This is a genomic window from Gemmobacter aquarius (assembly GCF_003060865.1).
GTDB lineage: Bacteria > Pseudomonadota > Alphaproteobacteria > Rhodobacterales > Rhodobacteraceae > Paragemmobacter > Paragemmobacter aquarius.
Genome location: NZ_CP028918.1, coordinates 629,488 through 854,289 on the forward strand (window position 1 = coordinate 629,488; position 224,802 = coordinate 854,289).

General features: G+C 64.7%; 217 protein-coding genes, 1 tRNA gene, 1 pseudogene and 1 riboswitch (1 of these 220 only partly in view). Of the genes and pseudogenes, 120 read left to right on the forward strand and 99 right to left on the reverse strand.

The annotated features are described in order from the left end of the window. Positions 1–859, reverse strand: partial view of a GIY-YIG nuclease family protein gene (locus tag HYN69_RS03060; RefSeq protein ID WP_108434440.1) — the 5' portion only. It extends 47 nt beyond the left edge of the window; the window shows 859 of its 906 coding nt (coding positions 1–859); its start codon is at positions 857–859; the stop codon falls past the left edge of the window. Further along, on the reverse strand, positions 859–2,166 hold the full coding sequence (gene hisD, locus HYN69_RS03065) for a histidinol dehydrogenase (RefSeq protein WP_108434441.1): 1,308 nt from the start codon (positions 2,164–2,166) through the stop codon (positions 859–861). Before hisD ends, HYN69_RS03060 begins: the two co-directional genes overlap by 1 nt. 119 nt (positions 2,167–2,285) lie before the next feature. On the opposite strand from hisD, the gene ybeY reads away from it, so the two are divergent. The 6 genes from ybeY to trmB all read left to right on the forward strand — a co-directional run bounded on the left by ybeY (position 2,286) and on the right by trmB (position 7,992). Beyond that, positions 2,286–2,792, forward strand: coding sequence for an rRNA maturation RNase YbeY (gene ybeY, locus HYN69_RS03070; RefSeq protein WP_108437006.1), 507 nt, complete (start codon positions 2,286–2,288; stop codon positions 2,790–2,792). A 36-nt stretch (positions 2,793–2,828) separates the two neighbouring features. After that, positions 2,829–3,734 carry a transporter associated domain-containing protein gene (locus HYN69_RS03075; RefSeq protein ID WP_108434442.1) on the forward strand — a complete coding sequence of 302 codons (906 nt, stop codon included), beginning with the start codon at positions 2,829–2,831 and terminating at the stop codon, positions 3,732–3,734. A 5-nt stretch (positions 3,735–3,739) separates the two neighbouring features. Beyond that, positions 3,740–5,200 (forward strand): apolipoprotein N-acyltransferase, encoded by a 1,461-nt coding sequence (gene lnt, locus HYN69_RS03080; protein ID WP_108434443.1) that lies wholly within the window; start codon positions 3,740–3,742, stop codon positions 5,198–5,200. A 31-nt stretch (positions 5,201–5,231) separates the two neighbouring features. Next, positions 5,232–5,280, forward strand: a riboswitch (SAM-SAH riboswitch). A 7-nt stretch (positions 5,281–5,287) separates the two neighbouring features. After that, a complete protein-coding gene (metK, locus tag HYN69_RS03085; RefSeq protein WP_108437007.1) occupies positions 5,288–6,457 on the forward strand; it encodes a methionine adenosyltransferase in 1,170 nt (389 codons plus the stop codon). Positions 6,458–6,777: 320 nt separating this feature from the next. After that, entirely contained in the window at positions 6,778–7,218 is a 441-nt protein-coding gene (locus tag HYN69_RS03090) for a VOC family protein (RefSeq protein WP_108434444.1), read from the forward strand. Positions 7,219–7,269: 51 nt separating this feature from the next. Next, the gene (trmB, locus tag HYN69_RS03095; RefSeq protein ID WP_108434445.1) at positions 7,270–7,992 is read left to right on the forward strand and encodes a tRNA (guanine(46)-N(7))-methyltransferase TrmB; all 723 of its coding nucleotides are present in this window, start codon (positions 7,270–7,272) and stop codon (positions 7,990–7,992) included. A 13-nt stretch (positions 7,993–8,005) separates the two neighbouring features. Here trmB and HYN69_RS03100 read toward each other — a convergent pair whose 3' ends face one another. After that, the gene (locus tag HYN69_RS03100; RefSeq protein WP_108434446.1) at positions 8,006–9,070 is read right to left on the reverse strand and encodes an MBL fold metallo-hydrolase; all 1,065 of its coding nucleotides are present in this window, start codon (positions 9,068–9,070) and stop codon (positions 8,006–8,008) included. A gap of 120 nt (positions 9,071–9,190) precedes the next feature. On the opposite strand from HYN69_RS03100, the gene aroA reads away from it, so the two are divergent. From aroA to HYN69_RS03115, 3 genes are all read left to right on the forward strand, one after another. Next, positions 9,191–10,537 (forward strand): 3-phosphoshikimate 1-carboxyvinyltransferase, encoded by a 1,347-nt coding sequence (gene aroA / locus HYN69_RS03105; RefSeq protein WP_108434447.1) that lies wholly within the window; start codon positions 9,191–9,193, stop codon positions 10,535–10,537. 95 nt (positions 10,538–10,632) lie between these two features. Continuing rightward, a complete protein-coding gene (locus HYN69_RS03110; RefSeq protein ID WP_108434448.1) occupies positions 10,633–11,226 on the forward strand; it encodes a (d)CMP kinase in 594 nt (197 codons plus the stop codon). After that, positions 11,223–11,999 carry an SDR family NAD(P)-dependent oxidoreductase gene (locus HYN69_RS03115; protein ID WP_108434449.1) on the forward strand — a complete coding sequence of 259 codons (777 nt, stop codon included), beginning with the start codon at positions 11,223–11,225 and terminating at the stop codon, positions 11,997–11,999. Before HYN69_RS03110 ends, HYN69_RS03115 begins: the two co-directional genes overlap by 4 nt. Before the next feature lie 20 nt (positions 12,000–12,019). On the opposite strand, the gene HYN69_RS03120 is transcribed toward HYN69_RS03115, so the two are convergent. Beyond that, on the reverse strand, positions 12,020–12,397 hold the full coding sequence (locus HYN69_RS03120; RefSeq protein ID WP_230426469.1) for a winged helix-turn-helix transcriptional regulator: 378 nt from the start codon (positions 12,395–12,397) through the stop codon (positions 12,020–12,022). A gap of 131 nt (positions 12,398–12,528) precedes the next feature. On the opposite strand from HYN69_RS03120, the gene HYN69_RS03125 reads away from it, so the two are divergent. The 10 genes from HYN69_RS03125 to HYN69_RS03170 all read left to right on the forward strand — a co-directional run bounded on the left by HYN69_RS03125 (position 12,529) and on the right by HYN69_RS03170 (position 20,839). Beyond that, positions 12,529–13,164: an NAD(P)H-dependent oxidoreductase gene (locus HYN69_RS03125; RefSeq protein ID WP_108434451.1), complete on the forward strand. Its 636-nt coding sequence runs from the start codon at positions 12,529–12,531 to the stop codon at positions 13,162–13,164. A 121-nt stretch (positions 13,165–13,285) separates the two neighbouring features. Then, positions 13,286–13,948 carry an SDR family NAD(P)-dependent oxidoreductase gene (locus tag HYN69_RS03130; protein ID WP_108434452.1) on the forward strand — a complete coding sequence of 221 codons (663 nt, stop codon included), beginning with the start codon at positions 13,286–13,288 and terminating at the stop codon, positions 13,946–13,948. Positions 13,949–14,213: 265 nt separating this feature from the next. Then, positions 14,214–15,893: a 30S ribosomal protein S1 gene (gene rpsA / locus HYN69_RS03135; protein ID WP_108434453.1), complete on the forward strand. Its 1,680-nt coding sequence runs from the start codon at positions 14,214–14,216 to the stop codon at positions 15,891–15,893. Positions 15,894–16,085: 192 nt separating this feature from the next. After that, on the forward strand, positions 16,086–16,370 hold the full coding sequence (ihfB, locus tag HYN69_RS03140) for an integration host factor subunit beta (RefSeq protein WP_108434454.1): 285 nt from the start codon (positions 16,086–16,088) through the stop codon (positions 16,368–16,370). A gap of 59 nt (positions 16,371–16,429) precedes the next feature. Beyond that, a complete protein-coding gene (locus HYN69_RS03145; protein ID WP_108437008.1) occupies positions 16,430–16,795 on the forward strand; it encodes a lipopolysaccharide assembly protein LapA domain-containing protein in 366 nt (121 codons plus the stop codon). A gap of 2 nt (positions 16,796–16,797) precedes the next feature. Further along, entirely contained in the window at positions 16,798–17,439 is a 642-nt protein-coding gene (locus tag HYN69_RS03150; protein ID WP_108434455.1) for a phosphoribosylanthranilate isomerase, read from the forward strand. Positions 17,440–17,682: 243 nt separating this feature from the next. Beyond that, positions 17,683–18,915, forward strand: coding sequence for a tryptophan synthase subunit beta (gene trpB / locus HYN69_RS03155; protein ID WP_108434456.1), 1,233 nt, complete (start codon positions 17,683–17,685; stop codon positions 18,913–18,915). Positions 18,916–19,162: 247 nt separating this feature from the next. Then, positions 19,163–19,708 carry a PepSY domain-containing protein gene (locus HYN69_RS20445; protein WP_159082342.1) on the forward strand — a complete coding sequence of 182 codons (546 nt, stop codon included), beginning with the start codon at positions 19,163–19,165 and terminating at the stop codon, positions 19,706–19,708. Positions 19,709–19,765: 57 nt separating this feature from the next. Continuing rightward, positions 19,766–20,287 carry a hypothetical protein gene (locus HYN69_RS03165; protein WP_216824641.1) on the forward strand — a complete coding sequence of 174 codons (522 nt, stop codon included), beginning with the start codon at positions 19,766–19,768 and terminating at the stop codon, positions 20,285–20,287. Positions 20,288–20,329: 42 nt separating this feature from the next. Continuing rightward, complete coding sequence (locus tag HYN69_RS03170) at positions 20,330–20,839, forward strand: helix-turn-helix transcriptional regulator (RefSeq protein WP_230426470.1); 510 nt, start codon at positions 20,330–20,332, stop codon at positions 20,837–20,839. On the opposite strand, the gene HYN69_RS03175 is transcribed toward HYN69_RS03170, so the two are convergent. Beyond that, positions 20,836–21,237 (reverse strand): group III truncated hemoglobin, encoded by a 402-nt coding sequence (locus tag HYN69_RS03175; RefSeq protein WP_108434458.1) that lies wholly within the window; start codon positions 21,235–21,237, stop codon positions 20,836–20,838. The genes HYN69_RS03170 and HYN69_RS03175 overlap by 4 nt on opposite strands. A 43-nt stretch (positions 21,238–21,280) precedes the next feature. Beyond that, positions 21,281–21,667, reverse strand: coding sequence for a DUF2237 family protein (locus HYN69_RS03180; protein WP_108434459.1), 387 nt, complete (start codon positions 21,665–21,667; stop codon positions 21,281–21,283). 242 nt (positions 21,668–21,909) lie between these two features. Here HYN69_RS03180 and HYN69_RS03185 point away from each other — a divergent pair. From HYN69_RS03185 to HYN69_RS03205, 4 genes and pseudogenes are all read left to right on the forward strand, one after another. Further along, positions 21,910–24,506 (forward strand): annotated as a pseudogene (locus HYN69_RS03185) (DUF2339 domain-containing protein). 218 nt (positions 24,507–24,724) lie between these two features. Continuing rightward, entirely contained in the window at positions 24,725–27,733 is a 3,009-nt protein-coding gene (ileS, locus tag HYN69_RS03195; RefSeq protein WP_108434462.1) for an isoleucine--tRNA ligase, read from the forward strand. Further along, positions 27,717–27,953, forward strand: coding sequence for a DUF3253 domain-containing protein (locus HYN69_RS03200; protein WP_108434463.1), 237 nt, complete (start codon positions 27,717–27,719; stop codon positions 27,951–27,953). The genes ileS and HYN69_RS03200 overlap by 17 nt, the downstream gene beginning before the upstream one ends. Before the next feature lie 170 nt (positions 27,954–28,123). Continuing rightward, positions 28,124–28,942 (forward strand): EamA family transporter, encoded by an 819-nt coding sequence (locus HYN69_RS03205; protein WP_407925244.1) that lies wholly within the window; start codon positions 28,124–28,126, stop codon positions 28,940–28,942. A 95-nt stretch (positions 28,943–29,037) separates the two neighbouring features. On the opposite strand, the gene HYN69_RS03210 is transcribed toward HYN69_RS03205, so the two are convergent. From HYN69_RS03210 to fsa, 4 genes are all read right to left on the reverse strand, one after another. Further along, entirely contained in the window at positions 29,038–29,745 is a 708-nt protein-coding gene (locus tag HYN69_RS03210) for a CDP-alcohol phosphatidyltransferase family protein (protein ID WP_108434465.1), read from the reverse strand. A 182-nt stretch (positions 29,746–29,927) separates the two neighbouring features. Beyond that, complete coding sequence (locus HYN69_RS03215) at positions 29,928–30,860, reverse strand: tyrosine recombinase XerC (protein WP_108434466.1); 933 nt, start codon at positions 30,858–30,860, stop codon at positions 29,928–29,930. Next, on the reverse strand, positions 30,857–31,555 hold the full coding sequence (locus HYN69_RS03220) for a DUF484 family protein (protein ID WP_108434467.1): 699 nt from the start codon (positions 31,553–31,555) through the stop codon (positions 30,857–30,859). The genes HYN69_RS03215 and HYN69_RS03220 overlap by 4 nt, the downstream gene beginning before the upstream one ends. A 47-nt stretch (positions 31,556–31,602) precedes the next feature. Next, on the reverse strand, positions 31,603–32,256 hold the full coding sequence (fsa, locus tag HYN69_RS03225; protein ID WP_108434468.1) for a fructose-6-phosphate aldolase: 654 nt from the start codon (positions 32,254–32,256) through the stop codon (positions 31,603–31,605). Between the two features lie 118 nt (positions 32,257–32,374). Here fsa and HYN69_RS03230 point away from each other — a divergent pair, with 118 nt between their 5' ends. From HYN69_RS03230 to HYN69_RS03250, 5 genes are all read left to right on the forward strand, one after another. Further along, positions 32,375–34,531: a primosomal protein N' gene (locus HYN69_RS03230; protein WP_230426540.1), complete on the forward strand. Its 2,157-nt coding sequence runs from the start codon at positions 32,375–32,377 to the stop codon at positions 34,529–34,531. Positions 34,532–34,714: 183 nt separating this feature from the next. Next, entirely contained in the window at positions 34,715–35,365 is a 651-nt protein-coding gene (gene msrA, locus HYN69_RS03235; RefSeq protein ID WP_108434469.1) for a peptide-methionine (S)-S-oxide reductase MsrA, read from the forward strand. 28 nt (positions 35,366–35,393) lie between these two features. Next, complete coding sequence (locus HYN69_RS03240; RefSeq protein WP_108434470.1) at positions 35,394–36,251, forward strand: class I SAM-dependent methyltransferase; 858 nt, start codon at positions 35,394–35,396, stop codon at positions 36,249–36,251. 30 nt (positions 36,252–36,281) lie between these two features. Continuing rightward, on the forward strand, positions 36,282–37,160 hold the full coding sequence (locus HYN69_RS03245; RefSeq protein WP_108434471.1) for a 50S ribosomal protein L11 methyltransferase: 879 nt from the start codon (positions 36,282–36,284) through the stop codon (positions 37,158–37,160). A 104-nt stretch (positions 37,161–37,264) separates the two neighbouring features. Further along, a complete protein-coding gene (locus tag HYN69_RS03250) occupies positions 37,265–37,612 on the forward strand; it encodes a hypothetical protein (protein ID WP_108434472.1) in 348 nt (115 codons plus the stop codon). A gap of 72 nt (positions 37,613–37,684) precedes the next feature. Here HYN69_RS03250 and HYN69_RS03255 read toward each other — a convergent pair whose 3' ends face one another. After that, complete coding sequence (locus tag HYN69_RS03255) at positions 37,685–37,888, reverse strand: DUF1127 domain-containing protein (RefSeq protein ID WP_108434473.1); 204 nt, start codon at positions 37,886–37,888, stop codon at positions 37,685–37,687. 345 nt (positions 37,889–38,233) lie between these two features. Here HYN69_RS03255 and ruvC point away from each other — a divergent pair, with 345 nt between their 5' ends. The 19 genes from ruvC to folD all read left to right on the forward strand — a co-directional run bounded on the left by ruvC (position 38,234) and on the right by folD (position 56,124). Further along, the gene (gene ruvC / locus HYN69_RS03260) at positions 38,234–38,752 is read left to right on the forward strand and encodes a crossover junction endodeoxyribonuclease RuvC (protein WP_108434474.1); all 519 of its coding nucleotides are present in this window, start codon (positions 38,234–38,236) and stop codon (positions 38,750–38,752) included. After that, positions 38,749–39,435: a Holliday junction branch migration protein RuvA gene (gene ruvA / locus HYN69_RS03265; protein WP_108434475.1), complete on the forward strand. Its 687-nt coding sequence runs from the start codon at positions 38,749–38,751 to the stop codon at positions 39,433–39,435. The genes ruvC and ruvA overlap by 4 nt, the downstream gene beginning before the upstream one ends. Before the next feature lie 3 nt (positions 39,436–39,438). Next, a complete protein-coding gene (gene ruvB / locus HYN69_RS03270) occupies positions 39,439–40,464 on the forward strand; it encodes a Holliday junction branch migration DNA helicase RuvB (protein ID WP_108434476.1) in 1,026 nt (341 codons plus the stop codon). Positions 40,465–40,573: 109 nt separating this feature from the next. After that, positions 40,574–41,197, forward strand: a complete 624-nt coding sequence (locus tag HYN69_RS03275; protein WP_108434477.1) for a hypothetical protein — start codon at positions 40,574–40,576, stop codon at positions 41,195–41,197. Positions 41,198–41,251: 54 nt separating this feature from the next. Continuing rightward, on the forward strand, positions 41,252–42,211 hold the full coding sequence (locus HYN69_RS03280) for a YihY/virulence factor BrkB family protein (RefSeq protein WP_108434478.1): 960 nt from the start codon (positions 41,252–41,254) through the stop codon (positions 42,209–42,211). 58 nt (positions 42,212–42,269) lie between these two features. Then, a complete protein-coding gene (gene ybgC / locus HYN69_RS03285; protein WP_108434479.1) occupies positions 42,270–42,662 on the forward strand; it encodes a tol-pal system-associated acyl-CoA thioesterase in 393 nt (130 codons plus the stop codon). A gap of 118 nt (positions 42,663–42,780) precedes the next feature. Beyond that, complete coding sequence (tolQ, locus tag HYN69_RS03290; protein ID WP_108434480.1) at positions 42,781–43,476, forward strand: protein TolQ; 696 nt, start codon at positions 42,781–42,783, stop codon at positions 43,474–43,476. A 3-nt stretch (positions 43,477–43,479) separates the two neighbouring features. Continuing rightward, entirely contained in the window at positions 43,480–43,947 is a 468-nt protein-coding gene (tolR, locus tag HYN69_RS03295; RefSeq protein ID WP_108434481.1) for a protein TolR, read from the forward strand. Between the two features lie 35 nt (positions 43,948–43,982). Continuing rightward, positions 43,983–45,146: a cell envelope biogenesis protein TolA gene (locus HYN69_RS03300; RefSeq protein WP_108434482.1), complete on the forward strand. Its 1,164-nt coding sequence runs from the start codon at positions 43,983–43,985 to the stop codon at positions 45,144–45,146. Between the two features lie 119 nt (positions 45,147–45,265). Beyond that, positions 45,266–46,603, forward strand: coding sequence for a Tol-Pal system beta propeller repeat protein TolB (gene tolB / locus HYN69_RS03305; RefSeq protein WP_108434483.1), 1,338 nt, complete (start codon positions 45,266–45,268; stop codon positions 46,601–46,603). An 87-nt stretch (positions 46,604–46,690) separates the two neighbouring features. Continuing rightward, entirely contained in the window at positions 46,691–47,224 is a 534-nt protein-coding gene (gene pal, locus HYN69_RS03310) for a peptidoglycan-associated lipoprotein Pal (protein ID WP_108434484.1), read from the forward strand. Between the two features lie 3 nt (positions 47,225–47,227). Next, positions 47,228–48,085: a tol-pal system protein YbgF gene (gene ybgF, locus HYN69_RS03315; protein ID WP_108434485.1), complete on the forward strand. Its 858-nt coding sequence runs from the start codon at positions 47,228–47,230 to the stop codon at positions 48,083–48,085. Between the two features lie 38 nt (positions 48,086–48,123). Continuing rightward, positions 48,124–49,329, forward strand: coding sequence for a tRNA lysidine(34) synthetase TilS (gene tilS, locus HYN69_RS03320; protein ID WP_230426471.1), 1,206 nt, complete (start codon positions 48,124–48,126; stop codon positions 49,327–49,329). A gap of 80 nt (positions 49,330–49,409) precedes the next feature. After that, positions 49,410–51,317, forward strand: a complete 1,908-nt coding sequence (ftsH, locus tag HYN69_RS03325; protein WP_108434486.1) for an ATP-dependent zinc metalloprotease FtsH — start codon at positions 49,410–49,412, stop codon at positions 51,315–51,317. Positions 51,318–51,441: 124 nt separating this feature from the next. Then, positions 51,442–52,041 (forward strand): MOSC domain-containing protein, encoded by a 600-nt coding sequence (locus HYN69_RS03330; protein WP_108434487.1) that lies wholly within the window; start codon positions 51,442–51,444, stop codon positions 52,039–52,041. 216 nt (positions 52,042–52,257) lie between these two features. Further along, the gene (locus HYN69_RS03335; RefSeq protein WP_108434488.1) at positions 52,258–53,934 is read left to right on the forward strand and encodes a formate--tetrahydrofolate ligase; all 1,677 of its coding nucleotides are present in this window, start codon (positions 52,258–52,260) and stop codon (positions 53,932–53,934) included. Between the two features lie 64 nt (positions 53,935–53,998). Continuing rightward, a complete protein-coding gene (locus HYN69_RS03340) occupies positions 53,999–54,298 on the forward strand; it encodes a chorismate mutase (RefSeq protein WP_108434489.1) in 300 nt (99 codons plus the stop codon). A gap of 82 nt (positions 54,299–54,380) precedes the next feature. Continuing rightward, complete coding sequence (locus HYN69_RS03345; protein ID WP_216824676.1) at positions 54,381–55,217, forward strand: bifunctional 5,10-methylenetetrahydrofolate dehydrogenase/5,10-methenyltetrahydrofolate cyclohydrolase; 837 nt, start codon at positions 54,381–54,383, stop codon at positions 55,215–55,217. A gap of 16 nt (positions 55,218–55,233) precedes the next feature. Further along, positions 55,234–56,124, forward strand: a complete 891-nt coding sequence (gene folD, locus HYN69_RS03350) for a bifunctional methylenetetrahydrofolate dehydrogenase/methenyltetrahydrofolate cyclohydrolase FolD (RefSeq protein ID WP_108434491.1) — start codon at positions 55,234–55,236, stop codon at positions 56,122–56,124. Positions 56,125–56,181: 57 nt separating this feature from the next. Here folD and pdeM read toward each other — a convergent pair whose 3' ends face one another. Together pdeM and HYN69_RS03360 are read right to left on the reverse strand one after the other, a co-directional pair. Next, on the reverse strand, positions 56,182–56,832 hold the full coding sequence (gene pdeM / locus HYN69_RS03355; RefSeq protein ID WP_108434492.1) for a ligase-associated DNA damage response endonuclease PdeM: 651 nt from the start codon (positions 56,830–56,832) through the stop codon (positions 56,182–56,184). 146 nt (positions 56,833–56,978) lie between these two features. Then, complete coding sequence (locus HYN69_RS03360) at positions 56,979–59,378, reverse strand: ligase-associated DNA damage response DEXH box helicase (RefSeq protein ID WP_108434493.1); 2,400 nt, start codon at positions 59,376–59,378, stop codon at positions 56,979–56,981. Positions 59,379–59,872: 494 nt separating this feature from the next. Between HYN69_RS03360 and HYN69_RS03365 the strand changes: the two genes are divergently transcribed. The 3 genes from HYN69_RS03365 to HYN69_RS03375 are packed head-to-tail and all read left to right on the forward strand — an operon-like array spanning position 59,873 to position 63,414. Further along, complete coding sequence (locus HYN69_RS03365; RefSeq protein WP_108434494.1) at positions 59,873–60,685, forward strand: TIGR00282 family metallophosphoesterase; 813 nt, start codon at positions 59,873–59,875, stop codon at positions 60,683–60,685. Further along, a complete protein-coding gene (locus tag HYN69_RS03370; protein ID WP_230426472.1) occupies positions 60,682–61,605 on the forward strand; it encodes a DMT family transporter in 924 nt (307 codons plus the stop codon). Before HYN69_RS03365 ends, HYN69_RS03370 begins: the two co-directional genes overlap by 4 nt. A gap of 30 nt (positions 61,606–61,635) precedes the next feature. Then, the gene (locus tag HYN69_RS03375; RefSeq protein WP_108434495.1) at positions 61,636–63,414 is read left to right on the forward strand and encodes an SLC13 family permease; all 1,779 of its coding nucleotides are present in this window, start codon (positions 61,636–61,638) and stop codon (positions 63,412–63,414) included. A gap of 241 nt (positions 63,415–63,655) precedes the next feature. Here HYN69_RS03375 and HYN69_RS03380 read toward each other — a convergent pair whose 3' ends face one another. Further along, entirely contained in the window at positions 63,656–64,717 is a 1,062-nt protein-coding gene (locus tag HYN69_RS03380; RefSeq protein ID WP_216824642.1) for a LytTR family DNA-binding domain-containing protein, read from the reverse strand. Positions 64,718–64,990: 273 nt separating this feature from the next. Between HYN69_RS03380 and HYN69_RS03385 the strand changes: the two genes are divergently transcribed. The 6 genes from HYN69_RS03385 (at position 64,991) to HYN69_RS03410 (ending at position 71,777) form a co-directional block, all read left to right on the forward strand. Beyond that, positions 64,991–65,734, forward strand: coding sequence for a YebC/PmpR family DNA-binding transcriptional regulator (locus tag HYN69_RS03385; RefSeq protein ID WP_108434497.1), 744 nt, complete (start codon positions 64,991–64,993; stop codon positions 65,732–65,734). Between the two features lie 449 nt (positions 65,735–66,183). Further along, complete coding sequence (locus HYN69_RS03390; protein ID WP_230426473.1) at positions 66,184–66,447, forward strand: hypothetical protein; 264 nt, start codon at positions 66,184–66,186, stop codon at positions 66,445–66,447. Positions 66,448–66,478: 31 nt separating this feature from the next. Further along, positions 66,479–67,051 carry a hypothetical protein gene (locus HYN69_RS03395; protein WP_108434499.1) on the forward strand — a complete coding sequence of 191 codons (573 nt, stop codon included), beginning with the start codon at positions 66,479–66,481 and terminating at the stop codon, positions 67,049–67,051. 6 nt (positions 67,052–67,057) lie between these two features. Then, on the forward strand, positions 67,058–67,672 hold the full coding sequence (locus HYN69_RS03400; RefSeq protein ID WP_108434500.1) for a LysE/ArgO family amino acid transporter: 615 nt from the start codon (positions 67,058–67,060) through the stop codon (positions 67,670–67,672). Between the two features lie 31 nt (positions 67,673–67,703). Then, positions 67,704–68,615, forward strand: coding sequence for a DMT family transporter (locus HYN69_RS03405; RefSeq protein WP_407925245.1), 912 nt, complete (start codon positions 67,704–67,706; stop codon positions 68,613–68,615). A gap of 123 nt (positions 68,616–68,738) precedes the next feature. Continuing rightward, a complete protein-coding gene (locus tag HYN69_RS03410; protein WP_108434501.1) occupies positions 68,739–71,777 on the forward strand; it encodes a calcium-binding protein in 3,039 nt (1,012 codons plus the stop codon). Between the two features lie 18 nt (positions 71,778–71,795). Here the strand turns inward: HYN69_RS03410 and HYN69_RS03415 are convergent, their stop codons facing one another. Then, positions 71,796–73,100, reverse strand: a complete 1,305-nt coding sequence (locus HYN69_RS03415) for a UDP-glucose dehydrogenase family protein (protein WP_108434502.1) — start codon at positions 73,098–73,100, stop codon at positions 71,796–71,798. 117 nt (positions 73,101–73,217) lie between these two features. Further along, positions 73,218–74,645, reverse strand: a complete 1,428-nt coding sequence (locus tag HYN69_RS21300) for a DUF2793 domain-containing protein (protein ID WP_108434503.1) — start codon at positions 74,643–74,645, stop codon at positions 73,218–73,220. Positions 74,646–74,830: 185 nt separating this feature from the next. On the opposite strand from HYN69_RS21300, the gene galE reads away from it, so the two are divergent. After that, positions 74,831–75,808 (forward strand): UDP-glucose 4-epimerase GalE, encoded by a 978-nt coding sequence (gene galE, locus HYN69_RS03425; RefSeq protein ID WP_108434504.1) that lies wholly within the window; start codon positions 74,831–74,833, stop codon positions 75,806–75,808. Positions 75,809–75,957: 149 nt separating this feature from the next. Here galE and HYN69_RS03430 read toward each other — a convergent pair whose 3' ends face one another. The 9 genes from HYN69_RS03430 to glpD all read right to left on the reverse strand — a co-directional run bounded on the left by HYN69_RS03430 (position 75,958) and on the right by glpD (position 86,613). After that, on the reverse strand, positions 75,958–77,097 hold the full coding sequence (locus HYN69_RS03430) for an iron-containing alcohol dehydrogenase (protein ID WP_108434505.1): 1,140 nt from the start codon (positions 77,095–77,097) through the stop codon (positions 75,958–75,960). Positions 77,098–77,284: 187 nt separating this feature from the next. Then, complete coding sequence (gene glpK, locus HYN69_RS03435) at positions 77,285–78,769, reverse strand: glycerol kinase GlpK (RefSeq protein WP_108434506.1); 1,485 nt, start codon at positions 78,767–78,769, stop codon at positions 77,285–77,287. A gap of 147 nt (positions 78,770–78,916) precedes the next feature. Beyond that, positions 78,917–80,647: an ABC transporter substrate-binding protein gene (locus HYN69_RS03440; RefSeq protein WP_108434507.1), complete on the reverse strand. Its 1,731-nt coding sequence runs from the start codon at positions 80,645–80,647 to the stop codon at positions 78,917–78,919. Positions 80,648–80,739: 92 nt separating this feature from the next. Next, positions 80,740–81,141 (reverse strand): DUF2160 domain-containing protein, encoded by a 402-nt coding sequence (locus HYN69_RS03445; RefSeq protein ID WP_174213595.1) that lies wholly within the window; start codon positions 81,139–81,141, stop codon positions 80,740–80,742. Between the two features lies 1 nt (position 81,142). After that, on the reverse strand, positions 81,143–81,946 hold the full coding sequence (locus HYN69_RS03450) for a carbohydrate ABC transporter permease (protein WP_108434508.1): 804 nt from the start codon (positions 81,944–81,946) through the stop codon (positions 81,143–81,145). A 2-nt stretch (positions 81,947–81,948) separates the two neighbouring features. Further along, positions 81,949–82,821 (reverse strand): carbohydrate ABC transporter permease, encoded by an 873-nt coding sequence (locus HYN69_RS03455; protein WP_108434509.1) that lies wholly within the window; start codon positions 82,819–82,821, stop codon positions 81,949–81,951. Between the two features lie 2 nt (positions 82,822–82,823). Beyond that, positions 82,824–83,903, reverse strand: a complete 1,080-nt coding sequence (locus HYN69_RS03460; protein WP_108434510.1) for an ABC transporter ATP-binding protein — start codon at positions 83,901–83,903, stop codon at positions 82,824–82,826. 11 nt (positions 83,904–83,914) lie between these two features. Continuing rightward, positions 83,915–85,003, reverse strand: a complete 1,089-nt coding sequence (locus HYN69_RS03465) for an ABC transporter ATP-binding protein (RefSeq protein WP_108434511.1) — start codon at positions 85,001–85,003, stop codon at positions 83,915–83,917. After that, entirely contained in the window at positions 85,003–86,613 is a 1,611-nt protein-coding gene (gene glpD, locus HYN69_RS03470) for a glycerol-3-phosphate dehydrogenase (protein WP_108434512.1), read from the reverse strand. The genes HYN69_RS03465 and glpD overlap by 1 nt, the downstream gene beginning before the upstream one ends. Positions 86,614–86,886: 273 nt before the next feature. On the opposite strand from glpD, the gene HYN69_RS03475 reads away from it, so the two are divergent. The 7 genes from HYN69_RS03475 to HYN69_RS03505 all read left to right on the forward strand — a co-directional run bounded on the left by HYN69_RS03475 (position 86,887) and on the right by HYN69_RS03505 (position 94,534). Beyond that, entirely contained in the window at positions 86,887–87,654 is a 768-nt protein-coding gene (locus tag HYN69_RS03475) for a DeoR/GlpR family DNA-binding transcription regulator (protein ID WP_108437015.1), read from the forward strand. A gap of 45 nt (positions 87,655–87,699) precedes the next feature. Further along, entirely contained in the window at positions 87,700–88,602 is a 903-nt protein-coding gene (locus HYN69_RS03480; RefSeq protein ID WP_108434513.1) for a LysR substrate-binding domain-containing protein, read from the forward strand. Between the two features lie 257 nt (positions 88,603–88,859). Then, entirely contained in the window at positions 88,860–90,026 is a 1,167-nt protein-coding gene (locus tag HYN69_RS03485; RefSeq protein ID WP_108434514.1) for an ABC transporter substrate-binding protein, read from the forward strand. Between the two features lie 113 nt (positions 90,027–90,139). Next, positions 90,140–91,147 (forward strand): ABC transporter ATP-binding protein, encoded by a 1,008-nt coding sequence (locus HYN69_RS03490; RefSeq protein ID WP_108434515.1) that lies wholly within the window; start codon positions 90,140–90,142, stop codon positions 91,145–91,147. A 208-nt stretch (positions 91,148–91,355) separates the two neighbouring features. Then, positions 91,356–92,294, forward strand: a complete 939-nt coding sequence (locus HYN69_RS03495; RefSeq protein ID WP_108434516.1) for an ABC transporter permease — start codon at positions 91,356–91,358, stop codon at positions 92,292–92,294. After that, positions 92,284–93,090 carry an ABC transporter permease gene (locus tag HYN69_RS03500; protein WP_108434517.1) on the forward strand — a complete coding sequence of 269 codons (807 nt, stop codon included), beginning with the start codon at positions 92,284–92,286 and terminating at the stop codon, positions 93,088–93,090. Before HYN69_RS03495 ends, HYN69_RS03500 begins: the two co-directional genes overlap by 11 nt. 10 nt (positions 93,091–93,100) lie before the next feature. Further along, the gene (locus HYN69_RS03505) at positions 93,101–94,534 is read left to right on the forward strand and encodes a gamma-aminobutyraldehyde dehydrogenase (RefSeq protein ID WP_230426474.1); all 1,434 of its coding nucleotides are present in this window, start codon (positions 93,101–93,103) and stop codon (positions 94,532–94,534) included. 47 nt (positions 94,535–94,581) lie between these two features. Here HYN69_RS03505 and HYN69_RS03510 read toward each other — a convergent pair whose 3' ends face one another. The 4 genes from HYN69_RS03510 to HYN69_RS03525 all read right to left on the reverse strand — a co-directional run bounded on the left by HYN69_RS03510 (position 94,582) and on the right by HYN69_RS03525 (position 99,279). Then, the gene (locus HYN69_RS03510; RefSeq protein ID WP_108434518.1) at positions 94,582–95,250 is read right to left on the reverse strand and encodes an RraA family protein; all 669 of its coding nucleotides are present in this window, start codon (positions 95,248–95,250) and stop codon (positions 94,582–94,584) included. Between the two features lie 16 nt (positions 95,251–95,266). Continuing rightward, complete coding sequence (locus HYN69_RS03515; protein WP_174213596.1) at positions 95,267–96,454, reverse strand: aminotransferase-like domain-containing protein; 1,188 nt, start codon at positions 96,452–96,454, stop codon at positions 95,267–95,269. A 116-nt stretch (positions 96,455–96,570) separates the two neighbouring features. Continuing rightward, complete coding sequence (locus HYN69_RS03520; RefSeq protein WP_108434520.1) at positions 96,571–97,884, reverse strand: autotransporter outer membrane beta-barrel domain-containing protein; 1,314 nt, start codon at positions 97,882–97,884, stop codon at positions 96,571–96,573. A gap of 63 nt (positions 97,885–97,947) precedes the next feature. After that, entirely contained in the window at positions 97,948–99,279 is a 1,332-nt protein-coding gene (locus HYN69_RS03525) for a cadherin-like beta sandwich domain-containing protein (protein WP_108434521.1), read from the reverse strand. Between the two features lie 335 nt (positions 99,280–99,614). Here HYN69_RS03525 and HYN69_RS03530 point away from each other — a divergent pair, with 335 nt between their 5' ends. Genes HYN69_RS03530 through HYN69_RS03570 form a run of 9 tightly spaced genes read left to right on the forward strand, consistent with a single transcriptional unit; the run spans position 99,615 to position 111,171 of the window. Continuing rightward, positions 99,615–101,678: an oxidoreductase gene (locus tag HYN69_RS03530; protein WP_108434522.1), complete on the forward strand. Its 2,064-nt coding sequence runs from the start codon at positions 99,615–99,617 to the stop codon at positions 101,676–101,678. Then, positions 101,675–103,198, forward strand: coding sequence for a trimethylamine methyltransferase family protein (locus tag HYN69_RS03535; protein WP_108434523.1), 1,524 nt, complete (start codon positions 101,675–101,677; stop codon positions 103,196–103,198). The genes HYN69_RS03530 and HYN69_RS03535 overlap by 4 nt, the downstream gene beginning before the upstream one ends. Next, positions 103,198–105,240: a CocE/NonD family hydrolase gene (locus HYN69_RS03540; RefSeq protein WP_174213597.1), complete on the forward strand. Its 2,043-nt coding sequence runs from the start codon at positions 103,198–103,200 to the stop codon at positions 105,238–105,240. The genes HYN69_RS03535 and HYN69_RS03540 overlap by 1 nt, the downstream gene beginning before the upstream one ends. A gap of 21 nt (positions 105,241–105,261) precedes the next feature. Then, positions 105,262–106,212 carry an ABC transporter permease gene (locus tag HYN69_RS03545; RefSeq protein ID WP_108437018.1) on the forward strand — a complete coding sequence of 317 codons (951 nt, stop codon included), beginning with the start codon at positions 105,262–105,264 and terminating at the stop codon, positions 106,210–106,212. Beyond that, positions 106,196–107,086: an ABC transporter permease gene (locus tag HYN69_RS03550; protein WP_216824643.1), complete on the forward strand. Its 891-nt coding sequence runs from the start codon at positions 106,196–106,198 to the stop codon at positions 107,084–107,086. Before HYN69_RS03545 ends, HYN69_RS03550 begins: the two co-directional genes overlap by 17 nt. After that, a complete protein-coding gene (locus HYN69_RS03555) occupies positions 107,083–108,051 on the forward strand; it encodes an ABC transporter ATP-binding protein (RefSeq protein WP_108434524.1) in 969 nt (322 codons plus the stop codon). The genes HYN69_RS03550 and HYN69_RS03555 overlap by 4 nt, the downstream gene beginning before the upstream one ends. Next, positions 108,048–109,034 carry an ABC transporter ATP-binding protein gene (locus HYN69_RS03560; protein WP_108434525.1) on the forward strand — a complete coding sequence of 329 codons (987 nt, stop codon included), beginning with the start codon at positions 108,048–108,050 and terminating at the stop codon, positions 109,032–109,034. The genes HYN69_RS03555 and HYN69_RS03560 overlap by 4 nt, the downstream gene beginning before the upstream one ends. Then, complete coding sequence (locus HYN69_RS03565) at positions 109,018–110,568, forward strand: ABC transporter substrate-binding protein (RefSeq protein WP_108434526.1); 1,551 nt, start codon at positions 109,018–109,020, stop codon at positions 110,566–110,568. The genes HYN69_RS03560 and HYN69_RS03565 overlap by 17 nt, the downstream gene beginning before the upstream one ends. 12 nt (positions 110,569–110,580) lie before the next feature. Next, positions 110,581–111,171, forward strand: a complete 591-nt coding sequence (locus HYN69_RS03570; protein WP_159082345.1) for a TetR/AcrR family transcriptional regulator — start codon at positions 110,581–110,583, stop codon at positions 111,169–111,171. On the opposite strand, the gene HYN69_RS03575 is transcribed toward HYN69_RS03570, so the two are convergent. Together HYN69_RS03575 and HYN69_RS03580 are read right to left on the reverse strand one after the other, a co-directional pair. Next, the gene (locus HYN69_RS03575; RefSeq protein ID WP_108434528.1) at positions 111,172–111,960 is read right to left on the reverse strand and encodes a carbohydrate ABC transporter permease; all 789 of its coding nucleotides are present in this window, start codon (positions 111,958–111,960) and stop codon (positions 111,172–111,174) included. After that, entirely contained in the window at positions 111,957–112,829 is an 873-nt protein-coding gene (locus HYN69_RS03580) for a carbohydrate ABC transporter permease (protein WP_108437020.1), read from the reverse strand. The genes HYN69_RS03575 and HYN69_RS03580 overlap by 4 nt, the downstream gene beginning before the upstream one ends. Before the next feature lie 101 nt (positions 112,830–112,930). Between HYN69_RS03580 and HYN69_RS03585 the strand changes: the two genes are divergently transcribed. Beyond that, positions 112,931–113,929 carry an aldose epimerase family protein gene (locus HYN69_RS03585; RefSeq protein ID WP_108434529.1) on the forward strand — a complete coding sequence of 333 codons (999 nt, stop codon included), beginning with the start codon at positions 112,931–112,933 and terminating at the stop codon, positions 113,927–113,929. On the opposite strand, the gene HYN69_RS03590 is transcribed toward HYN69_RS03585, so the two are convergent. The 10 genes from HYN69_RS03590 to HYN69_RS03630 all read right to left on the reverse strand — a co-directional run bounded on the left by HYN69_RS03590 (position 113,920) and on the right by HYN69_RS03630 (position 121,115). Beyond that, positions 113,920–114,117 (reverse strand): hypothetical protein, encoded by a 198-nt coding sequence (locus HYN69_RS03590; protein WP_108434530.1) that lies wholly within the window; start codon positions 114,115–114,117, stop codon positions 113,920–113,922. The two genes, HYN69_RS03585 and HYN69_RS03590, sit on opposite strands and share 10 nt — an antisense overlap. 53 nt (positions 114,118–114,170) lie before the next feature. Beyond that, a complete protein-coding gene (locus HYN69_RS03595; protein ID WP_230426475.1) occupies positions 114,171–114,440 on the reverse strand; it encodes a VOC family protein in 270 nt (89 codons plus the stop codon). After that, positions 114,401–114,562 (reverse strand): VOC family protein, encoded by a 162-nt coding sequence (locus HYN69_RS21305; protein ID WP_230426476.1) that lies wholly within the window; start codon positions 114,560–114,562, stop codon positions 114,401–114,403. Before HYN69_RS21305 ends, HYN69_RS03595 begins: the two co-directional genes overlap by 40 nt. 125 nt (positions 114,563–114,687) lie before the next feature. Continuing rightward, the gene (locus HYN69_RS03600) at positions 114,688–115,146 is read right to left on the reverse strand and encodes a hypothetical protein (RefSeq protein ID WP_108434531.1); all 459 of its coding nucleotides are present in this window, start codon (positions 115,144–115,146) and stop codon (positions 114,688–114,690) included. Between the two features lie 240 nt (positions 115,147–115,386). Continuing rightward, entirely contained in the window at positions 115,387–116,679 is a 1,293-nt protein-coding gene (locus tag HYN69_RS03605) for a homoserine dehydrogenase (RefSeq protein WP_108437021.1), read from the reverse strand. Between the two features lie 99 nt (positions 116,680–116,778). Then, the gene (locus HYN69_RS03610) at positions 116,779–116,988 is read right to left on the reverse strand and encodes a hypothetical protein (protein WP_108434532.1); all 210 of its coding nucleotides are present in this window, start codon (positions 116,986–116,988) and stop codon (positions 116,779–116,781) included. A 282-nt stretch (positions 116,989–117,270) separates the two neighbouring features. Continuing rightward, positions 117,271–118,182: a pirin family protein gene (locus tag HYN69_RS03615; protein WP_108434533.1), complete on the reverse strand. Its 912-nt coding sequence runs from the start codon at positions 118,180–118,182 to the stop codon at positions 117,271–117,273. Positions 118,183–118,300: 118 nt separating this feature from the next. Then, complete coding sequence (locus HYN69_RS03620; RefSeq protein WP_108434534.1) at positions 118,301–118,879, reverse strand: TadE/TadG family type IV pilus assembly protein; 579 nt, start codon at positions 118,877–118,879, stop codon at positions 118,301–118,303. Then, positions 118,876–119,424, reverse strand: coding sequence for a TadE/TadG family type IV pilus assembly protein (locus HYN69_RS03625; protein WP_108434535.1), 549 nt, complete (start codon positions 119,422–119,424; stop codon positions 118,876–118,878). The genes HYN69_RS03620 and HYN69_RS03625 overlap by 4 nt, the downstream gene beginning before the upstream one ends. After that, on the reverse strand, positions 119,421–121,115 hold the full coding sequence (locus HYN69_RS03630) for a hypothetical protein (protein WP_159082346.1): 1,695 nt from the start codon (positions 121,113–121,115) through the stop codon (positions 119,421–119,423). The genes HYN69_RS03625 and HYN69_RS03630 overlap by 4 nt, the downstream gene beginning before the upstream one ends. Positions 121,116–121,493: 378 nt before the next feature. On the opposite strand from HYN69_RS03630, the gene HYN69_RS03635 reads away from it, so the two are divergent. After that, positions 121,494–122,972 carry a Glu/Leu/Phe/Val family dehydrogenase gene (locus HYN69_RS03635; protein WP_108434537.1) on the forward strand — a complete coding sequence of 493 codons (1,479 nt, stop codon included), beginning with the start codon at positions 121,494–121,496 and terminating at the stop codon, positions 122,970–122,972. Between the two features lie 168 nt (positions 122,973–123,140). Here the strand turns inward: HYN69_RS03635 and HYN69_RS03640 are convergent, their stop codons facing one another. Both HYN69_RS03640 and HYN69_RS21660 read right to left on the reverse strand, forming a co-directional pair. Further along, the gene (locus HYN69_RS03640; RefSeq protein WP_159082347.1) at positions 123,141–123,356 is read right to left on the reverse strand and encodes a hypothetical protein; all 216 of its coding nucleotides are present in this window, start codon (positions 123,354–123,356) and stop codon (positions 123,141–123,143) included. Positions 123,357–123,418: 62 nt separating this feature from the next. After that, positions 123,419–123,550, reverse strand: coding sequence for a hypothetical protein (locus HYN69_RS21660; RefSeq protein WP_268902874.1), 132 nt, complete (start codon positions 123,548–123,550; stop codon positions 123,419–123,421). A gap of 179 nt (positions 123,551–123,729) precedes the next feature. Between HYN69_RS21660 and HYN69_RS03645 the strand changes: the two genes are divergently transcribed. From HYN69_RS03645 to ribD, 12 genes are all read left to right on the forward strand, one after another. Next, entirely contained in the window at positions 123,730–124,143 is a 414-nt protein-coding gene (locus tag HYN69_RS03645) for a TadE/TadG family type IV pilus assembly protein (protein ID WP_108434539.1), read from the forward strand. Positions 124,144–124,145: 2 nt separating this feature from the next. Further along, the gene (locus tag HYN69_RS03650) at positions 124,146–125,090 is read left to right on the forward strand and encodes a TadG family pilus assembly protein (protein ID WP_108434540.1); all 945 of its coding nucleotides are present in this window, start codon (positions 124,146–124,148) and stop codon (positions 125,088–125,090) included. Further along, positions 125,087–125,470 (forward strand): hypothetical protein, encoded by a 384-nt coding sequence (locus tag HYN69_RS03655; protein ID WP_159082348.1) that lies wholly within the window; start codon positions 125,087–125,089, stop codon positions 125,468–125,470. The genes HYN69_RS03650 and HYN69_RS03655 overlap by 4 nt, the downstream gene beginning before the upstream one ends. Before the next feature lie 131 nt (positions 125,471–125,601). Next, the gene (locus HYN69_RS03660; RefSeq protein ID WP_108434542.1) at positions 125,602–126,852 is read left to right on the forward strand and encodes a sarcosine oxidase subunit beta family protein; all 1,251 of its coding nucleotides are present in this window, start codon (positions 125,602–125,604) and stop codon (positions 126,850–126,852) included. Between the two features lie 190 nt (positions 126,853–127,042). Beyond that, positions 127,043–127,321 (forward strand): sarcosine oxidase subunit delta, encoded by a 279-nt coding sequence (locus tag HYN69_RS03665; protein ID WP_108434543.1) that lies wholly within the window; start codon positions 127,043–127,045, stop codon positions 127,319–127,321. Next, positions 127,318–130,242 carry a sarcosine oxidase subunit alpha family protein gene (locus tag HYN69_RS03670; protein ID WP_108434544.1) on the forward strand — a complete coding sequence of 975 codons (2,925 nt, stop codon included), beginning with the start codon at positions 127,318–127,320 and terminating at the stop codon, positions 130,240–130,242. Before HYN69_RS03665 ends, HYN69_RS03670 begins: the two co-directional genes overlap by 4 nt. Then, positions 130,235–130,786 (forward strand): sarcosine oxidase subunit gamma, encoded by a 552-nt coding sequence (locus HYN69_RS03675; protein ID WP_230426477.1) that lies wholly within the window; start codon positions 130,235–130,237, stop codon positions 130,784–130,786. Before HYN69_RS03670 ends, HYN69_RS03675 begins: the two co-directional genes overlap by 8 nt. A 190-nt stretch (positions 130,787–130,976) precedes the next feature. Continuing rightward, a complete protein-coding gene (dnaG, locus tag HYN69_RS03680) occupies positions 130,977–132,950 on the forward strand; it encodes a DNA primase (protein ID WP_108434545.1) in 1,974 nt (657 codons plus the stop codon). A gap of 149 nt (positions 132,951–133,099) precedes the next feature. Beyond that, on the forward strand, positions 133,100–135,091 hold the full coding sequence (gene rpoD / locus HYN69_RS03685) for an RNA polymerase sigma factor RpoD (RefSeq protein WP_108434546.1): 1,992 nt from the start codon (positions 133,100–133,102) through the stop codon (positions 135,089–135,091). Positions 135,092–135,218: 127 nt separating this feature from the next. Beyond that, positions 135,219–135,959: a class I SAM-dependent methyltransferase gene (locus HYN69_RS03690; protein ID WP_108434547.1), complete on the forward strand. Its 741-nt coding sequence runs from the start codon at positions 135,219–135,221 to the stop codon at positions 135,957–135,959. A gap of 251 nt (positions 135,960–136,210) precedes the next feature. Further along, positions 136,211–136,678, forward strand: coding sequence for a transcriptional regulator NrdR (nrdR, locus tag HYN69_RS03695; RefSeq protein ID WP_108434548.1), 468 nt, complete (start codon positions 136,211–136,213; stop codon positions 136,676–136,678). A 28-nt stretch (positions 136,679–136,706) separates the two neighbouring features. After that, positions 136,707–137,774, forward strand: a complete 1,068-nt coding sequence (gene ribD / locus HYN69_RS03700; protein WP_108434549.1) for a bifunctional diaminohydroxyphosphoribosylaminopyrimidine deaminase/5-amino-6-(5-phosphoribosylamino)uracil reductase RibD — start codon at positions 136,707–136,709, stop codon at positions 137,772–137,774. A gap of 66 nt (positions 137,775–137,840) precedes the next feature. On the opposite strand, the gene HYN69_RS03705 is transcribed toward ribD, so the two are convergent. Then, positions 137,841–138,269: a VOC family protein gene (locus HYN69_RS03705; RefSeq protein WP_108434550.1), complete on the reverse strand. Its 429-nt coding sequence runs from the start codon at positions 138,267–138,269 to the stop codon at positions 137,841–137,843. A 106-nt stretch (positions 138,270–138,375) separates the two neighbouring features. On the opposite strand from HYN69_RS03705, the gene HYN69_RS03710 reads away from it, so the two are divergent. Beyond that, positions 138,376–139,155, forward strand: a complete 780-nt coding sequence (locus HYN69_RS03710) for a thymidylate synthase (protein ID WP_108434551.1) — start codon at positions 138,376–138,378, stop codon at positions 139,153–139,155. A 13-nt stretch (positions 139,156–139,168) separates the two neighbouring features. Then, positions 139,169–139,642: a dihydrofolate reductase gene (locus HYN69_RS03715; protein ID WP_108434552.1), complete on the forward strand. Its 474-nt coding sequence runs from the start codon at positions 139,169–139,171 to the stop codon at positions 139,640–139,642. Positions 139,643–139,726: 84 nt separating this feature from the next. On the opposite strand, the gene HYN69_RS03720 is transcribed toward HYN69_RS03715, so the two are convergent. Continuing rightward, a complete protein-coding gene (locus tag HYN69_RS03720) occupies positions 139,727–140,182 on the reverse strand; it encodes an REP-associated tyrosine transposase (RefSeq protein WP_108434553.1) in 456 nt (151 codons plus the stop codon). A 165-nt stretch (positions 140,183–140,347) separates the two neighbouring features. On the opposite strand from HYN69_RS03720, the gene HYN69_RS03725 reads away from it, so the two are divergent. Next, positions 140,348–140,740: a DUF2177 family protein gene (locus HYN69_RS03725; RefSeq protein ID WP_108434554.1), complete on the forward strand. Its 393-nt coding sequence runs from the start codon at positions 140,348–140,350 to the stop codon at positions 140,738–140,740. A gap of 176 nt (positions 140,741–140,916) precedes the next feature. Then, complete coding sequence (locus HYN69_RS03730; RefSeq protein ID WP_108437023.1) at positions 140,917–141,240, forward strand: arsenate reductase family protein; 324 nt, start codon at positions 140,917–140,919, stop codon at positions 141,238–141,240. A gap of 52 nt (positions 141,241–141,292) precedes the next feature. Here the strand turns inward: HYN69_RS03730 and HYN69_RS03735 are convergent, their stop codons facing one another. Beyond that, on the reverse strand, positions 141,293–141,499 hold the full coding sequence (locus tag HYN69_RS03735; protein WP_108434555.1) for a cold-shock protein: 207 nt from the start codon (positions 141,497–141,499) through the stop codon (positions 141,293–141,295). Positions 141,500–141,702: 203 nt separating this feature from the next. On the opposite strand from HYN69_RS03735, the gene HYN69_RS03740 reads away from it, so the two are divergent. Continuing rightward, the gene (locus HYN69_RS03740; RefSeq protein ID WP_108434556.1) at positions 141,703–142,059 is read left to right on the forward strand and encodes a hypothetical protein; all 357 of its coding nucleotides are present in this window, start codon (positions 141,703–141,705) and stop codon (positions 142,057–142,059) included. A gap of 64 nt (positions 142,060–142,123) precedes the next feature. Here HYN69_RS03740 and thrS read toward each other — a convergent pair whose 3' ends face one another. Further along, positions 142,124–144,070 carry a threonine--tRNA ligase gene (gene thrS, locus HYN69_RS03745; RefSeq protein ID WP_108437024.1) on the reverse strand — a complete coding sequence of 649 codons (1,947 nt, stop codon included), beginning with the start codon at positions 144,068–144,070 and terminating at the stop codon, positions 142,124–142,126. Positions 144,071–144,236: 166 nt separating this feature from the next. Here thrS and HYN69_RS03750 point away from each other — a divergent pair, with 166 nt between their 5' ends. Together HYN69_RS03750 and HYN69_RS03755 are read left to right on the forward strand one after the other, a co-directional pair. Further along, the gene (locus HYN69_RS03750; protein ID WP_108434557.1) at positions 144,237–144,986 is read left to right on the forward strand and encodes an alpha/beta hydrolase; all 750 of its coding nucleotides are present in this window, start codon (positions 144,237–144,239) and stop codon (positions 144,984–144,986) included. A 161-nt stretch (positions 144,987–145,147) separates the two neighbouring features. Next, positions 145,148–145,879 carry an alpha/beta fold hydrolase gene (locus HYN69_RS03755; RefSeq protein ID WP_108434558.1) on the forward strand — a complete coding sequence of 244 codons (732 nt, stop codon included), beginning with the start codon at positions 145,148–145,150 and terminating at the stop codon, positions 145,877–145,879. Here the strand turns inward: HYN69_RS03755 and phaZ are convergent. Next, positions 145,860–147,131: a polyhydroxyalkanoate depolymerase gene (phaZ, locus tag HYN69_RS03760; RefSeq protein WP_108434559.1), complete on the reverse strand. Its 1,272-nt coding sequence runs from the start codon at positions 147,129–147,131 to the stop codon at positions 145,860–145,862. The two genes, HYN69_RS03755 and phaZ, sit on opposite strands and share 20 nt — an antisense overlap. Before the next feature lie 104 nt (positions 147,132–147,235). On the opposite strand from phaZ, the gene phaC reads away from it, so the two are divergent. From phaC to HYN69_RS03780, 4 genes are all read left to right on the forward strand, one after another. Beyond that, a complete protein-coding gene (phaC, locus tag HYN69_RS03765) occupies positions 147,236–149,032 on the forward strand; it encodes a class I poly(R)-hydroxyalkanoic acid synthase (protein WP_108434560.1) in 1,797 nt (598 codons plus the stop codon). A 158-nt stretch (positions 149,033–149,190) separates the two neighbouring features. Next, complete coding sequence (locus tag HYN69_RS03770) at positions 149,191–149,640, forward strand: Phasin (protein WP_108434561.1); 450 nt, start codon at positions 149,191–149,193, stop codon at positions 149,638–149,640. A gap of 151 nt (positions 149,641–149,791) precedes the next feature. Continuing rightward, a complete protein-coding gene (gene phaR, locus HYN69_RS03775; protein ID WP_108434562.1) occupies positions 149,792–150,355 on the forward strand; it encodes a polyhydroxyalkanoate synthesis repressor PhaR in 564 nt (187 codons plus the stop codon). 15 nt (positions 150,356–150,370) lie between these two features. Beyond that, a complete protein-coding gene (locus HYN69_RS03780) occupies positions 150,371–151,318 on the forward strand; it encodes a LysR family transcriptional regulator (RefSeq protein ID WP_108434563.1) in 948 nt (315 codons plus the stop codon). Here the strand turns inward: HYN69_RS03780 and HYN69_RS03785 are convergent. From HYN69_RS03785 to HYN69_RS03840, 12 genes are all read right to left on the reverse strand, one after another. Next, positions 151,315–152,484 carry a DegT/DnrJ/EryC1/StrS family aminotransferase gene (locus HYN69_RS03785; RefSeq protein ID WP_108434564.1) on the reverse strand — a complete coding sequence of 390 codons (1,170 nt, stop codon included), beginning with the start codon at positions 152,482–152,484 and terminating at the stop codon, positions 151,315–151,317. The genes HYN69_RS03780 and HYN69_RS03785 overlap by 4 nt on opposite strands. 132 nt (positions 152,485–152,616) lie before the next feature. After that, a complete protein-coding gene (locus tag HYN69_RS03790) occupies positions 152,617–153,918 on the reverse strand; it encodes an NAD(P)/FAD-dependent oxidoreductase (protein WP_108434565.1) in 1,302 nt (433 codons plus the stop codon). After that, positions 153,915–155,270 (reverse strand): glutamine synthetase family protein, encoded by a 1,356-nt coding sequence (locus tag HYN69_RS03795; RefSeq protein ID WP_108434566.1) that lies wholly within the window; start codon positions 155,268–155,270, stop codon positions 153,915–153,917. The genes HYN69_RS03790 and HYN69_RS03795 overlap by 4 nt, the downstream gene beginning before the upstream one ends. A gap of 37 nt (positions 155,271–155,307) precedes the next feature. Further along, positions 155,308–155,988 (reverse strand): type 1 glutamine amidotransferase, encoded by a 681-nt coding sequence (locus tag HYN69_RS03800; protein WP_108437025.1) that lies wholly within the window; start codon positions 155,986–155,988, stop codon positions 155,308–155,310. 175 nt (positions 155,989–156,163) lie between these two features. After that, positions 156,164–157,501 carry a glutamine synthetase family protein gene (locus HYN69_RS03805; RefSeq protein ID WP_108437026.1) on the reverse strand — a complete coding sequence of 446 codons (1,338 nt, stop codon included), beginning with the start codon at positions 157,499–157,501 and terminating at the stop codon, positions 156,164–156,166. A gap of 150 nt (positions 157,502–157,651) precedes the next feature. Continuing rightward, entirely contained in the window at positions 157,652–158,479 is an 828-nt protein-coding gene (locus tag HYN69_RS03810; RefSeq protein ID WP_108434567.1) for an ABC transporter permease, read from the reverse strand. Beyond that, positions 158,476–159,357 carry an ABC transporter permease gene (locus HYN69_RS03815; protein WP_108434568.1) on the reverse strand — a complete coding sequence of 294 codons (882 nt, stop codon included), beginning with the start codon at positions 159,355–159,357 and terminating at the stop codon, positions 158,476–158,478. Before HYN69_RS03815 ends, HYN69_RS03810 begins: the two co-directional genes overlap by 4 nt. 63 nt (positions 159,358–159,420) lie before the next feature. Then, the gene (locus tag HYN69_RS03820; protein WP_108434569.1) at positions 159,421–160,143 is read right to left on the reverse strand and encodes a transporter substrate-binding domain-containing protein; all 723 of its coding nucleotides are present in this window, start codon (positions 160,141–160,143) and stop codon (positions 159,421–159,423) included. A gap of 39 nt (positions 160,144–160,182) precedes the next feature. After that, entirely contained in the window at positions 160,183–160,965 is a 783-nt protein-coding gene (locus HYN69_RS03825) for an ABC transporter ATP-binding protein (protein WP_329608627.1), read from the reverse strand. Positions 160,966–161,067: 102 nt separating this feature from the next. Next, positions 161,068–161,838, reverse strand: a complete 771-nt coding sequence (locus tag HYN69_RS03830) for a phosphate/phosphite/phosphonate ABC transporter substrate-binding protein (RefSeq protein ID WP_108434571.1) — start codon at positions 161,836–161,838, stop codon at positions 161,068–161,070. Next, complete coding sequence (locus tag HYN69_RS03835) at positions 161,835–162,272, reverse strand: tellurite resistance TerB family protein (protein ID WP_108434572.1); 438 nt, start codon at positions 162,270–162,272, stop codon at positions 161,835–161,837. The genes HYN69_RS03830 and HYN69_RS03835 overlap by 4 nt, the downstream gene beginning before the upstream one ends. A 71-nt stretch (positions 162,273–162,343) precedes the next feature. Beyond that, the gene (locus HYN69_RS03840; RefSeq protein WP_108434573.1) at positions 162,344–163,120 is read right to left on the reverse strand and encodes a 23S rRNA (adenine(2030)-N(6))-methyltransferase RlmJ; all 777 of its coding nucleotides are present in this window, start codon (positions 163,118–163,120) and stop codon (positions 162,344–162,346) included. 226 nt (positions 163,121–163,346) lie between these two features. Here HYN69_RS03840 and HYN69_RS03845 point away from each other — a divergent pair, with 226 nt between their 5' ends. Both HYN69_RS03845 and HYN69_RS03850 read left to right on the forward strand, forming a co-directional pair. Beyond that, a complete protein-coding gene (locus HYN69_RS03845; RefSeq protein WP_108434574.1) occupies positions 163,347–164,003 on the forward strand; it encodes a TerC family protein in 657 nt (218 codons plus the stop codon). Positions 164,004–164,127: 124 nt separating this feature from the next. Then, positions 164,128–164,421 carry an HdeA/HdeB family chaperone gene (locus tag HYN69_RS03850; RefSeq protein WP_108434575.1) on the forward strand — a complete coding sequence of 98 codons (294 nt, stop codon included), beginning with the start codon at positions 164,128–164,130 and terminating at the stop codon, positions 164,419–164,421. Positions 164,422–164,475: 54 nt separating this feature from the next. Here the strand turns inward: HYN69_RS03850 and HYN69_RS03855 are convergent, their stop codons facing one another. After that, on the reverse strand, positions 164,476–166,119 hold the full coding sequence (locus HYN69_RS03855) for a CTP synthase (RefSeq protein WP_108434576.1): 1,644 nt from the start codon (positions 166,117–166,119) through the stop codon (positions 164,476–164,478). 167 nt (positions 166,120–166,286) lie between these two features. Continuing rightward, positions 166,287–166,661, reverse strand: a complete 375-nt coding sequence (gene secG / locus HYN69_RS03860; protein WP_108434577.1) for a preprotein translocase subunit SecG — start codon at positions 166,659–166,661, stop codon at positions 166,287–166,289. Between the two features lie 315 nt (positions 166,662–166,976). Here secG and HYN69_RS03865 point away from each other — a divergent pair, with 315 nt between their 5' ends. Next, positions 166,977–168,269 (forward strand): adenylosuccinate synthase, encoded by a 1,293-nt coding sequence (locus tag HYN69_RS03865; protein WP_108434578.1) that lies wholly within the window; start codon positions 166,977–166,979, stop codon positions 168,267–168,269. Between the two features lie 63 nt (positions 168,270–168,332). After that, positions 168,333–168,548: a DUF2842 domain-containing protein gene (locus HYN69_RS03870; protein ID WP_108434579.1), complete on the forward strand. Its 216-nt coding sequence runs from the start codon at positions 168,333–168,335 to the stop codon at positions 168,546–168,548. Positions 168,549–168,627: 79 nt separating this feature from the next. Here HYN69_RS03870 and HYN69_RS03875 read toward each other — a convergent pair whose 3' ends face one another. Then, positions 168,628–170,928, reverse strand: a complete 2,301-nt coding sequence (locus HYN69_RS03875; RefSeq protein ID WP_216824644.1) for a hypothetical protein — start codon at positions 170,926–170,928, stop codon at positions 168,628–168,630. 224 nt (positions 170,929–171,152) lie between these two features. On the opposite strand from HYN69_RS03875, the gene HYN69_RS03880 reads away from it, so the two are divergent. Then, the gene (locus HYN69_RS03880; protein WP_108434581.1) at positions 171,153–171,836 is read left to right on the forward strand and encodes a thiamine diphosphokinase; all 684 of its coding nucleotides are present in this window, start codon (positions 171,153–171,155) and stop codon (positions 171,834–171,836) included. Here the strand turns inward: HYN69_RS03880 and HYN69_RS03885 are convergent. Further along, positions 171,796–172,755, reverse strand: a complete 960-nt coding sequence (locus tag HYN69_RS03885) for a DMT family transporter (RefSeq protein WP_230426542.1) — start codon at positions 172,753–172,755, stop codon at positions 171,796–171,798. The genes HYN69_RS03880 and HYN69_RS03885 overlap by 41 nt on opposite strands. Before the next feature lie 150 nt (positions 172,756–172,905). On the opposite strand from HYN69_RS03885, the gene HYN69_RS03890 reads away from it, so the two are divergent. Then, a complete protein-coding gene (locus tag HYN69_RS03890; RefSeq protein WP_108434582.1) occupies positions 172,906–173,535 on the forward strand; it encodes a sulfotransferase family protein in 630 nt (209 codons plus the stop codon). A 164-nt stretch (positions 173,536–173,699) separates the two neighbouring features. On the opposite strand, the gene HYN69_RS03895 is transcribed toward HYN69_RS03890, so the two are convergent. Continuing rightward, positions 173,700–175,079, reverse strand: a complete 1,380-nt coding sequence (locus tag HYN69_RS03895) for an L-serine ammonia-lyase (protein WP_108434583.1) — start codon at positions 175,077–175,079, stop codon at positions 173,700–173,702. Between the two features lie 180 nt (positions 175,080–175,259). Here HYN69_RS03895 and HYN69_RS03900 point away from each other — a divergent pair, with 180 nt between their 5' ends. From HYN69_RS03900 to HYN69_RS03925, 6 genes are all read left to right on the forward strand, one after another. Further along, positions 175,260–175,805, forward strand: a complete 546-nt coding sequence (locus HYN69_RS03900; protein ID WP_108434584.1) for an EF-hand domain-containing protein — start codon at positions 175,260–175,262, stop codon at positions 175,803–175,805. Positions 175,806–176,107: 302 nt separating this feature from the next. Continuing rightward, complete coding sequence (gene rpiA, locus HYN69_RS03905; RefSeq protein ID WP_108434585.1) at positions 176,108–176,893, forward strand: ribose-5-phosphate isomerase RpiA; 786 nt, start codon at positions 176,108–176,110, stop codon at positions 176,891–176,893. Then, positions 176,890–178,248 (forward strand): glutathione-disulfide reductase, encoded by a 1,359-nt coding sequence (gene gor / locus HYN69_RS03910; protein ID WP_108434586.1) that lies wholly within the window; start codon positions 176,890–176,892, stop codon positions 178,246–178,248. The genes rpiA and gor overlap by 4 nt, the downstream gene beginning before the upstream one ends. A 71-nt stretch (positions 178,249–178,319) precedes the next feature. After that, a complete protein-coding gene (hflK, locus tag HYN69_RS03915) occupies positions 178,320–179,534 on the forward strand; it encodes an FtsH protease activity modulator HflK (protein ID WP_108434587.1) in 1,215 nt (404 codons plus the stop codon). Next, complete coding sequence (hflC, locus tag HYN69_RS03920) at positions 179,534–180,445, forward strand: protease modulator HflC (protein WP_407925246.1); 912 nt, start codon at positions 179,534–179,536, stop codon at positions 180,443–180,445. The genes hflK and hflC overlap by 1 nt, the downstream gene beginning before the upstream one ends. Before the next feature lie 174 nt (positions 180,446–180,619). Further along, entirely contained in the window at positions 180,620–182,191 is a 1,572-nt protein-coding gene (locus HYN69_RS03925) for a DegQ family serine endoprotease (RefSeq protein ID WP_108434589.1), read from the forward strand. Between the two features lie 245 nt (positions 182,192–182,436). On the opposite strand, the gene HYN69_RS03930 is transcribed toward HYN69_RS03925, so the two are convergent. The 3 genes from HYN69_RS03930 to HYN69_RS03940 form a co-directional block, all read right to left on the reverse strand. Next, a complete protein-coding gene (locus tag HYN69_RS03930) occupies positions 182,437–183,078 on the reverse strand; it encodes an HD domain-containing protein (RefSeq protein WP_108434590.1) in 642 nt (213 codons plus the stop codon). Next, entirely contained in the window at positions 183,075–183,614 is a 540-nt protein-coding gene (locus HYN69_RS03935) for a peptidoglycan-binding domain-containing protein (protein ID WP_108434591.1), read from the reverse strand. Before HYN69_RS03935 ends, HYN69_RS03930 begins: the two co-directional genes overlap by 4 nt. 92 nt (positions 183,615–183,706) lie before the next feature. Further along, on the reverse strand, positions 183,707–184,141 hold the full coding sequence (locus HYN69_RS03940) for an OB-fold nucleic acid binding domain-containing protein (RefSeq protein ID WP_108434592.1): 435 nt from the start codon (positions 184,139–184,141) through the stop codon (positions 183,707–183,709). A 238-nt stretch (positions 184,142–184,379) separates the two neighbouring features. Here HYN69_RS03940 and HYN69_RS03945 point away from each other — a divergent pair, with 238 nt between their 5' ends. Then, entirely contained in the window at positions 184,380–184,703 is a 324-nt protein-coding gene (locus HYN69_RS03945; RefSeq protein WP_108434593.1) for a 2Fe-2S iron-sulfur cluster-binding protein, read from the forward strand. Here HYN69_RS03945 and HYN69_RS03950 read toward each other — a convergent pair. The 3 genes from HYN69_RS03950 to HYN69_RS03960 form a co-directional block, all read right to left on the reverse strand. Continuing rightward, entirely contained in the window at positions 184,700–185,326 is a 627-nt protein-coding gene (locus HYN69_RS03950; protein ID WP_159082350.1) for a Hint domain-containing protein, read from the reverse strand. The two genes, HYN69_RS03945 and HYN69_RS03950, sit on opposite strands and share 4 nt — an antisense overlap. A gap of 115 nt (positions 185,327–185,441) precedes the next feature. Further along, positions 185,442–185,870, reverse strand: coding sequence for a DUF1178 family protein (locus HYN69_RS03955; RefSeq protein ID WP_108434595.1), 429 nt, complete (start codon positions 185,868–185,870; stop codon positions 185,442–185,444). Positions 185,871–185,930: 60 nt separating this feature from the next. Further along, entirely contained in the window at positions 185,931–186,413 is a 483-nt protein-coding gene (locus tag HYN69_RS03960) for an NUDIX hydrolase (RefSeq protein WP_108434596.1), read from the reverse strand. A 259-nt stretch (positions 186,414–186,672) separates the two neighbouring features. Between HYN69_RS03960 and HYN69_RS03965 the strand changes: the two genes are divergently transcribed. From HYN69_RS03965 to HYN69_RS20450, 4 genes are all read left to right on the forward strand, one after another. Continuing rightward, the gene (locus HYN69_RS03965) at positions 186,673–187,194 is read left to right on the forward strand and encodes a glutathione peroxidase (protein ID WP_108434597.1); all 522 of its coding nucleotides are present in this window, start codon (positions 186,673–186,675) and stop codon (positions 187,192–187,194) included. Next, entirely contained in the window at positions 187,128–188,300 is a 1,173-nt protein-coding gene (locus HYN69_RS03970) for an acetoin utilization protein AcuC (protein WP_108434598.1), read from the forward strand. Before HYN69_RS03965 ends, HYN69_RS03970 begins: the two co-directional genes overlap by 67 nt. Further along, a complete protein-coding gene (gene thpR, locus HYN69_RS03975) occupies positions 188,297–188,836 on the forward strand; it encodes an RNA 2',3'-cyclic phosphodiesterase (RefSeq protein ID WP_108434599.1) in 540 nt (179 codons plus the stop codon). The genes HYN69_RS03970 and thpR overlap by 4 nt, the downstream gene beginning before the upstream one ends. A 50-nt stretch (positions 188,837–188,886) precedes the next feature. Next, positions 188,887–188,965: transfer RNA gene (locus tag HYN69_RS20450), tRNA-OTHER, on the forward strand. 26 nt (positions 188,966–188,991) lie between these two features. Here HYN69_RS20450 and HYN69_RS03980 read toward each other — a convergent pair. The 7 genes from HYN69_RS03980 to HYN69_RS04010 all read right to left on the reverse strand — a co-directional run bounded on the left by HYN69_RS03980 (position 188,992) and on the right by HYN69_RS04010 (position 196,445). Beyond that, positions 188,992–190,413, reverse strand: a complete 1,422-nt coding sequence (locus HYN69_RS03980) for an amidase (RefSeq protein WP_108434600.1) — start codon at positions 190,411–190,413, stop codon at positions 188,992–188,994. A 103-nt stretch (positions 190,414–190,516) separates the two neighbouring features. Then, positions 190,517–191,542 (reverse strand): extracellular solute-binding protein, encoded by a 1,026-nt coding sequence (locus tag HYN69_RS03985; RefSeq protein ID WP_108434601.1) that lies wholly within the window; start codon positions 191,540–191,542, stop codon positions 190,517–190,519. Positions 191,543–191,597: 55 nt separating this feature from the next. Further along, the gene (locus tag HYN69_RS03990) at positions 191,598–192,401 is read right to left on the reverse strand and encodes an ABC transporter permease (protein WP_108434602.1); all 804 of its coding nucleotides are present in this window, start codon (positions 192,399–192,401) and stop codon (positions 191,598–191,600) included. Continuing rightward, complete coding sequence (locus tag HYN69_RS03995) at positions 192,394–193,308, reverse strand: ABC transporter permease (protein WP_108434603.1); 915 nt, start codon at positions 193,306–193,308, stop codon at positions 192,394–192,396. Before HYN69_RS03995 ends, HYN69_RS03990 begins: the two co-directional genes overlap by 8 nt. 4 nt (positions 193,309–193,312) lie before the next feature. Next, positions 193,313–194,362 (reverse strand): ABC transporter ATP-binding protein, encoded by a 1,050-nt coding sequence (locus tag HYN69_RS04000; RefSeq protein ID WP_108434604.1) that lies wholly within the window; start codon positions 194,360–194,362, stop codon positions 193,313–193,315. Positions 194,363–194,479: 117 nt separating this feature from the next. Beyond that, the gene (locus tag HYN69_RS04005) at positions 194,480–195,916 is read right to left on the reverse strand and encodes an amidase (protein ID WP_108434605.1); all 1,437 of its coding nucleotides are present in this window, start codon (positions 195,914–195,916) and stop codon (positions 194,480–194,482) included. 232 nt (positions 195,917–196,148) lie between these two features. After that, positions 196,149–196,445, reverse strand: a complete 297-nt coding sequence (locus tag HYN69_RS04010) for a DUF6476 family protein (protein ID WP_108434606.1) — start codon at positions 196,443–196,445, stop codon at positions 196,149–196,151. On the opposite strand from HYN69_RS04010, the gene HYN69_RS04015 reads away from it, so the two are divergent. Together HYN69_RS04015 and rpoH are read left to right on the forward strand one after the other, a co-directional pair. Then, complete coding sequence (locus HYN69_RS04015; protein WP_108434607.1) at positions 196,444–197,502, forward strand: RluA family pseudouridine synthase; 1,059 nt, start codon at positions 196,444–196,446, stop codon at positions 197,500–197,502. The two genes, HYN69_RS04010 and HYN69_RS04015, sit on opposite strands and share 2 nt — an antisense overlap. Before the next feature lie 246 nt (positions 197,503–197,748). Next, on the forward strand, positions 197,749–198,642 hold the full coding sequence (gene rpoH, locus HYN69_RS04020; RefSeq protein ID WP_108434608.1) for an RNA polymerase sigma factor RpoH: 894 nt from the start codon (positions 197,749–197,751) through the stop codon (positions 198,640–198,642). Positions 198,643–198,667: 25 nt separating this feature from the next. Here rpoH and dtd read toward each other — a convergent pair whose 3' ends face one another. The 13 genes from dtd to HYN69_RS04085 all read right to left on the reverse strand — a co-directional run bounded on the left by dtd (position 198,668) and on the right by HYN69_RS04085 (position 212,664). Further along, entirely contained in the window at positions 198,668–199,102 is a 435-nt protein-coding gene (gene dtd, locus HYN69_RS04025) for a D-aminoacyl-tRNA deacylase (protein ID WP_108434609.1), read from the reverse strand. Next, positions 199,099–200,022 carry a carbohydrate kinase family protein gene (locus tag HYN69_RS04030; protein ID WP_108434610.1) on the reverse strand — a complete coding sequence of 308 codons (924 nt, stop codon included), beginning with the start codon at positions 200,020–200,022 and terminating at the stop codon, positions 199,099–199,101. The genes dtd and HYN69_RS04030 overlap by 4 nt, the downstream gene beginning before the upstream one ends. Before the next feature lie 58 nt (positions 200,023–200,080). Beyond that, positions 200,081–201,037, reverse strand: a complete 957-nt coding sequence (locus tag HYN69_RS04035; RefSeq protein ID WP_108434611.1) for a phosphoribosylaminoimidazolesuccinocarboxamide synthase — start codon at positions 201,035–201,037, stop codon at positions 200,081–200,083. Positions 201,038–201,263: 226 nt separating this feature from the next. Continuing rightward, complete coding sequence (locus tag HYN69_RS04040; protein ID WP_108434612.1) at positions 201,264–202,346, reverse strand: primosomal protein N' (replication factor Y) - superfamily II helicase; 1,083 nt, start codon at positions 202,344–202,346, stop codon at positions 201,264–201,266. 3 nt (positions 202,347–202,349) lie between these two features. Further along, positions 202,350–203,465 carry an SPFH domain-containing protein gene (locus HYN69_RS04045; protein ID WP_108434613.1) on the reverse strand — a complete coding sequence of 372 codons (1,116 nt, stop codon included), beginning with the start codon at positions 203,463–203,465 and terminating at the stop codon, positions 202,350–202,352. Positions 203,466–203,489: 24 nt separating this feature from the next. After that, complete coding sequence (locus tag HYN69_RS04050) at positions 203,490–204,410, reverse strand: DUF2927 domain-containing protein (RefSeq protein WP_230426478.1); 921 nt, start codon at positions 204,408–204,410, stop codon at positions 203,490–203,492. Between the two features lie 68 nt (positions 204,411–204,478). Beyond that, positions 204,479–205,660: a toxic anion resistance protein gene (locus HYN69_RS04055; protein WP_108434615.1), complete on the reverse strand. Its 1,182-nt coding sequence runs from the start codon at positions 205,658–205,660 to the stop codon at positions 204,479–204,481. Positions 205,661–205,716: 56 nt separating this feature from the next. Then, positions 205,717–206,589 (reverse strand): 5-bromo-4-chloroindolyl phosphate hydrolysis family protein, encoded by an 873-nt coding sequence (locus HYN69_RS04060; RefSeq protein ID WP_108434616.1) that lies wholly within the window; start codon positions 206,587–206,589, stop codon positions 205,717–205,719. 197 nt (positions 206,590–206,786) lie between these two features. Further along, positions 206,787–208,016 carry a pseudouridine synthase gene (locus HYN69_RS04065; RefSeq protein WP_108434617.1) on the reverse strand — a complete coding sequence of 410 codons (1,230 nt, stop codon included), beginning with the start codon at positions 208,014–208,016 and terminating at the stop codon, positions 206,787–206,789. Between the two features lie 70 nt (positions 208,017–208,086). Beyond that, the gene (locus HYN69_RS04070; RefSeq protein WP_216824645.1) at positions 208,087–209,049 is read right to left on the reverse strand and encodes a glycosyltransferase family 2 protein; all 963 of its coding nucleotides are present in this window, start codon (positions 209,047–209,049) and stop codon (positions 208,087–208,089) included. Between the two features lie 8 nt (positions 209,050–209,057). Next, complete coding sequence (locus HYN69_RS04075) at positions 209,058–209,663, reverse strand: sulfotransferase family 2 domain-containing protein (protein ID WP_108434619.1); 606 nt, start codon at positions 209,661–209,663, stop codon at positions 209,058–209,060. After that, positions 209,663–211,696: a TRAP transporter permease gene (locus HYN69_RS04080; RefSeq protein ID WP_159082351.1), complete on the reverse strand. Its 2,034-nt coding sequence runs from the start codon at positions 211,694–211,696 to the stop codon at positions 209,663–209,665. The genes HYN69_RS04075 and HYN69_RS04080 overlap by 1 nt, the downstream gene beginning before the upstream one ends. After that, positions 211,693–212,664 (reverse strand): TAXI family TRAP transporter solute-binding subunit, encoded by a 972-nt coding sequence (locus HYN69_RS04085; protein ID WP_108434621.1) that lies wholly within the window; start codon positions 212,662–212,664, stop codon positions 211,693–211,695. Before HYN69_RS04085 ends, HYN69_RS04080 begins: the two co-directional genes overlap by 4 nt. 175 nt (positions 212,665–212,839) lie before the next feature. On the opposite strand from HYN69_RS04085, the gene HYN69_RS04090 reads away from it, so the two are divergent. Next, complete coding sequence (locus tag HYN69_RS04090) at positions 212,840–214,012, forward strand: thioesterase domain-containing protein (protein ID WP_159082352.1); 1,173 nt, start codon at positions 212,840–212,842, stop codon at positions 214,010–214,012. Here the strand turns inward: HYN69_RS04090 and HYN69_RS04095 are convergent. The 6 genes from HYN69_RS04095 to HYN69_RS04120 form a co-directional block, all read right to left on the reverse strand. Then, entirely contained in the window at positions 214,009–215,499 is a 1,491-nt protein-coding gene (locus HYN69_RS04095) for a class I adenylate-forming enzyme family protein (RefSeq protein ID WP_108434623.1), read from the reverse strand. The genes HYN69_RS04090 and HYN69_RS04095 overlap by 4 nt on opposite strands. 193 nt (positions 215,500–215,692) lie before the next feature. Further along, the gene (locus HYN69_RS04100) at positions 215,693–216,214 is read right to left on the reverse strand and encodes a hypothetical protein (RefSeq protein ID WP_108434624.1); all 522 of its coding nucleotides are present in this window, start codon (positions 216,212–216,214) and stop codon (positions 215,693–215,695) included. Between the two features lie 166 nt (positions 216,215–216,380). Beyond that, positions 216,381–217,271 carry an SRPBCC domain-containing protein gene (locus HYN69_RS04105; RefSeq protein ID WP_108434625.1) on the reverse strand — a complete coding sequence of 297 codons (891 nt, stop codon included), beginning with the start codon at positions 217,269–217,271 and terminating at the stop codon, positions 216,381–216,383. Continuing rightward, entirely contained in the window at positions 217,268–217,762 is a 495-nt protein-coding gene (locus tag HYN69_RS04110; protein WP_108434626.1) for an SRPBCC family protein, read from the reverse strand. Before HYN69_RS04110 ends, HYN69_RS04105 begins: the two co-directional genes overlap by 4 nt. Next, on the reverse strand, positions 217,746–218,099 hold the full coding sequence (locus tag HYN69_RS04115) for an ArsR/SmtB family transcription factor (protein WP_108434627.1): 354 nt from the start codon (positions 218,097–218,099) through the stop codon (positions 217,746–217,748). Before HYN69_RS04115 ends, HYN69_RS04110 begins: the two co-directional genes overlap by 17 nt. 54 nt (positions 218,100–218,153) lie before the next feature. Next, on the reverse strand, positions 218,154–218,972 hold the full coding sequence (locus HYN69_RS04120; protein ID WP_108434628.1) for a glycosyltransferase family 25 protein: 819 nt from the start codon (positions 218,970–218,972) through the stop codon (positions 218,154–218,156). Positions 218,973–219,213: 241 nt separating this feature from the next. On the opposite strand from HYN69_RS04120, the gene HYN69_RS04125 reads away from it, so the two are divergent. After that, positions 219,214–219,717 (forward strand): hypothetical protein, encoded by a 504-nt coding sequence (locus HYN69_RS04125; protein ID WP_108434629.1) that lies wholly within the window; start codon positions 219,214–219,216, stop codon positions 219,715–219,717. Positions 219,718–219,721: 4 nt separating this feature from the next. On the opposite strand, the gene HYN69_RS04130 is transcribed toward HYN69_RS04125, so the two are convergent. After that, the gene (locus HYN69_RS04130) at positions 219,722–221,008 is read right to left on the reverse strand and encodes a PQQ-dependent sugar dehydrogenase (RefSeq protein WP_108434630.1); all 1,287 of its coding nucleotides are present in this window, start codon (positions 221,006–221,008) and stop codon (positions 219,722–219,724) included. Between the two features lie 288 nt (positions 221,009–221,296). Continuing rightward, a complete protein-coding gene (katG, locus tag HYN69_RS04135) occupies positions 221,297–223,507 on the reverse strand; it encodes a catalase/peroxidase HPI (RefSeq protein WP_108434631.1) in 2,211 nt (736 codons plus the stop codon). A 149-nt stretch (positions 223,508–223,656) separates the two neighbouring features. Here katG and HYN69_RS04140 point away from each other — a divergent pair, with 149 nt between their 5' ends. Continuing rightward, a complete protein-coding gene (locus tag HYN69_RS04140) occupies positions 223,657–224,535 on the forward strand; it encodes a LysR substrate-binding domain-containing protein (protein ID WP_230426479.1) in 879 nt (292 codons plus the stop codon). The last annotated feature ends 267 nt before the right edge of the window (positions 224,536–224,802 follow it).

A 224,802-nucleotide genomic window follows, 5' to 3' on the forward strand; every position in this document is an offset into this window, starting at 1 on the left:
GCATACCGGTGTTCGACGTTACCCATTCAGTACGTCCATTAGCTGGTCGTCCCAGAACCACGGCAGCAGCGGCTGACGGGGAGTTGAACGCGTAATCAACAGCCAGAACAGCATGTGCGGCATCTGTCTCTTGCGCGAGTCCCCCTTCAAAAAGCTTGGCCTGCAATTCTCTGTAACCAAAGCTGTGTTCACCCTTGCCGATCCATCGACGGATGATCGAACCCGCGAGAACGATAAACTCGTCGTTGGCAAGTCTGGCTTTGGCATCGACTCCGAAATTCGGGTTTTGAATTCGGAACAATACTTCGTCGGCGGTAGCGGAAGCGGGCTGGCTTGGATTCACAAGGTTCGAGATGCGCGCGCGGTTTCTGAACAGTTCAATTCCGAGAGTGGGCAGAACCATCAGAAGCGTGTCCAGAAACTCTTCCATGTTTGCTCGCGCCGCCTCGCTGAGGCTGGGTCGTGGCGGATTATTGCCGTTTTCTAGCGGGCAATACGCCGCGATGCGCGCAAGTTCCACGAGACGCGATTCGAGGTATTTTACGTGTGCTTTGTTGAGTTCGTTGGCGGAAGTTGTGATAAACACAACGTCAGTCCACCAGTCCTTATTGGCTTCGTGAGATTTGATCCGTTCAGATATTTCTTCACCTTCGCCCACGTAAGCGAGATTCCCGCCGTCACGTTCGCCAAGAAGGATATACACACCCGTAAAACGTGCTTCCGAACGGCCAAGTGCTTCGCGTATGGCGAGACGGGGCGCTTTGAGCACTTGGCCCGTCCAATTGAAAACCTTGGCTGTGAGCAGCCCTTCAGGACGCCCATCAACAAGAAACAACTCTATCGAACGCCCAAATCCCATTATTCGCTCCGGTTCAGCCGGTCCAACCTTGCCCGCACGCTCAGCCCATGTGCCTGCAAACTTTCGGATATTGCAAGCCGTTCGGCGGCGGGGCCGATGGCGGCCAGCGCCTCGGGGGTCATCCGCGCCATGGTCGTGCGTTTCATGAAATCGAGCACGTTCAGCCCCGACGAGAACCGCGCCGAGCGGGCGGTGGGGAGCACGTGGTTCGGGCCGCCGACATAGTCGCCAATCGCCTCGGGCGTCCAAGGGCCAAGGAAGATTGCGCCGGCATGGGGGATTTTGGCGGCCAGTGCCTCGGCATCGTCGACCATGATTTCAAGGTGTTCGGGCGCGATGCGGTTGGCGAGAGCCGCCGCCTCGTCCAGATCGCGCACCACGATCACCGCGCCATTGTCGCGCCATGATGCCCCCGCAATCGCGCGGCGGTCGAGCGTTTCCAGCCGCTTGGCCACGGCACCTGCCACCGCATGGCCAAAGGCGGCATCGGGGGTGATCAGGATGGCTTGCGCGCTTTCGTCATGTTCGGCCTGTGACAAAAGGTCGAGCGCGATCCAGTCGGGGTCATTCCCCGCCTCGGCGATCACCAGCACTTCCGACGGCCCTGCGATCATGTCGATACCCACGCGGCCAAAGACGCGGCGCTTGGCGGCGGCGACATAGGCGTTGCCGGGGCCGGTGATCTTGTCGACCGGCTGGATCGTTGCGGTGCCATAGGCAAGGGCGGCGACAGCCTGTGCGCCGCCAACGCGATAGACCGTGTCAACCCCCGCGATGCGGGCGGCCAGCAGCACCAGCGGATTGACCACCCCGCCCGGTGTGGGGCAGGTCACGACAAGGCGTTTCACGCCTGCGACCTTGGCCGGAATGGCGTTCATCAGCACCGACGACGGATAAGAGGCCAGCCCCCCCGGCACGTAAAGCCCCGCCGCCGAAACCGGCGTCCAGCGCCAGCCGAGGGTTGCGCCTGCGGCATCGGTCCAGCTTCGGTCTTCGGGCAGTTGCCGCGCGTGATAGTCGCGGATGCGGGCTGCGGCGAGTTCGAGTGCCGCGCGATCCTCGGGCGAGACCTTGGCGATTTCGGCCTCGATCTCGGCGGGCGAAAAGGCGAGGCGGTCGGCTGTCACCTCCATCCGGTCGAAGCGGGCGGTCAGGTCGATCAGCGCCGCATCGCCGCGTGCGCGCACATCGGCGATGATGGCGGCCACGGCGTGATCCACATCTTCGGCCTCTTCGCGCTTCATGCCCAGAAGGGCGGTGAAGGCGGATTCGAAATCGGCATCGGTGGTCGCAAGAAAGAAGGTCATGGCGGCTCGCTTTGCAAGATAGGCCCCACTTAGCGCCGATGTCCCTGCCCCTCAAGCGGAGGATCGTCGCAGCGGCGGGGCGTTTGTGCTTTGCGTGCAGTCGGTGTATGGCGCGGCGCATGGATGGGATCGTGGATATCGTTATCGAGGATGCGCGCTGGGAGGCGCTGGGGCTGGAGGCTTTGGCCGGGCGGGCCTGCGGCGCTGCGCTGGCGGGCCTCGGGCTGGAGGCGCAGGGTTTTTCGGTCGTGGTCATGGGCTGCGACGATGCGCGGATCGCGGTGCTGAACGCCGATTTCCGTGGCAAGCCGCAGCCGACCAATGTGCTGTCGTGGCCATCGGAAGAGCGGGCCGCCGAAGTGTTCGGCGATCTGCCCGAACCGCCCGAAGCGGGAACGGCGGATGATCCGGTGGAACTGGGTGACATCGCAATCGCTTACGAGACTTGCGCGCGCGAGGCGGCAGAGCAGGGCAAGCCGGTGGCGGACCATGTCACGCATCTGCTGGTGCACGGTCTGCTCCATTGTCTGGGCTATGACCATGTGGATGACGAGGATGCGGCGGTGATGGAAGCGGCCGAGGTGAGAATACTTGCCTCGCTCGGGCTTTCGGACCCATATTCATAAGCCCCCATGTGTCGGGGCGGTGTTGGACAAGGATCGATGGGCAGTAGCAGTGACGGGTCGCAGCAGGCGTCCCATGATGACGAGGCAGAGCCAGCGCAACGCGGGTTTTTCGGACGGTTGCTGAGCGCCTTTAACCCCGGTGCCGATCAGGCTGAAGGCGGGGGCGGACCGGCGCAGGCGTCGGCCTCGCCGGGCGGACTGCCGGGACTGTCGGCGCTGCGGCGCTTGCGGGTGGACGACGTGGCCGTGCCCAAGGTCGAGATCGTCGCCGTGCCTTTGGACATCGGCAAGGATGATCTGGTCGCGGTGTTCCGCGAACATGGCTTCAGCCGGTTGCCGGTCTACAAGGGCACGCTTGACCATCCGCAGGGGTTGGTGCTGCTCAAAGACCTTGCCTTGCAGCACGGGTTCGGGACGGCGGGGCGCTGGTCGCTCAAGCGTCTGTTGCGTCCGGTGCTTTACGCGCCGCCTTCGATGCCCATCGGCGTCTTGCTGCAAAAGATGCAGCGCGAACGGGTGCATATGGCGCTGGTGATCGACGAATACGGCGGGGTCGATGGCCTCGTGACCATCGAGGATCTGATCGAGACGGTGATCGGCGAGATCGAGGACGAGCACGACGAAGAGGAAGGCGCGCTGTGGAAAGAGGAAAAGCCCGGCGTGTTCCTTTGCATGGCCAATGCCCCGCTGGAAGAGATCGAGACAGCCATAGGCTTGCGTCTTCGCACCGACGAGGATGACGAGGAGATCGACACGCTGGGCGGGATCGTCTTTCTGCGGACGGGTCGCGTGCCCGCGCGGGGCGAGATCGTGCCGCATGAAAGCGGGGCCGAGTTCGAGGTGGTCGACGCCGATCCTCGCCGGATCAAGCGGGTGAGGATACGGTTGCCCGAGGTGGTCGATGCGGCCTCGGCTGCGGCGGAACAGGCGGCGCTTGAGTGAGGCGCATGGGCTGGCCGGGGTGGCGGGCGGTTCTGCCCGCCTTTGGCGCGGGCGCTTTGGCCGCACTGGGGCAGGCCCCGCTTGGCTGGTGGTGGGCGGCCTTGCCTGCGCTCGCGCTGGTCGTGGCGCTGGTGGCGCGGGCGGATAGGGCGGCGGGGTGGGTCGCGTGGTTCGCAGGGGCGGGGTATTTCGTCGCGGCGCTGAACTGGATCGTCTATCCCTTTCTGGTCGATGCGGAAGATTACGCATGGATGGCGCCTTTTGCGGTCGTGTTCCTGTCCTTCGGTCTGGCGCTGTTCTGGGCTGTGGCCGGGGCGGCATCGCGCCTGTTCCGGCAACGCGGGCTTGGCTTTGCGCTGACGCTGACGGTGGCGGAACTGGCGCGGGGCTATGTGCTGACCGGGTTTCCCTGGGCGCTGCCGGGGCATGTGTGGATCGGCCATGCGCCCGCGCAGATGGCGGCTTTGGGGGGGGCGAACGGGCTGACGCTGTTCACGCTACTGGTGGCGGCATTACTTGCGATGCGGCGGGCGGTTCCGGTGGCGGGGGCGGTGGCGCTGGTGGCGGCGGGGTTCGGCTTTGGCGCGTGGCGCCTGTCCGCGCCCGAACCTGTCCCCCGCGACATGGTGGTGCGCTTGGTGCAGCCCAATGCCGAGCAAAGCCTGAAATGGGATGCGGTTCAGGCGGATGTGTTCTTTCGCCGCCTGCTCGACCTGACCCAAGAGGGTGCGGTGCCTGACCTGACGGTCTGGCCCGAAACGGCCGTGCCCTACCTGCTCGAGGAGAACCCGCAGGTGGCGCAGGCGATTGCGGTCGCGGGGCGGGGCAGTCCGGTGGTGACGGGCATCCAGCGGGTCGAGGGCTGGAAGTTCTGGAATTCCATGGCGGTGATCGGTGCGGGTGGCGGGGTCGGGCCGGTCTATGACAAGCATCATCTGGTGCCGTTCGGCGAGTATATTCCCTTTGGCGACACGCTTTACCGCTGGTTCGGGTTGCGTGCCTTTGCAGCGCAGCAGGGCAACGGCTATTCGGCGGGCACGGGGCCTGCGGTGCTGGACCTTGGCCCGTTGGGCAAGGTTCTGCCGCTGATCTGCTACGAGGCGGTCTTTCCGCAAGACCTGCGCGGAGTGCCTGAGCGGGCCGATTACATCTTGCAGATCACCAACGACGCATGGTTCGGCACGCTGACCGGCCCGTATCAGCATCTGGCGCAGGCAGAACTGCGCGCCATCGAGCAGGGATTGCCGCTGCTGCGGGTGGCCAATACCGGCATAACGGCGGTGATCGACGCGCGCGGGCGGGTTCTGGACAGCCTGCCGCTGGGGGCCGAGGGCGCGATCGATGTCACCGTGCCGGGGGCGCTTGCGGCTCCGCCCTATGCGCGCTGGGGCGAATGGCCCGTGCTTATGTTGCTGGCAGGGCTCGGGGCAGCGCTTTGGCTGGGTGGTGGGCGCAAGTCGGCTTGACGGGGGCGGGGGCGGCGTCTAGCAGGGAGGCGAACTGTCACAACGGCTTCCTGACGTGACAGGGATCACCCAATGGAGCACTTCCCCATGTCTCGTATGAATTATGTTTTTACCTCTGAATCAGTATCAGAGGGGCACCCCGACAAGGTGTGCGACCGTATCTCTGACGCCGTGCTGGACGCTTTTCTGACCGAAGAGCCGAATGCCCGGGTCGCTTGTGAAACCTTTGCTACGACCAATACGGTCGTCGTGGGCGGGGAAGTCGGGCTGTCTACGCCCGAAAAGACCAAGGCCATGGTGGCCCGTGTCGAAGCGATCGTTCGCGATTGCGTGCGGGACATCGGCTACGAACAGGACAAGTTCCACTGGAACACCCTGAAAGTGCACAACCTGCTGCACGAGCAGTCGGCCCATATCGCGCAAGGCGTGGACCGTGACGGTGCGGGCGATCAGGGCATCATGTTCGGATACGCCTGTCAGGAAACGCCCGAGCTGATGCCCGCGCCGATCCAGTACAGCCACGCGATTTTGCGCCGTCTGGCCGAGGTCCGCAAATCGGGCGCCGAGCCGACGCTGGGGCCGGATGCCAAATCGCAGCTTTCGCTGCGGTATGAAGATGGCAAGCCCGTCGAGGTGACGTCGATAGTGCTGTCCACCCAGCACATGCTGGAAAGCCAGACGAGTGCGGATATCCGCGCCATCGTCGAGCCGCATATCCGCGCCATCCTGCCTTCGGGCTGGATCACGGACAAGACCGAATGGTGGGTGAACCCGACGGGCACCTTCGTGATCGGTGGCCCGGACGGGGATGCGGGCCTGACGGGTCGCAAGATCATCGTCGATACCTATGGCGGCGCGGCTCCGCATGGCGGTGGCGCGTTCTCGGGCAAGGATCCGACCAAGGTAGACCGTTCGGCGGCCTATGCGGCGCGCTATCTGGCCAAGAACGTGGTCGCGGCAGGGTTGGCCGAGCGTTGCACCTTGCAGGTGTCTTATGCGATCGGCGTGGCCAAGCCTTTGTCGATCTATGTCGACACCCATGGCACTGGGGCGGTGGATGCCACCGCAATCGAACGCGCCGTGGCCGAATGCATGGACCTGACGCCGCGCGGCATCCGTGAAAAGCTGGGCCTGAACAAGCCGATCTACGCCCGCACCAGCGCCTACGGCCACTTTGGCCGTGCCGCCACGGCGGACGGCGGCTTTTCCTGGGAAAAGACCGACCTGATCGACGCGCTCAAGGCAGCGGTCAAGTAAGGGCGCATGCCACCGGCAGATCGAGACGGCGCGCGGAGGTCCGCGCGCCGTTTCTTTTAAGGGGGCAGGGGGGCCTTCCGCCCCCCCTCGGGCCGTGCCGGCCCTCACCCCCCGAGGATATTTCCCGGGCAGAAAATGGCGGCGTTTCGCTTTGCTGTCCGAACGTGCTAGCCATCGCTTGCGATCACGAAGGAGCCTGCCATGACGAGACCCGATCCAGCCGGCCTGATGCGGCGTGGTGCTTTGGCCTGTTTGCCGGATGGCGGCGGGGTTGCGCCGTCGCCCGTGCAGGGTGCGCTGTCCTGTCGGGGGCGGGGCTGATGGGGATCGGTGCGCCCCCTGCGCCTTGGGCGATGCTGATGGCCGAGATGATGGTGACGGATTATCCGGTGTCGCTGGGGTTCTGGACCGATGTGCTGGGCTTTGCGATTGCCTTCGAGCGTCCGGCGCAGCGGTTGGCCTGTCTGGTGCATCCCGACGGGGCGCAGGTGATGATCTATCAGCGTGATGGCGATTGGGAGACGGGGCCGATGGAGGCACCGTTCGGGCGCGGGATGGTGGTGCAGGTCTATGTCACCGATGTCGATGCCGTGGCCGCGCGGGTCGTTGCGGCGGGGTTGCCCTTCTATGTCGAACCGCGGGAAAAGTGGCGCGACTGGGGCGACCGGATGGGCGGGCAGCGCGAGTTTCTGGTGCAAGACCCCGACGGCTATCTGGTGATGGTGGTCGAGCGCATCGGCGAGCGGCCGCTTGAGGGTTGACCGCGTGGCAGGGCGGGGCTAGGCCGCGCGGCGACGAAAAGGATGCCCCCGATGAGTGACCGGCCCGAGACCGACGCTGCGACCCCGCCCCCCGCGCGGCGGAACTTCTATGGCCGCGTGCATGGCAAGACCCTGCGGGGCAGCCAGAAGACCTATCTGGCCGAAGACCTCGCGGCGCTGTCGCTTGCGGGCGTGACGATTGCGGACAATCCGGCGCGGCAGGTGCTGGACCTTGCCGCGCTGTTCGGCGACCGCCCGCTGTGGCTTGAGGTCGGCTTTGGCGGGGGCGAGCATCTGGTGCATATGGCCGCACGCTATCCCGACATCGCACTCATCGGTTGCGAGCCTTTCGTGAACGGGATCGCCATGCTTCTGGGCAAGATCAGGACGGCGGGTGTCACCAACCTGCGTATCCATCCGGGCGATGTGCGCGATCTGTTCGATGTCTTGCCCGATGCCTGTCTGGACAAGGCGTTCCTGAACTATCCCGACCCTTGGCCCAAAGCGCGCCATCACCGGCGACGGTTCGTCACGCAGGGGTATCTGCAACTGCTGGCGCGTGTGATGAAGCCGGGGGCTGAATTTCGCGTGGCGACCGACATTCCCGATTACGTGCGCCAGACGCTGGAAGAGGTGCCGCAGGCGGGGTTCGATCTCGTATCTCAGGCGGGGCTCGGGGCTGCGTGGGACGATTGGCTTTCCACCCGCTACGAGCAAAAAGCCCTGCGCGAGGGGCGCGATCCGCATTACGTGACGTTCCGGCGGGCGGGTTAGGCCGCCGGAAGGGTTAGACAGGCGGCACGGCCCAAGCCTCGCCCGGTGACAGGGCGCGGAAGCGGGTTTCCGCGATCCCCTTGGCTGCAAGGGCTGCGGCGAGGTCGCGGGGCGGGGTGTCGCGGCCCTCGTTCGTCAGCTGGAACGTGCCCCAGTGGTGGCCGATGGCGTATTGTGCACCCGACAGCAGGAATCCTTCGACCGCTTCGGCGGGGTTCTGGTGCTGGTCGCGCATGAACCAATTGGGTTCGTAGGCCCCGACCGGCAGGATGGCGGCGCGGATTTGGCCGTGCTTTTCGGGCAGGTGGCGGTAGGGGCGGCCTTGGTCAAAGCCGGTGTCGCCGACGTGGTGGATGCGGCCGCGCGGCGTGTCGATCACAAAGGCAGACCAGAGCGCCATCGACCGGTCGCGCGTGCCACGGGCGGACCAATGGTGGCACGGTTCGAAGTGCACCGCCGCATGGGCGAGCGGCAGCGTATTGCCCCAATTGCCGGTCTGCACCCGCATCTGCGGGACTGCCCCTGTCACGATCGCATCGTTGCCGAGGGGCGTGATGACCAAGGGGTCATGGGCTGCGTGCAGGCGCATGAGGGTTTCTGTGTCGAGATGGTCGTAGTGGTTGTGCGACAGAAGGATCGCGTCGATCGGCGGCAGATCCTCGAACCGGATGCCGGGGGCGGTGGTTCGCTTGGGGCCGGCAAAGGAAAAGGGCGAGGCGCGGAGCGACCAGACCGGATCGGTCAGAAGGTTCAGACCCGCGACCTGCACCAGAAGCGTGGCATGGCCGACCATGGTGATCGTCAGGTCATCGACGCGGGCGGCGGGGCGGGTCTGGGTGATCGCCACGCTGCCCGGCCATGTGGCACGGCCGCCGCCCCATTGCCATTTCATCAGGTCGGCAAACCCTTTGGGCGCCGTGCCGTCCGGGTTGAAAAACCGCGTGCCGTCGAAATTTGGGCCGGGCGGGCCGGAATAGTAGCGGTTGCGTGCGGGGGACAGGGCGAAGGCTCCGGTTGCGGCAAGCGCACCGCCGGTGGCGAGGGCTGCGGTGCGGGTAAGGAAGCGGCGGCGGTTCATGGTTTGCGATATGCTGGGGGGCGGGGCGGTTTTCAAGTCGTCCCGCGCGCTTCGTGATCTTGCATGGACCAGAGGCATCGGTTGCGCTATCAGGCGGGCCGGAATGACAGGGAGAACGGGATGTCCGGCCACGGTGAAGCGCAACCCATGACCGCAACGAAATCGGGCCCGCTGCGTGGCGTGGCCGAGGTTCCGGGCGACAAGTCGATCAGCCACCGGTCGCTGATCTTCGGGGCGATGGCGGTGGGCGAGACGCGGGTGACCGGTCTGCTGGAAGGGCAGGATGTGCTTGATACCGCATCGGCCATGCGGGCCTTTGGCGCAGATGTGATCCGGCACGGGCAGGGCGAATGGTCGGTGCATGGCGTGGGCGTGGGCGGGTTCCGCGAGCCTGCCGATGTGATCGATTGCGGCAATTCGGGCACCGGCGTGCGGCTGATCATGGGGACGATGGCGACCAGCGCCATCACCGCGACCTTTACCGGCGATGCGAGCTTGCGAAAGCGGCCGATGGGGCGGGTGACCGACCCGCTGAGCCTGTTCGGCACCCGCGCCTACGGGCGGGCAGGCGGGCGGTTGCCGATGACGGTGGTGGGCGCGGCCAATCCGGTGCCGGTGCGCTATGCGCTGCCTGTCGCCTCGGCGCAGGTGAAAAGTGCCGTGCTGCTGGCGGGGCTGAATGCGCCGGGCCAGACGGTGGTGATCGAGAAAGAGCCGACGCGCGACCATTCCGAGCGGATGCTTTTGGGCTTCGGGGCGGAACTGACGGTCGAAAAGACCGCAGAGGGCAATGTGATCACCCTGACGGGGCGGCCCGAGTTGCGGCCCCAGACCGTCGCGGTGCCGCGTGATCCTTCGTCGGCGGCCTTTCCGGTCTGTGCCGCGCTGCTTGTCGAGGGGTCGGACATCATGGTGCCCGGCGTCAGCCAGAACCTGACGCGCAACGGGCTTTACCTGACGCTGGTCGAGATGGGGGCGGATATCGAATTCATGAACCCGCGCGAGGAGGGCGGTGAACCGGTGGCCGATCTGCGGGTGCGGTTCTCGCCCGATATGAAGGGCATCGAGGTGCCCGACGAGCGTGCGCCGAGCATGATCGACGAATACCCCGTGCTGTCGGTGGTGGCGGCCTTTGCGACAGGCAAGACCGTGATGCGCGGGGTCAAGGAATTGCGGGTCAAGGAAAGCGACCGGATCGACGCCATGGCGCGGGGGCTTGAAGCCTGCGGCGTGCGGGTCGAAGAGGACGAGGACACGCTGATCGTGCACGGGCTGGGCGCGGGCGGGGTTCAGGGCGGGGCCACCTGCGCCACGCATCTGGACCACCGGATCGCGATGAGCTTCATGGTCTGCGGCATGGCGTCGAAAAAGCCGGTGTCGGTGGATGATGCATCCCCGATCCTGACATCTTTTCCCGTCTTCGAGGGGCTGATGCAGGCTTTGGGCGCGGACCTTTCGCGTGGGTGAGGGCTTTGCCGTCGTAAGGGGGCGCTCGCGCCCCCTCGGCCCTGCGGGCCTTCACCCCCCGAGGATATTTGAAGACAGAAAATGAGGGTGGGGCGGTGATCTTTACCGTGGCGATCGACGGGCCTGCGGCTGCGGGCAAGGGCACGATCGGGCGGGCCGTGGCGGCGCGCTTCGGCTTTGCCCATCTGGATACGGGGCTGCTCTATCGGGCGGTCGGGGCCAAGGGTGGCGATCCGGTGCTTGCCGCGCGGGGTCTGGTGCCCGCCGATCTGGCGCGGGATGATCTGCGGACACTCGTGGCGGGGCAGGCGGCGAGCCGCGTGGCCGCCATTCCCGAGGTGCGCGCGGCCTTGGTGGATTTCCAGCGCCGTTTCGCGCGGGCCAAAGGCGGCGCGGTGCTGGACGGGCGTGATATCGGGACGGTGATCTGCCCCGAGGCCGAGGTGAAGCTGTATGTGACCGCAAGCGCCGAGGTGCGGGCGCATCGCCGATGGCTGGAGGTGGGCGGGGATGTCTCCGTCGTGCTGGCCGAGGTGAAAGAGCGGGATGCACGCGACATGGGCCGCACCGATGCCCCGTTGCGGCCGGCGATCGATGCCGTGATGATCGACACGAGCGCGATGTCGGTGGACGAGGCCGTGGCGCAGGCCGTAGCGCTGGTTGCTGCAAAACTGGGAGAGATGGAATGACAGGAATGCGGTTGCCGGAGCTGGAAGGCAAAGCGGTGCTGGTCACGGGGGCCTCGACGGGGATCGGCGCTGCCGTGGCGCGGGCCTTTGCGGCGCAAGGCGCGCTGGTAGGCTTGCATTACAACGCAAGCCAGGATGCCGCCGAGGCGCTGGGCGCAGCGATCGAAGCCGCAGGCGGAAAGGTGCGGTTGATCCGCGCCGATATGTCGACAGGCGACGGCGCGCGCGATGCGGTCGAGGCGGCGGTGGAAGCCTTTGGCCGCTTGGACGGGCTGATCAACAACGCGGGTGGCATGGTGCGGCGCGTGCCTTACGCCGAGGCGCGCGAGACGGATTACGACGAGATCATGGACCTGAACGCGCGGTCGGTGATTGTTGCCTCGCAGGCGGCGATTGCACCGCTAAAGGCGGCGGGAGGCGGGTTCATCATCAACACCACCTCGGTCGCCGCGCGTAACGGGGCGAGTGGCGGGGCAGGGCTTTACGGATCGTCCAAGGCATTCGTGCACAACGTGACGCGGGGGATGGCCAAGGAGCTGATCCCCTTTGGCATCCGCGTAAACGCCGTGGCGCCAGGTGTGATCGACACGCCGTTCCACGAACGCTATTCGACCAAGGCGCAGCTGGATGCAGCCTTGGCGACGATCCCTGCGGGGCGGCTCGGTCTGGCCGAGGAATGTGTGGGGGCCTATCTGTTCCTCGCCTGTGCCAGCCTGTCGGCTTATGTGGTGGGCCAGGTGATCGAGGTGAATGGCGGGCAGTTGATGCCCTAAGGCGGGACAGCGCAGGCGCGTCAGGCCGCGCCTGCCTGATCTTGCGCGCTGTGAAAGGCGTCGCGTGCGGCATCGATCGCTGCGTGGTTGTCAACCGCCCAGCGTGCCAGCACTTCGACCGGACGACGCAAGGACTGGCCAAGATCGGTCAGTTCGTATTCCACCTTTGGCGGGATGGTCTGATGGTAGTGCCGGCTTACGAGGCCGTCGCGTTCCAGATCGCGCAGCGTGAGCGACAGCATCCGCTGCGAAATGTCGAGTTCGCGTTTCAATTCATTGAAGCGGCGGCGACCATCACGCAGCGTAAAGATCACGAGCACACTCCAGCGATCGCCCACGCGCGACAGTACGGCGTTGATCGTCTGGCACTGGCCCTGCGAGCCGGAACAGCTTTGCATCGGCATGATCCTTGTCACCTCTGCACAGAAATGTGCGTTCTTGCGGGCCCTGTCCAGTTCAGATACAATACTTGGTATCAAAAGTATACCCGGTATTGGAATTGCTCTGCGGGTTTTCAGGAAAGACTGCCATGCTGAATGAACGGTTGAACTGGCGTTATGCCACGAAGAAGATGGACGCTGCCCGCAAGGTTCCGGACGAAAAGATCGCGGCGATCCTCGAGGCGATCCGCCTTGCGCCGACGTCGAGCGGCTTGCAGCCATTCGAAGTGTTCGTGGTGACGAACCCCGACGTTCGCGCCAAGATCCGTGCGGCGGCCTTCGATCAGGCGCAGGTGACGGAAGCGTCCCACCTGCTGGTTTTCGCGGCCTGGGACAATTATACCGAAGCGCGGATCGACGGCGTCGTGGCCGACATCGTGGCCCAGCGTGGACCCGAGGCCGAGGCGGCAGTTGCGGGATATTACGCCCAGCTCAAGGGCATGTATCTGCCGCGCAGCGCCGAGGAAAACTTCCAGCACGCGGCGCGTCAGGCCTATATCGCCTTTGGTCTGGCCGTGACGGCTGCGGCATTCGAGGAAGTGGACGCGACCCCGATGGAAGGTTTCGATCCGGCAAAGGTCGACGAGATCCTTGGCCTGACGGCAAAGGGGCTGCGGTCGGTGACCCTGCTGCCGCTGGGCTATCGCGCTGCGGACGGCGACTGGCTGGTCGGCCAGAAAAAGGTGCGCCGCGATCTGGACCAGCTGGTGTCGGAAGTCGCCTGATCCCGTCTGATGCGACAGGGCGCCCGTGGTCCGAAAGGCTGCGGGCGTTTGCGTTGGCGGGTGGCTGGCGTTTGCGCGCGATGCAGGGAATGATGCAATGGCACGAAGGGAAGGGCGCGACATGAAAATTCTGATCACCGGCGCGAACCGCGGCATCGGCCTTGCGATGGCGCGGCAGGCGGCAGCGGGGGGCATGCGGGTGACAGGCACCCATCGCGGGCCTGTCGCCCCTGCACAAGCGGGTATCGACTGGCACGAGTTGCAAGTGACCGAGCCAGCGTCGCACCACGCGCTCGCTGCGCGGCTGGGGGGGCAAAGCCTCGATCTTCTGGTGTGCAATGCCGGGGTTTTGCCGGACGGGCACGAGGAGCTGACGACCGGTTATCCGGCTGGGATGTGGGCCGAAACCTTTGCCGTCAACGTGACGGGGGTGTTCCTGACCATCCAGTCGCTGTTGCCGAATTTGCAGGCGGCCAAGGGCAAGATCGCGATCATCTCGTCGCAGATGGGATCTGACACAAAGGCGACGGGGGGAAGCTATATCTACCGGGCCTCGAAAGCGGCGGCGCTGAACCTCGGGCGGAATCTGGCGACCGATCTGCGGGGCGAGGGCATCGCGGTGGGGATTTACCATCCGGGCTGGGTGCGGACCGATATGGGCGGCGCGGATGCCGACATCGGCGAGGACGAGTCGGCATCGGGGCTGCTGAAGCGGTTCGCCGCGTTGTCCTTGGCAACGACGGGGTGTTTCGAGAACTGGGACGGGCGGCCGCATCCGTTCTGACCGCCCCCGCGGGGGGACACGCAATGACGGCGCATCCTGCGGAGAAGTAGGGCACCGGAGGTCTGTTGACCGCGCATCGCCACGCGGCGTTTCCCAAGTTTCCTTGCGTGTCGGGTGGGAAGGCTGTATAGGCCGCGCATCCTGAAGGACAGGAGTCGTTCCGGCCGGTTTTCCGGTCAGTGACGCTTTTGCCGTTTCGGGGCAACCAAAGACCGGCGGAGACAACCGCATGGCCAGCAACATCTTATAAAGGAAAAACTCGCACATGTGCGCCAAAGCATCCATGGATGAATTCGAAGCCCTTCTGAAAGAGTCGTTCGAAATCGACACTCCCGAAGAAGGCACCGTCGTCAAAGGACGTGTCATCGCTATCGAAGCGGGCCAGGCCATCATCGACGTCGGCTACAAGATGGAAGGTCGTATCGACCTCAAGGAATTCGCGAACCCGGGCGAAAACCCCGAGATCAACATCGGCGATGAAGTCGAGGTTTACCTCGACCGCGTCGAGAACGCGCGTGGCGAGGCTGTCATCAGCCGCGAGAAAGCCCGCCGCGAAGAAGCCTGGGACCGTCTGGAAAAGGCCTACGCAACCGAGACCCGCGTCGACGGCGCGATCTTCGGCCGCGTCAAGGGCGGCTTCACGGTCGATCTGGGCGGCGCTGTCGCGTTCCTTCCCGGTTCGCAGGTCGATGTCCGCCCCGTGCGTGACGCTGGCCCGCTGATGGGTATGAAGCAGCCGTTCCAGATTCTGAAGATGGACCGTCGCCGTGGCAACATCGTTGTCTCGCGCCGCGCGATCCTTGAAGAATCGCGTGCCGAACAGCGTGCCGAAGTCATCGGCAACCTGACCGAAGGCCAGTCGATCGACGGTGTCGTGAAGAACATCACCGAATACGGTGCCTTCGTCGACCTCGGCGGCGTTGACGGCCTGCTTCACGTGACCGACATGGCATGGCGCCGTGTGAACCACCCGTCGGAAATCCTCGCCATCGGGGAAACCGTCAAGGTTCAGGTCATCAAGATCAACAAAGAGACCCACCGCATCAGCCTCGGCATGAAGCAGCTTCAGGCCGATCCGTGGGATGCCGTGGAAAAAGCCTACCCGCTGGGTTCGGTCCACAAGGGCCGTGTCACCAACATCACCGATTACGGCGCCTTCGTCGAGCTGGAAGCCGGTGTCGAGGGTCTGGTTCACGTCTCGGAAATGTCCTGGACCAAGAAGAACGTGCACCCCGGCAAGATCGTTTCCACCTCGCAGGAAGTGGACGTCATGGTGCTGGAAATCGACAGCGCCAAGCGCCGCGTTTCGCTCGGCCTCAAGCAGACCCAGCGCAACCCGTGGGAAGTGTTCGCCGAACAGCATCCCGTGGGGTCGAACATCGAAGGCGAAGTCAAGAACATCACCGAATTCGGTCTGTTCGTCGGCCTCGACAACGATATCGACGGCATGGTGCATCTGTCGGACCTGTCGTGGGACCAGCGTGGCGAAGACGCCATCGCGAACTACCGCAAGGGCGACACGGTTCAGGCCGCCGTCACCGAAGTGGATGTCGAGAAAGAGCGTATCTCGCTTTCGATCAAGGCTCTCGGCGAAGACAACTTCACCGATGCGGTTGATGGCGTGAAGCGTGGTTCCATCGTCTCGGTCGTCGTCACGGCGATCGAAGATGGCGGCATCGAGGTGGAATACAACGGCGCCAAGTCGTTCATCCGCCGCAGCGACCTGTCGCGTGACCGTGCCGACCAACGCCCCGAGCGTTTCTCGGTCGGTGACACCATCGACGTGCGCGTGACCAACATCGACCCGAAAACCCGCCGTTTGGGCCTGTCGATCAAGGCGCGTGAAATCGCCGAAGAGAAAGAGGCCGTCGAGCAGTACGGGTCGTCCGATTCGGGCGCCTCGCTGGGCGATATCCTCGGTGCCGCGCTCAAGGGCGGCAACTGATCCATCTGCCTTACGGCAAGGATGAAAAGGGCCCCGCCGCACGGTGGGGCTCTTTTTGCTTGTGCATGCGGGGGTTTGGCGGACAGGCGCGCTTGGATTTCGTTTGTGCGGCAAGAATTTCTGCATATAGTTTCCTGCAATAACAACGTGGCGCCGTGTGAGTTAAGGCGACCGCAGGGGGGACTTGCACGGATGATCCGTTCGGAACTGATCCAGAAGATCGCGGATGAAAACCCGCACCTGACGCAACGGCACGTAGAGCGGATCGTGAACACGGTCTTCGAAGAGATCATCGAGGCGCTGGCCAAGGGCGACCGCGTCGAATTGCGCGGGTTCGGGGCCTTCTCGGTCAAGGCGCGCGATGCCCGCGTGGGGCGCAACCCGCGCACCGGCGAGGCGGTCAAGGTCGATGACAAGAAGGTGCCCTTCTTCAAGACCGGCAAACTGCTGCGTGACCGGCTTAACGGCAAGGCCTGACTTGCGCCTGCGGGCGGGCGGGGCGATAGTGGTGCGGCAACCGTAACGGGGCCATGCCGATGATCCGCTATATGCGCTACCTTCTGATCGCTGCCTTGACGATCTTCTTGCTGACGGTGTCGCTGGCGAACCGAATGGTCGTTCCGGTGAATTTCCTCCCCGAGGATGTTGCCGCACTTTTTGGCGTGAACTGGTCGGTCGAGATGCCGCTGTTTCTGGTGATCTTCGGCGGCGTCGTTGGCGGCGCGGTGATCGGCTTCACCTGGGAATGGCTGCGCGAGCACAAGCACCGGCGGACGGCTTCGGTGCGCGGGCGCGAGTTGGCGCGGCTGGAGCGGGAACTTGCGGTGATGAAGGACAGCACGAGCGTGCCGCACAAGGACGATGTGCTGGCGCTGATCGAAAAGCCGCGCAAGGCGGGCTGAACGTGGCAGATATCCGTGTGAAGATTTGCGGTCTGCGGACCGTGGGTGACATTGCGGCTGCGGCTGCGGCGGGGGCCGCTTATGCGGGTTTCGTGTTCTTTGCCAAAAGCCCGCGCAATCTGACTGTGGCTGCTGCGCGCGAACTGGCACTTGCCGCTCCGGTCGGGTTGGCCAAGGTTGCGTTGGTGGTGGATGCAGATGACGCGACACTCGATGCGATCATCGAGGCGGTGCCGCTTGATATGTTGCAGCTTCACGGGCACGAAACCCCCGACCGCGTGGCCGAGGTGCGGGCGCGCTATGGCTTGCCGGTGATGAAAGCCGTGGGCGTGGCGGACGAAGGCGATCTGGCGGCGGTCTTCGATTATTCCACCGTCGCGGACCAGTTGCTGATCGACGCGAAGCCTCCGAAAGGCGCGGCTCTGCCGGGCGGAAACGGGCTGTCCTTTGATTGGCGATTGGTGGCCCAGCGGCGCTGGCTGCGGCCGTGGATGCTTGCCGGCGGGCTGACGCCCGACAACGTGGCCGAGGCGATCCGCCTGACCAATGCGCGGCAGGTCGACGTGTCGTCGGGTGTGGAAAGCGCGCCGGGGGTCAAGGACGCCGCCCGAATGGCGGCCTTCGTCGCGGCCGCGCGGGCTTGAAGACCGAATTTTCTGCGAAAATTCTGGCACGCGGCCGCGTTGCGCTCGTCCGTCTGCAGTTGCGCGGCGCGGATCGGGCAGGAGCCTTCGGCGAGGATATTTGAAGACAGAAAATGTGCGGCGTTCATTTTCTGCCTTCAAATATCCTCGGGGGTGAGCCCTGAAAGGGCGAGGGGGCAGAAGCCCCCCTTTCCCCGCGCGGGCAGGGGCGCTACATCGTTGCCACAAAGAGGGAGCAGGATCATGGCCGAGGACGGAATCAACAGCTTTATGACCGGACCCGACGAGCAGGGACGGTTTGGCATCTTCGGCGGGCGTTTCGTGTCGGAAACGCTGATGCCGCTGATCCTCGATCTGGAAGAACGCTACGAATTCGCCAAGACCGACCCGACGTTCTGGGCCGAGATGGATTATCTCTGGAAGCATTACGTGGGCCGCCCCTCGCCCTTGTATTTCGCAGAGCGGATGACGGATCATCTGGGTGGCGCGAAGATCTACATGAAGCGCGACGAGCTTAACCATACCGGCGCGCATAAGATCAACAACGTGCTGGGCCAGATCATCCTTGCCCGCCGCATGGGCAAGACGCGGATCATCGCGGAAACCGGCGCGGGGCAGCATGGCGTGGCGACGGCCACGGTCTGCGCGAAATTCGGGCTGAAGTGCATCGTCTACATGGGCGCGCATGATGTGGAACGGCAAGCGCCCAACGTGTTCCGCATGAAACTGCTCGGGGCCGAGGTGATTCCCGTGACCTCGGGGCGTGGCACGCTGAAGGACGCGATGAACGACGCTCTGCGCGACTGGGTGACCAACGTGCGCGACACCTTCTATTGCATCGGCACTGTGGCGGGGCCGCATCCTTATCCGGCGATGGTCCGCGATTTCCAGTCGATCATCGGCAAGGAAGTGCGCTGGCAGATGGCCGAGCAAGAAGGCGAGGGGCGCTTGCCCGATACGATCATCGCGGCCATCGGGGGCGGGTCGAATGCGATGGGGCTGTTCTATCCGTTTCTGGACGATCCGTCGGTCAACATCATCGGGGTTGAAGCGGGCGGCAAGGGCGTGGATGACCGCATGGAGCATTGCGCCAGCCTGACCGGCGGTCGCCCCGGCGTGCTGCACGGCAACCGCACCTATCTGTTGCAGGATCCTGACGGGCAGATTCTGGAAGGTTTCTCGATTTCGGCAGGTCTCGACTATCCGGGGATCGGGCCGGAACATGCCTGGCTGCATGACATCGGACGCGCGAAATATGTCAGCATCACCGATGCCGAGGCGCTGGAAGCGTTCCAGCTGTGCTGCAAGCTCGAGGGAATCATCCCCGCGCTGGAGCCGAGCCACGCGCTGGCGCATGTGATGAAGATCGCGCCGACCCTGCCCGCGGACCATATCATCGTGATGAACATGTGCGGGCGGGGGGATAAGGATATCTTCACGGTGGCCAAGCATCTGGGTCAGGACATGAAGGTCTGACAGCCGCTGACCTGCGCCTTACGGACCTGCTTGCGCCCCTGCGGTTCTGCCGCGGGGGTGTTTTTCCATCTGCTCGGTTTGGACCGTGCAAGGCTAAACCAAAGTTTATGCCTGCCAACCTTTGGTGCAAGGCGCCCGAATAAACCCCGTGGCAATTTCCAACCGTCGATTTGGCGGCGCTTCTGGTTCCGTCGCCGTGATGCGGCACGTACCCCTTCCGCTGCGGCGGTCAGACAGGAGCAGGACCATGAAGATTTCCACCAAGGCAATGCTGTTCAGCACGGCGATGGCGCTCGGCGCTGCGTTCGCGTCGGGAGCTATGGCGCAGGATGCGCTGACGCGGACCAATATCGTGAGCCAGTTGCAAAGCCAGATCGGCAGCGGGATCGTTGCGGCCGAAGTGAAATTCGGGCCGACCCAAGTGAAGGTCGAAGTGATCGACGCGAACGGCAACAAGGTCGAGACGGTCTATACAGATCAGAACGGCGTGCTCGTGCCGATCAAGACCGAAACCGAAGCCGCCGATGCAGAAGACATGTCGAAGTCGTCGGTCGAGGTGAAAAGCGTCACCAAGGACTTCGAGGATCGCGACGATGGAGACGATTCGGACGACGACATTGACGGCGAAGACGACGACAGCGAAGACGACGACAGCGAGGATGACGACAGCGAAGACGACGGTGGGGATGACGACAGCAACGACGACAGCGATGACGACAGCGGCGACGACAGCAGCGACGACCATGGCGGCGACGACGATGGCGGCGACGACGATGGCGGCGACGACGACTGACCTCTGACAAGCTGCTAGACGAAATCCTGACGCCCCGGTCTTGCCGGGGCGTCGGTCATGAAGGATAGTCACCCCGAGGGGACGCAGATGAAGAACTGGACGATCCTTGCCGCGCTTGTTGTCTGCCTTGTGGCGGGACGTCCTGTGCTGGCGGCAGATTACGCCGATGCCGTCGTGGCGCAGTTGCAGCAGCAGGGCTACGACCGGATCGAGACCGAGGTGACATGGCTTGGCCGGGTGCGGATCGTGGCCGCGCGCGACAACGGATCCCGAGAGATTATCCTGAACCCGCGCACCGGTGAAATCTTGCGCGACCTGTGGTTGCTGACGAATGGCCAAGCCGGGCGCAGCCTGCTGATCGGAACCGGCGAAGATGACGACAAGGGTGGTTCGGGGTCGGGCCAGGGCCAATCCGGTGGCGACGGGTCGGATGGGGACGAGTCCGGTGACGATAAGTCCGACGACGATTCCGATGATGATTCGGATGATGACGGCTCGGATAACAGCGGCTCTGATAACAGCGGCTCTGATAACAGCGGTTCGGGAAGCAGCGGTTCGGGCGGTGGGGATGACGACTGAGATGCTTGCGATGAATCCTTTTGCCATCGGAGCGATGCCGTCGTGACCCGGCAGATCCTGATTGCGGTTATACTTGTCGTCCAGACGCTGTGTGCGGTCTTCTTCGTCTCTGATATCCTGTCTTCGATGGTGGGCATCTATGTGCGTCCCCTGTCTTGGGAGTTGCGCGAGTTGATGGAGGTGGGCGCGGCGCTTGGGCTTGTCATCGGGCTGGTGCTGGGCGCGATGATGCTGGTCTGGACGCTGCGCGAACGCGACGTCGCGCAAGAAAGGCTGCGCCGGGCCTCGGGGGCCTTCATGGATGTTTTGCAGGAACGTTTTGCCGAATGGAACCTGACCCCGGCTGAACGGGACGTGGCGCTGTTTGCCATCAAGGGCATGTCGACCGCCGAGATTGCCGTGCTGCGCGCAACGTCGGAAGGGACGGTCAAGGCGCAGACCAATGCGATCTACCGCAAGGCGGGGGTCAGCGGACGGCCCCAGTTGCTAAGCCTGTTCATCGACGATCTGATGCGCGACGACGGGCCGACCAAGCAGCCGAAAGCGGCCTAACGCGCAGGCCCACGCAGGTCGGGCGGTCCGCCATTCTGCGGGGTCAGGCCAAAGCGCAGCCCGCGGCCGATGCGATGGGCGAGGGTGGACCATGCCGCCGCCGTTTCGGGCGGCAACTGGCGGCGAAGCACCGAATCGAACAGGCCAAGCCAGACATCGAACATGCCTGCGCGAACATCGGTTGCGTCGCGATGGACCTGAAGCGGGTTGCCGTCATAGCTGCGGTCGAACTGGATCGCGTTCTTCCAGAAGCGGGTGATCTTTGCTTCATGTGCGGGCCAGTCGGTGACGTGGGCGGCAAAGACCGGGCCAAGGCCGGGGTGGGTGCGCGCGACGGCGTAGAATTCGGCCACGACAGTGGCGATTTCGGCATCGGTGATGGCAAAGCGCGGAGTCATGGGGGCAGGGTCCGTAGTGGTGAAGGGTCGCTGCTGTCGCAGGTCAAACCTCGAGGTCGACGGCGTATTGCGTCAGGATCGCCAAGGGCACTATGTCGAGCGTGCGGATATGTGTGGCGTTCAAGCGAACCTGCGGGGCGGCCCCTTCTTCATGCGCTTGCAGGAAGCGGGCGGCGCAAAGGCACCACTGATCGCCCGCCTTCAAACCTGCAAAGCCGAATTCGGGGCGCGGGGTCGACAGGTCGTTGCCAAGGTATTTCGACATGGCAAGGAAATCTTCGGTCATGATGGCGCAGACGGTGTGCAGGCCACGGTCCATCGGGCCGGTGTCGCAACATCCGTTGCGGAAGAAGCCGGTGACGGGGGCGGTCGAGCAGGTGGCAAGCACCGTGCCCAGAACGTTGACCGAAGGCTCTTTCGTGGCGGACATGGCGGGTTCCTTCGCAAGGGAAAGCCCAGTGTGCCCTGTGGCGCGGCAGGGCGACAGGGGGGAAATGGCCGCATGACAGGAAGGTGACGTCGCGGCCCCCGTCTCGTTGTGCGCTTCCCTTGTCTGACGAAGAGGGTAAGGTTGCGCCATTGGAGTGGCGGGGTCTATCGATGGATATTTTCGTGCTCGGAATTTTGGCGGTGCTTGCGATCCCCGTCGGGGTGATTGTCCTGTTCGTCAAGATGTCCGGACTCTCCGCGCGGACCGAACGGCTGGAGCGCGAGGTCGCGGTTCTGCGGGCCGGGCTGGCGGTGACGGCTGCGGTGCTGCCTGCGGCCGAGAGTGCCGCACCTGCTGCGCGACCGCCTGCATCGCTGCCTGCGCCGCTGCCTGTGGCCGAATCTTCGCCATCCGTGGCCAAGGCGCTGCCCGAGGTTGCTGCACCGCCGCCATCCGGCCCTTGGGTGCCGCCACTGCCCGCAGGGCCGAGACCGCCGGACGTGTTCGAGCGGTTCGGGGCGTGGCTGCGCGAGAACTGGGTTTATGCGGTGTCGGGCGTGTCTCTGGCCTTGGCGGGCGTTTTCCTTGTGCAATACGGGATGGAGCGCGGCTATCTGCCGCCCGCCTTGCGCGTGACCTTTGCCATCCTGTTCGGGCTGGCGCTGGTGGCCGCTGGCGAATGGCTGCGGCGGCGCTTCGGCAACCGGTTGCAGGACACGACCGCCTACCTGCCCGAGGTGTTTTCAGGGGCGGGGATCGTGTCGGTCTTTGCCGCACTGGTTGCTGCGCGGCAGATGTACGGGCTGATCGGGCCGGAAGTCACCTTTGCCGCGCTGGTGGTCACGGCGGCGGGGGCGGTGGTTCTGGGTTGGTTCAACGGGCCGTTCATGGCGGCACTCGGGCTGGTGGGCGCGGTGGTCTCGCCCTTTGTGGTGGGCGGAAATGCCGAGGCGGCGGATTGGCTTTACGCCTATTTCGGGCTGGTGGCGGCGGCGGGGCTGGCGGTCGATGCCGTGCGGCGCTGGGCATGGGTTTCGGTTCTTGCGCTTGTCTTGGGCTTTGGCGCAGGCGGAATGCTGGTGCTGGGCGGCGGCGGGTCCGGGGGGTGGATGCTTTTGTGCTTTGCGCTGGTGCCTTTGGCCGTGGCGCTGCCCTGTTTGCGTCTGATGCCAGACCATGCGGGGCCGACCTGTCTGGATGCCGCCTTGCGGGCCGATGTCGTGGGCTGGCCGGTCTTTCCGGTGCGTCTGGCCGCAGGGGCAGTGTTGGCCGCGACGCTTGCCCTGACGCTGGGGCAGGGCGGGATGCTGCCCTTTGTGCTGCTTGCCCTGCTGGCAGTGCTGCTGGCCGACTGGACCGGTCGCGCGCCGGGTCTGCACGATCTGGCGCTGGTGCCTGCGGGCGGGTTCCTGCTGCGGCTGGCGATGGAAGGCCTTTACGGCGGGCCGCTGGAATACGGCTTTGCCGAAAGCGCGCTGCGCGGGCCGGAAGTGGCGGCACCGCTGACCGCTTCGTGGCTTTTGCTCTTGGCGGCTGGGATGACGCTGGCGATTTTCTGGCGGGCCGACGCCCCGCAGGTTGGGCGCGGGGCCTCGCATCCGCGGGTGCTGGCGGCAGCGGCGGCTGTGGTCGCACCCGTCGCGGCGCTGATGCTCGAACTGTGCTGGCCGGTTTCGGCGGTGATCGGCGCCTACCCTTGGGCGCTGCAAGTGGTGGCTTTGGCCGCGCTGATGACGGCGCTTGCCTTGCGCCTTGCCAATGCCGACCCGCGGCGGGCGGCATATTTCGTGCTGTCGGCGCTGTCCCTTATCGCGCTGGCTCTGTTTCTGGTCACCAGCGCGGCTGCGCTGACGCTTGCGCTTGCGGTGCTGGTGGGCGTGGCGGCGTGGCTGGACCGGCGGTTCTACCTCCCCGAGATGGGCTGGTTTCTGCAAGCCGGGGTCATGGTGATCGGCTGGCGGATCACTGTCGATCCGGGTCTTGGCTTTGCGATGGACGGGCCTTGGGGGCGGTGGTGCTGTCGCATCTCGGGCCGCTGGCGGGGTTCGCCGTGGCTTTGTGGCTGCTGCGCGATCTGCCAGGGGTGGCGGCGCGGGCCTTCCTCGAATCAGGCTTTGCGGCAACGGCGGCGATCTTTGCCGATGTGGTGATCGTGCGGCTTCTGGATGCGACGGGGACAGGCGACGCGCATTGGGTGGTGGCGCTGGTCGCCTATCCTTGGCTGGTGCTGGCCTTGGTGCAGCTTTACCGCGTGGGACTGGGCGGCTGGTTGCGCTGGCTGCGGCTCGGGCTGGCGGCGCTGGGCGGGCTGATCGCGGGGGTGGGCCTGCTTGCCACCGTGACGGCGCTGAACCCGCTGGTCTGGGGGGGCGAGGTGTCGGGGCCCTTGGTGCTTGATACGCTGCTTGTCGCCTATGCCGTGCCGGGGGTGACGCTGGTTCTGGCGCAGGGAAGGCTGGGGCATCTGTGGCGCGGGCTGCGGCTGGCGATGCTTTGGGCCGGTCTGGGGCTGCTTGCGCTATATGCCACGCTTGAAATCCGGCGCTTCTGGCGCGGCGATGACCTGTCTGTCGCGGGCACCACCCAGCCCGAGCTTTACAGCTATACCGTCGCGCTGTTGATCCTTGGCGCGGTCCTGCTGTGGCAGGCGATCGCCAAAGCCTCGCCGGTGCTGCGGCGCGTGGCGATGGGGGTGATCGCGGTCATGGTGGCCAAGGTGTTTCTGGTCGATGCCTCGGGGCTTTCGGGGCTGATCCGGGTGTTTTCCTTCCTTGCGCTGGGCTTGTCGTTGGCGGGGCTGGCGTGGTTGAACCGCTGGGCGGCGGGGCGGATGGCCTGAACTGCGGCGGGGATGCGCCGTAAAGGCGCATCCTACGGGGTGGCTAGACCCTTCGGCTTTGCGCGGCTATAACGCGCAGCATGACGCATTCCTTTGCGATATATGGCCGAATTATCGGCCCGGCGCGCTGAGCCAGCCGCCGGGACGTCCGCCGTTTGCCATTGCGCCGCGTGATCGTGGCGCCCCCCTTGCAAATCCTATCCGACAGGACCGCCACGATGTGCGCCGACACGACCACGCCCGATTACCGCCCGACCGTTTTCCTGCCCGAAACCGAATTTCCGATGCGCGCGGGCTTGCCACAGCGTGAACCCGACTGGCTGAAACGCTGGGAGGAGATCGGCGTTTACGACCGCTTGCGCGAGCGTGGCGCAGCCGAGGGGCGGGTGCCCTTCGTGCTGCACGATGGCCCCCCGTATGCCAACGGGCACCTGCATATCGGCCACGCGCTGAACAAAGTCTTGAAGGACATGGTGGTGCGGTCCCAGCAGATGATGGGCAAGGATGCCCGTTACGTGCCGGGTTGGGATTGCCACGGCCTGCCGATCGAGTGGAAGATCGAGGAACAATACCGCGCCAAGGGACTGAACAAGGACGACGTGGATGTGGTGGCCTTCCGTCAGGAGTGCCGCAAGTTCGCCGAAGGCTGGATCGACGTGCAGCGCGACGAATTCAAGCGCCTTGGCATCACCGGCAAGTGGGACGACCCTTACCTCACGATGGATTACCACGCCGAAGCCGTGATCGCCGACGAATTCATGCGCTTCGTGATGAACGGCTCGCTTTATCAGGGGTCGAAGCCCGTGATGTGGTCGCCCGTCGAAAAGACCGCGCTGGCGGAAGCCGAGGTCGAGTATCACGACTATAGTAGCCATATGGTCTGGGTGCGGTTTCCAGTTGTTGGAATCGACGCAGGGTACCAGCGGGCAGCGCCTGACCTTAAGCGAGACACAAGTTCTGTAACGCCAAATCCGGCTCAAACAGATGACCTTCGGCAACGGCTGAGCTCGGATTTGTTCGGCGACAACGTCTACGTTGTGATCTGGACGACGACGCCTTGGACCATCCCGCAAAATCGGGCCGTGTCCTACAATACAGCGATTGCTTATGGCCTCTATTCGATCGACTCGGTGGTTGAAGGCTCGGCAGCAAAGATTGGCGAGAAGGTGCTACTTGCCGAGGCGCTGGCTGAGGCCGTTCTAAAGACCGCGAAGGTTGAGACGTTTACTCATTTGCGGACTGTTTCAGCGAATGAGTTAGAAAGCCTCTATCTGTATCACCCCTACCGCGGCATCGAAGGCGGCCATGGTGAATGGGACTTCGATGTTCCCCTCCTCCCCGGCGACCACGTCACCGACGACGCGGGCACCGGTTTCGTGCATACCGCCCCCAGCCATGGCGATGACGACTATCAGATGGGGCTGAAATTCGGCCTGCCGATGACCTATAACGTCGAACCCGACGGCTCTTACCGCGCCTCGCTGCCGCTCTTCGGCGGCCAGCACATCATCTTGCCCGATGGCAAGGAAGGTCCGGCGAACGTATCCAACATCAAGGCGCTGGCAGGCGCCGGCGCGTTGTTTGCCAAGGGCAAGCTGAAGCACTCTTACCCCCATTCGTGGCGCAGCAAAGCGCCGCTGATCTATCGCAACACGCCGCAATGGTTTGTGGCCATCGACAAGCCGCTCGATGACGGGATGGGCCAATATGGCGCGTCGATCCGCGCCCGCGCGCTGACCTCGATCAACGAGCTGGTCGAATGGACGCCGCAGACGGGCCGCAACCGTCTTTTCAGCATGATCGAGGCGCGGCCAGACTGGGTGCTGTCGCGCCAGCGCGCATGGGGCGTGCCGCTGACGGCCTTCGTCAAAAAGGGCGCCTTGCCGACCGATGCCGATTACCTGCTGCGGAACGCCGACGCGAACGCCCGCATCAAGGCCGAGTTCGAGGCGGCAGGCGCGGACGTGTGGTATGTGGCGGGCTTCAAGGAGCGGGTTCTGGCAGGCATCGTCGATCCTGACGCCTATACGCAGGTCTTTGACGTGCTCGACGTGTGGTTCGACTCTGGCTCGACCCATGCTTTCGTGCTGCGCGACCGTCCCGATGGTGCCGCTGACGGGATTGCCGACCTTTATCTCGAAGGCACCGACCAGCATCGCGGCTGGTTCCATTCGTCAATGCTGCAATCTTGCGGCACCAAGGGGCGGGCACCCTATCGCGGCGTGCTGACCCATGGCTTCACGCTCGATGAAAAGGGCATGAAGATGTCCAAATCGCTGGGCAACACGGTAGCCCCGCAAGCGGTGATCGGCGAATACGGCGCCGACATCCTGCGGCTGTGGGTGGCACAGTCGGATTACACGGCCGATTTGCGGATCGGCAAGGAAATCCTGAAAGGCGTTGCCGACAGCTATCGCCGCCTTCGCAATACCATGCGCTTCATGCTGGGGAACCTCAAGGATTTCAGCGATGCCGAGCGGGTAGATGTAAAGGACATGCCTGAACTGGAGCAGTGGCTGCTGCACCGTCTGGCCGAACTCGATGCCGAAGTGCGCGAGGGTTACGCGAAATACGACTTCCAAGGCGTGTTCCAGAAGCTCTTTACCTTTTGCACGACCGATCTTTCGGCGGTCTATTTCGACATCAGGAAGGACGTTCTGTATTGCGACGCGCCCTCGTCGCTGCGGCGGCGGGCGGCGCGCACTGTGCTTGACCTTTTGTTCCACCGCCTTGCCACATGGCTCGCGCCGATCCTTGTGTTCACGATGGAGGATGTCTGGCTGTCGCGCTTCGACCAGCCCGGCGACAGCGTGCACCTGCACGACATTCCCGAAACGCCGAGGGCATGGCTCAACCATGCGCTGGCGGTGAAATGGGACCGCGTCCGCACGGTGCGCCGCGTCGTGACGGGGGCCTTGGAGGTGCAGCGCACGGCCAAGGTGATCGGCGCCTCGCTGGAAGCCGCGCCCGTGGTCTATGTCGATGTGGAAACCAAGGCGCTGCTCGACTCGGTCCCCTTTGCCGATCTGTGCATCACCAGCGGCATGACGGTCACGACCGACGCGGCACCCGCGGACGCCTTCGGTTTGCCCGATGTGGCAGGGGTGGCAGTGGTCTTCCATGCGGCCGAAGGCCAGAAATGCGAACGCTGCTGGCAAATCCTGCCCGAGGTGGGCAGCTTCGCCCATCCGGCGACCTGCAAACGCTGCAATGGCTCCCTCGGATGAGGATATCGCGGCAGTCCTGACGGACCTCGCGCTGCGGCGGGGCAGGGGCAAAAGCTTCTGCCCGTCCGAAGCCGCCAAGGCGCTGGCGGCAGAGTGGCGGGACTTGATGCCAAGGGTGCGACTGGTGGCCGCAAGCCACCCGCACATTACGGCCACGCAAAAGGGCATGACGGTCGGTGCAGTCACGGCCAAGGGGCCGATCAGGCTGACCCTGCGCTGACAGGCATTTTCTGTCTTCAAATATCCTCGGGGGTGAGCCGCTTGCGGCGAGGGGGCGCGAGCGCCCCCTGATTTTTCGCAGAAAAATCGTCTTGCCCTTGGTGCAGCGCCCGCTTAGCCGTTTCGTAACGGTTTCATGACAGGTGGGTCTCCTTGTCCTTCGGCGTATTTATGGCCGTCATCGGCGCGGCTTTCCTGCATGCCCTATGGAATGCGCTGATAAAGGTCGGGTCGTCCAAGGTGGGCGGCATGGTGATCCTGTCCATCACCGAAATCCCGATCGGTCTGGCCATCGGTCTGGCCTCGCCCATCCCCGCGCCCGAAGTCTGGCCCTGGGTCATCGCGGCGGGCTGCACGCATTTCTTCTACAAATCCTTCCTCGTCTTCGCCTACGAGCGCGGCGATCTGAGCCGGGTTTACCCGATTGCGCGGGGCGCCGCGCCGATGGTGGTGGCGCTTGTCGGGTTCTTTGCGTTGAGCGATGCGATAACGGGGCACGAGTATCTGGGCATCGCGGTTCTGGGCTGCGGCATCTTTCTGATGGCGCGAGGGGTGTTTTCCCAGGCCGAGGATCGCAGGCTGTTGCCCTTTGCGCTGGGCTCGGCCTGTGCCACGGCGACCTATACGATCATCGACGGGCTTGGCGCGCGGGTCTCGGGGGATGCGGTGGCCTATGTGGCTTGGGTCTTCGTGGCTGACGGGGTGATCTTTACCACGGTCACGCTGCTGTGGAAGGGTATGGGCGTGCTGCCGCATGACCGCAAAAGCTGGGGCATGGCGACCTTCGCCTCGGCGGCCTCTTACGGGTCATATGCGATTGCGATCTGGGCTATGACCTTTGCGCCATTGGCCGTGGTGGCGGCGCTGCGCGAGACGTCGATCCTGTTTGCGGTGCTGATCGGCTGGCTTGTCTTTGGCGAGCGGATGACCCGCGAAAAGGCGGTTGCGGCGCTGGTGATCGTGGCGGGGGTTCTGCTCACACGGCTGTGACGCGCGGGTGGTGGGTGCAGAGCACCCACCCTACGGGTTTGGCATCACGGTTTCGGGCAGGTCTGTAGGGTGGGTGCTCTGCACCCACCATGCCTTCAGGAAAGGCGGTTCACGCCGCGTTCGGGAATGATCTGTTGGGCGATGCCTGCGAAAGTCAGATAAAGCGAGGTGATCACCAGCCCCCAATGCGCCCAGCTTTGCGGCCAGAAATCGACCATCGCCGCCCATCCGGCGAAAAAGACCCAGGCAAGGGCCATCGGCAGCGAGACGTTGCGCCACCGTTTGGTGCGGACGGGGTGGATGAATTTCAGCGGGGTGAACATGCCGATTGTGAGCGCGATCACGATGGTCAGGATGATCCACCATTGCGGATGCAGCGCGAACAGCACCAGAACCACCATGTTCCAGCAGGCCGGAAATCCCGCAAAGCTTTTGTCCTTGGTCTTCATCCGCGTGTCGGCGAAATAGACGACCGAGCCGTAGACGATGACGATGATGGCAAGCCACCCGCTCCACCCAGGCAGAAGGCCCGATTTAAACAGCGCATAGGCCGGGATGAAGACGTAGGTCAGGTAATCCACGATCAGGTCCATCAGGACGCCGTCATAGGTGGGCCAGTTTTTCGTCACGTCATAGCGACGCGCGAGGGGGCCATCTATTCCGTCGACAAAGAGGGCGACGACGAGCCAAAGGAACATCAGGCTCCACTTGCCTTCGACCGCGGCGAGCATCGCCAGCATCGACAGCACCGCGCCCGAGGCGGTGAGCAGGTGGACGGAGAGGGCTTTCAGACGCATATCCATATGCCTTGGATTGCACGGAATACGGGGGGGCGCAATCCGTCAGGCATTGCGGGGCGCTTGGTTGTGGCATTCAAAGCGTGGGTGGGCACGCACAGGTTCCACCTGTGGCCTCGGCCGGGGGCCAGCCCCCGGACCCCCGGAGTATTGTTCGCAAAGGTGAACGGGGGAGAGAAGGCCCCGTTTCAGGCCCGAGGATGGGCGTTGTGGTAGGCTTCCATCAGGCGGGCGGCATCGACGCCTGTATAGGCCTGCGTTGTGGAAAGCGAGGCGTGGCCAAGCAGTTCCTGTATCGCGCGCAGATCGCCCCCTGCCGAAAGAAGATGCGTGGCGAAACTGTGGCGCATCGCGTGGGGCGTGGCGGTGGCGGGCAGGCCAAGCTGCATGCGCGCCTTTTCCATGGCCGATTGCATCAGGCGGGGCGACAGCGCGCCGCCGCGGACGCCCCGGAACAGAGGTTCGGCAGGGGTGAGGTCAAAGGGGCAGAGGCGGACGTAATCTGCCACGGCCTCGGCTGCGACCGGAAGCACGGGGACCAGTCGGGTCTTGCCGCCCTTGCCGGTGATGCGCAGGGTTTCGGGTAAGGGGTCGTCCGCCCCCGTCAGGCCGAGCGCTTCCGAGATCCGCAGCCCGCAGCCGTAAAGCAAAGTGATCACGGCGCGGTCGCGGGCGGCAACCCAAGCTTCGCTTGGCTGCTCTGCGACCGTGTCGATCATTGCGGCCGCGGCGTCGATGGTCAGCGGACGGGGCAGTTTGCGGCGGAACTTTGGGCCACGGGCCGACAGGACTGCGGTGGCGTCCAGCCCTTCGGCGCGGTCGGCTATATAGGCGGTGAAGCCTTTCACTGCCGAAAGCGAGCGGGCCAGAGAACGGGCACCAAGGCCCCTTGCGCGTTCGTGGGCCATCCATGCGCGCAGGTCGGAAAGCGGCACCGAGGCAAGCGCGACTGTGCCTTCGGCGCCGCCACGGTGGCGCGCAAGAAACGACAGGTAGCCCGTCACATCGCGGCCGTAAGCTTCCAGTGTTTTCGGGGCCGCGCCGTCCAAGGCCCGCAGGTGGGCGAGCCAACTTTGCAGCGCGTCCCTCGCCTGTGGCGACAGGAACGCCGGATCGGTCATGACAGCCAGCGGCGCATGGTGCGTTCGAACACGCCTGCGAAAAACGCCAGAAGGTCGGTGCCATGGGTCGGTTTGAACTGGTGCGGGTCTTCGGCACCCAGAACCAGCATTCCCGGCAGGCGGCCTGCGCCGAAATCCAGCCGCATCAGCGCCTCGGACCTGATCCAAGCGGCGCGATCGCCGTAGATGCCGGGCGTTTCGGCAGGCATGACCTGCCGCAGCACGACGGGGCGCAGCGGGAAGTTGCGCCCGCCCGAAAGGTAATCGCCGATGAAGCCCGGTTCGGCCACGTAAAGCACATCGCCGAGTTTGCGCAGCAGGGCCGGGCTATCTTCGGTTTGTCCGGATTCGAGCACGAGGCGTACGCAATCGACGCGCAGGGTCGCCGCAACCTCGGTCGAGAGGATCTTCAGGAAATCCTCGAATTCGAGGGGATCGAGCATTTGCAGGATGGCGCGGTGCACCTGATTGGTGCCTGCGAGGTTCTCGTAGGCGGCAGCGATCACCGAACGGTGGGTGTCTTCCAGCCGGTCGAGCCGGTTTTCCAGCCGCTCCATCGCGATGCCGCGCAGATCGACGATGTTGGCCCCCATCGCGCGTTCGTTCGCGGCGATGAGGGCGGCCATCACGTCGCGGTCTTCAAGCAACAGCTCGGGTTCCGCCAGAAGCCTGTCGCGCACATCCTGTTCGATCATCTAAGCACTGCCCGTGTTCTTGTGATTTGCGCGAGCTTAGCAGGGTTTCAGAGGATTTTCTGCCCCGTTTTCGCCCAGTCTGCCGTGAACTGTTCAAGCCCCTTGTCGGTCAGCACGTGGTTGGCCATCGCCTTGATCACCGCAGGCGGGGCGGTCATCACGTCGGCCCCGATCAGGGCGCAGTCCTTGGCATGGTTCAGCGTGCGGATCGACGCGGCGAGGATTTGCGTGTCGAAGTCGTAATTGTCATAGATCGTGCGGATGTCGCCGATCAAGTCCATGCCGTCGAGGTTGATGTCGTCCAGACGCCCGATGAAGGGCGAGATGAAGGTCGCACCCGCCTTGGCCGCCAGCAGCGCCTGATTTGCGCTGAAGCAGAGCGTCACGTTGACCATGCGGCCTTCGCCGGTCAGCACCTTGCAGGCCTTCAGGCCATCCCATGTCAGCGGCACCTTTACCGCGATGTTGGGCGCGATTTCGGCCAGCTTGCGCCCTTCGGCAATCATGTCTTCTGCTTTGGTTGCAACGACCTCGGCCGAAACAGGGCCCGAGACGATGCCGCAGATTTCGCGGGTGACTTCGATGATGTCGCGGCCCGATTTCAGGATGATCGACGGGTTGGTGGTAACGCCGTCAACCATGCCAAGGTCGTTCAGCTCGGAGATGGCGGCGACATCGGCGGTGTCCACAAAGAATTTCATCGGCGCGGTCCTTATGGGTTGCGGGTGTTCGGGACGGGGTTTACCCCAAAGGGGCGGCGGGGGAAAGAAGAAGAAGGCGGTGGCTGTGTCGGACAGGACCTATGCGGCGGGAGAGCTGGTGGGCGTCTTGACGACCGAGCCTTTGGGCCGCGTTCTCGACTACAAAGCCCCCGAAGGTGGCTGCGGGGACGGTGATTTCGTCGAGGTGCCGCTTGGTCCGCGCCGTGTGCTGGGCGTGGTCTGGGGCAAGGGGCGGGGCGACTGGGATCCTTCCAAGGTGCGGCCCGTCGGGAGGGTGCTAGATGCAGCACCGATGCGGGCCGAATTGCGGACATTCCTGACGCGGGCGGCGGATTACACGCTGACGCCCCTGCCTCAGATGTTGCGGCTAGCGACGCGTGCGCCGGGGTTGGGGGAAAGCCCGATGAGTAGGCGCGTCTACCGTCTGGGCGGGGCGGTGCCGAACCAGTTGACCGAGGCGCGGCATCGGGTGGTCGAGGCGTTGCGGGCCTTTGGCGGTGCGCCGGTGACGATTGGCGAATTGACCGACGAGGCGGGCTGCGGAGCTTCGGTGGTGAAGGGTCTGGTCAAGCTGGGCGTGGTGGTCGAAGAGGACGCGCCGCGCGATCTGCCCTTTGCGCTGCTCGATCCGGCGGGTGCGGCGAACCTTGCGGGCGATCAGGTTGCGGCGGGCGATGCGCTTGTCGCTGCGGTGAACGCGGAAGAGTATTCCACAACGCTTTTGAAGGGCGTCACGGGGTCGGGCAAGACCGAGGTTTATCTGGAAGCGGTGGCGGAATGTATCCGTCTGGGGCGGCAGGCGCTGGTGCTTCTGCCCGAAATCGCGCTGACGGCGGAATTCCTGAAGCGGGTGGAAGCGCGCTTCGGGGCGCGGCCCGCCGAATGGCATTCGGGAGTGACCCAGACCGAGCGGCGGCGGGTCTGGCGGATGGTGGCCGACGGGCGCGCCGAGTTCGTCGTGGGGGCGCGGTCGGCGCTGTTCCTGCCGTTCCAGCGGTTGGGGCTGGTCGTCGTCGATGAAGAGCATGACACCAGCTACAAGCAGGAAGAGGGCGTGCTTTACAACGCCCGCGACATGGCCGTGCTGCGGGCTTCGGTGGTGGGCTGCCCCGTCGTGCTGGCAAGCGCCACGCCGTCGCTCGAGACATGGGCAAATGTCGAGGCAGGGAAATACGGTCGGCTCGACCTGTCGGCGCGTTACGGCGTGGCCCAGATGCCGACGATGGGTGTCATCGACATGCGCGAGGCGAATCTGCCCGCGAACAGCTGGATTTCCGCCAAGCTTGCCGCCGAGATTGCGGCGCGGACCCTGCGCGGGGAGCAGTCGCTGATCTTCCTCAACCGGCGGGGCTATGCGCCGGTGACGCTATGCCGGGCATGCGGCGCGCAGGTGGGCTGCGACCATTGCGACGCGCGAATGGTCGAGCACAGGTTCCTCAAGCGGCTGCAATGCCACCAATGCGGCGCGACAAAGCCGGTGCCCGAGGCATGCCCGACCTGCAAGGTCGAAGGCAAGATGGCCGCTGTCGGGCCGGGGGTCGAACGGATGGCCGAGGAAGTGCAGGCGCGGTTTCCCGATGCGCGGGTGGCGGTGCTGTCGTCGGACCTTTTCGGATCGGCCCGCGAGTTGAAAGCGCAGATCGAGACGATTGCCGCAGGGGGGGCCGATATCATCATCGGCACCCAGATCGTGGCCAAGGGGCATAACTTTCCGCTGCTCACCCTGGTGGGGGTGATCGACGCCGACCTTGGCCTGCAAGGGTCAGACCTGCGGGCGGCAGAGCGGACCTTCCAGCTGATGCGGCAGGTGGCGGGGCGTGCGGGGCGGGCCGAAAAGCGCGGGGCGGCGTGGCTGCAGACCCACCAGCCCGAGCATCCGGTGATAAGGGCCATCCTGGGCGGGGACGAAGAAGCCTTCTGGCGCGCCGAGGCCGCCGAGCGGCGGGCAGCGGGGGTGCCGCCCTATGGACGGATGGCCGGGATCATCCTGTCGGGGCCGGATGTGCAACAGGTTTTCGAGTTCGGCGCAGAACTCGCGCGGCGCGACGGGCCTTTGCGCCGGATCGGGGCGCAGGTGTTCGGGCCTGCTCCGGCCCCGATCTCGCGCGTCAGGGGGCGGCATCGGGTGCGGCTGCTGGTCAAGGCTGGAAAGCTTGTCCCCTTGCAGGCGGCGCTGGCCGAATGGGTGGCGCAGCTGCGCCTGCCGGCAAATCTGCGCCTCGCAATCGACATCGACCCGCAGAGTTTTCTTTAGCGACAGCGGAATTTGACGCAAATTCCGCGTCGGAAAATGACGCATTTTCCGGTGTCACGCGGCGCAGGCGGTGTCAGCCGGTTTCTGCGTCAGAAACCGTCGCGGAATTTGCGTCAAATTCCGCTGCACTGGCGCGGGAGGCCTCTGCGCCCTATATAACGGGTCAAAGCAAAGGAGACCGCCATGTTCCTCTTCGACCGCAAGAAGACCGAGATGGTCACACCCGACCGCGCGCTTCCCGGACGGGCCGAGCCACTTCCGACCGCAGAGACGCATTTCATCAACGGCCTGCCGCTGAAATCGCCCGTGCCTGCGGGGATGGAGGAGGCGATGTTCGGCATGGGCTGCTTCTGGGGTGTCGAGCGCAAGTTCTGGGCTTTGCCGGGGGTCTGGCTGACCATGGTGGGCTATGCCGGTGGCTACACGCCGAACCCGACCTACCCCGAGACCTGCACCCAGCTTACCGGGCACAACGAGGTGGTTCGGGTGATCTTCGATCCCGCCATGATCAGCTACGAGCAGTTGTTGCAACTGTTCTGGGAAAACCATGACCCGACGCAGGGCATGCGGCAGGGCAACGATGTGGGGTCGACCTATCGTTCGGGCATCTACACCTATAGCGAAGCGCAGGCCCAAGCCGCGCGCGACAGCAAGTCGGTCTATCAGGACCGGCTGAAAGCCGCGGGTTACGGTGCGATCACAACCGAAATCCTACCGGTGCCGGTGTTTTACTTCGCCGAAGCCTATCACCAGCAGTACCTTGCGAAAAACCCCGACGGATATTGCGGCATCGGCGGGACCGGCGTAACCTGCCCCATCGGACTGTCCGCCTGAAGCGCGGTCGTTTGCTTCGGGGGCTCCTGTGACGAAAAAGAAGATCGACACCCGCACGCCGGGACTTGAGGCGGGTGTCGCACTTGCGCGTTGGCTGACGGGCAAAGAGCATCTGCATTACGGGCTCTGGACCGGGTTCGAGGTTCGCGCCGCCAACCTTGGCCCCGCGCAGGATGCCTATAGCGTCAAGCTGTTCGCCATGTTGCCGCAGGGTCGGAGGCTGCGCATCCTCGACATCGGGGGTGGGGCGGGCGAGACGGCAAAGCGGCTGATCGGCATGGGCCATAGCGTGGAAATCGTGGTGCCCTCTCCCTATCTTGCAGAACGCTGCCGCGAGAATGCCAAGGGCGCAGTGATCCACGAGGATTATTTCGAAGACGTACAGGTGAGCGGCCCGTTTGACGTGTGCCTGTTCTCGGAAAGCTTCCAGTACATGCATTATGGCGTGTCGCTGCCCAAGGCGCGGGGCTTGCTTGCGCCAGACGGTGTGATCGTGATCGGCGATACCTTCCGTCGCGAGGGGTTCCGTCGTGGTGGTGGCGACCGGCCGGTCGGTGGCGGGCATCCGATCGGTGACTTCCGCACCTACCTGCCCCGCGCGGGCCTGCAGATCGAGGCGGAAGAAGATGTGACCGAAGGCGTTGCGCCATCGATCGATCTGGAACAGGCGTTCTTCAATGTGGTGGGCGTCGGCATGGCCGGACTCGACCGCGAGTTGACCGAGAAGAAGCCCTTCGTCCGCAGGCTGGCTGTCGGCGTGATCGGGGCGCTTATGGGTAGCCGTGGCCGCGACAAGCTGGCGCGCCGTTTGCGCGGCACGGCGCGAACGTCGGATGCCTTCGTTGCGAACAACTGCTATCTGCTGATGCGACTGGGGCAGGTCTGACCCCTTCCTGCCCGTGATTGGAGACTGACGATGCCGACCTATTCCGCCCTGACGACCCTGATGGGCGAGGATGCCGCCGAGGCGCTGGCCGAAGCCGTCGAAAAGATGAACCCCGAACCCACGGGCGTTGGTGTCTTCGAGATCGAGGACGATTCGGGGCTTTGGGAAGTGGGCGCCTATTTCCTCGAACAGCCCGACGAGGTGGTTCTGGATGTGCTGGCCATGGCTTTCGGGGCCAAGCCCTTTGCCGTGTCGGAAATCCCCGAGATCGATTGGGTCGCCAAGGTCCGGCGAGAGCTGTCGCCGGTCGAGGCGGGGCGCTTCTTCGTGTATGGCAGCCATGACGCCGACAAAGTTCCGCAGGACGCAGGGCGCGTTGCCTTGCAGATCGAGGCGACCGTGGCCTTCGGCACAGGGCATCACGGCACGACGCTGGGATGTCTCAAGGCGTTCGACCGGCTGTTCGAGGGCGGCTTCCGCCCTGCATCGGTGGCCGATATCGGCTGCGGCACGGCCGTGCTGGCCATGGCGGCGGCGGCGGTCTTGCCCGACGCGCTGGTGATCGCATCCGACATCGATCAGGTCGCGGTCGACGTGGCGCGTGCCAATGTCGACATCAACGGGCTGACGGGGCGGCTCGACTGTCTGGAAGCCGCCGGTTTCGCGCATCCACGTCTGGCCGAGGCGGGGCCGTTCGATCTGGTTTTTGCCAATATCCTGAAAGGGCCGCTGGTCGAGCTGGCGCCCGACATGGCGCGGCATGTGGCACCGGGGGGGCTGGCGATCCTGTCGGGCTTGCTGGTGGTGCAGGCCGAGGCGGTGACTGCGGCCTATCTGGCGGCGGGCTTTACCCTGCAAAGCCGCGATGACATCGGGGAATGGTCGACGCTGGTCCTGAAGCGGGGCTGATTGCGGGCGTTCGGGAAACACAGCGTTTCCGGACCCCTGCCTAGGTTTAGCCTTAGTTAAAGCGTAATTTTGCCACTGGTGAAACGCTTGCGCGAGGGCCAGTGATGTTCGATCCGAACCGCGAAGATTTCAATGCCCGCGTGCTTAGGTTGCGCCGCGAACATGCGCTGGGCCGCGGCTTCGAGGCGGGCGGCGCGCTTGGACGGTCGGCCTTTCGCCGCGAAGCGGTGCGTCGCCGTCCGGCGCTGCGGGCCGGACTTTTCATAATCGCCTTCGCATTCGGGATGAAGGGTGCGCTGCACGCGCATCTCGGTCCCGATGGCTATGCCGAACGGGTGGCACAGATATCGACGGAAACCACGCTTTCCGGCGTGCCGCGGGCGCTTATGGCTGCCGATCCGTTGACGGTTCTGGTGTCTGACGCGATCAAACGGGTCAGGGTCGCACTTTAGGTGCGCGGCAATGCAAAAGGCCGCCGACCCGATTGGTCGACGGCCCAAGCATACGTCGGGGTCACTGACTGATCAGCGACCGATCATCTCGATGTCGCCGCGGCACAGACCGATATCGTCAAGCTCACGGTCGGTGAGGTTGCCGAGGGCCTTGCGGGTGACGCGGGCGTCGTTCCAGTTGGAGAGCGACAGGAAGGCGTCGCTGACGAACTGCACGAAGCGGAAGATCGAAATGGCGCCGAACGGCGCCGGACGGGTCGTTTCGAAGGCGGCCATGGCTAGTATCCTTTTACAAACTGCTCAAAGCTGAGGCATCGGTGCCTCGTGACAGCGAAATAGCTGTGCTGCAGGTGCATAACAAGCGCTGCGCTTGCATTGCAGCCTTGCGCGCCACGCATGACAGGTTAAAGGCGCGTGGCCCTTTGTTTGCAAGGAAAACCACCACCCGATCGCGAAGCAGTCGCTTAAACGCGTCATCGGGTCGGTTTCTGCACCTGCATAAAGCACCAAGCGCAACGGCCTGCAATAGGCGTTAAAGCGATTGCCCGATGTTCTTGTTTCGTGCTAATTGTCCCGCAAAAGAAAACCGCGCCGAAACGGCGGGTGAAGGGCAGGGAACAGATGCGCGTCTTGGGAATCGACCCCGGCCTGCGAAACCTAGGGTGGGGAATCATCGATGTGGCAGGGGCAAAGATCGTCCATGTCGCCAACGGCATATGCCATTCCGCCCCCGGGACAGGTGATGGCGATCTCGCCCTGCGATTGGTCAGCCTTTACGAACAACTGACCGCCGTGATCCGCACCTACTGCCCCGATCAGGCGGCGGTCGAGCATACCTTTGTCAACAAGGATGCGGTGGCGACGCTGAAACTGGGGCAGGCGCGGGGCATCGCCCTTCTGGTGCCGGCGCAGGCGGGGATTACGGTTGGCGAATATGCTCCGAACGCGGTTAAGAAAACCGTCGTCGGCGTGGGCCATGCCGCCAAGGTGCAGGTCGACCATATGGTGCGGCTGCATCTGCCCGGTGTGGTGATTGCGGGGGCCGATGCGGCGGATGCGCTGGCCATCGCAATCTGCCACGCGCATCATATGCAAAGCGCCGGGCGTCTTGCCCAAGCGTTGAAAAGGGCGGCGGGATGATCGGCAAGATTTCGGGACGGCTCGATTGGCGCGGTCAGGGCGAGGTGTTGATCGACGTGCGCGGCGTGGGCTATCTCGTCCATGTCAGCGACCGCACGATGATGGGCCTGCCCGCCGTGGGCGAGGCCGTGTCGCTTTATACCGAACTGCTGGTGCGCGAGGATTTGCTGCAGCTTTTCGGTTTTCCCACCATGTTCGAGAAGGAATGGCACAAGCTGCTCACCACCGTGCAAGGGGTGGGCGCCAAGGCGTCGATGTCCATCCTCGGCACGCTCGGGGCCGAAGGCGTGGCGCGGGCGATAACGCTGGGCGATGCGCGTGCCGTGCAATCGGCACCCGGTGTCGGGCCAAAGCTGGCGCAAAGGGTGATCCTCGAGCTGAAATCCAAGGCCCATTCGGTGATGGCGGCGGGCGGCGGGCTGATGGCCGTGGCCGAAGCTGATGACGAGGTGATCGAGGCCGCGGCGGCCCCTGCGCCCAAGCGGGCCGTAAAGCCCGCGCTGCCCAACGCCTCGCAGGCGCGGGCGGTCGCGGCCTCCGATGCGCTTTCGGCCTTGGCCAACCTTGGCTATGCGCCCGCCGATGCGGCGCAGGCGGTGGCGGCGGCGGGGGGCGACGATCCGGAGGCCACGACCGCCACGCTGATCCGGGCGGCGCTGAAACTGCTCGCGCCGAAGGGCTAAGGGATGGAACCCGATCCGATCATCCGGCCCGAGCGCTTGGCCGAAGACACCGACCGCGCGCTGCGCCCGCAGACGCTGGAAGAGTTCGTCGGCCAAGCCGAGGCGCGGGCCAACCTGCGGGTCTTCATCGAAAGTGCCAAGATGCGGGGCGAGGCGATGGACCATACGCTGTTCCATGGCCCTCCGGGGCTGGGCAAGACCACCTTGGCGCAGATCATGGCGCGTGAATTGGGGGTGGGGTTCCGCATGACATCCGGCCCCGTGCTGGCGAAACCCGGCGATCTGGCGGCGATCCTGACCAATCTGGAACCGCGCGACGTGCTGTTCATCGACGAAATCCACCGCCTTTCTCCTGTGGTCGAAGAGGTGCTCTATCCCGCTTTGGAGGATTTCGCGCTCGATCTGGTGATCGGCGAAGGACCGGCGGCCCGCACGGTGCGAATCGATTTGCAGCCGTTCACGCTGGTGGGGGCTACGACTCGGCTGGGTCTTTTGACCACACCGCTGCGCGACCGGTTCGGAATTCCCACGCGGCTGCAATTCTATACCGAGGATGAGCTTGACCTGATCGTCACGCGCGGCGCGCGGTTGCTGGGCATCGCCTCCGATCCCGAAGGCACGCGCGAAATTGCGCGACGGGCACGAGGCACGCCGCGCGTTGCGGGGCGCTTGCTGCGGCGGGTGGTCGATTTTGTGCTGGTCGAGGGTGACGGGCGGCTGACCAAGGCGATTGCCGACCGCGCGCTGACGCGGCTGGGGGTCGACCATCTGGGCCTCGATGGCGCTGACCGGCGCTATATTCTGCTTCTGGCGGAAAACTACGGGGGCGGGCCGGTGGGGGTGGAAACCATCGCGGCAGCTTTGTCAGAGGCGCGGGATGCCATCGAAGAGGTAATCGAGCCTTATCTTCTGCAGCAGGGGCTGATCCAGCGCACGCCACGGGGGCGGATGCTGGCGGCCAAGGCGTGGCGGCATATCGGGCTGGACGTGCCGAAGGGGCCGGGACAACCGGATCTGTTCGAAGCCTGACCTGACCGGAATTCTTCGGCGATGAATTTCCTGTGCCGGTTCTGGCAGGTAGCGATTGAGCCTTGCGTGGTGATCCGTTAGCCGGTGGGCAAACAGGTCGGAGGTTTTCATGACACCGGACGAGATCGCAGCCTTGTTCACCCGCGCCGACGGGCAATATCTGTGTGCCCGCTGGGGGCGGCCCATCGTGCCTGTGGTCTTTGGCGTCGAGGAGTCGACACTTTCCGTTCTCAAGGGCGCGGTCGAGGCGGTGGTGACGCTTGCAGGTCACAAGATGGCCGAAACGGATACCGAACTTGGCGCAAACCTGATGGTATTTTTCCTCCGCGATTGGGCCGAATTGCCCGAAGTGCCCAATCTGGACCGGCTGATTCCTGACCTTGCGCCGCTGTGCGACCGGCTGGCAAAGGCGGGGGCGAACCAGTACCGCGTGTTCCGCTTCGACGAAGCCGGCGCAATCAAGGCGGCTTTCGTGTTCGTGCGGATGGATGACGACCTGGCGGGAGTGTCGGCGGAAACGCTTGCTTTGTCGCAGGCAGTGCAGACCATCCTGCTGTGGTCCGACACCGCTTTCGTGGGTGTTTCGCCGCTGGCCTTGGCGGCGGGGCAGGTGATCTTGCGGCCCGAAATCGCAGGCGTGATCCGCGCCGCCTATGATCCCGTCCTGCCGCCCGTGGCGCGGGATACGAGCCACGCATTGCGGCTGGCCGCACGGATGGCGGCGCTGCATTAGGGAACAGTCGCCCCCTGCCGCCGTTGGACCGCTCAACGGCGCGAGGAGGCTTTGATGGATACGGGCAACGGGCGGGGCCGCGAGGCGGTGCGACCGAGGGACATTCCGGCCGAGGGCTGGAAGGATATCGCGCTCCGGGTCTGGAAATCGCTGGGCGAGGACAAGCTGTTGCTGATCGCGGCGGGGGTGACATTCTACCTGCTGCTTGCGCTGTTTCCCGCGCTTGGCAGTTTCGTAGCCCTTTACGGGCTGATCGCAGATCCGGCGACGGTGGCCGAGCATGTGTCGCTATTGCAGGGCGTGATGCCGGGGCCTGCGACCGAGCTGTTGTCGACGCAGATGACCCGGCTGGCGGGGGCGCAAAGCGGTGATCTGGGGCTGTCGGCGATCATCGCGCTGCTGATTTCGCTTTGGAGCGCCAACGGTGGGGTAAAGGCGATTTTCGAGGGGGTGAACATAGCCTATGACGAGCAGGAGAAGCGGTCCTTCCTGCGGCTTACGCTGGCCACGCTGGCCTTTACCCTGGGGGCGATGGTCTTGCTGATCGCGCTGATCGGGGCGCTTGCAGTGCTGCCTGCGGTGCTGGCATTGGCGCCATTTGGAGAGGTGACCGAGATCGTCGTGTCGCTGCTGCGCTGGCCGTTGATTCTGGTGCTGATCGGGTTGGCCTTGGCGGTGCTTTACCGTTTCGCGCCAAGCCGGACGCCGCCCGAATGGAAATGGGTAACCTGGGGCAGCGGGCTTGCGACTGTGCTCTGGGTTGCGGCATCGGTGGCATTTTCGGTCTACCTCGAGAGTTTTGCCGATTTCGGGGCGAGTTACGGCGCCATGGCCGCACCCATCGCTTTTTTGCTGTGGGTGTGGATTTCGATCATCGTCATTCTGCTGGGTGCAGAGGTGAATGCCGAGATGGAACACCAGACGGCGCATGACACCACCGCTGGATCCGAAAAGCCGATGGGCCAGCGCGGGGCGGAAGTGGCCGATACGCTGGGCGAGACGGCGGACAGGTGACTTTTGCTTGCAGCAGGGCGCGGGGGCCGGTTAGGTCGGGTCAACCGCGGGGGAGCCGATGCACGAATTTCCGGTCAGGGTGTATTACGAGGATACCGATCTTGCGGGCATCGTCTATTACGCGAATTACCTGAAATTCATCGAACGGGCGCGCAGCGAATGGGTGCGGGGTCTCGGCATCGATCAGGGCGCTTTGAAGCGCGACCACGGGATCGTCTTTGCCGTGCGCCGCGTCGAGGCCGATTACCTGCGCCCTGCGCGGTTCGATGACCTGTTGCGCGTGACGACTGCGCTGGTCGAACTGGGCGGGGCGCGTATCGTGCTCGATCAGGCGGTCTGGCGCGGTGACGAGGCGTTGTTCACCGCGCGGGTGGTGCTGGTCTGCCTGTCGGATGCAGGGTCGGCAGCCCGGATGCCCGCCGACCTGCGGGCGCTCTTGACGGCGGGCTAGGGGCAAGCGGAGCGGGGATTGTTGCCGTGTCGCGCAGATGTGTTGGCATTTGGCGTGGAACTTGGATAGAATCACCCCTAAAGGCCGCGGCAGGACGGCTATAACAAGAGCAGGCGTAATGGATACCCAGACCCTCGCGGCAGCGCAGGAGATTGATTTCTCCTTGCTGGCCCTTTTCATGAAGGCCACCCTTACCAACAAACTCGTGCTCATGACCCTGATCGGGATGAGCTTCTGGTCATGGTCGATCATCGTGCAGCGGCAATTGACCTTTCGCAAGGCGCGTACGGAATCCGAGGAATTCGACCGCGCCTTCTGGTCGGGCGAGCCGCTCGACGAATTGTTCGAAACCATCGCGCCCGATCCGCAGGGTGCGTCGCAGCGCATCTTTGCCGCAGGGATGCTGGAATGGCGGCGCAGCCACCGGCAGGATGGCGGGCTGATCGCAGGCGCGCAGGCGCGGATCGACCGGGCGATGGACGTGGCAATCGCGCGCGAGGCCGAGGTGTTGAACAAGGGGCTGGGGTTCCTTGCCACCACGGGGTCCACCGCGCCCTTCATCGGGTTGTTCGGCACGGTCTGGGGGATCAAGCACAGCTTCGAGCAGATCGCGATCAGCCAGAACACCAACCTTGCGGTCGTGGCCCCCGGCATCGCCGAGGCGCTTTTGGCCACGGCAATCGGTCTGGTCGCGGCGATCCCGGCTGTGGTGGCCTACAACAAGCTCAACACCGACAGCGAGCGCATTCTGGGCGGGTACGAATCCTTTGCCGATGAATTCGCCACGATCCTGTCGCGCCAGCTGGACGCCTGAGCCATGGGAGCAGGTGTAGCCAAAAAGGGCGGCGGGGGCGGACGCCGCGGTCGGCGGCGGCGCGGTGGCGCGCCGATGTCGGAAATCAACGTCACACCCTTTATCGACGTGATGCTGGTGCTGCTCATCATCTTCATGGTGGCGGCCCCGATGCTGACGGTGGGCGTTCCGGTGCAATTGCCCGAGACGGCGGCCAACGCCTTGCCGACCGAGCAAGAGGAACCCTTGGCTATCACCATGACCGCCGATGGCAAGCTGTTGATCCAGAAGAACGAAATCAGCCCCGACGAGTTGATCCCCAAACTGACCGCAATCGCCGCCGAGCGGACATCGGACAAGATTTTCCTGCGGGCCGACGGGTCTATTCCCTATGCCCGCGTGGCCGAAGTGATGGGCGCGCTGAGCAAGGGCGGGTTCAACAACATCGGGCTGGTGACGGATGCGGGCGGTCCTTCGCTCGACGGCGGCTGACGGCGTAAGCGATGCGTTTGCAAGACGAAACAGGCATGACCACCGGGCAGATCGTGTCTGCCGCAGGGCATTTGTGCCTGCTGCTTTGGGCTGTGATGGGCGACTGGCTGTTTTCGCCCAGTGATATGCCCGAGGTTACGGTGGCCGAGGTGTCCTTGATGACCTCGTCCGAGTTCGATGACCTGGTCAAGGCTTCGCCTGCCGCGGCTCCGGCTGAACCGGCGGCGGTCCAGCCTGCCGAACCCGTGATACCCGCCCAGCCCGACCAGCCCACACCGGTCGATCCGCCGCCCGTGGTCGAGGATATTCCGCAGGACGTGCCAGTATCGGATGCGCCCCAACCGATCGAGACGCCCGATCCGGTGGCCCCGCTTGCCGATACCGAACAGCCGGTGCCCGTCGCGCCTTCGGATGTGAAACCCAAGCCGCGTCCGGTGGACCGTGTGGCGGCGGTGCCGGTCGACAGCCCGACCGATGCGCCCGATGTGGCCGATGTGGCAACGCCCGAGGCTTCGGATCAGGCCGCGCCCGATGCGCCGGTGGTCGAAGAACAGCCCCCCGCCGCGCCGCAAGAGGCAACGACCCAGATCGTGACCGAAGCGGTCGAGACCGAGGATAACGCGCCGCAACTGCCTGCGATGGCTTCCCTGCCGCCGCGGTCGCGGCCCAAGGATCTGGTCAAGCCGGAAGAACCGCCTGAAGAACAGGTGGCAAGCGCCGAGCCCGCACCGCAAGAGCCTGCGCCCGATACTCCGACCGACGATGCCGTGGCCGATGCGATTGCGGCAGCGGTGGCCGATGCCGCGACCGGGGAACCCGCAGCCGAACCTGCCGACAGCGGGGCGGCAAGTGGGCAGTCCAACGCGCCTTCGGGTCCGCCGATGACGGGGGCCGAAACCGATGCGATGCGCGTGGCGGTTCAGGCCTGCTGGAACGTGGGGGCGCTTTCGATGGAGGCGCTTCGCACCACGGTGGTGATTGGCGTTTCGGTCAACCCCGATGGCAGGCCCGACGCGGCCTCGATCAAGATCGTCAGCAGCGCTGGCGGCGGTGACGTGGCCACGGGGCAGGCCTTCGAGGCCGCGCGGCGGGCGATCATCCGCTGCGGCTCGCGGGGCTTTCCGCTTCCGCCCGAGAAATACGACCAGTGGAAAGAGCTTGAACTGGTCTTCGACCCCAACGGGATGCGTATGAGATGAGCGCCCCCGCCAGATCAGCGGCACGGATCAGCACCTCGCGCGTTCGTGTTTCAATCGTATTTTCAATTCCGGGCCGCTTGCGGCATCAATGACCCTGACCCGAGGAGACTGAGGACCCGATGACCCTGTTTCGCACCCTCGCCCCCGTGCTTGCGCTGGCTGTTGGCCTGTTTGTAGGTGGCACCGTTCAATCCAATGCCCAGGACGGGCCGCTGCGGATCACCATCACCGATGGTGTGATCGAGCCGCTGCCCTTTGCCTTGCCGCAGTTCATTCCCGAAAATGGCGGGGCGGGCGATTATGCGGCGCAGATCAGTCAGGTGATCGCGGCCGACCTGTCGGGCACGGGGCTGTTTCGGGAAATTCCGGCCTCGGCCCATATCAGCCGCGTCAGCAGCTTCGATGCGCCCGTGGCCTATGAGGATTGGAAGGCGATCAACGCGCAAGCGCTGATTACCGGTGCTGTCAGCGCCAGCGGTGACCAGATCGTAGTCAAGTTCCGCCTGTTCGATGTCTATAGCGGCCAGCAGATGGGCGACGGCTTGCAGTTCGTCGGCACCCCCGCGACATGGCGGCGCATGGCGCATAAGGTGGCGGATGCGGTTTACAGCCGGATCACCGGCGAAGGCCCCTATTTCGACAGCCGCGTGGTTTTCGTGTCGGAAAGCGGGCCGAAGAACCAGCGCCAGAAGCGGCTGGCGGTTATGGATTATGACGGGGCGAACGTCGCCTATCTGACCGATAGCTCGTCGATCGTGCTGGCGCCGCGCTTTTCGCCGACGGGCAACCAGATCTTGTTTACCAGCTACGAGAGCGGTTTCCCGCGCATCTACCTGATGGATACGGGCAGCATGCAGGTGCAGTCTTTGGCGCAGCAGGAAGGCACCATGACCTTTGCGCCGCGCTTTTCGCCAGACGGGCGGACGGTGGTGTTCAGCCTCGAACGCGGCGGCAACACCGACATCTACCAGCTTGATATCGGCAGCGGCCAGACCCAGCAATTGACCAATGCGCCCAGCATCGAAACCGCGCCCAGCTTTAGCCCCGATGGCAGCCAGATCGTGTTTGAAAGCGACCGGTCGGGGACGCAGCAGATTTACGTCATGTCGTCAGGTGGCGGCGATGCGACGCGGATTTCCGGCGGGGCGGGGCGTTATTCGACTCCGGTCTGGTCGCCGCAGGGCGACTACATCGCCTTTACCAAGCAGAACGCGGGGCGCTTCCACATCGGCGTGATGCGGTCGGACGGCAGCGAAGAGCGGCTTCTGACGGCCTCGTTCCTAGACGAAGGCCCGACATGGGCGCCCAACGGGCGGGTGATCATGTTCATGCGCGAAAGTGCGGGCGCGGGCGGGCAATCGTCGCTGTTCAGCGTCGATATTTCGGGGCGGAACCTGCGTCAGGTCACGACCGAGGGGCCAGCTTCGGACCCGGCATGGTCACCGCTTTTGCCATAAGTGCCGCGCCCGATTCACATGGGCGCGCAAAGCTGATATGATGACCGCAATCGAGCCAAGAAACCAAAAAGAACGAGGACCAAACGAATGACCCTTTTCCCCAAAGCATTGCTTGTCGTGGCAGCCCTTGGCCTTGCGGCCTGTAACAATCCCGACCGCTATGGTGCGGGCGGTGCCGGTGGCGCGGATGGCGCGGGCGGCTTCGGCGCGGGCGGCATCGGCCAGAACGGTCTGGGCGATCCGAACAACCCCACGTCCATCGCCTATTTCAACCAATCGGTCGGCGACCGCGTGCTGTTCCTGGTCGATCAGTCGACCCTGTCGCCCGAAGGCCGCAATATCCTGATCGGTCAGGCGCAGTGGCTGCAATCGAACCCCGGCTATGCGATCATCATCGAAGGCCATGCCGACGAGCAGGGCACGCGGGAATACAACCTTGCCCTTGGTGCGCGCCGTGCGAGCGCGGTGCAGGACTTCCTGATTTCGCAGGGCGTGCAGCCGAGCCGGATGCAGACGGTGTCCTATGGCAAGGAGCGCCCGATCGAGGTGTGCTCGGAAGAGGCCTGCTATGCCAAGAACCGCCGCGCCGTGACGGTGCTGTCGGCTGGCGCGGGGGTCTAAGATATGCTCCGGCTCGGATTGATCCTTATGCTTGCGCTTTCGCCTCTCGCCGTTTCGGCGCAGGACAAGGCGCAGACGCTGGCCGATATCCGGGCCGAGCTTGACGCGCTGATGGCCGATTTCACCAGTCTCAAGGCTGAACTGGTGCAATCGGCCGGAGCGGGGACGGGTGCGGGCGGCGGTGACGCCCTGCAACGCATGGATGCGATCGAGTCCGAATTGACGCGGCTGACAGCCAAGACCGAAGAGGTGGAGTTGAAGCTGAACCGCGTGGTGTCGGATGGCACCAACCGGATCGGCGACATCGAATTCCGTCTGTGCGAGGCGACCGAAGGCTGCGATCCGGCCACCCTGCCGGAAACGCCCGTGCTGGGCGGCGGAGCGGCTGCGGCTGAACCCGTGGCTCCGGTCGTGGGTGGAACGACCGTTCCGGCCGATCCGGCGACGCCGGGCGGCGGGGCCGCTGCGCCCGAACTCGCGCTGAACGAAAAGGCCGATTTCGACAAGGCGAACGCACTTTATACATCGGGTGATTTCAGGGGCGCGGCCGACCAGTTCGCGACCTTCGCACAGAACTATCCGGGCGGGCCGCTTACGCAGGAAGCCGCCTTTCTGCGGGGCGAGGCTTTGGCGCAACTGGGCGACACGGCAGGGTCGGCGCGGTCCTATCTCGAGGCATTCAGCGGCCAGCCGTCGGGGCCGCGTGCGGGTCAGGCGTTGCTCAAGCTGGGGCAGGCCTTGGGCGCTTTGGGTCAAACGCCCGAAGCATGTGTGACGCTCCAAGAGGTGGGGACACGTTTCCCCGGATCGCTGGAGGCGGGCAACGCCCAGACGGCGATGCAGGGGCTTGGCTGCTCCTGACGACGATCGAGCAAAGGTTTCTGGCGGGTCTGGCGGGGGTGAACCCTCCGCTGGGCCTTGCTGTTTCGGGGGGCGGCGATTCGATGGCGCTTCTGCATCTGGCTGTGGCCGCAGGGGTGCCGGTGTCGGTGGCCACGGTAGACCACGGGTTGCGGGCCGAAGCGGCGGACGAGGCTGCGGGCGTGGCGCGGTCCTGTGCGGCGCTGGGGGTGCCGCATGCCGTATTGCATTGGCACTGGGATGGCGCGGGCAACCTGCAAGACAGCGCGCGGCGCGGGCGGCTTGCGCTGCTGTCGGCCTGGGCGCGGCAGTCCGGGCTTTCGGCGGTGGCCTTGGGCCATACGCAGGATGACGTGGCCGAAACCTTCCTGATGCGGCTTGCGCGCGGGGCCGGGGTCGACGGGCTTTCGGCCATGGCCGCGCGGCGCGAGGTCGGGGGGGTGACGTTCCTGCGTCCGCTTTTGGCGGTGTCGCGGGGTGAGTTGCGCGACTGGCTAAGGGCGCGGGGCGCGGCTTGGGTGGAAGACCCGTCTAACGCCAACGACCGCTTTGCACGTGTGCGGGCGCGGCGGTCTTTGTCGGGGCTGGCCGACGCGGGATTGAGCGTTGCTTCGCTCGCCGCCGTGGCCTCTCAGATGGCCGAGGTGCGCGAGGCGCTTGACGCGCAGGCAGCCCATGCCGCCGCACATGTGGCGCGGATCGAGGCGGGTGATGTGCTGTTTGACGCGGTCGGTTTCGCCCGACTGCCCGCCGAAACGCGCCGAAGATTGCTGCTTGCGGCGGTCATGTGGATATCTTCGGCGGAATATGGCCCACGCGGGGCAGATATGATCCGCCTGCGCGATGCGGTCGCGGCCGGCAGGGCTGCAACCCTTGCGGGCGTGCGTGTAACCCATGCCAAGGGGGCGGTGCGGCTAACGCGCGAGGCGCGGGCCGTGGCTGCGCTGAATGCCCCTGCCGACACGATTTGGGACAACCGATGGAAGATTTCCGGCGGCGATCACAAAGGATTGACGATGTGTGCCCTCGGGGCCGAAGGGTTGCGATCATGCCCCGACTGGCGGGCGACCGGATTGCCGCGTGCGTCCTTGCTGGCGGCACCCGCGCTGTGGCGCGGCGACGTGCTTGTCGCAGCGCCACTCGCGCGCTTTGCGGCGGGCTGGCAGCTCTCTTGCGCGGCACCTGCGGGTATTCTTGCGGCTGCGGCAGGGGTGCGACCAAGGAGTTCGGACTTATCGCATTGAACCTTGGTCGGTTATCTCTATCTTAGAGGGTAAGGGCCGCGCCCTGCTTTTCAGGGTGTGGCGGTTTGAGGAGACTGTTCGTGGGCAATGCACGAAATATCGCGTTCTGGGTCGTTCTGTTCCTGCTGATCCTTGCGCTGTTCAACCTGTTCAGCGGCAACCAGTCGACGATGTCGTCGCGCAGCTTGTCCTATTCGGATTTCATCAGCCGCGTCGACAGTGGCGATGTTCAAAGCGTGACGCTGGATGGCGAGCGCGTTCTGGTCCGCGGCAAGGACGGCGCGCAATATGTGACGATCAAGCCCGAAGGCGAAAATCTCGCCGACCGGCTGATCACCAAGGGCGTCGAGGTCAAGGCCGAGGCGCAGCAGCAATCGGGTTTCATGTCGGTGCTTGGCATCTGGCTTCCGTTCCTCGTGCTGATCGGGGTCTGGATTTTCTTCATGAACCGGATGCAGGGCGGGGGTCGTGGCGGTGCCATGGGCTTTGGCAAGTCACGCGCCAAACTGTTGACCGAAAAGCAGGGCCGCGTGACCTTTGACGATGTCGCCGGCATCGACGAGGCCAAGGAAGAGCTGGAAGAGATCGTCGAATTCCTGCGCAACCCGCAGAAGTTCAGCCGTCTTGGTGGCAAGATACCCAAGGGTGCTTTGCTGGTTGGCCCTCCGGGCACCGGTAAGACGCTGCTCGCCCGCGCGATCGCGGGTGAGGCGGGGGTTCCGTTCTTCACCATCTCAGGCTCCGACTTCGTCGAAATGTTCGTCGGCGTGGGCGCAAGCCGCGTGCGCGACATGTTCGAGCAGGCCAAGAAGAACGCGCCCTGCATCGTCTTCATCGACGAGATCGACGCCGTGGGCCGTGCCCGTGGCGTGGGCATCGGCGGCGGCAATGACGAACGCGAACAGACCCTGAACCAGCTACTGGTGGAAATGGACGGGTTCGAGGCCAACGAGGGCGTGATCATCGTCGCGGCCACCAACCGCAAGGACGTGCTTGACCCCGCGCTGCTGCGTCCGGGCCGCTTCGACCGCCAGATCCACGTGCCGAACCCCGATATCAAGGGCCGCGAAAAGATCCTTGGCGTGCATGCGCGCAAGGTGCCCTTGGGGCCGGATGTCGACCTGCGGACAATCGCGCGCGGCACGCCGGGCTTTTCGGGTGCGGACCTTATGAACCTTGTCAATGAAGCGGCGCTTATGGCCGCCCGTGTGGGCCGCCGTTTCGTCACCATGGACGATTTCGAAAACGCCAAGGACAAGGTCATGATGGGCGCGGAACGCCGGTCGATGGTGTTGACCGACGACCAGAAGGAAAAGACCGCCTATCACGAAGCGGGCCACGCCATCGTCGGCATGAACATGCCCAAATGTGATCCGGTTTACAAAGCCACGATCATCCCGCGTGGCGGTGCCTTGGGGATGGTGGTTTCCTTGCCGGAAATGGACCGGCTGAACATGCACAAGGACGAAGGCAAGCAGAAGATCGCCATGACCATGGCGGGCAAAGCGGCCGAGATCATCAAATACGGCGAAGAGGGTGTGTCCTCGGGTCCGGCAGGCGATATCCAGCAGGCCTCGTCCTTGGCACGGGCGATGGTGATGCGCTGGGGCATGTCGGACAAGGTCGGCAATATCGACTATGCCGAGGCGCACGAAGGCTATCAGGGCAATACGGCGGGCTTCTCGGTTTCGGCCGATACCAAGACCTTGATCGAGTCCGAGGTAAAGCGGTTGATCGATGAAGGCTATGAAACCGCTTATCGCATCCTGACCGAAAAATCGGACGACTTCGAACGCTTGGCCAGAGGGCTGCTCGAATACGAAACCCTGACCGGCGACCAGATTCGCAAGGTCGTGGCGGGCGAAGCACTGGGCGGCGATGATGACAAGACCGGTCCCGCCTCGGGCGGCGGATCGATCGCGGCAATCCCCAAGACCAAGCCCAAAGCACCAAAGGGTGGCGGGTTGGAGCCCGAGCCGACCGTCTGATACGACCTCCCAGCAGATCGAACAGCCCCGAGCCCTGCTTCGGGGCTGTTAGCTTTCGCCTTACTGGGGCTGGACACCGTGCCGGACTTGCCCTTCATGGCGACGCGTTTTCCGGAGTGATGCAATGCCCGCCCTGAAGCCCACCGCCTTTATCGGCCGTATCGTATGGCTCGGTCGTGTTCCCGACCGCAACCGCCAGCTCGAGGCCGAGCCTGTCGACCAACTCGACGCGACATTTGCCGGACCCTCGGGCGAAGATCACGGCGGGTTGACGCGGGCGTCGTGCAGCCGAGTCATGGGGCAGTATCCGCGCGGTACGACGATCCGCAACACGCGGCAATTTTCGGTCATGTCGGCCGAAGATATGGCTTCCATCGCTGCGAAAATGGGGCTTGCCCGGCTGGATCCTGCGCTTCTTGGCGCAACGATGGTCATAGAGGGCATACCGGATTTCAGCCGGGTTCCGCCATCGAGCCGGTTGCAGGCGACGGGTGGCGCCACCTTGGTCGTCGATATGGAAAATCGGCCTTGCGTGCTTCCGGCCAAGCCTATCGAGGCGCGGCATCCGGGTTTCGGGGCGGCCTTCAAACCTGCGGCCCAAGGCCGGCGTGGCGTGACGGCCTGGGTCGAGCGCGAGGGGGTCTTCGTGCTCGGGGAAGCCATACGGTTGCATGTTCCCGACCAACCCGCCTGGCCCCATCTGGCGCTGGCGCGGCGCGGCTAGCGCCGGATATCTTTCGCCGAAAGCCGGCGGCACGCGCAGCTTCGACCGGGCCGACAACGCCCGGGTAGATGTTCCGACCTGCCACCGGAGTTTCCCATCGGAAACCGGCGCTGGCGAAAATGGCGGGGAACATGTCGTAAAAGCCCACAACTTAGCGCGCTATGACCGTTATCAAGTCGCAAACGGGGCATGAGCCCCTAAAGGGAGCACGGGACCATGGCCTTCAAGACCGATATCGAGATTGCACGCGAAGCCAAGAAGAAGCCGATCATGGAGATCGGTTCGAAACTGGGTATCCCTTCGGAGCATCTTTTGCCCTACGGCCATGACAAGGCAAAGGTCAGCCAAGAATTCATCAAGTCGCTGGCCGGCAAGAAAGACGGCAAGCTGATCCTCGTCACCGCGATCAACCCGACACCCGCGGGTGAAGGCAAGACCACGACGACGGTGGGTCTGGGTGACGGTCTGAACCGCATCGGCAAGAAAGCCGTGATCTGCATTCGCGAAGCCTCGCTCGGCCCGAACTTCGGCATGAAGGGTGGCGCTGCAGGCGGCGGCTACGCCCAAGTCGTGCCGATGGAGGAGATGAACCTTCACTTCACCGGCGACTTCCACGCCATCACCAGCGCCCACAACCTGCTGTCGGCGATGATCGACAACCACGTCTATTGGGGCAACGAGCTGGACATCGACGAGCGCCGCGTGATGTGGCGCCGCGTGATGGACATGAACGACCGCGCGCTGCGCGATATCGTCGTCTCGCTTGGCGGCGTGTCGAACGGCTTCCCGCGCCAGACCGGGTTCGATATCACCGTTGCCTCGGAAGTCATGGCGATCCTGTGCCTGTCGAATGACCTCGAAGACCTGCAGAAGCGCCTCGGTGACATCGTCGTTGCCTATACCCGCGCCAAGAAGCCGATCTATTGCCGCGACATCAAGGCCGATGGCGCCATGACCGTGCTGCTGAAAGACGCGATGCAGCCGAACCTTGTGCAGACGTTGGAAAACAACCCCGCCTTTGTGCATGGCGGCCCGTTTGCCAACATCGCGCATGGCTGCAACAGTGTTATCGCGACCAAAACCGCGCTGAAGCTGGGTGAATATGTCGTCACCGAAGCCGGTTTCGGGGCCGATCTGGGTGCCGAGAAGTTCTTCGACATCAAATGCCGCAAGGCTGGCCTGAAACCCGCCGCGGCGGTGATCGTGGCCACGGTCCGCGCGATGAAGATGAACGGCGGCGTGGCGAAAGCCGATCTGGGCACCGAGAATGTCGATGCGGTCAAGAAGGGCTGCCCGAACCTTGGCCGCCACATCGCCAACGTCAAATCCTTCGGCGTGCCGGTGGTCGTGGCGATCAACCACTTCTTCAGCGACACCGATGCCGAGGTTGCAGCGGTCAAGGCCTTCGTGGCCGAACAGGGCGCCGAGGCGATCCTGTGCAAGCATTGGGCGCTGGGTTCGGCTGGTATCGAAGAACTGGCGCATAAGGTCGTGTCGCTGGCGGAATCGGGCGCTGCGAACTTTGCCCCGCTGTACCCCGACGAAATGCCGCTGTTCCAGAAGATCGAAACCATCGCCAAGCGCATCTACCACGCCGACGAGGTGATTGCAGACAAGTCGATCCGCGACCAGCTCAAGGGCTGGGAAGCGGCGGGCTATGGCCATCTGCCGATCTGCATCGCCAAGACGCAGTATAGCTTCACCACCGACCCGACCGTGCGCGGTGCGCCCACGGGCCACACCGTTCCGGTGCGCGAAGTGCGGCTGTCGGCAGGGGCCGGTTTCATCGTCGCGATCTGCGGCGAGATCATGACGATGCCGGGCCTGCCCAAAGTGCCGTCGGCCGAGGTGATCCGGCTGAACGACGAAGGCAACGTCGAAGGGCTGTTCTGACCGCCTGACTTGCGAAACGGGGCGCGAGGGTTTACCTCGCGCCTTGTAAGGCGGAGGCGGCGCGATGAAGACACCGGCAGACTGCGAGACGATGGCCGATATCAGGGCCGAGATCGACAGGCTCGACGCGGAACTCGTGGCCCTTTTCGCGCAGCGCGTGGGCTATATCGACCGCGCTGCAGCGATCAAGGCCGGGGTCGGATTGCCTGCGCGGATCACGCCACGGGTGGAAGAGGTGGTGGCCAATGTACGCCGCCACGCCGAAGCCCACGGGTTGCCGCCCGACAAGCTGGAAAAGCTGTGGCGCAAGCTGATCGACTGGTCGATCGAACGGGAAGAAGGCCATCTGGGTCAGGGCGACTGACGGTCGCCCGCGCCCGAGTTAACCGGAACGGGGCGTGCAATTGACGGCTACGGTGATCGACGGCAAGGCCATTGCGGCGCGGATGGCTGCGGAAGTGGTGGCAGAGGCTGCCGAACTGGCACAGGCCGGATGGGCGCCGCGATTGGTGTCGATCTCGGTCGGCGATGTCGCCGCGGCGGAGCTTTACGTCCGCAACCAGCGCAGGCAGGCCGAAGCGGCGGGCGTCGATTTCGAGGCACGGAATTATCCCGAAACCATCAGTCTCGAACAACTGACCGGCGTGCTGGCCGGTCTGAATGCCGACCCGAGGGTCAACGGCATCATCATCCAGCGGCCGTTGCCCGCGCATATCCCGGTCAAGTCGCTGCAAAAGGCCGTGCATCCCCTGAAGGATGTCGAGGGGATGCACCCATCGTCCATCGGGAACATCGTTTACAACGACCTCGCCCTTGGCCCCTGCACGGCCGTGGCGGCGGTAGAAATCCTCAAATCCCTCCCCCTGCGGGTGGAAGGGTTGGATGTCTGCGTGATCGGACATTCCGAAATCGTGGGAAAGCCCATTGCATTCCTGATGATGGGTCTGGGGGCGACGGTCACTGTTTGCCACCACATGACGCGGCAGGTCGCGGTGCACAGCCGCGCGGCGGATGCGGTTTTCGTGGCCGTGGGCAAGCCGGGTCTGGTGACCGGCAACATGCTCAAACCGGGGGCCGCGCTGATCGACATCGGGATCAACCGCGTCGACGGGCGGACGGTGGGCGATGCAGATTATGAAAGCTGCTCGCAGGTTGCGGGCTGGATCACGCCGGTGCCGGGGGGTGTGGGGCCGGTCACGGTGGCGGTGCTGCTGAAGAACGCGGTGCTGGCGACGCGGATGCAGAAAGACCATTACAGCGCGGCCTTTCAGGCTGCGGGTTGAACGAAGGAAACGGGACATGACGGCGACGGTAATCGACGGCAAGGCTTTCGCGGCAAAGGTGCGCGCAGAGGTGGCCGAACATGTGGCGCGGCTGAAAGCCGGGCATGGCATCACGCCCGGTCTGGCCGTGGTGCTGGTGGGCGAGGACCCTGCAAGCAAGGTTTACGTCAAGAACAAGCATGCTTCGACCATCGAGGTGGGCATGGAAAGCTTTGAACATCGCCTGTCGGCGGACACGTCCGAAGCCGATCTGCTGGCGCTAATCGACCGGCTGAACGCCGATCCGGCGGTGCATGGCATCCTTGTGCAACTGCCGCTTCCGAAGCATCTCGACAGCGAGCTGGTGATCAACCGGATCGATCCGGCCAAGGATGTCGACGGGTTCCACATCTCGAACGTGGGGCTTTTGGGGACGGGGCAGAAGTCGATGGTGCCCTGCACACCCTTGGGCTGTCTGATGATGCTGCGCGACCATCACGGATCGCTGGCGGGGATGAACGCTGTCGTCGTGGGGCGGTCCAACATCGTCGGCAAGCCGATGGCGCAATTGCTGCTCGGTGATAGCTGCACGGTGACAATCGCGCATAGCCGGACCAAAGACTTGGCGGCAGTCTGCCGTGGGGCGGATATTCTGGTGGCGGCGGTCGGTCGCCCCGAGATGATTACGGGTGACATGGTCAAGCCGGGGGCTACCGTGATCGACGTCGGCATCAACCGGATCGAGAGGGACGGCAAGACCAAGCTGGTGGGCGATGTGGATTATGCCAGCGCCGCTGCCGTCGCCGGGGCGATCACGCCGGTGCCGGGCGGGGTGGGGCCGATGACCATCGCCTGCCTGCTCGCCAATACGCTGACTGCCTGTTGCCGTGCCAAGGGGCTGGACGAGCCGAAGGGTCTGACCGCCTGAGCGCGTTATCACGGGAAAATTTGGGAAAAGGGGTCGCTACTTGCGGCCCCTTTTTCGTTACCGTGGCAGCGGGCAGGGCACCGCGCGGCTTCCTGTCAGGATCGCCAGCGCCCCCGGCCCCATCAGCCCCGCAAATGCCGGATCGTCATGGCGCAGCCCGCCGGTATAGGCGCCGAAAGCGGGCAATATCAGGCGCTTGGCATCCAGAAGGAAGCAGGGCCGCGACTGCCCGCCAAGGCGCAGCTTGGGGTGGAAGTGGCCCGACACCTCGGCCGCTTGCGCTGTGTCGGCGATGTGGCGAAAGGTCAGCGGGCCAAGCGTGAACTCGGCGCGGTGACTACCGCCGATTTCGACCGGGCCTGCGTCATGGTTGCCTTCGATCCAGATCCAGTTGCGCCCTGCCATCAGGCGAAGAAGCCAAAGCCGTTCGGCCTCGGGCAGGGAATGGGCGGCGGTCAGGTCGTCGAAACTGTCGCCCAGGCAGATGACAGTTTCGGGCTGTGTCGCCTCGATCACGGCGTCGAGCCGCGACAGGGTTTCACGGGTTTCATAGGGCGGCAAGAGGGTGCCGCCGCGACGGGCGAGACGTTCGGATTTGCCGAGGTGGAGGTCTGAAACGCACAGGAGATGCCGGTCGGGCCAGTGCAGTGCGCCCGAGGGCAGGGCGCTGAGGGCGGCATCGGCGAGGGTAAAGGCATGGGCTGTCATGCCCTTCGAATGGCGCAAGGCGGGGCGGGTTGCAAGACGCCTGTCGGGCGGACCTGTGGCCAATTCACCGCAGGATATTTGCGATAACAGGAAGTTGGGTGCGGTCTTTTCCCCGTGTTCCAAATGTCGTCACGGGGCGCGTGACTTCAGGCAAGGCCAGCGGCCTGCATCAGGCGTTGGGCTGCGTCTTGCATCAGCCTTTCGCGGCCTGCGCCCTGCACCGGAATGCGCCCCGGTTCAAGGAAGAGGGGGGCGGCCAGCGGGGTGACGCGGGTAAGGCGCAGGCAGTCGATGCGGCCTGCGACGCGGGCGAGCATGTCTTCGATACGGCCGAAATCGACGAGTCCGCGTTCGGCCTCTTCGCGGGTGATCTGCAGCAGCAGATGGTCGGGGTCGTATTTGCGGAGCGTGTCGTAAAGGATGTCGGACGAGAAGGTGGCTTGGCGTCCGGTCTTGCGGCGGCCTTGGTTGTTGCGTTCGATCAGGCCGGAAATGATCGCCGAATTGCGGAAGGTGCGTTTCATCACGGCATTGCCGTGCAGCCAGTTGTCCAGCCCTTCGCGCAAGGCGCTTGCATCGAAAAGCGGTGCGGGGTTCAGGACCGGCTCCAATCCCCAGATCAGCGTGGCGTAATCGGTGCAAGTAAAGCCCAAGGGGGCAAGCCCTTGTTCCTCCATGCGTTTCGTGACCAGAAGGCCAAGGGTGGCATTGGCGTTGCGGCCTGCGAAACCGTAGATCACCAGATGTTCGCGCCCGTCATGCGGGAAGCTTTCGACCAGCAGGCGGTCGGGGTCGGGCAGGCGGCTGACCTCGCGTTGCAGGGCCAGCCATTGCGCGGTGTGCGTGGGCAGGTCGGGCCAGCGGTCTTGCTGGAAGATGTCGAGGATACGGCGGGTGAGCAGGGTCGAGGTGGCGAATTTGGTGCCGTTGAACACGGCGACCTTGGGGTCGCGGCCGGGCGAGCGGCTGACCTCGACTGTCAGTTCCTTGAGGCCCTCGAAGCGCACCACCTGACCGCCGATCAGGAAGGTGTCGCCGGGGGTAAGGGTGGCTGCGAAATCCTCTTCGACCTCGCCCAGGGGGGTGCCGCCCAGGCGGTTTCGCAGGCGCACTTTCAGGGTTTCGGTGTCGATGATGGTGCCGAGGTTCTGACGGATGGGAACTGCGGCGCGCGGGTCGCGGAGCTGCCATTTACCATCACGCTGCAGCAATCTTTGCCAGCGATCATAAGCCTTTAGCGCGTAACCGCCGGTGGCGGCAAAGTCGAGGCATGCGTCGAATTCTGCCCGTGTCAGCGCGGCGTAGGGGCCTGCGTTAACCACTTCTTCATAAAGCGCGCCGGCGTCGAAGGGGCCTGCGGCGGCGGTGAGCAGAATGTGCTGGCACAGCACGTCGCGCGGGCCGCGGCCACGGGGCTCGCCGTCGAGCGTATGGGCGCGGACGGCATCGAGGGCGGCGTGGCATTCCACCACCTCGAAGCGGTTGGCGGGGACGAGACGGGCCTTGGAGGGCGCGTTGTAGCGGTGGTTGGCGCGGCCGATGCGCTGCACGAGGCGTTTGACGTTTTTCGGTGCGCCGACCTGTATGACCAGATCGACATCGCCCCAGTCGATGCCGAGGTCGAGCGAGCCGGTGCAGACGATGGCACGCAGCGCGCCTGCGACCATCGCCGCTTCGACGCGTTCGCGTTGCTCGCGCGAGAGCGAGCCGTGGTGGATGCCGATGGGCAGGTCATCGGTGTTTTGTAACCACAGATCGTGAAAGAAAAGTTCCGCCTGCGCGCGGGTGTTGTGGAAGATCAGCGTTGTGCGGTGTCGGGCGACTTCGGACAGGATGGCGGGGATGGCGTAGCGCCCGCCGCCGCCGCTCCACGGGGGGGGCGCGTCGATGTCGAGCATGGCGATATCGGGGTCGGGGCCGGGGTCGGCTTGCAGGATTTCGCAGCCCTTGGGGGCAAGGAAACGGGCCAGCGCGGGGGGGTCTTCGACGGTTGCGGACAGGCCGATGCGGCGGAGGTTCGGGGCGAGGGATTGCAGGCGGGCGATCAGCAGCATGAGCTGGTCGCCGCGTTTGGATTCGGCCAGCGCGTGGATTTCGTCGACGATAACGCGTTGGAGGGATTGGAAAATCTTTGGCGCATCTTCGTAGCTAAGCAGAAGTGCGAGGCTTTCTGGGGTGGTCAGCAGGATATGCGGCGGGTCGGCGCGCTGGCGGCGACGCTGGGTATAGCTGGTGTCGCCGGTGCGATCCTCGACGCGGATCGCCAGCCCTGCGCCTTCGACGGGGGTTCGCAGGTTGCGGCGGATGTCGGCGGCCAGCGCCTTGAGCGGCGAGATGTAGACAGTGTGCAGGCCTTGGGGCGGTTTTTGCCCGAGTTCGCAAAGGGTTGGCAGAAAGCCTGCGAGCGTCTTGCCGCCCCCCGTAGGCGCGATGAGCAGGGTCGCGGGGTTGGCCGCGCGCTCGATCATGGCCTGCTGGTGAGGGTGCAGGCTCCAGCCTTTGGCGTCGAACCATGCGGAAAGGGGGGCGGGCAGGGTGGTGGTCATGGGGGCAAAGGTAGGGGCGGGGGCGGGGCGCGGAAAGGGGCAAATGCGGGACATGCGGGATGCACAGGTGATGCAGACGCGGGAATCGGCGGGTTAGGGGGATGGTAAGGGTTGGTTGGGCAGCAGTCGCAGTCGCCTTTGCGCCAATCGGCCAGCGGCGCGGTGCCAGAGGATCGCCGTGCAAAGGTCCGGTGGACCTTTGCGCCGATCCGATTGTGGGCGAGGCAACGAGACCGCAAGGGGCGTTCAGCCAGACGGAACCTTGGCAGGCACGTGCCGCGCCCGACCGGGAGGGGGCGATTTATCGCGCCCGCCAAGGGGCGGGCGGGCGCGGCACGTGCGCGGGGCGCACGCGCGGGATGGCGGTGCGGGCTGTGCGCAGGCGCGGCGATGGCCGCGCCTGTTGCGGGAGCGGTGGTTCAGGCCGCGTTCCACTACCCTGCGGGTCGGTTTCAGGCTTGCGGGGGGCGGGGGGCGGGGCTAGGCACGGGGGCATGAAACTTCTTTTCCTTGGCGATGTGATGGGCAAGACGGGGCGCACGGCGATTGCCGAGCGGCTGCCGGGTTTGCGCAGCGAATGGGGTCTCGATTTCGTCGTGGTGAACGGCGAGAACGCATCGAGCGGGGCGGGGCTGACACCCGACCATGCCAAGGCGATCCTTGCAGCAGGGGCCGATTGCGTGACGCTGGGGGACCATGCCTTTGACCAGAAGGACATGCTGCAGTTCATCGAGACCGAACCGCGCATCGTGCGGCCCCTGAACTTTTCCAAAGTGGCACCCGGCAAGGGGTTTCGCATTTTCGAGGCCACGCAGGGGCGCAAGGTTCTGGTGGCGCAAGTCCTGGGGCAGGTGTTCATGAAGCGGCCCTTCGACGATCCGTTTTCGGCGATCGAAGGGGTGCTGAAATCGCACGCCTTGGGCGCTGCGGTGCAGGCGGCGATCGTCGATGTGCATGCCGAAGCCACGTCCGAGAAGATGGCGATGGGCCATTGGTGCGACGGGCAGGCGTCGTTGGTGGTGGGCACCCATACCCATGTGCCGACCGGCGACGCGATGATCCTGAACGGTGGCACCGCCTACCAGACCGACGCGGGCATGTGCGGGGATTACGACAGCGTGATCGGAATGGAAAAGCTTGAGCCGATCCGGCGCTTCATCACCGGCATGCCGAAAGCGCGGTTCGAGCCTGCGGCGGGGCCTGCCACGCTGTCGGGGGTGTTTGTCGAGACCGATGACCGGACCGGCAAGGCGCTGCGCGTGCGGATGATCCGCGTGGGCGGGCGGCTGGAAGAGGCGCGGCCTTGACCGCAGCTTTGGCGACGCCCAAAAGCCAGCGGCGGCTTTACGTCGCCATGCTCGTTGTGCTGGGTCTTGGCTGGGGGTCGACCCAACCTTTGGGCAAGATGGCCACGATGACGGGGCATGGGCCGTTCGGGCTGATCTTCTGGCAGTTGGTGGTTTGTGTCGCGGTGCTGGGGGGCCTGACGGCGCTGCGCGGCAAGGGGCTGGTGCTGAACCGCAGGACGCTGCGCTTTTATCTGGTGGTGGCGGTGATGGGCACATTGGTGCCCAACGCGACCTTTTACATCAGCGCGGCGCGGCTGCCTTCTGGGATCATGTCGATCATCATTTCCGCCGTGCCGATGCTGGCCTTTCCGCTCGCGCTGGCCTTGGGGATGGAGCGGTTTGCGGTGAAGCGGCTGGTCGGGTTGCTGCTCGGGCTGGCGGCGGTGGGGATCATCGCGGCACCCGGCGCGGTGCTGCCCGATCCGGCGATGGCGGCGTTTTTGCCCATCGCGCTGATTGGGCCGCTGTTTTACGCGATGGAGGCCACCTATGTCGCCCGCAACGGGACCGAGGGGCTGGATGCGGTGCAGGCGATGTTCGGCGCGTCGGTGGCGGGGCTGATATTGTGCACCCCCGTTACGCTGGGGACGGGGCAGTTCATCGACCCTTTCGCCGGATTCGGGCGGGCCGAGGCGGCCTTGGTCGCGTCGTCCGTCATCCATGCGCTGATGTATTCGGGCTATGTCTGGCTTGCATCGCGGGCGGGGTCGGTTTTTGCGGCACAATGTTCCTATCTGGTGACCGGAGCCGGAATTTTCTGGGCAATGGCGTTGCTGGGAGAACGATTTTCTCCTTTCGTGTGGCTGGCCGTTGTCCTTCTTCTGTGCGGTGTGGCATTGGTGAACCCGCGCGAGACGGGTCGGAAGGCTGACGCCTGACCGTTTCGCGGGTTCGGGTGGAGGCATCGCATGTTCGGTTTCGAGATCGCGGCAGACTGGCAGCCATGGGTTGCGCTGGCCGTTCTGGCGGGGATGTTCGTGCTGTTCCTGCGCGAGACCTATCCGGTCGAGGTGACGGCGATTGGCGGTGCGGCACTGATGATCGTGCTGGGCCTGTTGCCGGTCAAGGACGGGATCGCAGTCCTGTCGAATGCCGCGCCGTGGACCATCGTGCTGATGTTCCTGATCATGGGCGGGCTGGTGCGGACGGGGGCGGTCGAGATGGTGATCCGCACCGCCGAGCGGCATGTGGGCAACCGGCCCAAGATGACTATTGTGGTGCTGTTCGGGTTCATCGCGGTCGCGTCGGCCTTCATGAACAACACGCCCTTGGTCGCGGTGATGATCCCCGTGGTGATGCAGATCGCGATGCGGCTGGGCACCGCGCCGTCAAAGCTGCTTATCCCGCTGAGTTACATGACGGTGCTGGGGGGGATGATCACGATCATCGGCACCTCGACCAACCTCTTGGTCGACGGGGTGGCGGCCAAGGCGGGGTTGGAGCATTTCTCGATCTTCGAGATCGCGCCTTTGGGGATCGTGCTTACGGTGGTGGGGGGGCTTTTCCTTGCGCTGACCTCGCGGCATTTGCTTCCGGTGCGGCAGTCGATGGGGGTCTTGCTGAGCGACCGCCGGAAGATGAAATATTTCACCGAAGTGGCGATCCCCGAGGACAGCCCGCTGATCGGGCAGGGGGTGCTGGCGGTCGATCTGTTCAAGCGGGACGGGGTGCGGCTGATCGACGTACTGCGCGGCGATGCCAGCTTGCGGCGCGATCTTGGGCCGGTCGTGTTGCAGGCGGGCGACCGCGTGGTGCTGCGGACCGAGATGACGGAACTGCTGGGATTGCAGCAAAGGACGGACCTGCATCTGGTGGACAAGCTGTCGTCCACCCAAACCGAGACGGTCGAGGTGCTGATCTCGCCGGGGTGCCGGATGGAGGGGCGGCGCCTGGGCGAGCTGCGTTTGCGGCGGCGCTACGGGGTCTATGTGCTGGCGGCGCACCGGCGCAACCAGAACATCGGGCGGCAACTGGATGATCTGGTGGTGCGGGTGGGCGATACGCTGCTGCTGGAGGGTGCGATCGAGGATATCCAGCGGCTGGCGGCGGATATGGATCTGGTCGACATCAGCCGCCCGTCGATCAAGGCGTTCCGGCGGACCAAGGCCCCCATCGCAATCGGCGCGCTGCTGTTCGTGGTGGTCTTGTCGGCGATGGATGTGGCGCCGATCATCGCGCTGGCGCTGGTGGGGGTGGCGCTGATCTTCGTGACGCGTTGCGTCGATGCCGAAGAGGCGCTGAGCTTTGTCGACGGGCGGTTGCTGGCGATGATCTTTGCCATGCTGGCGGTGGGCGAGGCGCTGGACCAGTCGGGCGCAGTCAGGATGATCGTATCGGGCGTGTCGCCCTATATGGCCGACCTGTCACCCTTTATGCTGATCTTGTGCGTCTATTTCCTTGGCCTGATCCTGACCGAGTTTCTGTCCAACAACGCGGTGGCGGTGATCTATACGCCGATTGCCATCGAACTGGCGCAGAACCTTGGCCTTGATCCGCGGCCTTTTGTGGTGGCGGTGATGTTCTCGGCCTCGGTCGCGTTTGCGACGCCTGTGGGGTATCAGACGAACATGATGGTCTACGGGCCGGGCGGGTACAGGTTTTCGGACTATATGCGCGTGGGCATACCGCTTAACATCATCACCGGGTTGATCGCTTCGGCGCTGATCCCGCTGATCTGGCCACTTTGAAGGGGTTTCCCATGCGTCGCGCGCTGCTGCTTTCGGTTTTTCTGGCGGGATGTGCCGGTTTCGGCGGGCCTGCGGTGCCTGTCGCGGCAAGGCTGTCGGCTGACCGCCTGACGCTGAGCCTGTCGGACGGAACGGTCTGCCGCGCCGATTGGCAGGCCACGGGTGGCGCGGGGCGGCTAGAGACCTGCGGGGCGGGGTTCGACTACCGCGTGACGCCGGTCGAAAAGCCCAATCTGCTGCGTCAGCTTTTCGACGGGATCACGGCCGCCTTGGGGGCCGAGGGCGTGTTGGCTCCCATGGCGGTGGTCGAGGTGTCTGGTGCGGGGCGCGACTGGCGCTTCGTGTCGCCGCCGCCCGACGAGGACGGGCGGCGGCGCGACGGTTTGGCTTCGAACTGAGCCAGCCAGTCGCGCACCGTCCCCGCGCGGGTCGAGGCCACGCGGACGGTATTGCCGTTCGACAGGAAAAGCTCGGTCCCGCGGCCATTGCGTTCGACCCGCAGGACGGCGCGGGTGGCAACCCATTCCGAACGGTGGACAAGGCAGCCTAAACCATCTGGCAAACGGGCGAGCAGGGCCGAGAACGGGCCGGGGACCAGGGTGGTGTCGGTGTCGGTCCAGATCTGGACATGGTTTCCCTGCGCTTGCAGTTGCAGGATCGTATCGACCGGAAAGGTCACATTGCCGGTCGCCACGAAAGGCGGCGCGCCCGTGGTGGAACCGGGCGCTGCGGGGCGGCGTGCCGGCAAGGTGCCGCGGAACGAGCGCACATCGTCGATGATGCGGCCGGTCTTGTTGCGAAGGATGGTGGCGATGAAATATTCGTCGAAAACATAGACGAGCAGCAGCGACAGCGCCGTCCCGAAGACGGACGGCGAGGGCACGTCGAGGATCACGTTCCACAGGGTCGATGTGGTCGCCTGCACGGTGACGATGCTGAGTGCGAGCGGAAACGAGACCAGCACACGCACGGGGTCGGCCTGCGGACGGAGAAACGACGCGAGATAGACCCAAGCCATGAAGGACAGCACACCCGTCACCGTGGCCAGCACGAGGATCGGAATCAGCAGGGCAAAACTGGGGCCGTTGGCCGAGGGTTCGTCCACAAGGACCGACAGGATGAACGAGATGCTCATCGAGGCGAGGTAATAGGTCATGAGGTAGGGGTGGCGCAGGATCGCGCCGAGTTCATCAAGGAAGAAATCCTGATGCCCGCCAAACAGGAAACGAAGTCTTATACCCCGACGCGGGCCGTCTGGCCTTGCGGATCGATTGGGGGACTGGCTGCGGTTCACTGCGGACACACTTTAAAATGACGCACTGCCACAGACAGGGCAAAATTCATACTGGCTAACATGTTATCCTGCCTCCCCGTCAGAAGCCATGCTACGAAAGGATAGGTTTGTGGCGCAGGTGCCCGAATGCGCCGTGCCTTTGTCGGTTTTGTCGGTTTTGTCGGTTTTGTCGGGAGCGGGCGCGCGGCGGGGGCGGGCGGCGTGGTTCGGCGGGGTTGCCGTTCAGGCCCGCATTTGTGTATAGAGCGCCATCACCCCATCAGGGATAGCGGAGTACGGGTCATGGCAGGCCATTCTAAATGGGCGAACATCCAGCATCGCAAGGGCAAGCAGGACAAGCTGCGCTCGAAGATGTTTTCCAAGCTGGCAAAGGAAATCACCGTTGCCGCCAAGATGGGCGACCCCGATCCCGACAAGAACCCGCGTCTGCGTCTGGCCGTCAAGGCGGCCAAGGCCGTGTCGATGCCCAAGGACGTGATCGACCGCGCGATCAAGAAATCGGTTGGCGGCGATGCGGCGGATTACACGGAAATCCGCTATGAAGGCTACGGCGTTAACGGCATCGCGATCATCGTCGAGGCGATGACCGACAACCTGAACCGCACCGCCAGCAACGTGCGGTCCTATTTCACCAAATGCGGCGGCAACATGGGGCAGACCGGATCGGTCAGCCATTCCTTCGACCGCGTGGGCGAGATCTCGTATCCTGCTTCAGTCGGGGATGCCGATACGGTGATGATGGCCGCGCTGGATGCGGGGGCCGACGATGTGGAGTCGGACGAGGACGGGCATTGGATCTATTGCCCGGTCGAGGCGCTTTCGGATGTGTCGGATGCGCTGGAAAAGGCGCTTGGGGAATCGACCGAGTCCAAACTGGTCTGGCGCGCGCAATCGCTGACCGAGGTCGATCTGGACACGGCGACCAAGCTGTTGCGGCTGATCGACATGCTGGAAGAAGATGACGACGTGCAGACCGTGACGCATAACTTCGACATCCCCGAGGATGTCGCGGCGCAACTGGCCTGAGGGCACACCTCTTCTTGATAAAAGTACGGCCCCCTTCGGAAAGGGGGCCGGCAGTTTCGGGGATCAGGGGATCGCACCGAGGAGGGTTTACCCGGCGCACCGCTTGGATCGGAGCGCCGGAAACCAAGGCCGGACCGCGAACACCACACACGTCATGCACCCGCGATGGGGTGGAAATCGGGTGCTACGCGCAGGGTTCGGACACGTCGGGGAACGCGTGCGGTCCGGTAGCGCGACCATCTCAAAACCTGCATGATTGTCAATATGATAATTTAACGTGCCATGCGCGCCCTGCTTATGCGTGGTAACGGGCGCGGGCTGGGGAATTGCTCTGGCACTGCGCTTGGGCTAGTCTCGCCTCCAGGGGAACGCCGGTTTGACACCGGCAATGGGGCGGTGCGGTCGTGAATATCAAAAGTGTATCTCAGCTTCGGTCCTTGCTGCTTGAAATGGAAACGACACTGGGGCTTGTGGAGTTGAGCCCGACGGAACGGGATGTGCTTTACGCCATAAACGAGGTGTCGGCCGGTGTCGTGCGGATGGCACGGTCTGATGCGATCCGGTCGCATCCGCTTGCTGCGGCCATTCCGCAGGCGACCTATCACAGGGCGCTGAAAAGTCTGGTGCAGCGCGGGCTGGTGCAGCACGCGCCCGACACCAAGGCCGGGGCCTATATCGTGACACGAAACATGGGCGAGGCCGGGTCGGTCTGAACCGTCCTTTCAAGTGGAAGCAGACGGATAGATGGACAAACGCGCCTTTTCTGGCATGGTTCTGCACTTTGCGGTAGGTTCGGCATTGATGCTGGCCGCGTTCGGACTGAGCGACCTTGTAAAGACCTATCTGCATCCGCAGGCGCTGTTCGATGTCTTCGGGGCGTTCACCATCATCTATCTGCCGCATGGCGTGGCGGTGTTGCTCGCTTGGTTTTACGGCTGGATGGCGGTTCCGATCATCCTGCCCGCATCGCTGCTGGCGGTTTACCTGCTGCGCGGGGCCGAGGCGTTCGAGCCGATGCTTCTGGCCTTGATCGTGTTCAAGGCGATTGCCGCCCCGCTGGCATTCGATCTGTTCCGGTTGGGCGGGATCGATGCGCGAAGCCCGTCGCAGGGGTTGAACTGGCGTGTCTTGTTCCTGATCGGGCTGGTGCAATCGATGTTCTCGAACCAGGCGCGGTTCTGGATGGGGTGCTGCGGCGATCTGTCGGCGAACCAGTTGCTGCTGGCCTTTGCGGGCAGCGTGATCGGCGACATGGTGGGGCTTGTGGTCGTCATGACGGCGGCGATGCTGTTTTTCCGCGCGTTGCGCCAAGGCTGAGATTTCATGACATTCGACGTTCTTTACCCCGCGCTTGCGGGTTTTGCGGTCGGGCTTAGCCTGATCCTTGCCATCGGGGCGCAGAATGCCTTTGTGCTGCGGCAGGGCCTGCGGCGTGAACATGTCGGTGCCGTCGTGGCTGTCTGTGCCGGATCGGATGCGGTGCTGATCCTTGCGGGGGTCGGCGGGTTCAGGGCGATTTCGGACGCGGTGCCATGGCTGGCCGAGGCGATGCGCTGGCTGGGTGTCGGCTTCCTGCTGGTTTACGGCGCGTTGCGGTTCCGCGCGGCCCTGCGCGGGGGCGAGGCGCTGATGCCCGCGCCGGGGGTAAAGGCGTCGCTCGGGGCGGTGATTGCGACCTGCCTTTTATTCACATGGGCCAATCCGCATGTCTACCTCGATACGCTGGTGCTGGTCGGGTCGATCTCGTCGCAGCATGCGCCGCATGAGTGGGCCTTTGGCTTCGGGGCGGCTGCGGCATCGCTGACGTTCTTTTCGGCGCTGGGTTTCGGGGCACGGCTGCTAGCGCCGCTGTTCGGCAAGCCAAGGGCATGGGTCGTGCTGGAGGTCGTGGTGGGCGCGATGATGTGGGCGCTTGCTGCCGGGCTGGTGGTGACTTGAACCTTTCGCGCGGGCAGGCTTTGGTGGCGGCATGAAAATTCCGCTTCAGACCGATCTGGGCCGCCCTGTCGAAGGTGTGCTTTGGATGCTGGCCACGGGGCTGTGCTTTGTCGGGGTGACCGGCGTGGTGCGCTATCTCGGGACCGAGCTTCCGGCGGCGCAATCGGCCTTTCTGCGCTTTGCCTGGGGGGTGGTGTTCTTGCTGCCGACGCTGGCCCCGATGCTGCGGGCCGGGTTTCCGGCCGGAACGCTGGCGCTGTTCGGCTGGCGCGGGGTGTTCCACACGGCGGCGGTGGTGTTCTGGTTCTATGCCATGGCGCGCATCCCCGTGGCCGAGGTGACGGCGATCGGCTATCTGAACCCCGTGCTTGTCACCGTGGGGGCGGCGCTGTTCTTTGGCGAGAAGCTGGCGCTGCGGCGGGTGCTGGCGGTGTGTGTCGCGCTGGTCGGTGCGCTGATCGTGCTGCGCCCCGGCCTGCGCGAGGTGACATCGGGGCATCTGTCGCAACTGGCGGCGGCCACGTTCTTTGCGGGCAGTTACCTGATCGCCAAGCGGCTGACCCAGACACTTCCCGCATCGACCATCGTCGCGGTGCTGTCGCTTTCGGTGACAGTCGCACTGGCGCCGCTGGCGTGGTGGGTCTGGGTGCCGGTGAGCGGGGCGCAGCTTGGTTGGCTGGCGCTGGTCGCGGCTTTCGCCACGGGCGGGCATTATTGCATGACGCGGGCCTTCCGTGCGGCGCCGCTGGCGGTGACGCAGCCGGTCACGTTCCTGCAACTGGTCTGGGCGACGCTTCTGGGCGCGCTGGTCTTTGGCGAAGGGGTGGACCCGATGGTGCTTCTGGGCGGGACCATCATCATCGGCGCGATCAGCTACATCACATGGCGCGAGGCGATGCTGAAACGCGCGCCCGTCACCCCGCACGACACCGAAACCGTCTGAACCATGGCCCGAATGCGGCGCGGGATTCAGAGGCGCGGCAAGGGTCATGATCTTGCCACGATTTCGCAAGCAGCGCTTAACCCTGGACCTGCAGTCTGACCCACGGGATCAGGTGTGTGGGCTATGGAATTCAGAACGGTCGGGGTGGTTCCCGGAGCGCGCTTCGGCGTGCCGATGCCACAATCTTCGCTGCTTATCGAACCCGGTGGCACTGTGCTGCGGGTGTTCAACCCCGTACAGGGGGAAACGGTACGCGTGGCGCTTTCGTCGACCGCGCTGTCGACCGTGCTGGGGTTTTCCAATCACGGCACGGCACGCAACGCGGTGACGGTGGGGGGTGAGGCAGGGAGCCTCGCGACCGACCTTATGGCCAGTGCGCGCATGGCGCCCGGCGTGGCGATGACGGGGTATCTTGCGCCCGGTGCTGCCAGCCCGGTGCAGGCGGTCACGCTGATGGCGGTTGGTGTGGGCGGGACCGATTATATGGTCGCCTCGCGCCCTGCGGGTGCAGGGATCGAGGTGTTCCGTATCGATGCGGGTCAGGCCCTGACGCGGGTGGCGGTGGTGGCCGATACGGCGACCATCGCGGCTGCGGGCGTGTCGGCCATGGCCTGCGCCGAGGTCGGGGGCGAGATGGTGGTCTTTGCCGCATCCGCGACCGAGCATGGCATCACATCCTACCGGATGACGGCTGCGGGCGGGCTGGCCGTGGCCGACACCAAGGGCGCCGCGCAAGAAGTGCCCGTGCAGGGGATCACCGTGCTGAAGACGGTGCAGGCGGGCGGCGAGACATGGTTGATCGCGGGGGCGGCGGGGTCGTCGAGCCTGACGGTGTTCCGCATCGCGGCGGGCGGTGTGATGGTGCCGGTGGACCATGTGATCGACGAGCTGGGCACGCGCTTTGCCGGCGTTGCGGCGCTCGATGCCGTTGTGGTGGGCGACCGGGTCTTTGTCGTCGCGGCGGGTTCGGATGACGGGATCACGCTTTTGACGCTGCTGCCGGATGGTACGCTGCTGCATCTCGCCTCGCTCGCGGACAGCACGGGCATGGCGCTGGCCAAGGTGTCGGACCTGCGGATCGGGGTGGCCGACGGGCAATTGCAGATCTTTGCCCTGTCCGGGGCCGAGGCGGGGCTGTCGCAGCTTTCGGTCGATCTGCGCGCGCTTGGTGTTCTGGGGCAAACTGGCACGGGCGGGGATGATCTGCTGGTCGCGCCCGCCGGTGGCGGCGTCGTTTCGGGCGCGGCGGGGCGCGACATTCTGCTGGACGGCGCGGCGAACGACACGCTGACCGGCGGGGCGGGGGCGGATATCTTCGTGCTGACCGCCGACGGGCGCCGCGACGTGATTGCGGATTTCGATATCACGCAAGACCGGATCGACCTGACGCGCTGGATGTATTTCCGCAACTCGGGCCAGCTTGAAATCACCCCGACCGCGACGGGGGCTGTCTTGCGCTTTTGGGGCGAAGAGCTGGAACTACGCAACATCACCGGCCAGCCCTTTCTCGCGGCAGACCTGCGGGCGCTGGATTTCGGGGCCATGTCCCGGATGCCGTTCGTGCCCGTGGTGCTTGAGCCCGATCCTGTCGATACCCGGATTATGGGAACCGCAGGCAACGACACGCTGGCGGGAACCGAGGCGGCGGATGTCATGGCCGGTCTGGCGGGCGACGACGTTATCCTTGCCAGCGCCGGTGCCGACACGATTTCGGGCGGGGATGGCCGCGATTGGCTGAGCTATGCGGGTTTTACCGCTGCGGTGGCGATCGACCAGCGCAATTGGGCGCGAAGCTCGGCCAATGTGCGGGAAGACGCTATCGATGGCATCGAAGGCTTTATCGGCACCGGATCGGGCGACACGATGACCGGAACCTCGCGCCCCGCCGCCTTTCGCGGCGAAGGGGGCAATGACCTGCTGGTCAGCGGGACTGCGGGCGGAACGCTGGACGGCGGGGCTGGCCACGACACGCTGACGGGGGGGACAGGGGCAGACTGGCTGTCGGGCGGCACGGGCGACGACAGTATCGAGGGCGGTGCGGGCAACGACACCGCCGAAGGCGGCACGGGCGACGACCTTATCTGGGGCGGTGCCGGGCTTGATGTGCTGTCCGGCGGCGAGGGTGACGAGTTTCTCTATGGCGGTGACGGTGGCGATTCGGTCACGGGCGGCGCTGGCAACGACTGGCTTTATGGCGGGCTCGGGGATGACACGCTTGACGGGTCGGACGGGAACGATTGGCTCTGGGGCGATGCCGGCAACGACACGCTCGAGGGCGGTGCGGGCAACGACATTCTGGTCGGGGATACGGGAAACAGCCTTTTGTCGGGCGGCGCGGGCGACGACCTTATGCTCGGCGGCGACGGGGTCGATGTCATGGTGGACGGTACCGGAAACGACACCATGCTCGGGGGTGGCGGGTCTGATATCGTCTGGGCCTCGGACGGGATCGACTGGCTGTTCGGCGACGACGGTGACGATACGGTCGGGGGCGGCGCGGGCAACGATTACCTGTTCGGCGGGGCAGGGGCCGATTACATCGATGGCAGCGACGGCGACAACTACATCGACGGCAGCGACGGCGGCGATACCATCGTGGGGGGCAACGCGGTCGACCTGATGTTCGGGGGGGCGGGGAATGACTTTTTCCGCGCCGAGGGCGGAAACGATTACATCGACGGCAGCACGGGCGACGATTATGTCGATGCCGGTGCTGGCAATGACATCGTGATCGCCGGAGCGGGGGCCGATCGGGTGCTGGCAGGCGCGGGCAATGATTTCGTGATGGGCGATGCCGGCAACGACCTGCTTTCGGGTATGGCGGGATCGGACTTCATGCTGGGCGGCGACGGGCGCGATACGCTCGACGGAGGGGCGGGCATCGACGTGCTGTTCGGCGGTGCGGATGCCGATGTGTTTTTGTTCACCAACCTTGCCAATGCGGAATTCGATCTGGTGCGCGATTTTCAGGACGGGATCGACCGGATCCAGCTGAACGGGTTGCCCGAAGCCACCGGTGCCGCAAAGTTCGGCGGGCTTTTCATCCGCGATGTCACGGTGGGCGGGCTTGCCTGCGCCGATATCATCCGCTTCGGTTCGGTGATCCGCGTCGAGGGGATCACCGCCGCGAAACTGACGATCACGGATTTCCTGTTCGGCTAGGGTGGGCCAGCCTCCGGTCTAGCGACCGACGCCGGTATATGCGGTAAAGCCTGCGGACAGCGCATCGTCGCGGGTGTAGATATTGCGAAGGTCGGCCATGCGCGGGCTTTCCATCTTGCGGGCGAGTTTGTCCAGATCGAGCGCGCGGAATTCGTTCCATTCGGTCAGGATCACCACCACATCGGCGCCCTGCGCGGCCTGATAGGCGTTTTCGCACCATTTCACGCCGGGCAGCAGCGCCTCGCCCTCGCGCTGGCCTTCGGGGTCGGTCACGCGGACCTTGGCACCGCCACCCACCAGCGCGGGCACGATGGTAAGCGAAGGCGCGTCGCGCATGTCGTCGGTGTTGGGTTTGAAGGTGACACCAAGCACCGCCACGGTCTTGCCGTTGACCGAGCCGTCGCAGAGGTCGACGATCTTGTCGATCATGCGGGCTTTCACCTCTTCGTTCACGCGGATCACGGTTTCGGTGATCTGCATGGGCACGGCGTGATCTTGGCCGATGCGGGCGAGGGCCTTGGTATCTTTGGGAAAACACGATCCGCCATAGCCGGGGCCCGCGTGCAGGAACTTGTTGCCGATGCGACCGTCAAGCCCGATGCCCTTGGACACCGATTTGATGTCGGCCCCGACCTTTTCGCATAGGGCGGCGATTTCGTTGATGAAGGTGATCTTGGTCGCAAGGAAGGCGTTGGCGGCGTATTTGATCATCTCGGCGGATTCGAGGCCGGTGAAGACGATGGGAAATTCGCGCAGGAAAAGCGGGCGGTAGATGTCGGACATCACCTTTTTCGCGCGGTCGGATTCCACCCCGACAACCACGCGGTCGGGGCGCATGAAATCGTCGATGGCAGCACCCTCGCGCAGGAATTCGGGGTTCGAGGCCACGTCGAATTGCGCTGCGGGGTTTGCGGCCGCCACGGCTTCGGCCACCTTGCGGTTGGTGCCGACGGGGACGGTGGATTTGGTGACGATGACCGAATAGCCGGTCAGCGCCGCGCCGATTTCGGCGGCGGCGGCCATGACATAGGTCAGGTCGGCATGGCCGTCGCCGCGCCGCGTGGGGGTGCCCACGGCGATGAAGACGGCATCGGCCCCCGCCACGGCTTCGGCCAGATCGAGGGTAAAGGACAGACGGCCTGCGGCGACGTTCTTGGCCATGAGATCTTGCAGGCCCGGCTCGAAAATTGGCACCTCGCCTGCGCGGAGGCGGTCGATCTTGGAGGGATCCTTGTCGACGCAGATCACGTCATGGCCAAAATCGGAAAAGCAGACGCCAGAGACGAGGCCGACATAGCCCGTGCCGATCATTGCGATTTTCATGGGGAAGCCTTTACCGGAGGTCGGAATTTGGCCTCGGTTTAAGGGCAAGCCCGCCCCGCTGTCAATTTGCGGGGCGGGCATCGGCGATATTCCGTTTCCGGCGGGCCTGCGTGCCGGTCAGACCCAGCGCCCGACCGCCATGAGAGATGCTGCAATGGCAGAGGCCTGACTGGTCGCAGCACAGCCGCGCAGGCTGATCGCGGTCAGGCTTGGTGCGGCGGCGGTCAGCCATGCGCCGGTGCTGGCGGGAAGGCCGCTTACCACAGGCGCGACCGCAAAGGCGGCAGGGAAGGTCCAGATCGCGTTGACCGAGCCTTGGAAGATCGCGCCGCTGGCGAGGTTGATCGGCCCGATGTTCAGGCTAAAGGTGCAGATCTGGGTGCCGTCGGCAAAGCGGATGAAATCGCCGTTGGCGGTGCTGCCACGCTGGATCACCGCGCCCGTGGGTTGGCCTGCCGCCATGGCGACCGTGCCTGTGACGGGCAGGCTGCGCGACCATGTGCTCCAGCCTGCGCCCGCGTTGCGGCGGGTCCATTCGGTGGCCGTGTCGGTTTGCAGCCAGCGTTGCAGGATGAATGCGGCGTCGGGGCGCAGGACGGTCAGGATGCCGAGGCGGGTGGCGGCATTTGTGGCGACCGGCGGCCATGTGCCCGTGGTGCTGACATCGACCGTGCGCCATGTGCCCGAAAGCGTGGTGGTGGCGTCGAGGTTGGCGATCAGCGGGGCGCTGGTCGAGCCGAGGCCGAAGGCACCGGTGACGAGGAGTTTGCCTGCCGTGCCGTCTTGCACGTTGGCTTGCAGCGCGGCCCCCGTGACGTTTCCTGCGAGTGTTACGGGACCTGTCAGGGTCGTTGCGCCAGAAAGGGTTGTTGCACCGGACAGCGTGGTGTCGCCGCCCACGGTCAGGCCTTGTGGCAGGGTGACCGCGCCACTGGCTTGCATGGTCAGGCCGGTGGCAAAGGCGGTGCCGTCGCCGCTGACCTTGACCGACAGGTCGTTGTTGCCCGCAAGGCCTATTTCCGCGCGGCCGGAAAAGCCCGCTTGCAGCAGGATCGAGGCGGTGTCGCCCGCAGCGGCCTTGTTCAGGACCATGCGGTGGTCGGTTCCGGCGTGGCTGAACAGGCTGGCGGGCGAGACGACCGACAGGCGGTTGGTGGTATCGGGTGCCGTGCCGATGCCGAGGCGGGGCAGGGTTTCGGGCGGGCTGTCGGTGCGGAGCCAGAGGCCGTTGGTGACGGTGACAGTGACATCCTCGTCGGTGACGCGGGCGGTCCATCCTTCGCGGGGGATGATGAAAAGCCAGATGCCGCCCCAGAAGGCGGCGATGCGGCCATCCTGACCGGCCCAAGCCCCTGTCGGGTTCGCGGCTACGATGTAGCGGTCGCCCTCGGCCGGGACGGCGGGCGGGGTGGTGAGGTCGCGGTCGAGGACGGTAAGCTGCACGAGGATGTCGAGCAGGCGCAGCGCCTCGTTATGGGTGACGTGTTTTTGCGCCTGCGCCGGAAGGATCAGGGGCAGGCCAAGGATGGGGGTGTCGTCGGGCATTGCGGCCTCCGCTGGGATGATTGGCGGCCAAGGGTAGGGGCGGGTGGTAAGCAGAGCGTTGCGGCAGCGTGCGGCGGGATGTTGCGCGGGTGGTCGCAGTGCGTTTGCGGAACCAAAGCGCGTCTCGCGCCCTCTCGTCTTTGCGGCGCGCTGGCGTTAGCATCGGAGCAAAGGCGGAGGGTTTCGTGCCAGATCATGTGTTGGTGACGGGTGGGGCAGGCTATATCGGGGCGCATGCCTGCAAGGCTTTGGCGGCGGCGGGCTATGTGCCGGTGACATTCGACAACCTCTCTACCGGATGGGAGGCGGCGGTGCGTTACGGGCCGCTGGTCAAGGGCGACCTGATGGACCGCGCCAGCATCGACGTGGCCCTGGCGGAATGGAAGCCGGTGGCGGTGATGCATTTCGCGGCGCTGTCGCTTGTGGGCGAATCGATGCGCGATCCGGGGCTTTACTGGCGTGTGAACGTGGGCGGGGCGCTGAACCTGATCGAGGCTGCGATCGCGGCGGGTGTGCGGGATTTCGTGTTTTCGTCGACCTGCGCCACCTATGGCGATCAGGACGGGGTGGTGCTGGACGAGGACACGCCGCAGCGCCCGATCAACGCGTACGGTGCGTCAAAACTGGCGATCGAGCAGATGCTGGGAAATTTCCGCGCAAGCCACGGGCTGCGGACGGTGATCTTCCGCTATTTCAACGTGGCGGGCGCCGATCCTGATGGCGAGGTGGGCGAGCATCATGACCCCGAGACGCATCTGATCCCCCTGATGCTGGATGCGGTGACCGGCAAGCGCGGGGCGCTGACGGTGTTCGGGTCGGATTACCCGACCGAAGACGGCACCTGCGTGCGCGATTACGTGCATGTGACCGATCTGGCCGCGGCGCATGTGCTGGGCCTGCGCTGGTTGCAGGACGGGCGCGATCCGGCGGTGTTCTGTCTGGGCACGGGGCAGGGCTATTCGGTGCGCGAGGTTCTGGACCACGCGCGGGTGGTGACGAACCGCGCCGTGCCGGTTGTCGAGGGCGCGCGGCGGGCAGGCGACGCTGCCAAGCTCGTCTGCGGGTCGGAGCGGGCGGTGTCGGACCTCGGATGGGCACCTGCGCGCGGTCTTGGCGACATGATCCGCGACGCGTGGCACTGGTCACAGGCCCCGCGCTACTGACGCAGGACGAATTTTCTGCGAAAATTCTGCGCTTGTGCTTGCTGGCCTACGTGCCCGGTGACGCGTCGCAAGGAAGGGGCGCTGCCCCTCGCCCGCAGGCGGGCTCACCCCGGAGTATTTGTCGCAAGGATGAACGGGGGGCGTCGGGATCAATTGGCGTCGTGAAGGATGTCCTGCAGATCGGCGAGCGAGAGCGGAACGGGGTTTCCCTTCATCGAGGACGAGGTTTGCGCGGCGGCTGCGGTTTCGGCATGCAGCGATGCGGGCAGGCCCTGCGCGGTGAGGGCGGGAAGGCCGTTCCGGCTTGCCCAGTCCGACAGCGTCCGGGGCGCGTCGTTTTGGCTTCCGCCGAGGGTCGCCGCGATGATCGCGCAAACCTCGTCGATCCGGCGGGCGGCTTCGCCCGTGCAGCGGGCGCGGTTCATGGCGAGGCTCGGGCCGAGGAGCACGCCGCAGACCGCGCCGTGGGCGGCAGGGGTGATGCCGCCGATCACGCCCGCAAGACCGTGGACCACGCCGAGGCCCGCATTGGCAAGCGCCATGCCGCCGGTCAGGCTGGTCCATGCCAAGGCGTCGCGGGCGGCGGGGTCTTCGGCCTGCATCAGCCTTGCCAGTGCTTCGAGGCCCGTGGCGATGGCGGGACGGGTGATCGCGTCGGTGTAGAAGGTGGCCTTGGACGAGAGGTAAGGCTCGATCACCTGCGTCACGGCGTCCAGGCCCGAGGCGAGGGTGACGCCGCGGGGGCAATGGTCGGTCAGGGCGGGGTCGACGATGGCGAGGGCGGCGAACATGCGGTCGTCGCGCAGGGATACCTTGCGCCCGTGGTCGGGCAGGCCGATCACGGCGTTCTTGGTCGCCTCGGCCCCGGTGCCTGCGGTGGTTGGCAGGGCGACGAAGGGCAACGGCGGGGCGGTCAGCGGCAGGGCGCGGCCGACGACCTCCAGATGGTCCATCGCGCCGCCGGTTGCCGGGACGAGGGCGGCCAGCGCCTTGCCGAGGTCGAGCGCAGCCCCCCCGCCGAGCGCGCAGATCCAGTCGGGGCGATGCGCCTTGGCCGCAAGCACAGCAGCCTCCAGCATGGAAAGCGTGGGTTCCCCCGTGCAGGGCAGGGCCAGCACATCGCAGCCAAGTGCTCCGAGGGCGTCAAGCAGCCAGCGCGCGCGGTCAGTGTTGGCGCCGTGGATCAGGACTCCGCGCATGCCGAAACTGCCAAGCATGGCGGGTGCCTTGGCCGCCTCGCCCCGACCGAAAAGGATGCGCTGCGGACCGGCGATGGAAAAGGGCGTCATGCGTGACCTTCGGGGGTTCGCCGTCATCTCCCTTTGCCGGACTGGCATCGGAAACAACGGCCTGGTTTCACCTTTGCTCAAATACTCGTCTTGCGACGCTGCTCGCAATCGCGGGCTTTGCCGATACGTCGCGCCCTCCCCCGTGGGGGGAGGGACGGGGTGGGGGGCAACCTGCGCGACGTGTCGGTCACACCGTCATCGTGGCCGCAACCGCGCGGCCCCAGCGGGCATATTTGGTGTTTCGGGTGGTTGCGTCCATCTGCGGGCTGAAACGGCGTTCGAGTGCCCATGAAGACTGGAATTCCGCGGGGGCCGGGCACATGCCCGCTTGCAAGCCCGCCAGATAGGCCGCGCCGAGGGCGGTGGTTTCCGTCACAACGGGGCGGTCGACAGGGGCACCGAGGATGTCGGACAGGAACTGCATCGCCCAATCGCTGGCGGTCATCCCGCCATCCACGCGCAAGACGCCATCCGCCGCGGCCCCCCAGTCCGAGCGCATGGCCTCGAGCAGGTCACGGGTCTGGTAGCCCACGCTTTCGAGCGCCGCTTTTGCCAGTTCGGCAGGCCCCGAGTTGCGGGTAAGTCCATAGACCGCGCCACGGCAATCGGGCCGCCAATAGGGCGCGCCAAGGCCGGTGAAGGCGGGCACCAGCACCACATCCTGCGTCGGGTCCGCGGCATCGGCCAGCGGTTGGGTTTCCCGCGCCTCGCGGATGATCTTGAGCCCGTCGCGCAGCCACTGCACCACCGCGCCCGCGATGAAGATAGACCCTTCCAGCGCATAGGTGGTCTGCCCGTTCAGGCGGTAGGCGATGGTTGTCAGAAGGCGGTTCTTCGACGGGACCATGTCGGTTCCGGTGTTCAAAAGCGCAAAGCAGCCGGTGCCATAGGTCGATTTCATCATGCCGGGTGCAAAGCAGGCTTGCCCCACGGTGGCGGCCTGCTGGTCGCCCGCGACGCCGCAGATCGGGATTTCATGGCCGAAAAGGTCGGGACGCGTGGTGCCGTAATCGGCGGCGCAGTCGCGCACTTCGGGCAGGATTTCCATCGGGATGTCGAGAAGGGCACAGATTTCGGCGTCCCATTCGCCCTTGGCGATGTTGTAGATCAGCGTGCGGGCGGCGTTGGTCGCATCGGTCGCGTGAACCTTGCCGCCCGTCAGCTTCCAGATCAGGAAGGTGTCGACGGTGCCGAAGGCGATCTCGCCGCGGCGGGCGCGGTCGCGGGCGCCGGGGATGTGGTCGAGCAGCCATTTGATCTTGGTGCCGGAAAAGTAGGGGTCGAGCAGCAATCCGGTGCGCGCCGTGATCATCGGCTCGTGGCCTGCGTCTTTCAGCGCCGTGCAGATGCCTGCTGTCCGGCGGTCTTGCCAGACGACGGCGTTGTGCAGGGGCTGGCCGGTGGCGCGGTCCCACAGGATGGTCGTCTCGCGCTGGTTGGTGATGCCGATGGCCTTGATGTCGCCTGCGTCGATGCCCGATTTCTCGATCGCCGCGCGGGCAGTTCCGGCGACGGTCGACCACAGGTCGGATGGATCATGTTCGACCCAGCCCGAGGCGGGGTAATGCTGCGGGAATTCTTCCTGTGCCGAGGCTACGACACGCAGTCTGGCATCGAAGATGATCGAACGAGACGAGGTGGTGCCTTGGTCGATGGCAAGGATATGGGGCATCGGCTTGGTCCTCGGGTCCGCTGGCGGCGGACAGATCGTAACGGGTCAGGGAATGGGGTGCGAGAGGGGCAGGGCCAAGAATTTTCGCAGAAAATTCTACCACCGCCGCAGCGCGGGGCGGACGGTTTCCCGTCCGCCCCTTTGGCATCAGCCCTGCTGCCAGGACTTGATCAGCTCGTCATAGGAGATCGTCTCGCCTTGCGGCTTTTCGTTCTCCAGGGGGCCAACCGGCGATCCCGGTTCGTCGAGCCAGACCTGCGGGTCTTTCTCTTCGTTCAGTTTCGGGCCGATGTCGCCCTGAACGCCCGATTTCTCGATCCGGCTCAGCACTTTTTCCTGCTCGGCGCAGAGGGCATCGAGCGCTTCCTGCGGGGTCTTGTCACCCGACATTGCGTCGCCGATGTTCTGCCACCACAGCTGGGCCATCTTCGGATAATCCGGGATGTTGGTGCCGGTGGGCGACCATGCAACGCGGGCGGGCGAGCGGTAGAACTCGACCAGACCGCCAAGCTTGTTCGCACGGTCCGTGAAGGACTGGTGCTGGATCGTCGACTCGCGGATGAAGGTCAGGCCGGTATGGGCCTTCTTCACGTCGATCGTCTTCGAGGTCACGAACTGCGCGTAAAGCCATGCGGCCTGTGCGCGGTCCACCGGGGTGGACTGCATCAGCGTCCACGAACCCACGTCCTGATAGCCGACCTTGGTGCCTTCGGTCCAGTAAGCGCCGTGCGGCGAGGGGGCCATGCGCCACTTGGGCGTGCCGTCCTCGTTCATCACGGGCGTTCCCGGTTCGACCGAAGCTGCGGTAAAGGCGGTGTACCAGAACATCTGCTGCGCGATGGCGCCCTGTGCGGGAACCGGACCGGCTTCGCCGAAGGTCATGCCCATCGCTTCCGGGGGCGTGTACTTCTTCAGCCAGTCGATCGCCTTGGTCACGGCGTAAACGGCTGCCGCGTCGTTGGTGGCACCGCCACGCGCGACGCAAGACCCGACGGGTTGCGACTGTTCGTTGACGCGGACGCCCCATTCATCGACCGGAAGGCCGTTCGGTTCGCCCTTGTCGCCCATGCCGGCCATCGACATCCACGCGTCGGTGTAGCGCCAGCCAAGCGACGGGTCCTTCTTGCCGTAGTCCATGTTGCCATAGACGCCGGTGGCAGGCCCGCCCATGTAGGACATGTCGCGTCCGGTGAAGAACTCGGCGATGTCTTCATAAGCCGACCAGTTCAGCGGAACGCCAAGATCGTAGCCGTATTTGGCCTTGAAGTCGTCTTTGGTCTTGGCGTCGTTGAACCAGTCGTAGCGGAACCAGTAAAGGTTCGCGAACTGCTGGTCGGGAAGCTGGTAAAGCTTTCCGTCGGGCGCAGTCGTGAACTTCGTGCCGATGAAATCGGGCAGGTCGAGGGTCGGGCTGGTGACGGCAGCGCCTTCGCCAGCCATCCAGTCGGTCAGGTTGCGGACCTGCTGGTAGCGCCAGTGGGTGCCGATCAGGTCAGAGTCGTTGACATAGGCGTCGTAGATGTTCTCGCCCGACTGCATCTGCGTCTGCAGCTTTTCGACGACGTCGCCTTCGCCGATCAGATCATGGGTGATCTTGATGCCGGTGATTGCGGTAAAGGCCGGAGCCAGCACCTTGGATTCGTATTCGTGGGTGGCGATGGTTTCGGACACCACCTTGATATCCATGCCGGCATAGGGTTTCGCGGCATCGACGAACCATTGCATCTCGGCTTCCTGATCGGCGCGGCTCAGGGTCGAAAGGTCGCCGATTTCAGAGTCGAGAAAGGCCTTGGCGGCCTCCATGTCGGCCCAAGCGGGGACCGAACCCATCGCCATCATCGCAAGCGCGAGGGCGGTGGACGTGTAACGAAGTCTCATTTTGTAGTCTCCTCCCAGAGTTGATTTCGACTTCAGATTGCCTTGGGTGCAACGGCCATCCTGTGACCGCGACACCAAGGGGTCTTTCCCGTCTAGACCCAGCGGAACACCGCAACGGCATAGACGAGGCAGAGGGCCAGCGCCCACACGAGCGTGGGGCCAACGAAGAAGAGCCAGGCCAGATTGATGAAGGCCGAGCCCAAGAGCGTGATGAACAGCCGGTCGCCGCGGGTCGTCTCGATCCGCAGGATGCCGGTGCGCGGGGTTTCGGGGTAGCGGATCGCCAGCAGGGTAAATGTGATAAGCAGCGTGGCGATGACAAAGAAGAACAACGCGACAGGGAAGGTCCATGCCATCCAGCCGCCCTCGATCATCGGATCGAACCAGAGAAATCCGCTCTCGTCTCGCGGCGTGGCATAGACGAGACCGCAAAGGATCGCCGCCATGACAAGGGCCGTGGCGATATAGATCGTGTTCCAGCGGGTTCCGGTCATGTCAAACCCTTCCCAGGGCAAAGCCCTTGGCGATGTAGTTGCGGACGAACCAGATCACGAGCGCGCCCGGAATGATGGTCAGCACACCCGCGGCAGCAAGAACGCCCCAGTCCATGCCGGAGGCCGAAACCGTGCGGGTCATGGTGGCGACGATGGGCTTGGCGTTTACCGATGTCAGGGTGCGCGACAAGAGCAGTTCCACCCATGAGAACATGAAGCAGAAGAAGGCCGCCACACCGATGCCCGATGCGATCAGGGGGGTGAAGATCTTGATGAAGAAGCGCGGGAAGCTGTAGCCGTCGATATAGGCGGTTTCGTCGATTTCCTTGGGCACGCCGCGCATGAAGCCCTCAAGTATCCAGACCGCGAGGGGGACGTTGAACAGGCAATGCGCCAGTGCCACCGCGATGTGGGTGTCGAACAGGCCGACCGAGGAATAGAACTGGAAGAAGGGCAGGGCAAAGACGGCAGGGGGCGACATGCGGTTCGTGAGCAGCCAGAAGAACAGGTGCTTGTCGCCCATGAAGCTGTAGCGGCTGAAGGCATAGGCCGCCGGAAGCGCCACGAGGATCGAGATCACCGTGTTCATCACCACGTAGATGATCGAGTTGACGTAACCCATATACCAGCTGGGGTCGGTCAGGATCACCTGATAGTTGCGAAGGGTGAAATCGGCGGGGAAATAGGTGAAGGTCGAGGTGATCTCCATGTTGGTCTTGAAGCTCATGTTCACGAGCCAGTAGATCGGGACCAGCAGGAAGAGCAGATACAGGGCCATGACAAGGCCGTTGCCGCGCAAACGCATGGTTATCTCCCCTCGGCTTTGTCTAGGTTGGTCATGACGGTGTAGAACACCCAACTGACGAGCAGGATCACAAGGAAATACATGATCGAGAAGGCGGCAGCGGGGCCGAGGTCGAATTGACCGATGGCCATTTTGACAAGGTCGATCGACAGGAAGGTGGTCGAGTTGCCGGGGCCGCCGCCTGTCAGCACGAAAGGCTCGGTATAGATCATGAAGCTGTCCATAAAGCGCAGCAGCACGGCGATCAGCAGCACGCCCGCCATCTTGGGCAGTTCGATGTAGCGGAACACACCCCAGCGGCTGGCCTGGTCGACGCGGGCGGCCTGATAATAGGCTTGCGGGATGGATTGCAGGCCCGCGTAGCACAAAAGCGCGATAAGCGAGGTCCAGTGCCAGACGTCCATCACGATGATCGTAACCCAAGCGTCGAGCGCGTCGTTGGTGTAGTTGTAATCGATGCCGGCAAGCGCAAGCGTGTGGCCCAGAAGCCCGATGTCGACGCGGCCGAAGATCTGCCAGATGGTGCCGACCACGTTAAAAGGGATCAGCAGCGGCAGCGACATGAGCACAAGGCAGAGCGAAGCCCAAGCGCCCTTTTTCGGCATGTTGAGCGCGATGTAGATGCCCAAGGGAACCTCGATCGCAAGGATTATGCCGGAAAACAGGATCTGGCGGCCAAGCGCGGCGTGCAGTCGGTCGGATGTCACCATCTCTTCGAACCATGCAAGACCGTTCCAGAAGAACTGGTTGTCGCCGAAGGTGTCGTTGACCGAATAGTTGACCACGGTCATCAAGGGGATGATCGCGGAAAAGGCCACCACGACCAGCACGGGCAGGACGAGGAACCACGCCTTGTTGTTGACTGTCTTGTCCATGGTCAGGCGGCCTTTCCGGGGGCGACGCGCCAGTCGTCGGCGTAGACGTTGATGCGCGATGGCTCGAAGGTGACGCGGGTCATATCGGCCCCGATCTCGGCGCCTTCGGGGGCGATGACGTTGACGGTCGCGCCTGCGACCTCGCCCCGGATGATGCGGTGGCGGCCCACGTCCTCGATGCGTTTGATGGTGATGGGCAGGCCCGCGCCATTGGTCAGGGTGGCGTATTCGGGGCGGATGCCGATCTGCGTCTTGCCATGGACATGGCCGTAATCCGCGCCAAGCGGCACGGTGATATCGCCAAGGTGGGCGTGGTCGCCGTGGATCTGGGCGGGCAGCAGGTTCATGCCCGGCGAGCCGATGAAATAGCCTACAAAGGTGTGCTGCGGGGTTTCGAACAACTCTTCGGGCGTGCCCATCTGCACCACGCGGCCGTCATACATGACGACCACCTTGTCGGCAAAGGTCAGCGCCTCGGTCTGGTCGTGGGTCACGTAGATCATCGTGTGGCCGAATTCGCGGTGCAGTTGCTTGAGCTGGGTGCGGAGTTCCCATTTCATGTGCGGGTCGATCACGGTCAGCGGTTCGTCGAACAGGATCGCGTTCACATCTTCACGCACCATGCCGCGCCCGAGGCTGATCTTTTGCTTGGCATCGGCGGTCAGGCCGCGCGCCTTGCGGTCGAGGATCGCTTCCATCCCGATCATCTGGGCGATCTGGCCCACGCGGGCCTTGATGTAAGCGGCATCCATGCCGCGATTGCGAAGCGGGAACGACAGGTTGTCGCGCACGGTCATGGTGTCGTAGACGACCGGAAACTGGAACACCTGCGCGATGTTGCGCTGGGCGGTTTCGGCATCGGTCACATCGGTGTCGCCGAACAGCACGCGGCCTTGGGACGGGCGCAAAAGCCCCGAGATGATGTTGAGAAGCGTGGTCTTGCCGCAGCCGCTTGATCCGAGGAGCGCATAGGCGCCGCCGTCATCCCAGACGTGATCCATTTCTTTCAGCGCGAAATCGGCTTCGGATTTGGGGGCGGGGTAGTAGCTGTGGGCAAGGTTCTTCAGCGTTATTCTGGCCATGTCGTTTCCCCTTATGCCGCTGTCGCGTAGGATGCGGGGGCGGCGAGGCGACCCGATGCGTCGAAGATATAGGCATGCGCGGGGTCGAGAAAGAGGCTGATCTGCTTGCCGCCCGCAAGGTCATGCACCCCGTGGACGAGTGCGACCCATTTCTCGGTGCCGTGCATCAGGTGGAGGAAGGTTTCCGACCCCGTGATCTCGGTCACGCCGAGGGTGCAGGGAAATTCCACCGCCGTGCCGAACTGGGCGTTCAGGTGCAGGTGGTTGGCGCGGAAGCCTGCGGTGTAGCGGCCATCGGGCAGGGTGGCGAGCAGGCCGGTCGCGGGCGCGCTGGCGCTGCCGCCGAAATCTATGCGCCCGCCTTGCTTGACGCAGGGGGTAAAGTTCATCGGCGGGTCGCTGAACACGCGGGCGGTGGTGGCATCGGCAGGGTGGCGGTAGACGTGGGGGGTGGGGCCGAATTGGGTGACTCGGCCTTCCCACAGTGTGGCGGTGTTGCCGCCCAGAAGCAGGGCTTCTTCGGGTTCGGTGGTGGCATAGACGAAGATCGCGCCGGATTCCTCGAAGATGCGGGGGATTTCGGCGCGCAACTCCTCGCGCAGTTTGTAGTCGAGGTTGGCGAGCGGCTCGTCGAGCAGCACGAGCCCCGCGCCCTTGACCAAAGCCCGCGCAAGCGCGCAACGCTGTTGCTGGCCGCCCGACAGTTCCAGCGGTTTGCGGCCAAGCATCGGGGTCAGCTTCAGCATCTCGGCGGTCTCGCGCACGGCGCGGTCGACCTCGGCTTTCGATTTGCCCATCAGGCGCATGGGCGAGGCTATGTTGTCGTAAACGCTCATCGCGGGGTAGTTGATGAACTGCTGATAGACCATCGCGACCTTGCGGTCCTGCACGCGCTGGCCGGTCACATCGGCCCCGTGCCACAGGATGCGACCGCCCGTAGGCACATCAAGCCCCGCCATCAGCCGCATGAGCGAGGTCTTGCCCGACAGGGTTGGCCCCAGCAGCACGTTCATCGTGCCCTTTTCAAGGGTCAGGGTCGTCGGGTGGATGTGCACCTGCCCCTTGACCGTCCTGCCGACAGAGTGAAGTTCCAGCGCCATCAAACCCTCATCTCGCTGGGGCTGGTCGCCCCGTCTTTCGCTTCGCTGCCCTGCGCTTGCAGCATGTAAGCGTCGAGGGCTGCGATCTGTTCCGTGGTCAGGCGCAGGCCAAGCTTGGTGCGGCGCCAGACGATATCGGCGGCGGCGCGGGCAAATTCGTGGCGCATCAGCCAAAGGACTTCGGCCTCGGTCAGGGTGGCGCCGAAATCGCGGCCAAGGTCGGCGGCAGATTTTGCGCGGCCAAGCAGGGTGGCGGCTTCGGTGCCATAGGCGCGGATCAGGCGGGCGGCCCAATAGTCGGAAAGGTAGGGGTGCGCCCGTTTCAGCGCGGCGGTCAGGGTGGCCGCACCGTCGACCGGAAAATCACCGCCGGGAAGGGCAACGCGGGCGGTCCAGGGGGCCTTGGCCTGCGGGAAGAACGGCGTCAGCTTTTCCAGCGCCGATTCGGCAAGGCGGCGATAGGTGGTGATCTTGCCGCCAAAGACATTCAGCAGCGGCGCGCCGTTTTCATCGAGCGACAGCACATAGTCGCGCGTGGCGGCGGTCGCGGATTTCGCACCGTCGTTATATAGCGGACGGACGCCGGAATAGGTCCAGACCACATCGTCTTGGGTCACCGGCTTGGCGAAATACTGGCTGGCGAAATCAAGCAGGTAATCGCGTTCTTCCGGCGTGCAGACGGCGTCTTTGGGCGCGCCCTGATGGTCTTTGTCGGTGGTGCCGATCAGGGTGAAATCCTGCTCGTAGGGGATGGCAAAGATGATGCGCCCGTCGGTGCCCTGAAAGAAATAGCAGCGGTCGTGGTCGTAGAGTTTTTTGGTGACGATGTGTGATCCGCGCACAAGGCGGACGCCTTCGGACGAGTTAATGCGGGCGACGTTGCGGATGATGTCTTCGACCCACGGCCCGCCTGCGTTCACCAAAGCGCGGGCATGGTGGGTCTGGGTGCCATGCGGGCCGCTGGTGGCTATGGTCCAATGGCCGTTCGTGCGGGCGGCGCTGGTCACGCGGGTGCGGGTCATCACCTTGGCGCCGCGCAGCGCGGCATCGCGGGCGTTCAGCGAGACGAGCTTGGCATCCTCGATCCAGCAGTCTGAATATTCATAGGCATGGGCGAACCGCTTTTGCAGCGGCGCGCCTGCGGCATCGGTGCTCAGGTCCAGCGTGCGGGTGGCGGGCAGGAATTTGCGCCCCCCCAGCGTGTCGTAAAGGAACAGACCAAGCCGGATCAGCCATGCGGGCCGGCGGCCCTTCATCCACGGCATGACGGTGGCAAGCAGGCGGCCTGTGGGCGTGTCGCCTTCGAAGCGCATGTCGGGGTGGTAGGGCAGCACGAAGCGCATCGGCCACGAGATATGGGGCATGGCGGTCAGCAGGGTCTCGCGTTCTTCCAGCGCCTCGCGCACCAGACGGAATTCGAAGTACTCCAGATACCGCAAGCCCCCGTGGAACAGCTTGGTCGAGGCCGAGGAGGTGGCCGAAGCCAGGTCGTTCTGTTCGGCCAGGATCACCGACATGCCACGACCCGTAGCGTCACGGGCAATGCCGCAGCCGTTGATGCCGCCCCCGATGATGAAAAGGTCCGCCAGTGGCGGTTCGGTCGTGGTCACGCAGGTTTCCTCCCTAGCGCTGCCAACGTGGTCCGATTCGCGTCGTCTGGTCAACTATTTTATTCGTTTATGCGCGATTCGGAAAAAAAGCGAACATTTACGCAGGTGCAGCATCGGTAAGCGATTGAAATCAGGGATGTGCGAGGCGTGCCGCACAGTTTCGCGCTGCGCTGCAGCGTAGGCTGCGCCGCGTTTTTCCCGCTTGATCGCTTGGCTGGCTTGGCGGAATGTCGGGAACACGGGCGGTGTAAAAACGAAAGAAAGGGAATGTCGGTGGCGCTGAGTTTCCGGCAAAGCGAAATCCTCGAACTCGCCCGCGCCGAGGGGCGGGTGGTGGTCGAAGACCTCGCGCAGCGGTTCGACGTGACCTTGCAGACGATCCGGCGCGACCTGACGGAACTGGCCGATTCAGGGCATCTCGACCGCGTGCATGGCGGGGCCGTGCCGAAAACCGGCGTGTCGAACCTTGGATATGACCAGCGGCGGCGGATGAACGAAGGCGCCAAGGCTGCGATCGCGCGCGATTGTGCGGCGGCGCTGCCCGACAATTGTTCGATCATCCTGAACCTTGGCACCACGACCGAAGCCGTGGCGCAGGAATTGCTGCACCACAGGAACATCACAGTGGTGACGAACAACATGAACGTGGCGAACACCTTGGTCGCCAATCCGGGATGCGAGATCATGGTGGCGGGCGGGGCCTTGCGCCGGTCGGATGGCGGGCTGGTGGGGGAATTGACCACGCAGTTCTTCGAACAGTTCAAGGTCGATTACGCGGTGATCGGGGTTTCCGCGCTGGACCGCGACGGCGATCTGCTCGACTTCGATCTGGCCGAGGTCAGGGTGTCCAAGGCGATCATCCGCCAGGCGCGGCAGACGTTTCTGGTGTGCGACCATTCCAAGCTGGACCGTTCGGCCCCGGCCAAGCTGGCGTCACTGGCCGAGATAACGTCGCTCTTCACCGATGCGCCCTTGCCGCCCGATCTGGCGCGCAAATGCGCTGAATGGGGCACCAACGTCAAAGTGGCGGGGCCTGCCTGAGACCAAGGCTTTCCTGACCGTTCCGGCTGTGGCTATGATGCGGCCATGGCTTTCACCCTGCGACAGCTTCAATTCTTCATCGCTGCAGCCGAGGCCGGTTCGGTGTCAAGCGCCGCGCGGGCCCTGTCGATCTCGCAATCCTCGGTGACGGAAGCGATCCGCGCGCTGGAAAGCGACCTTGGCGTGACGCTCTTCGACCGGCAGGCGCGGGGCCTTCTGATCACGCACAAGGGCAGCGCCTTTCTGCGCCACGCGCGGCAAATCCTGTCGGATGTGGCAACCGCCCGCTCGTCGTTCCGGCAAGAGGCCGAGGAAACCACCGGCCGCCTGTCGTTGGGGGTGACGCAGCTCGTGGCGGGCTATGTGCTGTCGGACATATTGCAACGCTTCCGCCGCGCCTTTCCGCAGGTGGAACTGAACGTGATCGAGGACACCGGCGAATACTTGCAACACCTGCTGGTCGGCGGCGAGATCGATGTCGCGGTGTTGCTGACATCTTCGGTCCGCGACCGGCTTGCGCTCTATGTCGAGACGCTGCTCGTCTCGCCCTACCGGCTTTGGCTGCCGCTGGGCCATGCGCTGGCCCAGCAAGAGGCGATCCAGCTTGACGAACTTGCAGGCCTGCCCCTGATCCAGCTTATGGTGGACGAGATCGAGGAGTCGACCCGTCGCCTGACCGCAGCCTTGCCGGTCAAGCCGCAGGTCGCCTTTCGCACGCGGTCGGTCGAGGCGGTGCGCTCGCTCGTGGCCACCGGGGCGGGGCTCGCCATATTGCCCAGCCTCGTCTACCGCCCGTGGTCTCTCGAAGGTGACCGGATCGAAATCCGCGATGTGTCCGGCGATCTGCCTTCGGTGCAGGTCGGCCTTGCGTGGCGGCGCGGTGCGCCCCTCTCGCCGTCCGCCCTCAACTTCGTCCGCTCGGCGCAAACTGCGGTGTCTGAGCGCTGATCCAGCCGTTTCACCTTTGCTCAAATACTCACGGCGCAACGGTGTGCGCCAAACTGCCCGCAGGCTCCGTTCCGCGGCAGCCCGCCCGAGCGGGGGCTCGATGCCCCCCGAGGGCGGGGCCCTGTTCGAGCCATCGGAAAAACCGATACCGCCTATCCCCCTTTTGATATTGCGAAAGGACCGCTGCGCTATACGCTCTCGAAATGACCGGAAAACCGGCGTCGCACCACTGCGCTACTCACAGGGAGTTTTGCCTCATGACTGCACGACAGATCACGAAACAGCTTTCCACCGCCGCGCTCGCCCTTCTTACCGGCCTGTCCCCAGCCCTTGCACAGATGACCGAAGTGGGGCCGGGCGAAGGTGAACTCTCCATCGTCGCATGGGCGGGCTATGTCGAACGCGGCGAGACCGACAAGGCCTTCGACTGGGTCACGAAATTCGAGGCCGATACGGGATGCAAGGTGTCGGTCAAGACCGCCAATACCTCGGACGAGATGGTCGCGCTGATGAACGAGGGCGGCTTCGACCTTGTGACGGCCAGCGGAGACGCCTCGCTGCGGCTGATCGCGGGCGGGCGCGTGCAGGAAATCAACAAGGACCTGATCCCGTCTTGGTCGACCATCGACCCCCGCCTGCAAGATGCCGGCTGGCACACGGTCGACGGCAAGCATTACGGCGTGCCCTACATGTGGGGCCCGAACGTGCTGATGTACAACACCGAGGTGTTCAAAGAGCCGCCGACAAGCTGGAACGTGGTGTTCGAAAAGATGGACCTGCCCGACGGCAAGTCGAACGAGGGCCGCGTGCAGGCCTATGACGGGCCGATCCACATCGCCGATGCCGCGCAATACCTGATGTTCCACAAGCCGGAACTGGGGATCAAATCGCCCTATGAATTGAACGAGGACCAGTACAAGGCCGCGCTCGACCTGTTGCGCGTGCAGCGCACACTTGCCAGCCGCTACTGGCACGATGCTTTCATCCAGATCGACGATTTCAAGAACGAAGGCGTCGTCGCGTCGGGGTCCTGGCCGTTCCAGGTCAACCTGCTGAAGGCAGATGGCCAGCCCGTCGCCTCGACCATCCCGCAGGAAGGCGCGACGGGTTGGGCCGATACCACGATGCTGCATGTCGACAGCAAGCATCCGAATTGCGCCTACAAGTGGTTCGACCACCAGTTGTCGTCCAACCTGCAATCCGACCTGTCGGTCTGGTTCGGCGCGAACCCGTCGGTTCCTGCTGCTTGCACCGACGGGCGGGGCATGCAGACCGCCGAGGGCTGCACGGCCAACGGGCTGGATGATTTCGACAAGATCCGGTTCTGGACCACGCCGGTGTCGAATTGCAGCCAGGGCGAGGGGGCTTGCGTGCCCTATTACCGCTGGGTTTCGGATTACATCGGCGTCATCGGCGGCCGCTGACGGTGGGTGAACCCGCGGCTCCGGCAAGACCGGAGCCGCAGAACCACCCACCCTACCATCTACCGCAGGATGCGCGGTCCCCGCGCATCGTCCCTTTCACATGTGGTCTGCCGATGTCTGCTGCCGTCGAATTCCGTTCCGTCTCGCGTCACTTCGGCCCGGCCTCCGCCCCTGTCAAAGCGGTCGATGGTGTCGATCTGACCATAGCCGAGGGCAGTTTCTTTGCCATGCTCGGGCCGTCGGGCTCGGGCAAGACCACCTGCCTGCGCCTGATCTCGGGGTTCGAGAAGCCGACGCAAGGCAGCATCCGCATCTTCGGGCAGGATGTTTCCGACATTCCACCGAACCGGCGCAACGTGAATACCGTGTTTCAGGATTACGCGCTGTTCCCGCATATGTCGGTGCGCGACAACGTGGCTTACGGGTTGATGGTCAAGGGCGCCCCTCGCCGCCAGCGCGAGGCCAAGGCCGACGAGATGCTGGCGCTGGTCAAGCTTGATGGTTACGGCGACCGCAAGCCGTCGCAGCTTTCGGGCGGGCAGCGGCAGCGCGTGGCGCTGGCGCGGGCGCTGGTGAACGAACCGCGCGTGCTGCTGCTGGATGAGCCGCTCGGGGCGCTTGACCTGAAGCTGCGCGAGGCGATGCAGGACGAGTTGAAGGCCTTGCAGGCGCGGCTTGGCATCACCTTTGTCTTCGTGACCCACGATCAGGGCGAGGCGCTGTCGATGGCGGACAGTCTGGCCGTGTTCAATGATGGCAAGATCGCCCAGATCGGCACACCGGCCGAGGTTTACGCGCGCCCACGCACGCGGTTCGTGGCCGATTTCGTGGGGTCGTCCAACGTGCTTGCGCCGGCTGTGACCCGCGCCTTTGGCGGGCCTGACCGCTGGTCATCGCTGCGCCCCGAGGCGCTGCGCCTGACAGCGGCGGATGGCGTGGCTCTGTCAGGCACCGTCACCGCGCACCGCTACCTTGGCGCGGGCAACCGCGTTTCGGTGGCGGTGGGCGGGGCCGAGATTTCGGCGCTGGTCGCATCGGGCCAAAGCTTGCCCGCAATCGGCGCTGTGGTCGGGCTTGGCTTCGATCCGTCCGCGCTGCATGTGATGGAGGGCGAGGGATGACCGCGCCCGCACAACACCGGCAAGCCCGCATGGCGCGTGCCTTGCGTGCAGCGCAACATATCGGAAATCCCACCCGTGCTGTCAAACGTGGTGACACCAGCCAAACCCCTTGCCCTTCGCGTTGCCGCGCCGTGCAATCGGCCCGCCGGAAAGGTCCACCGGACCTTTCCGCGTCGGGCCTCTTGGCAATGCTGCACGGGTCAACCCCATGACCGCGCCTGCCATCCTCCCCTCGCGCGGGATAGCCGACCGGCTGACCGCGCTGTTCTGGCGGTATCCGCGGGTGCTGCTGGCGCTGCTCTTGACGCCGCCCTTGCTGTGGCTGGGGGTGGTCTACCTCGGCTCGCTGGCCGCGCTTTTGCTGCAATCGTTTTATTCCATCGACGAATTTTCCGGCATGGTGAAGGAGGAATTCACCCTAAAGACCTATGGCGAATTGCTGCGCGCCCAGAACCTCGACATCATCCTGCGTACACTTCTGATGTCGGCGGCGGTGACGGTGGGCTGTGCGCTGATCGCCTTTCCCGTCGCCTATTACGCCGCGCGCTTTGCGCGGGGGCGGTGGAAGGCGGTGTTCTATCTGGGGGTCATGCTGCCCCTGTGGTCGAGCTATCTGGTCAAGGTCTATGCGTGGAAACTGATCCTTGCCAAAGAGGGGATCATCACATGGGCCGCCGATGCGCTGCACCTGTCGATGGTGCTGAACGCGGTGCTGGCCATTCCCGGCATCGGGGGGAATTCGCTGTCCACATCGTGGATCGGGACGTTCCTTGTCTTTGTCTACATATGGCTGCCCTATATGATCCTGCCGATGCAGGCGGCCCTTGAACGGGTGCCGACCTCGATGCTGGAAGCGTCGGCCGACCTTGGCGCCAGCCGGTCGCAGACCTTCCGGACAGTGATCTTTCCGCTGGCCATGCCCGGCATCATCGCGGGGTCGATCTTTACCTTTTCGCTGACGATGGGCGATTACATCATCCCGCAGATCGTCGGCACCTCGGCCCGTTTCATCGGGCTTGCGGTCTACCAGTTGCAGGGCACGGCGGGGAACATCCCGCTGGCTGCGGCCTTTGCGGTGGTGCCCATCGTGATCATGCTGATCTACCTGACCATCGCCAAACGTCAGGGGGCTTTCGATGCACTCTGACCGCGCGTCCTTCGGCCTGCGCTTTGCCGCTGTCACGGGGCTGTTGTTCCTGCACCTGCCGATCCTGATCATCTTCCTTTACGCCTTCACCACCGAGGAGAAATCCTACGCCTTTCCGCCCCCCGGCCTGACCACCGAATGGTTCGCCGTGGCGTGGAACCGCGCCGACATCTGGCCGCCGCTTTACCTGTCGCTCTGGGTCGCCACGGTGTCGACGCTGCTTGCGATGATCCTTGGCACGCTGGTGTCGGCGGCCATGGCGCAGACGCGGTTCTTCGGGCGCGAGCAGATCTCGCTTCTGATCCTTTTGCCCATCGCGCTGCCGGGGGTGATCACCGGCATGTCGCTGCGGTCGGCGTTTTCGATCATGGATATCCCGTTCTCGACTCTGACGATCATTCTGGGCCATGCCACGTTCTGCATCGTCATCGTCTACAACAACGCGGTCGCCCGCTTTCGCCGCCTGTCGGGCGGTATTCTGGAAGCGTCAGCCGATCTGGGGGCCAACAGTTTCCAGACCTTCCGCCATGTGCTGCTGCCGAACCTTGGCTCGGCGTTGCTGGCGGGCGGGATGCTGGCCTTTGCGCTGTCTTTCGACGAGGTGATCGTGACCACCTTTACCGCAGGCCAGCAAAGCACCCTGCCGATCTGGATGTTGCAAGAACTGGTGCGACCGAGGCAGCGCCCCGTGACCAACGTGGTCGCAATCGTCGTCTTCGTCACGACCTTCATCCCCATCCTCATCGCCTATTACCTGACCCGAAACGGCTCTGAAACCGCAGGGGCCGGCAAATGAAAGGAAAGCCATGACCAAGCATATCGATACCGCCCTTCTTGTCGGTTCCAGCTTCGAGGCCGGTCAGGAAGCGGTCGAGCCGATCCTGAACCCGCGCACGGGCAAGCTGATCCTTGACGTGGCCGAGGCGTCCACCGCGCAGGTAGACCGCGCGGTGGCGGCGGCGCGCCGTGCCTTTGGGGCGTGGTCGCGCACCACGCCTGCGGAACGGGCGGGGGCATTGCTGCGGATCGCCGACCGGATCGAGGCCGAGGCCGATGCTTTCGCAGCACTCGAGGCGCTGAACTGCGGCAAGCCGATCAACGCGGCGCGACACGACGAGATTCCGGCCATCGTCGATTGCTACCGCTTCTTTGCGGGCGCGGTCCGCACGCAGCACGGATCGCTGGCAGGGGAGTATATGGCCGGCCACACCAGCATGATCCGGCGCGATCCGGTGGGGGTGATCGCGTCGATTGCGCCGTGGAATTATCCGCTGATGATGATGGCGTGGAAACTGGGGCCTGCCATCGGGGGCGGCAATACGGTGGTGTTCAAGCCTTCGGAACAGACCCCGCTGACCGCGCTGAAGATGGCGAAGATACTGGCCGAGGAATTGCCCGAAGGGGTCGTGTCGGTCGTCACGGGGCGGGGGCAGACGGTGGGAAGCTACCTGATCAACCATCCCGATGTGGACATGATCTCGCTGACCGGAGATGTCGCTACAGGCAAGAAGATGCTGGATGCGGCGGCGCGGACGGTTAAGCGCACGCATCTGGAACTGGGTGGCAAGGCGCCGGTGATCGTCTGCGACGATGCCGACATTTCGGAAGTGGTCGATGGTCTGCGCGCCTTTGGCTATTACAACGCAGGGCAGGATTGCACCGCCGCCTGCCGCATCTATGCGGGGCGCAAGGTCTATGACCGGCTGGTGGCCGACCTGTCGTCGGCGGTGTCGACCATCGCATTGGGGCTTGAAGATGACACCGCGAACGAGATCGGGCCGCTGATCAGCCTGCGCCAGCGCGACCGTGTGGCATCTTTCGTGAACCGCGCGCGCGAGGTGGGGCATATCGAGGTGACAACCGGCGGCGAGGCGATGCCGAACGGCTTTTCCTACAAGCCCACCGTCATCGCCGGTGCGCGCCAAGAGGACGAGATCGTGCGGCGCGAGGTCTTTGGCCCCGTGGTGTCTATCACCCCGTTTTCCGATGTGGATCAGGCGGTGGGCTGGGCCAACGACAGTGACTACGGCCTCGCCTCGTCGGTCTGGACGCGGGATGTGGGGCGCGCCATGTCGACCGCCGCCCAACTGCGTTATGGCTGCACCTGGGTGAACACGCATTTCATGCTGGTCAACGAAATGCCGCATGGCGGGTTGAAGCAATCGGGCTACGGCAAGGACATGTCGGCCTATGCGCTCGAGGACTACACCGTCGTCCGCCATGTGATGATAAAGCATTGAACCTTATGGCCCCTGTCCAGGGGGCCATGTCCGATCCGTCTGGCGGCCTAGCGCGACAGCGCGGGCAGGCCGAAAACCTCGGTGGCGGATTTGCCTGCGGCCAGACCCGCGATCCAGCTTTCCTCACGCGCAAGTTTGGCCTCGGCGGCGTCGATCAGGCCACGAACCTGCGCGGGCGACAGCGCCACCAGACCGTCATCGTCGCCGATCACCAGATCGCCCGCAGCGACCGCAGCACCGCCGATGGTGACGGGCAGGTTGATGTCGCCGCGTTCGGCCCCGCTTGGCCCGCGCGGGTTGATAAAGCGCGAGAACACCGCGAAATCCGACCAGCCGCCCAAGGTGCCGGTGTCGCGCACCGCACCGTCGCAAACCACCCCTGCCACGCCCTTGGCCCGCAGATGGCCCGACAGGATATCGCCGATCATCGCGGCCTCGCGGTGGCCGCCCGCATCGATTACCAGCACCTGCCCGCGCGTGATCACATCAAGCGCATGCAGCACCGCGCCGAAATCGGGCGCGTCGCAGCGCACCGTCACGGCTTGGCCAAACAGGCGCGGCTGCTGGCCTGCCGGTCGCAACGGTCGGATCGCGGGGTCGATCTGGCCCTCGCCCTGCACAAGATCGGCGGCGATCGCCACGGGAACCGGCCGCCAACGGGCAATCTCGGCTGCGGTCAGGTCGGACGGGGGCGGGGTATGCAGCGTGACGGGCATGGGATGTCTCATAGGGTCAGGGGCGGGTGTGCAGGGCGCGGCCAAGGGCGGCAATTCCGGCTTCGATCTTTTCGATCGGTTGGGCCGAGAAATTCAGGCGGGCGAAATTGGCGCGCGGAGTCAGCGGAAAGAACGTGGCCCCCGGCACAAAGGCCACGCGGGCCTTGGGCAGGGCCACGTCGCGCATGAAGGCGGTGGCGTCGAACCCTTCGTCGAAGGTCAGCCATGTGAACAGCCCGCCCTCGGGATCGGTCGCCGCGATGTCTTGCGGCAGGTGCCTGCGGATCGCGTCAAGCATCGCCTCTTTCTTCACGGCATAGGCAGCGCGCAGGCGGGCGATATGGGCCCACAGGTCGTAGCGGTCCAGAAACAGGCTGGCCGCCGCCATGTTCAGCGTCGAGGTCTGGGTGTCGGCTGCGACCTTCAAAAGCCCCATCCGCGCCAGCAGATCGGGCGCGGCCAGTGCCCAGCCGATCCGCAGGCCGGGCACCAGCACCTTTGAAAAGCTGCCAAGGTGGATCACCCGCCCCTCGGTATCGAGCGATTTCAGTGTCGGCAGGTTCTGCCCCGAAAAGCGGATATGGCGGTAAGGCGTGTCTTCCAGCACGATCAGGTCATGCCGGTTGGCCAGCGCGATCAGCTCTTTGCGCCGCGCGAGCGACAGGGTCACGCCGGTCGGGTTCTGGAAATCGGGCACGGTATAGATCATCCGCGCCTTGGGGTTGGCTGCCAGCACGCCTGCAAGAAGATCGGTCCGCATCCCATGGGCATCGACCGGCACCACGGCATAGGCGGGCTGGCTGGGGGCAAAGGCGATCAGCGCGCCCAGAAAGGTGGGGTCTTCGGTCACGATCACATCGCCGGGGTCCACCAGCATCCGCGCGGCGAAATCCAGCCCCTGCTGCGACCCCTGCAGCACCAGCACATCGCCCGCCGTGCAGGCCATGCCATCTGCCACCATCAGCGCCGCGATCTGCTCGCGCAGCCGTGGCAGGCCGTCTGACGGGGCGTATTGCATCGCAGCCCCGCCGGGGGCGCGAATGATCTCGTCAAACACTTTTGCCAACTGGTCCGCAGGAAACAGCGTCGCGTCGGGATAGCCGCCGCCGAACGAGATGATCGACGGATCGGCCCCCAGCGCCAGCAACTCGCCGATGGCCGAGGGGCGGACTTGCGCCATCCGTTCTGCGTAACGTGCTGTCATTCCCGAACGGTCCCGCCCTGTTTGCCGCGCTACAGGTGGCACGAAGCGGCGGCCCGCCGCAAGCGGAACACCGGCCTTTGGTCGCGGCCCTGCAAGGGCCGCGCGGCGTCTTCGCGTCAGAACCGGTGCTGCAACAGCACGTCGACCGACAGGCTTTCATAACTCGGCGCACCGATGCCGTCATAGGTCGCGCTGGCCGAGAGTGTCGCCCCCGAGGCGAAGACCCGCTTCATGCCTGCGCTGATGCGTCCGCGATGGCCTTCGTAACTTGACGCACCCCCCGTGAGGCTGCTTGACCACACGTCCGCCAACCCGAAGCTCAGTTCCATGCTGCCCGACGACACCTCGACCGGAAAGCTGACCGCGATCCCCGGTGCGATCTGGATCAGGGCGGTTTCGGTCGCGGCGACGGCGATGGCCGCTCCGTTGACATAGGCATCGGTGGTTTCGCGTACATAACCGGCGCTGAGCGTGGGCTTCAGCGTCAGCTTGCCGCGCGCAACCTCGCCCGACACGCCCAGAAGCGCCAGAAGACGGTCGCCGCCGAACTTGTCTTCAAAGGTGCCGGTCGGGGACAGGCTGTTGTCGGTCCGGCCATAAAGCAAGCGGCCCTGCAGGGTGACAGGATGGCTTTCCAGCGCCACCAAGGCGTAGGGACCGGCCAGCCAGCCCGTTCCTTCCCCGACCGACAGCCCGTCGACGGTTTTCAGATGGTCGACCTGCGCCATGATGCCCAAGGCAAAGCCGTTGCCCTGTATCACATGCGCGCCCACCGACCCGAGGATATAGTCGGCCTCGGCCCCGTCGACCGTGGACCACGCGCCTTTCAGCCGCAGCCAGACCGGCTTGTCGGGGGCGGTCGAGATGTCGGCCTGTCCGCCCATCGACGATACGGTCAGGTTCGCGGTGCCATCCGATGCGCCCGGCAGCAGCATGTCATCCATGTCGGGCTGGTTCGACAAAAGCAGCGTGCTGCGGGTCTGCACGAACTTTACGACCTCTTGACGCGCCGCTTCGATTTCATCGTCCGACGGGGTCTCTACCGGCGTCTCGGTCTGGACCGGAAGCACCATGATCGTCAGGGTTGCCCGCAACCCCTCGCCGCGCGGCGGACCAAGATCGCCAAGGTCGAGCGTGGAAAAGGCGGCGGGCGCGAAGTTAAGGTCAGGGTCGAGGTCGCCCACCTTCTGGCCGAAGCCGATGTTCAGCACGACCTCGACCTCGGTCGCTTCGGTCACGACCGGCGCGGTGAAGCTGGTGGTCTCGGCATCGGGCGAGCCGAAGGTCACGCCGGGCGTATCGGTCGCCCAGGAATAGGTCGGCATGGAATCTTCCGGAAGCACGCTGTCGGCTGCCGACAGGGTGACAACCTCGCCGCTGGTCAGGCCGTAGGTGCCGTTCACCGCCGTCTTGCCCACCACCTTTGCCACCGCCTCGTCTTCGGGAAGCGCGATGCGGGGCGGGAAGATCGTGACGATTACCGACTTGGTGTTCTACAAAAGCCCGACCGACACGGTCAGATTGAACGTAAGCGTCAGCGCATTGGCGCCGGGTTCCAGATCGGGCGCGGTAAAGGTCGCATCCTGCTCGTCTGCGCTGGCCAAGACCACGACGGGCACGCCCGGGGTCAGGTCGATCTGTTCCCATGCATAGGTCAGGCCCGCATTCGTGCCCGTGTTCGTATTAACCGAATTTCCACCGACAAGCGTGACAAGCTGGCCAGCGTTTCCGCCCGAATGGCCGGGCTGCGCGACCGGCGCCTGGTTCGGTTGGGGCCGCGTGACCGCGACGGTGTAGGTCTTTTTGGTCTGCCCGTCCTCGGCCGTGACCTCGATCGTAAAGGTGTTGGTGCCGGAATTGAGCGTAGTTTCCACTTCCGTGCCGCTTGCCAAAGGGTTCCCGCCCAGTTTGAGCGTCGCATTCGGCTGGTTCACCATCGCCGTCAAGGTCGTGATGTCCACATCCAGCGCGACGGTCGCGGTATAGGATGTCATATCGGCGGAAAAGTCGGGCGTTAGCGTGACACCTGACAGGGTCAGCGACGACAGGGTCGCATCCGTCGATGGCGGAGGCGGCGGGGGCGGGTCGCCGCGGGTGACGGTGATGACATAGGCGGTGAAGTTAATGCCGTTCTCGGCCGTAGCCTCGACCGTTATGGTATTGGGACCGGGTTCAAGGTTGACGGTCATTCCCGTGACGTCAACGATCGCAAAGCTCGCATTCGGGTCTGTCACGACCGCCGTAACGGTCGTGCTGGTCACGTTGGATGCGACCGTTGCGGTGTATTGCGTGACCGCCGGATCGAAGGTCGGCGAAAGGGTGATGCCCGACAGGCTAAGCGACGACAGGGTCGAAACGTCCGAGGCCGCTGCCGTGGGCGTTACTTGCACCGCTGTGGTGGTGGTACCCTTCAGCGCATATTCGTAATTGGAGACGACGCCGCCTTCGGTGCCCGTAAAGGTGAAGCCCAGATAGTCGTCCGATTCAAAATCCGTCGTGGGTCCGGTGTGCACCAGGTTGGAGACACTGGTTATGCCGCAGTTATTGAGCGCCGTTACCGATACCCGGGCATAGCCATTGAATCTACCGCCGCCCGTATAGGTTGCCTCACCCCCCACTTCCGACGAACTGGTCAGAAAGACCATCGCATTGCGCTGCGTGGCATTCATCGAGAATTCGACCGTGCAAGTCCCGAGTGCCCTCGATTCAGCAATCGTAGCCCCGCCAAAGGCATCGGCCCGCTGGCTGGGTGCAACCAAGGCCGCCACGGCAAGGCACAAGACCATAACTCCACGCCAGAACCGGCGGATCATATTCTTGGCCATCTTTGGCACTCCAACCACTTTTTACATCACAAAAGGCGCGGGTGCCGTCAGCGGCGCCCGTCTTGCTGGATAAAACAGTGCATGATGACAAAAGTATATAAATTATAACCTTTCGGACGGGTCGCATTTGCCGCCATGCGTGCCCGAAACAGCACGGTCAGTCCGTCGGGGTTGTCGGCTCTGCCCGTCCTCGTCGTGCCGGTCGCCCGCGCGGGTTGCAAAGGCACAAGGTGAGCTGTTCGCCACCCTGCACCTGTGGATTGCAAGATTTGTTGCGATATGGCGCGGCCTTGATACTATACGTTTGTTCAACAAGATTCGGATAAGGGCTTGGCATGCCACGCGACCCGCGATTTGACATCCTGTTCGAACCGGTCCGGATCGGTCCGAAACTGGCGCGGAACCGTTTCTTTCAGGTGCCGCATGCGTCGGGCATGACCAATGCAGCCCCCCATGTCCGCGCCGCTTTCCGCGAAACCAAGGCCGAGGGGGGCTGGGCGGTCGTCTCGACCGGCGCCTGTTCGGTCGATCCTTCGTCGGATGACAGCCCCTTTCCCTTTGCCTCGCTCTGGGACCGCGCCGATATCCGCAGCCATGCCTTGATGACCGAAGCGGTGCATCGCCACGGCGCGCTTGCGGCGGTCGAGCTGTGGCATGGCGGGGCGGCTGCGGTGAACCGGATCACACGGCATCCGCCGCTGTCGCCCTCGGGCGTGCCGTGGATGGCGACGCATGTGCCGTTCATGTCCTCGGCCCGCCCCCGGGTGATGGACAAGGCCGATATCCGCGACCTGATCCGCTGGCATGCCGAAGCGGCGGTCAGGGCCGAGGAGGCGGGGTTCGACATCCTCTATGTCTATGCGGGCATGGGCTATCTGCCCTATCAGTTCCTGCTGTCGGATTACAATCACCGCACGGATGACTACGGCGGATCGGTCCGCAACCGCGTGCGGCTGGTCGAGCAATTGATCGACGCCGTGCGCGAGGCGACAAAGGGGCGTGCGGCGGTCGCGCTGCGTATCTCGATGCAGGAGCTCCGCGCCCGCCCGTCCGACGTGGCCCCGACCGAGGCGCATGAGGTGATCGGCTACCTGAAAGACGCGCCCGATCTGTTCGACGTGAAGATGGATTATTCGTCCTTTGACTGTGCGCCCAGCCGCTACACGCCCGAAGGCAGCCACGAGGCGGTGGTCGATTTCATCAAATCGGTCACCGAAAAGCCGGTGGTGGGCGTGGGGCGCTTCACCAGCCCCGATACGATGGTGTCGATGGTGCGGCGCGGTGTGCTCGATTTCATCGGCGGCGCGCGCCCCTCGATTGCCGATCCCTTCCTGCCGAGGAAGATCGAGGAAGGCCGGGTCGAGGATATCCGCGAATGCATCGGCTGCAACCTGTGCATATCAAGCTGGCACGACGGGGTCTGGGTGCGCTGCACGCAAAACCCCACCGCGGGCGAGGAATGGCGGCGCGGCTGGCATCCCGAAACCCTGCGCCGCGATGGCGCGGGGTCGGTCCTTGTGGTGGGTGGCGGTCCTGCGGGGCTGGAGGCGGCACTGACGCTGGCACGGCGCGGGCATCAGGTGGCGCTGGCCGACCGCGCGCGTGATTTCGGCGGGCGGCTGACATGGGAAAGCCGTCTGCCGGGCCTTGGCCAATGGCACCGCGTGGTCGATTACCGTATGGGGCAGTTGCGAAAGCTGCCCAACGTGCAGCTTTACCCCGCAAGCGACCTGACCGCGCAGGATGTACGCGATTTCGGGGCCGATCATGTGGTGGTGGCCACGGGCGCAGGCTGGCTGCCGCATCTGTGCGGGGCGAACGAACTGCCCGCAGGCCCGCTTGTCGCGCCGCGCGTCTATACGCCCGACGATCTGGCCGCAGGCATCGTGCCCGAAGGTCCGGTCGCGGTGTTCGATTATGACAACTATTACCTCGGCTCGGCGGTGGCGGAATCGCTGGCGCATCTGGGTGTCACCTATATCACCACGGCGGGGGCGGCTGCGGCCTGGGGCTTCAACACCAACGAGCAGCCGCTCGTGCACCAGTCCTTTGCCGCCAAGGGCATAGCACTTCGCACGCTCGAGGTGGTGACGGGGTTCGACGGCAAAGAGGTGCGGCTGGCACAGATCTTCAGCGGCGAGGAACGGCGCATCGCGGCGCGGTCCCTGGTGATCGTAGGCTATCGGGCGGGCGGCAGTGCGCTTTACGACGCACTCGCTGCCGACATGCCGCCGGACCGCCTGCACCTGACGGGGGACGCCAACGCCCCCGGCGCGATCGTCCACGCGATCTATCAGGGCCACAAGACGGCGCGGGATCTCGGGGTGGCCCAGCCGATGGTGCGCCGCGATGCGCCCTTTGCAGCCCGCGATTTCCAACTGCCCGAGGCTGCCGAATGACCCGGGCCGAAGGGCGCAAGCGGCAGGCAGACCGCGCGACGGGCGGCGTGCCACAGCGCGCCTGGGGGCAGATCGAACGCCCGATGCCGCCGGTAAAGGTGATCTCCGACGATCAGGTGGCCGCGATCCACGGCGCGGCGCTCGACGTGCTGGCGCGGCAGGGGATGCGCGTGCTGCACCCCGCCGCCCGCGACCTGTTCGCACAGGCGGGGGCGGACGTGTCGGGCGAAACCGTGCGGATCGATCCCGCACTCGTGGCCGAACGGCTGGCAAGCGTGCCTGCGGGCTTTGCGCTGGAAGCGCGGAACCCTGCGCGCAACCTGCGGGTCGGCGGGGGTTGGTGCGTCTATGGCGCGGTGGGTGGCCCCGCCTATGTGATGTGCAACGACAAGGGCCGCCGCGACGGGTCTTTCGCCGAGATGTGCGATTATATGCGCCTGATCCAGTCGCTGAACGTGATCCATCAGGAAGGCGGCGGCCCGTTCGAACCGCTCGACCTGCCTGCCAACACGCGGCATCTCGACATCTACCACGCGCAGATCCGGCTGGTCGACAAAAGCTGGCAGACCCAGACGCTTGGCCATGCCCGCACCATGGACGGCATCGAAATGGCCGCGATCATGCTGGGCACCACGCCCGAAGGGCTGCGCGACCGTCCGGTCCTGCTGGGCATCATCAACACCAACTCGCCGCTGCAACTCGACGTGCCGATGGCCGAAGGGCTGATCGCCCTTGCCGCGCATGGTCAGGTCAACGTCATCACCCCGTTTACGCTGGCGGGGGCCATGGCGCCGGTCACGCTGGCGGGCGCCTTGGTCTTGCAGCATGCCGAGGCGATTGCGGGGATCGTCCTGACCCAGATCGTGCGTCCCGGCGTGCCGGTGATGTATGGCGGCTTCACCTCGAACGTCGACATGCGGTCGGGCGCGCCCGCTTTCGGCACGCCGGAATATGCCAAGGCGGCGCAAGCCTCGGGCCAGCTTGCCCGCCATATCGGCGTGCCGTTCCGGTCGTCGAACGTGACAGCGGCGAACGAGGTCGACGCGCAGGCGGCTTATGAATCGCAGATGGCGCTCTGGGGGGCGCTGACCGGCGGGGCGCATCTGCTGAACCACGCGGCGGGCTGGCTGCATGGCGGGCTGACCGCCAGTTTCGAAAAGCTGATCCTCGACGCCGAGATGCTGCAGATGATGGACGCCTATTTCGAACCGATGCCGACAGACCCCGGCGCGCTGGCGCTCGATGCGATCCTCGAGGCGGGGGCGGGCGGGCATTTCTTCGGCACGGCGCACACCATGGCGCGCTACGAGACGGCGTTCCACAGGCCGATGCTGTCGAACTGGGACAACCACCCGAACTGGCTGGCCAAAGGCGGCATCGATGCGCGGACCCGCGCCAATACCGTCTGGAAAGAGCTTCTGGCCGCGCATGTCGACCCCCCGCTCGACCCGTCGGTGGACGAGGCGCTTTGCGCTTACGTCACCCGCCGCAAGGCCGAAGGCGGAGCGCCGATGAACTGATGGGACAGGATCTGCAGACCCGCACCGATTACCCGTTCGGCCTGATCGAACAGGAGAACATCTGGGTTCCGCTGCCCGACGGCACGCGGCTGGCGGGGCGGCTTTGGCGACCCGATGGCGCGGGGCCTGTGCCTATGATCCTCGAATACCTGCCCTACCGCAAACGTGATGGCACCCGCGGCCGGGACGAGGCGATGCACCGCTACCTCGCCCGCCACGGCTACGCCTGCCTGCGGCTCGATATCCGGGGCACCGGCGACAGCGACGGCGTGCTGTACGACGAATATACGGTGCAAGAGCAGACCGACGGGGTGGACGCGATCGCATGGCTTGCCGCGCAAGACTGGTGCGACGGGCAGGTCGCGATGTACGGCATCAGCTGGGGCGGCTTCAACGGCTTGCAGATCGCCGCCCGCCAGCCGCCCGCGCTGAAGACGATCATCACCGTGGGATCGACCGACGACCGCTACGCCACCGATATCCACTGGGTCGGCGGCTGCCTGTCCAAGGACAATTTCGACTGGTCCTCGACCATGTTCGCGATGCAGGACCTGCCCCCCGACCCCGCAATCGTGGGCGCGGCGTGGCGCGACATGTGGGCCGCGCGGCGCGAGGCGAACACGCCGTGGATCCTGACATGGCTGCGCCACCAGTCGCGCGACGACTACTGGCGCCAAGGCTCGGTCTGCGAGGATTTTTCCAGGATCACCATTCCGGTCTATGCCGTGTCCGGCTGGGCCGACAATTACTCCGAAGCCGTGCCGCGCCTGCTGGCGGGGCTGACGGGGCCGCGGCGCGGGCTGATCGGGCCTTGGGCGCATTCCTTTCCCCATTCGGTGACGGTCGAACCCGCCATCGGCTGGCTGCAAGAGGTGCTGCGCTGGTGCGACCACTGGCTCAAGGGCCGCGAGACCGGCATCATGGACGAGCCGATGCTGCGCGTCTGGATGCAGGACCACGTGCCGCCGCGCACCTGCTATCACGAACGGCCGGGTCGCTGGGTGGCCGAGGATGTCTGGCCCTCGCCGCGCATCCGGCCCGAACGGCTGGCGCTGGGGGACAACGGCGTGCTGGGCGGGGCGGGAACGGGGCAGGCCCGCATCTGCTCGCCGCTCTGGGTCGGGCTGACGGCGGGCGAGGTCGGGCGTTACGGAGACGAGGCCGAATGGGCCACCGACCAGCGCGAGGATGACGGCGGCTCGCTTGTCTTTGTCACCGCGCCCTTGGCCGAACCGCTGGAAATCCTCGGCGCACCGCAACTGGAGTTGCGCTTTGCCAGCGACAGGCCGCAGGCGCTGGTGTCGGTCAGGGTCAATGACGTGGCGCCCTCGGGGGCCTCGACCCGCGTGGCGATCGGGCATCTGAACCTGTGCCACCGGCACGGGCATGGCAGCCCGCAGGCATTGGTGCCGGGGCAGGCCGAAAGCGCCTTGGTCGATCTGGACGACATCGCACACAGCTTTCCGGCGGGCCACCGCATCGCGGTGTCGATCTCGACGGTCTACTGGCCCATCGCTTGGCCCTCGCCCGAACTTGCCACGCTGACCGTGCAGCTTGGCGACAGCGCCCTGACGCTGCCGGTCCGCCCGTCGCACCCCGCCGACGCCGCCTTGCGCGTCTTTGACCCGCCCGAAGCTGCGGCGGCCGACCCCCAGCACGACCTCCAGCACGACCTGCCGCCCGATCCTGCCGCCCCCGTGCTGCGCCGCAGCGTGACCCGCGATTTGCTGACCGGCGAAAGCGTGGTCGATTTCCCGCGCTGGACCTATGCAACCGAAATGCCTGCCATCGGCCAGACCCATCGCGGCACCGGACTGGCCCGCTACCGCATCACCGAAGGCGATCCGCTAAGTGCTTCCTGCGAGACGCATTATACCGTGCAGATCGAACGGCCCGACGGCATCTTTACCCATGAAAGCACCGGCGCGCTGACCTGCGATGCCACCCATTTCATCGTGACCATGCGTCTGCGGATCAGCGAAAACGGGGCCGAGGTCTTTGCCCGCGACTGGCACGAAAGGATCGCGCGTGACCATATCTGACGCAAACGGGGGGCCGTGCTGATGCTGGCCTATGCGATCCGGCGCGTTGGGCTGTCGCTCCTGATCCTGATCGTGGTGATGACCGCCATGTATGGCATGGTGTTTCTGGTGCCGGGCGATCCGGCCTCGCTGGCGCTGGGGCCACGCGCCACGCCGGAACTGAAAGAGTTGCTGCGCCAGCGCATGGGGCTGGACCAACCGATCCTGACCCAGATCGCGCTGTTCTTCGGCAATGTGCTGCAAGGCGATCTCGGCACCGATGTCTGGTCGAAACGCCCGGTTCTCGACCAGATCCTCGAGGTGTTTCCCAAGACCCTGGTCCTTGGCGTCACCGCACTTGGCTGGGCACTGGGGCTGGGGGTGCTGCTTGGCTGCGCTGCGGTGGTGTGGCGCGATACGGTCATCGACCGGCTGCTTGGCGTTGTGTCGGTCAGCGTGATCTCGGTGCCCTCCTTTGTCATCGCGATCTACGCGCTGATCGTCTTTGCCGTCTGGCTGAACTGGCTGCCCGCCATTGGCGCGGGCGAGGCGGGCGACTTTGCCAGTCAGGCCCGCGCGCTGGTGCTTCCGGCCTTTGCGCTGGGCCTTGGCTGGGTCGGCTATGTGGCCCGCCTGATCCGCGCCTCGATGCTCGAGGTGATGGAGGCCCCCCATATCCGCACCGCCCGCGCCTTTGGCATGCGCGAACGCGACATCGTCTTTCGCCACGCGCTGCGGGTCGCCATCGTGCCGACGATCTCGGTTCTGGCGGTGGGGTTCGGCGGCATAATGTCGAGCGCGGTCTTCGTCGAAAGCGTGTTCTCGCGGCCAGGGATCGGCACGCTGATCACGGCGGCGGTGGAAAAGCGCAATTATCCGGTGGTGATGGGGACGGTGCTGTTCATGACCGCCTTTTACCTGCTTGTCGTCACCTCTGCCGATCTGGCGATCGCGCGGCTTGACCCAAGGGTGCGCGATGTCCTTCGACGCTGAACCCGCACCGCCGCCCGCCAGACCCATTGCCCGACGCGGCATAGGCCGCGCCCTGACGGGCGATGCGATGGGGCTGGCGGGACTGGTGATCGTGGTGGCCTTTGTCGGCATGGCGCTGCTGGCCCCGCTGATCGCACCCTATGACCCTATCGCACTGAATGTGAAGGCAAAGTTCCTGACGCCTTCTGCCGCGCATTGGGCCGGGACCGACCATCTGGGTCGCGACCTGCTGTCGCGCATCATCTGGGGGGCGCGGCTTGCGCTTGGCATCGCCATGACCTCGGTCGGTATGGCGGGCGCGCTGGGGCTGCTGCTCGGGCTGGTCGCGGGATACGGGCCGCGCTGGCTCGATTCCCTGCTGGTGGTGGTGTTCGACTGCCTGTCGTCGCTGCCGATGATCTTCTTTGCGCTTGCCGTCATTACCGTGCTTGGCCCCGGCACGACGACGCTGATCATCGTGATCGTTCTGGTGTCCTTTCCGGCCTATGCGCGGCTGATCCGCACCCAGACGCTGACGCTTGCCAATGCCGATTACATCCTGGCCGAACGGGCGATGGGGGCAGGGGCGGGGCGCATCATCCTGCGCCACCTTCTGCCCAATGTGGTCGGCCCGCTTGTCATCCTGATCTGCATGGACATCCCCGTGATCATCATGCTCGAGGCGGGGCTGAGCTATCTGAACCTTGGGGTCAAACCGCCCGCGCCGTCATGGGGCAATATTCTGGCCGAAGGCTACACTGCCCTGCGGCAGGCGCCGCATGTGGTCATCGTGGCGGGGATTCCCTTGGTGCTGGCAACGCTCGGCTTCACCTTTCTGGGCGAAGGGCTGCGCGACGTTCTCGATCCGCGCGGCGCGGGAAGGCGCCGGGCATGACGGCGCTTCAGGTCGAAAACCTTTCGGTGTCCTACCGCGTGCCGGGCGGGGAACTGCACGCGGTGCGTGACGTGTCGCTGTCTGTCACGCGGGGCGAGGTCTTGGGGATCATGGGCGAAAGCGGCTGCGGCAAGTCGACGCTTGCGGCGGCGATGGTCAACCTTTTGCCCGCCGGAGCGCGCATCGCCCACGGGGCTGTGCGGCTGGATGGCACCGACATGCTGGCGCTTTCGCCCGCAGCGCAGCGGGCCTTGCGCGGGCGGTCGGTGGCGATGGTGTTCCAGGACCCGATGACCGCCTTCAACCCCGTGCTGACCATCGGGCGGCAACTGGCCGATTTCGTCGGCGCGCATGACCGGGCCTTGGCGCGGCCCGAACGGCTGGCCGAGATGCTGGGCCGCGTCGGCATTCCCGATGCCGCGCGCTGTCTGCACCGCTATCCGCATGAACTTTCCGGCGGGATGCGGCAGCGCGTGGCGATTGCCGCCGCCCTGCTGATGCAGCCCGATGTGCTGATCGCCGACGAACCCACGACCGCGCTCGATGTGACGATGGAGGCGCAGATCATCCACCTCATGCGCGACCTGCGGACCACATTTCACGGCGCGATCGTGATCGTCACCCACCATCTGGGCGTGATCGCCGAACTGTGTGACCGCGTCGCGGTGATGTATGCGGGCGAGGTGGTCGAAGAGGGCACGGTGGATGCGATCTTCCACGACCCGCAGCACCCCTATACCCGTGCGCTTCTGGCCTGCGATCCGGCGGTGGTCGTTCCGTCCTCGGGGCGTTTGCCCACCATCGGCGGGCGTCTGCCCGACCTGACCGCCCCGCCGCGCGGCTGCGCCTTTGCCCCGCGCTGCACGCTGGCAGAGGCCGCGTGCGAGGCCCCCGTTCCCCGCCGCACTGCGGGCGCGGGGCGGTCGGTGCTGTGCCACAGTGCGCCGCAAGGGGGGCAGGGATGACCCCCGTGCTGGATTTGCGGAACCTGTCGGTCGACCTGCCGCTGGGCGGGTTCATGTCCCGCGCGGCCCTGCCGATCCTGCAAGATGTCAGCCTGTCGGTCGGGCGCGGGCAAAGCGTGGCGCTGGTCGGCGAAAGCGGGTCGGGCAAGACCACGCTCGCCCGTGCGGTGATGGGCCTTCAACCCGTCACGTCCGGCGCAGTGCGCTTCGACGGATCGCCCGTGACGGGGCGCGACGGCTTCGCCCGCCTGCGCCGCGACGCCGCGATGATGTTTCAGGATGCGGCCGCCTCGCTGTCGCCGCGCCTGACGGTCGGCTATCTGGTGACCGAGGCCTTCCGCATCCACCGCCAGCCCTTGCCAGACCCCGCTGCCACCGCACGCTTGCTGCTTGCCAGGGTGGGGCTGCCCCCCGCAATCGCCGACCGCTACCCGCACGAACTTTCGGGCGGGCAGGCGCGGCGCGTGGGGGTGGCGCGGGCGCTCGCGCTTGGCCCCCGGTTGGTGATCGCAGACGAGCCGACGGCGGGCCTCGACGTGTCGGTACAGGCCGAGGTGCTGAACCTGATGGCCGATCTGCGCCGCGATATGGGGCTGGCCTATCTGATCATCACCCACAACCTTGCGCTCGTGCGCCATGTGGCCGACCGGATCGTGGTCCTCTATCTGGGCCGCGTTGTCGAAGAGGGACCGACCGCGCAGGTCTTTGCCGCCCCCGCGCATCCCTATACCGCCAGCCTGATCGCGTCCGAGCCAAGGCCCGACCCGCGCCGGCGCCGCGCCGATCTTGCGATAAAGGGCGAGGTGCCCTCGATCCTGCGCCGCCCCTCGGGCTGCGAATTCCACACCCGCTGCCCGCTGGTGCAAGACATCTGCCGCAGCACGGCGCCTGCGCTTTTGCCCACCACCACGGGCCGCCTTGCCCGCTGCCATTTCGCCGACCCAAATCAGCAACAGGGAGATACCCATGCACTGGAGCACTGACCGTCGCGGATTTCTGAAAGCCGCAGGTGCCGGACTGGCCGCCGCCGCCGCCTTGCCGCGTTTCGCCTGGGCCGCCGAAGGCGCGACCCTGCGGCTGCGCGTCGTGGCCGATTTCCAGGTGCTCGACCCCTACGGCATCATCGGCGAGCTTGACGACATCATCCCGCGTTGCACCAACGTGACGCTGGTCCGCCTTGGCGACATGCGCGACGGCAACCAGTGGCGGCCATGGGCTGCCGAAAAGATCGAATGGCTCGACGCCACCCGCCTTGCCTTTACCCTGCGCGAGGGGCTGAAATGGACGGGCGATTTCGGCCCCGTCACGGCGGCCGACGTCAAATTCTCGTTCGAGCGGATCGCAGGGTCCGACAGCGCATGGGCCTACCAGTTCGAAAAGCTCAAAGAGGTCGAGGTGATCGACGACCGCAGCGGCGTGATCCACCTGACCGAACCCTTTGCGCCCTTTCCGGTCATCGCGCTGCCCTATTATGGCGGCCACATCGTCTGCCAAAAGGCGGTCGAGGCGGCGGGCGGCAGCTACACGACCGAAATCCCCGCACAATGCGGCCCGTATCTTTTCGACACATGGGAGCAGAACCAGAAGGTCACGCTGAAAGCCAACCCCGACTGGACCGGAGAGAAGCCCGCCTTCGACCGCGTCGAATTCTACATCGTCACCGACGATCAGGCGGCCGAGCTTGCCTATGAGGCCGATGCCTTCGATTTCACCCGCGTGGCCGTGGGGGCTGCGGCGCAGCTCAAGTCGGCCCTGCCCGCAGGGGCCGCGATGATCGAGGCCCCCGGCACCCGCTACGCGTGGCTGACGATCAACATGAACGCCGAACCGCTGAAAGACATCCGCGTGCGTCAGGCGATCCAATACGCCTATGACGGTCAGGCGGTGCTCGACGGGGCCTATGACGGGTTGGTCGCACGGTCTACCGGCGTGGTGCCGCCCACGTCGGGCTTTGCGCGGCCTGCCAACCTGATCGCGGCGCGCGATGTCGAAAAGGCCAAGGCGCTTCTGGCCGAGGCCGGGGCCGAGGGGATCGAGCTGAACCTTTACGCCCTGACCGACAACACCAGCCAGACCATCGCCCAGATCGTGCAGGCCAACCTTGCCGAGGCGGGCATCACCCTCAACATCCAGCCGGTCGAGGACGCAGCCTATTGGGCGCTGGGCGACAAGACGGCAGGCGATGGCTACAAGTCGGTCGAACTCGTCTTGATGAACTTTGCCGGTGGCATCGACCCGACCGAAAACCTCGTCTGGTTCCGCCCCGACCAGATCGGCATCTACAACTGGTCTTTCTTCGACAATCCCGAATATGAAAGTCTGTATCAGGCCTCCACCACCGAACAGGACGCGGGCAAGCGGCGCGCCATGTTCAACCGGATGGAGGATCTCATGGAGGAGTCGGGTGGTTTCATCTTCATCTGTTTCGAGCCCTATCTGGCCATCCATGACGCGGATATCGTGCCGGTCATCCTTGCCGACGGGCATCCCGATCCGGTCGCCTTCCGCAGGGTCTGACGGGGGGCGCGCGTGACGGCACTACCCCGCAAACCTGCCCGCCTGCCCGCCAAGGACAGGCGGGCGCTTCTGGAGGATGCCGCCCGTGCCTGCATGGCGCGGGGCGGCATCCGCGATTTCACGGTCGACCGGATCGTGGCCGAAGCGGGCGTGTCACGCGGGCTTATCACGCATCATTTCGGTTCGATGGACGGGCTGATGGTCGCGGTCTACAGCCGCATGTATGACGAATGGATGGCCGCCATCTCCCGCCCCGTGCCCGGCCTCACACCGCTCGAAGCGCTGGTCGAGGCGCTGGTTTCGCCCGCGCTGTTCAGCCGCGACGTGCTGAACGTCTGGCTGACGCTCTGGGGCGAGATCGCCAACAACCCCGTCCTGCGGGCCGAACACCGCGCCCGCTATGGCGGCTACCGCCAGACCATCGCCGATGCCCTGCGCGCCGCCGCCCCGCCCGATACCGCGATGGATTTCGACGCGGTGGCGTCCGCCTTCATCTGCCTTGTCGACGGGCTTGGCGTGCAGCGTTGCATCGACCCCGATCTTTTGCCGGAAGCCGCCGCCCGCGCGGCCTGCCGGGCGCTGTTGCAGCCCTATACGCGATGATCACGACCGCAGCGCAAAACCGCGTGCGATGTGGTTTCGGACGAACCAGATCATCACCAGACCGGGCAGCAGCGATACCACCGTCATCGCCATGACCAGCCCCACATCGGTGCGGAATGTGAAAAGCGCGTTGATCGCCATGGTGATCGGCTTGCCCGCCGTCACCGTCAGGATGCGGGCAAAGACCACCTCGACCCAAGAGAACATGAAGCAGAAGAACGCCGCCACCCCGATACCGGGCGCGATTGCGGGGATCAGGTGACGCACGAAGAACGACGGCAGGGTATGGCCGTCGATGAAAGCCGTCTCGTCCAGTTCCTTTGGCACGGCCGCGATGAAGGTCTCCAATATCCAGATCGCGATGGGCAGGTTGAACAGGCAATGCACCAGCGCGATGCCGAGCGGGCTGTTCACCAGCCCGAAGCGCGAGAACAGGATGAAGATCGGCAAGGACAGCACCACCGGCGGCGTGGCGCGAAACGCCAGCAGCAGGAACAGGAAATGCCGGTCGCCCGCGAATTCGTACCGCGCCAGCGCATAGGCCGCCGGCAGTGCCACCGCGATGCACAGGGCCACGTTCAGCGTCACATAGATCGCCGAATTGCCGATGGATGCGGTCAGCGCGGGCGTCTGCCAGATGGTGGCATAGTTCATCAGCGTGAATTGCCCGACCTCCATCCCGTCACGCGGCAGGGTGGACATGAAGCTGAGCAGGAATGTCTGCGCCAAGGGCAGCAGGATGAACAGGCCCAGCGCCGCGAACAGCCCAAGGCGCGGCAGAACCCTCATGCCCCCCGCGCCTCGCGCGCGGCGTTGATGCGGACAAAGGACCAGATCACGGTCAGCACGATGCCGAAATAGACCATCGACCGCGCCGCAGCCGAGCCATAGTTGAACGATTTGATCTCTTCGCCCAGATCGATGGCGAGGAAATGCGTGGCCATATCCGGCCCGCCCGCGTTGATGCCGAAAGCCTCGGTATAGATCATGAAGCTGTCGACGAAGCGCAGCAGCAGCACCACGCCCAGCGCGGGCGCGATGCGCGGCAACTCGATGAAGCGGAACACCGCGAGGCGCGAGGCCCCGTCGATCGCGGCGGCGCGGTATTGTTCCGGCGGGATAGACGACAGCCCCGCATAGGACAGGATCACGACCAGCCCCAGCCAGTGCCATGTGTCCATCGTCACCAGCAAGATCCACGTATGCGCGGCGTTGAACTTCCAGTCGAAGCCGATGCCCAAAGCGACCAGCGCCTGCCCGACCAGCCCCGTTTCAGGGTTGACCAGCCCCAGCCACATGCCCCCGATCAGGTTCCACGGCACCACCAGCGGCAAGGCGACCAGCATCAGACCCAGAACCGCCGCCCGCCCCGTGCGCCGCAAGGCCAGCGCCACCGCCAGCCCCAGCGGCACCTGCACCGACAGCACCACCGCCGAAAACATCAGGCTCCGCCCGAGGCTGGCATGGAACCGCGGACTGGTGATGATCGCATGATACCATTCCGGCCCGACCCACAGCACATCCTGCAAGGAAAAGATGTCGTGCAGCGAATAGTTGAACACCGCGACCAGCGGCACCACGCCCACCACGGCCATCAGCAGGGCGGCGGGCAGCATCAAAAACCATGCGGCATTGGAATAGGGCTTGGTACGGTGCATCGGCGTCAGTTCAGCATGGAACGGGGGCAGGGCGCAACCGCCAAGGGGAACAGGGTGCCACCGCAAGGCGCTGGGCTTGCGGCAACTAGGGCGGGGCGGCAATGCAGGATTTCGGTGACACAGCCCAAGGCAGGGCGCAGCTTTTCACCATCACCGACGGGCGCGACCATGTCGCACGGCTTACGGACTATGGCGCAAGGCTCGTGCAGCTATGGACACCGGGGCGGGGCGGCGCACCCGCCGATATCGTGCTAGGCCATGACAGCGTCGCGGGCTACCTCGCCCCGCCGCGCAGCTATTTCGGCGCGACCTGCGGGCGCTATGCCAACCGCATCGCGGGCGGGCGCTTTACGCTCGACGGTCTGCCCGTGCAACTCGACCGGAACGAGGGCGCGAACCACCTCCACGGCGGCGCGGGCGGGTTCGACGCGCAGCTTTGGGCGGTGGTTGACGCGACAGGGCAGGGCGTGACCTTCACGCTCCATTCCCCCGATGGCGACATGGGCTATCCCGCAGTCCTTGACGTGACGGCGCGCTATGAATTCGTGGCCCCCGCCACGCTCGCCATCACCATGACCGCCCACGCCAAGGGCGGCGATACCATCGTGAACATGGTCAACCACGCCTATTTCAACCTTGCCGGACAGGGCACGGGCAGCATCGCCCCGCAGCTCTTGCAGGTCGCCGCCAACAGCTACTTGCCCGTCGACAAGGCCCTGATCCCCACGGGCGACCCGCGCCCCGTCAGCGGGACCACCTATGACTTTCGAACACCCAGGCCCATCGGAACCACTCCTTACGACCATAACCTTTGCCTTGATCCCACCTCCGGCCCCGCCGTGACGGCAATCGACCCCGCCTCGGGGCGCGGGCTGACGCTTGCCACCAACCAGCCCGGCGTGCAGCTCTATACCGGCGCCTCCATCCCCCAAGGCCTGCGCGGGAAAGAGGGCCGCAGTTACGGCCCCCTTGGCGGCTTCACGCTCGAGTCGCAGATCTGGCCCGATGCGCCGAACCGCCCCGCCTTTCCGCAAGCCCGCCTAAACCCGGGCGAGACCTATCGCCACGAGATGCGCTACCGCTTCTTCGTTCAGCCCTGATCGGAGGTCTTGGGCGGGGGACTGCCCGATTTGGTGGCGCTGCCCTTCTTGGTGCGGTCCTCGAAATGCGGATCGTCGCCTTGCAGTTTTTCACCCTCGCGCATTTGCCCGCCGCCGCCCTGATATGTCTGGCCGGGGGTGTTGTTGCCGCTGCGTCTGGATGTGTTGGCGTTGTCTTTGTTGCTCATGGTGTGCCCTTTCGCATGGACAGGCCCAACCGCCTGCGCGCGCCGCTGTTCCCCTACCCGGCCCTATGGCACACGAGGCACAGCTTGTTCCCGTCAGGATCGCGCATATAGGCACCGTAGTAATCGGCATGGTATTCGGGCCGCAGCCCCGCAGCGCCCGCGTCGGTTCCGCCTGCGGCCAGCCCCGCCGCATGGGCCGCCCGCACCGCCTTGCGGGTCGCGCAGTCGAAAGCCAGCATCGCGCCATTGCCCGCCGTTGCGGGTCGCCCGTCGAACGGGGCGGTCAGCACGAAAAGCGGACGCCCGCCCCCGCAGGCTGCCACCCCGCCCAAGGGCGCGCCGCATCGACAAAGCGGGGTTCATGGCCAAGCACCGACATCACCGCCGACCAGAACCGCAACGCGCGGTCAAAGTCGTTGGTGCCAAGGGTGGCATGGCTGAACAAGGGCTTCCTCCGTTGCGGACCGCTGGCACGACTTTCGACAGTCGCCCCCCGCCCCGCAAGGGGCATTCGCGCCCCCCGCCCCGCAAGGGGCATTTGCGCCCCCGCCCCGCAAGGGGCATTCGCGTCTAGCGCAGCGCGGGACGGCGCGTCACATAGGCCGTCGACGCGTCGCGCAGCACCGGACCCAGACTGTAGATCCGCTCCATCACGGTATCGACCGCCTTGATCAGATTTCGCGCCTCGCTGCGGCGCTGGTCATGCGGCAGGCTCTTGCAGCCTTCGACCAGACGGCGCGCGGCAACCAGGGCTGCGATGCCCTGTCCGGTCTGCGCCGCATCGAGCCGTTCGATCCGCCGGACGGCGCGCTCGAAATACTCCTCGTTTTCGGTATCGACGCCGAAAACGCGGTCGATATCGCTGGCCGTCTCGTCCAGAAAGGCAAGGCGCGTGTCGTCGAACAGGAAATAGGCCGCCATCTGCAAGTGCGATTTGGTCATCGGCACCGACGCCTTGCCCTTGGCCGCTTCCAGACGGAAATTTTCGGCTGCTTTGCGAAGGGTCGTTTCCGGATCGTTGTTGAACATGGCTTTACCTCGTGTACCCGCAGGCCAAAACGGCGGACCTGCATACGCACCGAAAACCCTTTGCGGATCAACGATCCCGGTTTGCGGGGCGCACGATCCGTGTGGTCTTCTGCACCAAAGACCATAGACAAAGCGTTGCACGGCGTAAGCTGTTCGCATGGATGCAGGACAGGCACCGGTCTGTAACGCAGACTTTACGGCTGTAACGCGGATGCGACGCTTTTGGCGCGTCGGGCCGTATCAGACCTCTTCGATGCGGATCGCCACGGCGGCACCCTGCACCACGCCGGTCACCGGAAAGGCCGCCAGAGCATGGGCGATATCGGCGGGTGCGGCCTTATGCGTGACGATCAGCACGACGGCGTTGTCATCCTCGCCGGGTTGGTTGATCTGGCGCATCTGGTCGATGGAAATGCCCGCCTCGCCCAGACAGGTCGCGACCTTGGCCAGCGCACCGGGTTTGTCCAGCAGCGTCATACGCAGGTAATAGGGTGCAGGGGTGGCCGATTTCGCGGGGATCGCCGCGACAAGGCTGGTCGCAGGCCGCCCGAATGTCGCGGTCCGTACACCGCGCGCGATGTCCATCACATCGCCCATCACCGCGCTTGCCGTCGGCCCCTCGCCAGCGCCCGGCCCGCGCAGCACGATCTGCCCGACCGCGTCGCCCTCGAGCACCACCATGTTGGTGCCGCCCTGCAACTGCCCCAGCGGGCTTTCGGCGGGGACAAGGCAAGGCGTCATGCGCTGCTCGAGCCCGCGCCCCGTCATCTGCGCCACGCCAAGCAGCTTGATGTGATAGCCCATGTCGTCGGCCATGCGGATATCGTCGATCGACACGTTGCCGATGCCCTCCAGCTCGACCGCGTCGAAACTGACCCGCGTGCCAAAGGCGATGGCGGCGAGAAGCGACAGCTTGTGCCCCGCATCGATGCCGCCCACGTCAAGGTTCGGGTCGGCCTCCAGATAGCCCAGTTGGCGGGCTTCCTCGAACACCGTCTCGTAGGGCAGGCCCGCATTGGCCATCCGCGTCAGGATATAGTTGCAGGTGCCGTTCATCACCCCCATCACGCGGCGCATCTGGTTGGCGGCAAGCCCTTCGGTCAGGGCCTTGATCACCGGAATTCCGCCCGCCACCGCCGCTTCGAAGCGGATCACGCGACCCGCCGCTTCCGCCGCTTCGGCCAATGCCTGCCCGTGATGGGCCAAAAGCGCCTTGTTGGCGGTGACAACATCCTTGCCTGCCGCAATCGCGGCCTCGGTCGCCAGCTTTGCCGGGCCTTCCGACCCGCCCATCACCTCGATGAACACATCGACATCGTCACGCTCCGCCAGCGCCACGGGATCGGTTTCCCATGCGTAACCCGACAGGTCGGCGTCGCGGGCCTTGGCGCGGTCCCGCGCCGAGACGGCGGTGATGACGACAGGCCGTCCCGCACGGGCGGCCAGCAGGTCGGCATGGCGCTGGACGATCTTGACCACGCCTATCCCCACGGTTCCCAGACCGGCAAGACCAAGGCGGAGAGGGGCTGGCATGGGAAGGCTCCATCGGCTGGGCATGAACCCGCATCTGTTAGCCTGTTGCGATACTCCTTGCAACGCGACGGGCGGCAGAAAGCGCGGCGTTCGGTGCGGTCATGGTGCTGCACGGGCGCGCAGGTCGGCACCCCTTGCGGCCAGCGCCGCGGCTGTCTCGGCCGAGACGGCCGGTTCGGGGGCGGCCAGCACCTCGTCCAGCGGCACAAGCGGCGGGCGCGGCGCTGCGGGTGCGGGCGTGTCGACACCGGCAAGGCCGCAGCCCGACAGCAGGGCTGCAAGAAGAATAGGCAAAAAGGCGGGGCGCATGTTGGCTCGCATATCGGGGAGGGGCCAGAATAGCGCGGCTGGCGCGCCCTGTCTTGCCCTATACGTTCTTACCTTAGGGCAGAGCGGAATTTGACGCAAATTCCGCGACGGAATTTGACGCAAATTCCGCGCCCGCCCGCCACAGGCGTCGCGCGCGGCGTCTGGTCGATGTGGCCGGGAAAGCGCGGCACCGGTCACCTTGCCCGCAATCTCAGGACCGGGGCAGCGGAAAATGCGTCATTTTCCGGCGCGGAATTTGCGTCAAATTCCGCTTCCCCCGGCTCAATGCGCGGGCTTTATGAAGGTGCCGTTCTTCAACTCGGCCATCGCTTGGCGCAGTTCGGCCTGCGTGTTCATGACGATAGGCCCGTGCCAAGCCACCGGCTCCTGGATCGGTGCGCCCGAGATCAGCAGGAACCGAACCCCGTCAGGCCCCGCCTGCACCGTCACCTCGTCACCCGTGCCGAATTGTACCAGCGTGCGGTCCCCCGACAGGTCGCGGATGTTGACCTCTTCGCCCATCACTTCCTTTTCCAGCAGCACGCCCTTGGGGCGGCTCGCATCGCGGAAGGTGGCCGCCCCGTCGAAGATATAGGCGAACGCCCGGCGATAGGTGTCGACCTTGAACGATTTCTTCCGCCCCGGCGGCACATAGATGTCGAGGTATTGCGGATCGGCGGCGATCCCGTCGACGGGGCCGGTCTTGCCCCAGAACGACCCTACGATCACCTTAACCACCGTGCCGTCGTCATCCATGATCTCGGGGATGTCCCGTGACTTCACGTCCTGATAGCGCGGCTTGGTCATCTTCAGGGCCGACGGCAGGTTGGCCCAAAGCTGGAAGCCGTGCATCTGGCCCTTGGCGTTGCCCAGCGGCATTTCCTGATGCAAAATGCCCGACCCTGCCGTCATCCATTGCACATCGCCGCCCTTGAGCATCCCGCGGTTGCCAAGGCTGTCGCCATGTTCGACTGCGCCCGCCAGCACATAGGTGATCGTCTCGATTCCGCGATGCGGATGCCACGGGAAACCGCGCAGGTAATCCTGCGGGCGGTCGTTCCGGAAATCGTCGAACAGCAGGAACGGGTCCATCCGCTCGGGGTCCTGAAAGCCAAAGGCGCGGTGCAGGTGCACGCCTGCCCCCTCCATCGTGGGAATGGCGCGGGCTTCATGGGCGACGGGGCGGATCGACATCGGGGCTACTCCTGTCTTGGTATCCCCCCGATCTAGGTCCGCCCGCCGCGTCTGGCAACGGTTGGCCGGTCGACCCGCGCCGCATGGCGGCTGTGCGCCGCCGCACAGGGCAGGCCCGTCAGCAGACCACAGGCGTTCCGGCCCGGCAGAGCCGCGTCACGAAGCGGGGGCGCAGCACCACCGACTGGGAAAATGACGACGGCACCACATAGGTCGCCACCGGCACGCTCATCGGCAGCGAATAGTTCATCCGCGTATCGACGACCAGCGCCGTCGCCCCGACCGTCAGCTTGGGCAGGTTTGCCGCCCGCGCCACCAGATCGGCAGTGGTCAATGCCGGCAAGGTCGCCGTCGCCGTGGAATAGGACCACGTCACCACCACATCGGTGTCGAGGGAACCGGTCCGCGTGTAACTGGCAAAACGCGACGCCACGTCGAAGCGGCTGTCCACCAGATATTCCATCACCGTATCCAGCCCGGTCAGCGTGGCATCGGTCACCGGCACCATCTCGCGCGAGAGGAGGTCGGCGGCGACGTGACTGGCCTTTTGAAAGGCGGTGCGCGAACTGTAGGCTTCCCAGAAAGCGTAAACCGCGATCCATGCGACAAGCATCGTGGGCACGATGATCACGGTTTCGATCACCGCATTGCCGCGCTCTTGCGCGAAAAAGCGGCGCAGATGGTGTCGCAGGTTCATGGCGCCCTCGCTGCAAGCACGGTTTCGGCATGGATGCTATAGGTGAGCGGGCGGTTGGAGATCAGCGCGCCGGGGGTAAAGGTCGTGATGTCCATACAGGCGCGCAGCACGGCCAGCGGGTTCGTCTGGTCGGCGACAAAGGCCCGCACCGGCACAAGCGACGTGCCCTGATCGGCGCAGGCGACGGTGCGCGCCGGCGTGGCGAAATCGCTCCGTGGCACGGCGACAAGCTGCACCTTCAGCTGCGTGCTGCAATCCTTGAAGAAGGTCAGGCGGCTGCACAGGTCGGTCTTGATGCCGCCAAGCGATCGATCGGTCAGTGTCCCGCCTCTGATCGACCGCGCCGTGATGTCGACCGCGCGGTCCAGCAAGGCCGAACGCATGGCCGTAAAGCCGGAATCGAGCGTCAGCAGGAACAGGCCGAAGACGACGGGCAGCATCACGACATAGGACACCGCCGCAGCGCCGGACTCGGCGGCGCGGAACTGTCCGGCCCGCAGCCGCAGTCCGAGCCGCAAGCGGGCAAGGGTCAGGGGGCGGCTCATTGCGTATAGGCCTGCTGGTTGATGGTCTGGGCGATCAGCCGCATCACATCGGGGAAGGTCGCGCTGGTCGTGTCGAAGTAATGCGCGGGCGAACTGGCGCAGGCGCGGAGCGGGTCTTTGGCGCGTGCGATAGCCGCCAGACCCACGGTATAGATCACCACGCCGTTCGCCTTGGCCGCCGTGCATTCCGATTGGAACTGGCTCGCCTGGGTCGTAAACGGCAAGGACTGCTGCATCGTCGGCCAGATCGCGTCGAAACTTGCCCGCACCTGCGCCAGCGTCGCAGACGAGGAGGTCTGGATACCACGGGCGTATAGCTGCCACGCAACCCACTGCACCCTGACCGATGCCCAGACCTGCGGCCAGGTCAGGCGCGTATAGGTGCCGGGGCAGGCGGTCGACCAGGTGTTGGTGTCGGGGCGGTAGAACTGGTTTGACGGCCGCGCCGTCAACTGGATGCAGTAAAGCGCCGGGGTCGCGGAATTGCGCCAGATCGGCGAGGTGCCCGAGGCAAAGGCATTCGCAAGCATCAGTTGCGACCCGTCGGTGGGGTTCGATCCGCTGCCGTTGGTGTTCACGAAGACGATGACCTTTTGCACATCGGCCGTGTTATAGGCACTCGGATAGGCCGTGGTCACCGGGGTCACGATGGACCCTATGTTGGTGCCGGGGTGCAGCAGGGCGTTTGCCCAATGCATGCCGTGATCCCAGCGCAGACCGCCGAAAAACTGCGCGCTGGTGATATTGCTCTTCAAGGTCGACGCCGAAGTCGTCGGCATACGCAGGATGTTGTTGGGATATGCCGGACAGCCTGCGCTACTGGGAATGTTCGTCGCGGCCACAGTCGAATTCGATGGCAGATATGTGATCACAGTGCTGGTGGTGGTGGCCAGATCGGCCGGCACCATCGTCTGATAGGCTGTCGCCGTCGACATCGCCGCTGCCGAGAAATCGGTCGTCGGAATGTCGATGCAATTGGCGTTCGCAAGGTTTGATACGTTGGTGACGCTGTATCGCGACATCAGCCCCGTGGGCAGGTTCACCCCGTTGGTATAGGGTAACAGCGAGACCGTAGTGGCAGGCCGTGTGCCGGCAGCGTTATTGACATCGGTCGCCATCAGCGTGTCCACGAAAGCGTTGGCGCCGGTCCGGAACGGAGTCGACAGATTTATCCCTGTGATCGGGTCGACCACGCTCATCGCGTTGCTGGATTCGTACGCCAGGATCACCTCAACCTTGCCCGCCGGTGGCAGTGCGGCGGTCGATGCGACATTGTAATCGGTGCGCCCGATATTCAGCATGTTCATGAAAAAGTTGCTCTGCGTGCCGCCCGCGGTCGTGGCCAGCGACGCATAGCCTGCCGCACTGGTCGCCGTGACGCTGGTCAGCGCCGTCGAAAGCCCCGCCCGCGTCATGCAATCGTTCACCAAAGTCGTCATGGTCGCGTTCCGCGCGGTGTTCCGCACTGCCGCATCCGATGCGCTTTCGTCGGCGGGTTTCTGCACCGTCGCCACGGCGGCCACCGTCGAGGTGCAGCCGTCCAGTGCCTTTTGCACCTGCGACCGCGTCCCCTCGTGCCGCATCACATCGACCGCGACCCCGCCGACAAGCACCGTCAGCAACAGAAAGACCAACCCCGTATAGGTCATCGTTCCGCGCGGATCGTCCAGAAACTCTGTCACTCGCATCATAACCAAAACCTGCACCTGCACTTCGGCCCGCCAAACACACGCAGGGCCGTCTGATCCCGACTTTTAGCGAGGGAATGTGCAGACTTTAGGGCGGGCAGATCGCCCGTTACGCCCCCGTTTCTAGCAATAATCCGCAGCCGCCGCGCCATGTCGCCACGCTTTCGGCCCAAGACTTAACGCCGCCGCCCGCCGCCCCCGCCCGCCGCCCGCCGAAGCCAAGCGAAACGATTCGCAGCCTTTGCGCGTTCTGTTTCGCGCCGTTGGCAGGCTGCCGCTCAAACTTGCGGCAGATTGATCGTAATTAAGTGCGAGATCGGCCGATTTGGCTGATAGCATGACAACCGGACGTGGTAGCGACTTACAAAGGAACGCCCTGACATGACCGCACCCAGCATCGCACCCAGCACTGGCCCCAACACTGGCCCCAACACCGCCAAAGAACCGAGTTTCCGCGAATCCGTCGACCTGATGTTCAACCGCGCCGTAGCGCTGATGGACCTGCCCGCGGGGCTGGAGCAAAAGATCCGCGTCTGCAATTCCACCTATACCGTCCGCTTCGGGGTACGCCTGCGTGGCAAGATCGAAACCTTCACCGGCTATCGCTCGGTCCATTCCGAACATATGGAGCCGGTCAAGGGCGGCATCCGCTACGCCCTTTCGGTGCATCAGGACGAGGTCGAGGCGCTCGCCGCCCTGATGACCTATAAATGCGCGCTGGTCGAAACCCCCTTCGGAGGGTCCAAAGGGGGCCTGTGCATCGACCCCCGCGCATGGGACGAACATGAACTGGAACAGATCACCCGCCGCTTCGCCTATGAGCTGATCAAGCGCGACCTGATCCACCCCGCCCAGAACGTGCCGGCCCCCGACATGGGCACGGGCGAGCGTGAAATGGCGTGGATCGCCGACCAATACGCCCGCATGAACACCACCGACATCAACGCCAAGGCCTGCGTCACCGGCAAACCGCCCCACGCGGGCGGCATCCAGGGCCGGGTCGAGGCCACGGGGCGCGGCGTGCAATTCGCCTTGCGCGAATTCTTCCGCCACCCCGAAGACGTGGCCATGGCCAAGCTGTCGGGCGGGCTGTCGGGCAAGACCTGCATCGTCCAAGGCCTTGGCAACGTGGGCTATCACGCCGCGAAATTCCTGTCGGAAGAAGACGGCGTGAAGATCGTAGCCATCATCGAACGCGACGGCGCGCTGATAGACGAGGGCGGTTTGAACGTCGAAGCCGTGCGCCAGCATATGAACGCCACCGGCGGGCTGTTGAAAGGCTACGCGGGCGCGACCTTTACCGAAGACGGTGCCGCCGTGCTGGAACGCGCCTGCGACATGCTGATCCCCGCTGCATTGGAGGGCGTCATCAACCTGTCGAACGCCGACCGCATCAAGGCCCCGCTGATCGTCGAGGCTGCAAACGGCCCGATCACCTATGGCGCCGATGAAATCCTGCGCGCCAAGGGCGTGGTCATCATCCCCGACATGTATGCCAATGCGGGCGGCGTGACGGTGTCCTATTTCGAATGGGTCAAGAACCTGTCGCACATCCGCTTTGGCCGGATGCAGCGCAGGGCCGAGGAATCCCGCTCGCGCCTGATCGTCGAAGAACTGGAACGCCTGTCCTCCGACCAGCACCTCGGCTGGACCCTGTCGCCCGACTTCAAGGAGAAATTCCTGACCGGATCGGACGAACTCGCCCTCGTGCGCTCGGGCCTCGATGACACCATGCGGACCGCCTATCAGGCGATGCGGGCGGTCTGGCACGGGCGCAGCGATGTCGAAGACTTGCGCGTGGCCGCCTATATCGTGTCAATCGGACGGGTCGCGCAGACCTACCGGTCCAAGGGGCTGTGACTTCCCCGACATCGGGCCTGATCGCCTGGCCTTGGCAGATCGTGACACACCTCGGGAACCGGGAAACAAGACCCTCCCGGTTCCTGACGCAAGGACGGTCGGCAGATGCACCACCCCGCGCTTGGCAGTCGGCGGCATCTGTTTCACCCTCGCGTCTGACCCTACCGCTTACAAGACATCCACCACCGGACAACGGAACAGCCGCCAGTGCTTTGCCAGCATCGCCGCCTTCAGCGCTGGGCGAGGCGGTGGCTGAGGAAGAAGCCGCAGCGCGAAAAAGTCCGCCGGAATTTCAGACTCGGGCAAAAGCTCACCGCGCTTGGCTTTGGTGATTGCCTCGACCGTGCGCGGATCAGGGTTTTTCCCGTCATGGTCAGGCCGCATCGACCGGAACCCATGCCCGCTCATGCTGTCGCCGTAAACGTTGCTCAGCCATATGCAGTCTGTCACCCGTCCCCTCCCATCCGCTCTGCTCCCATTTTCCGCAGCACCTCGGCATCCACCAGCCGCGCCACGAAGCGGCGTTTCAGGCCACCCTCTTTCACCTTCAAATCAAGCAAGCCGGCAGCCCGCGCCATGCCACCCTGTGCGATCCGCCAGCCGTTCGGCCCGCTGTGCCCCCGTTCCTGCGCGGGTTGGTCAAGGGAGCGTTAACTATCCTTAAGTTTGTCACAGTGCAGACCTTTGACCGTCCGACTTTCGCCCGATTCCGCTGGCATTAATGCCTGTGAACGCGGATTGATCGACGGAGCCCCCCATGCTGAAACGGACAACGGCCAAGCGGTCCGTCTTGGGTAAATTCCGGCGCGACGATCGCGGCAGCTTTACGGTGGAAGCCCTGATCTGGCTGCCCATCTTCGTCGTCGTGATGTGCATGACCGCCGACACGGCGATGATCTACGCCAAGCAAAGCCAGGTGATGCGGGTCGTGCAGGATGCCAACCGCGCCTATGCGGTGGGCAAATTCGCCGATGCCGCGTCGACGCAAAACTATATCCTCGGCCTCGTGCGCCCGATGAGCCCCGGCGCCACCGCCGTCTCGTCGCTGGCGAACGGCATCATCACCACCACCGTGACCATGCCCGCGCGCGAGTTGATGGCGACGGGGATGCTTCCGATGCTTGGCAGCGCGACCGTCCGCGTCGTGCTGCAACAGATGAAAGAGGTGTGACCATGCCCCCCTTTGCAGCCCGCTTCCGCCACCTGATCCGCCTGCATGCCAAGCGCGAGGAGGGTTCGGGCACCGCGATGGCGCTGATCCTGCTGGTCGCCTGCCTTGCGCTGGCGGCTTTTGCCATCGACCTGCAACGGGTCAATTCGCTGGATATCCAGTTGCAGAACGTGGCCGACAACGCAGCCAATGCCGCGATCCTCGCCCGTTCCACCCAGACCGAGGCGCAGGCCAAGACCGCAGCCGTCACCATCGCGCAAGCCAACCTTCCCGTGGCAAGCACCGGCAACGTGATCGTCGCCAACGATGTCGAATTCGGCCAGTGGAACGCGGTCTCGCGCACCTTCAGCCCGGTTGCAGGCTCGACCGACGCGGTGCGCGTCACGCTGCGCCGCACGGCGGCCAACGGCAACCCGATCAGGATGTTCCTGCTGCAGGTCGCGGGCATCAGCCAGATGAGCATGACCCGCCGCGCCGTCATGGTGGGGTATGATCCCGATTGCCTGCGCGAAGGCTTCGTGGCGCAGGGCATGGTCGACATCCAGTCGAACAACACCTTCAAGGCGGGGTTCTGCATCCATTCCAATTCGGTGGTAAAGGTCAGCTCTGGCAATTCCTTCGAAGCGGGCGTCAAGGTCTCGATGCCCGATGCGTCGCGGGTGCAGATGCCGAATTCCGGCTTTGCGTCCAGTCCCGGCTTGCAGGCGGCGCTGTCGTCGAACCGCTACGATATCCGCATCCTGAGCCGCATCCAGACCATCATCAACGGGCTGCGGGCGGGCAGCAACAATTTCGTGCCGAAGTATATCACCAATAAATCGGTCATTTCCGTCTCGGACACCTGGTTCAAGAACAACACCCCCGTCGCGGGCCGCATCTACGATGTCAACTGCTCGGGGGCGGCAAGAATGCCATCACGGTCAGCGGCACCCTGCAAAAGGTGGTGATCCTGACCAATTGCACCGTCACCTTCGGCAGCGGTTCGCAGATGATCAATTCGGTGATCGCCACGACCAGCACCGAAGTCAAATCGATCACGGGCGCATCCAACGTCACCCTTGGCAACGTCGATGCCTGCGCGGCCGAGGGCGGGGCGCAATTGCTCACGCTTGGCGGGATCAGCTTTTCGTCGGGGCTCAGCGTTTACGGCGTGCAACTGCTCGCCGCCGGTGACATCGGATTTTCCGCCTCGGGCACCGGTGTGCAGGGCGTGTCGCTGGTGTCGGGCGGCACGATCTCGGGCACCTCGGGCATGACCATGACCTATTGCAACGGCGCGGGGATGGAGCAGAACTTCCGCATGTCCTATGCGCGGCTGGTGATGTGATGCGACCATTCGCATCAGGCGCGTAAAGCGACATCATCCTGTCGCATCCGGCAATGGCTTTACGGGGCGGGGGTTGCATCCTCCGCCCCGACGCGTTTTGACTGGCGCGGCACGGACGGGAACAGGACGCGATGCGCTATTCAGGCTTGCAGGTCATCAAAGAGGGCCTTTTCGGCAACAAAGGGTGGAAGCCCGCATGGCGCGACCCCGCGCCAAAGGCCGAATACGACGCCATCATCATCGGCGGCGGCGGGCATGGCCTTTCGACGGCCTATTATCTGGCGAAAAACCACGGGCTGACCAATATCGCCGTGCTGGAAAAGGGTTACCTCGGGTCCGGCAACATCGGGCGCAACACCACCATCGTGCGGGCCAACTATTTCCTGCAAGGCAATTCGGAATTCTACAGCCATTCGATGAAGCTGTGGGAAGGGCTGGAATCAGACCTGAACTACAACGTGATGCATTCGCAGCGCGGGCTGATCAACCTGTTCCATTCCGATGGCCAGCGTGACGCCTTCGCGCGGCGTGGCAACATGATGATCAACCAGGGCGACGACGCGATCCTTCTGGACCGCGAAGGCGTGCGCGAACATCTGCCCTACCTCGATTTCGAACAGACCCGCTTTCCGATCTATGGCGGGCTTTACCACCCGCGCGGCGGCACGGCGCGGCATGACGCGGTGGCTTGGGGCTATGCGCGCGGCGCCGACCGGCGCGGGGTGGACCTGATCCAGAACTGCGAAGTCACCGGCATCGACATCGAAAACGGCCGCGTGGTGGGCGTGCAGACCACACGCGGCGCGATCAAGGCCAAAAAGGTCGGCATGGTCGTGGCGGGCCGCTCGTCACAAGTCGCGGCCATGGCCGGCATGCGCCTGCCCATCGAATCCCACATCCTGCAAGCCTTCGTGACCGAAGGGCTGAAGCCGGTGATCGACCACGTCATCAGCTTCGGCATGGGTCACTTCTACATCAGCCAGTCCGACAAGGGCGGTCTGGTCTTCGGCGGCGACCTCGACTTTTACGCAAGCTATGCGTCACGTGGCAACCTGCCCATGGTCGAACACGTCATGGAGGCGGGCATGACCCTGATGCCGATGATCGGGCGGGCAAAAGTCCTGCGCTCGTGGGGCGGGATCATGGACATGACGCCCGACGGATCCCCGATCATCGACAAGACCCATATCGACGGTCTTTTCGTCGATTGCGGCTGGAATTACGGCGGCTTCAAGGCCGTGCCAGCCTCGGGCTGGTGCATGGCCCATCTGATGGCGACCGGGACCAGCCACCCCGTCGCCGCCCGCTTCAAGCTGAACCGCTTCGAGACCGGCCATATCCTCGACGAGGAAGGCACCGGCAGCCAGCACAACCTGCATTGACCATGACCCGCCAGTATCAAGCCCTGCCTGCGGAAGCCTGCGGCGCGAGTATTTTCGCAAGGATGAAGCCGCGCAGTTCCTCTCTTGGCTTCACCTTTGCCCAAATACTCCGGGGTGAGGCCGCTTGCGGCCGAGGGGCAGCGCCCCTTTCTTCTTCTTCTTCTTCCATCGACCAGCACAAGGCTGACCCATGCGCCTGACCTGCCCCCTTTGCGGCCCGCGCGACCGGCGCGAGTTCACTTACTACGGCTCGGAAGACTACCTGAACCGCCCCGCCGAGGGTGCGCAGCCCGAGGCGTGGAACGATTATCTGCACCTGCGCGACAACCCCGCAGGCATCACGAAAGACCTTTGGTATCACGATATGGGCTGTTCCAGCTGGCTGCTCGTCACCCGCAACACGGTGACGCACGAGATCAACGATGTGCAGGCCGTTGCCGCCGCCGCGACCGGGGGGGCCGCGACATGAGGCTTGCAGGCAAGGGACAGATCGACCGCACCAAACCCGTCCGTTTTTCTTTCGACGGCAAGGATTACACCGGCTTCAAGGGCGACACCCTCGCCTCGGCCTTGCTCGCCAATGGCGTGAAACTGGTCGGGCGCAGCTTCAAATACCACCGCCCGCGCGGCATCCTGACCGCAGGGTCCGAAGAGCCGAACGCGATGGTGGAAATCCTGCAAGGCAACCACCAGCAGACCCCGAACACGCGCGCCACGGTGCAAGAGCTTTATGACGGGCTGAAGGCGCGCAGCCAGAACCGCTTCCCGTCCTTGCGCTTCGACGTGATGAGCGTGAACGACATGGTCTCGCCCTTCCTGTCGGCGGGCTTCTATTACAAGACCTTCATGTGGCCGCGCGCCTTTTGGGAAAAGCTGTACGAACCCGTCATCCGCCGCGCGGCGGGGCTTGGCAGCCTGTCGGGCCGCGACGACGACGATGCCTATGAGAAGGCATGGGCCTTTTGCGACGTTCTGGTGATCGGCGCAGGCCCGACCGGCCTGATGGCCGCGCTTACCGCCGCGCAATCGGGTGCCGATGTTATCCTTGCCGACGAAGACACCCGCATGGGGGGGCGCCTTCTGTCCGACACCACCCGCATCGACGGCCAACCCGGCCTTGACTGGGCCGATGCCGTGCTGGCCGAGCTTTCCGCCATGCCGAACGTGCGCCTGATGACCCGCACCACCGTGACCGGCGCCTATGACGACGGCACCTTCGGCGCGCTCGAACGCGTGTCGCTGCACCGCACGCCCGCGCCGCATCTGCCGCGCGAATGTTTCTGGCGCATCGTGGCGGGCCAGACCGTGCTGGCGGCGGGTGCTTTGGAACGCCCCGTCGCCTTCCCCGACAATGACCGCCCCGGCATCATGATGGCAGGGGCCGTGCGCGCCTATCTCAACCGCTACGGCGTGGCGGCGGGCAAGCGCGTGACGCTGATCGCCAACAACGATGCCGCCCGCGCCACCGCCCGCGACCTGATGGCCGCAGGCGTCAAGGTGGCCGCCATCCTCGACACGCGGCCGGACGCAAGCGCTGTCGAAGACTGCCCCGTCTACTTGGCCGCCACCATCACCGGCACCCGTGGCCGCCACGGGCTGACATCGGTCCACGTCAGCCACGCGGGCGGCACCGCCGAGATCGAGACCGATTGCCTTGCCATGTCGGGCGGCTGGAACCCGACCGTGCACCTGACCTGCCACATGAACGGCCGCCCCGTCTGGCGCGACGATATCGCAGCCTTCGTGCCCGCCCCCAACGCCGTGCCGCGCTTGGCCCCCGCAGGGGCCTGCAACGGCGCGTTCAGCACCGCCGCCTGCCTGCGCGAAGGCCATGCTGCGGCCATGGCGGCCGTGGCTGCCCTCGGCAAAGCAGTCCCCGACATGGCGCTGCCGCAGGCCGAGGATGCGCCCTATGCGATCACCCCGTTCTGGGAAACGCCCGATGCCACGGGCCGCCAATGGCTCGATTTCGCCAATGACGTGACGACCAAGGACGTGCGGCTTTCGGCGCAGGAAAACTTTGCCTCGGTCGAGCATATGAAGCGCTACACGACCCAAGGCATGGCCCCCGATCAGGGCAAGAACTCGAACGTGGGCGCGCTGGCCGTGCTGGCCGATGCCACCGGTCGCGGCATCCCGCAGACCGGCACCACCACCTACCGTCCGCCCTATACGCCGGTGTCCATCGCCGCCATGGGAGCAGGGGGCCGCGCCTCGGGCTTTGCGCCGCAACGCTTCATGACCTCTGACCAAGCCAGCCGCGACCGTGGCGCCCCGATGATCGAGGCAGGTCTGTGGTATCGCCCCGGCTACTTTCCCAAACCGGGGGAAACCACATGGCGCGAAGCCTGCGACCGCGAGGTGAACATGGTCCGCGCCTCGGTGGGCGTGGCCGATGTATCGACCCTTGGCAAGATCGACATCCAGGGGCGTGATGCCGCCCGCTTCCTCGATCTGGTCTATACCAACACCTTCTCGACCCTGCCGGTGGGCCGCGTGCGTTACGGGTTGATGCTGCGCGAGGATGGCCATGTTCTGGATGACGGCACTACCGCGCGGTTGGGCGAGCATCACTACCTGATGACCACCACCACCGCCGCGGCGGGGTTGGTGATGCGCCATCTCGATTTCGTGCATCAGGCTTTCTGTGCCGATTGGGACCTGCGCTTCATCTCGGTCACCGAAACATGGGCGCAATTCGCCATCGCAGGCCCGCAAGCACGACAACTGATCGACAGCCTGATCGACGATGCCCCCGACCTGCCCTTCATGGGGGTGGCCCCCGTGTCGCTTGGCGGCATAAGCGCCCGCCTGTTCCGCATCTCGTTCTCGGGCGAGCAGGGCTATGAACTCGCCGTCCCCACCCGCTACGGCGAGGCGCTGTTCCGCGACCTCGTCGCCCGCGCCGAAACCATGGGCGGCGGCCCCTACGGGATGGAGGCGCTGAACGTCCTTCGCATCGAAAAGGGCTTCATCACCCACGCCGAAATCCACGGTCGCACCACGGCCTTCGACATCGGCATGGAAAAGATGGTCTCGGCCAAGAAAGACTGCATCGGCAAGGCCGCAGCGTCCCGCCCCGGCATGGTGGGGGCCGACCGCGAACAACTTGTCGGGCTGAAACCCCTGTCCGATGCCGCCCTCACCGCAGGCGCGCATCTCTTCACCCCCGGCGATGCTGTGAAACGCGAGACGGATCAGGGCTATGTCACCTCGGTCGGCTATTCGCCCACGCTGAACCTCTGGCTCGGCTTGGGCTTCCTCAGGAACGGCCGCGCAAGGATCGGCGAGCGCGTGCGCCTCGTCGACCATCTGCGCAATGTCGATGTCCTGTGCGAGGTCTGCGATCCGGTTTTCCACGACAAGGAAGGGGTGAAACTCCGTGCCTGAACTCATTGCCAAATCGGCCCTTGCAGGCCATGCGCCCCTTACACTGGCCGAAACCACGCTTGCCGAAGCGCCTGTCACGGTCATGACCTCGATCGCCCCCTTTCCGGGCACGATCGAGGCGGTCAATGCAAGGCTCGCCCCCCTTGGCGTCAGCTTTCCCGCGCCCGGCCGCCAAAGCACCGGCCCCGCCGCGCGGCTGGTCTGGACAGGCCGCGACCAGGCCTTCCTCGTCGGCGCACCCGCCCCCGACCTGACCGGCCTCGCCGCCACCACCGACCAGAGCGACGGCTGGGCCACCCTCACGCTGGCAGGCCCGCTTGCCGGCGACACGCTGGCCCGCCTGATCCCGCTCGACCTGCGCGACGCGGCCTTTCCCGTGGGCCATACCGCTCGCACCGGCCTGAACCACATGTCGGCGATCCTGTCGCGCAGCGGCCCCGCCGCGTGGGAGATCATGGTCTTCCGCTCGATGGCCCGCACCGCATGGCACGAACTGGCCGAGGCGCTCGAGATGCAGGCCGCCCGCCTGAACGCGCTGGCGTAAGGCAGGGGGCGCTCGCGCCCCCTCGGCCTACGGCCTCCCCCCCCGAGGATATTTTCAGACAGAAAATGAGACCCGCTTTCGCATTTTCTGCCCTCAAATATCCTCGGGGGTGAGCCCCGCAGGGGCGAGGGGGCAGAAAGCCCCCTTTTCGACCTTTGACACAGGCGCGGCAGGGGCCGATATAAGACCCATGTCCCTGCCGCCCGGTTTCATCGACGAACTGCGTACCCGCGTCACGCTTTCACAGATCGTGGGGCGCAAGGTAACGTGGGATCTGCGCAAGTCGAACATGGCCAAGGGCGACTGGTGGGCGCCATGCCCGTTCCATCAGGAGAAATCGGCATCCTTCCACGTCGATGACCGCAAGGGATTCTTTTATTGCTTCGGCTGCCACGCCAAGGGCGATGCGGTTGGATTTCTGAAAGACGCCGACAACCTCTCGTTCATGGAAGCGGTCGAGGTGCTGGCCCGCGAGGCCGGGATGCAGATGCCCGCCCGCGACCCGCAGGCCGCGCAAAAGGCCGACCGCCGCAGCCAACTGGCCGAGGTGATGGAGGAAGCCGTCAAATGGTTCCGCCTGCAACTGAAAACCTCGGCCGCAGCCGACGCCCGCGCCTATCTCGCCAAGCGCCGCATGTCGCCGGAAGCGCAGGACCGTTGGGAAATCGGCTTTGCCCCCGACCAGCGCCAAGGCCTGTTCCATGCGCTGACGCAAAAGGGCATCGCGCCCGACCTTATCGTCGATAGCGGCGTCTGCGCGCGGCCCGACGACAACACCGCGCCCTATGACCGCTTCCGTGGCCGCATCATCTTTCCCATCCGTGACGGGCGGGGCCGCGCCATCAGCCTTGGCGGGCGGGCGATGGACCCGAACGCGCGGGCGAAATACCTCAACGGCCCCGAAACCGAACTCTTCGACAAAGGCCGCAATCTTTACAATCAGGCCCCCGCCCGCGAAGCGGCGGGCAAGGGTCTGCCGCTGATCGTCGCCGAAGGCTATATGGACGTGATCGCGCTGTCCGAGGCCGGTTTCCGTGCAACCGTAGCCCCGCTCGGCACCGCCGTGACCGAAGAGCAACTCCGCCTGCTGTGGCGCATCGCGGACGAGCCGATCATCGCGCTTGACGGCGATGCCGCAGGCATCCGCGCGGCGCTGCGCGTGATCGACCTTGCCCTGCCTCTGCTCGAAGCCGGCAAGGGCCTGCGCTTTGCCGTGCTGCCGCAGGGCCAGGACCCCGACGACCTGATCAAGGCCCAAGGTGCAAGCGCCATGCAGCGCGTGCTCGATGACGCACAGCCGATGGTCAAACTGCTCTGGAGCCGCGAGACCGAGGGAAAGGTCTTCGATAGCCCCGAACGCAAAGCCGCGCTCGACAAGAAACTGCGCGCGGCCCTGTCAAAAATCACCGACCCCTCGATCCGCGGCCATTACGGCGAGGATATCAAGGCCCTGCGCCTCACGCTCTTTGGCCGCGACGCCAAGCCGTTCAAGCCATGGACTCCGCGCCAAAGCGGGGCAGGGGGGGGTGCGGGGGGGCGCTTTGCGCCCCCCCGCCCCGTGGCACCCATGCCCGCAACCCGCGCCTCGCTGCTGGCCCAGGGCGGCAGTCCGGACGAGGCGCTGCGCGAAGCCGTCATCCTCGCCACGCTGATGACCCATCCAAGGCTCATCGCCCGTTTCGAATCCGCGCTCGACCGTTGCGACTTCACCGGCCCCGGCCATGCCCGCCTGCGCGACCTTCTCCTGATCCACGCCGATGCGCCCGACCCCCGCGCCATCCTGTCCGAACAGCGCCCCGAGGCGGTTGAAACCATCTTCGCCCACCCCCATGTGCGAAACGCCCCCGCGATCCAGTCGCCCGACGATCTCGACAAGGCCGAGTTTTCGGTGGCGCAAGACCTGTTCCTGCTCACCACCGAACGCGGCCGCCTGCGCGAGATCGAAGACGCCGCCCAAGACATCGAAGGCGTCGCAGACGAAGGCCTGACATGGCGCCTGCGGAAAGCGAACGAGGCGCGGGCCGAGGCGCAAAAGGGCCCGCAGGACAAGTCGGGCGAAAGCATCATCGCCCCGAACGGCGTGGCGCTCGACAAGGACGAGCTTGAAGAACAGCGCCGCATCTTCGGTGCCATCCGCTTCGAAAAGGGCGGAAAGCGGCCCTGACCGTCAATCGCAGCGCAAAGAATCACCCGCCGCCCCTTCCCCCTCCCGTGATTCGCGTTATTGATTCGGCGTGGCCCCTTTGATTCGCAACGGGGCCTTCCCATATTGCCCGAACGCCCCCATCCGCCCCCGCATCTTCAGGAGCATCCATGGCCCTCAAAGACACCGACGACGCGAAGCCCGAAGAGCAGGAAACCGATGTCTCGCTCGACATGAGCCAGAGCGCCGTCAAGAAGATGATCGCCGACGCGCGCGAGCGGGGCTATATCACCTACGAACAGCTCAACACCGTGCTGCCGCCCGAACAGGTGTCGTCCGAGCAGATCGAAGACGTGATGTCGATGCTGTCCGAAATGGGCATCAACATCATCGAGGATGACGAGGCCGAGGAAGGCGAAAGCGCTGGCGAACTGGTCGCCGTCGAATCCTCGTCGCGCGATGTCGCCGTGGTTACCACCACTGCCGAAACGCTAGACCGCACCGATGACCCCGTCCGCATGTATCTGCGCGAGATGGGATCGGTCGAACTTTTGTCGCGCGAGGGCGAGATTGCCATCGCCAAGCGCATCGAGGCCGGTCGCAACACCATGATCCTCGGGCTGTGCGAAAGCCCGCTGACCTTTCAGGCCATCACCATCTGGCGCGAGGAACTTCTGAACGAAGACATCCTGTTGCGCGATGTGATCGACCTTGAAGCCACCTTCGGCCGCTCGCTCGACGGCGACGAAGAAATGGACGGGCCGGAAATCGACGGCGTCGGGATCGACCCCGCCGCCCCGCGCCGCGCCGCATCGGACGAACCCGAACTCGACGCCGATGGCAACCCGCTGTCCCGCACCGAGGATGACGACGAAGACGACGAATCCGCCAACATGTCGCTTGCGGCAATGGAAGCGGCGTTGAAGCCCAAGGTTCTCGAAACGCTCGAAGTGATCGCCCGCGATTACGTCACGCTGGCCGAGATGCAGGATCTGCGGATGTCGGCCACCCTGTCGGAAAAGGGCAGCTTTTCGGCCAAGGACGAAGCGGCCTACCAGAAGCTGCGTTCGGAAATCGTAGTTCTGGTGAACGAACTTCACCTGCACAACAACCGGATCGAAGCGTTGATCGACCAGCTTTACGGCATCAACCGCAAGATCATGGCGATCAACTCGAACATGGTGAAACTGGCCGATGCGGCCCGCATCAACCGCCGCGAATTCATCGACGAATATCAGGGCTACGAGCTTGACCCGAACTGGGCCGACCGCATGATCGCCAAGGGCGGTCGCGGCTGGCAGACCCTGTTCGAGAAATCGCGCGACAAGGTCGAAGACCTGCGCTCGGAAATGGCCGCCGTGGGCCAATATGTCGGCGTCGACATCGGCGAATTCCGCCGCATCGTGAACCAGGTGCAAAAGGGCGAGAAAGAAGCCCGGCAAGCCAAAAAGGAAATGGTCGAAGCCAACCTGCGCCTCGTGATTTCCATCGCCAAGAAATACACCAACCGCGGGCTGCAATTCCTCGACCTCATTCAGGAAGGCAACATCGGCCTGATGAAGGCGGTCGATAAATTCGAATACCGCCGCGGCTACAAATTCTCGACCTATGCGACATGGTGGATCCGTCAGGCCATCACCCGCTCCATCGCCGATCAGGCCCGTACCATCCGTATTCCGGTCCATATGATCGAGACGATCAACAAACTGGTCCGCACCGGCCGCCAGATGCTGCACGAAATCGGCCGCGAACCGACGCCGGAAGAACTGGCCGAAAAGCTGCAAATGCCGCTCGAAAAGGTCCGCAAGGTGATGAAGATCGCCAAGGAGCCGATCAGCCTTGAAACCCCCATCGGGGATGAGGAAGACAGCCAGCTTGGCGACTTCATCGAAGACAAGAACGCGATCCTGCCTCTCGACAGTGCCATTCAGGAAAACCTCAAGGAAACGACGACGCGGGTTCTGGCATCTTTGACCCCCCGCGAAGAACGCGTCCTGCGTATGCGCTTCGGCATCGGCATGAACACCGACCACACGCTGGAAGAGGTCGGCCAGCAGTTCAGCGTCACCCGCGAACGCATCCGGCAGATCGAAGCCAAGGCGCTGCGGAAACTGAAACACCCGAGCAGAAGCCGCAAACTGCGCAGCTTCCTCGACCAGTGATCGAAAGCGCCCTTCGGGGCGCTTTTTTTTACCGCCCGCGCCAAGGTCGCGCTATGCGTGCAGGGCCTTGAGTCGGGGTCGGAACCTGATAACGATGCAAGCTTACAAGTAGACGGGAGTTCCAGTGATGCTGACCTTCAAAGATGTGGATTATAGTGTCCCCGACCTCGCCAAGGTTGGCGGCGTAACCTTCAATATGAGCACGACCAATTTTTCCAAGACCACCGACGAGTCCGAGGTGGTCCTGCTCAAGAACCGTAGCATGCTCGACGGTTACCGCGACATGTTCGGAGGCAAACCGATCCGCAACATTCTCGAATTCGGCACCTGGGAAGGCGGCTCGCCACTGTTCTTCGCCGCCGCCACCAATGCCGAACGGATCGTCGGCATCGACCTGCGCGATCCGGTCGAACCCTTGCGCCATCATTCGGAGCCGTTTTCGGACCGCATGCGCATCCATTACAACACATCGCAAAGCGACCGCGAAGCCGTTACCAAGATCATCGACACCGAATTTTCCGATCCGATCGACCTGATCATAGACGACGCGTCGCACATGTACGAACATACCAGAGCGGCCTTCGAGATCGCCTTCCCCCGGTTGCGGGTCGGTGGCTCCTACGTGATCGAGGATTGGAACTGGGCGCATTATCCCGATCCCAAGTTCGACGATTACTGGCACGACCAGCCCGCACTTTCCAACCTCGCCATGGAACTTGTGATCGCGGTCGGAAGCTTCACCCCCATCGCCTCGGTCAAGATGCTTGGCTGGCATATCGAAATCACCAAGGGCGCCGAGATCGACCGGAATTTCCGGCTCGATGACCTCATGCGCCTTGGCCCGAAGCGGCACTATACCAAGTTCTGATCCAGTGACCTGTGCGGGGGCCGGAAAGCCACGCCCCCGCACGCCCCCTTTGGAATTTGCTGGCGCGCCCCGCACATCCGCACACAGCGATGTGAGTCCCCTTCGCCACACCCGCCGCGCCCCATATGCTGCGGCCCGCGCTTCCCCCTAGCCGAAACCTGCACCTTGCCCCTATAGTTTGCGTCAAGAACGGGGGCCAACCCCGAGAGTACGAGGCAGGCAACAAAACCAACAAGCAAGGGAGGGGGCCTATGCGCTGCCCGTTCTGCGGTAACATCGATACCCAAGTGAAAGATTCCCGACCGGCCGAGGATCACGTCTCGATCCGCCGCCGCCGCTTTTGCCCCGCCTGCGGGGGCCGCTTCACCACCTATGAACGCGTGCAGTTGCGCGACCTCGTGGTGATCAAATCCTCTGGCAAGCGCGAAGACTTCGACCGCTCGAAGCTGGAACGCTCGATCCGCATCGCCATGCAGAAACGCCCAATCGAACCCGAACGCATCGACCAGATGATTTCCGGCATCGTGCGGCGCTTGGAAAGCCTTGGCGAAACCGACATCCCGTCGAAAGTGATCGGCGAGATCGTGATGGAATCCCTCGCCCGTATCGACACGGTCGGATACGTCCGTTTCGCCAGCGTTTACAAGAACTTCCAGGCGGCCGACGATTTCGATAAATTCGTGTCCGAACTCCGCCCCAACACCGCCCCGGACGAGTGAGCGACCCCGATTGAACGATGACGCCCACATGTCCCACGCCCTCGCGCTTGCCGCGCGGGGGCTTGGTCGCACCTGGCCCAATCCGGCGGTCGGCTGCGTGATCGTGAACGCTGGCCGCATCGTCGGGCGCGGCTGGACCCAACCCACAGGCCGCCCCCACGCCGAACGCATGGCGCTCGATCAGGCCGGACACGCCGCCCGTGGCGCCACGGCCTACGTCACGCTCGAACCCTGCGCCCACCACGGCAAGACATCCCCCTGTGCGGATGCCCTGATCGCCGCAGGCATCACCCGCGTCGTCAGCGCCCAGACTGACCCCGACCCCCGCGTTTCTGGCCGCGGCCACGCCATGCTGCGCGCCGCAGGCATCAGCCTGACCGAAGGCCTCTGCGAAGCGCAAGCCCGCACCCTGCAAGCAGGCTTTCTCAAGCGCGTCACAAAGGGCCTGCCCTATACCACGTTGAAACTTGCTGCCACGCTTGATGGCCGCATCGCCACCGCCACCGGCGAAAGCCGCTGGATCACCGGCCCCGCAGCCCGCCGCGCCGTGCATGCCATGCGCCTGACCCATGACGCGGTGCTGACCAGCAGCGCCACCGCCCGCGCCGATGACCCCGACCTGACCGCGCGCGATATCGGCGCCAGCCACCAACCGCTCCGCATCCTGCTCGACGCCACCCTCAAGCACAGCCCAGACAGCCGCCTTGGCCGCACCGCCGCGCAACACCCCGTCTGGCTGCTCCACACCGCCGCCGCCCCCGCCGCCGCCCGCAGCGCATGGCAGGCCACCCGCACCCGCCTGATCGAAATCCCCGCGTCAGGCCCGCACTTGAACCTCACCGAAGCCTTCCGCAGCCTCGCAAGCGAAGGCCTCACCCGCATCCTGATCGAGGCCGGAGGCTCCCTCGCCGCCGCCCTGATCCGCGCAGATTTGATCGACGAACTCGCCCTCTTCACCGCAGGCGCGCTGATCGGCGCCGAGGGCACCGCCGTCCTTGGCCCCCTCGGCCTGACCGCGCTGTCAGACGCCCCGCGACCGGTTCTGATCGCACAGGAAACCCACGGGCAAGACATCCTCACCCGCTGGCGCTTCTAAACGGCTCTCCCCTTCACCTTTGCTCAAATACTCCGGGGGGTGCGGGGGGCTGGCCCCCCGCCGCCTTTACCAATGCCCCACGCTCGGCGCCGATTTCCACGGCTCCACCGGCTCGAGCGCGCCACCCTTTTGCAACAACTCGACCGAGATATTGTCAGGCGACCGCACAAAGGCCATCCGCCCGTCGCGCGGCGGCCGATTGATCACCACGCCATGCGCCGCCAGATGCGCGCAGGTGGCGTGTATATCGTCCACCTCATAGGCCAGATGCCCGAAATGGCGGCTGTCGTTGGGCAACCCGTCATCGCCGTCCCAGTTATAGGTCAGCTCGATCGGGGCTTCCGGCTGGCCGGGCGGTGCCAAAAACACCAGCGTGAACCGCCCGCCCTCGTTTTCATAGCGCCGCGTCTCCTCCAGCCCCAACAGCTTGTAGAACGCCAGCGACGCCTCCAGATCCTTTACCCGAACCATGGTGTGCAGATATTTCAGTCCCATGAACCGATCCTTTCCATATTTCCGGCGACCACATTACACATGCAGTCGCGCCAGATGAAACCGCAAGATATAGTATACCGCGACTCGTACAACGCCAGAGGTCCCGATGCAGCAATACCATGACGCACTTCGCACCGTTCTGGCCCAGGGCACCCGCTCGACCGACCGCACCGGCACCGGCACGATCTCTCACTTCGGCCTGCAATCGCGTTACGCGCTGTCGGACGGCTTCCCCCTCGTCACCACCAAGAAATTGCACCTGCGGTCGATCATCCACGAACTCTTATGGTTCCTGAAGGGCGACACAAACATCCGCTACCTCAACGACAACGGCGTGACGATCTGGGACGAATGGGCCGATGCCAACGGCGACCTCGGCCCCGTCTATGGCCAGCAGTGGCGCGATTTCGGCGGCGTCGACCAGATCACCACGCTGATCGACACGATAAAGCGCAGCCCCGACTCGCGCCGCCTGATCGTCTCGGCGTGGAACCCGCCAGACGTGCCGCATATGGCGCTGCCGCCCTGCCACACCATGTGGCAGGTCCGCATCCTCGGCGGAAAACTGCACCTGCAACTTTACCAGCGCTCGGCCGACATGTTCCTCGGCGTGCCGTTCAACATCGCCTCTTACGCGCTCCTCGCCGTCATGCTCGCCCATGTCACCGGCTACGCGCCCGGCGATTTCATCCATTCCATCGGTGATGCACATATCTACCTCAACCACCTCGAACAGGTGGAAACCCAGCTTTCCCGTGACATCCGACCCCTGCCGAAACTGGAAATCACACGGGCCGTCCCCTCGATCTTCGACTTTCAGTATGAGGATTTCGCCATAACCGGCTACGACCCGCACCCCGCGATCAAAGCGCCGGTGGCAGTATAGGAAAGATCGGCTGATGCTCACCCTTATCGTCGCCCGCGCCCGTAACGGAGCCATCGGCAAAGCGGGAGACATCCCGTGGCATGCCCCCGAAGACCTCGCCGCCTTCCAGCGCGAAACCACGGGCGGCGCGGTCATCATGGGCCGCCGCACATGGGAAAGCCTGCCCGTCCGCCCGCTGAAGAACCGACTCAACATCGTCGTCACCCGTGACGCGGGCCTGTGGGAAACCACCGCCCCCACGCCCGAGGCCGCCATCGAAATCGCCCGCGCCGCAGGCCACACCCGCCTCTACGGCATCGGCGGCGAGGCGATCTACCGCGCCCTCCTGCCCCTCGCCGACCGCCTGTTGGTGACGGAAGTAAACCTGACCATCGAGGACGCAGACGCCTTCTTCCCCGACTTCGACGGGGCAGGGTGGCGGATGATCTACAAGCACAGGTTGAGGGCCGAAGGGCCGGAATGTGTGCTGACGGAGTGGCTAAGGTAGGGTGCGCCTTTACGGCGCACCTCGCTGGACGAAGGCGCAGCAGCTTAAGGCACCGCCAACCAAGGTGCGCGATGAACGCGCACCCTACGGGCGATAGCTCGAAAACGGCCAATCTTCCGGTTTCTCGACGAAGCCGTGCTTGACTGGATTCATCCAGCAATAGCTCACCAACTCACGCCAGTCCTGACCGTTCCGGATGTGATGCTCCCAGAACCGCCGTTGCCATATGCCGCGTTCGCGCCTGTCGATATGGCTTGGACGCAAGGTTCCTTTCGGCAGGGTTCTTGAAAATCGCGCCTTGATAAGTCGCCAACGCAGCGAATAGTCCGTGTCCCCTTCGGGCAATTGCCAGACGCAGTGCAAATGGTCTGGCAAAACGACCCAGGCATCGATCCCGAACAATCTTTCCCGCCGCGTTGCGCGCACTGCCTCACGCAGGGCTTCAATATGGTCGACCAACAAGGTCGTCCCACGCTGTTCTAGCGCCACGGTGAAGAAAATGCACGCACCTGGCACTCTCGGGCGACGATAATCCGACATTTGGCCCCCGTAGGGTGCGCGCTCGTCGCGCACCATTCCGACCGGTGCGCGACAAGCGCGCACCCTACGCCAGCTTCTGACAATAAGGTTAAGATACCCTTGTCGTCGTGCCCCCCCTTTCCCCCTCGCCCCGCTGTGCTACCTTGCCACCAAAGGGAGACACCCATGCAAATCCTCGTCCTCTACGGCGCCACCACGCTGACGTTCCTGATCCTTGATGCGATCATGCTGACACTGGTGATGAAGCCGCTCTTCACCACCCATATCGGCCCCCTGATGCTGGAAAGTTTCCGCGCCGGACCGGCGGCGGTGTTCTACCTCGCCTATGTCGCGGGGCTTTTGTATCTGGTCAGCATTCCGGCTCTCAAATCGGGCAGCGCGGTGCTGCTGCCTGCGGCGGTGATCGGGGCCATGGCTTACGGCACCTACGAATTCACCAGCTATGCCATCATGAAGGACTGGCATTGGCAGATGGTGGCGACCGATGTGATCTGGGGCACGGTCCTGACTGCGGTCTCGGCCTGGGTCGGGGTGACGGCCGCGCGGATGGTGGGCTAAACCTTACCGCATCTTGACGCTTTTGGCCGTTTCGTATGCATCGCCTGTGCATCCCCGTTTCAGCCCTTGCGGGGTTAACGCGGCAAGGCAGATCGGCTAAAGGAATGAACGGATTCTAACGGATTCCGTGCATCGGTGTGCATCGCCTGTGCATCGCCCACGACATCGGAGACACCATGATCCTGCTCGGCATCTCGACCTGCGACACCTGCAAGAAGGCCGTCAAGGCGCTGCAATCCGCAGGCCATGACGTGACCTTCCGCGACATCAGGGCCGAACCGCTGACAACGGCGGAAATATTTGAAATCGTTACCGAATTCGGTGACCGGGCGATCAACAAATCCTCGACCACATATCGCGGCTTTTCCGATTTCCTGAAGATGTCGGAACCCGAGGCGCAGATTGCCGCGCAACCTGCGGTGATGAAGCGCCCCGTCATCCGCAACGGGGCTGATTGGCATATCGGCTGGGATGACGCCGTTCAGTCCAAGCTTTTGTAATAATGCAGAAATCCTGCCCGAAAGGGCAGGACGCGTCGCATGGGGAAAAGGCTCAGATCAGTTGCAGATCGCTGGCCGATTCTCGGCCGTCTCGGCCCGATTGCAGGGTATATCCGACCTTCTGGTTGTCGTTCAGACCCTTGAGGCCCGCCCGTTCCACCGCCGAGATATGGACGAAAATGTCCTTGCCACCATCATCCGGTGCGATGAAACCGTAGCCTTTGGTCGAGTTGAACCACTTCACGGTGCCGGTCGGCATGCCGTTTCTCCCTGTTCACGTCCCCCCGTCGGCGACATGCCGCCGGGTCGTGCGCCCCGGTCTTTCAATCCTCTGGTACCGTTACGGGCAGGGTCAGAAAGTCAGTCGTCACTGGCGGAAATCATGCCAAAGCCTATTGTAAAATCAAGTAAGATTCGAAGGCGGGCCAAGCCGCTGGAAACAAACGGATAAAGGCAAAAGTCATGCGGAATGCGGCGCTGGTTCTGGGCATCATCGGCGGGATCTGGGCGATGGTCGTCGGATTTTTCGGCTTCGGCTACACGACATTCATCGAAAGCCACGGCGAAATCGGGACACTCGCCACGCAGGTGAACAACCCCGACCTGATCCGCGCCGCAAGCTTTCTTGCTCCCATCCTCGCCATAGCGGGCGGTGCCATGGCGCGGTCGCGCAACATCGTGGCGGCCGTGTTACTCTTGGCCTCGGCGCTGTCGGTCTATGTCGCCTTCGGCTTCAACGTCTTTACCATGTTTCCCATCGGCTTTTGCGCGCTTGGCGGGATGCTGGCGCTGGCGGCAAAAGAGCCTGACGCGCATTGATCGCAGAAACGAAAAAGAGCGCACCACAGCGCGCTCCTTTCCTAACGAACGGTTAAGAAAACCGTTAACGCAAATCCGGCGGCAAAGCCTCGCCCGCCAGCTGCGCCACGATCTCTGCAAACCCCATAGTCGTCGTCTGCTGCTCGCCCAGACGCCGCACCGAAACGGTCCGCTCCTCGACCTCTTTCATGCCGACGGCAAGGATCACGGGCAACTTGCCGACCGAATGTTCGCGGACCTTGTAGTTGATTTTCTCATTGCGAACATCGGCTTCCGCCCGCACCCCCGCCTTTTTCAGCGCATCGACCACCTCATGCACAAAGGGGTCTGCATCCGAAACGATGGATGCCACCACCACCTGACGCGGGGCCAGCCAGAAGGGCAGGCGCCCTGCGTGGTTCTCGATCAGGATGCCGATGAATCGCTCGAACGACCCGAGGCAGGCGCGGTGCAGCATGAAGGGGCGGTGCTTGGCACCATCTTCGCCGATATAGCTCGCATCCAGCCGTTCGGGCAGGTTCGGGTCAAGCTGCAAGGTGCCGCACTGCCAATCGCGGCCAATCGCATCGGTCAGCACGAATTCCAGCTTGGGCGCATAAAACGCCCCCTCACCGGGGAACAGCTCGAAGGCATAGCCCGCCGCATTGCAGGCATTGGCAAGTGCTGCTTCCATCTTGTCCCAGATCTCATCGCTGCCGACCCGCTTTTCCGGCCGCGTCGACAGCTTCACCCGCCACTTGTCAAAGCCAAGGTCGGCGTAGATTTTCGCAAGGAATTCAATGAATTTCTTCGATTCCGCCTCGATCTGATCAAGCGTGCAGAAAATATGCGCGTCATCTTGGGTGAACCCGCGCACCCGCATGATGCCGTGCAGCGCGCCGCTGGGTTCATACCGCGCGCAAGAGCCGAATTCCGCCATCCGCAAGGGCAGATCGCGATAGGATTTCAGCCCCACGTTGAAGATCTGCACATGGCAGGGGCAGTTCATCGGCTTTAGCGCATTGATGACCTTTTCCCGCGCGCCTTCCTCGTCGACCTCGACGATGAACATGTTCTCGCGATAGTTTTCCCAATGGCCCGACGCTTCCCACAGGTTGCGGTTCACCACCTGCGGCGTGTTCACCTCGACATAGCCGTCAAGCCGCTGCTGGCGGCGCATATAGTCCTGAAGCGTGGTGTAGATCGTCCAGCCGTTCGGGTGCCAGAACACCTGACCGGGCGCTTCTTCCTGCATGTGGAACAGGCCCATCTCGCGACCCAGCTTGCGGTGGTCGCGCTTGGCGGCCTCTTCCAGCATGGTCAGGTGGGCTTTCAGGTCGTCGCGGTTCTTGAAGGCCACGCCGTAGATGCGTTGCAGCATCGGGCGGGTGCTGTCGCCCAGCCAATAGGCCCCCGCCACGTTCATCAGTTTGAACCCGTCCGCCGGAACCTGCCCGGTATGGGCCAGATGTGGTCCACGGCACAGGTCTTGCCACGGCCCGTGCCAATACATCCGCAAGGGTTCATCCCCCGGAATCCGGTTGATAAGCTCGATCTTGTAAGGCTCGCCGCGCTCTTCGTAATAGGCAATCGCACGGGCGCGGTCCCAGATTTCGGTCTTTACCGGATCGCGGGCATTGATGATCTGCTTCATCCGCGCTTCGATCTGGCCAAGGTCTTCGGGGGTGAAGGGTTCGGCGCGGTCGAAATCATAGAACCAGCCGTAATCGCGCACCGGGCCGATGGTCACTTTCACATCCGGCCAGATGTCCTGCACGGCGCGGGCCATGATATGGGCGCAGTCGTGGCGGATCAGTTCGAGTGCGGCCTTGTCGTCCTTCAGCGTGTTGATCGACAGTTTGGCGTCAGCCGTGATCGGCCATTGCAAATCCCAATGCGCGCCGTCGACCTGAGCGGAAATCGCCGCTTTCGCCAAGGACGGAGCAATTGAAGCTGCCACTTCGGCAGGGGTCACGCCGGCATCGTAATGCCGCACATTGCCATCGGGAAAGGTCAGGGAAATCTGGCTCATGGCCATGCTCCTCGTCGGTTTGGCGCCCACGGAACGCCCGGTTGCGGGTTGGTATCGGGGCGTTGGTGCAGAAACGGGCGGGGAAAGTCAACCTCGCCGCAGGTTCGAAATGCGCTGGCATGGGGCGGGGAGAGGGGTAAAAGGTAAGGCACAACCGGAGGACCGCATGACCGACCACCTGACCACGCCACAGGGCCGCCGCATCGCCTATAACCGCAGCGCGGGGCGGGGCGCGGGCATCGTTTTCCTCGGCGGGTTCAAATCCGACATGGGCGGCACCAAGGCCGTGCATCTGGAGGCATGGGCGCGAGACCAAGGCCGCGCCTTTCTGCGCTTCGACTATTCGGGCCATGGCGAAAGTTCGGGCGATTTCCTCGATGGCTGCATCGGTGACTGGTTCGCCGATGCCACTGCCGCGATCACCGCGCTGACGGACGGGCCGCAGGTTCTGGTGGGGTCATCGATGGGGGGCTGGATCGCGCTTTTGCTGGCACGCGCCATGCCCGAACGGGTGGCGGGCCTTGTCGGTATCGCCGCCGCGCCCGATTTCACCGAAGACAGCATGTTGGCGCAGTTCACCGACGCGCAGCGCCATGCCCTTGCGACGCGCGGGTTCGTGGAAGAGCCTTCGGACTATTCGCCCGAGCCCTATGTCATCACGCGAAAGCTGATCGAAGACGGGCGCAACCATCTTGTCCTGCGCGCGCCCTTGGACTTGCCCTTTCCCGTCCGCCTGTTGCAAGGCACCGCCGATACCGATGTGCCGCCCGCCGTGGCGCTTCGGTTGATGGACCATGCCGACAGTCCCGACCTGCGGCTTTCGTTGGTCAAAGGGGCGGATCACCGCTTTTCGACAGCAGCCTGCCTGCGCGTGATCGAACAGGCGGTGGCCGAGGTATCGCAAAGCGAAGTCTGACGCAGACTTCGCGCCGGAATTTCACGAAAATTCCGCTCACCGCCCATCCTGACATCGATTTCTGCGTCAGAAATCGGCGCGGAATTTGCGTCAAATTCCGGCCTTGGTCCGACGCGCAACCGCCGCTACCCTGATGCCAACCGCAAGGAACACCCCGCCCCGTGACCGACCCCATCCTGTTCATCCCCGGCATCCTGTGCGACGCCCGTATCTTCCTGCCGCAGATCGTGCATCTGGGGGTAAAGCATGCCATCCACATCGCCGTGCCCGGCACGGGTGAGACGGTGGAACAAATGGCCGAACGGGTTCTGGCCCATGCGCCCGCCCGGTTTGCGCTTGTCGGCTGCGGTCTTGGCGGCGATATCGCGCTCGATATTCTGCGCCGCGATTTGGACCGCGTCACCCGCGTGGCGCTGATCTCGACCGACCCTCTCGCCGAAGCGCCCACCAATGCCGCCGCCCGCGAAGCGCGGATCGTGGCGGCCAAATCGGGGCGGCTGAAAGAGGCGATCTTGCAGGAATACCCGCCCGAGGCTTTTGCCCAAAGCCCGTGGCGGGCTGACATCATGGCGCTGATGCAGGATATGGGGCTGACGTTGGGAGAGGGGGTTTTCATGCGCCAATCGCGCGCATCGCAACGCCGCCCCGACCAGCAAAAGACCCTGCGTCGTGCCATGCTGCCGGTTCTGGTGATTGCCGGGCAAAGCGACCCCATCACTCCGGTCCGGCGACAGGATTTCACTTCCGCCCTTGCGCCCTATGGCAAGCTGGTCGTCATCCCCGACGCGGGCCACCTGCCAACGCTGGAACAGCCCGAAGCCGTCACAGCTGCGCTGGAAGAGTTCCTGAACGGCCCCCTGATGCTGCGGAGCGTCAAACCGAAGCCAGCTTGACCTTTTTCTTTGCCGGAGGCTGGGCGGAATTGGCATCGATGAAGCCAAGCACCAGCGGGCGGATGTTCAGCCGCCAGCTTTTGCCCGCGAAAATCCCGTAATGCCCGGCCTCGGGTTCCAGATGCTGGGCCTTTTTGTCGTCGGCCAGACCCGTCAGCATCTTCAGCGCGGCCACGCATTGGCCGGGGGCGGAAATGTCGTCATTCGCACCTTCGACCGTCATCACTGCCACGCGGTTGATCGCGCCGATATCGACCCGCTTGCCTGCCACGACGAATTCGTTCAGCGCGATCTCGCGGTTCTTGAAGATCCGCTCTACGGTCGACAGGTAGAATTCCGCCGTCATGTCCATCACGGCCAGATATTCGTCGTAGAACCGGTTATGCGCGTCATGGTCCGACGCCTGTCCGTGGGCCACCCGCATGATCTGTTCGGAAAACGCCTTGGAGTGGCGGTCTGCGTTCATCGACATGAAGCTTTGCAACTGCAAAAGCCCCGGATAGACCAAGCGCCCCGCGCCCTTGTGCTTGAAGCCGACGCGCTGGATGGCGATCTGCTCAAGCTGCCCCATGGTGATGCGGCGGCCGAAATCGGTCACATCGGTCGCGGCTGCATCGGGGTCGATCGGCCCGCCGATCAGCGTCAGGCTGCGCGGCTGCGCTTCGGGGTCTTCGGCCGCGAGATAGGCGGTCGCCGCCAAAGCGAGTGGGGCAGGCTGGCAAACGGCGATCACATGGGTGTCGGGGCCAAGCGCACGCAGGAAATCGACAAGGTAAAGCGTATAATCCTCGACGTCGAACTTGCCAGCCGACACCGGAATGTCGCGGGCGTTGTGCCAGTCGGTCACATAGACTTCGGCATCGGGCAGCAGGCTTGCAACGGTTGACCGCAGCAGGGTGGCGTAATGGCCCGACATGGGGGCCACCAGCATCACCTTGCGCGCCATTGGCGCACGGCGGCGGACCGAGAAATGGATCAGATTGCCGAAGGGCTTTTCCACCACCGGCGTGATGTCGACCAGATGGTCCTGCCCGTCAGGCCCGACAATGGACCGGATGCCCCAGTCGGGTTTCACCACCATGCGACTGAACGAGCGTTCCGTCACCTCGCCCCAAGCCGCCATCAGCGGCAGCGCGGGGTTCATCGACATGGCGAATGCGGGATACGAAGCCATCGCCCGTGCGGTCGCGCCCAGCCACTCATTCGTGTTGCGGGCGGTTTCCATCAGGTCGTAGGTGAACATGTAACGCAACTTACGTCTCCTTGTCGGAAGGGCCCCGCCCCCCAATTCGCTGCTTTCCCCGCAAGGGTCGCGGGTCTATGCTGCGAGTGCGAGGATAGGGGGGATTTGTTGGCATGACAACGCAAGAGAATGACGCAGGCGCAAAGCTTGACCGTCTGACCGCCAACCTCGCCCGTGTCGAAGAACTGACCGAGCGGCTGGTTAACGGATTGGCCAAGAAAAAAGCCCATGATGCGGCGCTGAACGGTCCGTCGAACGATGTCTACGTCAAGGCTGCGGCGGCCTATCTGGCAGAGATGATGCAAAACCCCGCAAAGATCATCGAACACCAGATCGGCTTTTGGGGCAAAAGCCTGCGCCACTACGTCGAAGCCCAAAAGGCGCTGGCGGGCGGAGAGTTGAAGGCGCCCGAGGATGCCACCCCGAAAGACCGCCGTTTCGCAAACCCGCTGTGGGAAACCCACCCCTATTTCAACTTCATCAAACAGCAATACATGATCAATTCCGAGGCGATCACGACCGCTTTGGGTGACATCGAAACGCTGGATGATACCGACCGTCGCCGCGTCGAGTATTTCTCGAAACAGATCGTCGACATGTTCTCGCCCACCAACTTTCTGGCCACCAACCCCGATGCGCTGGAAAGGGCGGTGGCGACCGATGGCGAAAGTCTGGTCAAGGGGCTGGAAAATCTGGTCCATGACATCGAGGCGAACTCGGGCGAGGTGCTGGTCACGCTGGCCGACAAGGACGCCTTCCACGTCGGCCAGAACATCGCCACAACGCCGGGCGCGGTGGTTTACCGCAACCGCATGTTCGAGCTGATCCAGTATACGCCGACCACCGAAAAGGTCTATCAGACGCCCCTGCTGATCTTTCCGCCGTGGATCAACAAATTCTACATCATGGACATGAAGCCCGCCAATTCGCTGGTGAAATGGATCGTCGAGCAGGGCTTTTCGTTGTTTGTCGTCTCGTGGGTCAATCCTGACGCTGCTTACGCCGATGTCGGAATGGACGATTACATCCGCGACGGCTTCTTGCGCGCCATGGCCGAGGTGCGGCGCATCACCGGCGAAAAACAGATCAATGCGGTGGGCTATTGCATCGCAGGCACCACGCTGTCGTTAACCTTGGCGCATCTGGAAAAGGCGGGCGACCGCTCGGTGAAATCAGCCACGCTTTTTACCACGCTGACCGATTTTTCCGATCCGGGTGAAGTGGGGGTGTTCCTGAACGACGATTTCGTCGACGGGATCGAGCGGCAGTCGAAGCATGACGGGATTCTGAACAAGATGTTCATGAGCCGGACCTTCAGCTACCTGCGCTCGAACGACCTGATCTATCAACCCGCCATCAAAAGCTACATGATGGGCGAGGCACCGCCCGCTTTTGATCTGCTGTTCTGGAACGGCGACGGCACCAATCTGCCCGCCAAGATGGCCGTCGAATACCTGCGCGGCCTGTGCCAGCGCGACGAATTCGCGACCGAAGGCTTCACCGTCTTTGGCGAAAAGGTGCGACTGTCAGACATCAAACTGCCCGTCTGCGCCATCGCCTGCGAGACCGACCATATCGCCCATTGGCGCGGCAGCTTCAACGGGGTGGCCAAGATGGGGTCGAAGGACAAGACGTTCATCCTGTCGGAAAGCGGCCATATCGCGGGGATCATCAACCCGCCGTCCAAGGGGAAATACGGACATTATACTGGCACGACTGTCCTGACCGGCAAGCCGGAGGACTGGAAAGCCGCTGCCGAGTTCCATCAGGGTAGCTGGTGGCCGCGCTGGAAAGACTGGCTTGCCGCACGGTCCGGCAAGCAGATCAAGGCGCGAAACCCAGGTGATTCGGGGGCCGATGTGCTTGCGCCTGCGCCCGGTAGTTACGTCACCGCAGTGCCTGCCGTCTGACAAGACCTTGATGCAGCGCATGAATTTGCGCCGGGCGGCCTTGACTTCAGACCTTTATGCTGCGGTGCAGAAAAAACTTGAAATGCTGCACTGCAGCATTTATATGATGTTCAAGGAAACGCACCCCCGGGCATTGCCCGAAACGCCAGGAGCTTATCATGAACAAACCGACCGATTTCACCAAAGTCATGCAGGACATGATGGCCTCGTTCCCGGTGGACTCGTCCGCCATGCAGAACGCGTTCAAGACGCAGGCTGCGATGGCTGAAAAGCTGTCGAAAGTCGCTCTGGAAGCTGCTGAAAAGTCGACCGAGATCACCTCGAAATGGGCCAAAGACACCCTTGCCAAGCTGGCTGACGTGTCGAAAGCCAAAACGGAAGTGACCGACTACACCAAGTCGGCCACCGATTTCGCCTCGGCCGCTGCTGAAATGGCCGCTGAAAACATGGCCGCTTTCGCAGAAGTTGCGAAAAAAGTGCAGATGGAAACCGTCGAACTGGTTCTGGCTGCTGGCAAGGACATGTCGGAAGACGCGACCGCTGCCGTCAAGAAAGCCACGACCGACGTGACCACCGCCGCGAAAAAAGCTGCTGCGGCTGCGAAGTAAGCGATACGCCTGATCGGCCTCCTCCCGGTCTGATCGGCGCTTTGGGCGGGCCTTGTGCCCGCCCTTTCTTTTTGAAATCCCCTGTCTTAAGGTTTCTCTGCAGCGCAGCCATTGCGACTGCGAAATGACGATTGCCGGGGAGGGCTGGCCGATGGCCGATACGACGAAGCCGCTTTTGATCAAGCGCTACGCAAGCCGCCGCCTCTATAACACCGAGACATCCGATTACGTGACGTTGGAAGACATCGCCGGCTTCATCCGCGCAGGCCGCGAGGTCCAGATCGTCGATCTGAAATCCGGCGACGACCTGACGCGCCAATACCTTTTGCAGATCGTGGCCGAGCATGAATCCAAGGGCGAAAACGTGCTGCCCATCGGGGTTCTGACCGATCTTGTCCGCTCTTACACCACCGAGATGCAATCGGTCGTGCCGCAATTCCTTGCCGCCTCTTTCGAAATGCTGCGCGATGGGCAATCGAAGATGCTGGAAAACCTGACCACCATTCCGAACCCGATGGCCGCTATGCCGGGGTTCGAGGCGATGCGCCAACAGCAAGAGGTCTTCATGAAGGCCTTTATGGGCGGGCTTCCGGGATGGGGCGGCACCGGTCCGGCGAAAGAGGATGACGCGTCAACACCCGCGCCCGATGCAGACGAACTGGCCCAGATCAGACGGCAACTGGCTGAACTTCAAAAGAAACTCTCCAAGCTGTGACGCGCGGGGCGGCCCATGTCTGACGGTCAGGGTCGCGTCACCCTTTGGGGGATCGAGGTTTTTCTAGCCGCAGCCGACGAAGGCGCGATTTCCGCCGCAGCACGGCGCCTCGGGGTAAGCCCGTCGGCGGTGAGCCAGCAGCTCGCCTCGCTCGAAGCCGCCTTGGGGGCGGTGCTCTTGGACCGGGGGGCGCGCCCCATGGGCATGACGCCTGCGGGCGCGATGTTCCGCCGCCACGCCCAGACTATCCTGAACGCCGAAGCCGAGGCGCGGGCCGATCTCGCCATGGCCGATCTTTCCGGCCTGACCACGCTGCGCCTTGGCATGATCGAGGATTTCGACGCCGAGGTGACGCCGCAACTGCTTGGTACCGTGGCGGAAACGCTGCGGGGGTGCCGCTTCCTGCTGGAAACGGGGGCAAGCCACCGGCTGGTCGAACAACTGGAAAGCCGCGCCCTCGATATCGTGGTGGCAGCAGATAGCGGGGCCGAGGGGGCCGATACCGGCTGGCGCGAGGTGCATCCGCTGCTGGCCGAACCCTTTGTCGCGATCCTGCCCAACGGGGGCGACGTAGCAACCTTGCCTTTCATCCAATACACCACGCGCCATTTGATGGGCCGCCAGATCGCGGCGCATCTGGCGCGTAACGGGCAGCGCCTTGCCACGCGGTTCGAGCTGGACAGTTACAACGCCATCCTTGCCATGGTGGCAGGCGGTGCGGGCTGGACGATCCTGACGCCGCTTGCCCTGCACCATGCCGCGCGGTTCCGCCCCGAGGTGACGGTGCGGCCCTTACCCTTTGGCACGTTGGACCGGACGCTTTCGCTATCGGCGCGGGCAGGGGTGCTGAAAGACATTCCCGCGCAGATCGCGACCGGGCTGAAAGCGCAGTTGCAAGCGCAGGTCATCGTGCCCGCGCTGCGCGACTGGCCGTGGCTCGCCCCGTCGCTGCGGGTGCTTTAGCGCTTGACCGTGCGTGCCGAGGCGACCAGCGCCGTGGCAATGTAATCAAGCTCGGGTCCGGTCAGACGGGCGGGCAACCGCACGTCACAAGCCCGCATCAGCATGGCACGGGTCTTGGGCAGGTCGGGCAGGTCGGGCAGGAATTGCCAGTTCCAATAGGCCCGCGCGTTGTTTTCCGACAGGCCGAAAATCTGGACCGAAACGCCTTGCGCCTTGGCGTCTTCCTGAAAGGCCCGTGCTTCGTCATCGCTCCACCCGCCGGTCAGGTTGAACTGGATCGAATCGGGCGCCCGTTCCTCGGGCGGCAGGGCGGGGGGGACGGTCAGCCACGGGCAGGCGTTCAGACGGTCGGCCACCCAGTCGTGGTTCGCACGCCCCAGCGCCACACGACCCGCGATTTCAGGCAGTTGCGGGCGGATGACGGCTGCCGACAGGTTCTGCATCCGCAGGTTATAAAGCGGCAGTTTGTTCTGCCAGTGGCCAAAGCTGTTCTGCAAACCGGGGTGTTTTTTCCAATTCGCCTCGTAGGCGCCCGACATGATGATGGCGCGGGCGGCGATTTCTGGGTCGTCGGTCACCAAGATCCCGCCTTCGCCCGCGTTCACCAACTTGTAGGACTGAAAACTGAAACAGCCCACCTTGCCCATCGTGCCGATGTTCCGCCCGCCCCAGACCGTGCCGAGGCTGTGGGCGGCATCCTCGACCACCGGAATCCCCCGCGCGTCGCACAGCGCCATGATGGCATCCATGTCGCTGGTATGGCCGCGCATGTGGCTGATGAGCGCGGCATGCGCCCCGTCGAGCTTCGCCTCGAAATCGGCCAGATCGATGCGGTAATTGTCGCCCACCTCGACCAGAACGGGCATGCAATCGGCATGGACCACGGCCGAGGGCACGGCGGCAAAGGTAAAGGCGGGGATCAGGACCTTGGCATCACGCGGAAGGTCCAAGGCTTTCAAGGACAGGAATAGCGCAGCCGAACAGGACGAAACCGCCAAAGCGTAGCGCGATCCGAGCAGTGCGGCGAATTCACTTTCCAGCAATGCAACGGGTGCACCTTGGGCGGCGGTATATCGAAACAGGTCGCCTGTTGCGAGCAGCCGGTCGATCTCGGCCCGTGCCGCTTCGGGGATAGGATCGGCGTCATAGACATTGGGGGCGGTCATTTGACCGTGTGCCTGTCCGTCGGGTGCCATGTACAGATTTCCTGAAACTGATTTAAGGAAATGCTGTAAGCGTTGCGGCTGATTATTTCCAGCGACATGTTTATGACAGTGGCCGCTTTCGGGGCTTTCCGCCTAAAGACCCAAGCGGTCGCGCATCGAATACCATGTCATGGCAAGCACCAGCATCGGCCAGCGCAAGGAGGCACCACCCGGAAAGCGCGGAGTGGGAAGCGAGGCCATGAGATCAAAGCGTTCGGCTTGACCAGCCACGGCTTCCGAAAGGATGCGCCCGGCAAGGGTGGCCAGCGCAACGCCGTGACCGGAATAGCCCGAGGCCGACAGGACGTTCGGCGCGACCCGCAGGAAGCAGGGATTGCGCGTCATGGTGATCGCCAGCGTGCCGCCCCATGCATAGTCGAAGCGGATATCGCGCAAGGCGGGATATATGTCGAGAAGGGCGGGGCGCACCGTCTTGACGATGTCGGGAAAGCGCCAGCCATAGCTTTCGCCCCCGCCGAACAGCAGGCGGTTGTCATCCGACAGGCGCCAGTAATTCACCACAAAGCGCGTATCAGCCACGGCGACGGGTTCGGCCAGAACATGTCCTGCGCGCGCGCCCAGAGGTTCTGTGGCGAGGATGAAGTTGTTGATCGGCATGACGCGGGCGGCAACTTGCGGATCCAGCCCACCCAGGTAGCCATTGGCGGCAAGGATCACGTGGTCGCAGGTCACTTTCCCAGTCGCCGTATGCACAACTGGCCGCGCGCCGTGATCGAGGCGGATCACCTCGGACTTTTCGTGGATGATGGCGCCCGCCGCCAGCGCAGCGCGGGCAAGCCCGATAGCATAGTTCAGCGGATGGATATGCCCCGCGCCACGGTCGACAACGCCGCCCTTGAACACGCCTGACGGGATCAGGCGCGCCATCGCGTCACGGTCCAGCGGCTCTATCTTGTCGTAGCCGTAATCGCGTTGCAGGCGGTCGGCATAGGCATGGGCGTGGCTGACCTGCCTATCGTTCCAGCAGGCATGGGCAATGCCGTGGCGAAAAGGGGCCGGAATGTCGTGGTCTGCGATCAGCGATTTGACCAGCCCTTTGGCATCTTCCGCCAGATCCCACAGGCGGCGGGCGTTTTCGCGGCCCGCCACGCGTTCGAGATCGTCCTGATCGTTGCGCTGGCCTGACCCGACTTGCCCACCATTGCGCCCTGATGCGCCAAAGCCGACCCGATTCGCTTCAAGCACCACGACCGAATAGCCGCGCTGCGCCAGATGCAGCGCCGCCGACAGGCCCGTGTAACCCGCCCCCACGATGCAGACATCGGCCCGCACATCGCCCTGCAGCGGGGTGTGGGCTGCGAAATCCACCCGCGTCGCTGCGTAATAGGAGGCCGGATACTCTCCGGCCCTGTCGTTGGCATAGAGCAGGTTCATACGTTCAAAAGCAGGTGTTCCCGCTCCCACGGGCTGATGACTTGCAGGAATTCCTTGTATTCGTTGCGCTTCACGCTGTCGTAGACTTCGCAGAATTCCACGCCGAGGATTTCGCGCAGCGCGTCATCCTCTTCCAGCAGATCGAGGGCATCGCCAAGGTTATAGGGCAGGTCTGTCTCGCTCATATAAGCGTCGCCCTTGCATTCCGGCTTGGGCATCTTTTGCGCCTTAAGGCCCAGATAGCCACAGGCAAGGCTGGCCGCTATGCCGAGATAGGGATTGCAATCCATCCCCGCGAGCCGGTTTTCCAGTCGCCGCCCCTCGGGGGGCGAGATCGGGACGCGCAGGCCGGTGGTGCGGTTGTCACGGCCCCATTCGAGATTGATGGGGGCGGCAAAGTCTGGAACGTAGCGGCGGTAGCTGTTCACGTAAGGCGCAAGCAGGGCCACCGCACCCGGCAGGTGGGCCTGCATTCCGGCGATGAAATGCAGGAAGGCCGGGGTCTCGCCGCCCTTTTTGTCGGAAAAGATGTTCTTGCCGGTTTTGATGTCGACAACCGAATGGTGCATATGCATCGCCGAGCCGGGTTCGCCCTCGATCGGTTTGGCCATGAAGGTGGCGAAACAGTCGTGGCGCAGTGCGGCCTCGCGGATCAGGCGCTTGAAGAAGAAGATCTCGTCAGCCAGCGCCACGGGGTCGCCATGGGCGAGGTTGATTTCCACCTGGCCCGCGCCGCCTTCTTGCAGGATGCCGTCGATCTCGAAGCCCTGGGCTTCGGCGAAATCGTAGATGTCGTCGATCACCTTGCCGTATTCGTCGACAGCCGACATGGAATAGGCCTGCTTGCCCGCCGCGCGGCGGCCTGACCTGCCCATCGGCGGAATGATCGGCATGTTCGGGTCGATGTTTCGCGCGACGAGGAAGAACTCCATCTCGGGGGCGACGATGGGTTGCCAGCCTTCGGCATTGTAAAGCTCGACAATCCGCCGCAGCACGTTGCGTGGGGCGGTGGGAACCGGCTTGCCCTGCTGGTCTTCGGCGTCGTGGATGATTTGCAAGGTAACGTCGGCTGTCCAGGGGGCGGCAGTCGCTGTGCTGAAGTCGGGCACAAGGATCATGTCCGGCTCGGTGAAGGCACCGGTCGGATTGTCTGCCCATTCCCCTGTGATGGTTTGCAGGAAGATGGAATTGGGCAGGAAGTAATTGGCCTGCTTGGCAAACTTCGAGGCAGGCATCGCCTTGCCCCGCGCCACGCCGGCAATGTCGCCGATGATGCATTCCACTTCGTCGACACGGCGACCTGCGATCCAGTCGCGGGCGGCTTCGGGCAGTTTGTCGGTCCAATTCGACATGGGATCACACTATGGTTTGGGGTGCCGCAGGCCGGGATCAGCCGCGCGGTTCCTTGAAGAAAGCGGCGATGCGGGCCGCGATGGTCTTGTCTTGCAGCGGGTCCGACAGGCGGGCGGCGGCATTCGCCATCACCTCGTCCGGAACCAGACCCTTGCCCCGTGTCTGCATCAACCCGTCGACGAATTCGGGGCGAAATTCGGGGTGGGCCTGCACCGTGAAGGCGCGGTTGTCGTATAGCAGGGCCGCATTTGTGCAGAAATCGCTGGTGGCGACGACCGTGGCATTTGCGGGCTTTCCCACGACCTGATCGCGGTGCCATGCGTTCAGGGTCAAAGTCTCGCCGTCGAAATCGTAATCCTGCGCGCCGACCGCCCAGCCGCCTGCATAACGCTCGACCTTGCCGCCCATCGCCTGCGCCACGATCTGGTGTCCGAAACAGATGCCGACCAAAGGCACATGCGCGTCATAGGCGGCACGGATGAAGGTTTCGAGCGGGGGGATCCACGTGTGATCTTCATAGACGCCATGCCGCGAGCCGGTGATCAGCCAACCCTCTGCATCCCTGACCAAGGTCGGAAAGTCGCCTTCGACCACCCGCCACGTGCGGAAACTGAACCCGTAGCCCTCTAGCAGGCGGGCGAACATATCGGGGTAGTCGCCCATCACGGGGGCGAGCATGTCAGGCGCAAGGCCGGTTTGCAGGATGCCGATCAGCATGGGCGGGTCCATCGTTTGACATCTTCAAGGTAAGAGAGGCTCAGTGGCCCTGACAAGGTGCGCCCCGGCGAAAAATCTTCCAGAAGATTTTTCGCCGGCGTTACCCGCAAAATCTTCGACGAAGATTTTGCGGGGTAGGGGCCCAAGACTTTTTGAGGAAAAGTCTTGGGCCGGGTCAGACGGTGTCGAGGTAAAGCTCGACCCGCTCGGTTGCGGTCAACTCGCCGATATAATGAAGTTCCTGACGTTTGGTGTGGATCAGGTTCTTGATCAGTTCGGGATGGATGAAACGCGGCACAATGGTGCTTTGTTCAAGCGCGTCGATTGCGCCTTCCCAAGTCGTCGGGATTTCTGCCAGACCTTCGACCGCATAGGCGTTGCCGGTGATCGGCGCAGGCGGCTCCATCGCCTGCGTGATCCCGTCGAGCGCCGCGCCGAGGATGGCGGCAAGCATGAGGTAGGGGTTCACGTCGCCACCTGCGACACGGTGTTCGATCCGGCGCGCGCCCGGATTGCCTGCCGGAATGCGGATCGCTGCGGTGCGGTTTTCATAGCCCCAGCAGATTGCGGTGGGGGCATGTTTGCCCGGCACCAGCCGTTCGAAGCTGTTCTGATGCGGCGCGAAGATCAGCGCCGAGTCGTGCATGGCGTTCAGGCAACCGGCCACGGCGGAACGCAAGGTCGCCGTACCTTTGGGTCCGCCGCTGTCGAAAACATTACGGCCGTCTTCGTCTACGAGGCTGAAGTGTGTGTGCAGACCAGACCCGGAATACTCCGGATAGGGCTTTGCCATGAAACTGGCCGCAAAACCGTGGCGGCGGGCGAGACCCTTTACCAGCATTTTGAAGAACCATGCGTCATCGGCGGCGCGAAGGGCGTCGTCGCAATGCATCAGGTTCACCTCGAATTGGCCAAGGCCGGTTTCCGATGTGGTGGTGTCGGCGGGAATATCCATCGCCTCGCAGGCGTCATAAAGGTCGGTGAAGAAGGTGTCGAAGGCGTCGAGCGCCCTGATCGACAGCGTCTCGGCGGCCTTGCGCCGCTTGCCGGAACGCGGCGAGGCGGGAACCTGCATGGTCTTGCCGCTGTCGTCGATCAGGAAAAACTCAAGCTCGACCGCAACTACGGGGGTCAATCCGCGTTCCTTGAACTTGTCGACGACCGAGCGCAGCGCGTGACGCGGGTCGCCCTCATACGGGGTGCCATTTTCGCGGAACATCCAGATGGGCAGCATCGCGGTGGGGGCTTCGAGCCACGGCATGGGGATGAACCCACGTTCCGTGGGTTTCAGCACGCCATCCTGATCGCCCTGCTCGAACACCAGCGGGCTGTCGTCGATATCCTCGCCCCAGATGTCGAGGTTCAGGACCGAGAACGGGAACCGCGTCCCGTTCTTGACCACGTTTTCGGCAAATCGCGCCGGCACGCGCTTGCCGCGCGCTTGCCCGTTCAAATCGGCAGCCGCCACGCGGATGGTCCGCACGTCGGGATGCTTTCTCAGCCAATCCTTCATCATCTTTTTCATCAGGCGGGGGAGCAATATGCCCGGCCCCGGTCCGTCCCTTTGTGTTTCGATCCCCTTCCCATGCAGCCCCATGCCGCAATGCCGCCCGCTGGGCAGACCCGGACAAGAGGCCCGGGGAATTTGATCAAATCTAGGCTACTATCGGATCAGTTGAGGACGCAAGCGAATTCTTGCGCGCTGGTTCGATGGCAGATGCCGGTTTAACCGCTTGTTTACCGTGTTGAAGGCCCATGTCAGGAGCAAGGTGAGGCAGATGAAGTAGAACCCGACGATGGGATAGGGAATGAAGGGATTGTAGGTCTTGTCGGCGAAATAGGCGGCGTAATAAAGCGCGTCGCCCTGTTGGCGAAAGGCGGGGAAGCTGGAAAAGAACACCAGTGTCGTGGCGTGGAACAGGAAGATCGCCTCGTTCGTATAGGCAGGCCAGCCCAAGCGCAGCATGGTGGGCCACAGAATGCGGCGGAAACGTTTGAAGCCGGTGATGCCATAGGCGTCAGCCGCTTCGATGTCGCCGCGCGGGATCGAGCGCAGCGCGCCGTAGAAGATTTCGGCGGAATAGGCGGCGGTATTCAGGAACAGCACGACCAAAGCGCCTGCCCATGCCTTGGTGAGCCAATCGGTGTGCACCGTGATGCCAAGCAGGTCGATCCCGCCTTTTGGCAAAAGCACAAAGGTTTGATAGGCAAGAAAAAACTGGATGAACAAGGGCGATCCGCGGAAGGTGAAGATGAACCAGTCTGCCGGTTTGCGGACCCATGGGCTGCGGGCCGATTTCGCCAGAGCAAGGGCGTTGGCGAAGAAAAAGCCGGTCAGCAGGGCAAGCGCGCCGTAGTAGATGTTCCAGATCAGGCCAGACCCGATCAGGGTGAATTGCTGGCACAGGGTGAAGTCGGTTTTCGGCAGCATCCGCTCGCCGTAGCCGATGCTGCGGAAGGCGTAGGCGCCGATCGTGTCCAAGCAGGTCATGCAGCCACCTTACGCATCGCTTCGCCCGCCATCGTGGCCTGACCGCGCGACAGGCGGGCCGTAAGGCGGCCAAGCACGATTTCGGACACGCGGGTGAAGCCGAGATAGAAGAACAGAAGGAACAGGAAATACCACAGCCGCCAGTCATCATGCGGATAGGCATAGGCATCGGTCTTGGACCCGCCAAGTTCCTGCGCCCAGAAAACGATATCGTTCACGCCGAGCAGGAAAAGCAAGGGCGTCGCCTTGATGAGAATCAGCCACAGGTTCGACAGGCCCGGCAGGGCATAGACCCACATCTGGGGCACGAGGATGCGGCGGAACACCTGACGCGACGAGAGGCCATAAGCCTCGGCGGTTTCAAGCTGGGCGCGGGGCACGGCGTTCATCGCGCCGTAAAGCACGTTGGCGGCGAAAGCGCCGAAGACGATGGCGAAGGTGACGACGGCAAGGGCGAAGCCGTAGACCTGATGCCAGATCTGCGGGGCCGAGTTCGGCGGAATCTTCGCTTCGGGGCAGACCTTGAATTCGAGGCCCGTGCGGATCGGACCGGTCCAGTCGGGGCAGCGGACGTGGTGGAGCAGCGTTTCCAGACCCTGATCCAGCGCGATCACGAAGAACATGAAGAAGATGATGTCGGGAATGCCCCGCACCATGAGCATGTAGGCCTTGCCGAACAGGCTGAGTGCGCGGTTGTGGGCGCGTGCGGCCATGGCGCCGCCAAAGCCGAAGGCGAGGGCCACGGGGGCGGTGATGGCCAGCAGGATCAGGACGGTGCCGAAGCTGTAGTAAAACAGCATGTGCTTGCCCGAGGTCAGGTAGCACAGCATCCAGATCGGGCCGTTCAGGGCCGCGGGGTCGGCGCATTGGGCGAACATCGGGCCTCCGGGCACTGGGGAGAAAACCGGCGCTTGGCCGGTTTTCCCTGAGTCACAGGCAGATCAGAACAGGACGGCCTGCTCTTTGAACCACTTTTTGATCAGTTCGTTGATCGAGCCGTCGGCCTTCATTTCGGCGATCGCCTTATCGAACTTGGCGGCAAGTTCGGTGTCGGACTGACGGAACGCAGCGCCGACGCCGCCGCCGAGTTGCACCTGATCGACCACGACGAGTTCGCCGTTCGATTGCGCGACGACCGGATCGAGGAATTCGCTGTCGGCCAGAACGGCATCGGCTTCGCCGTTGCGGACGGCGGCGACGGTTTCGTCGGGCGTTTTGAATTCCAGAAGCTGCGCGCCCGATTCGGCAACATGCGACGCCTGGATGGTGGCGGTCTGGGCAGCGACGACCGAGGTCGTCAGATCGACATCGGCGCTGGCGGCCACGTAGAGCGAGATTGCCGGCGGGTAGTAATTCTGCGTGAACAGGCGGTCGGCCTTGCGCTCTTCGGTGATCGACATGCCGGCCATGATGACGTCGAAGTTGCCCGAGTTCAGGTTGGGCATCATCGAATCCCAGTCGTTCTGCACGAATTCGCAGGTGAGTGCGGCGCGTTTGCAGATTTCGGTGCCGAGATCGACTTCGTAGCCGTCGAGTTTGCCGGCATCGTTCACGAGGTTGTAGGGCGGGTAAAGCCCTTCTGTAGCGATGCGGACCGTGTCCTGCGCGCTGGCGGCGGCGGCCGACAGGGCGACAAGTGCGGTGGCAAGCATGATTTTCTTCATAGGTTAGCTCCCCTTGAGTGGTTTTGGTTTTGGGTGTGGTCAGGCCGATGTGGCCGAAAGGAACCCGCGCAGACGTTCGGTCTGCGGGTTTCCGAACAGGTTTGCAGGCGGGCCTTGTTCCTCGATCTTGCCGCGATGCAGGAAGACGACGTGGTCGGAGACATCGGCGGCGAGTTTCATGTCATGGGTCACAAGGATCATCGTGCGGCCTTCTTCGGCCAGCGCCTTGATAACCTTGACAACTTCCTGCTCAAGCTCGGGGTCGAGGGCCGAGGTCGGCTCGTCGAACAAAAGCGCGCGGGGTTCCATGCACAGGGCGCGGGCGATGGCGGCGCGCTGCTGCTGACCGCCCGAAAGCTGGGCGGGCCATGCGTCAGCCTTGTCGGCGATGCCCACCTTGGCAAGATAGGCGCGGGCGGTCTGTTCCACCTCGGCCGGATCGCGTTTCAGCACGGTGACCGGCGCTTCCATGACGTTTTGCAGGATGGTCATGTGCGACCAGAGGTTGAACTGCTGGAACACCATCGACAGGTTGGTCCGCATCCGGGTGACCTGTGCGCGGTCGGCGGGGTGGCGGTTCAGCCCCTGCCCACGCCAGCGCACGGCTTCGCCTTCAAACTCGATCTCGCCGTCCTGACTGTCTTCGAGCAGGTTGCAGCAGCGCAGGAGCGTCGATTTTCCCGACCCCGACGAGCCGATCAGCGACACCACATGGCCGCGCGGTGCGGTCATGTCGACACCCTTTAGCACCTCGAGCTGGCCATAGCTCTTGTGCAGGTTGCGGATGCGGATAACGGGTGTGTCGACGGTTGTTTCGGGCACTGATATCAGCCGTTGCTCATTCTGGCTGACGAGTAAGGCGCAGGATTTGCGCTATTGCAACGCGTTTTGCGACGGTTCGGGCAAGAGAGGGTGGCAATTTGATCAATTTCCGGTCGAAAACGCGGCGGGCGGGGCAGGAGTGGGCACAGAGAGGTAATCTTGGGCGGGAATCCTTACGATTCCGCTAAGCCGCAGGGCTTTGCGTTCCGTTGCGTCAAGAAGCGTGATGGCTTCGGCAATCGCATCGAATATCGCGCCCGAGTCGCGGGTGGCGGCGGTGATGTAGGGCAGGCCCGGGGTCGGGTCGGTATGGCCGATGACCTTGACCGCCTTGGCCTGCGGGTCGTGTTCGGCAAGGAGGGACCATGTGACCGCGTCGAGGGCGGCGAGGTCGGCTTGGCCGGTCGCAACGGCGGCGAGCGAGGCTGCGTGCGCGCCGGTGCGGGGACCGGCGCGGAGGGTCAGGCCGTGTCGGGCGGCGTGGTTCTGCGGGGCGGCCCAACCGGATTGGGACATCGCGTCGTTATAGGCGAGGCTTGCGCCGTCGAACTGGGCGAGATGGTCGCGCGGGTCATCGGCGCGGGCGATCAGGACCGAGCGGTAATGGCCGGGGGGACAGCCCGTAACGCCGAAGTCGGGGGTGCCGACGAGCTGGACGTGGCCGTGCAGTTTCGCGCGGTAGGGAAAGCCGCAGGTCTGCGAGAGGAGAAGCGCGGGGTCGGTCCATTGCGGCATGAGGTCGAGGTCGCCCCGGCGCAGGGCTGCGGGTGCGTCGATGCCGCGCGCGGCGAGGGCGGCGCGGATGAGCGACCAGTAACGGTCTGTTGCCGCACGGTTTTCCACACGGTCATACATCGGAAGGGCGACGATCATTGCTGTTCGGCGCGCTGACGGGCGAGGTTCGATTCGACATCCGTCAGGCCCAGCAGCGAGGCGACCATGCGCAGAAGGCGGTCTTCCTCGGCGTCGCGGAGGCCATCGGACAGGGCGACTGACCACATGGCTTGCATCAGGGCAGAGCGGTCGTCGACATCGGTGGCGGCCTTGATCGCGCGGGTGAAGCGAACGGTGTCGGGGGCTTCGGCTTCCAGCGTTTCCGCTTCCGAGCGCAGGCGGGCGACTTCGAACGGGCCGAGGTGGTGACGGGTCATCAGGATGCGGTCGATGCGTTCGACCTCTTCGGCGGAATAAAGGCCGTCGGTCTTGGCGATGCGGACCAGAAGCGCCGCCATGGCAAGGCGGGCGTCGGGGTCGGGCAGGCGGGTGGGGGCGGGGGCCAGAAGGCTGCGGAGGAGGTTTTCGAACATGGACCAAGGATAGGGCGGTGGCCTTGCAAGGGCAAGGAGGTGGTGGTCACGGCCCCGTCACTGCGGCCGGATCAGAGCGTTTTGTAAAGCGCGTCAAGGCGTTGGGCTTCGGACTCTATCCCGTAGGGCGGGTTCAGGAACCACATTCCGGTACCTGTCATCTTGTGGCCGTCGCGGACGGGGGGGAAGCGGAGTTCGTGGCGGAAGCTTTCGGGGTGGTCGGCCATCAGGGCCCGCAGCATGGGGGTGTGGGGGGCGTCGAGCAAGAGGGGATACCACAGGGCTATGGTGCCAACGTTCCACTTGCGGGCGATCTGGGCTATGGTCTTGGGAATGTTGGCGTAATCGGTCTTCACCTCGTAGCTGGGGTCGATCAGCATCAACCCGCGGCGGGGGGTGGGGGGTGTCAGGGCGAGGGCCATTTCGAAACCGTCGCGTTTGGCGATGTTCAGCCCCCAGCGGCCCATGTTGGCGGTGAGGGCGGCGTGTTCCTGCGGGTGGAGTTCGGCGAGGTGCAGGCTGTCACCGTCGCGCAAACTGAGCGCCGCGACGAGGGGCGAGCCGGGATAGGCTGCGTCGCCGAACAGGGCGCGGGTTTCCGCAAGGCGGCGACGGTAGGGGTGGTCGGCGGGAAAGCCTTGTTCCAGAAGGGATATTCCGGCGGCGGCTTCGCCGGTTTTGGCGGCTTCCGGTGCTGTCAGGTCGTAGACGCCGCGGCCTGCGTGGGTTTCGATATAGGTCAGCGGCTTGTCCTTGCGGGTCATGTAGTCGAGCGCAAAGGCCAGAAGCGCGTGCTTCTGGACATCGGCGAGGTTCCCCGCGTGGTAGATGTGTTGGTATGACAGCATGGGCTTTGGCTACCGTTTTGGCGGGGCTTGGGCAAGGTGCGATGGATGTGGGGTGATATGCACAGCCGATGCACGGATTTGTGCTGCAGCCCGAAGCGGGGCCGGTTTATCGGCACGGGTATGGAACTTTGCGGGATGCACAACCGATGCATAAAGTGATCGGCCCGTGTTGCCGAAGTTTTAACGGAAGCGTAGGCAGGGTGCCGAACGGATTGCTGGAGTCGTCATGGAAATCTTTACCGCTGCCGGACTGACCGCCTTGATGCAGGTGATTGCCATCGATCTGGTTCTGGCGGGCGACAATGCCATCGTCATCGGGCTGGCGGCGGCGGGTCTGCCACGCGAGATGCGGACCAAGGCCATTCTGGTCGGCATCATCGCGGCGACGGTGCTGCGGATCATCTTTGCCACGGCGACGACCTATCTTATGGCGCTGACGGGCCTGCTGCTGGCGGGGGGCATCCTGCTGTTGTGGGTGTGCTGGAAGATGTGGCGCGAGCTGCGCGAGGGGCATGGCGACGACAACCGCGCCGAAGAGGCGCTGACGGGCGAAGACCTGAACCGCGACGGAACGGTTGCGGGCGGAGCGAAGAAGACGTTCCGGCAGGCGGCGATGCAGATCGTGATCGCGGATGTGTCGATGAGCCTCGATAACGTGCTGGCGGTGGCGGGGGCCGCGCGCGAGCATCCGACCGTGCTGGTCGTGGGGCTGGTGCTGTCGATCGCGCTGATGGGGCTGGCGGCAAGTTTCGTGGCGCGGCTTTTGAACCGCTATCGCTGGATCGCCTATATCGGGCTGGCGATCATCGTCTATGTCGCGCTGAAGATGATCTGGGAAGGCTGGCATCAGGTGGGGCCTGTTCTGGCCGCGCAGTTGGGTTGACCCGATACGTAAAGCTGTACGGATCTTCGATTTAGGGGCTTGTTTGCGGCCACGCAGGTCGGCACAAATGCGCGCGTGAATCGGCGCGACGGGCGCCGCATGTTTGACTGTGAATGGAGTAAATATGACCGCTTTTACCAAGATCGCGCTTTGCGCCGTGTCGCTTGTGTTTGCCGCCCCGGCTTTCGCTGAATCCTTCGACGTTGCCACCCTGTCCTGCACCGATTTCGCGGCGCTGCCCGCGGATACCAAGGGCGTCCTGATCATGTGGATGGACGGCTATACCGGCGGCATCAACGGTGACAGCTCGCTCGACCTCGAGCGTCTGCAAGTGAACGCAAACGATGCCGACGCGGCCTGCTCGGCTGACCCGAGCCGTTCGCTGCTGGACGTGATGACCGAAGTCGTCGCGCAGTAATTTCCTGCGAAATCATCTGTTGGCAGGGCGGGGGTTTCCCCGCCCTGTTTCGTTTCACACCAGACGGCTGACGTCGACCGCAGCGCGGATGAAATCGGCGAACAGGGGGTGCGGAGCGAAGGGCTTGGATTTCAGTTCGGGGTGGAATTGCACGCCGATGAACCACGGATGGTCCTTGACCTCGACGATTTCGGGCAGGCGGCCATCGGGGGACATGCCCGAGAAGATGAGGCCGCAGGTTTCGAGTTTGGCGCGGTATTTGATGTCGACTTCGTAGCGGTGGCGGTGGCGTTCCTCGATCGTGGTGGTGCCGTAGACGCCTGCCACTTTCGATCCGGCGGTCAGGCTGGCGGTATAGGCGCCGAGGCGCATGGTGCCACCCTTGTCGTCCGAGAGTTTGCGGGCGACGACGTGGTTGCCCTGCACCCATTCTTTCAGGTGGTAGACGACGGGGGTGAAGCGTTTTTCGCCAGCTTCGACGTCAAATTCTTCGGACCCTGCGTTGGCGAGCCCCGCGAGGTTGCGCGCACTTTCGATCACCGCCATCTGCATGCCGAGGCAGATTCCAAGATAGGGGATCTTCTTTTCGCGGGCGAATTGCGCGGCCTTTATCTTGCCTTCGGTGCCGCGTTCGCCAAAGCCGCCGGGGACGAGGATGGCGTGGAAGTTTTCGAGGTAGGGCGCCGGGTCTTCGCGTTCGAAGATTTCGGCGTCGATCCATTCGGCCTTGACGCGGGTGCGGTTGGCCATGCCGCCATGGGTCAGCGCCTCGGCGATGGATTTGTAGGCGTCTTCGAGCTGGGTGTACTTGCCGACGATGGCGACGCGGACCATGCCTTCGGCGTGGTTCAGGCGGTCCATCACGTCTTCCCAACGGGTCAGGTTGGGTTTCGGGGCGGGGGTGATGCCGAAGGCGTCGAGCACGGCCTGGTCGAGGCCCGCGCGGTGATAGGCAAGGGGGGCTTCGTAGATGGTTTTCAGGTCATATGCGGGGATGACGCTGTCTTTGCGGACGTTGCAGAAGAGCGCGATCTTCTCGCGTTCCTTTTCCGGAATCGGGTGTTCCGAGCGGCAGACCAGCACATCGGGGGCGAGGCCGATGGATTGCAATTCCTTGACCGAGTGCTGGGTGGGTTTGGTTTTGAGTTCTCCGCTGGCCGCAAGGTAGGGCAGGAGCGTCAGGTGCATCAGGATCGACTGGCCGCGCGGGCGTTCGTGGATGAACTGGCGGATGGCTTCGAAGAAGGGCAGGCCTTCGATGTCGCCCACCGTCCCGCCGATTTCGCAGAGCATGAAATCGACCTCTTCATCACCGATGCGGAGGAAATTCTTGATCTCGTTGGTGACGTGGGGAATGACCTGGATGGTCTTGCCGAGGTAGTCGCCGCGGCGTTCCTTTTCCAGCACGTTGGAATAGATGCGGCCCGACGAGATGCTGTCGGTCTGGCGGGCGGAGACGCCGGTGAAGCGTTCGTAATGGCCAAGGTCGAGGTCGGTTTCGGCGCCGTCGTCGGTCACGAAGACCTCGCCGTGTTCGAAGGGCGACATCGTGCCGGGGTCGACGTTGAGGTATGGGTCGAGTTTGCGAAGGCGGACGGTGTAGCCGCGAGCCTGTAGCAGGGCGCCGAGGGCTGCGGAGGCAAGGCCCTTGCCCAGCGAGGACACCACGCCGCCGGTGATGAAGATATAGCGTGCCATGTGGGGCTCCCGTGGTCAGGTCAATCGGTGCGATCGAGTGGCGATTTGCAAGGCAGGGAATCGCATCATCACGGGAGTTAAGCTGTAACGCAGCTTTCGCCCGCGCGCAACCGGACCGCTAGATGCTGTCTGAACCTTGAAAAGGACGCTCAAGCAGTTGTGTCGGATCAGTTGCTGTTGGCCGGGGGCGGTGCAAGCGGCGCGTCGGCGGGCTGCGGCGGCAAAAGGTCGTTGCCGAGCGGCGCTTCCGCCGGGGCGGGCGCGTCGGCGGCGGGGATGCCGAGTTGGTCGATGACCGAGCTGGAGCCTGTCTTTTGCGCGGCGAGGATGGTCAGGGTGACCGAAGTTGCGATGAAGCAGACCGCGAAGATCCATGTCAGTTTCGCAAGCGCCGTGGCGGCACCGCGTCCGGTCATGACGGAATTGCCACCGCCGCCGCCGCCGCCCATTCCCAGACCGCCACCTTCCGACCGCTGCAACAGCACCACGCCGATCAGAAGAAGGGCGAGGATCAGGTGGATTGTGAGGATGACGTTTTCCATGGGGCGCTTTTTCTCGGAACTGACGCGCCTATCTAGGCGGAAGGGGGCAGGGGTGCAAGCCCCAAGGCGGCTTTTGCCGGCAGGCGCAAGGGGGCTTCACCCCCTCTTGGCCGTGCCGGCCAATTCACCCCGAGGATATTCGGGCCAGCATGAAAGCGGAAAGGGGTTTGCGGCTTCATCCTTGCCCAAATACTCGCGCCGCAGGCTTCCACAGGTTGCGACGGGCGCGGCGGTTGCAAGGATTTGGCTTTCCCTTGCGGGGGCGGGGGGCTATAGGACGCACGGTTTCACGCCAACCCTGAAAGGATAGCCGTCATGGCCAATGTTGTCGTCGTGGGTGCCCAGTGGGGCGACGAGGGAAAAGGCAAGATTGTCGATTGGCTATCGGAACGCGCCGATGTGATCGCGCGGTTTCAGGGCGGGCATAACGCGGGCCACACGCTGGTGATCGACGGCAATGTCTACAAGCTGTCGTTGCTGCCTTCGGGCATCGTGCGGGGGGGCAAGTTGTCGGTCATCGGCAATGGCGTGGTGCTGGACCCCTGGGCGCTGTTGTCGGAAATCGGGAAACTGCGCGGGCAGGGGGTTACGGTCGATCCCGACTGCCTGATGATCGCCGAGAACACGGCGCTGATTTTGCCCGTGCATGGCGAGTTGGACCGTGCGCGCGAAGGCCAGACGGGTGTGGCCAAGATCGGCACCACCGGGCGCGGCATCGGGCCTGCCTATGAAGACAAGGTGGGACGCCGTGCGGTGCGGGTGGCTGACCTTGCCGACGAGGCGACGCTTGATCTGCGGATCGGGCGGTTGCTGAGCCATCACAACGCGCTTCGCGCCGGTCTGGGGCTGGAGCCTGTCGACGCAGGCGCTCTGAAGGCGCAGTTGCTGGAAGTTGCGCCGAAGATCCTGCCCTATGCCAAGCCGGTCTGGAAGGTGATGCACGACATGCGCCGCGCCGGAAAGCGCATCCTGTTCGAGGGGGCGCAGGGGTCGCTGCTGGACGTGGATTTCGGGACCTATCCCTATGTCACCAGTTCCAACACGCTGGCGGGCATGGCTGCGACTGGCACGGGGCTGGGGCCGACGGCGGTGGATTTCGTGCTGGGGATCGTCAAGGCCTATACCACCCGCGTGGGCGAAGGCCCGTTTCCGACCGAATTGTTCGACGGCGATGGCGAGCGTCTGGGCGAGCGCGGGCATGAATTTGGCACGGTGACGGGGCGCAAGCGCCGTTGCGGCTGGTTCGACGCGGTGCTGGTGCGCCAGACTTGTGCGACGAGCGGTGTTTCGGGGATCGCCCTGACCAAGCTTGACGTGCTGGACGGGTTCGAGACGTTGAAGATATGCGTCGGATACGAGTTGGACGGGCAGCGGCTGGATTACCTGCCGACGGCGGCCAATCTGCAGGCGCGGGTGGTGCCGATATATGAAGAGATGCCGGGATGGACGGAATCGACGGCGGGCGCGCGGTCGTGGAATGACCTTCCGGGGGCTGCGATCAAATACGTGCGCCGGATCGAGGAATTGATCCAGTGCCCGGTCGCCATGGTGTCGACCAGCCCCGAGCGGGATGACACGATCCTTGTCACCGATCCCTTTGCGGATTGACCTCTGTCGCGGTTGATCGGGGGGCCTGCCGGACTAGGTTTCGGCAGGCAAGGGGAGAATGGGATGGCTTTGACATACAAGACGCGGCGGCGGTTGTCGCTGCTGATCCTGCTGGTGGGTTTGCCGCTTTACATCGTCGTGGCGTTGACGGTGGTTGGATGGTTCGACCGGCCGTCGATCTTGCTCGAGCTTCTGGTCTATGTCGCGCTGGGCATCGTCTGGGCGTTGCCGTTCAAGTTCATCTTCAAGGGCGTGGGGCAGGACGACCCGGACGCCTAGGCGGTTCCGGTCGCCCGAATTGGAAAAGGCGGACAGGGAAACCTGTCCGCCTTTCCGTTTCGGGCCTGAGTGGCAGCTCTCAGCCCGGATTGCGGTTCGCCAGTGCGAAATAGGGGGACGCTTCGGTCAGGGTGAACTGGCCGCGGCGGACTTTAGCGATATGGCCATCGCGCAGAAGGGCGCCGAAAACGCGCAGGCTGTCTTCGCGCAGGGAGTCAGTCTGCGGGATCATCATTGCGACATGGCGCATCATCTGCGGGCGGGTGAAATGCGGGCGCTTCTGGTCGCAGGTGAGGTAGGCTGCGGCGGCCTCGATCATCTCGCGCATCGAGGCGGCGCCGATGCGGTCGGCGAAATCGCGAAAGGCCGCGTCGGGCGCGGGGGCCACTGCGGCATCGGCATCGGCATCTGCTTCGTCATCGTAATCGGCGAGGGCTTCGGCGAGGTGAAGGTCGAGGTCATCCTCGGGTTCGAGCTGTTCGAGGGATTGCGCCTGCATGGCAAGGCCGGAGCCCGAGCCGGAAATGCGGCGCGGGCGGATTTGCACAGGCTGGGACAGCGCGCCGGGCGTGGCGGGGATCGGGCCGCCTGCGGGGCGCGAGGGGCGGTCGATGCGCTGTTCGGAGACGAGGACGAGGGGGGCGGGCTTTTCCCCGTGCGGTTTGGGTTGCAGGGCTGCGGGCAGGGCCGAGCGCACGACCATGGCAAGGTCGTTGCGGTAGCGGGCGATGCGCGAGGGTTCGGGATCGGGCTTTGTCTCGCCCGCGCGGCGTTCGGCCACGGTCTGGGCGACGGCTGCTTTCAGATGGGCGATGGCCGATTGGCGGCGCTTGGTCTCTTCGCCCTCCATTTCCGAATCGGCCTGCGCCATGAGGCGGCTTACGGCATCTTCGGCGGAGGGGTCGCCAAAGGCATGCGGCGCGCGGGGGGGTGCCGGTTCGGTGCCTGCCGGTTCGGTGCTCAGGGTGGCGAGTTCGCGTTCAAGGTCATACTCGGCCTCGGCCGAAAGGGAGGCGGGCTGCGACGGGCCGTCGTTGGCCGGGACGCTTTCGGCAAGGCCGGTCACGGCATCGGCGCGGCGGATCTTGAAGACACGGGCGCGGGCGCGTTGCAGCTTTTCGGCGGCACCGGGGCGAAGTTCTGGAAGCGGCTGGCCGGGGGGCAGGTCTTCGGTTTCGCCGAAGATGCTGTCGAGGCCGGTATCGCCGGTGCCGTTTGTGTCGAGGTCGGTTCCGTCAAGATCGGGGACGTCAAGATCGGCGGCGAGTTCGGCGTCGTCGAGGAGGTCGGCTTCCTCAAGGTCGGTGTCGTCGAAGTCGGCGTCGTGAAGGTCGGCGGTGAAGTCGGCGGTGCGCTGGGCTGCGAAGCTGTCTTCGTCTGTTGCGGCGTCGTTGGCGACCGCGTCGAATGCTTCGTCGGCCGTTGAAATGGTGCTGTGGACGATTTGCGGTCCGGCAAGGTCGAAGCCTGCGTCGGCGGCGAGTGTGTCGTCATAGTCGGCTTGCGTTGCGGCAAGGGCCGTTTCGGCCAGCGATCCGGCGGACTCGGGCTGGTCGACCTTCATCGCGGCGATCGAGGCGATGATCCGGGCCTCGTCGGGGTGGTATGCCGGTTGCGGTTCGGGTTGCGGTTCGGGTTGGGCTGCGGCCGGGATGGTTTCCAGCGGACCGGCGAGGGCTGCGACGAGCGAGTCGGGCAGGTCGGGCAGGTCGGAATCGGGCAGGTCGGAACCGGGTGCGAAAGCGACCACGCGGTCGGGTAGGCTGTCGGCCCTGGCCAAGGTTGCGACGGGGTTGGCTTCGGGTGCGGCGGCCAGGTCTGCGTCTTCGATATCGGCGGTTGCGGCGTCATCCTCGGGCAGGAAATCGGCCAGCATTGCGGTCGATGCCGTTTCGGCGGGTTCTTCGGCGGTGTCTTCGACATAGTCGGGCAGGGCCAGCGAGACGGTCGCTGTAGTTGCGGCTTGCGGGACCGGCGCAGGAGTGACCTGCTGCTGGGCCGCGACTTCGGAGCGCAGGCGGAGCAGGCGTTCGGCGATGGTTTCGGCGATTGTTTCGGCGGGGTCGGCCAGCGGGGCCGGTTCGGCTGCCGGTTTGACGGCTGCGGGTGCGGCAGCAGCGACCATCGGTGCGACCGATGGAGCGACTGTCGGAGCGACTGACGGGGCGGGAGCAGGTTGCGGCGCGGCGGTCTGTCGGGATTGGACGCCGTCGGATGCGCGCAGGTGGATGCCGTTTTCCTGAACCTTGGCGTCGACGCGGCGCTGCACCTCGCGTTCGGCGATGCGGTGGAGCATGGCGGCATCGGGGGTGGGCGGTTCGGCCCCGAAGTAGCGGTCTTCTGCGGCGAGGTCGCGGAAATACTCGGCAATTGCACGCATCGTGTTGAACGGGTCGTCAAACCCTTCCAACGTACAAGAGAAGGTCCCGTAGGAGACCGTAAGGATCTTACTCGCACCGATCATCGGATGCATGCCTTTTACCAAATTCAGCCGTCACATTCACCCGTCGGGTCGATCCTTTTCATGGACAGAGTGGGGTGTTTTGAAGGATTGATTATGGCCCAACGTGCCGCCACCTGCCGCAATTGAAAGACAGTATCGCCATGAACCGCCCGATTGTCCAATCCCCTGATGGGGTCACGCTGGTGGGCGGAGGGCCTGTTTCAAAGGCGGAACTGGCCTTGGCGCTGCGGTTTGCGCCTGTGATCGTGGCGGCGGATGGCGGGGCGGACCGTGTGCTGGCGGCGGGGCTGATGCCCGAGGCGGTGATCGGCGATTTCGATTCGATCAGTGCTGCGGCGCGGGAGCTGATTCCCTCTGACCGGCAGCATGTGATCGGCGAGCAGGCGACGACCGATTTCGACAAGGCGCTGCGGTCGGTTCAGGCGCCCTTTGTGCTGGCCTTGGGGTTCACGGGGGCGCGGGTCGACCATGGGCTTGCGGTCTTGAACACGCTCGTCCGGCAGGGCGGGCGGCGCTGCGTGCTGATCGGATCGCGGGATGTGGTGTTCCATGCGCCTGCGCGGCTGGAGATCGACATGCGGGTGGGCGAACGGTTCTCGCTCTTTCCCATGGCGGCGGTGACGGGGCGAAGCGAGGGGCTGGAATGGCCCATCGGCGGGATCGGCTTTGCGCCGGACGGGATGGTGGGCACGTCGAACCGCGTTGCGGCGCGGCGGGTGGTGCTGGCGATGGACGGGGCGGGGATGCTGGTGATCCTGCCCCGCGCGCGGCTTGGGGCGGCGCTTAGGGCACTTCTACCGGAAGGATTGCCGCGCGGCGCTTGACGCGGGCTGAAAGCCGTTCGCGGTGGATGATGTAAAGCCCCGATCCGGTGATGACGGCGATGCCTGCCCATGTGAGGGGGTTGGGGAAATCGTCGAAGATCAGGTAACCGAGGATCACGGCGGCGATGATCTCGGTGTAATGCAGCGGCGCGAGCGTGGCCGAGGGTGCGAATTTCAGCGCGTAGGTCATGCACATATGCGAGATCGCGGCCCAGAAGCCGACGCCGAAGAGCCAGAGCCATTGCAGGCCTTGGGGTTCAAGCGCATCGAGCGGGCCGATGCCACTGCCGTCGAACAGCACAAGAAGCGGCAGGCAGATTGCCATACCCGCGAGCGAGGTGTGCAGTTGCATCGCCACGGGGTGGATGCGGTCCGACATCGCGCGCGTGACGAGCATGTAGAAGGCGAAGGCAAAGGCGGTGCCAAGCGGCCAGAGCGCCACGAGCCCGAAGGTGGCAAGCGAGGGCTGGATCACCAGAAGGGCGCCGCCAAAGCCCACCACGCTGGCGGCGATGCGGCGGGGACCGACCTCGTCGCCGAAGATCAGGCTGCCGAGGATCAGCAGGATGAAGGGTTCGACGAAGGCGATGGCGAGGGCATCGGCCACCGGCATGACGGCGATGCCCGAGACGAAGGAGAAGGTGGAGAGGATCAGGAAGACGGCGCGCATCAGCAGCAGGCTTGCTACGCGGCGGTCGGTGCGCCACGGCACGCCCATCAGCAGCAGGACCGGCAGCATGAGTGCGCCCTGCACCACGAAGCGGGCGGTGGTGATCTGGCCCACCGGCATGCCGGATTCGGCGGCGAGTTTCGAGGCCACGTCGAGCAGCGGCGCAAGCACGCAAAAGGCGAGCATGAGGGCCACACCCGGAAGGATGCGGTCGGTGGGGCGGGCAGAGGAGGGAGCGGGCGATGTCATGGCTTCGGGCGTAGCGGGGCGGGGGCCTTGCGTCCATTCCGAAAGCGACCCCGAGGGGACCGGAATGTCATGCGAAATGGCGGGGGCGTGGCTTTTCAACTGCGGCGGGGTCGCCTAGGTTAAAGCGGTAACAGGGTAAAGGGGTTTGGCGTGCTGGTTCTGGAAGCGTCGCGACTGGTGTTTCTGGCCAATCCCAAGACCGCGACCCAATCGGTCCGGGCGATGCTGCGGGGGCGGGCCATGGCGGGACCTTGGCAGGACGACCCCGGCGCGCGGCATGGCGGGATCGGGCCGTTCAACCGCAAGTGGCGCGGATTGATCGAAGAGCGGGTCGGCGGTCCGGTCGAGGTGTTCGCCGTGGTGCGTGATCCTTTGGCGCGTCTGGACAGCTGGTATCGCTATCGCAAGAAGAACGCCGAGGGCGACAGCCGCAGTACGCAAGGGATCGGGTTCGACGATTTTCTTTGCGCCGTGATGCAGGATAGCCCGCCCGATTTTGCCCGCGTCGGGGCGCAGGACCGTTTCGTCGGCTGGGACGGGATGCAAAGCGGGATCGACGTGCTGTTCGATTACGACAGGCTCGATCTGATGATGGAGTTTCTGGCCGACCGGATCGGTGTCAGGTTGCGATTGCCGGTCAAGAACACCTCGGCCAAGCCGTTCAGCGGGTTGCCCGAGGTGGAAGGCGGCGTGATGGAGGCACTGCGCCGGAAGCTTGCGGGTGATTTCGCACTTTACGCTGCAGTATCGGAAACGGGGGCTCTGTTTCGCGACGATTGAGGGGCTGTGCTTTGGCCCCCCCACCCTCTCCCTCCCCCCGCGGGGGGAGGGAAGCGACCGGCTTGAACCGTCACGATCGGCTTTGCCTTCCCCCCCCGTTCATCCTTGCGATAAATACTCCGGGGTCCGGGGCTGGCCCCGGCTGTCTGCCAAAGGCTGCGCGGTCAGCAGTTCGGCACGTTGACCGCCAGACCACCGAGCGAGGTTTCCTTGTATTTCTCGTGCATGTCGCGGCCGGTCTGGCGCATGGTTTCGATGCAGACATCAAGGCTGACAAGGTGGATGCCGTCGCCGCGCAGGGCGAGCGAGGCGGCCGAGACCGCCTTGATCGCGCCAAGCCCGTTCCTTTCGATGCAGGGCACCTGCACGAGGCCCTTGACCGGATCGCAGGTCATGCCGAGGTGGTGTTCGAGCGCGATTTCGGCGGCGTTTTCGATCTGTTCGGTGGTGCCGCCCAGCACGGCGGCGAGGCCTGCGGCGGCCATGGCGGCGGCTGATCCGACTTCGGCCTGACAGCCGCATTCGGCTCCGGAGATGGAGGCGTTGTGTTTGACGAGGCCACCGATGGCGGCGGCGGTGAGCATGAAGTCGCCCACGCGGGAGGCCGATGCGCCCGGCACATGGTCGAGCCAGTAGCGGATGACGGCGGGCACCACGCCTGCGGCACCGTTGGTGGGCGCGGTGACAACCTGTCCGCCTGCGGCGTTCTCTTCGTTCACAGCCATCGCGTAGAGCGACATCCAGTCATTGATGGTGTGCGGGGCGGTCATGTTCAGACCGCGCTCGGCGATCAGGGCGTCATGGATGCCCTTGGCGCGGCGGCGGACTTTCAGGCCGCCGGGCAGGATGCCGGTGCCTTCCATGCCGCGGCTGATGCAGTCGTTCATCACCTGCCAGATCCGCTCCATCCCGCGGTCGAGGTCGGCGGCAGAGCGGAATTTCAGCTCGTTGGCGCGTTTCATCTGGGCGATGGTCAGGCCCGAGGCCTTGGACATCGCCATCATCTCGTCGGCGGATTCGAAGGGGTAGGGCACGTCGGCGCGCGCCTTGGCCTTGGCGCTGCCTGCGTCGGCCATTTCCGAGGCGGTCAGCACGAAGCCGCCGCCGATGGAGTAGTACGTTTCCTGAAGTATGACGTCACCTTGGGCGTCGGTTGCCTTGATGATCATGCCGTTGGCATGGCCGGGCAGGGCGGGGCCGTAGTCGAACAGCAGGTCGGCTGACGGGTCGAAGTGGAGTTCGGGCAGGCCGGGCGGGGTGATGGTGCGGGTGGCCTTTATCGCGGCGAGGGTGGTTTCGGCTTTTTCGGCGTCGTAGGTGGCGGGTTCGAAGCCTGCGAGGCCGAGGATGGTGGCGCGGTCGGTCGCGTGGCCCACGCCGGTAAAGGCGAGCGAGCCGTGCAGCGAGGCGCGCAGACCCTTTGCATGGAAGGGCGAGGACCGGAGCAGGTCGAGGAAGCGGGCGGCGGCGACCATGGGGCCCATGGTGTGGCTGGACGAAGGGCCGACGCCCACCTTGAACATGTCGAATACCGAAAGGAACATTGCCCCGCCCTTTTGCCCAAAGCGCCCTGACGCGGGCGCGAGGACAAAGGTGGACATAGCGGACGATGCAGCAAGGGCGAAAAGCGACCGGATTGGCTCTTTTCCTGTCATCGACGCTCATTTACCGCCTGTTAACCGGATTCGGCGCAGGGTGGCTGCGGGTTTTATCGGGAGGTGGCCATGCTGCGTTGGGTTCTTGTGTTCTGGGTCTTCGCCTTTCCGGTGGTGGCGCAAGAGGCGGTCACGCAGGCGCTTGCCGCCCTGCCCGAGGCGCAGGCCAAGCGGTTGCGGGCCGATCCCGACCGCTTTGCGGCGGGGGCCTTGCGGCTGATCTATGGCAGCGGGGCAGCGGGCGGGATCAGCCGTGCCGAGGCCGAGGCGGCGGAGCGGATTGATCTGGCAGAGCGGCGGGCGCGCGCTTTGGGGCCGTTCTTGCAGAGCGATCTGGACAATGACGGGGTTGTCGGGCGCGACGAGGTCTTGTTGCGGGCCGCTTCGCTGGGTGTCGATGCGCGGGCGCGGTTGCTTTTGGGCTTTGCGGCTGCGGATGCGGACGGGGATGGCTCGGTTTCGGCGGTGGAGTTGCGGGGGATGGCCGAGGCGGCGGCAGTGCGGCGGGGCGGTTCGCGGGCGGCGGAATATTTCGCATTCGATCTGGATGCGGACGGGCGGCTGACGGTCGAGGAGGTCGAGGCGGTGCGGGGGGCTTTGGCGGCGGGGCCGTGACGGGTATGCCGTGACGGGTAGGCCGTGACGGGGGGCGTCGTGCTTCTGGCTGGCGTGGCGAGGTGAGTATTTTAGCAAGGGTGAAACCGGCGGGGTCGTCTGGCGGCTGATGGGAAGTTGCCGGTGCAGCGATGCGCGCGATTGCGCGCACAGAGCGCATCCCCTTTTGCCAGTGAGGTGGGGCGCGCGCGTTTCCCTTTGCAATCGGGGAGTGGGTGGCGGATCGGCGAGCCGTGCCAATTCCTGCTTACACCCTGCGACGGCTTTGCCTATAAAGGGCGCAGTCTATCCGAGGAGCCGCCATGCCCGCCGATCTGAACCCCATCGACAAGGCCAAATTCGTTGCTGCCAAGCGGGCGACCGAGTTCGTCGAGACCGGGATGAAGGTGGGGCTTGGCACCGGATCGACGGCTGCATGGATGGTGCGCTGCCTGGGCGAGCGTATCCGCGAGGAGGGGCTGCGCGTCGTGGGGGTGCCCACGTCGAGCCGCACGGCGGAACTGGCACGGCAGGTGGGCGTGCCGATCACCACGCTGGACGAGGCCAAATGGCTGGACCTTACCATCGACGGGGCGGATGAGTTCGACCCGAACCTTGCGCTGATCAAGGGCGGCGGGGCGGCGCTGTTGCAGGAAAAGATCGTGGCGACGGCGTCCGACCAGATGATCGTGATTGCGGACGCGGCGAAGGAAGTGGCGCAGTTGGGGGCCTTTCCGCTGCCGGTCGAGGTGATTCCCTTTGGCTGGCAGACGACCAAGGCGCTGATCGAGGAGACGTTGGTCAGCCTTGACGTGCTGAGCCGCGAATGCAGTTTGCGGATGAATGGCGCCAAGCCCTTGATGACGGATGAAAGCAATTACATCGTCGATCTGCATCTGAAGCGGATCGGCAATCCGCGGCAGTTGGCGCTGGTGTTGAACCAGATACCGGGCGTGGTCGAGAACGGGCTGTTCATCGACATCTGCGACATCGTGGTGATCGGGCATGGTGACGGGCGTGTGACGGTGCGCGACATAAACGCCGGATCGGAATCCGACGATTTCGTCGAGTTCAAGCCCAGCGATAACATCTTTGCGGATATGGAATGACGTTCGATTACGATCTTTTCGTCATCGGTGGCGGGTCTGGCGGCGTTCGGGCGGCAAGGGTGGCGGCGGGCGAGTGGGGTGCACGCGTCGGGCTGGCCGAGGAAAGCCGGATGGGCGGCACCTGTGTGATACGGGGCTGCGTGCCCAAGAAGCTGATGGTCTTTGCCAGCGGCTTCCCCGAGGCGATTGCCGATGCGCGGGCTTACGGCTGGGATGTGACGGACGGGCGGTTCGACTGGCCGGTGTTTCGCGCGTCACTCGAGCGCGAGTTGGACCGGCTGGAGGGGGCTTACCGCAACACGCTGAAGACTGCGGGCGTGGTGGTGCATGACAGCCGCGCGCGGGTGGTTGACCCGCATTGCGTGGAGCTTGCCGACGGAAAGCGGTTTTCGACCAAGCATATCCTGATCGCCACGGGGGGCTGGCCCTTTGTGCCGGATATTCCGGGGGCGGAGTTGGCGATCACCTCGAACGAGGTGTTCCACATGCCCGAGTTGCCCAAGCGGGCGCTGGTGGTGGGCGGCGGTTATATCGCATCGGAATTCGCCTGCATCCTGCACGGGTTGGGGGTGGAGGTTTCGCAGTATTACCGTGGCGCGCAGATCTTGCGCGGCTTTGACGACGAGGCGCGGGGCATGGTGGCCAATGCCATGCAGGCGCGGGGGATCGGGGTGCATTGCGGCACCGATGCGCTGCGGCTTGAGCGCCGTCTCGGCGGGATTTGCGCGGTGGCGACGGATGGCACCGAGCGCGAGTTCGACGTGGTGCTTTACGCCACGGGGCGCAGGCCGAATGCCGCGGGGCTGGGGCTTGAGGCGCTTGGCGTGCAGTTCGGGCGGCAGGGCGAGATTTTGGTGGACGAATGGTCGCAGACCGCGGTGCCGTCGATCTTTGCCGTGGGCGATGTGACCGACCGGGTGAACCTGACGCCGGTTGCCATCCGCGAGGGGCATGCTTTTGCCGATACGGTATTCGGCGGCAGGCCCACGAAGTTCGCGCATGAGATGATCCCTTCGGCGGTGTTTACCCAGCCTGAACTTGGGTCGGTCGGCATGACCGAGGAGGAGGCGCGGGCGCGGGGACCGATCGAGGTTTACGCCACGAGTTTCCGCCCCATGCGGTCGCTTTTTGCGGGGCGGCAGGACCGGGTGATGATGAAGCTGGTGGTCGATGCACAAAGTCGCGTGGTTCTGGGCTGCCATATCGTCGCACCCGATGCGGGCGAATTCATCCAGCTTGCGGCGATTGCCATCAGGATGGGGGCGACCAAAGAGGATTTCGACCGCACCGTGGCGGTTCACCCGACGATGGCCGAGGAATTGGTGACGATGAAACGTCCGGTGCGTCAGGCTTGATGCTGACGCTTCTTGAAATTCGACCGGGCATGCACAGTTTAATCCCGACGATAGAAAAAGGGTAAAGATCGATGGCAGGTAGCGGAGGCCCCTGGGGCGGCGGTGGCGGCCCGGGCGATGATGACCGGAACAACGGGGATCGCAACGGGGGGCGCGGTGACGACCGCAGGAATGGCGGCCGTCGTCCCGAAGGTGGCGGGTCGCAAATGCCCGAGATCGAAGACCTGATGAAAAAGGGGCAGGAACAGCTTCGCGTGCTGATGGGCGGGCGGGGTCGTGGCGGTTTCAACGGTGGCGGCGGGCGCGGGCCTGGCGGCGGCGGCGGGCCGATGGTTTCCAAGCAGGGCGTGGCGCTGGGCGTGCTGGGCGCTGCGGTGCTGTGGTCGTTCATGTCGTTTTATACGGTGAAGCCGGAAGAACGGTCGGTCGAGCTGTTTTTTGGCAAAATGTCCACAATCGGAGAGTCGGGTCTGAACTTTGCGCCCTGGCCTTTCGTGACGAAGGAAATCGTGCAGGTCACCGGCGAGCGGCAGACGGAAGTGGGTCGGTCGAGCACCGATCCGACCGCTGCAGGGCTGATGCTGACGCGGGACCAGAATATCGTGGATATCGGGTTCCAGGTGGTGTGGAACATTTCGGACCCGTCGAACTATCTGTTCAACCTTGCCGATCCCGAGGACACGATCCGCGCCGTGGCGGAATCGGCCATGCGCGACATCATCGCGCGGTCCGAGCTTTCGCCCATTCTGAACCGTGATCGCGGGGCGATTGCCACCGATCTGCGTCAGGGGGTGCAAAAGACGCTCGACAGCTACAATGCGGGTATCAACGTGATCCGTGTGAACTTGCAGCAGGCGGCCCCTCCGAGCGAGGTGATCGATGCGTTCCGTGCGGTTCAGGCCGCGCAGCAGGAACGGGACCGGCTTGAGAAGGAAGCCGATGCCTATGCCAACCGCGTGACTGCTGGCGCACGAGGCGAAGCGGCGCGTCTGGTCGAAAACTCGGAAGCCTACCGCGCCGAGGTGGTCAACAACGCCCAGGGTGAAGCGAGCCGTTTCACATCGGTCTATGAGGAATATGTGAAGGCGCCAGAAGTGACGCGCAAGCGCATGTATCTGGAAACCATGGAAAAGGTGCTGGGCGGCATGAACAAGGTGATCCTTGACGGGGTCGGTTCGGGCGAGGGCGGGGGAGGCAATGGCGTGGTGCCGTTCCTGCCGTTGAACGAATTGAACCGTCCGGCCGGAGCGCCTGCTGCTGCTGTGAACTCGGTAGGGAGCAACTGATGAAAGCTGCATATATTCTTCCCGCCGTTGCGATCCTTGGCGCGGTTGCGCTGTCGTCGATGTTCATCGTGGACGAGCGTGAAAAGGTGCTAGTGCTGCAATTCGGGCAGGTCAAACAGATCCGCAACGAGCCGGGTCTTGGTTTCAAGGTGCCGTTCATCCAGGATGTCGTGCGGTATGACGACCGTATCCTGTCGTTGCCGACACGACCCATCGAAGTGACGATGAGCGATGATCGCCGTCTTGTCGTCGATGCCTTTGCCCGCTGGCAGGTGACCGATCCGGTGCGCTTCCGCGAAGCGGTCGGTGCGAATGGCGTCGGGCAGGCGATGACGCGGCTTGAGGGTATCTTGAACGATGCCATTCCGCAGGTGCTGGGTTCGGTCGAATCGAGCCGTGTGCTGTCCGAAGATCGTCAGGGGTTGATGAACCTGATCCGCGATATCGCGCGGCGCGAGGGGGCATCGCTGGGGATCGACGTGGTCGACGTGCGTTTGACGCGGACCGATTTGCCCGAGCAGAACCTTGAGGCGACCTTTGCCCGGATGCGGGCCGAGCGCGAGCGGGAAGCGGCGGACGAGATCGCGCGCGGTGGCGAAGCGGCAAGCCGCGTGCGGGCGAGTGCGGACCGGACGGTGGTGGAGCTGACATCCGATGCGCGGCGTCAGGCCGAAGTGGTGCGCGGCGAGGCCGATGCCGAACGGAACCGCATCTATGCCGAGGCTTTCGGCAAAGACCCCGAGTTCTTTGCCTTTACCCGGTCGCTGACCAGCTATGAACGGGCGCTGAAGTCGGAAAACTCGTCCATCGTGATGAACCCGGATGGCGAGTTCTTCGAATATTTGCGGTCGGATCAAGGGTATGGCGCGGCGGCTGGCGGTTCAGGGGCCGGAACCGACGCGGGTCAATGATCGCGCCAGCGTCGGCGTGACGGCTTGGGGGCTGGCGTTCGCGCCGGCCCCTTTGCAATTTTGCGGCTGCGCGGTTGTCTTCCGGGGGCGACTTGTAACAAAGGTCGAAAAACCATCACAGGCCTTTGACGCGGCGCGACCGGGTTTGCATTGCTGCCCGGACGCGGTTGGAGGATGATCTGGAACGTGCTCGACCCACTGGCTGTTGTTTGCGGGCGGGGTCATCGAAACGAAAAGGAGTTCGGAGTGCTGTCTCTGGTCCAAACCTATCATTATGGGGCAAAGGGTGCCCGCAGCCTTTCTGGCGGCCTGTCGCGGCTGGCGCTGGCGGCGGCGCTTGGCCTGACGCTTGGCCTTGGTCAGGCCGATGTCGCGGCGGCGCGGGGTGCGCCGGAAAGTTTTGCCGATCTGGCCGAACAGATCAGCCCGTCGGTGGTGAACATCACCACTATGTCGACTGTGGCGGCCCCCGCAACGGGCGGGCCGATGGTTCCCGAAGGATCGCCCTTCGAGGATTTCTTCAAGGAGTTCCAGAACCCGGACGGGCAGGGCGGTGGCGAGCCGCGCCGGTCCGAGGCGCTGGGGTCGGGATTTGTCATCTCGGAGGACGGCTATATCGTCACGAACAACCACGTGATCGAAGGGGCCGACGACATTTCGATCGAGTTCTTTACGGGCGAGAAGCTGAAGGCCGAGTTGGTGGGGACCGACCCCAAGACGGACATCGCGTTGCTCAAGGTGAAATCGGACAAGCCGCTGCCTTTCGTGCAGTTCGGAAATTCCGATCTGATGCGGGTGGGCGACTGGGTCGTGGCCATGGGCAACCCGCTGGGGCAGGGATTTTCGGTTTCTGCGGGGATCGTTTCGGCGCGGAACCGTGAATTGTCGGGCACTTATGACGATTATCTGCAGACCGACGCTGCGATCAACCGGGGCAACTCGGGTGGGCCGCTGTTCAACATGGACGGGCAGGTGATCGGGGTGAATACCGCGATCCTGTCGCCGAACGGCGGGTCGATCGGGATCGGCTTTTCGATGGCCTCGAACGTGGTCGACAAGGTGGTGGCGCAGCTCAAGCAGTTTGGCGAGACGCGGCGCGGCTGGCTGGGGGTGCGGATCCAGGACGTGACGCCGGATGTGGCCGAGGCGATGAGCCTTGCGGCATCGAAGGGCGCTTTGGTGACGGATGTTCCGGATGGTCCGGCCAAGGATGCCGGATTGCAGGCGGGTGACGTGATCACCCTGTTCGACGGCAAGGAGATCGGGACCGTGCGCGACCTGACGCGGCAGGTGGCGGATAGCCCTGTCGGGTCGGCGGTGCCTGTCGTGATCATGCGCAATGGCAAAACCGAGACGCTTTCGGTGACGCTGGGCCGCCGCGAGGAGGCCGAAGCCGACGAGGCGGTGCCCGCGTCGGCCGAGACGCCTGCCGTGCCGCAATCGGCGGAAGTCTTGGGCATGACGCTGGAGCCGGTGACCGCCGATGCGATCAAGGAGCTTGGGTTGCCTGCCGGAACCGAGGGCCTGATCGTGGCAGCGGTCGGCGAAGAGACCGAGGCTTTCGGCAAGGGGCTGCGTCAGGGCGACGTGATCACCGAAGCGGGTCAGCAAAAGGTGGTGCGTCTGGAGGACCTGCAGGACCGGCTGAAAGAGGCCAAGGACGCAGGGCGTAAATCGCTTCTGCTCTTGGTGCGCCGTGGTGGCGATCCGCGCTTTGTGGCGCTGTCGGTCGAAGAGACGAAGTGACTGTTCGGGTTGGTGTGAAAGGGGGCGGCGGGGAAACCTGCCGCCCCTTTCGCATGTCTGACAAGGTGGTAGCGGGCGAAATTTGACGCAAATTTCGCGGCGATTTCTGACGCAGAAATCGGTGGCGGGCGTTGCGGGGGGACGGCGGGGGCGGGTTGGGCGCGCTGTTTTACCCAAGGATCGGTGATAGGTGGCGCTGCGGGTCGGGGGCGGAATTTGCGTCAAATTCCGGCGCGGTTTTTGCGTCAAAAACCGCTTTTGCCGATTTCGGCAAGCAGGCGGGTGCGGAAGCTTTCCATCCATTCCAGCCGTTCTGCGGCCATGGCGCGGCCTGTGGCGGTCTGCATCGTATCGACGAGGCGCACGAGTTTCACCTCGATATGGTCGAGCGCGAAGCGTTTGTCGTCGAGCGGGCGGTTCAGGGCCATGGGGTCGGCGGCGTCGAAGAGGCCCCCGCCCATCTGGCCTGAAATCAGGAACATGCGGGCGATGCCGATGGCGCCGAGGGCTTCGAGGCGGTCGGCGTCTTGCAGGATGCGGGCTTCGGGGGTTTCGGGCGGGATATTGGCCGAAAAGCTGTGCGCGAGGATGGCGTGGTGCAGGGGTGCGAGCTTTGCTTGCGGGTAGCCCATGGCGGTCAGTTCAGCCACGGCAAGGTCGGCGCTTTGGCGCGAGGCGGTGGCGCGGTGGGGGGAGTTTTTGGGCAGGTTGACCGCATCGTGGAAATAGGCGGCGGGGCCGAGGATGTCGGGATCGGCGGGTTCGTCCATGGCGATCAGGCGGCAGGCGCGCCAGACGCGGTCGAGGTGGCCCATGTCATGCGCGCCGTCGGTCTGGGTGGCCCAAAGCTGCGCGATGCGGGCGCGGGAGCGGTCTGCCCATGTCATAGCTGCGAGATGTCCGTGGTGACGAGGCCGAGGTCGCGGGCGGCGGCGAGCGCGAGTTGGCGGCTGTCGAGGCCGCGGTCGGTCTGGTAGCGGCGCAGCGCGTCGGTGGTGGGGGCGTCGAGCGTGCCAGTGAGGGACGCAAGGTAGTAGCCACGCGCCTTGAGCGCGCGTTGCAGGCTGGCGATGAAATCGGGGGTCATCTCGGACGGGCAGGGCGCGCGGAACCAGACGGTTTCACGGTCGCGCACCATGCGGGTGGCGGTCTTGGTGCGGTAGGTGGCGGGGGTGAGGATGCTGCCGTCTTCGGCGCGGGTTTCGGGGGTGATCTGCACCTGTTCGGTGACGGTTTCGATGACGGCTGGGCTGGAATCCTTGGCCCAACAGGCGCCGTCAGGTCCGGCGGGTTGGCTGTCGTCGCGGGTGCGGACGATTTCGGCGGCGAGGTTGGCCTGTTCGGGCGATGCGGGCAGGGGCGGGGAAGACATGCATGCGGAAAGGAGGAGGGCCGCCGCGACGATGCCGTGATATGTTGCCATGCGGTGATCCTGCCTGCGCTGTCCGTTCGCCGGACGTTGGTTCAAGCATAGCGGGTCGCAGGCAGCGGGGGAAGGGCGGGGTGGGGGAAGTGTCAGGGCTGGTCGCCTGCCCGTGTGCCGTCATGGCGGAAATCGGGGTGTAACAGCGCGTCGAGCATGTGCGAGATATCCTCGATCTGCTCGGCCACGATGTGGACCACGCCGGCTTCGCGTTGCAGGCGGCCGGTGACGCGCAGCATGCGGCCTGCGATCACGGCGCGTCGGTTGGCTTCGTAGAGTTTGGCCCATACCACGACGTTGCAGGTGCCGGTTTCATCTTCGAGCGTGAGGAAGATCACCCCTTTGGCGGTGCCGGGGCGCTGACGCACCAGCACCAGACCCGCCACGCAGACCCGTGCGCCTGCGGGCGGTTCGTCAAGCCGTTCGGCCACGAGGGCCGAGGGTGGGCGCGGCCATGTGCCCGGCGGTGCGCTGGGTGTTTGCCAGATTTCGGTGATGCTGCGAAAGCGGGGAGCTACGGGTTGCATGGGAACGAATGTAGAACATTTATGCATAGAAGAAAGCGCAATTTTCAGAAAAGGCGGCGAGCTGCCCGTTAGGAGTCTGAGACTTTCACTTGCCAGAAGCATGTGACGTTGCCGCCCGCCAAGGCCAAGCCTAGCGCGACCGGACTCGAAGGGGCAAGGGCGGGTCCGCCTATGGATAATTGCCCCGTTATGCCCTATGTCGTGGCGCAAGGACGTATGTTTTTCAGGGAAGACGACGATGGCCAAGATCACCTATGTGGAATTCGGCGGCAAGGAGCACGTGATCGACGTGGCCAACGGCCTGACTGTTATGGAAGGCGCACGCGACAATGGCGTGCCGGGGATCGAGGCCGATTGCGGCGGGGCCTGCGCCTGTTCCACCTGCCATGTCTATGTCGATCCGGCTTGGGTGGGAAAGCTGCCCAAGAAGGACAGCATGGAAGAGGATATGCTCGACTTTGCCTGGAACCCCGATCCGGCGCGGTCGCGGCTGACCTGCCAGATCAAGGTTTCGGACGCGCTTGACGGGCTGCGCGTGCAGATGCCGGAAAAGCAGATCTAAAGTCGGAAGAGCGCCGCTTCGTGCGGGGCGATGCAGGGACGGGCGGCGCGGGTTTCGGCGCCGTCTGCGAGGAGTTCGGGGAAGAGCGCGGCAAGTTCGGCCTGCGTTGCGGGCGCGCGTTCGCCTGCGTCATGTGAAAGCGGGTGGTAGCTTTCGGTCGCGGCGCCTTCGGCATAGATGATCTCGTGCCGGTCGAACAGGAGGTGGAAGTAGTCCACCGTTGCCATCGGCTGGCGGTAGATGCGGTCGCTGCCGTGCGCAAGTTGGCCTGCGGCCACCAGCACCTCGGGTTCGCCGGTCAAAAGTTCGGCCTGCCAGCCTGACAGCACCATGCGGTGATGCGGCGAGACCAGAAGGTTACGGTCGTTGCCGAGCGTGCCTGCCGCGATGCAGATCGGGGCGAGATCGCCGGTGGCTGCGACGGTTTTCGACAACACGCGGCGGACGGGTTGCAATCCGTGGTCGGCGGTGGCGATCAGGGTGCCATCGGGGATGTCTTCGACCGTGACTTGTCCGGTTGCCGTTTCGATGCGGGTGCCGCGGACGAAACAGGCGAGATTGGTCTGCGTGAACACGCGGGTTGCGTGGTCGAGCATGGGGGAGGTTTGCACCAAGTCACTCATTACATTCACCTGTCTGTCCGGGCTTTGCCGACGAGACACGAATCGCATCCGAATGTGGCGGGGTTCGGACGAAACCGCACCGATCTTGCGATGAATGGTTAATGCAATGTGGCGGTCAGTTGGTTTTGCGCTGCGGCAGAAAGGGCAGCGGCGCGACGGGAACGCCGTCTTCCAGCAGCTTTTTCGCCTCATCCCAGCGGGCTTCGCCGTATATGGCGCGTTCGGGCGCGTCGCCGTCGTGGATGCGGCGGGCTTCGGCGACAAAGTCGGGTCCGACATATTCGGAGTTTTCCTCGACCTTGCGGCGCAGTTCGGCAAGCGCCCGTTCGGCATCGGAGGCGGGGGCTGACAGGTGGGGCTGCGCGACGCCCGCGTTGCGGGCGGGTCGGACGGTGGGGGCCATGAGCGTTTTCTCTACCGCCGTATCGCCACAGAACGGGCAGGCGACATGGCCTGCCGATTTCAGGCTGTCAAAGGCCGCGCCGGACTGGAACCAGCTTTCGAAGCCGTGGTCGGCGGGGCATTTGAGCGCGAAGCGGATCATGGGTTTGGTCCAGAACGAAAAACACCGGCCCTTTGGAGCTAGGCCTGCCGCGCGGCGAAATCAAGCGGGAGTGGGCGGGTTGGCCAAAAGGTCGGGGTCGGCGGCGAGGCTTTGGAAGAGGGCGCGCAATTCGGGTTCGGCCACCTTGCGCGCGGCCTTGGCCGCATGGAACCATTTGCGGCGGCGTTCCTTGCGTTCGGGGAATTTGGCTGCCAGTTCGTCGACCCGTAGCGGGAAGACGGCGACCACGCAGGGAAGCGATGAGTCCGGGGTGAGCACCTTGTCATAGCCGTAAAGACCGAGGGGGGAGGGCGCGGCAAGGCCGGTGACGCCCGCTTCTTCCCACGCTTCGCGGGCGGCAGAGGCTGCGGGGGCCAGCCCGTCGATCGGCCAGCCCTTGGGGATGACCCATCGGCCCGTGTCACGGCTGGTGACCAGCAACACTTCGACGTTGCCGCGGTGCATGCGCCAGCAGATCGCGCCATACTGGCTGCGCGGTGCCTGTTCGGCCCCTTCGAAAGTGGTCGTGTTCATCCGTTTCATGGGCCCGATCCTGATCTTTGCGATCTTTGTGCAAAGGGCATGCCTGCTCTGTTACAAATATGCGCCCTGTGCGCCCGATAATCCAGCGCCTAAGGTTGTTTTTTCTGTCAAAGCGGCAGGGTAACGATCACGCGGGTGGCTTTTGCGTTCCCGATTGGTCTGCCGCTTGGCTGTGTCGATGCCGAATTTACAACTGCGGGTTTGACAGAACGGTTAACAAAGCTAGATCATCCCTTGATTTATAACGGAGGTGTCACCGATGCGCCGCTTTGCCCTTGTTGCTCTTTTCAGCGCGGCAAGCCTGCTGCCGGTTCCCGCGATGGCGGGATACAGTTTCGTGTCGATCGACGGTGGGACCATCGATCTGGACGCATACAAGGGCAAGCCGGTGCTGGTGGTGAACACCGCGTCGCTTTGCGGGTTCGCGCCGCAATTCAATGATTTGCAGGATTTGCAGGACGCATACGCGGCAAAGGGGTTGGTGGTGCTGGCGGTGCCTTCAGATGACTTCAATCAGGAATTGTCGAACGCGACCGAGGTCAAAAAGTATTGCGCGGCGAATTTCGATCTGACCTTGCCGATGACGGATATCACCCATGTGGTCGGACCGCAGGCGCATCCGTTCTATGCCATGCTGAAGGCCGACCACGGGTTCGAACCGGGTTGGAACTTTAACAAGGTGCTGCTTGACGGGCAGGGCGAGGTGGTGGCGACATGGGGCAGCCTGACCTTGCCGACTGCAAGCGTGGTGACACGCGAGATCGACGCGCTGTTGCAGTGACGGGTGGCGCTTCGGCGCTGTTCATCGGAAGCGAGGTTTACCGCGGGTCGTCCTATGGGGCGGGGCATCCGTTGCGGATACCGCGCGTTCCGGTCGTTATGGACCTGTGCGCGGCGCTGGGCTGGCTGGACGGGCGCTACCGGACCAGTCCCAAGGCCAAGCCTGCGGCTTTGACGGCGTTTCACACCGAGGGTTACATCGCAGCCTTGCAACGGGCCGAGGCAACCGGCGCGGTCGATGATGCGGTGCGGGCGCGGCACCAGATCGGGACGCTGTCAAATCCGGTATTTCCGCAGATTTATTCGCGCCCTGCCACGGGGGCGGGGGGCGTGTTGCTGGCCGCCGAGATGCTGGCCAACGGGGTGGCACGGGTGCATGTGCCCGGTGGCGGGACGCATCACGGGATGCCGGATCGTGCGAACGGGTTTTGCTATCTGAACGATCCGGTGCTGGCGATCATGGCGCTTCGGCGGGCGGGGTTGCGGGTGGCCTATGTAGACATCGACGCGCATCACTGTGACGGGGTAGAGCCTGCCTTTGCGGGGCTGCCGGATGTGCTGATGATTTCCGTGCATGAAGAGGCGCGTTGGCCCTTTACCGGGGCTTTGGGCGACGGTGCGGGGGGAAATGCGTTCAACCTGCCGGTGCCGAGGGGGTTCAACGATACCGAGATGCGCGCGGTGGTCGAGCGGTTGATCGTGCCGCGGGTGGCGGCGTTCGGGCCTGATGTGATCGTGCTTCAGGCGGGGGCTGACAGTCTGACGGAAGACCCGCTGTCGCGGCTGTGCCTGTCGAACCGCGCCTATGTCGATTGTCTGCGGGCGCTGTTGGGGCTGGCAGAGCGGATGTTGCTGCTGGGCGGGGGCGGATATAATCCGTGGTCGGTAGGGCGGTGCTGGACGGCGCTTTGGGGCGTGCTGGCGGGGTTCGAATTGCCTGCGCGGTTGCCCGAGGGGGCGTCGGATGTGTTGCGCGGGCTGTCGTGGGGCGGGGGCGGGCGGGCTGTGCCCGGGGAGACGATGATGGTGACGTTGCTCGATGATCCGCGCGAGGGGGTGGTGCGGAGGGAAGTGATGGAACGGCTGGAGGCTTTGGCTGCGCGATGATGCGGGTGTTTCTGGCGCTGCCCTTGCCGGACGAGGTGCTGTCGGCGCTGCGGGTGCAGCAGTTTTTGCTGCCCTTGCCATCGGCGGTGGAGCCTGAGGGGTTTCACCTGACGCTGGTCTTTCTGGGCGAGGTGCAGGATCGGGAGCTTGAGGCCGCGCATGAGCGGTTTGCCGAATGTCGCGTGGCGCCGTTCGAGTTGCGTTTGCAGGGGTTGGGGCTGTTCGGCGGGGCCAAGCCACGGGCGGCTTGGGCGGGGGTGGCGGCCTCGGAAGCCTTGGCGCGGTTGCAGGGCAAGCTGGAACATGCGGCGCGGGCATCGGGGATTGCGGTGGAGCGCAGGAAGTTCGTGCCGCATGTGACGCTGGGGCGGTTTTCGCCGCCCATGCCGGATGAAGCTGCGCGGCTGGAGAAGGCGGTGGCTTTGGGGGGCGGGTTTGTGAGCGCGCCTTGGCGGGTGGATCGGTTTTGCCTGTATCAGTCGCATCTTTCCCACAAGGGCGCGCGCTATGACGAGTTGTTCGCCTATGCTTTATAGCGGCGGGTGTTCTTGAATTTGCATGGCCATGGCGCTAGGGTTGTAAGGCAAGGCCGTGTACCCCGATGGGCAAGGGGGTTTGCGGGCAATGTCCGGGAATTGATGTTGGTTCGAGTCCAACCCGGCCTTGCTTCGTTTCCATGCAAATAGTGCGTTCACCCCAAGGGTGGCGGGCGTTTGGCGGGCCAATCGGTCGCCATGTGATAGGCGTGGCCCATGGCGAGGGTTTGCGCGTCTGACCCGAAGCGCGTGATCAGTTGCATGCCCATCGGCAGGCCGTTCGCGCCAAAGCCCACGGGGATGTTCAGCGCGGGCAGGCCGATCAGGCTGACGGGGACGACGATCTCCATCCAGCGGTGATAGGTGTCCATCTTCTGGCCGTTGATTTCGGCGGGCCAGCGCCAAGCGGTCGGGAAGGGCCAGACCTGCGCCGAAGGCATCAGGACGGCGTCGAAGCGGTCGAACAGGCGGGCGGCATGGGCATACCAGCGCGAGCGGATTTCGGATGCGGCATAGACGGCATCGGCGGAAAGGGACAGGCCCTGTTCGATCTCCCACACGGTTTCGGGCTTGAGCTGGGCGCGTTTGGCGGGGTCGTCGTAAAGCGCGCGTTTGCCGTTCGAGTTGAGCATGGCGCGCAGGGTGGTCCATGCGAACCACAGCTTTTCGGCGGGGAAGGGCGGGGGGAGTGCTTCGACTTTCGCGCCAAGGGTGGTAAATGTTTGCAGCGCCGTTTCGCAGAGTGCGGCGATGCCGGGTTCCAGCGGATAGGCGCCGCCCCAGTCGCCCAGCCATGCGAGGCGTTTGCCGCGCAGGTCGGTTTTCAGGTGGTCGGCAAAGGGCTGGTTGGGCAGGGCAAAGGGCACCTGCGGGTTCTCGCCCGCTTGGACGGTGAGGAGGTTGGCGACATCCTCGACGGTGCGGGCCATCGGGCCTTCGGTGGCGAGGGTGGCCAGATAGGTGTCGCCCACGGCGTCGGATGGCACGAGGCCGTAGCTGGGGCGAAAGCCGTAGACGTTGCAGAACGCGGCGGGGTTTCGCAAGCTGCCCATCATGTCGGACCCGTCGGCCACGCTGACCATGCGTGTGGCAAGGGCGGCGGCGGCCCCGCCCGATGACCCGCCTGCAGTGCGCGACAGGTCATAGGGGTTGCAGGTCACGCCGAAGACAGGGTTGAAGCTGTGCGAGCCGTGGCCCCATTCGGGGGTATTGGTCTTGCCGATGAAGATCGCGCCCGCGGCGCGCATGCGGGCGGGGATCAGGTCATCGGCGGCGGGGACGTAGGTGGCATAAAGCGGTGAGCCCCAAGTGGTGCGGATGCCTTTCACCGCGAGCAGGTCCTTGACGGCCATGGGGATGCCGTGGAGCCAGCCCTTGCTGGGGGCTTCATCGGCGGCGCGGGCCTGTGCCATCAGGCTTTCGGCGTCGGGCATCGAGACGATGGCGTTGACCGACGGGTTCACCGTGGCGATGCGCGCGAGGGTCGCCTCCATCACCTCCGAGGGCTTCACCTCGCGCGATGCGATCAGGTGCGCGAGGTCGGTTGCGGAACGGTCGGTCAGGTCTGCGCTGTTCATCTTTGCCCAAATACTCGAAAACCGCCGTCAGCTTGGGGATGGCGGTCTTTCATGATGGCTCTGCGGGGGGTGCGGGGGGGCCGGTGGCCCCCCGCTTTCGGGTTCACTTCTGGAGTTCGGTCCAGATCGCGGTGATGTAGTCCTGCGCCTTGCCGGTGCAGGTTTTCAGGAAGACACCCTTGTCGCGCAACTCGGCCGGAATGACGATTTCGGGGGCATCCTTCATGTCGGCGGGCATGAATTCTTCCGATCCGGAGATGCCGTTGGCATAGCGCGCAAAGGCCGAGATGAGGGCAGCGTTTTCGGGCAGTTCGATGAAGTCGAGGAATTTATAGGCTTCCTCGACGTTCTGCGCATCCGACAGCAGCATCACCTGATCCATGAACAGCGGGAAGCCCTCTTTCGGGTAGCCGAATTTCACGTCGGGGTTTTGCAGGCGCGAGCGGAACATTGCGCCGTTCCAGTAGACCGAGGCCATCACGTCGTTGCTGGCCATCTTTTCGGTCATGCCGTAGTCCATCGACACCCATTTCGGCTTGGCCTCGATCAGCTTGTCGCGGACCTTTTTCATCAACTCGGCGTCTTCCGAGCAGATTTCGCCGCCCAGATACATCGTGGTGAGCGCGATGATGTCGTTCATCTCGGGCGTCACGTTGACCTTGCCCACCAGTTCCGGCGGCGGGTCGAGGAAGATGGCCGAGGTGTTGATGTCACCCGAATAGGCGGTCTGGTTGACGCCCATGCCGGTCAGGCCCCACTGCCACGGAACCGAGAATTTGCGGCCCGGATCGTATTCGACATCCACCCATTCGGGTGCGATGTTGCCGTGGTGCGGCAGTTTGGACAGGTCGAGTTCCTGCACGAGGCCTTTTTCGACATAGATCTGCACATAGTTGGCCGAAGGCACCACGAGGTCGAAGCCGTGGCCGCCGGCCTCGATCTTGGCGAGCGCGGTGTCGTTGCTGTCGTAGTCGGTGACGGTGACCTTGATCCCCGTCTCTTTCTCGAATTTCGCAAGCAGTTCGGCGCTGGTGTAGTCACCCCAGTTGTAAAGTTGCAGCTCGCCCTCGGCCTGCGCCATGGCGGCTGTGGCGAGCAGCATCGCGGTTGCGGTGAGTAGGTTTCTCATTTTGGACTCCCGTTGGTTCTTTGGCGTTGGTTCTTTGGCGTTGGTTTCTTGTTGGTCAGTCTTTCTTGCGGGTCAGCACGAAGAAGGCGGTCAGAAGCACGACCGTCAGACCCAAGAGCACTGTGGAAATGGCATAGACCTCGGTCGTGACCTGACGGCGGATCTGGCCGAGCATATAGGTGGGCAGCGTGTCCTGCCCTGCCGATTTGACAAACAGGGTGATGACCACATCGTCAAGCGAGGTGACGAAGGCGAGCATGAAGCCTGCGATCATGCCGGGCAGCAGCAGTGGCAGGGTGACGCGGCGGAAGGTTTGCCACGGGGTGGCATAAAGATCGGCGGCGGCGGCTTCGAGCGTGCTGTCCATGCCTTCGAGCCGCGCGCGGATCGGCAGGTAGGCGAAGGGGATGCAGAAGGCGGCGTGGGCGGTGATCAGGTAGCCGAGGCCTTGGTAGCCGGTCAGCACCTTGATCTGGGCGAAGAAGATCAGAAGTGCGACGGCGGTGACGATCTCGGGCACCATCAGGGGCTGGTTGATCACAACATAGATGAAGGTCTGGCCCTTGTATTTCTTGCGCCGTGTGGTGCCGAGGGCGGCGGCTGTTGCCACAGCCGTAGCGATCACGCCCGCCATGGTGGCAATCAGGAGCGAGCGGAGGGTGGCGTCTTTGACGTGGTCGTTGGCCCATGCCTTGGCGAACCATTGCAGGGTGAAGCCTTCGAAGCTGGCGACCGATTTGCCCGCGTTGAAGGAGAAAGCGACGAGCATGATTATGGGCAGGTAAAGCGCCACGAAGACCAGAATGGCCGTTGGGGTAAAGCCCGGCAAGCGCGAGACGGAGAAGCCGCGATCAGCCATGGTTCACCTGATTGTCGCGGTTGGCGAAGCGGACATAGACCAGAAGCGCCGCCGTCACGATGATGAGGAGCGTGACGGAAAGCGCAGCGCCGAGCGGCCAGTTGCGGCCTTGGCCGAATTGCAACTCGATGAAGTTGCCGATCATCATCTGTTTGCCCCCGCCGAGGAGGCGCGGCGTCACATAGGCGCCGAGAGCGGGGACGAAGACGAGGATCGAGCCTGCGATGATGCCCGGTTTGACGATGGGCAGGATGATGCGGCGCAAGACCTGAAGCCGCGAGGCGTAAAGGTCGTAGCCCGCCTCGAGCAGGCGCATGTCGAAGCGGTCGATGGCGGCGAAAAGGGGCAGTACCATCAGCGGCAGGTAGACATAGGTCATGCCGATGAAGACGGCGGTGTCGGTATAGATGATCTGCAAGGGCCGCTCGATCGCGCCGAGCTTCAGCAGGAGCGAGTTCAGCAGGCCCTCGGAGCGGATGATTTCATTGATCGCGAAGGTGCGGATCAGCAGGTTGGTCCAGAACGGGATGGTGATGAGAAACAGCCAGAAGGCGCGTTGGCGCTGCGGCCTCGTGGCGATGAACCAAGCGGTGGGAAAGCCCACGGCAAAGGTGAAAAGCGTGGTGAGGAGCGAGAGTTTGACCGAGCGCCAGAAGATCGTCAGATGCGCGTCGGCAAGCACGAGCGTGTCGTCGAAGATGTCGCGGGTGTAGAGGATGCCGCGCCATGCGTCGAAGCTGAACCCCCATTCGACGTTGCCGTATTTGCCCGGCAGCAGGAAGGAATAGACCACGACGATCATCAGGGGGCCGATGGCCCCGACGGCCAGAAGGATCAGCGCAGGGGTCGAGAGCAGCCAGCCTGCGCGGGCGGATTGGGCGGTCTGGCGGGATTCGGCTTGGCTCATCGCATCAGTCCTGAAGCACTTGGGCCGCACCGGGCAGGAAGCGGAGGCCGACCTGTTGGCCCATGGCCACGCCCGCTTCGCCACTGGCGGGGCTTTGCACGCGGACGACGACTTCGGCGCCGTCGGAAAGCTGCATGTGGCAATGGGTGTCGGTGCCGAAATAGACGAGGGAGGTGACCGTGGCGGGGATCGCGCCTGCCTCGGTCGGGTCGGTGATGCGGACCTGTTCGGGGCGGATCGTCAGGGTGACGGGGCCTGTGGCATCGGTGGGGGTGTCGATCACCGCGCCGCAGCCGAGTTTCAACCCGCCCGCGACTGGGGTGGCGGGCAGGAAGTTCGTCTCGCCGATGAAGGAGGCCACGAAGCGGTTGACGGGACGGGTGTAGATGTCTTTCGGACTGCCGATCTGTTGCAGTTTTCCGGCGCTCATCACGCCGATGCGGTCGGACATGGTGAGGGCTTCTTCCTGATCGTGGGTCACGAAGATGAAGGTGATGCCGGTCTCGATCTGCAGGCGTTTGAGTTCGACCTGCATTTCCTTGCGGAGTTTGAGGTCGAGGGCCGACAGCGGTTCGTCGAGCAGCAGCACCTTGGGTTTGGGGGCAAGGGCGCGGGCGAGGGCCACGCGCTGTTGCTGGCCGCCGGAAAGCTGGCTGGTCTTGCGGTTCGCCATGGCTTCGAGTTTCACGAGCGCCAGCATCTCGGCGGTGGTGCGGGCGACTTCGGCGCGGGGGCGGCCCTGCATTTCAAGGCCGAAGCCGACGTTTTGAGCCACGGTCAGGTGCGGGAAGAGCGCGTAGCTTTGGAAGACCGTGTTCACGGGGCGCTGGTTGGGCGGCAGGTCGGTGATATCGGCCCCGTCGAGCAGAATTTGCCCCGAGGTCGGCATCTCGAACCCTGCGATCAGGCGCAGGAGCGTGGTCTTGCCGCAGCCCGAGGGGCCGAGGAGGGTGAAGAATTCACCCTTGCGGATGGTGATCGACACATCGTCGAGGGCGCGGACGACATGGTCGCCCTGACCGAAGGCTTTGACCGTGTTACGGGCCTCGATCATGCTTTCGGTCGGTGCGGACAATTGGCAGTGCTCCCCGGTCTTTTGATCATAATAAGGAGAGGCAAAATTGTTTATTGCAAGTGTTAAGCGGATGGGCGTGACGGGTTATCGCCGGTTTCATGATGCCATCGCAGCGCGGCGGGCGGCCCAAGGGGCGGCACGCTCAAGTTCTGCGCAAAGCGCGATCAGGGTTTCGTCCATCCCGAAGGGGGCGGCGAGGTGGATGCCGATGGGCAGGCCGGTGGAGGACTGGCCCAAAGGCAGCGATGCGGCGGGTTGGCCGGAGGCGTTGAAGACGGCGCAGAAGGGGGAATAGGGGAAGATGCCGTCCGGCCCCATGCGGTAGGCGGGGTAATCGGTCGTGGTATGGGCGAAGCGGCCGACGAGGGCGGGCGGTTCGGCGAGGGTGGCTGACAGGATGATGTCGGTTTGCGTGTCGTGGAAGGCGTGGGCCATCTGGCGGCCGAAGTCGTGGATTTCGCCGACCGCTTGCAGATAGCGGGTGGGGTGCAGGGTTTCGGCGTAAGCCATGGCCCCGCGCGACACGCCTTCGACGAGGGTTTCGGGGTCGCGGCCTTTCAGGGCAGAGCGGACGGAAAGGGCAGTGCCGATGCCGACGATATCGGTCCATGCCTGCATCATCATCGGCACGTCGGCTTTCGGCAGGCCGGGGGTGACGTGGTGGCCGAGGTCTTCGAGCAGTTTGGCGGCGTTCAGGACGGCGGCTTGCACTTCCGCATGGATGGGGGTGCCGGTGAAGGTGGTGTCGCAGAGCATGACGCGCAGGCGGCGGGGCGGGCGGGTGATCGCGTCGGCGTGGCTGCGTGTCAGGGGGGGCGCGACGTAGGGCGCGCCGAGGTCGGGGCCAGCGCAGGCATCGAGCATGGTGGCGGTGTCGCGGACCGAGCGGGTCAGGAAGCCGTCGATCGCCATGCCAGCCCAGCCTTCGCCGGCATAGGGGCCATCGGGCAGGCGGGCGCGGGTGGATTTGAAGCCGAACAGCCCGCAGGACGAGGCGGGGATGCGGACTGACCCGCCGCCATCCGATCCGTGCGCGAAGGCGACGATGCCTGCGGCGACGGCAGCGCCTGCGCCACCCGACGATCCGCCGGAGGTGTGGTCGAGGTTCCACGGGTTGCGGGTGGGGCCGCTGTAGACAGCGGATTCGGTGGCGGCGCCGATGCCGCCTTCGGGGCTGGTCGTGCGGCCGAAGGTGACGACGCCGGTGGCGGCCATGCGGTCGAAGATGGCGGAGTTCCGGTCGTAGGTGGTGTTCGCGAAAAGGCGCGAGCCGTTGTTCGAGGGGAAATCGGTGGCTTCTGCGCCGAGGTCTTTCAACAGGAAGGGCACGCCGCGAAAGGGGCCGCGGGGCAGGCCGTTTGCGATGGTGCGGCGGGCGGTTTCTTCTTGGATGAGGACGACCGCGTTGATGGCGGGGTTGCGCTTGGCGGTGGCTGCAAGGGCGGCGTCGAGCAGTTCGGTGGGGGTGACATCGCCGCGTGCGACCCATTGGGCCAGTTCGGTTGCGTCTTCTGCGCCGAGGTCGCCGATCATGTTCGTATCTCCTGTTATCGGGGGCAGGGTGGCAAGTTGAACGGGCGCGGTCCAGTCTGGAAACGCCAAAGCAGGGTCGGAAATGGAGGGGTTGCGCCACGATGGGAATTGCCCCGATGCCCCAAGCATCGGGGCGCGCCCGACCCGCCCCCACGGGGCGGGCGCACGTATACGTGCACCCACCCCGCAGGTCGGGCGCGCCCCTTGGCGACCGGTCCGGGCAACCGCCGCTTCAGTTCAGGGGCAGTTCCTTGCGGAAGGTGCCGTCGCGGCTGAACACCAGAATACGGGCGTCGGTGGTGGTTATGACGATGTAATCGGGGCCGAGGGTGAAGGATTGCGCGGTTGCGCCATCGGGCAGGGTCAGGTCTTCGGGCAGCGGAATCGCGTTGCCGTCGGGCATGCGGGTGACAAGCACCGATGCGATGGTTATGACACCGCCAATCATCGTGACCATAAGAAGGATCACGAGGGCTTTCAGCAATCTCAGTCCCGGCGGTAGCGCGGGAGTATCCGGAGCTTCTTTCATGCCAGTCCTTTCCGAGACGGATGCCCTGTTGACCGTGGAGATCGGTGAAGATCCGCCCGACCGGCTTGATAAGGCCTTGGTGCGCGAGGTGCCAGAGGAAGCGGCGCTGTCGCGGTCACGGCTGATGAAGATGATCGCCGAGGGCGATGTGCTGCGGGACGGGGTGGCGGTGACGGACCCCAAGACGAAGGTGGCCGTGGGGGAAGTCTACGCCCTCGTGCTGGCACCTGCCGAGGAATATGACGCGCAGCCGGAGGATATTTCGCTGGTCGTCGTCTACGAGGATGACGAGTTGATCGTGATCGACAAGCCGGCGGGGATGGTGGTGCATCCCGCCCCCGGCACGCCGCGCGGCACTTTGGTCAACGCTTTGCTGCATCATTGCGGCGATACGCTGTCGGGGATCGGGGGCGAGAAGCGGCCCGGCATCGTGCACCGGATCGACAAGGATACGACGGGCTTGCTGGTGGTGGCCAAGACCGACCGCGCGCATCACGGGCTGGCCAAGCAGTTCGAGGAGCATTCGGTGAACCGCCATTACATGGCGTTGGTGCATGGCACGCCGGATGCCGCCGACCCGCGGTTGCGCGGGCTGAAGGGGATAGGCTTCGAGACCGGCGGGATCGTCAAGATCGTCACCGGCCTTGCGCGGCACAAGACCGACCGGCAGCGGCAGGCCGTGGTCTGGGACGGGGCGGGGCGGCATGCGGTGACGCGGGCGCGGGTGTTGGAAAGCTATGGCGGGCGGCAGGCGCCGGGCGGGGCTGCGCTGGTGGAATGCTGGCTGGAAACGGGGCGGACGCACCAGATACGGGTGCATATGTCCTATGCCGGGCACGGGCTTTTGGGCGACCAGACCTATGGCGGCAAGCGCAGGCTGTCGCCGAAATCGGTGGGAGAGGTGGCGGCGGGTTTGGGCAATGAATTTGCGCGGCAGGCGCTGCATGCGGCGTCTTTGGGCTTTGTGCATCCGGTGACGGGCGAGGAAATGCTGTTCGAGGCGGAGTTGCCCCCGGATATGGCTGCAGTGCTCGAGGCGCTGCGGGCGGGTATTTGAGGGAACGAAGGTAGGGGGGCGGGGTTTCCGGTTCGTGCAGTTTGGGCGCAAACAGCGTGATTGGCGCGGAAATACCCGCTGACATGTGCGTGAACGCACCCGAGCGGGCCTTGGGTCGTAACGCAATCGTAACCATTTTAGGATATGAGGCGTATCGCGCGGCGGTCTTGCAAGCGAAGCCGACGTTACCTAGATTTGCCGATCCCCGGGGCTGCGATCAGACCGGGACCAGAAAGGGGGCACGAGATGAGCACCTATACCAACCTACCCGCACCGAGCCCGGAGCAGGGGCTGAACCGGTATCTGCAGGAAATCCGCAAGTTTCCGCTGCTGGAGCCGGAAGAGGAATACATGCTGGCCAAGCGCTGGGTCGACCATGAGGATGCGCGGGCCGCGCATCAGCTGGTCACCAGCCACCTGCGACTGGCCGCGAAAATCGCCATGGGCTATCGCGGTTACGGGTTGCCGCAGGCCGAGGTGATTTCGGAGGCCAATGTGGGTCTGATGCAGGCCGTGAAGCGGTTCGATCCCGAACGCGGGTTCCGGCTTGCGACCTATGCGATGTGGTGGATCCGGGCGAGCATCCAGGAATATATCCTGCGGTCGTGGTCTTTGGTGAAGCTTGGGACGACCAGCGCGCAGAAGAAGCTGTTCTTCAATCTGCGGAAAGCCAAGGCCAAGCTGGGCGCGCTGGAAGAGGGTGATTTGCGGCCCGAGAACGTGGCGCAGATCGCCAAGGATCTTTCGGTGACGGAAGAGGAAGTGATCGCCATGAACCGCCGGATGGCGGGGGCGGATGCGTCGCTGAACGCGTCGGTCGGGTCGGAGGAAGGGTCGAGCCAGTGGCAGGATTGGCTTGAGGACGAAGACAGCGATCAGGCGGGCGACTATGCCGAGCGCAACGAGCTGGACACGCGGCGCGAGCTGTTGGCAAACGCCATGTCGGTGCTGAACGAGCGCGAGCGCGACATCCTGATGCAGCGCCGGCTGGCCGAAACGCCGGTCACGCTGGAGGAATTGTCGGAAAGCTATGGCGTGAGCCGCGAGCGGATCCGGCAGATCGAGGTCAGGGCGTTCGAGAAGTTGCAGGCGCGGATGCGGGAACTGGCCAAAGTCAAGGGAATGGTCGTTCCGGGCTGAGGGGTTCGGACGCCGGGGCTTTCCGTCAGACATCCATCCAGATGGTGACGGGGCCGTCGTTTACCAGGGCGACGGACATGTCGGCGCCGAAGATGCCGGTAGCGGTGGGAATACCCTGCTGTGCCATTGCGGCGGTGAACAGGTCATAGAGCCTTTTGCCCTCTTCGGGTCTGGCGGCGGCGGAAAATCCGGGCCGGTTGCCGCGCAGGTCGGCAGCGAGGGTGAATTGCGAGACGATAAGGGCCGCGCCTTGGACGTCGAGGAGTGACAGGTTCATCTTTCCGGCGTCGTCCTTGAAAATCCGCATCTTGGCGATTTTCGCAGCCAAATGGGGGGCTTGCGCGTCGGTGTCCCCCTCTATCGCGCAGACCAGGATAAGCAGGCCTTGGGCGATTTCGCCGGTCACGCGGCCTTCGACCGTGACCGAGGCACGGGTGACGCGCTGGAGGACCGCCCTCACAATTCTTGGCGCCAGGGAGGATTCGCGCCAGCGCGGCTGACGGTTATGGCGGCGGCGCGGGTGCCGAGGGCGAGGGCGGCGTCGAGCGTGGCATCGCTGATGCTGCCAAGGGCTGCTTTGGTCAGGGCGCCCGCCTCAAACAGGGCGCAGAGGGCGCCTGCGTTGAAGGTGTCGCCTGCGCCGACGGTATCGGCGACGGTCACCTTTTGCGCCGCGACGAAGCGGTTTTGCGTGGCGGTGATGGCGCGTGCACCATCGGCGCCTTCGGTGATGAAGACGATTTTCGGCCCTTTTTCAAGGATTTGGCGGGCGAGGGCGGAAACATCGCCTTGGCCCATCAGCCAGTGCAGGTCTTCGTCCGAAAGCTTTACGATATCGGCGCGGGCAATCATCCGTTCGATGCGGGCGCGGTATTGCGCTTCCTTTCCGGCGATGAAACCCGGGCGGATGTTGGGGTCGATCATGGTGACGCGGGAGGAGGCCTCGCGGGACTGGAGCGCTTCGTAGGTGCTGGCCGCGGGGTCGTTTACAAGGCTGATGCCGCCGAAGAACAGGGTGTCGACGCTGGCGGGAAGGGCGGGAAGGTCGCTTTGCGCCAAAAGCCCGCCTGCGGTGTTTTCATCGTAGAAGGCATAGGTGGCTTGGCCCTCGACCAGCTTGACGAAAGCCACGGTCGTGGGGCGGTCAAAGCGTGCGGTTAACGAAGTGTCAACCTTTGACGCTTCCAGCGTTTCGGTCAGGATCTGTCCGAGCATGTCGTTGGAAATGCCCGAGAAAAATGCCGAAGGCGCGCCGAGACGGCCAAGTGCTATAGCGGTGTTGAAGACCGCACCCCCCGCATAGGGCGAAAACGCCGGTTCGCCCAGCGTGGTGGTGCGGGGCAACATGTCGATCAGGGCTTCGCCACAGCTGAGAATCATTTCTACGCTCCTAGGATTGCCGTGATGTTAACCGATCGTGCGATGTTAGCGCAAACAGTCAGCCGAAGTAGGGCTGCAGGTTCTGGCGGACGCGGTCGAGCGGCGTGGTGCCGGAGGTGTCGGGAACGAAGCGTTGGCCTGTGATCGCCTCGTAGGCGTCGATGTAGACCTGTGCGGTCTTGGCGATCATTTCGGCGGGGATTTCAGGGATTTCATCGGCGTAAGGGTCGCAGCGCGCGGCGACCCACGAGCGGATCACGTCTTTGTCGAAGCTGGGAGGGCGGGTGCCTGCGGCAAAGGCTTCCTCGTAGCCGGAAGCCAGCCAGTAGCGGCTGGAATCGGGGGTGTGGATTTCGTCGGCGATCAGGATGTTTCCGGCCTCGTCGGTGCCGAATTCATACTTGGTATCGACGAGGATCAACCCGCGTTCGGCGGCCATTTTCTGGCCACGGGCAAACAGGGCGAGGGCTTTGGAGGAGACCTCGTCCCATTGGGGCTGGGTCAAAAGTCCTTGCGAAACAATCTCTTCTGCGGTCAGGGGTTCGTCGTGGCCGCCGTCGAAGGCTTTGGAGGTGGGGGTGATGATCGGGGCGGGAAGGGCCTGGTTGTCGCGCAGACCGTCGGGCAGGGTGTGGCCATACATGGCGCGTTGGCCCTGTTTATACAGCGTCAGGACCGAGGTGCCGGTGGTGCCCGCAAGATAGCCGCGCACCACGATCTCGACCGGCAGTATGGTCAGGCGCTTGCCGATCACCACGTTGGGGTCGGGATAGGAGATCACATGGTTCGGGCAGATGTCGGCGGTGGCCTCGAACCAGAATTTTGCTGTCTGCGTAAGGACTTGGCCTTTGTACGGAATCGCTGCGAGGATGCGGTCGAAGGCCGAGATGCGGTCGGATGAGATCAGGATGCGCGTGCCGTCGGGCAGGTCGTAGCAATCGCGGACCTTGCCGAAATAGGGGTTCGGCAGTTCGGGAATCCGGGCCTCGGTCAATACGCGTGTCAGGTCGAGCATGGTGTTTTCCCAGCGGCTGGCGTTGCGGCGTGATGCGGCCCGAGGTGGGCGAAGTCAAGCGCGGCAACGGCGATTCAACTATGCACAGGTGATGCAGACGCGTGAAGCGCGGCCTTAACCCTTTCTTCGGCTTTCATGCTGGCACAAATATCCTCCGGGTGTGGAGCGTTTCCAGCGTGGAGCGGCCCGCTTGCGGGCGTGGGGGGCAGACAGCCCCCCTGTGCGGTCAGCGGTTTTGCGAGACGGCGAAGAAGATGCCTGCGGCGATCAGAGCCAGCAGCACGGCGAAGGCGATCTTCCACTTCGACCATGGGCGTTCGCCCTGCACCTTGCCGGTTTGGCCGTTAACCACGAAACGGTAGCTTTTGCCGCCGTATTTGTAGGCGGCCATCCAGATCGGCAAAAGCACATGCTTGAATGTCTCGTCCGACCAGTCGGTGTCGATGTCGTCGATGCGTTGTTCGTCGCCTCCGATGTCGGAGCGCACGTCTTGGCCGATGACGCCTGCCATCACATCGCGCCCTATGGCGTGGCCGTCGGCGAGGGGGATGGTGTAGCCTTCGGCGGTGAAACCGGCGAGGTAGTCGGCGTTGTAGGGTTCGAGTGCGGACAGGTCCCAAGGGGCGAGGTTGTCGGTGTAGTCGCGCGGCAGGCTTTGGCTGGCCAGCACGAGGACATCATCGAAGTCGCGGGCGACCCGGCCCGAGGTGCTGGTCCAGCGGGTATGCTGGACCTGTCGGGTCCGGGTCTTGCCGTCCGAGACATAGGTTTCGGTGGTGTAGTAGTGGTCGCCCCGCGCGCCGCGATAGCGACTGCGGGTCGCGGCGTCGAAGGTCCAGTAGGGGACGTACATGCCGTTCAGGGCGCGGCCTTTGCGGGCGTATTCCTGCAATCCGTTGGGTGCGAACCACAGGCTGCCGAGCCATTTGGTCATGGCGTCGCGGGCCTGAGGTTCCGCGAGGACGAAGGGCAGGACCGCCTGGGGCTTGATCTTGCGCTGCTCGTCGGTGGTGGTGACGACGGGGGTGGCGCAGAAGGGGCATTCGGTGGCGTGTTCGGCGCCTTTGAATTCCACCAGCGCGCCGCAGTTCGGGCAGGGGGTAGACTGGACGGCGACGGTCTGGGCGGGCGTCAGGTCATCGGCGAGGCCGAGGGCGAGGTCGATCTCGCCCAGTGCCTTTTGGCGGCGCTGCGGTTGGGCCGGGATGGGCTGGACGTGGCCGCAGTGGTCGCATTTCAGTTCGGTAGCACCCGGCACGAAGCGCAGGGCCGCGCCGCATTCGGCGCAGGGCCAGGTTTGGCGGGCCATGCTTTACGCTCCGGGCGGGGGCGTCACGGGAGGGGGCGGCGGCGGCGTGGCTTTGAACAGGCGGGCGAGGTCGGTTTCGGACGCGGGTTTCCAGCCCTCCATCCCTTCGCACCAGACGGTGCTGGCGCGGGTGAGGGTGCCGTTTGCGACCATGGCGGTCAGGTCGGATTCGGTGAAGGGGCCGGTGGTCGCGCCATTGGCGGCGACGTGCCACGCTTTGCCGGCGGGGGGCGGCGGGGGCGGGGCTGCTGCTGCCGGTGCGGCGGGGGCTGCGCCCCACGGGCCGCCCATGCTTTGCGCCATCTTCATGCCCATCGCCGCGCCGATGCCTGCGGTCATGGCGTCGCCGCCCGAGCCGCCTTTGCCCATCGCCTCGGCCGCGGAATACTGCATGAATTTGTCGAGGTCGCCCGACAGGCCGACCGAGGTGCGCTTGTCGAGTGCCTTTTCGACCTCTTCCGGGAGCGAGATGTTCTCGATGTAGAATTCCGGCAGGGTCAGGCCGTAGCCCGTGATCAGGGGGGCGATGGCGGTGGTGACGAGTTTGCCCAAGTCGGCGGTGTTGGCGGCCATGTCAAGGACGGGGATGCCCGCGCTGGCGATGACGCGGGAAAATTCCTGAACGATGATGTTGCGGATCTGGGTCGACACTTCGTCGGCGGTGAATTCGCCATCGGTGCCGACGATTTCCTTGAGGAACAGGGCGGCATCCGAGACGCGCATGGAATAGGTGCCGAAAGCGCGCAGGCGGACGGGGCCGAATTCGGGGTCGCGGCACATGATGGGGTTTTTGGTGCCCCATTTCTGATCGTTGAAGCGGGTGGTCGAGACGAAGTAAATTTCGGATTTGAAGGGCGAGTTGAAGCCGTGGTCCCAGTTTTGCAACGTGGTCAGGAGCGGCATGTTGTTGGTTTCGAGCATATACATGCCCGGACCGAAGGTGTCGGCAAGCTGGCCTTCGTGGATGAATACGGCGGCCTGACCTTCGCGGACGGTCAGCTTGGCGCCGTATTTGATCGCGTTGCCGTGGCGTTCGAAGCGCCAGACCATGGTGTCGCGGGTGTCATCGGTCCAGTCGATGACATCGATGAACTCGCCGCGCAGGAAATCGAAAACCATGTCGCCACTCCGTAAGTTACGAGATCAACTTTCGCCGCCAACAAGGCGGGCTGCAAGCGATTCCACGATGGGTCGCGCCTGATCCTCGGTCAGGCCGGGGGTGAGGGCGGGGTTGTAGAGGATGCGGAGCATCAGCTCGTCCTGTTTGGTCAGCAGGGCGAATTCCTCGTCGTCGTTGAAGATCGAGGGGCGGGCCGAGGGGCTGTCGTTGGCGAGGCCGAGGCCTTGGGTGATTTCCTCGTGGATGCAGGACAGGCGCAAGAGGTCGGGGTGTTCGCTGCGGATCACGGCGAAGGCGCGGGTATAGGTGGCATCGGCGCCTTCGGACATGGCGTAGACGAGGCAATAGGTCGAGCGGGGCATCTGGGTGATGCCTGCGACCTCGGCTGGCGAGAGGCCGGGGAGGGCTGCGCGGATTTGCGGGCCGAGGGCTTGGCGTTCGTCTTCCGAGACGATCTGGATGAAGAAGTTGGGGTTGGCGTCGGACAGGGCGATCGGGTGGTTGGTCAGTTGCGAGAGGCGGGCGAGGAACGAGCCGATGCGCGCTGTGTCGGCGGCGCGGCGGTCGGGCGGGACCGAGGCGCCGAAGGAGAGGCCGACGCGCACGGGGGCCTGCCATTTGCGGATGCGGCTGACGGTGGTGCGCTGGACGGGGCCGCCCGAGGTGCGGGCGTATTCGTCATAAAGGGCGATGCGGATGAAGTTTTCCGCGAGCATCCGGTCGGTATAGGGCGTGTCGGGGCCGCCGCCATCGGTACGCAGCAAGCCTTGGGACAGAAGCAGGCTTTGCACGCGGGCGTAATGGGCGCGGGCGGCAAGCGAGGCCGGGGTTTCGGCTGCGGGCGCGGGCGCCATCGCGGGGCGCAGTTCGGGGCGCTGGCCTGCGCCCGGCGGGGGGAGGGCAGGGCTGCAAGCGACGAGACCGGCCAAGGTGAGGCCGGTCACGAGGGTGCGGGGGAGCGAGGGCTTGAGCAGGGGCTTCGTCCTTGATGGGCGTCGGGCGGGGATGGGCGTCAGGCGGGGGTTGGCGTTCCGCCGGGGGTCAGAGGCTTGGCGCGGGCCGCAGACAGCGTGTCGCGCAGTTCCGTTTCCAGCTTTTGCAGGTCGGTTTCGGCGCTGGCGCGGCGGGTCTTGCCTTCGTCGGCGATGCGAAGCGATTCCTCGATCGTGGCGATCAGCGTGGCGTTGGCGGCTTTGACCGCTTCGATGTCGAAGACGCCGCGTTCCATTTCCTGCCGGACGATGCGGTTGGCCTGTTGCAGGTTGTCGGCGTTGGCTTTCAGCAGTTCGTTCGTCAGGTCATTCGCGCCGCGCACCGCTTCGGCGGCTTCCTTGCTGCGCTGGATGGTGACGGCTTGGGCGAGCTGGGTTTCCCACAGTGGCACGGTGTTGACGAGGGTGGAGTTGATCTTGGTGACAAGGCTTTTGTCATTTTCCTGCACGAGGCGGATCGAGGGCAGCGACTGCATGGTGACCTGACGGGTCAGGCGCAGGTCGTGCACGCGGCGGTCGAGGTCGTCACGGGCGGCGCGCAGGTCGCGCAGTTCCTGGGCGATCTTGACCTGATCTTCGGCTGCGGCTGCGGCGACTTCGGCTTCCTTGGCGGGAATGGTCGTGGCATCGGCTTCCGCGATCTTGGCCACGCCAGCGGCGATGTAGAGGGCGAGTTCGTCGTAGAAGGCCAGCGTCTTGGCGTAGAGGATGTCGAGCGACCTGATGTCTTTGAGCAGCGTGTGTTCGTGTGAGAGCAGGTTTTCGGTGATGCGGTCGATCTGGCCCTGCACCTGTTCGTATTGGGCGACGAATTTCGCCACGGGCTTGGCGCGGCCGATCAGTTTTTCCCACCAGCTCTGGTCGCGGCCGAGGTCGAGTTCAGAGGCGGAAAAGCCACGGATGGTGGTGACGATTTCACGCAGGCTGTCGCCTGCGGGGCCGACGTCCTTGTTGCGGACGCCGGAGAGCATTTCTTGGGAAATCACTTGGAGTTCGGCTTGGGCGGCCGAGCCGAAGGAGAGGATGGATTGGGCGTCGGACAGGTTCACCTCGTCCATGCGCTTGCGGATTTCGGCCGCTTGCGGGGCGGGGGCGGCGTCGAGGGTGACGAGCGCGTTGGCCGGTTCGGGCAGCAGGGCTTTGGTCACGGCTTCGACTTCCGACAGGGCGGTGGCAGCGGCGGCGCGGATGGATTCGGGCATGAAGGGGAACCTTTGACTGGTGCGCGAAACGGGCGCGGGTGGCGGGAAGCGGGGGCTTAGCCCTCGCGTTGCAATCTTTCGCGCAGGACGCCGATTTCGACATCGAGGTCGCTGCGGTTGTTCACGAGAAGCGCCTTGGTGCGCGAGGCGAAATTGGTTTCGAGATCGTCGAGCAGGCCGAGGTAATCGGCGCGCGCCGAGGCATCGCGCGAGGTGGCGTAGAAATCGGCGAATTTCACGGTCGCATCACGGGCACCCGACAGGTAGACCGACAGGAATTTGCGCGCGGCGGTCAGGTCTCCGGGGTCGCCCTCGACCGTGCGGAACAGGCTTCGGGCGGTGGTGGCGAAGGCGTCGACGCGGGCTTCAAGCTGGCGGTCGCCCGCGCGCAGGATGGCATCGCGCATTTCGGTCAGGCTGCGTTCGGCTTCATCGACGGCGCGAGCGACGCGGTCGGTCTGGAAACTGTCGATGCCTGCGGTGCCCTTGTCGCGCATCGGATCAAGGCCGAAGGCGGCGAGATGCAGGGCGGCCCCTGCGAGGGCGAAAAGGACGGGGTAAAGGCCCGGTTGGCTGATGGTGGCCCCAAGGCCGAGGCCCGCGCCGATCAGGATGGCGGCAAAGAGTTTGCGAGGAATGGCGGGGCGGCGGGCGAGGGTGCGGGCGTTGTAGGCGTCTTCGGCGATGAGGCCCTGACGGGTGAGCCAAGCGGCACCCAGCATCAGCGCGGTGGCACCGAGGCCGGAAAACAGCGCATCGGGGCCGCCGGTGAAGGCCGGGATGAGCATCAGCAGGCTGGCTGCGAAGAGCATGTTGGAGCGCCCCTGCGCGGGCAGGGGGCGTTTGCCGTCGAAGCGGTTGGCGGGCGTTTGCGCTGTGGGAGATGCGGGCTGGTTCGGGCTGAACTTGCCACCGTAACGCTGGGCCATGTCAGTTTCCCCCTGCGCCGGCGACATAGGCCGCTAGCGCCAGAAGGAGGAAGAACGCGAGGGTGCGAATTGATCTCGCCGACATGAGCGCGTTTTTCCCCTGAAACAACAGACCTTCGATTGGACTATAGGCGAAGGGTGGGGGGCATGCCAGTGCCGCGGGGCGGGTTTGAAATCAAAAGGCGGTCAGGAAAATCCTAACGCTGCTTGGGTTTGCGCGGTGCGCCCTTTGGACCTGCGGGCGCGCCACGGGGCGGGCCCTTGGGGCCGGCGCCCGGTTTGGCGGCTGGTTTGGAGGATGGACGGGGGCCTGCCGCGACGGGGCGGGGCTGCGATTCGCGTTTCGGTTGCGACGCGGACGCACGGGGTGCGGTCTTGGTTGCTGCGGTTCCGAAGCTGCGGGGCTTGGCGGGGGCATCGGGGCGGGTATCGGGTTTGGCCGAGGCGGTGGAGAAGCGGGGTTTTGCGGCCCCTTCGGCGCGGGGGGCTGCGGGTTTGCCGCCCTTGGCATCGGAGGCGTGGCTGCGGGGGGCGAATTTGCCGGTGGGGCCGGTATGGGTGCGTTTGGCCGGATCGCTGCTGTCCATGCTGCGCGGTTTGGCGGGGCGGCGCAGGGCCGGTTTGCCTGCAGGTTTTGCGCCAGCGAGATCATCCGATGCCTCGCCCGTCAGGCCAAGCTGGTCGCGCAGGATGCGGGGGCGGATTTCCTCGACCTGTCCGGGTTGGAGTTCGTTCAGGCGGAAGGGGCCGTAGCTGATGCGGATCAGGCGGTTCACGATCAGGCCGATCTCGTTGATGGCGCGACGGATTTCGCGGTTGCGCCCTTCGCGCAGGCCGATGGTGAGCCATGCGTTGGCGCCTTGGTGGCGGTCGAGCACCACGGACATGGGCAGGAATTTCTCGCCCTCGACGGTGATGCCGCGGCGGAGGGGTTCAAGATCGGGGTCGGTCGGGTTGCCCTTGACGCGGACGCGGTATTTGCGGAGCCAGCCGGTAGAGGGGAGTTCGAGGCGGCGTTTCAACTCGCCATCGTTGGTGAGAAGGAGCAGGCCTTCGGAGTTGAGGTCGAGGCGGCCGACCGACATGACGCGGGGCATGTCTTCGGGCAGATGGTCGAACACGGTCTCGCGGCCCTTTTCGTCGGAGGCCGAGGTCACGAGGCCTTCGGGTTTGTAGTAAAGCCACAGGCGGGCGGGTTCGGGCTGGCCTACGGGTTCGCCACGTACGGTGACGCGGTCGTTCGGGCCGATGTTGAGCGCGGGGCTGTCGATGACCTTGCCGTTCACCGCGACCTCGCCCGCTTCGATCATCCGTTCGGCTTCGCGGCGCGAGGCGATGCCCGCGCGGGAGAGCACCTTGGCGATGCGGTCGCCTGCGGGCGTGGCGCCTTGGGCTGTGGCGGGCTTGGGGGTGGGGGCTTTGGTCATGGCGTCCTCGTGGGCAAGGGGTGGTGATAGCCCAAAGGTCGCGCGGTTTCCATAGGCGGGTTTGGCGGGGTCAGCCGGAGAGAACGGGGGCCGAGGTCAGCGGGCCGAGGGCATAGGCGCGCCATTTCATGCGGGCGTGGAGATTGGCTTTTTCGCAGATCGCGTCGCGGATTTCGGCCGTCACCGGGGGGGCGGGCGAGGCGTAGCGCACGAGGCGGATGGCGTGGCGGATGATGTCTTGCGCCTCGGCCCTTGTGCTTTGGCGGACGAGGGCGGCGAGGGCAAGGCCGAGGATATCGACAGGGCCTGAGGGATCGAGCGGTGTCAGGGCGCGGGCGCGCAGGAAGTGGTTGGTGGCGGCGGTGACGCTGAAGACCGTGTGGCGCTGGCGGTTGGCGGGACCGGATGCGCGGGTGCAGTTTGTCGGCGAGACGACCAGTTTGCGGCCCAAGTTGCCGAAGCGGGCCTGACCGATCAAGCGCAGCCACAGGTCGTAATCCTGCGCGAGTTTGAAGCGGGGGTCGTAGCCTCCTGCTGCGCCGATGACCGCGCGGCGGAACATCACGGACGGATGGGCCAGCACGTTGCGGCGCGGCAGGGTGGCTATGATCGTGCCGTGGTCGAGCGAGAGGGCGGGCCAAATGTCCAGCAGACCGCGCGGGCCACGGGTTTGTCCGGCGCCGAGAATGTCGAGCCTGCTGCCGCGCAGGGTGGCAAGCTGGATGGCCAGCCGTTCGGGGCAGGAGATGTCGTCGCTGTCCATGCGGGCGACGAAGGTGGCGTCTGTCGCGGCCAGCCCTGCCTGAAGCGCCGCCGCAAGCCCGCCGTTCTGCGGCAGGGTCAGAAGGCGGATGCGGCTTTCGGCTGCGGCGTGGCGGGCAAGGATATCGGGGGTGGCATCGGTCGAGCCGTCGTCGACGATCAGGAAATCCACGTCTCGCAGGGTCTGGGTCAGGATCGAGGTTATGGCACGCGCCACATGGGTTTGCTGGTTGTAGACGGCCATGAGAACGGTGAGATCGGGATTGGTCACGGGTGGCGTCATGGGCAAGGCCTCGGGTAGCCGAAGGTTTCGAAATCGCGGCGGTAGGCCGTGGCCAGCCGGTCGAGACTGCGGTCTGACGGAGTGAACGGGGGTTCGGGGGACGGGTTCCGCAGGGCGAGGCGCGCGGTCAGGTCAAGCCCCGTAAGGGCCGAGAGCGCTTCGAGCGGAGCGGAAAGCCCGTCTTCGTAGCGGAACACCTGCGCCTGCGGCAAAAGGAAGTCGGTCTGCGGGCGGAAGTGGTTATCGCGGTGCGAGGGGTCTTTGGCACTGCGCGACAGGGCGCGGGCAAGCCACGTGTCAAAGCCGATGAGGCGTGCCAGATGCAGACCGGATTTGCGCCGCTGGTAGCGGTATTCCGACACCGCCCGCGCCACCGGATCGCGCACAACGAGGAAGATGAAATCGAACCAGTCGGTGTCGTAGAAGCTGGTGATCGTGTCGGCTGCGGCGTGGCGGGGTTGGAAGCGGTGGCCGTCGTGCCGCACGGGTGCGTCGAAGCGCATGTCTCCGGCCTGTTGCAGCGCAGCCGATATCGCCATTCCGCCGGTTTTCGGCACGTGGACAAAGAGGATGCGGCGGCCTGCGATGGTGTAGACCGGCATTATGCCCCCCTTTGGGTGGCTGGAGCCTGCATGGGGGCCTGCATGGGCGCTTGCATGGCAGATTGCGCGGTGCCGATCGCGTGGCGGCGCAGCGCGAAGCCTGCAGCGAGGATCAGCGCCTGAAATGCTGCGGCGGGGGCCAGTGACGGGGACGGGTGCAAGAGCGGGAGGAGCGCGAGCGCGAGCAGCGCCAGCCAAAGGACGGGCAGCAGGTTTGACCGGTCGAGAGCGGCGCGACGGGTGCGGTCTGGCGGGAGCGAGGCAAACCAGCCTGCCAGTACGAGCGCGGTGGCGGCGCTGCAAAGGGCAACCGCGATGCCTTCGGGCGGGCCGACGAGCAGCAGACCCGGTGCATAGACAAAGGCGAAGGGGACGACATAGATCACCCAGCCGAAGCGCATCGAGGCCCATGCGGTTCCCGAGAAGGACGCGCCGGATATGCCGCTTGCCGCCAGTGCCGCAAAGGCGACGGGCGGGGTGATCATCGACACCATGCCGAAGTAAAGCACGAAAAGGTGCGCGGCGATCAGCGGTACTCCCAGATCGACCAGACCCGGCGCGAGGAGCGTGCCGACGACGACGTAAACCCCCGTGGTCGCCATGCCGGTGCCGAGGACGAGGGCGACGAAGGCGGTTGCCAGCAGCGAGAGAAAGAGGCTCGTTTCGGCCAACGTGCGGATCGCCAGCGTCATGCTGACATCGAGTCCGGTCAGGCCGAGGACGCCGACGATGGCACCGAGGGCTGCGCCTGCGACGACCAGTCCCGAGGCGGCCGAGGCGGTAGCGGCGGCGGTGGCGCAAAGCCTGTGCCACAGGGCGCGCGGGCCTTGCAGGACGATCCCGGTGGCGAGTGCCGCCACCGTGCCGCCGATGCCTGCGAGTTCGGTCATGCGGTCGCCGCGGAACATCAGGACCGAGATCACCAGAACCGGCACGAGGTGCCACAGGTCCGACCAGAAGAGCTGCGGGGCAGGCTCGGGGGTGGCCTCGGGGGCAGAATCGGGGGCAGAATTGGGGGCAGGCTCGGGGGGGGTGTCGGTATCCGAAGCTTCGAGGCGGTTGCCGAGCCATGTGCCCTGATGGAACATCACGCCGAAGCACAGGATCGCGGGCACTGCCGCCGCGAGGGCGATGCTGGCGTAGGGCATGCCGGTCAGGTCGGCCATGATGAAGGCGGCGGCGCCCATGACGGGGGGTGTTACCTGACCCATGGTGGAGGAGACGGCCTCGATCCCGCCTGCGGTCTTGGCCGAGAGGCCGAGTTTGCGCATGCCGGTGATGGTGAAGGCGCCCGAGGTCAGCACGTTCGAGGTGGCGCTGCCCGAGACCAGACCGAAGAGCGCCGAGGACAGGATGGTGGCCTTGATCGCCATGCCCTTGCCGTGGCGCGACATGTGGCGGGCGAGGCGGTCTATCGCATCGGTGCCGCCCGAAAGTTCGTAGGCGGCGCCGAACAGGATGAAGATGACCACGGTCGAGGCGATGACCTTGAGCGATGCGCCCAGAAAGCCGTTGCCTCCGAACAGGAAATAGACGGTGTAGCGCGCGGCCGAGATGCGCGGGGCATCGAGCGGGGCGGGCAGGAATTGCGCGATGAAGCCGAAGGCGACGACGGCGAGCAGCAGAAGCGAGAGGGGCAGGCCGGCCGTCATCACCAAGGCAGTGGCGATCAGGACCGTGGCCAGAACGGTCAGCGCCAGAAGCGGGGGGGTAGGGGCAATGAACAGCGCGCCCGCGCCGCCGAAATGTGCCGCGAGCGAGAGGCCGAGCACCACCGCACCCGCCCCGCCGAGGAGAAGGGCTGCGCGAGCGGGCAGCCCCGCGCGCCCGATGCGCGACCACAGCACATAGGCGAGGGCGGCGGCGAGGGTCAGCGCGAGGACCTGTTCCTGCACCAGAGCGGTACGCAAAAGGCCGAAAGGGTCGAGCGCCCAGAGGACCGGCAGCAGGCAGGTCACGCCACCGGCAAGGCACCGCGCGCCCTTTACCGCAAGGGCAAAGAGCTGCGGGGCCGTTGCGGTTGGACCGGTCACGGCTGTTGGCCGTTCGCCTTGAACCAGGCGACTGCGGCGGGGTGGTAGGGGATGCCGATGTCGACGTTCATCGCATCTGGCTCGAACCATGCCAGCCCCGCAACGGATTGCACCATCGTGTCCTTGCCGCCCGCCAGCGATTTGAGCAGGGCTTCGACATTGGCATCGCTTTCGGAGGCACTGGTGTAGATGAAGTAATCATATTGCAGCACCTTGACCGGGGCGGCGATGGTGGTCAGGTTCGGTGCCGGTTGCAATTCGTAGGTCGAGGCCACGGGAAGGGCCGCCTTGATCGCCGCATCGACCGCCGGATCGGCGGGCAGGGGCAGGGGGACCAGACCGCCGACGTCTTTGGACACCTGTTCGTCGCGCGGGGTGCCGATCACATGGATCATCGCGTCGAGATCGCCTGCGACGAAGGCTTCGGCCATGCTGGTGAAGTTCGATACGGTGACGTTTTCGACATCGTCATAGGTCAGCCCGCCTCCGGCCAGCATCGCGCCGATCAGCGTCTCGCCGGTGACGGCCTGCGCGAAACCGGCGGGCAGGCGTTTGCCCCGCAGGTCGGCGATCGAGGTGATGCCGCTGTCGGCGCGCACGCCAAGGGCCATCCGCATCGGCACGAGCCGTGCCACCAGACGCAAGCCGTCGAGGCGGTTGTCGGCGAACTTGCCACGGCCAAGATAGGCGTCTTGCACGGCGATGGCGTTTTCCAGACCGAAATCCACCTCGCCCGAGTTGACGAAGGCGCTGGCCTGACTGGTGCTGTCATAGGGTTGCGGGCGCAGGTCCATCGATTGCACCTCGGTCGCGGCCTTGCTGACGGCGAGCGCGTAGTTGTAGGTCGATGACCCCTGTGCCGCCGAGGCGAGGGTGGCGGGGTCGGCCCGTCCGGCCCCGACCGTTGCAGCGCCGATGGTTGCCGACAGTGCGACAATCGCCAGCACACCGCGCAGTTTGAAGCGCATTTTCTTGTCCCCCTTGTTTTTGTTGCAGATATCGTTTCGCCTGCCGCATCAATGGTGGCATTTTTAAAGAATGTTAACATAAAAAATTACGAAAGTTTATTCCGCTGAAGTTAGCCGTGGCAAACCATGGCGTTTGCCGGAATGACTGCGCTTCGGGGCTTGGTCGGGGCGATCGGTGGGGGACGGAATGGCGGGGGCGACGATTGTGGCGAAGACGGATGCGGGCGGCGGATTTGCCCGGCGCGATGACTTGCGGTTGCCCTATGCCTTCGTTCCGGCGGGGACGGCGCTGGAGGCCAAGGTGGCCGATGTGTTCGGCGCGGTGTTGCGGGTGGCGGGGGTCGGGGTCGTGGACGATTTCTTCGACCTTGGCGGCGACTCGCTTGGCGGGGAGCAGATCGCGCTTGAGATCGAGCGGCGGACGGGAAAGCCCTTTGCCATATCGGCGCTGTTCGATTGCCCGACGCCGAGATTGATTGCGGCGTATCTGCAACGGGCTGGCGTCGCCAAGGGCGGGCAGGATGCGACGCGGATCTTCGTGGTGCACGGGCGCGGGGGATATACCGTGCTGCGGCCCGAGTTCCGTGCCGGTCTGACGCGGGGCGCCGAGATCACCATGTTCGAATTGCCGGGGATACGGGGCGATGCGCCTGTGCCCGAAACGGTTGCCGATGTGGCGGCGGCTTATGTGGACCAGATCGGGCGCGATTATCCGCAGGGGCCGATCCGGCTGGCAGCGTTCTGCGCGGGCGGGTTGATCGCGCTGGAGATGGCGGCGCAGTTGAAGCGGGCGGGGCGGCCCGTGGCAGGGCTGGTGCTGATCGACCCTTCGGTGCCGTCGCGGCTGCGAAAGCGGCACCGGATGCTGGCGCGGATCGAGGCCGGGGGCGACCGGCTGCGCCTTGCTTACGGCGTGCGTTTTGGCGACGGGGCCGCGTTGCCTGCGCCGCTTGGCGCGCTGGCGCGTCTGGTGCGGCGGGTGGAATACCGGCTGCGGCTGTGGGCGATATTGCTGCGCGAGAACTGGTTTGACCGGCTGCGCGGGGGCGGGGGGCTGGCGCGGTATCGCAATGCGGCGCTGAAGGCGCTGCCGCGGGCGAAGCTGATTACGGCTTACCGCTTTGCGTGGCCCGAGCCGTTCGACGGGCCTGTCGGGGTGATTGCGTCGCAAGAGCGCGGGCCGGCGTTCGGCAAGGCGGGCGGCATCTGGCGGCGGTTCTTGCCGCAGGCCGAGGTGGTGACGGTGGCTGTCAGCCATGCCGATATCGGCAAGGGCAGCGCCGCCGAGGTGGCGGACCGGATGGAGGCGATGCTGCTGTCACCCGAGGCTCTGGCGCGCGCGGGCTAGGTGTTGCCTTCCAGTCGCGCGCGCAGGTCGCGTGTCAGCACCTTGCCGTTGGGGTTGCGCGGCAGGCTGTCGACCAGCACGAAGCGGCGCGGGCGTTTGTCGGGCGAGAGGGTCACGCGACAATGGGCGTCGAGGGTGGCTTCGGTCAGGGTGGGGCTGCCTGCGACGAAGGCGGCGATTTCCTCGCCCAGTGCCGGATCGGCAAAGCCCACGACCGCCACTTCGCGCACGCCGGGCATGGCTGCGAGGATGGATTCGATTTCAGCCGGATAGACGTTGGCACCGCCACGGATGATGAGGTCGGAGCCGCGGCCGACCACGGTGAGGAACCCGTCGGGCGAGACGAAGGCCAGATCGCCGGTGAAGGCCCAGCCGTCGCGCAGGCGGTCGCCGGTGTCGCGGGCGCGGTTGCGGTAAAGGCCGTCTGCCATGCCATGGCTTCGCATCCGCATCAGGCCGACCTCGCCCAGTGGCAGGGGGCGGTCTTCGGCGTCGACGATTTCAAGCCGCACGGTGGGCAGCACGCGGCCATCGGTGTGGTGGTGGGTGGCAAGGTCGTCGCCCGACAGGATGGAACAGGTGCCGGAAATCGAGGACGAGAAGCAGTGCTGGAAGTTGGGGCTGAGCAAGCGCCACGCGCGCTGCTTTTCGGTGGCAAGCATGCCGGAGCCGCCGCAATAGAGCATGTTCAGGCGGGGCATGAGGGGGGCTTTGCCGTCCTCGGTCAGGGAAAGCATGGCGGTGACGGTGGCGGGGACGGCGAAGACGAAGCTGGCGTCCAGCGCGTTGATCTGTTCCACCAGTTCGCCCGCGCCGAAGATCGGCGGGTGGAAGTGGATGGTGGTGCCGCGCAAAAGATTGCCGATGGTGTGGTTGCGCGAGGCCGAGAAGGACAGGGGGTAGGCGTTCAGGAACACGCCGCCAAAGGGGTAGGCGCCTTCGAAGCCGTAGCCCATCGCGCGCAGCAAAAGCGTGCGGTGGCCGATGATGATGCCGAGCGGTCGCCCCGTGGTGCCCGAGGTGAGCGACAGGAAGGCCGGATGGCTGACGGCGGGGTCACGGTCGGGCAGGCTGGGGGTGTGGCGGGCGACGCGGGCGGCGCGATCAGCATCGCAGACGATGGAAGTATAGGCACCGCCTGACAGGTCGCGGTCCTCCAAGAGCGCCGTCAGGTCGAATTCGGCGGCGAGGCGGGTGCGTTCGTCGGAGCGGCTGCGGAAATCGACGGGCACCGCGACCGCGTCGAGCATCCAGAGCGCGAGGGTGAGGACGACCGTATCCAGCCCGTCGCGCAGGGCGAGGCCGACCTGTGCGCCGGCACCGATGCCGCAGTCGCGCAGCTCGACCGCCCATTGCGTGCTGGCGGGCACGAGGTCGCGGAAGCTGAGGGTCCGGTCGCCCGACACCAGCGCGGGGCGGTCGCCGTAGCGCAGGGCGAGGCCGTAGAACAGATCGGCGAGATTGGTCTTGGTGGTGTCGGCCTGCATGTCTTGCCCTAAGTCGGTTTGGGTGCAGGGGATTGTTATTAAGTATTGCCAATTAAGGCGATGCGGAAACGGGGCCGCATCGCCGTTTTGTTCAGAAGGCTTCAGCGAAAGGCTGGTGGCCGTGTGTGCCGGACGGTCGCGCGCCGCGCGACCGCTTCGTGATCGGTCGGTGGCATGGGTTGATCCTGCCGTGTCAGACGAGGAAGCGTTGAACCGGAAGGCTGCCTGTCGGCGATGCGGAACAAACCTTTGGAAACGTGGCGCCAAGTGCCTGACGGGCGCCACGTGCCACGCGCATGAGGCTGTTGCGTTCGGCTTCCCAGAGGTCGGGTTCGTTGTCGCGGTAACCGACGGCAATCATACCGTAACACGTTTGTGCATTCCTTAACGGCACCCAGACCGCGGCTTTCAGGCGGTCGATCTCGCCGTTGAAGAGGGCGCAGTGCTTTGCCGCAACCGGAGTGGTGTTTGCGGTGAAGATACCGAAAAGCGGCTGTGCGAAGCTGACCGGATTGAGCGTGCGCGACATGGTAAAAGGTTCGCCGTCGCCGATGCCGTCGGCTGCGACGATGTGGTGATGGGTTTCGGACGCAAGGGCGATTATCGCCATTTCGGCGTGAAGCAGGGTGACGGCGGCGCAGCAGAGGCTTTGGAGGACGAAAAAGGTATCGGTGTCAAAGGGCTTGGTGTTGCAAATGGCGGGGGCTGGAAGCACGGAAATACTCCAATAAAGGTAATACCTTACAAATGTATCGCATTCTTTGCATTTGTCATTACAGACTTGTGGCTGAGAGGTATCGAAAGTTTCTTCGCCGCCGTTCTGCTGGCTGGCCGCAGCGTTAAGGGCGGGGACATCCTGTCTTTCGGTGCGTCAGGGGAGGTCAGGCAGGCTCGCCCGCCGCGCGGGCGAGTTTGCCGAGCGTTTGCAGACCCAGCGCTTCGGCCCCGAAGGCTTTGGCGTTTCGGAATTCCTCGGCCGTGGACATTATCATGCCGAGCGTGACCACGGTTCCCGTGGTGTCTTCGTCGAAGGAGGCCCATGCGTCGGCGTGTTTGGGGCCGTTCTCGCCCCAGAGCAGGCTGTAGGACAGGCGGGATTCGGGGATGATGTCGTGGTAGCGGTGGTGGTTGGGAAAGACCGTGCCATCGGGGGCGATCATGTCGAAGACCCATTCGCCGCCTGCGCGCAGGTCGATGCGGGTGGTGCGGCAGGAAAAGCCGTCAGGCCCGCACCATTTCGGCAGGGCTTGGGGGTCGAGCCATGCACCCCAGACCGCGCTGCGGGGGGCGTTTATCCTGCGGCGGATGAGGAGCGTGCGTTCGGCGACGGTGGCGAGGGTATCGAGGCCTGCGCCAAAGCCTTGCCGGTAGCCTGCTTCCATATCCTTGGCGAGCGAGGAGAGTTGGACGGTGACCTCGATCCGGCTGGCCTCGGCCTTTGCGGAGAAGCGGGCGGTTATCAGGGCCGCCGATTGCGTGGTGCCATGGGTCGAGACGCGTTCGTAATTCACGCTGCGGGTTTCGGCGACAAGGTCGAGCCAGCCTGCATCACAGCGGATGTCGGGCTGGCCTGCGGCTTTGCACAGCGATACCTCGTGCCCGCCGGTCTGCGGGTCGGAGTGGAGGAATTCGACCGTTACATCGGGCGAGGGGGCGACATCGGGCGAGGGGGCGGCCCAGACGGCGCGGGCGGCGGGGGCGAGCCACGCCTGCCAGAGCGTGGCCACGGGGGCCGCAACGTCGCGGGTGAAGGTGAGGGTGGAGCAGGTCACGGCATCAGCCCCTTGGCATAGGTTTCAAGCTGGGTGACCACAGTGCCCCAGCCGTCGTAAAAGCCCATCTCCTTGTGGGTTTTCGCCGTCTCGGGCGAGCGGTGGCGGGCGATTGCGGTATAGGTGGTGCCCCCCTGCGGCGCGTCGGACAGCAGGAGGATCGCCGTCATGAAGGGTTCGGGCGCGGGTTTCCAGCCTTCGCTATAGGCATCGGTGAAGACGAGTTTTTCCTGCGGGACGATTTCGAGATAGACTCCGTTGTTGTCCATCAGGTTGCCGTCGACATCGAAGGTGGTGTTGAACCGACCGCCGACGCGCAGGTCGAGGTCGACCGCCGTTACCTTGTTGGGTGCGGGGATGAAGAAATGCGGGATGTGTTCGGGTTTGGTCCAGCAGTCCCACACCAGCGCGCGCGGCACGGCGAGGGTGCGCGTGAAGCTGAGGTCGGTTGACGGGTCAAGGGTGGGCGCAGGGTCAAGGGTGGGGATCATCGTCGCGGTCCTTCATCAGGGTCATCACATAGGTGTCGAGCCGGTCGAGCCGCGCTTCCCACAGGGCGCGCTGGTCGTCGAGCCAGTGGCGCACGGGGGCCAGCGACTCGGGCCGGATGGCGCAGGTGCGGACGCGGCCATCTTTGGCCGTGGCGATCAGCCCTGCCGACTGCAGCACCGCCAGATGCCGCATCACGGTGGGCAGGCGCAGGCCGGTCGGGCCGGACAGGTCTGTCACCCGCAGCGGGCCGGTGGCCAGACGCGTCAGCATCGTCCGCCGCGTCGGGTCGGACAGGGCGTGGAAGATCAGCGAGAGGTCGGGTTCATGCTTAGCCATTTGGCTAAGTAAGCGCCTGAAGACCGGGTTTGTCAAGAATAGTTAGCGGATTGGCTAGGTGTTGCGCGTTTCGGTCGGGTCTGCGCGGTAGCGGACGCGTTTGATCCGGTCGCGGCTTGTCAGGCGGCAGAGGATCGGTGCGAGGCGCCGCAGGTCGAGGGAGCGGCGGAGGCGCTGCCAGCGGCGGGATGCGGGCTTGGGTGTGCGTTCGCTTTCCAGCGTGCTGGCAAAGCCGCGTCTTTCGGCCGAGCGCAGGAACATGTCCTGTATCACCGGGGCGGGGTTGGTCTGATAGATCCTGCAGCGGTCACGGCCGCGCAGGGCGAGGTCGAACACCAGACGGTCGACGGCTTCGATGCGGGTTTGGCTGAGCGCAAGCAGTTTTGCCGCACCGCGCCGGGACAGGAAATAGCCGGCAGTTCCGTGATAGCGCCCTTTGAGCCGGGCCAGCGTCACCCCGGCGCGGGTTGTCGCGCAGGTTGTCTCGCAGGTTGGTCCAAGGCGGGCCTTTTCCGGAAACGCTTCGCATTTCACGATATCCGCATCGGCGGGAATCCAGTCGCTATCGGTCAGCAGGGGGGCGAGGCCTGCGAAATGCGCGTCGTCTTCGAGGATGAGCGCCCAGTCGCGGGCACTGGTCAGATGCGCCTGCCAGAGCGCGCGGTGGCTGAGAAGGCAGCCAAGCTCTGCGGCGGCGAGGGCGGGGTATCTGCCGCTTTGCAAGGCGCGGAGCCGCGCGATTTCGGCGGGTGGCAGGGCGTGGCCATCGGTGGCGCGAAAGCGGATCGGGTGGAAGCCCGCAGCCGAGGCGCGGCGGCGCAGGTCTTGCCAGCGATCGGGCGATCGGTCGAGGTTGATGACGAAAACGTCCATGCGGAAAGGCGTCCTGAAGATTAATTTAGGTTAACCTAAGTTAAACTAAGTTAAACTAAATTAACCTTAGCGGCCGGATGCGGTTTTGCCGAAGCGGCACGGTTTGCAAAGCCGCCGGTCCGTATGGGTGGGGCCTGCCGGAAGCATTGCCGCCCCACCAAGGCCAGCGCGCACCCGACTTCGCCATGATTGTTCTTTGCGGGTGGTCCTGCAATCTGGGGGTGCATCTCCGGAGTCTGCCATGACCCAAGCCACCCCCCGCAGCTATCACCACCGCCATCTTGATTTCGCCTTTGCCCGAGGGCCGGGTGCTGCGCGACGGTTGAGCGTGCATTCCGCCGAGGTGTTGCGCGCTGTGCTGGAGGGTAGCTCGGGCGGCGATACGGGTGCCACCGGCTACAAGGCGCTGGGCAGTGTCGATCTGCCCGAAGCGGTGGCCGCCGCTTTGGAGTTGGTGTTGGGCGATCTGCGGACCGATCTGTCGGACGCGGGGGAGGATCGGGGCGATGACCGCTTGCCGCAGATGTTGCGGCAAAAGCGGCAGCGGGCGGCAGAGCGGCTGGAGGAGTTCTTTACACGCCATCGCGGCAATCCGCTGGTTGCGAATGGCGTGGTGGTCGATCCGCGGTCGGCGCGGGGGCGGCAGTTGGTGGCGCAGATCAGGGCGGGTCAGGCCGAGCCGCGGTTGCTGGCCGAATGGGTGCGGCTGCGGATCGAGTGGCGCGGGATCATCGAGGCGTTCTGACGCGTCAGGGGGTGACGCGCCAGATGCGGTTGCCGACATCGTCTGCGACCAGAAGCCCGCCACGACTGTCGATTGCGACGCCGACGGGACGGCCGCGTGCGGTGCCGTCGGGGGCGAGAAAGCCGGTCAGCACGTCGCGCGGTTTGCCTGCGGGTTTGCCTTGCGCGAAGGGGATGAAGATCACCTTGTAGCCCGAGGGCGGTTTGCGGTTCCACGATCCGTGCTGGCCGATGAACACGCCTTGGCCGCCGGCAAAGCCCTTGGCGAAGGTCAGGCCAAGCGATGCGGTATGGGGGCCGAGGGCGTAATCGGGGCGGATCGCACGGGCGACCATTGCCGGGTTCGCCGGCACGCGGGTGTCGATGTGATCGCCCCACCAGCTGTAGGGCCAGCCGTAAAAGCCGCCCTGTTGCAGCGAGGTCATGTAATCGGGGACGAGGTCGCTGCCGATTTCGTCGCGTTCGTTGACCGCGACCCAGAGCTTGCCGGTGACAGGCTCCCATGCAAGGCCGTTGGGGTTGCGCAGGCCCGAGGCGTAGATCGTGGCCTGACCCGTCGCGGGGTTTATGCGCCAGACGGAGGCGCGGCCCTGTTCGGCGGCAAGCCCGTTTTCGGCCGCGTTGCTGTTGGAGCCTATGGTTGCGTAAAGCATGCCATCGGGGCCTGCGATCAGGTCTTTGGTCCAGTGATGGTTGATCGGGCCTGCGGGGAGATCGGTGATCTTTCGCCCGCGTGCGGTGATGCGGGTGGCGCCTGTGGTATAGGCGAAGGCGATGACCGCGTCGGTATTGGCGACGTAGAGCGTCGATCCCATCAGGGCCATGCCGAAGGGCGAGCGCAGGCCTGTGAGGAAGGGTGTGGCGAGGTCGGCCACGCCGTCGGCATCGGTGTCGCGCAGCAGGGTGATGCGGTCGGCGCTGGGCACGCCTGCGCCTGCGAGTTTCATCACCAGCTTCATCGCCAGCGCCTTGGGGGTGCGTGCAGGTTTCGGCGGAGCGTTGGTTTCGGCCACCAGCACGTCGCCGTTAGGCAGCACATGCAGCCAGCGCGGATGGTCGAGGCCTGAGGCGAATTCGGTGACATGCAGGCCCGGCGCGGGGGTGGGCATCGCGCCCTGCGGCCAGCCATTGGCGGGGGCGATGTCGACGGTGGGGATCAGGGTCTTTTGCGGTGCGGGCAGGGCAGGGTTCGGCCCGAAACCCTGCGAGAGCGGCAGGGTGGCGCGTTCGCAGGCGAGAAGGAGGGCGCAGGCGAGAAGGAGGATTGGGAGGAGAAGCCAACCGAACCGCATGGACCGTTCCTTTTACCTGTGCAGGGGCGAACGGTCGGCGGGCGGTCGGGGTTCCAGAGGGCAGGTCTGGCGCATGGCCCCCACCCCCGACCCCTCCCCCGCAGCGGGGGAGGGGAGTGGCGTGCGGTCTTTGGCGTCGGGTCCGTGTGCAGGGGGCGCGCCGTGAGTATTTTGGCAAAGGTGAAGGGGAAGGGATGCTCCCCTCCCTGAAGGGGAGGGGTCGGGGGAGGGGTAATGGCGAAGGGTCCGGCGTTGCCGCCGGACCCTTGTTTTGCGGCGCAGCAGGCTTCAGGCGTCGAAGCGGTCGAGGTTCATCACCTTGGTCCATGCCTTGACGAAATCGGCCACGAATTTGGCCTTGGCGTCGTTCTGGGCGTAAACCTCGGCCAGGGCGCGCAGTTGCGAGTTCGAGCCGAACACCAGATCGACGCGGGTGGCGGTGTGCTTGACGGCACCCGTCTTGCGGTCGCGGCCTTCGTAGCTGTTTGCGCCGGTGGGTACCCACTGTACCGACATATCGACGATGGTGTCGAAGAAGTCGGTGGTCAGCGTGCCCGGACGCTTGGTGAAGACGCCGTGGGTGTTGCCGACCGTTGTGCCGAGGACGCGCAGGCCGCCGACCAGCACGGTCATTTCCGGTGCCGAGAGCGTCAGGAGTTGTGCGCGGTCGACCAGCAGTTCCTCGGCCGAGACGGTGTAGGCCGAGGCGAGGTAGTTGCGGAAGCCGTCTGCGGTCGGCTCCATCGGGGCGAAGCTGTCGGCGTCGGTCTGGTCTTGGGTCGCGTCGACACGGCCCGGTGTGAAGGGCACGGCTGTGGCGTGGCCTGCGGCTTTGGCCGCCTGTTCCACGCCTGCATTGCCTGCCAGCACGATGAGGTCGGCCAGCGAGACGCGCTTTTTGCCGGCCTTGGCGTTGAAGGCTGTCTGGATGGTTTCCAGCTTTGCCAGCACGCGTGCCAATTGCGCGGGCTGGTTCACGGCCCAGTCCTTTTGCGGGGCAAGGCGGATGCGCGCACCGTTGGCGCCGCCGCGCTTGTCGGAGCCGCGGAAGGTCGAGGCCGAGGCCCATGCGGTGCCGACGAGTTCCGACACGGTCAGGCCGCTTGCCAGCACTTCGGCTTTCAGTGCGTCGATGTCGGCGGCGTCGATCAGGTCATGGTCGCGGGCGGGCAGCGGGTCTTGCCAGATCAGGTCTTCGGCAGGGACTTCCGGCCCGAGGTAAAGCACCTTCGGCCCCATGTCGCGGTGGGTCAGCTTGAACCATGCGCGGGCGTAGGCGTCTGCGAACAGCGCAGGATCGGCGTGGTAGCGGCGCGAGATCGGCTCGTAGATCGGATCGAAGCGCAGCGACAGGTCGGCGGTGGTCATCATCGGCGCATAGGATTTCGACGGGTCATGTGCGTCGGGAATCATGTGTTCCGGCTTGCAGTTGATCGCCCGCCATTGCTTGGCGCCAGCGGGGGTTTCCACCAGTTCCCATTCGTAGCCGAAGAGCATGTCGAAATAACCCATGTCCCATGTGGTGGGATTGGGCTTCCATGCGCCTTCGAAGCCGCTGGTGATGGTATCAAAGCCGTTGCCCTTGCCATGCGAGGACAGCCAGCCAAAGCCCATCGCCTCGATCGGGGCGGCTTCCGGCTCTGGTCCCACGGCGGTGGCGGGGCCGTTGCCGTGCGCCTTGCCGAAGGTGTGGCCGCCTGCGACGAGGGCCACGGTTTCTTCGTCGTTCATCGCCATGCGCGCGAAGGTTTCGCGCACGTCACGGCCCGAGGCGACGGGATCGGGGTTGCCGTCCGGTCCCTGCGGGTTGACGTAGATCAGGCCCATCTGCACGGCGGCGAGGGGGTTTTCCAGCTCGCGGTCGCCGGTGTAGCGGCTGTTTGCCTTGTCGCTGGTCGCGAGCCATTCAGTCTCGGCGCCCCAGTAGACGTCTTCTTCCGGCTCCCACACATCGGCGCGGCCGCCGCCGAAGCCGAAGGTCTTGAAGCCCATCGTCTCCATCGCGACATTGCCTGCGAGGATCATCAGGTCGGCCCAGGAAATCTGGTTGCCGTATTTCTGCTTGATCGGCCAGAGCAGGCGACGCGCCTTGTCGAGGTTGCCGTTGTCGGGCCACGAGTTCAGCGGTGCGAAACGCTGCTGGCCGGTGCCTGCGCCGCCGCGCCCGTCGGCGGTGCGGTAGGTGCCTGCGCTGTGCCATGCCATGCGGACAAAAAGGCCGCCGTAATGGCCCCAATCGGCGGGCCACCAATCCTGACTGTCGGTCATCAGCTTGGCGAGGTCGGCTTTCAGCGCGGGGTAGTCGATTTTCTTGAATTCTTCGGCGTAGCTGAAGTCCGGACCCATCGGGTTACCGGCGGGGGCGTTCTGGTGCAGGATCTTGAGGTTGAGCTGGTTCGGCCACCACTCGCGGTTCGAGCGATTCGCGTGGCTTGCGTGTTTCGGAGCGCCGTGCATCACCGGGCATTTGCCCGCATTGCCAAGATCGTTGCCATCCATCGATTGCTCTCCATGTCCGTTGAAAAAGGGGAGGGGGCTTCGGGGCGCCCGCCTCGCTGCGACGCTGGTAGCAGATCGGTTCCATTAGTTTAAGTTGTATTTTCTGATAGGCATTATAATTTGACCTTATGAACCTGACCTTCAAACAGATGCGCTATTTCGATGCGCTGGCGCGCCATGGCCATTTCGGCCGTGCTGCCGACACCTGCGCCATCTCGCAGCCTGCGCTGTCGATGCAGATCAAGGAGATGGAGGAGACGCTGGGGCTTGCGCTGTTCGAACGCTCGGCGCGGCAGTTGCGGCTGACGGCGTTCGGCGAGCAATGCCTGACCCGCGTGCGGGCGATCCTGCGGGGGGTGGAGGAGCTTGGCGACCTTGCGCGGGCGTCGCAGGGCAGGCTGGTGGGGCGGCTGCGGATCGGGGTGATCCCGACGGTGGCGCCCTATCTGCTGCCTGCGATCATCGGGCGGCTGACGGCGCTGAACGAGGCGCTGGATATCCATGTGCGCGAGACGGTGACGCCCAAGCTGCTGGCCGAGCTGGAGGAAGGGCGGCTCGATTGCGCGATCCTTGCCTTGCCGGTGTCGGAGGCGTGGCTGGAGGAGACGCCGCTTTTTGCCGAGGATTTCGTGCTGGTGCGGCCTGCTGCCGATGCGGGCAGCCCGGTGCCCAACCGCGAGATGCTGCGCGAGATGCGGCTTTTGCTGCTGGAGGAGGGGCATTGCTTCCGCGATCAGGCGCTGTCCTTCTGTCAGGCGGGATCGGCCCTGCCGCGCGAGTTGCTGGACGGAAGCTCGCTGTCCACGCTGGTGCAGATGGTGGGGGCAGGCATCGGGGTGACGCTGATCCCGGAAATGGCGGTGCCGGTCGAAACGCGGTCGGCGGCGGTGTCGATCGCGCGGTTTGCGGGGGTGCAACCGTCGCGCAGCATCGGGATGGTCTGGCGCAAGGGGTCGGCGCTTGCGGGGCAGCTTGCGGCGATTGCCGAGGTGGTGCGCGACTGCGGCGCGGGGGTGCGAAAAGAGTAATCGTCTTCTTTCCGAGGCGCAGCGGCTGGGTCGGGCCGTGGCCCAAAGCCACGGTCCGCGCACGACCCGCCCCCCGGGTCGTGCGCCAAGGCGCCCGTCCCGCGGGGCGCGCGCGGTCCTAATGGCGGAAGGCAAAAACGCTCCACCGGAGCGTTTTTGCCTTCCTTGTGTCTTGTTCGCCCCGTTACCCTATCCTGATCGCGGCTTTGCTCGCGAAAGCGGAACGCAGCGGCGGCGGGCGGGGTTTCAGGGGCGGCAGTGGCGGCC

What these genes read in the sequence shown, in the direction of transcription:
- hisD (WP_108434441.1), bottom strand. Translation starts at nt 2,166, where the DNA reads ATGACCTTCTTTCTTGCGACCACCGATGCCGATTTCGAATCCGCCTTC.
- ybeY (WP_108437006.1), top strand. Translation starts at nt 2,286, where the DNA reads ATGGATGGGATCGTGGATATCGTTATCGAGGATGCGCGCTGGGAGGCG.
- HYN69_RS03075 (WP_108434442.1), top strand. Translation starts at nt 2,829, where the DNA reads ATGGGCAGTAGCAGTGACGGGTCGCAGCAGGCGTCCCATGATGACGAG.
- lnt (WP_108434443.1), top strand. Translation starts at nt 3,740, where the DNA reads ATGGGCTGGCCGGGGTGGCGGGCGGTTCTGCCCGCCTTTGGCGCGGGC.
- metK (WP_108437007.1), top strand. Translation starts at nt 5,288, where the DNA reads ATGTCTCGTATGAATTATGTTTTTACCTCTGAATCAGTATCAGAGGGG.
- HYN69_RS03090 (WP_108434444.1), top strand. Translation starts at nt 6,778, where the DNA reads ATGGGGATCGGTGCGCCCCCTGCGCCTTGGGCGATGCTGATGGCCGAG.
- trmB (WP_108434445.1), top strand. Translation starts at nt 7,270, where the DNA reads ATGAGTGACCGGCCCGAGACCGACGCTGCGACCCCGCCCCCCGCGCGG.
- HYN69_RS03100 (WP_108434446.1), bottom strand. Translation starts at nt 9,070, where the DNA reads ATGAACCGCCGCCGCTTCCTTACCCGCACCGCAGCCCTCGCCACCGGC.
- aroA (WP_108434447.1), top strand. Translation starts at nt 9,191, where the DNA reads ATGTCCGGCCACGGTGAAGCGCAACCCATGACCGCAACGAAATCGGGC.
- HYN69_RS03115 (WP_108434449.1), top strand. Translation starts at nt 11,223, where the DNA reads ATGACAGGAATGCGGTTGCCGGAGCTGGAAGGCAAAGCGGTGCTGGTC.
- HYN69_RS03120 (WP_230426469.1), bottom strand. Translation starts at nt 12,397, where the DNA reads ATGCAAAGCTGTTCCGGCTCGCAGGGCCAGTGCCAGACGATCAACGCC.
- HYN69_RS03125 (WP_108434451.1), top strand. Translation starts at nt 12,529, where the DNA reads ATGCTGAATGAACGGTTGAACTGGCGTTATGCCACGAAGAAGATGGAC.
- HYN69_RS03130 (WP_108434452.1), top strand. Translation starts at nt 13,286, where the DNA reads ATGAAAATTCTGATCACCGGCGCGAACCGCGGCATCGGCCTTGCGATG.
- rpsA (WP_108434453.1), top strand. Translation starts at nt 14,214, where the DNA reads ATGTGCGCCAAAGCATCCATGGATGAATTCGAAGCCCTTCTGAAAGAG.
- ihfB (WP_108434454.1), top strand. Translation starts at nt 16,086, where the DNA reads ATGATCCGTTCGGAACTGATCCAGAAGATCGCGGATGAAAACCCGCAC.
- HYN69_RS03145 (WP_108437008.1), top strand. Translation starts at nt 16,430, where the DNA reads ATGATCCGCTATATGCGCTACCTTCTGATCGCTGCCTTGACGATCTTC.
- trpB (WP_108434456.1), top strand. Translation starts at nt 17,683, where the DNA reads ATGGCCGAGGACGGAATCAACAGCTTTATGACCGGACCCGACGAGCAG.
- HYN69_RS20445 (WP_159082342.1), top strand. Translation starts at nt 19,163, where the DNA reads ATGAAGATTTCCACCAAGGCAATGCTGTTCAGCACGGCGATGGCGCTC.
- HYN69_RS03165 (WP_216824641.1), top strand. Translation starts at nt 19,766, where the DNA reads ATGAAGGATAGTCACCCCGAGGGGACGCAGATGAAGAACTGGACGATC.
- HYN69_RS03175 (WP_108434458.1), bottom strand. Translation starts at nt 21,237, where the DNA reads ATGACTCCGCGCTTTGCCATCACCGATGCCGAAATCGCCACTGTCGTG.
- HYN69_RS03180 (WP_108434459.1), bottom strand. Translation starts at nt 21,667, where the DNA reads ATGTCCGCCACGAAAGAGCCTTCGGTCAACGTTCTGGGCACGGTGCTT.
- ileS (WP_108434462.1), top strand. Translation starts at nt 24,725, where the DNA reads ATGTGCGCCGACACGACCACGCCCGATTACCGCCCGACCGTTTTCCTG.
- HYN69_RS03200 (WP_108434463.1), top strand. Translation starts at nt 27,717, where the DNA reads ATGGCTCCCTCGGATGAGGATATCGCGGCAGTCCTGACGGACCTCGCG.
- HYN69_RS03205 (WP_407925244.1), top strand. Translation starts at nt 28,124, where the DNA reads ATGGCCGTCATCGGCGCGGCTTTCCTGCATGCCCTATGGAATGCGCTG.
- HYN69_RS03210 (WP_108434465.1), bottom strand. Translation starts at nt 29,745, where the DNA reads ATGGATATGCGTCTGAAAGCCCTCTCCGTCCACCTGCTCACCGCCTCG.
- HYN69_RS03215 (WP_108434466.1), bottom strand. Translation starts at nt 30,860, where the DNA reads ATGACCGATCCGGCGTTCCTGTCGCCACAGGCGAGGGACGCGCTGCAA.
- HYN69_RS03220 (WP_108434467.1), bottom strand. Translation starts at nt 31,555, where the DNA reads ATGATCGAACAGGATGTGCGCGACAGGCTTCTGGCGGAACCCGAGCTG.
- fsa (WP_108434468.1), bottom strand. Translation starts at nt 32,256, where the DNA reads ATGAAATTCTTTGTGGACACCGCCGATGTCGCCGCCATCTCCGAGCTG.
- msrA (WP_108434469.1), top strand. Translation starts at nt 34,715, where the DNA reads ATGTTCCTCTTCGACCGCAAGAAGACCGAGATGGTCACACCCGACCGC.
- HYN69_RS03245 (WP_108434471.1), top strand. Translation starts at nt 36,282, where the DNA reads ATGCCGACCTATTCCGCCCTGACGACCCTGATGGGCGAGGATGCCGCC.
- HYN69_RS03250 (WP_108434472.1), top strand. Translation starts at nt 37,265, where the DNA reads ATGTTCGATCCGAACCGCGAAGATTTCAATGCCCGCGTGCTTAGGTTG.
- HYN69_RS03255 (WP_108434473.1), bottom strand. Translation starts at nt 37,888, where the DNA reads ATGGCCGCCTTCGAAACGACCCGTCCGGCGCCGTTCGGCGCCATTTCG.
- ruvC (WP_108434474.1), top strand. Translation starts at nt 38,234, where the DNA reads ATGCGCGTCTTGGGAATCGACCCCGGCCTGCGAAACCTAGGGTGGGGA.
- ruvA (WP_108434475.1), top strand. Translation starts at nt 38,749, where the DNA reads ATGATCGGCAAGATTTCGGGACGGCTCGATTGGCGCGGTCAGGGCGAG.
- ruvB (WP_108434476.1), top strand. Translation starts at nt 39,439, where the DNA reads ATGGAACCCGATCCGATCATCCGGCCCGAGCGCTTGGCCGAAGACACC.
- HYN69_RS03275 (WP_108434477.1), top strand. Translation starts at nt 40,574, where the DNA reads ATGACACCGGACGAGATCGCAGCCTTGTTCACCCGCGCCGACGGGCAA.
- HYN69_RS03280 (WP_108434478.1), top strand. Translation starts at nt 41,252, where the DNA reads ATGGATACGGGCAACGGGCGGGGCCGCGAGGCGGTGCGACCGAGGGAC.
- ybgC (WP_108434479.1), top strand. Translation starts at nt 42,270, where the DNA reads ATGCACGAATTTCCGGTCAGGGTGTATTACGAGGATACCGATCTTGCG.
- tolQ (WP_108434480.1), top strand. Translation starts at nt 42,781, where the DNA reads ATGGATACCCAGACCCTCGCGGCAGCGCAGGAGATTGATTTCTCCTTG.
- tolR (WP_108434481.1), top strand. Translation starts at nt 43,480, where the DNA reads ATGGGAGCAGGTGTAGCCAAAAAGGGCGGCGGGGGCGGACGCCGCGGT.
- HYN69_RS03300 (WP_108434482.1), top strand. Translation starts at nt 43,983, where the DNA reads ATGACCACCGGGCAGATCGTGTCTGCCGCAGGGCATTTGTGCCTGCTG.
- tolB (WP_108434483.1), top strand. Translation starts at nt 45,266, where the DNA reads ATGACCCTGTTTCGCACCCTCGCCCCCGTGCTTGCGCTGGCTGTTGGC.
- pal (WP_108434484.1), top strand. Translation starts at nt 46,691, where the DNA reads ATGACCCTTTTCCCCAAAGCATTGCTTGTCGTGGCAGCCCTTGGCCTT.
- ybgF (WP_108434485.1), top strand. Translation starts at nt 47,228, where the DNA reads ATGCTCCGGCTCGGATTGATCCTTATGCTTGCGCTTTCGCCTCTCGCC.
- HYN69_RS03330 (WP_108434487.1), top strand. Translation starts at nt 51,442, where the DNA reads ATGCCCGCCCTGAAGCCCACCGCCTTTATCGGCCGTATCGTATGGCTC.
- HYN69_RS03335 (WP_108434488.1), top strand. Translation starts at nt 52,258, where the DNA reads ATGGCCTTCAAGACCGATATCGAGATTGCACGCGAAGCCAAGAAGAAG.
- HYN69_RS03340 (WP_108434489.1), top strand. Translation starts at nt 53,999, where the DNA reads ATGAAGACACCGGCAGACTGCGAGACGATGGCCGATATCAGGGCCGAG.
- HYN69_RS03345 (WP_216824676.1), top strand. Translation starts at nt 54,381, where the DNA reads ATGGCTGCGGAAGTGGTGGCAGAGGCTGCCGAACTGGCACAGGCCGGA.
- folD (WP_108434491.1), top strand. Translation starts at nt 55,234, where the DNA reads ATGACGGCGACGGTAATCGACGGCAAGGCTTTCGCGGCAAAGGTGCGC.
- pdeM (WP_108434492.1), bottom strand. Translation starts at nt 56,832, where the DNA reads ATGACAGCCCATGCCTTTACCCTCGCCGATGCCGCCCTCAGCGCCCTG.
- HYN69_RS03360 (WP_108434493.1), bottom strand. Translation starts at nt 59,378, where the DNA reads ATGACCACCACCCTGCCCGCCCCCCTTTCCGCATGGTTCGACGCCAAA.
- HYN69_RS03365 (WP_108434494.1), top strand. Translation starts at nt 59,873, where the DNA reads ATGAAACTTCTTTTCCTTGGCGATGTGATGGGCAAGACGGGGCGCACG.
- HYN69_RS03375 (WP_108434495.1), top strand. Translation starts at nt 61,636, where the DNA reads ATGTTCGGTTTCGAGATCGCGGCAGACTGGCAGCCATGGGTTGCGCTG.
- HYN69_RS03385 (WP_108434497.1), top strand. Translation starts at nt 64,991, where the DNA reads ATGGCAGGCCATTCTAAATGGGCGAACATCCAGCATCGCAAGGGCAAG.
- HYN69_RS03390 (WP_230426473.1), top strand. Translation starts at nt 66,184, where the DNA reads ATGGAAACGACACTGGGGCTTGTGGAGTTGAGCCCGACGGAACGGGAT.
- HYN69_RS03395 (WP_108434499.1), top strand. Translation starts at nt 66,479, where the DNA reads ATGGACAAACGCGCCTTTTCTGGCATGGTTCTGCACTTTGCGGTAGGT.
- HYN69_RS03400 (WP_108434500.1), top strand. Translation starts at nt 67,058, where the DNA reads ATGACATTCGACGTTCTTTACCCCGCGCTTGCGGGTTTTGCGGTCGGG.
- HYN69_RS03405 (WP_407925245.1), top strand. Translation starts at nt 67,704, where the DNA reads ATGAAAATTCCGCTTCAGACCGATCTGGGCCGCCCTGTCGAAGGTGTG.
- HYN69_RS03410 (WP_108434501.1), top strand. Translation starts at nt 68,739, where the DNA reads ATGGAATTCAGAACGGTCGGGGTGGTTCCCGGAGCGCGCTTCGGCGTG.
- HYN69_RS03415 (WP_108434502.1), bottom strand. Translation starts at nt 73,100, where the DNA reads ATGAAAATCGCAATGATCGGCACGGGCTATGTCGGCCTCGTCTCTGGC.
- HYN69_RS21300 (WP_108434503.1), bottom strand. Translation starts at nt 74,645, where the DNA reads ATGCCCGACGACACCCCCATCCTTGGCCTGCCCCTGATCCTTCCGGCG.
- HYN69_RS03430 (WP_108434505.1), bottom strand. Translation starts at nt 77,097, where the DNA reads ATGACGCCCTTTTCCATCGCCGGTCCGCAGCGCATCCTTTTCGGTCGG.
- glpK (WP_108434506.1), bottom strand. Translation starts at nt 78,769, where the DNA reads ATGCCCCATATCCTTGCCATCGACCAAGGCACCACCTCGTCTCGTTCG.
- HYN69_RS03440 (WP_108434507.1), bottom strand. Translation starts at nt 80,647, where the DNA reads ATGAGACTTCGTTACACGTCCACCGCCCTCGCGCTTGCGATGATGGCG.
- HYN69_RS03445 (WP_174213595.1), bottom strand. Translation starts at nt 81,141, where the DNA reads ATGACCGGAACCCGCTGGAACACGATCTATATCGCCACGGCCCTTGTC.
- HYN69_RS03450 (WP_108434508.1), bottom strand. Translation starts at nt 81,946, where the DNA reads ATGCGTTTGCGCGGCAACGGCCTTGTCATGGCCCTGTATCTGCTCTTC.
- HYN69_RS03455 (WP_108434509.1), bottom strand. Translation starts at nt 82,821, where the DNA reads ATGGACAAGACAGTCAACAACAAGGCGTGGTTCCTCGTCCTGCCCGTG.
- HYN69_RS03460 (WP_108434510.1), bottom strand. Translation starts at nt 83,903, where the DNA reads ATGGCCAGAATAACGCTGAAGAACCTTGCCCACAGCTACTACCCCGCC.
- HYN69_RS03465 (WP_108434511.1), bottom strand. Translation starts at nt 85,003, where the DNA reads ATGGCGCTGGAACTTCACTCTGTCGGCAGGACGGTCAAGGGGCAGGTG.
- HYN69_RS03480 (WP_108434513.1), top strand. Translation starts at nt 87,700, where the DNA reads ATGGCTTTCACCCTGCGACAGCTTCAATTCTTCATCGCTGCAGCCGAG.
- HYN69_RS03485 (WP_108434514.1), top strand. Translation starts at nt 88,860, where the DNA reads ATGACTGCACGACAGATCACGAAACAGCTTTCCACCGCCGCGCTCGCC.
- HYN69_RS03490 (WP_108434515.1), top strand. Translation starts at nt 90,140, where the DNA reads ATGTCTGCTGCCGTCGAATTCCGTTCCGTCTCGCGTCACTTCGGCCCG.
- HYN69_RS03495 (WP_108434516.1), top strand. Translation starts at nt 91,356, where the DNA reads ATGACCGCGCCTGCCATCCTCCCCTCGCGCGGGATAGCCGACCGGCTG.
- HYN69_RS03500 (WP_108434517.1), top strand. Translation starts at nt 92,284, where the DNA reads ATGCACTCTGACCGCGCGTCCTTCGGCCTGCGCTTTGCCGCTGTCACG.
- HYN69_RS03505 (WP_230426474.1), top strand. Translation starts at nt 93,101, where the DNA reads ATGACCAAGCATATCGATACCGCCCTTCTTGTCGGTTCCAGCTTCGAG.
- HYN69_RS03510 (WP_108434518.1), bottom strand. Translation starts at nt 95,250, where the DNA reads ATGCCCGTCACGCTGCATACCCCGCCCCCGTCCGACCTGACCGCAGCC.
- HYN69_RS03515 (WP_174213596.1), bottom strand. Translation starts at nt 96,454, where the DNA reads ATGACAGCACGTTACGCAGAACGGATGGCGCAAGTCCGCCCCTCGGCC.
- HYN69_RS03525 (WP_108434521.1), bottom strand. Translation starts at nt 99,279, where the DNA reads ATGGCCAAGAATATGATCCGCCGGTTCTGGCGTGGAGTTATGGTCTTG.
- HYN69_RS03530 (WP_108434522.1), top strand. Translation starts at nt 99,615, where the DNA reads ATGCCACGCGACCCGCGATTTGACATCCTGTTCGAACCGGTCCGGATC.
- HYN69_RS03535 (WP_108434523.1), top strand. Translation starts at nt 101,675, where the DNA reads ATGACCCGGGCCGAAGGGCGCAAGCGGCAGGCAGACCGCGCGACGGGC.
- HYN69_RS03540 (WP_174213597.1), top strand. Translation starts at nt 103,198, where the DNA reads ATGGGACAGGATCTGCAGACCCGCACCGATTACCCGTTCGGCCTGATC.
- HYN69_RS03545 (WP_108437018.1), top strand. Translation starts at nt 105,262, where the DNA reads ATGCTGGCCTATGCGATCCGGCGCGTTGGGCTGTCGCTCCTGATCCTG.
- HYN69_RS03550 (WP_216824643.1), top strand. Translation starts at nt 106,196, where the DNA reads ATGTCCTTCGACGCTGAACCCGCACCGCCGCCCGCCAGACCCATTGCC.
- HYN69_RS03555 (WP_108434524.1), top strand. Translation starts at nt 107,083, where the DNA reads ATGACGGCGCTTCAGGTCGAAAACCTTTCGGTGTCCTACCGCGTGCCG.
- HYN69_RS03560 (WP_108434525.1), top strand. Translation starts at nt 108,048, where the DNA reads ATGACCCCCGTGCTGGATTTGCGGAACCTGTCGGTCGACCTGCCGCTG.
- HYN69_RS03565 (WP_108434526.1), top strand. Translation starts at nt 109,018, where the DNA reads ATGCACTGGAGCACTGACCGTCGCGGATTTCTGAAAGCCGCAGGTGCC.
- HYN69_RS03575 (WP_108434528.1), bottom strand. Translation starts at nt 111,960, where the DNA reads ATGAGGGTTCTGCCGCGCCTTGGGCTGTTCGCGGCGCTGGGCCTGTTC.
- HYN69_RS03580 (WP_108437020.1), bottom strand. Translation starts at nt 112,829, where the DNA reads ATGCACCGTACCAAGCCCTATTCCAATGCCGCATGGTTTTTGATGCTG.
- HYN69_RS03585 (WP_108434529.1), top strand. Translation starts at nt 112,931, where the DNA reads ATGCAGGATTTCGGTGACACAGCCCAAGGCAGGGCGCAGCTTTTCACC.
- HYN69_RS03590 (WP_108434530.1), bottom strand. Translation starts at nt 114,117, where the DNA reads ATGAGCAACAAAGACAACGCCAACACATCCAGACGCAGCGGCAACAAC.
- HYN69_RS03600 (WP_108434531.1), bottom strand. Translation starts at nt 115,146, where the DNA reads ATGTTCAACAACGATCCGGAAACGACCCTTCGCAAAGCAGCCGAAAAT.
- HYN69_RS03605 (WP_108437021.1), bottom strand. Translation starts at nt 116,679, where the DNA reads ATGCCAGCCCCTCTCCGCCTTGGTCTTGCCGGTCTGGGAACCGTGGGG.
- HYN69_RS03610 (WP_108434532.1), bottom strand. Translation starts at nt 116,988, where the DNA reads ATGCGCCCCGCCTTTTTGCCTATTCTTCTTGCAGCCCTGCTGTCGGGC.
- HYN69_RS03615 (WP_108434533.1), bottom strand. Translation starts at nt 118,182, where the DNA reads ATGTCGATCCGCCCCGTCGCCCATGAAGCCCGCGCCATTCCCACGATG.
- HYN69_RS03620 (WP_108434534.1), bottom strand. Translation starts at nt 118,879, where the DNA reads ATGAACCTGCGACACCATCTGCGCCGCTTTTTCGCGCAAGAGCGCGGC.
- HYN69_RS03625 (WP_108434535.1), bottom strand. Translation starts at nt 119,424, where the DNA reads ATGAGCCGCCCCCTGACCCTTGCCCGCTTGCGGCTCGGACTGCGGCTG.
- HYN69_RS03630 (WP_159082346.1), bottom strand. Translation starts at nt 121,115, where the DNA reads ATGATGCGAGTGACAGAGTTTCTGGACGATCCGCGCGGAACGATGACC.
- HYN69_RS03635 (WP_108434537.1), top strand. Translation starts at nt 121,494, where the DNA reads ATGACCGCACCCAGCATCGCACCCAGCACTGGCCCCAACACTGGCCCC.
- HYN69_RS03640 (WP_159082347.1), bottom strand. Translation starts at nt 123,356, where the DNA reads ATGCGGCCTGACCATGACGGGAAAAACCCTGATCCGCGCACGGTCGAG.
- HYN69_RS21660 (WP_268902874.1), bottom strand. Translation starts at nt 123,550, where the DNA reads ATGGCGCGGGCTGCCGGCTTGCTTGATTTGAAGGTGAAAGAGGGTGGC.
- HYN69_RS03645 (WP_108434539.1), top strand. Translation starts at nt 123,730, where the DNA reads ATGCTGAAACGGACAACGGCCAAGCGGTCCGTCTTGGGTAAATTCCGG.
- HYN69_RS03650 (WP_108434540.1), top strand. Translation starts at nt 124,146, where the DNA reads ATGCCCCCCTTTGCAGCCCGCTTCCGCCACCTGATCCGCCTGCATGCC.
- HYN69_RS03660 (WP_108434542.1), top strand. Translation starts at nt 125,602, where the DNA reads ATGCGCTATTCAGGCTTGCAGGTCATCAAAGAGGGCCTTTTCGGCAAC.
- HYN69_RS03665 (WP_108434543.1), top strand. Translation starts at nt 127,043, where the DNA reads ATGCGCCTGACCTGCCCCCTTTGCGGCCCGCGCGACCGGCGCGAGTTC.
- HYN69_RS03670 (WP_108434544.1), top strand. Translation starts at nt 127,318, where the DNA reads ATGAGGCTTGCAGGCAAGGGACAGATCGACCGCACCAAACCCGTCCGT.
- dnaG (WP_108434545.1), top strand. Translation starts at nt 130,977, where the DNA reads ATGTCCCTGCCGCCCGGTTTCATCGACGAACTGCGTACCCGCGTCACG.
- rpoD (WP_108434546.1), top strand. Translation starts at nt 133,100, where the DNA reads ATGGCCCTCAAAGACACCGACGACGCGAAGCCCGAAGAGCAGGAAACC.
- HYN69_RS03690 (WP_108434547.1), top strand. Translation starts at nt 135,219, where the DNA reads ATGCTGACCTTCAAAGATGTGGATTATAGTGTCCCCGACCTCGCCAAG.
- nrdR (WP_108434548.1), top strand. Translation starts at nt 136,211, where the DNA reads ATGCGCTGCCCGTTCTGCGGTAACATCGATACCCAAGTGAAAGATTCC.
- ribD (WP_108434549.1), top strand. Translation starts at nt 136,707, where the DNA reads ATGTCCCACGCCCTCGCGCTTGCCGCGCGGGGGCTTGGTCGCACCTGG.
- HYN69_RS03705 (WP_108434550.1), bottom strand. Translation starts at nt 138,269, where the DNA reads ATGGGACTGAAATATCTGCACACCATGGTTCGGGTAAAGGATCTGGAG.
- HYN69_RS03710 (WP_108434551.1), top strand. Translation starts at nt 138,376, where the DNA reads ATGCAGCAATACCATGACGCACTTCGCACCGTTCTGGCCCAGGGCACC.
- HYN69_RS03715 (WP_108434552.1), top strand. Translation starts at nt 139,169, where the DNA reads ATGCTCACCCTTATCGTCGCCCGCGCCCGTAACGGAGCCATCGGCAAA.
- HYN69_RS03720 (WP_108434553.1), bottom strand. Translation starts at nt 140,182, where the DNA reads ATGTCGGATTATCGTCGCCCGAGAGTGCCAGGTGCGTGCATTTTCTTC.
- HYN69_RS03725 (WP_108434554.1), top strand. Translation starts at nt 140,348, where the DNA reads ATGCAAATCCTCGTCCTCTACGGCGCCACCACGCTGACGTTCCTGATC.
- HYN69_RS03730 (WP_108437023.1), top strand. Translation starts at nt 140,917, where the DNA reads ATGATCCTGCTCGGCATCTCGACCTGCGACACCTGCAAGAAGGCCGTC.
- HYN69_RS03735 (WP_108434555.1), bottom strand. Translation starts at nt 141,499, where the DNA reads ATGCCGACCGGCACCGTGAAGTGGTTCAACTCGACCAAAGGCTACGGT.
- HYN69_RS03740 (WP_108434556.1), top strand. Translation starts at nt 141,703, where the DNA reads ATGCGGAATGCGGCGCTGGTTCTGGGCATCATCGGCGGGATCTGGGCG.
- thrS (WP_108437024.1), bottom strand. Translation starts at nt 144,070, where the DNA reads ATGAGCCAGATTTCCCTGACCTTTCCCGATGGCAATGTGCGGCATTAC.
- HYN69_RS03750 (WP_108434557.1), top strand. Translation starts at nt 144,237, where the DNA reads ATGACCGACCACCTGACCACGCCACAGGGCCGCCGCATCGCCTATAAC.
- phaC (WP_108434560.1), top strand. Translation starts at nt 147,236, where the DNA reads ATGACAACGCAAGAGAATGACGCAGGCGCAAAGCTTGACCGTCTGACC.
- HYN69_RS03770 (WP_108434561.1), top strand. Translation starts at nt 149,191, where the DNA reads ATGAACAAACCGACCGATTTCACCAAAGTCATGCAGGACATGATGGCC.
- phaR (WP_108434562.1), top strand. Translation starts at nt 149,792, where the DNA reads ATGGCCGATACGACGAAGCCGCTTTTGATCAAGCGCTACGCAAGCCGC.
- HYN69_RS03780 (WP_108434563.1), top strand. Translation starts at nt 150,371, where the DNA reads ATGTCTGACGGTCAGGGTCGCGTCACCCTTTGGGGGATCGAGGTTTTT.
- HYN69_RS03785 (WP_108434564.1), bottom strand. Translation starts at nt 152,484, where the DNA reads ATGACCGCCCCCAATGTCTATGACGCCGATCCTATCCCCGAAGCGGCA.
- HYN69_RS03790 (WP_108434565.1), bottom strand. Translation starts at nt 153,918, where the DNA reads ATGAACCTGCTCTATGCCAACGACAGGGCCGGAGAGTATCCGGCCTCC.
- HYN69_RS03795 (WP_108434566.1), bottom strand. Translation starts at nt 155,270, where the DNA reads ATGTCGAATTGGACCGACAAACTGCCCGAAGCCGCCCGCGACTGGATC.
- HYN69_RS03800 (WP_108437025.1), bottom strand. Translation starts at nt 155,988, where the DNA reads ATGCTGATCGGCATCCTGCAAACCGGCCTTGCGCCTGACATGCTCGCC.
- HYN69_RS03805 (WP_108437026.1), bottom strand. Translation starts at nt 157,501, where the DNA reads ATGAAGGATTGGCTGAGAAAGCATCCCGACGTGCGGACCATCCGCGTG.
- HYN69_RS03810 (WP_108434567.1), bottom strand. Translation starts at nt 158,479, where the DNA reads ATGACCTGCTTGGACACGATCGGCGCCTACGCCTTCCGCAGCATCGGC.
- HYN69_RS03815 (WP_108434568.1), bottom strand. Translation starts at nt 159,357, where the DNA reads ATGTTCGCCCAATGCGCCGACCCCGCGGCCCTGAACGGCCCGATCTGG.
- HYN69_RS03820 (WP_108434569.1), bottom strand. Translation starts at nt 160,143, where the DNA reads ATGAAGAAAATCATGCTTGCCACCGCACTTGTCGCCCTGTCGGCCGCC.
- HYN69_RS03830 (WP_108434571.1), bottom strand. Translation starts at nt 161,838, where the DNA reads ATGATCGTCGCCCTTCCGATGTATGACCGTGTGGAAAACCGTGCGGCA.
- HYN69_RS03835 (WP_108434572.1), bottom strand. Translation starts at nt 162,272, where the DNA reads ATGTTCGAAAACCTCCTCCGCAGCCTTCTGGCCCCCGCCCCCACCCGC.
- HYN69_RS03840 (WP_108434573.1), bottom strand. Translation starts at nt 163,120, where the DNA reads ATGCTGTCATACCAACACATCTACCACGCGGGGAACCTCGCCGATGTC.
- HYN69_RS03845 (WP_108434574.1), top strand. Translation starts at nt 163,347, where the DNA reads ATGGAAATCTTTACCGCTGCCGGACTGACCGCCTTGATGCAGGTGATT.
- HYN69_RS03850 (WP_108434575.1), top strand. Translation starts at nt 164,128, where the DNA reads ATGACCGCTTTTACCAAGATCGCGCTTTGCGCCGTGTCGCTTGTGTTT.
- HYN69_RS03855 (WP_108434576.1), bottom strand. Translation starts at nt 166,119, where the DNA reads ATGGCACGCTATATCTTCATCACCGGCGGCGTGGTGTCCTCGCTGGGC.
- secG (WP_108434577.1), bottom strand. Translation starts at nt 166,661, where the DNA reads ATGGAAAACGTCATCCTCACAATCCACCTGATCCTCGCCCTTCTTCTG.
- HYN69_RS03865 (WP_108434578.1), top strand. Translation starts at nt 166,977, where the DNA reads ATGGCCAATGTTGTCGTCGTGGGTGCCCAGTGGGGCGACGAGGGAAAA.
- HYN69_RS03870 (WP_108434579.1), top strand. Translation starts at nt 168,333, where the DNA reads ATGGCTTTGACATACAAGACGCGGCGGCGGTTGTCGCTGCTGATCCTG.
- HYN69_RS03875 (WP_216824644.1), bottom strand. Translation starts at nt 170,928, where the DNA reads ATGCGTGCAATTGCCGAGTATTTCCGCGACCTCGCCGCAGAAGACCGC.
- HYN69_RS03880 (WP_108434581.1), top strand. Translation starts at nt 171,153, where the DNA reads ATGAACCGCCCGATTGTCCAATCCCCTGATGGGGTCACGCTGGTGGGC.
- HYN69_RS03885 (WP_230426542.1), bottom strand. Translation starts at nt 172,755, where the DNA reads ATGACATCGCCCGCTCCCTCCTCTGCCCGCCCCACCGACCGCATCCTT.
- HYN69_RS03895 (WP_108434583.1), bottom strand. Translation starts at nt 175,079, where the DNA reads ATGTTCCTTTCGGTATTCGACATGTTCAAGGTGGGCGTCGGCCCTTCG.
- HYN69_RS03900 (WP_108434584.1), top strand. Translation starts at nt 175,260, where the DNA reads ATGCTGCGTTGGGTTCTTGTGTTCTGGGTCTTCGCCTTTCCGGTGGTG.
- rpiA (WP_108434585.1), top strand. Translation starts at nt 176,108, where the DNA reads ATGCCCGCCGATCTGAACCCCATCGACAAGGCCAAATTCGTTGCTGCC.
- gor (WP_108434586.1), top strand. Translation starts at nt 176,890, where the DNA reads ATGACGTTCGATTACGATCTTTTCGTCATCGGTGGCGGGTCTGGCGGC.
- hflK (WP_108434587.1), top strand. Translation starts at nt 178,320, where the DNA reads ATGGCAGGTAGCGGAGGCCCCTGGGGCGGCGGTGGCGGCCCGGGCGAT.
- hflC (WP_407925246.1), top strand. Translation starts at nt 179,534, where the DNA reads ATGAAAGCTGCATATATTCTTCCCGCCGTTGCGATCCTTGGCGCGGTT.
- HYN69_RS03925 (WP_108434589.1), top strand. Translation starts at nt 180,620, where the DNA reads ATGATCTGGAACGTGCTCGACCCACTGGCTGTTGTTTGCGGGCGGGGT.
- HYN69_RS03930 (WP_108434590.1), bottom strand. Translation starts at nt 183,078, where the DNA reads ATGACATGGGCAGACCGCTCCCGCGCCCGCATCGCGCAGCTTTGGGCC.
- HYN69_RS03935 (WP_108434591.1), bottom strand. Translation starts at nt 183,614, where the DNA reads ATGGCAACATATCACGGCATCGTCGCGGCGGCCCTCCTCCTTTCCGCA.
- HYN69_RS03940 (WP_108434592.1), bottom strand. Translation starts at nt 184,141, where the DNA reads ATGCAACCCGTAGCTCCCCGCTTTCGCAGCATCACCGAAATCTGGCAA.
- HYN69_RS03945 (WP_108434593.1), top strand. Translation starts at nt 184,380, where the DNA reads ATGGCCAAGATCACCTATGTGGAATTCGGCGGCAAGGAGCACGTGATC.
- HYN69_RS03950 (WP_159082350.1), bottom strand. Translation starts at nt 185,326, where the DNA reads ATGAGTGACTTGGTGCAAACCTCCCCCATGCTCGACCACGCAACCCGC.
- HYN69_RS03955 (WP_108434595.1), bottom strand. Translation starts at nt 185,870, where the DNA reads ATGATCCGCTTCGCGCTCAAATGCCCCGCCGACCACGGCTTCGAAAGC.
- HYN69_RS03960 (WP_108434596.1), bottom strand. Translation starts at nt 186,413, where the DNA reads ATGAAACGGATGAACACGACCACTTTCGAAGGGGCCGAACAGGCACCG.
- HYN69_RS03965 (WP_108434597.1), top strand. Translation starts at nt 186,673, where the DNA reads ATGCGCCGCTTTGCCCTTGTTGCTCTTTTCAGCGCGGCAAGCCTGCTG.
- HYN69_RS03970 (WP_108434598.1), top strand. Translation starts at nt 187,128, where the DNA reads ATGGGGCAGCCTGACCTTGCCGACTGCAAGCGTGGTGACACGCGAGAT.
- thpR (WP_108434599.1), top strand. Translation starts at nt 188,297, where the DNA reads ATGATGCGGGTGTTTCTGGCGCTGCCCTTGCCGGACGAGGTGCTGTCG.
- HYN69_RS03980 (WP_108434600.1), bottom strand. Translation starts at nt 190,413, where the DNA reads ATGAACAGCGCAGACCTGACCGACCGTTCCGCAACCGACCTCGCGCAC.
- HYN69_RS03985 (WP_108434601.1), bottom strand. Translation starts at nt 191,542, where the DNA reads ATGAGAAACCTACTCACCGCAACCGCGATGCTGCTCGCCACAGCCGCC.
- HYN69_RS03990 (WP_108434602.1), bottom strand. Translation starts at nt 192,401, where the DNA reads ATGGCTGATCGCGGCTTCTCCGTCTCGCGCTTGCCGGGCTTTACCCCA.
- HYN69_RS03995 (WP_108434603.1), bottom strand. Translation starts at nt 193,308, where the DNA reads ATGAGCCAAGCCGAATCCCGCCAGACCGCCCAATCCGCCCGCGCAGGC.
- HYN69_RS04000 (WP_108434604.1), bottom strand. Translation starts at nt 194,362, where the DNA reads ATGATCGAGGCCCGTAACACGGTCAAAGCCTTCGGTCAGGGCGACCAT.
- HYN69_RS04005 (WP_108434605.1), bottom strand. Translation starts at nt 195,916, where the DNA reads ATGATCGGCGACCTCGGCGCAGAAGACGCAACCGAACTGGCCCAATGG.
- HYN69_RS04015 (WP_108434607.1), top strand. Translation starts at nt 196,444, where the DNA reads ATGCCAGTCCTTTCCGAGACGGATGCCCTGTTGACCGTGGAGATCGGT.
- HYN69_RS04010 (WP_108434606.1), bottom strand. Translation starts at nt 196,445, where the DNA reads ATGAAAGAAGCTCCGGATACTCCCGCGCTACCGCCGGGACTGAGATTG.
- rpoH (WP_108434608.1), top strand. Translation starts at nt 197,749, where the DNA reads ATGAGCACCTATACCAACCTACCCGCACCGAGCCCGGAGCAGGGGCTG.
- HYN69_RS04030 (WP_108434610.1), bottom strand. Translation starts at nt 200,022, where the DNA reads ATGATTCTCAGCTGTGGCGAAGCCCTGATCGACATGTTGCCCCGCACC.
- HYN69_RS04035 (WP_108434611.1), bottom strand. Translation starts at nt 201,037, where the DNA reads ATGCTCGACCTGACACGCGTATTGACCGAGGCCCGGATTCCCGAACTG.
- HYN69_RS04040 (WP_108434612.1), bottom strand. Translation starts at nt 202,346, where the DNA reads ATGGCCCGCCAAACCTGGCCCTGCGCCGAATGCGGCGCGGCCCTGCGC.
- HYN69_RS04045 (WP_108434613.1), bottom strand. Translation starts at nt 203,465, where the DNA reads ATGGTTTTCGATTTCCTGCGCGGCGAGTTCATCGATGTCATCGACTGG.
- HYN69_RS04055 (WP_108434615.1), bottom strand. Translation starts at nt 205,660, where the DNA reads ATGCCCGAATCCATCCGCGCCGCCGCTGCCACCGCCCTGTCGGAAGTC.
- HYN69_RS04060 (WP_108434616.1), bottom strand. Translation starts at nt 206,589, where the DNA reads ATGGCCCAGCGTTACGGTGGCAAGTTCAGCCCGAACCAGCCCGCATCT.
- HYN69_RS04065 (WP_108434617.1), bottom strand. Translation starts at nt 208,016, where the DNA reads ATGACCAAAGCCCCCACCCCCAAGCCCGCCACAGCCCAAGGCGCCACG.
- HYN69_RS04075 (WP_108434619.1), bottom strand. Translation starts at nt 209,663, where the DNA reads ATGCCGGTCTACACCATCGCAGGCCGCCGCATCCTCTTTGTCCACGTG.
- HYN69_RS04085 (WP_108434621.1), bottom strand. Translation starts at nt 212,664, where the DNA reads ATGCGCTTCAAACTGCGCGGTGTGCTGGCGATTGTCGCACTGTCGGCA.
- HYN69_RS04095 (WP_108434623.1), bottom strand. Translation starts at nt 215,499, where the DNA reads ATGCAGGCCGACACCACCAAGACCAATCTCGCCGATCTGTTCTACGGC.
- HYN69_RS04110 (WP_108434626.1), bottom strand. Translation starts at nt 217,762, where the DNA reads ATGATCCCCACCCTTGACCCTGCGCCCACCCTTGACCCGTCAACCGAC.
- HYN69_RS04115 (WP_108434627.1), bottom strand. Translation starts at nt 218,099, where the DNA reads ATGGCTAAGCATGAACCCGACCTCTCGCTGATCTTCCACGCCCTGTCC.
- HYN69_RS04120 (WP_108434628.1), bottom strand. Translation starts at nt 218,972, where the DNA reads ATGGACGTTTTCGTCATCAACCTCGACCGATCGCCCGATCGCTGGCAA.
- HYN69_RS04125 (WP_108434629.1), top strand. Translation starts at nt 219,214, where the DNA reads ATGACCCAAGCCACCCCCCGCAGCTATCACCACCGCCATCTTGATTTC.
- HYN69_RS04130 (WP_108434630.1), bottom strand. Translation starts at nt 221,008, where the DNA reads ATGCGGTTCGGTTGGCTTCTCCTCCCAATCCTCCTTCTCGCCTGCGCC.
- katG (WP_108434631.1), bottom strand. Translation starts at nt 223,507, where the DNA reads ATGGATGGCAACGATCTTGGCAATGCGGGCAAATGCCCGGTGATGCAC.
- HYN69_RS04140 (WP_230426479.1), top strand. Translation starts at nt 223,657, where the DNA reads ATGCGCTATTTCGATGCGCTGGCGCGCCATGGCCATTTCGGCCGTGCT.